The following is a 230,686-nucleotide window of genomic DNA, read 5'->3' as shown; positions in this document are numbered from 1 at the left end:
TTCACTTCGATTTGAATTTATTGGCAAAAAAGGAAAACAGCATACCATTACGACCCGAAACAAGCAACTAATAAAATTGGTAAGCCGTTGTGAAGAAATTCCAGGTTACGAAGTTTTTAAATATTACGATAAAAACGGAGAAAGAAAAGTTTTAGATAGTCACGCTGTAAATGAATATCTGCACCATATTTCGGGCGAATATTTCAGCGCGAAAGATTTTAGAACTTGGGCAGCATCAATTATTTTCTTTGAAAGTTTAATGGAAATGGGAATCACTTCAGATGAAAAAGAAATCAAACAGAATATAATTACAGCCTTTGATTTAACAGCCGAAGCGCTTGGAAACACAAGAAAAGTTTGCAAAGATTATTACGTTCATCCGCTTTTGATTTCGACTTATGAAGATGGTTCCATCCAAAAATATTTCGATTTGGCTCAAAAGAGCCGAAGCGCAAGAAAATATTTTACGAAATCAGAAATCGCATTTTCTGAGTTGATTCAGAATTATGAAATCAATTTAAATTCATCATGTTCATAAAAGAGTTTATGCATCTCTCTAAAAGCATAAAATTTTGAATACAAACAAAATCAGTATTAACTAAAAAACTATTGTTATGTTACGTTGGACAGTCACTTTTATTATTCTAGCCATTGTGGCGGGAATATTTGGTTTTGGCGGAATTGCCGCTGGAGCCGCAAGTATTGCAAAAATTTTATTCTTTATATTTTTAGTTTTATTCGTTATTTCCTTAATCAGCGGAAGATCGAGAGTATAAGAATATCAGTTAAATAAACGACAAATTAAAACGGCACATTCATTTGCAATGTGTCGTTTCTGGTTTTAATAATTCAAAAATGGTTATTTGTTATTTCTGTTAAGAATTGTTATAGATTAAATTGTTAAATTTAAGCTCAAAAAAAACCGTCTCGTTTTTTAACGAGACGGTTTTTTATTTCTCTAAAGTAGAATATTAAAATCGGCGCGGATCATTTTCAGGATATTCTTCGTCATCATTGTCTTCTTGTACATCATCTTCAACATAATCATTATCGTCGTCGATATCTTCTTCTATGTAATCGTCTTCATCGTCATCTTCAAAATCATCATCTTCGTCGTCTTCATCCTCATCATCGATGTCTTCTAAAACGTCTTCAGTTTCATTAAAATCAAATTCATCTTCTTTCAAATCTGACGGATTATCAAACTCATCATTTTCTTCAACATAATTATCATCATCCAATTCTACTTCATAAATATCGTCGTTATTGTCTTCTAGATCTCTGTCGTTATGAAAATCATCGTTTAGATCATCTAAATCATCATCGCTAACGTAATCTTCCTGGTCAGGATTAGGCCTGTTCGGATTATGTCCGTTTCTAACTGTGTAACCGCGTTCTGCAATTTCTCGATTGTCATTATCTACTTGTCTTCTATCGTCTTTTAGATCTTCGCCTAAATTTCGATCATCAGAAAAATGATTTTTTAAATCTTTGTTATAGCTGTCTTTTTTATTGATAGTATTCATGATATCTTGTTTTTATGATTAAATATATACAAAGCTACTATGAAGAAATACGAATCTATTATAAAATTATAAAGTCTAATTGTATAATTAACAGATGTTTAGAATGGAATTTTAATATGAAATCATATAACCAGTCCATTTTTTGAGACTGTAATTTTACAATCATATTAATTATAAAAAATTATTACCATGAAAACTACTGATAGTAAAACAAAAACGTCTGCAAAAGAAACTACTCCAAGAGGAGTTACAAAACCAAAATCAAATGCTGCATCGGGATTAAACGAATTATTTGAGGAAGCCTTAAAAGATATTTATTGGGCAGAAAAAGCTTTGACCAAAGCACTGCCAGTAATGGTTAAAAATGCAACTTCGGTTGAATTGAAAGACGCAATCGACAACCATTTAACAGAAACAGAAGAGCAAATTACTCGTCTAGAGCAAGTTTTTAAAATTATTGGACAAAAACCAACAGCCAAAAAATGCGATGCTATGGAAGGTTTGATCGAAGAAGCAAAAGGAATGTTGGAAGAAACCGAAATTGGCGTAGTTCGCGATGCTGGAATTATCGCTGCAAGTCAGAAAATAGAACATTATGAAATTGCGACTTACGGTACTTTACGACAATTTGCGGAAACTCTTGGTTTGCCAGAAGCGGCTACTTTATTGGAACAAACACTTGATGAAGAAAAAGGTGCCGATAAAACGCTCACAGAAGTTGCTGTTAATGCAGTCAATCTCGAAGCTGCAGAAATTGAATAAAACATTTAGAAATGTAATTAAAGTGCAGTTTACGGACTGCACTTTTTAATTAAATAAAAATATAGTATATGCCCGAAGGTCCGTCAATAGTAATCTTAAGAGAAGAAGTACAGCAATTTGCAGGACAGAAAATAATTTCTGTTTCTGGAAATACCAATATTGATATTTCGCGTCTAAAGGATAAAACCATACTTGCGTTTAAAACCTGGGGAAAACACTTTTTAATCTGTTTTGATTCTTTTACAGTGAAAATTCACTTGCTTATGTTTGGAACCTACCGAATAAATGAGCGCAAAATCTCTAAACCTCGACTAAGTTTGGTTTTTGAAAACGGCGAACTTAATTTTTATACTTGTTCTGTTAAAATTCTTGAAGGTGATATCAATTCTCATTATGATTGGAGTGTTGATGTCATGAACGAAAATTGGAATCCGAAGAAAGCACAATTGAGTTTAGAAAAAATGCAAGAAAAAATGATTTGTGATGTCATTTTAGATCAAGATATTTTTTCGGGAGTAGGGAACATCATTAAAAATGAAGTTTTGTACCGCTGTTATGTTCATCCAGAATCGGTTGTGGGGAAGATTCCGCCCCATGTAGCCAGTCAGCTAATAGGAGAATGCTCTACTTACAGCTTTGAATTTTTATATTGGAAAAAGAAATTTGAATTGAAACAGCATTGGGAAGCTTATACCAAAAATGTTTGTTTGAGATGCAACCTTCCGTTTCAAAAAAAACAGACAGGAGAACGAAAACGCAGAAGTTTTTTCTGCCCGAATTGCCAACAATTATACAAATGAAAAATCAAATAATAATAGGCTGTTCCAGCTTTTACAATAGTTTTTGGAAGACTGTTTTTTATCCTCAAAATTTGCCTTCCAAAAAATGGTTCGAATTCTATTGCCAGCATTTTGATACATACGAATTTAATGGAAGTTTTTATAAATTTCCAACCGTTAGAATTTTTCAAAATTGGTACAATAAAACGCCAGAATATTTTTTGTTTTCGGTCAAAGTGCCGAAAGAAATCACGCATATCAAAAAGTTGAAGGATTGCGAAAGTCTCCTAGATGACTTTTATGAAGTTTGCAAAGAAGGAATGAAAGATAAACTCGCCGCAGTTTTATTTCAATTTCCGCCGAGTTATGATTTTAGCAGAGAAAAATTAGAAACTATAATTGGAATTCTTAATTATAAATTTAAAAATGTGGTTGAATTTCGTCATGAAAGTTGGTGGAATGCTGAGGTTTGGAATGTTTTTAAAGACAATAACATTACGTTTTGCAGTGTAAGTCACCCTAATCTTCCGCAAACTATTTTTAAGGATTTTCCATTGCTTTATATTCGATTTCATGGAATTCCGAAATTATTTCATTCCAGTTATTCTACAGAAGAATTAAAACAGGTAAACAATGAGATTGATTCCAAAAAAGGATTTATATATTTCAATAACACAGCAAGCGAAGCAGGAATTTTGAATGCTTTGGAGTTAAAAAGAATGACTGTTTAGTTTTTTAATGCATTGTTTTTTATTGCGTTATTTTTTAACGCAAAGTACGCTAAGATTTTTTATTTGAAGACTTATCCAGATGTGTAAAAAAGTACGCAAAGCTTTGTGTTCTGTTTAACTTTTTGTTTCACGTAGATTACGCAGATCATGCAGATTAAAAAAAATCTGTTTTAAATCTGCTTAATCTGCGTGAAATAAAATTAGGATAACAGAAAAGAATAACCGCAAAGAGTAAGAATTTAACGCAAAGCAAGAAAGAAATTTCTTTGCGAACTTTGCGTAACCCTTGCATCTTTGCGGTTAAATTATGTGGTTAAGATAACTACAGTTTCAAACTTCCTTCAATTCCGTCATCCATTGTTTTTCCTGTAACAAAAGCAGCCGTCATTTTTGCAATAGCGACCATTTTTCTGTTTTTGTTGTTCCAATAATAACCATCTTCAGGAATTACTTTAATCACACTCAAATTTGGATCATCTATACCGCCAGGCATCCAAATTTTTACGACTGGATTCCATAATTTTTCAATTGTTTCTCGATCGTAGGAAATACTGGCCGTTCCATGAAGCGTTAAAAACTTATCATGTGGTTCAGAAAAGAAAATTTCTACCATCGGATTTAAAGTAATTTCTGCATTCTGACTGCTGTTTCGGTCAGATAAAAACCAAAGCTGTCCTAAATCATCAATTTTTTGAACAGACATTGGTCGCGATTGCAGTCTGTATTCGTTGTATGTACAAAACATGCAAGTTTTAATATGTTCAGCTAGATCTTTTATTTTGTCTACTGCAAATTCATCTGTAAGGTCTTTATGATCGCCCATAACATTATATTTTAAAGTTATATGTTTAATTTTTAACTATTTGACAAACAAATAATTTCGCTTGTAAATGTCTAAAGTAAAGTTGGCGTTTTTTGTTCTTTTTTGGATTATATAATTAAACTTATAAATTATGAGATTTCAATTTGCTTATATTTTGAGGGAAATCGAGCCAATATCTATTTGTTACATAAAATTACATTATCTTTGAAAGATTATAATTCTCAGCCAAAAAATGCGATGACAGATTTTACTATTTTCTATACCGATGATGACGAAGATGATTTGAGCATTTTTGCTGACGCCGTAGAATCTATACCGCAGAATATTAAACTTCAAACTTATTCAGCTGGTCAAAATTTCCTAAATGCTATTTTTCATCCGCCTGCAACACCCTATGTAGTTTTTTTGGATTTAAATATGCCTGGAAAAAATGGATTTGATGTTTTAGAAGAACTTCGAAATTCAGATTACCAAAAAGACATTCCCGTTGTGATTTATTCTACCTCGAGTGAACCTAGTATTATTGAAAAATGCCGTGATCTTGGCGCTAATTGTTTTATTACAAAGCCTGTTTTAATGAGCGATATTATAAAATCAATCGAACACGCGATTCAAATTGACTGGAATAAATTTATTCCAACGCAATCAAATTTTGTTTTTAAATACTGATTTCGGATAAATCGGGAAAGTAAACATTAAAAACAGATCCTTTGCCTTTTTCACTCGTAGCATCAATAAATCCTTTGTGGTTTTCGACGATTTTTTTCACAATCGCAAGACCAATTCCAGTTCCTCGATATTCACTTTCAGTATTTAAACGCTGAAAAACTTCGAAGATTTTTTCTTTATAAACAGGATCAAAACCAATTCCGTTGTCTGAAACTTGGAGATGATAATAGGTTTTATCTTTAAATTCGGCATTAGGAAGCAATTTTCCGTCAATTTGCGTTACGGAGATTTTTACAATTGGAGGAATTCCAGGTCTAGAAAACTTCAATGCATTTTCGACTAAATTATGAAGTAATTGTTTGAACTGAAACTGAATAAGTGTAGCTTTTCCTAAATTATGGTATTCAACAATCGCATTTTTTTCTTCAATCCGATCTGAAAAATCACTTACAACTTCGTCAGCAATTTCATCAATTTTAACTGTTGTAAAAATTCGATCTGCAGAATTGGCACGCGAATAGGTTAATAAATCTTGTATGAGATCCTGCATTTTCTTGGCAGAAAACTCAATTCTATTTAAATAAGTTTTGGCAGTAGCAGAAATATTCTTTTCATCTAAATCGGCCAAACGGCTGGCAAAAGTTTGAATCTTTCGCAAAGGTTCCTGAAGATCGTGACTTGAAATATAGGCAAACGACTGCAGTTCAATATTCATATTAACTAAATCTCTATTTTTGAGCTCAAGCTGTGTTGTACGTTCAAAAATTTGGTCTTCCAGCTGATTGGTAAAATTCTTTTGATCTTCAATATCCGTGCTTGTGCCCACCCACATTTGCACTTTTCCAGATTCGTCTACTTGTGCAATTGCACGGCTTAATTGCCATCTATATTCGCCATCATAGCGTTTGAATCGGTGAATGAATAAGAAATCTTTACCTGTTTTTACGGCTTCCATCCAGAGTTTTACATTTTCTTCTCGATCGTCTGGATGTACAATTTGAAGCCATCCATTTTTTTCAATTTCTTCTGGAGATAAACCAGAATAATTGTAAACTGTTTCATTAAAATAATTCAGATTTCCCAAAGTATCACTTGTCCAAATAAACTGGGGCATAGAGTCGGCGAGGAGTCTGAATTTTTTTTCATTCTTCATCAGTACCTGCTGGATTTCTTTTTCAATTGTAAAATCCATTACAGTTCCCATCATTTTTGAGGGATTATGATTATCGTCAAAAAAGATCTTTCCGTGCACTTTAATCCATGCAACCGAATTATCTAATTTTAAAATTCGTGCTTCATATTTGTAAATCCCCGTTTTTAATGCTTTCGCGAAAGCATCTGCCACTATATGTTCATCTTCTGGAAGAATACGATTTCGAATATCCTGATGAATAATTTTTCTATTTTTATCAAAACCGAAAATATCGAGAATATTGTCGCTGTAGACTAATTCTTTATTATTAAGATTTAAATCCCACATGGCAATTTCTCCAATTTCTGCAGCTAATCGAACCCTTTCCTCGGCAGTTTCAACTTTTTTTCGAGCTTTCACTTTAGAAGTTACATCAAAAACGGTGCACATAATTCCCGATGCTTTTCCATTTTTTTCATAGAGGGTTGTATACTCGTAATCGAGGTAGAATTTTTTGAGTTTTCCATTAATATCTACATAAGCAACTGCCTCATTCTCCTGAATTGTTTTTCCATTGTTCAAAACTTCATTCAATAATCCAGGATATTTTTGATCTAATAACTCCGGAAAAACTTCCAATAAAGGCTTGCCAATACAATCTTTTTCTTTCTTTTGCCAGATATTATGCATCATTGTTAAATTGGCCATTTCAATGATGTAATCTTTTCCTCTAAAGATAGCCATTGCAATTGGCGATTCCATTACAATATTTTTAAAAGCTTTTTCGCTTTCTGTCAATAAATGTCTTCCTTTTACTTCTTCTGTGACTTCGTAAGCAACCACAATAACGCCAGTAATAACCTCATTTTCCTCTTTTAGAGGATAAAAAACGAGATTAAAATAGGCTAAATCTTGTTTACTGTAGCGATTTAAGGTAACAGCAAATTCATCAGCATAATAGGGAACACCAGTTTCGAAAACATTTTTTAAAAAAGGATAGGCTGTTTCTCTTGTTTCGGGAACAGAATCAAAAATAGGTTTATTTAAAATAGCACTTTCTTCTTTGTCGATGATATGGAGATAAGTTGTGTTTGCCATTTCGACAATTAGATCGGCTCCTTTTAAAACACAAATTCCCAGCGGCAATTGTTTGACTGTATTTCTAAAACGTTTTTCGCTTTCTTCTAGTTTTTTAAGAGTAATTATTTGGTTAGTAGTTTCATTGCAAACCACTAAAACACCGTTTGGTTTTCCGTTTTCATCATTTACGGGACTATAGCTAAAAGTCCAGTAAACATCTTCCATTTGTCCGTTTCTATAAATTGGCAATAGTTGATCTTTGTGCCATGTAGCCTCACCTTTTTGAAGTACCTGATCGATTAAAGGTTTAATAAAATCCCAGATTTCAGACCAATATTCTGCACCTTTTTCTCCCAAAATCGACGGATGTTTGCCGTTGTTTCCTAAACTCGGACGATAAGCATCATTGTAAAAACAAATATGATCTGGTCCCCAAAATAGAAACATGGGGAATTTGGAGTTTAAAAGAATTCCTAAAGTGGTACGAAGGCTTTGTGGCCATAATTCTATTGGTCCAACAGGTGTTTTGCTCCAATCTTTGGCACGGGTAAGTTCTCCCATTTCTCCTCCATTTGCCAGAAAATCACAGTTTTTATTCATTAAGATTTGGTATTTTATTGTAATTATAATCAGCTAATTTTAAGCTATTTTTTAAGCTAAATATTGGCTTTGTTAAAATTAATAAAAAATAAATATTCCATTGAAGCCGATTTTTGAATGAGGCAAGATTAAAATCAATTGAGTTAATTTTATCTGGTTTCAATACGGAAATTTGATAAACAGATTAAAACTGAAATCATGAAAAGAGAAGATTCAAAACACGAAACCGACAATATAAAAAGATATCAGGAAGAAGGATATACAGTAAATTATTTATTTGAAAATGACCATTTGATAGATTCAGAAAGTAAAGTTGTCTATAAACCACAAGATATTTTTATTGTCGCACATCATCGATATGAAGGAATGAGCGATCCTGATGATATGTCTATTTTATATATAATTGAAACTAAAGACGGTGGAAAAGGAACTCATTTGTTAGGATATGGCCCAATGGCCGATTTGGAAGAAGCTGAATTTTTTAAAGATATTCCGAAAGCTAATTATTCTAAAAATGCTGACATAAACGAACTGACTTAAAGAATAAAAATAGATTGGTATTTTTATTTTGCTGATGAGCAGTTGTTCCAAATTTATTTGGAGCAGCTGCTTTTTTTTAGGTGCAAAGGTGTATAGGGACAAAGGTTCAGAGGTTTATAATCTTTGTCCTAAACCTTTTAGACAAAAACAAACTTCAAATAAAACCTCTGAACCTTTGCATCTTTCTCCTTTAAACCTCTAAAATAATAATTCATTCAGTTTTAGGCTCAGAGAGACAAAGATTAGAAACCTTTGAACCTTTGCACCTCAAAACCTTTGCACCTTCTAAATAATAATTATGAAAAATCTCTCCAAAATTGTATAAAGAATTGACTGACAATATAAACGAAATTTGGATTATAGAAATGAAGTAAAACAAGGTTGGTTTTTGTGCGTAAATAATAACTGACCACTTTATTAAAAACTAAACCATGAAAAAACTTTACATAAATACTGGAGGATTTGATTCTATTTTTAACAACTTTAAAGAAAGTTTTGGTGGCGACTTATCTGTTACTGCCAAAGAATATAAATTGACAATTAAATCAAAATGGGCGAAAGGAAGCATTTCAGGAGTTCGTTTTGAAAAAGAAATGACGTATCTCAATTTTGATTTAATTTTTAATCAAGAAATTAGTTTAAGTATTGAATCTAATCCTTTTGCGCCTGTGTTTTTTGCTTATTGCGAGAAAGGAAATGTTTTACATAGTTTTGGTGCCGATGGCGCTACTCATTGTCTTAAAAGACAACAATCTGGTATTATGAGTAATTCTTCTACGATTAATAGTGTATTGTATTTTCAAAGCCATCAGCAAATTCAATTCTCAATAATTGGAATGCCAACAACAGTCGAAAATAAAGAAAATGATTTTGTTTGTCAAGTCAAAAAAATATTTACAAGCAATTCTGGAAATTACATTTATATAGGAGATGAAAATCAGAAAATTGGTGAGAAATTTCAGGAACTTAAAAGAATCCCAAATCAAGGAGCAATTCGTTATTTATTAATGAAAAGTATTCTTCGCGAAGTTTTAGAACTAGAAATAGCGCAACATACTTATAATTATTTAACTCCGTTTGTTCCAATTCTGAATTTTGCAGTTAAGCAATTAAGCGAAATTAAAAAGCTTACTCCTTTAAATTTGGCAGTGATTACAGCGCCTGTACAGTTTTTAAAACGAAACTTGCAACCTCGAAAATACCAATTGGAATTAAAACCATACAATCAAAAATTAGCTAGCTAGTAAGCATACCATATTCTTCACTTTCAAAAAAAAACAGCTTTGATCGGGCTGTTTTTTTTCGTTTATAATTTATTCCTTTTCATAAGAAAGAATAAAATAAACCATTGTAATATTTAAAATCAACGAAATGCTGTTGGTAATTACAATTGGGAAATCATTTTTCAAAATGCCATAAACAACCCAGACTGCAATTCCGAAAGTTAGAATGCCGAACATTTTAAGCGAAATCTGTTTCACTTTTTTGGTTTTCCAAACCTTTATAATTTGCGGAATCGTTGACATTGTTACACACGCTCCCGCAAAAAGTCCGATGATATCGATATAATTCATTTTTTTTATTTTTTAAGGTTGTGAGCTACTAAGCTATTTGTTATTAGGCTCAGTAAGTAGATTAAAAAAAACTTAGAACCTTAGTATCTCAGCATCTTAGAAACTTTTTTAACCTACCAATTCCCCGCCATTTACATGAATAAACTGCCCGGTAATATAACTACTGTCTTCAGAAGCCAAAAATACATAAGCGGGCGCTACTTCAGACGGCTGACCAGCTCTTTCCATTGGATTGTCTTTTCCAAAATCAGATAAATTATCAAAACTCGCCACAATTAAAGGTGTCCAAATTGGTCCAGGTGCAACGCCATTGACACGTATTTTCTTTTTCGCCAACATACTAGAAAGCGATCTGGTAAAACTCACAATCGCGCCTTTCGTACTCGCATAATCAGCTAAATGTTCGCTTCCGCGAAAAGCAGTTACCGAAGTTGTATTGATGATAGCATCGCCTTCTTTTAGAAAAGCTAATGCTGCTTTAGTGATATAAAAGAAAGGGTAGATATTAGTTTCAAAAGTCTTATGCAGCTGAATATTTGTTATGTTTTCCAATTCATTTTGAGGAAAATGCACAGCAGCATTATTCACAATAATATTGATGTTTTTAAAAGTAGTATGGCATTTTTTTATGGCCGATCGGCAGAATTTCTCATCTTTTAAATCGCCACTTATCAGGAGACATTGCTGACCTTCTTTTTCAATCATTGCCTTAGTCTCTAAAGCATCCTTGTCTTCTTTTAAATAAACAATGGCAATATTTGCGCCTTCTCTGGCAAAATGTACGGCAACGCTTCTCCCTATACCGCTGTCACCACCTGTAATAAAAGCTGTTTTGCCTAACAGTTTTCCGCTTCCAACATAATTCTCTCTTATAATTTCTGGTTCAGGATTCATCATGTATTCATTTCCAGGAAGATTTTGTTTTTGCTCAGGGAATGTTTGTTTCTTTTTCATGTTTTTTTCTTTTTTTGAAGTATTTGTATGTTACTTAAAATTAGTTTTTCAATCAAATTTTGCTTGTCTTAAAAGAAATTTTGTTTGCCTCAATCAAAATAAAACACTTGTTTATGTATGAAAATACGTTCAATTTTAAAAAATGTTAAAAAAAGAAGTGATTTCTAAAAAGTTATAAATCACACAGAAATGAAAAAACTGTAACCCTAGATGGGAATTTTGTAACTATTTCCGATTTAAATAAAAAACCTGCCCGTTATTTTTTTTATACATTTGAGAATTTCCGCATCATTTTATCGAGATGCATTTTGCAATTCATTAAAAAAATAAGAAAATTTTTATATTTATTTAAATTCAACTGTTTTGATTTACAACCGATTTAGCTTCCCGACATGGTATTAATTGTAGACGATATAAGGGCCAATATTATTGCCTTAAAGAAAACATTGGAGCTGCATAATATCGATGTTGATAGTGCCGAATCTGGAGAAGAAGCACTCAAAAAAATTCTAAAAACAGATTATTGTCTGATTATTATGGATGTTCAAATGCCAGGACTTGATGGCTTTGAAGTAGTGAAAATTCTATCAGGAAATAAACGTACTAAAGATATTCCCGTTATCTTTCTTTCAGCGCTTAATACCGAGAAAAAATATATTTTTAAAGGCTACGAAACGGGCGCTGTTGAATACATTACAAAACCTGTTGATACCGATTTGCTGATACTGAAAGTAAAAACTTTCATTAAAATCTACGAACAGCAAAACGAACTTAAAGCCATAAAAGATCTTCTTTCTAAAGAAATCAAAATTAGAAAAGAAGCACAAGATAATCTTGAAATCAAAATTGCAGAAAGAACAAAAGAATTAGTTCAGAAAAACGAAGAATTGGAACTTCGAAATCATGAACTGCAGCAATTTTCATGGGTTGTTTCTCATGATTTAAATGAGCCCATTAGAAAGATCCAAATTTTTATAAAAATTATAAAAGATCTTTATCTAAAAGCCGATGATAAAGCTGTAGATTATGTAGATCGAACGATAAAATCGGCTGAAAGGATGCAGACTTTAATTACTGATCTTTTGGCTTATTCTAGACTTTCGGCGCAGGTTAAGCCTGAAAAAACAGACTTAAATGTTGTTTTACAAGAAGTTTTAGGGGATTTTGATTATCTTATTGAACGGAAAAATGCTATTATTAAGACTAATGAACTTCCTAATATTGATAGTATTCCGAGTCAGATGCGTCAGGTTTTTCAGAATCTAATTGGAAATGCATTGAAATTTTCTGGACATGAAGGAAAACCAGTAATAGAAATTACTTCAGAAATCATTTTAGAAAAATCAATCGAAAGTCCAACTTCTCCAGAAGGTAAATTTTGCAGAATTGTTGTAAAAGATAACGGAATTGGTTTTGATGAAATTTATTTGGATCGAATTTTCATTATCTTTCAAAGTTTAAATGACCGTCAAACCTATGAAGGAACAGGAATTGGACTTGCAATTGCAAAAAAAATCATAGAAAAACACAACGGATTAATTACGGCTAAAAGTAAATCAGGTGAGGGTGCAAGTTTTATTATTGTGCTTCCTTTGAAATACGAATAAAAATAATTTAGAAATATATGAATGGTAATTTTAAAAGGAATTTATTAATAAGTTCGTTAGTTTCATTGCTAGTACTTACAATAAGTTCGGTTGCTTCGTTTATTAGTATTAAAAGCTTATTAAACAGTAATTTTTGGGTAAATCATACTCAGGATGTAATTTATAACCTAAATGAAGGTTCGTCGATTATTACTGAAGCTCAAACGAGCATGAGAGGATATTTGCTTACAGGAGACGAACAGTTTGTAGATCGATTTAATGATGCAGAAAGTAAATCAAATGCTTATTTTGAAAAATTGGAAGAACTTACATCTGATAATCCTGCACAGAAAAAATTACTAGAAGAACTTGCTGATAAACGTTCGGGTTTCTTTAAATACTTAAACAATCAAATTGTAAAAAAACGCTTGAGCAAGCAAACTCTAATTTTCGATTTGAATGAAGGAAGGAACATGATGAACGGAATGAAAGCCATCATCAGGAAAATTGAAAATACGGAGCAAAAACTTTTAGAAGAGCGCAACTCAAATTCAGAGCGTTATGGCAATTATAGTTTGGCTTTAATTGTTATCGCTTTCTTTATAGCCACTCTTATTTCTATTGTGTTCATGATCAGAGTTCTAAAAGATTATAACGAAAGAACTTTATTGCAGAATGAATTAGAGAAAAAAGATAAAGAAATTGCAGAAAGGTTGGTAGTAATTGGCGGAATTGCGACTCAAATTGCTAAAGGAAATTATGATGTTCAGATCGATGATAGAAAAGCTGATACTTTAGGAGAGCTTGGAGCATCTATTCATGAAATGAAAGATTCTTTAAAAAGTTCTTTCGAATTATTATCTCAAAAAGAATGGCTGCAGTCGGGAGTTGCAACTCTAAATGATAAAATGCTGGGTGAGAAAACCATTCAAAAATTATCTAAAGATGTAATTGAATTTTTGTGCCAATATACCAACAGCAGCGCTGGAGTTTTGTATGTTGTGGATGGAGAAGAAATGACAATTTCTGGAGGCTACAGCTACATTCCAAGTAAAAGCAGAGAGAGAATTAAAAAAGGTGAAGGCTTAATTGGTCAGGCGATTGTTTCGGGTAAAATGCTGGAACTGAAAACACTTTCGCCAGATGATATTCAGATCAATTATGCATTAGGAGAAATTAAACCAACGCATATTGTGGCGCTTCCGCTGATGGATTATAAAGTAGAAGGCGCGATAGAATTAGCAAGTATTTATGGTTTCTCAATGCTTCAGTTGGAATTTTTGAACATCGTTGCTAATAATATCGGAATTGCTTTAAAAGCGACTCAAAACCGTAAAAGAGTTTTAGAATTATTAGAGGAAACAAAATCTCAGTCAGAGGAATTGCAAATTCAGCACAGCGAATTAGAAGCAATGAATGCGGAATTAGAAGCACAAACAGAAAAACTTCAAGCTTCTGAAGAGGAACTTCGCGTGCAGCAGGAAGAATTGGAACAAACCAATGAAGAATTATCGGAAAGAAGTGTTTTATTGGAAGAAAAAAACACAGAAATTCAGAAAAAATCGGAAGCTTTGGAGCTGAGTACTCGCTATAAATCAGAGTTTTTGGCTAATATGTCTCACGAATTAAGAACTCCGCTGAATTCAATTTTATTATTAAGCCGTTTATTGTCTGAAAACAATAATCAAACAATGAATAATGAAGAAATTGAATTCGCAAAAGTGATTCAAAGTTCTGGAAACAGTTTGTTAGGTTTAATTGATGAAATCCTTGATTTATCTAAGATTGAAGCAGGAAAAATGGAGTTGGAATTCTTGGATGTTTCTACAAAGGAAATCACAGATAATATGTACAATCTGTTCCATATTGTTGCGAAAGAAAAGAATATTAATTTTGAAATTATCACCAAAGATGCACCAATCGTAATTAAAACAGATAAAATGCGTTTGGAGCAAATCTTAAAAAATCTGATTTCGAATGCCATTAAATTTACTGAAAAAGGAACGGTAAGTCTTGAAATTAAAATAAATGATGACAATGATAAAGAGATCTGTTTCATTGTAAAAGATACCGGAATTGGAATTCCTCTGGCAAAACAGCCATTAATTTTCGAAGCTTTCCAGCAAGCAGACGGCTCAACGAAACGCAAATATGGAGGAACTGGATTAGGATTGTCAATTAGTCGTGAATTGGCAAAATTACTTAGAGGAGAAATCATTTTGCATAGTAAAGTAAATGAAGGAAGTAGTTTTACTTTATGTCTCACAGTTCTCGGATTCGCTTTGAATAAAATTTCGGTTAATAGAATCGAGGAAGAAGAAATTGTTGAAGAAGAAACTGAAAAAGAAGATGCAAGACCAAGATACATCAGCGATGTTATTCCTGAAGAAATTGAAGATGACAGAGATTCTATTGTTGAAGGTGATAAAGTAATCTTGATTGTTGAAGATGATATTAGTTTTGCTAAATCATTATTGGCTTTTACACAGAAAAAAGGATACAAAGGAATAGTTGCCGTGAGAGGAGATTATGCTTTAAATTTTGCCTTGATCTATAAGCCAATCGGAATTTTATTGGATATCGAACTTCCTATTAAAAGCGGTTGGGAAGTTTTGGAAGAATTAAAAAATAATTCTCATACCAAACATATTTCTGTTCACATCATGTCTTCGCACAAATTAAAACAAGAAAGTTTGCTGAAAGGAGCAGTAGATTTCTTAGACAAACCAGTTGCTTTCGACAAAATTCCAGAAGTTTTTACGCGAATTGAGCATATCATCAACAAAGAATCGCAAAAGGTTTTAATTATTGAAGATAACCCGAAACACGCAAAGGCGCTGGCTTATTTCTTAGAATCGTACAATATCAATTCTGAGATTAAAAGCGAAGTTTCAGAAGGTTTATCGGCTTTAGGCAAAGAAGAAGTAGATTGTGTGATTCTAGATATGGGAATTCCAGACAAACAGGCATACGAAATTTTAGACGGCGTAAAGAAAAGTCCAGGATTAGAAAATCTGCCAGTTATTGTCTTTACAGGAAAAAGTTTGTCTATAAAAGAAGAACTGAAAATTAGAAAATATGCTGATTCTATTATTGTAAAAACTGCACATTCGTACCAAAGAATGCTCGATGAGGTTTCGCTTTTCCTTCATTTAGTTGAAGAAAAGAAGAATGGAGACAATAAAAAAGAAAGCCATAAGAAACTGAATTCGTTAAACAATATTTTGTTTGAGAAAAAAGTACTAATTGTAGATGATGATGTTCGTAATATTTATTCGCTTTCTAAAGCTTTAGAAGCCTTTAGAATGAATGTAATTACAGCTTTTGACGGAAAAGAAGCGATTAAGATTTTGGATGAAAATCCAGACACAGATGTTGTATTGCTAGATATGATGATGCCAAACATGGATGGTTATGAAACGGCAGAAAAGATAAGAAGTAATCCTAAATTTCTTAACTTAGCTGTAATAGCTGTCACGGCAAAAGCCATGACTGGAGATCGAGAAAAATGTATTAAAGCAGGAGCTTCAGACTATATCACAAAACCTGTAGACGTTGACCAGCTTTTATCGTTATTGCGAGTGTGGCTTTATGATAAAATCTAACTTTTAAATTGCTGTAAATGGGAAAGAAACGCGTGTTGATTGTAGACGATGATTCCAGGAATATTTTTGCTTTAGCGAATACATTAAAAGCAAAATCGTACGATTGCGTATCTTGTTTAAGTGCCGAAGAAGCCTTAAAAATATTGAGAGAAGACGCATCAATCGATGCCGTTTTAATAGATATGATGATGCCGGAAATGGACGGTTATGAAGCAATTCCGCTTATAAAAGCGATTCCGTTGCAGGAATCTACTTTAGTGGTTGCCGTAACCGCACAAGCGATGGCGGGAGATAAAGAAAAATGTTTAGAAGCTGGAGCAGATGCTTACATCTCAAAACCAGTAGATGTGGATAAATTACTTCAGATTTTGGAAGAAATTTAAATGAATTATGATTGAAGATATTGAATTAGAAACTCTTATAAATGATGTTTACGAATATTATGGTTTTGATTTTGGAAGTTATTCCAGAGCTTCACTTAAAAGACGTGTAAGCAGGGTTTTTTATTTAGATGGATTTAAGCATTTTCATGATTTTTTATCTAAAGTCCGCACAGATCCAGAATATTGCAAAAGAATGATTGACGAAATTACGGTAAATGTAACCGAGATGTTTCGTGATCCCTCTTTTTATCTCACGCTTCGAAAAGAAGTTCTCCCGCTATTAGGAACGAAACCTTTTATAAGAATTTGGCATGCAGGATGTTCTACTGGAGAAGAAGTATATTCTATGGCAATTATGCTAAAAGAAGCTGGTTTGCTTCATAAATCAATATTATATGCAACTGATATAAATGCATCGGTTTTAGAAACGGCAAAAAGCGGTATTTTTCCGTTGCGTATGATAAAAGATTACGCAGATAATTATCGAGATTCGGGAGGACAGCAAGATTTTTCAGATTATTATATTGCGAATTATGGTTTTGCAAAGTTTAATGACAATCTTTCAGAGAAAATGGTTTTCTCACAGCATAATCTAGTTTCAGACAATTCTTTCAATGAGTTTGACCTGATTTTATGCCGAAACGTTTTAATATATTTTGATAATAATTTGCAAAAAAGAGTTGTTAATTTATTTGATGACAGCTTGGCTGTTCTAGGATTTTTAGCTCTGGGAACAAAAGAAACTATAAAATATTCTATATCTCAAACCAAATACAAACAATTTGCTAAAGAGAAAATATGGAGGAAAATAAAAGAATAAAAGATTGTAAAGTAGTTATAATAGGAGGTTCAGCAGGAAGTTTGCAGGCATTATTACAGATTTTGCCATTTGTAGAAAAACCAATTTCTTTTGCTATTGTAATTGTTGTTCACAGAAAAAATACAGACGAACAAACCTTAGAAGATTTGATTGCTTTAAAATCAAAAGTAGCAGTAAAAGAAGTAGAAGATAAAGTAAAACTCGAAGCTGGATTCATTTACATTGCACCTTCTAATTATCATTTATTATTTGAAAAAGACGAAACTTTATCTTTAGACACCTCAGAAAAAATAAATTATAGCAGACCCAGTATTGACGTCTCATTTGAGTCTGCTGCTGAAATATATACAAGTCATTTGATCGGAATTCTACTTTCTGGTTCCAATTCGGATGGAACAGTTGGTTTAAAAGCAATTCAAGCAGCTGGCGGAATCATTGTAGTGCAAAACCCGCTTTCTGCAGATATGCCTTTTATGCCAAATAATGCTATTTTGAATACAACTCCTGATTTTATTTTAAAAACAGAGGAGATTCTAGAGTTTATAAAAGAAATTAATATTGTTGATTAATGATTAACGATTTTTGATTTCAGATGAAGAAATCAAAAATCATTAATCCTCAATCTAAAATCTTCAATCCCTTAATTTTTCTCGTCTTCAGGAAGAACGACTTTATTCAATTCAGCTTCTTTTTCGGCTCTTTTTTGTGCCGCTTTTCCTTTACCAATAGGAATTCCCGCAGTAATGTACCAAGATCTGTTGTATTGGTTATTTGGACCGTCACCTTTCATGACAGTTACTAATCCGTAGTAATATTGAACGGTAAAATTTAATCCGTTTCCAACATTAAGATGGTATCCTGCTCCAAATGCAAGTCCGGCATCAATTACATGAATCTGATCTCGAATATTTTTTTTGTAAATAACATCGTCATTATTTATTTCGTTTTTAAACTCATCAAAAGCCTTGGCAAGAAGACCAAATTGAGGTCCCGTTTTGAGATAAATATTATTTTTAAATTGATATTTAATTAATATTGGGACATTAAAATAACGAATTTCACGATTTACGCTTCCGCCCGCAAAAGTATTATCCAGATTTTCATCGTTTAGAGAATAAACAGGAATATCCTGAGCTCCCATTGGCGATTTTACAATAACACCAGTATTAATCATCCAGGCTGGATTTTTCTTAGATCTAATGTCGAAATAAAATCCAAGATTAAATCCAGGATTTGTGGCAGAAGATCCCATATTTGAAATGGTAGAAAAATTAACACCGCCTTCAAGACCAAATTCTAAAAACTCTGAATTGAGTTTGTCTCCAAATATTAAGGAAATCAAGACTTGGGATTGTGCGGAAGTAATACAAAAGAAAGTGATAAGGATTAGAAAACCTTTTTTCATATGATTTCTAAATTAAAGTCCAAAACGGTACTGAAGACTGCCTAATATTTGTGTACGAGTTCCTAAGAAACCACATTCTGCACGAAACATTACATGTTTACTGAATTGATATTGCGACCCTATGATAAAGTTCCACATGTCTTTTGGTCTTTTTTGAAGGGAATATTGAACAGATGAATCTGAGGCTGTGCTTAATGCTCCGTCCAGAGTTGCGAGGAATGTTCCTGCTCTTTCTAAAGCTCTGTCGGCAGTATTATGTTTAGCTATATTAACGGGATTTTTTTGTTCAGCGGGTGTTAAGCCATCCCACCAGTTATCTACTTTTGTTTGATTGTCTGATACTTTTTGAAGTCCGCTGTCCACTTTAGCCTGAGCACTGCTTAGATCAATAAAATCAGATAAAGGCAAATCTCCATTAGTATCTCCAGAAATATGAACTCTGAAACCTCCAACCCAAACCGCTATATTTGTGTCTGGTTTATTGAATTTGAATGTTTTTCCTAATCTCGGACCAAAAACATAGGAAAAAGCAGGTTTATCTAGCGAACTAATATCAGTCCAGGCCATGTTCATATCCAGAGCTAACCAGCCGCCGCCAATACCAATTGTAGGTGTCATACCAAGACCAAAAGTAGTAGCATCAAAATTTGCTTTGGTGCTGAAATTTGCAATTTCAGACCAATTGTTGTCTGCGTCTGGTACCCAAATACCAGCATTAATTTTTGTTGCTGTTTTGGCTTTTCCAAAAATTCCATAAATATTTAAAAAGGGAAGCAGCCATATATCAGGTCTGATAGTGAGCGCACCAGCTTCAACCGTTGATTTGTCAAATCGTACAATTTCATCTAAGTTATATTGTGGTCCATGATTAAAACCAATATTTAAATCATTAATGACAATTTCAGATTCCTGCCAAAAATAATTAACAGAAACCCCAGCAGAATAAGGAAGTTTATATCCTTTTTGAGCTACTTTTTCTCCCCAGATAGGAAGGGCATACGGGTATTCTTCTGTTTTAAGGCTGTCTTTTAACGTTTGATTTTTTTCTCCTACGATTTTATCGGTATAAACTTGACCGAAAATTTGGATGCTGAAAAATAATAAAGAGGCTGATATTAGTGTCTTACATTTCATTGATTAGAGTATTTAAAATTAATTAAACTGTGAAAAATAAATTGTACTAATGTGTGCTTAAAGAAATCTCTGTTTATTTTTTTGGCTTATAGAAAAAGTTTTTTTTGGGTTAAAATTTGGGACTTAAAAAATTGTTAATTATTGTTAAAGTTAACGAAATTTTCTTACCTCCAACAAAATTTTTTTAGAAAATAAAAAAAGCTATTAAAATAATATTCAGATCATTACAATGACTTTCTTTTTAATGATTTCAATTATTATGCAGTTCTGAATAATTTAAAAAAAAGTCTTATTTTTACAGCTGTGAAATGGATAGCAATCATATTATCAGTTTACCTACTGGCACTTTCTAATATGCCATGTGCTGATATGGAAGTAAACAGCGCTATGTATAAAACGGCACAATTTACTTCAGAAGACAATCATTCGCATGATAAAAGCAATGATTTATGTTCTCCATTTTGCGCCTGCAACTGCTGCGGTGCGCAGGTTTTAAGCTACCATTCTACAGAAAGTTTTGAATTTCCAAAGACTTTTACTCAAATTTCAATTTCTTTACCTAGTTATAATTCTGTTTTTATTTCCAATTTCTACGGAAGTATTTGGCAACCCCCTCAGATAGCGTAATGATTATGCCCATTTCAATGTTTTGAAAATGGGCGAGAGAGTTGTGGACTTTCCACACGTTTACAGGCAATTTAATTGTCTAATTTCTCACGTCATTATATATTCAAATGTTAGATAAAATCATTCAATTTAGTATACGAAACAAATTCGTTATTCTATTATTTACCCTTGTGCTGATTGCCTGGGGAAGCTATTCACTTAAAAATTTACCGCTTGACGCGTTGCCAGATGTAACCAATAATCAAGTGCAGATTATTACCACAGCGCCAACATTGGCAAGTCAGGAAGTCGAACAATTAATTACTTATCCATTAGAAAGAGCTGTAAAAACAGTTCCAAATGTGATAGAACTTCGCAGTATTTCGCGTTTCGGATTATCAGTTGTAACCGTTGTTTTTGAAGACGACGTTGATATTTACTGGGCTCGCGAGCAAATTTTTCAGCGATTAAAGCAAGCCGAAGAAAATATTCCAGATTATGTTAATTCTCCAGAATTAGCGCCAATTTCTACAGGTCTGGGAGAAATTTACCAATATGATGTTTACGCCAAAAAAGGCTACGAAAACAAATACAGTGCAGTTGAACTGCGAACCATTCAAGATTGGATTATTATTCCGCAATTGCAAGGAATTAAAGGTGTTGCCGAAGTAAGTTCTTGGGGAGGAAAACTCAAGCAATTTGAAATCGCCGTAAATCCAAATATGCTTAATAGTCTTGGTGTTACGATTACCGAAATTTTTGAGGCGCTAGAAAAGAACAATCAAAATACGGGAGGGGCTTATATTGAAAAAGATCAATATACCTATTTCATTCGCGGTGTCGGAATGGCAAAAGGCGTAAAAGATCTTGAAAATGTAGTGGTAAAAAACCGAAATGGTTCGCCAGTTTTGGTTCGAAATGTAGCGCAAGTTCGAGAAGGCATTGCATTACGTTACGGAGCTTCAACTAAAGACGGAAAAGGAGAAATCGTTTCTGGATTGGTTTTGATGCTAAAAGGAGAAAATTCAAGCGCAGTTGTAAACCGTGTTCACGAAAAAATGGCTCAAATCAACAAAAGTCTTCCAGAAGGAGTTGTTGCCGAAGCCTTTATTGATAGAGGAAAACTCGTTGACAATTCTATTAAAACAGTTGCTAAGAATTTATTAGAAGGAGCATTAATCGTAATTTTCGTCTTGATTTTGTTCCTAGGAAACCTTCGTGCAGGATTAATTGTTGCTTCTGTAATCCCCTTAGCAATGCTGTTTGCTGTGATTTTGATGAATGCTTTTGGCGTAAGCGGAAATTTGATGAGCCTTGGTGCCATAGATTTCGGAATTATAGTCGATGGTGCAGTGATTATTGTTGAAGCCACGATGCATCATCTGCAGAAATTCAAAAACAAAAAAGAATTAACGCAGGATGAAATGGATGATGAGGTTTATAATTCGGCTTCAAAAATTAGGAACAGTGCTGCTTTTGGCGAAATTATAATTCTGATCGTTTATCTGCCAATTCTGGCTCTAATTGGAACCGAAGGAAAAATGTTTAAGCCAATGGCGATGACAGTTGGTTTTGCCATTATCGGGGCATTTATTCTTTCGTTGACTTATATCCCAATGATGAGTGCTTTATTTCTTTCGAAAAAAACAGAACACAAAGAAAACTTCAGCGATAGAATGATTGCTTGGTTAGAAAGCCGATACACACCATTATTGAAAAAAGCTTTAGAATTTAGAAAAGTGGTGCTTTCTGTGGCAGTTGGATTATTCGCGCTGGCTTTTATTGTTTTCCAAAATATGGGTGGTGAATTTATCCCGACAATTGAAGAAGGCGATTTAGCTATCAACGCCACCATTATGACGGGAAGTTCGCTTACGCAGATGGTGGAAACGACGACTAAATACGAGCAGATTCTTAAAGCAAAATTTCCCGAAATTAAAACTATCGTGACCAAAATAGGAAGCGGTGAAATTCCGACCGACCCAATGCCGATTGAAAGCGGGGATTTGATTATTGTTTTGAAAGACAAAAAAGAATGGAAAGGCAAATATCATAATTGGGAAGAATTGGCGAATGCCATGAAAGAAGAAATGGAGGTAATTCCAGGTGCAAATATCGAAATCTCTCAGCCAATTCAGATGCGTTTTAATGAGTTAATGACAGGAAGTCGATCTGATATTGCAATCAAGATTTTTGGTGACGATTTAGAAATTCTGGATGCAAAAGCCACAGAATTGATTTCGAAAATAAAAGGAATCGAAGGAATTGGAGATTTAAAAGCCGATAAAGTAACGGGATTGCCACAGATTACCATCAAATACGATTATGATAAAATTGCCCTTTACGGACTGAATATTTCAGATATCAATCAAATCATTCGTTCCTCTTTTGCTGGAGAAGTTGCCGGGAAAATTTACGATGAAAGTAAAAGGTTTGATGTTGTGGTAAGAATGGACGAAAACAATCGAGGAGATATTACCGATGTAAGCAATTTGTTTATTCCGCTTCCGAATGGCCAGCAGGTGCCACTTTCTCAGGTTGCTTCTGTTGAATATGAACAAGGTCCTGTGCAAGTTATCCGCGAAGACGGAAAACGAAGAATTACTGTTGGATTAAATGTTCGTGGAAGAGATATTCAAAGTGTCGTCGAAGAAATTCAGGCAAAACTGGATAAAAACTTCAAACTTCCTGCTGGTTATTACATAACTTATGGAGGTCAATTTCAAAATTTAATTGAAGCTTCACAAAGACTTTCTGTAGCCTTGCCAATTGCTTTGGGACTGATTTTAGTTTTGCTGTATTTCACTTTTAAAAGTGTCAAACAAGCATTGCTGATTTTTAGTGCGATTCCGTTATCAGCTATCGGAGGAGTTTTTGCGCTTTCGCTGAGAGGAATGCCGTTTAGTATTTCTGCCGGAATTGGTTTTATCGCCTTATTCGGAATTGCTGTTTTAAACGGAATTGTATTGATTTCGTATTTCAATCAATTAAAATCAGAAGGCATTTTAGATCCGTTTCAGAGAATTCTTATCGGAACAAAAACACGTTTACGCCCTGTTTTAATGACCGCAGCCGTAGCTTCATTAGGATTTCTTCCAATGGCATTGTCCACAAGCGGCGGAGCAGAAGTGCAGAAACCTCTAGCAACGGTTGTAATTGGCGGACTAATCTCAGCAACTTTATTAACCTTAATCGTTTTACCGATTTTGTATTTATTGTTGGAGAAGTTTAACCGCAATGAGCGCTAAGGTTTACGCAAAGGACACAAAGAAAAATTTAAAAGAAAATGAAAAAGTTACTATATAATCTAAGAAAAATAACCTTTGCGAACTTCGCGCTTCCTTTGCGAACTTTGCGGTTAAGCATATTCTTATTGGCAGGCACAGCAACATTTGCACAGCAAACCATAAGCCTTGAAAAAGCAATAGAACTTGCAAAATCAAACAACATCGACTTAAAAATAGCCGATAAAGAAATCGAAAAACAAACCGTTCTAAAGAAAGCAGCTTTTCAGCCAGATCAGCTACAAGTACAGTATCAAGGCGGGCAGTTCAATAGTGCCGATTTTGACCATAATGTTTCGGTGCAGCAGTTTTTTCCGTTGGGAAATATCACAAAAGCCAACAGGCAATTGCAGGAAGAATTGGCAAAATTGGCTGAGAAACGAAAAGCTTTGTCTTCTTATGAAATCGAAAAAGCGGTTACATTGGCTTATTTCCAATATTTGTATGGGGTTTCAATTCAGAAACTCAATTCAGAATTGAATGATATTTATACCAAATTTTTAAAGAATGCTGAACTGCGTTTTAAAACAGGAGAAAGCGGTAACATCGAAGTCATTAGCGCCAAAGCCAAAGTAAAAGAAATTGAAACGCAGAAAGCGCAGTTAGAATACGATTTAGCGATTTATCAGAAACAATTGCAATTTTTTATTCAAACAGATGAGAATATTATTCCTGACCAAAATACGGCTTTGCAATATACTTTTATAGAAAATCAGCAAAACACAAAAGCCGAGACTTTGATAACCGATTTTTACCAACAGCAGATTTCCGTTTATCAAAAAGAAGCCGGAACTTTTAGAGCTTTAAGAACTCCAAAAGTTGGTTTGGGCTATTTTGCACAAACGATTAATACAGAATCATTGTTTCAGGGTTTTACAGCTGGATTGCAGATTCCCTTGTTTGGAGGCGTTAATACTACTAAAGCAAAAGCAGCTGAAATTAGCATTTCGCAGTCCCAATTGGCTTTAGATAAAAACAAAATGATGCTGAATCTGCAAAGGGAAGAGTTGAAAAACAACTTCGAAAAGCAACAGAAGAATCTGTCTTATTTCCAAAACGAAGGATTGTTATATGCAAACCAAATTATTGAAACTGCCCAAAAAAGTTATGCCAATGGCGATATGAGCTATTGGTCGTATATCAGCTTTTTAAATCAGGCAATTGATATTAAAAAACAATTTGCAGAGGCAACGCACAGTTATAATCAAAGTGCTATCGAACTTCAATTTCCAACCATCAAAAACAATTAAAAATGAAAAATATATTTAGAAATTTAACCGCAGATTTAACCGCAGATTTAACCGCAAAGTTCGCAAAGAAAAATCGCAATGCTCGCAAGGAAATTAAACTTAGCGTACTTTGCGGAACCTTTGCGCTCTTTGCGGTTACCTTAATAAGTTGTAACCAAAAGAAAGCAGAAGAAGCTCAGGAAGAAGAAAAATCAACGACAGAAGTTGCTCTAACCGTTTCTCAATACAAAACTGTCGGAATTGAAACTGGAATTGTAGAAGATCGAAATCTGAATAAAGTCATCAAAGCCAATGGATACACGACAGTTCCTCCACAAAATTCGGCTGAGGTTTCGACTTTGATTGGCGGAACGGTAAAAGATATTTTTGTTTTGGAAGGAACATTCGTAAACAAAGGGAAAGTTCTAGCAACAATTCAAAATCTGGAAGTTATAGGAATGCAGGAAGATTATCAGTCTTCCGTTGCGAATGTAGAATATCTTCAGTTAGAATATAACCGTCAGAAGACTTTGAGCGACGAAAATGTGAATCCGAGGAAGACTTTTCAGGAAGTAAAAGCCAAATTAGCAGCAGAAAGAGCTCGAGCGCAGGCGGCAAAAAATAAGTTGGATGCTTTGCATGTAAATACTAAAGGAACTACATCAATTGTGCCAATTGTTTCTCCAATAAATGGTTATGTTGGAAAAATAAATATTGCTAAAGGCGCTTTTGCTAATACAGGAGTTTCACTTTTTGAAGTCGTTGACAATAGTCAGATGCATTTGGATTTGAATGTGTATGAGAAAGATTTAGGTTCAATTTCGATTGGTCAAATAATTGATTTTGTATTAACGAATCAGTCGAACAAATCGATTAAAGGAAAGATTTTCGGAATCAATAAATCTTTTTCTAACGAAAGTAAAACCGTTGCTGTTCATGCTAAAATTGATCCCGCTGACGCAAAAGGTTTGATTCCAGGAATGTATGTTTCGGCAAATATTAATATTACCAATGCAACAGTTCCAGCCTTGCCAAAAGATGCAGTAGTAAAAAATGCAGACAAGTATTTTGTTTTTGTTGAAGAAGAAGAACATGCAGAAGAAAAACACGAGCACAAAGAAGGTGAAAAGGAGGAAAGCCACGAAAAAGAAATTCATTTTAAAGCGATAGAAGTAATTCCGGGAACAACTGATTTAGGTTTTACCGAAGTTAAGTTTGTAAATGAAATTCCGACCAATGCTAAAATTGTAACAAAAGGCGCTTTTTATCTGCTTTCAGCCATGAAAGGAGGAGGGGAACATTCGCATTAACAAGTGTTTTTGCCACGAAGACGCTAAGGCGCGAAGTTTTTTATATAGAGAATAAACGATCTATTTGTCATTTCGACGAAGGAGAAATCTCCGCGAGAAACTCTACAAAGATTGGATTTTAGGAACAGAGCCACTTGTGGAGATTTCTCCTTCGTCGAAATGACATAAAATAAAAAAACTTTGCGGCTCTGCGCCTTTGCGAGATTAATTCGCCACAGTTAAATAAAAACTTAGTGCCTTTGTGGCAATAAACTTTGACACAAAATGCTTAAATTTAGAACATTATTTTAATAAAGTTTTGTAAACATAAAACTTGTCCCGATAGCTATCGGGATTAAACTTGAAACTCCAAAAATGATACATCAAGATAAAGAAGTAAAAACCGCAAAAAATAAAGCTAAACCTTCCTGCTGCTGTTCACATGACGAGCCCGTGCATTCTGATAATAACGGACACGATCACGGAGATCATGAACATAGTACAAACGGCGGTCTTTTTCAATTGTTTTTACCATCGATTATATCCTTTGTTTTACTGCTGATCGGAATTGGTTTTGATAACTATTTTCCACAAGATTGGTTTACAGGATATGTTAGAATCGTTTGGTATGCAATTGCGTATCTTCCAGTTGGACTTCCAGTTTTGAGAGAAGCTTATGAAAGCATTGTAAAGGGAGATGTTTTCTCAGAGTTTTTCTTAATGTGTATTGCGACAATCGGTGCTTTTGCCATTGGAGAATATCCCGAAGGCGTTGCTGTTATGCTGTTTTATACCATTGGAGAAACTTTCCAAGGAATGGCAGTTAACAGAGCAAAAACGAGCATTAAAAGTCTGCTGGATCAGCGTCCCGATGAGGTGCATGTTTTAGAAAATAATGTTGCAGTAAAAGTCAAAGCCAAAGACGTTCAAATTGGAGCTGTTATTCAACTAAAAGCAGGAGAAAAATTAGGTTTGGATGGCGAATTATTATCAGATTCTGCTTTCGTAAATACAGCTGCTTTGACAGGCGAAAGCAAACCAGCAACCAAAAAGAAAGGAGACACTGTTTTAGCAGGAATGATAAACGGAAACACTATTGTCGAAGTAAAAGTTACAACAGCTTATAGCGATAGTAAATTGTCTAAAATTTTAGAACTGGTCCAAAACGCAACTACAAAAAAAGCGCCTGCGGAATTGTTTATCAGAAAGTTTGCTAAAATCTATACACCAATTGTAGTGTATTTGGCAATTGCAATTTGTTTGCTTCCAATGCTTTTTGTAGACAATTATGTTTTTACTGATTGGCTGTATCGAGCCTTAGTTTTCTTGGTTATCTCTTGTCCTTGTGCATTGGTTATCAGTATTCCATTGGGATATTTTGGTGGAATTGGCGCTGCAAGTAAAAACGGAATTCTGTTTAAAGGAAGTAACTTTCTAGACAGTATTTCTAAAATCCAAAATGTTGTGGTAGACAAAACAGGAACTATGACTGAAGGAGTTTTTAAAGTTCAGGAAGTCATTATAAAACCCGAATTTGATAAAGATGAAATCTTAAAACTAGTCAATGTTTTAGAAAATAAAAGTTCGCATCCTGTCGCAACGGCTATTCATAATCATGTTGGCCACGTTGATTCTTCGATAGTGTTAAATGATATTGAAGAAATTTCTGGACACGGATTAAAAGCAACTCATAACGGAAAAGAATTGCATGTTGGAAATTTTAAATTGTTAGATAAATATTCTATTTCGTATGATATTGATCCTTCTAAAATCGTTTACACCACAATTGCAATTGCATACGAAAGCAAATTTGCGGGCTATTTAACCATTGCCGATGAAATTAAGGAAGACGCAAAAGAAGCCGTTTCTAAACTAAAATCTTTAGGTGTAAAATTAACAATGCTGAGCGGAGATAAATCGAATGTTGTTCAATTTGTAGCCGATAAACTTGGAATCGCAAAAGCTTTTGGCGATTTGCTTCCAGAAGATAAAGTCAATAAAGTCAACGAAATTAAAGCTAAAAACGAAACTGTTGCTTTTGTGGGCGATGGCGTAAATGATGCACCTGTAATTGCATTAAGCACTGTGGGAATTGCGATGGGAGGTTTAGGAAGCGACGCCTCAATCGAAACTGCTGATATTGTGATTCAAGATGATAAACCAAGTAAAATTCCAATGGCAATCAATATTGGAAAACAAACCAAAAAGATTGTTTGGCAGAATATCATTTTGGCTTTTGTAGTAAAAGCTTTTGTTCTAATCCTTGGCGCAGGCGGACTTGCTACAATGTGGGAAGCTGTTTTTGCAGATGTTGGAGTGGCGTTATTGGCGATTTTGAATGCTGTGAGGATTCAGAGGATGAAGTTTTAGAGTTTCATAAAGAATCAACAATATCTTTCCATCTGTTTTCAGAATAGAATGTATTAAATTCTTTATTTGACAAGAGCACTTTTTTGTCTAAATCACCTCTTAGATAATTCAAACTTAAAAAATCTAAAGAAATACTTCTGTACTGTTCTTCATTAGTTTGATTGTAAATTTTTGCAAACAGTTCAGAAGCTTCAAAATTTTGCTCGCTTGTCATTCCGCCTAAAATCATGGACGCATTATTATAATTATCATATACTTTTTGAAACTCTTTTGCTTCGTAATACTTTTTAGCCTCATTTATTAGATTTAATGTACTTTCAGTATCTTCTTTATCTTTTTTTAATGCTTCTTCGGCTGTCGGAATCGTGTATTTAAAACCATAATTCAAAGCATAAATTTTTAAAGGAAGAAGTCCAAATTCATTTCTTCTTTTATCAGCTTCATTTTCTTTAATTATACCTCTAAAACTTGAAGCTTCACCATTTTGAGTCCAATTTACCTGCGTTCCGTAAACTTGCTTATAATTGAGATTGCATTGCACTCGGTCATACAAGAAAGCATAATTTTCCATGTCCAATTCTTTTGTTCCTTTTAATTTATCCATTTCATGCAAAGCCGCTTTTTGGAATAAAATATCCTGATCTGCGTGCTGTACAATTAGCCAGAAATTATGAGCACCATCTTTTCCTATTTCTGATATTTTTGGCCAACCGTTGTTTTTCAGAATCTCTTTTGCTGTCGAAAGATTTTTAAAATCTAAGTCGTTAATTTTCTGCTGTATTTCATTCGATAGAGTCGGATCTGAAGTTTGTATTTTCCAATATCTAATTTTCTGATCTGCAATTCCCATTGCATTGATTTGTTTTCGCAATTCTGGAAGTTTTAATTTCTTTTCATATTGCTGCTCTTTCAATTGTGCATTCTGTTTAATCGTTTGCCACTTATACGGATATTTAGCACGTAAAAATTCAAAATACGGATCTATGGAAAGTTGCTCTGCTTCAGTCCATCCTTTATTTAGAGCTATATTTAAATATTTAAAAGCTTTTGCTTCATTTTGAGCTAACGAATACATTCCTGCAGCTTTATAAGCATTTAATGCATCAGGTTCTTTAAGCAAAAACGCTTTTTCCAGTTTTAAAATAGCATTTTTATAATCTTTTTGAAGATGAAGTAAAGAAGCTTCTGCGATTAATTTTTCATATCCAAGATTGGTTTGTGCGTTAGAAACGTAAAAGCTCCAAAATAATAAGGTGAGGAAGAAGTATCTTTTCATACACTTTAAAAACTATATTATAAATATCTTTTTGCTGTGATGAAAATACAAATTATATTTTTATCTATTTGTTATAAAATAGTTTATAAATGTAATTCGATTAGATTTTCATTGTTTTCTAAGGATATTTTCACCGGATTACTTTCAGAAGGAATTTGAGTTGGATACCAATTTCTAGTTGGTTGTACCAGAATCAATAAACCTTCGTGATCGCCAATTGCTGCGAATTTTTCTGTATTTGTATTTTGTGAAAAAAAATGAAGTCCGTGTTCTTCGATTAATTGGTTTCCTAATTTTAACGGGCTTTCTGTAACAATTCCGATTTCGCTTATGCTTAAAATAGAAGCTGAGTTGAATTCACCAACTTGTTCATTGTTAAGATCATGTCTGGCAATGAATTCCAGTAAATTTCCGTTATGATCAAAGAAATAAATAGAATGCGCATTCCAGTTTTCGAAATGAGTAACTACACTTTTATCATCCAAAACAATTAAATCAACTTTGTTTTCACACCATTGAATGGCTTCTTCAAGCTGATTCTCAGGAATATTAAAAGCAAAATGGTATATGGAATTAAACTCTTGATCTTCAATAAATTTCAAAATAGAAGTTCCAGCCTGAAACGTTATCGATTTTTCATCATTTTCCAGAATGAAAAGTCCAAAAATGTTCTGATAAAATGTTTTCGTTTTTTGAATATCGTTTGTTTTGATTTGAATCTGATCTATTTTCATAACAGTAATTTTTTATAAAAGAAAAAGTTTCTTTTGAGTTATAGTCAAATTTAAGAAACGTCAATAATATCAAGGCTAAAGAGGTATTTTATGTGTCAATAAAAGGATAGTAAATAATTATTGATTGGCATTGAATGGCATTTTTAAATGTTTTATTAAAGTTACAAAAACACAAAAGATCATTGTTTTAAGATTATCGAAAAATCTTTCATTTTGAAATCATTGTTTTAAATAAAAAGCCTGATTTGAAAAATTGCCTTATTCTGATATAACTATAGCTTAAAGAAGATTTTATAACTATTTGATTAAGTTATTTTTGTGACTAATGAAACATTGAATGTATAATTGTATCTACTGATGAAAAATTTTGATAAAAATTATTTGAGGATATATATAGATATAGGAAAAAGTGAATATTCAGAAGATGAAAAGAAAAGTGCTACAGAATTATTAATAGATATTGCAAATAATTTATGTAATGATTCCAAACTGAAGTATGATATATCAGGATCTGGCTATGGAATTTCAAAAGGTGATGGTTTTATAGGTGAAAGATCTTTAAAAAATAAAATAGAAAGTAAAGGATTTAAAAATCTTTTTGGTTTTACAGTTCATTCAAATGACCATACATATAAATCAGGTTTTTCTATTTTTTCAAATGAACATGTTATAAATAGAATTGATATGTATTTTAGTTGGCCTTATGAAGATTTTAAAAGTCTAGACAAAGCAATTCAAATTATTAAAATGGTTTCTGACAAGTTAAAAATTGATTATGCATATGCTTATTCAGATGATAAAACTTTATTTGAAAATGGAGAAGGAAGAATTAAGACTTATATTTTCTCTAGCATTTTAAAAGTACCTGAACAAGAAAGAATATGGGAAGATAAGCTTTTAGAAATACTAAAAGGAACAATTAAAAAGTTGTATCCTATAAATGTTTTTAATAAAAGACAAATAGAAGGATTGGGTAATATTCAACCCGAAAAACAAATTGAGGTATCTGATGAAAATCAAATTTGGATTTTTGATCCTATAAATTTAAGAGCAGAGAATGTTAAGGTTAGAATGAAAGTAATAGATTAAATTTTAATTAAATAAACATGCAATTTTGTTTTATAAAAAGTGGATATGGAACCTATGGTGGTACATTTGATGAGCCATTTCGATGTTTTGGAAGAATAATTTCAGACAGATTTCAACAGGAGGAAATAGAATTTCCTTATAAAGAGATAGAGATTCAATTAGCTTGTTTTTCAAATAAACCAAAAGGAAAAGATAAAGAAATTTATAATGATTGGTTTAATAAACTACCAAATTATTATAGAGGTAAAAGTATGGTTAGAGTAACTCTACCTATATTTGAAACTGAAAGAATTTTAGATGATGTGTTTAAGTTAATTTATCATGGTTTTGAAATTATTTTTGCCAAGAAGAAGAAAGATGATCTTTATGATACCGAAAGGGTAAAACAAATATTATTTCTTTTAGAAAAAGAATTGCAAAATACTGATCTATGGGAATTAAATAAAAAATATGAATCACTTTTATATCAAGAAGCATTAAACCGAAGAATTGACGAAAGAAAAGAAAGAGAAAATAGAATTATCGAAAATAAAAAAGTTATTCGTGATTTACGATTTTATTATCATTTCGAAAATGTTGGTTATCGTTATTTTGATCCTTATGACAATGAAATTTGCGATGAAATTCTAGTCAAACTTCGAGAAAAAAAGTTTAAACTTCCAGATTATACCCATTTATATGTTCAGGTTTCGGATTCTTTTGAAAATGCTTTATATCAAACTGTAAGAAGTGAAAATTGGTATATATGCGGAATGGCAATTCTAGAAGATTATAAGGATTATACAAAGAAAAAAGAAACAGAAAAGAAAAGGATTGTTTTTAATTTGATACGAGAAGGTTTGAATGACATAGCAAAAATTGATAAGCTAGATTTACAAACTTTAAATGATGTTTTAGATGAAGTTGAAAATGAAATACAAATTGCAGAATGAATTTTGTAGACAAAACATTAGATAATTTGCATGAAATGACAGTGGATGATGTAATTCAATCAATGTCAAATATTTATAATGAACCGATTGATAATGGTGAATTGTTTAAATACCCACAGTTTATTAGAGATATAATTTTTATTATTAATCTTGACACGGAAATGAATATGCAAGGAGATGTTCTTCAGAATAGTATAAGAGAAGATGTTCCAAATATAATTATTGCATTACAAAACATTCGGGCTTTTAAAGATGCGGAAATATTACAGGAAATATATAATAGATATCTAAAAGATCCAGATGATGAAACGATAGATGAATTATATAGTAAAATGTATCTTTATAATGATGATTTTGATTTATGGAAATTATTAGAAATTTATGTGGAAAAAGAAATGGTAAAGTATAAAAGTTAATGAATAAAAAAGCCCATTTCATAAAGAAACGGGCTTCGTAAATTTGCAGATTGTGGGGCAAAAAGCAAATTATCAACTAACTTATTTTGGCATTTCAGGAATTATAATTCTTCTTGTTGGCGTGCTCAAAGTTTCAATAAAAGCCAATAAATCAGCGATTTCTTCTTTGTTTAAATCCAATTTTTTAAGCATTGGATCTACTTTTGGAATCAGAGAATCTCTCGCTGTTCCCAAATATTTTTTCTGTACTGGAGATGGATTTCCTAAATTGTATAGTTCTACAACATCTAATAAAGTTGGAAAATGTCCGTGATGCATCCAAGGTTTTGTGTTTACAACTTCGCGAAGTGTTGGCGTTCTGAATTTGCCAATATCCTTTACATTTTTCGTAACATTATAACGTCCGAAATCTTCATTTTTTGTTCCAAATAAAGTCTGACCGTCATTGTGAAACTGATTGTCGCTGAAATATGGCGTATTATGACAATTGATGCATTGCGCTTTGGTTCTAAACAAATGCATTCCTTTTACTTGTTGATCGGTATAAATATCTGATTTTCCGCTTACAAACTGATCAAATTTACTTTTCGGACTATTGATCGATCTTTCGAAAGTGGCAATTGCATATTGAATTCTTTCTAAAGTCACTTTTTTATCTCCAAAAGCCTCCGTAAATAAGGAATTATAGCCTTTTATTTTAGCAATTCTATCGACTGCAATTGTCAGTTTTTCGTTCATTTCCAAAGGATCTTGAACAGGAAACTGCGCCTGATCTTCCAGACTTTTTGCTCTTCCATCCCAAAATAGAGAAGTGGCATACGCCGAATTTAAAATAGTCATCGAATTGCGTTTTCCAGTTTGGCGATCATGGCCAAAAGAACGTGTCAAATTATCTGTCCAGCCTAATTCTGGATTATGGCAGGAAGCACAAGCAATTTGACCGCTTTTTGATAATCTCGGATCAAAAAACAAAATCTTTCCCAAACTTTCTTTTTCCTTAGAATACGGATTATAAGCAGGATAGGGAACAGCAGGCAAAACGCCAATATCCTGAAATTTAGATTTATCAACGTTTTCATGTAATTCGGCTGCGGGCCATTTCGAAGAATCTCCGCTGGAATACAATTTTCGTAATTCCTGAATATCGATGTAATCAGGATTTTCGACGCCTTTGTAAGCAGTTAAGCCAACAAGGAAAAGAATAGGGAAGATTAGTTTTTTCAATTTTGTTTTCGTTTTTGTTTTCGTTTTTGTTTTTTTGATTTGTTTTAAGTTTTTCGTTTCAAGTTTCAGGTTTCAAGTTGTTGCGAAACTTGAAATTTGAAACGTTTTTAGGCTCCAAAAGCTTTGTCAAAGTTTCGAACTTCGAACTTTGACAAAGCTTATTGCTAGAGACTGTAAACTGAGACTGCGACTGAACACTAAATTAAAGCGTAACTTCTTTAGGACAGTCAATGCTTAATGCAGCTGGTTTTGGATACGTTTTATTATTGTACATTCTGTATTGTGCAGAAACTGTTCCTCCAAACAGTTCATCGTTCGTAAGTTTCAATTCAAAAGAAATTTCGAATAAACCTGTACTTATTTCTTTGTATGTTCCTTCTCCAGATATTGCAATGCTGTAGCTATTTTTGTTGGTTCCTGTAATGGTAATATATTGCGGAATTACCAATACATTTCCTTCTGTTTTGCTGTTTCCCTCTGCTGGGAAAAATTCTAATGCAGACGTAATATTAAATCCAGGAGAGTTTGCGGCAGTTGTACTTTCGTTTGAAAACCATCTTTTTAAATTGAATGAATTAGTTGTGTTTGTTCCAGTTGCGACATTAAACCCTATTTTGAATGCATCATGATAAATATCGTCATCTGGATTTGCAGTGCCTTTATCACTGTATAAAATAGCATTTTGGTTATCTTTTGTTACGACAACAGGATATGTAAACGCATTGTATGTTTGCCATGCGCAAACACCGCTTTTATCAAACCAAGTTTCTCCATAAGTTAAATAATATTGGTTGCTTAAATCATAAAAATTAGAAGCTGGATTTGCATTGATATCTCTTGTCGATTTTATTGGTTTTACAATCTGCAGAATTGTATTTCCAGTTGCAGTATAATCGCCAGCATTAATTAAAGTAAGCGAAGATTCATAATAAACATCATCATTCTGGATATCATCTAAAAGAGTTAAATGATAGGTTATCGAATTTCGGTTATCTCCAAAATCATCGTGAGTTAGAGAATAATTAAATCCGTTTAAGAACTTGAATATTTGGAGATTTTCTATTTCTGAAGGGAAAAATCCGTTTGGGAAATTCACTTTAAAATCAATTGTTTCGCCAGCTTCTCCTTTAACAATATATTGTGTTACAGGGAAAGTATAATTGGTTGTTATTGCTCCTAAATCAATTTTGAAAGTATCGTTTGGATATTCTGAATTAAGGCTTCCAATGTGAATTTCAGGATCTGAAACCGTTTCTAATTTTAAACTGATACTTTGATTTTCTTTCCATCTTTTATCAAAAGAAACAAAAATCGTATCGGTCAATTTACTTCCCTGAAAAACCAATTCATTAATCGGATTTACAGTAAAACTTTCACTATCGTCAGTTGATGAAACAGCGCTGAAATTTGCTGTAACAGCATTTTTTAATGAACGCGTTGTTAAAGCAACTGGAACTTTCAATGTTTTTACGGAGCTGTTTGTGTAAGTAGATACAGGAACTAAATTTCCGTTTACCGTTGGGTATTCTAAAGGTATATTGCTGCTGCTAACTTGAAAATTAAACCTTAAATAAGGATCTATTTCAGAACCTAATTTATAATCGTCTTTAGAACAAGAAGCCAAAAGCAAGGCTATAGCTAATATGCGGAATATCTTAATAGGATTCATTTTGTTGTAAGTTTACATTAAGATTAATATTATAAGTCGGTATTGGTAACACGTATTTTAATGATGGATAAGACATAGAGCAATTGGTCGAAATACATCCGTCGATTCTTGAAACTCCTTTGTGATTGCGTGCAAGATCAAAGAATAATTGTCCTTCAAAACAAAGTTCTTTTCTTCTTTCTAAAAGAATTTTTTCTTTTAAATTATCTGTAGAAGTCAGCAAGGTTGCATTGGCGCGAGCACGAATAATATTAACATCGGCCATAGCAAGATCAGATTGATTGTTTTCTAAAGCCGCTTCGGCACGTATTAAATACATTTCGCTTAATCTGAAAGCGACATAACCTGCATTATCTTGAAATTTTTGAGTAAAACTGTATGAAACTGGGGTTAATACTCCGTTGACTAAAGTTGAAAGATTAACATTAAGAAACAGCTGTTTTCTTAAATCGTTATTTTCATAAAGATCAATTAAATCATTAGATGCTACGTAATTTGCATAACTGGTTTCGTTGTATCCAAAGTAAGAAGCCATTGAAGAAGATACATTTCCTTCTGAATCTTTAGGAATTGAAAATTCTAATAAAGCCTCAGAAATAGGCAAATCTGGCTGAGCCCATTGTGCTATTAAATCTGATGAATTTACTAATACAACTCCTGAATTTGTAATGACATCATTTGCCATTGCATAAGCATTTGTCCAGTCTTTTTGAAAAAGATATACTCTTGCTAGTAAAGCTTTTGTGCTATTTTTTCCAAAATAAGATAACGCAGAACCTTCCATTGCTGGTTGGTCTGAATAGCTTTCAAGTGCCGTTTTTAAATCATTTATAATTAAGGAATAAGTAACCGCCAATGTTTCTCTTTTAGGATATTTAAGTCCTGATTTTATAGATTCGGTATTGTATACAACGCCCAAATGTGATGCATCTGGAGTATAGCCATAATCTTGACTGTAAACCTGAGATAAAAGAAAATGGGTGTAAGCTCTAATAGTTAAAGCTTCTGCCATTATTTGTTTTTTCTCTACGTCAGTTGCATCAGTTAGAGCAGGGGTGTACTCTAATATTAAATTGGCCTGATTGATAATATCGTAACTGTCATCGTAGAAAGATTTGAAATTACTGGATTCGGCTGCATCTTCAAAAGAATATACTTCTTTAATGTTGGTTGCTGCGGTAATTTGCCCTTTATTATTTCCCGAAGAAGCTGGCGTAAACTTAATATTTCCGCCTTGCAAATCTGCATATACCGCAAAACGTTCTCCTCTTAAATTTTCTTCGACTTCTTTGTAAAGACCTTTTAAAGCTGTTAAAACCCCAGCTTTATCTTGAAGAAGTTCGTCTATAGAGGTTTGTGTTCCAGGCTCTTGTTCCAGAAAATCACTGCAGCTTTGCAATGAAAAAATCAGGATTACTATTGTTATATATTTTAAATAATTCATCGTTTTAAAATTTTGCATTAACACCAAGTGAAATTGTTCTTGCCTGAGGATAGGTAAAACTAAACTCACGAATTCCGTTCATTCCTTTCGGACTTTTTTCTTTGTACCAATACAACACATTTGTTGCATCTGCGAAAACAGAAAGTGTATCCAAGAAAATATTTTTGATAGGAACATTATAACTAAGATTGATGTTGCTTATTCTCAAATAAGTAGCATCATAAACGTATTTGCTTAAATTTGAAGTAACTGGCGATCCAGCAACTGCCGATTGAGAAACAATGTCTCCTGGATTTCTCCAATGATCATCTGCATTTACAGAAAGATTTCTGTTTGACGTATTTGAATATTTGTCGATCAAAACGTCTGAAGCAAAGAAATCACCGCCTACTTGAAAATCTCCTCTAACCGATAAAACCAAATTATTATAGAAAGTAAAATTGTTGTAAAAACCTCCGTATGCTTTAGCTTGTGTGTCTCCAATTGGTTCCCAGTCTGCTGCACTAAATAAAGTTCTGTAGGTAACAAGATCATAAATCTGACCGTTTTTAGTAACCAAATCTCTTCCTGTTGCGGGATCAACTCCAACCCATTTTATTCCCCATATTGTAGTGGTGCTGTAACCGATTTTTTGAGCCAATGCAAGTTCTGCCAAAGAATAATCGCTTCCTAAACCTTTTAAATCAGTTACTTTGCTGTCAACAGTTGAAATATTAAATGCCGTTGTCCATTTAAAAGCATTGCTTTTTATCCATTTAATTCTTGTAGAAAGCTCAAAACCTTTGTTGTACATACTTGCAGCGTTCAACTGCATTGAAGAGTAACCTGTTTCTGTAGGAATATCTCGTGTCGTGATTAAATCACTTTTGTTATCATAGTAATATTCTAAACTCAATTCAACACGATCAAAAATATTAAAGTCAATTCCGGCGTTAAATTTTGTATTCTTTTCCCAGCTTAAATCTCCGTTTGGAGCCGTTCCTGTAGTTGCTCCAGTTCCTCCGTTATAACTGTTTTGTGCTATATTGTATAAACCTTTTGATCTGTAAGAACCAATTCTAGAATTTCCTGTTGTACCATAACTTGTTTTCAGTTTTAAGAAATTGACCCAAGAATTGCGATTGAAAAATGATTCATTACTAATGATCCAGCTTGCTCCAGCACCGCCATTATTAGCAACATCCGAATCGTCGCCAAAAACAGAACTCTGATCACGACGGAAATTGGCCAAAAAGTAATAACGTTTTTTATAATTGTAATTTACTTGAGAAAATAATGAAACTCTTGAATTATAACTAATTTCACTTCCAATGGTTTGATTGCTATTAGTTTCGTCTGCTTCAGTTGCTGGATTGTCATCTCTAATGGCATTAGAAACAGGATTAATAACATACGGATTCACAAATCCGACACCAGATTGATAACGGAAATCCGTTTTATCTTGAGAAAGTTCGAAGCCAACAACACCGTCTACGGCATGATTTTCTGTAAGCTGTTTATCAAATAAAGCTTGTCCTTGCCAGTTCCATTTTTTTGCATTTCTTTCATTGATAAGTCGGCGTCCCCATCTTGGATATGTTATATTGTCTAAAGTAAAAGTACCCGCAAACTGTCCGCTTTCATTCTGAGCTGAAAAATATCGATCTTGATCTTTATCAGTATAATCCATACCAAAAAGGGTAGAAAATTTGATTGCATTACTTAATTTATAAGAAAGGCTCAAACTTCCTAAAAGGCCATAAGTCTGTGCTTCGTTTTTATTTTGCTCGATTGCAGCCAGGGGATTTCCTCGCATCATACCGCTCACTCCAAGCGTAGAGTAAGAGCCATCTTCATTATAAGGAGAAATAGTAGGCAAGTAAGCAAAAGAATAAAATATATTTGGCGCATCTTTTTGAATAAAACTTGGATTAAGCATTAAGTTAATATCCAGTTTATTAGAACTATAACCCAAATTAATTCCAGCATTTAATTGTTTGGTTGAATTGCCTAATTGCGGTTCATCAATTTTTAAATAGCTGATATTTGTGCGATAAGTGAATTTTGTAGTAGAACCAGAAACATTAAAATTGTATTTATTGTAAACCCCAGTTCTATTTAATAGTTTAAACCAGTCTGTGTTAACTCCGTTGTACTCAAGAAGGGCAGATCCTGGAGAAGTATTTTTTAAATATTCATTTCGAAGTTCAGTATATTGTTCTCCGTTCAAATATTTAATCTGATTAATAGCAGACGAAACTCCAAGCTGATTAGAGAAACCAAACTGGGTTTTTCCCTTTTTTCCTTTTTTAGTAGTAATCAAAATTACACCATTTGCTCCGTCAGCACCATAAATACCAACAGCTGCGGCATCTTTAAGAACAGAAATCGTTTCAATATTTTCTGGTGCAATTTTCATTAAAGGATTTCCGAAACTTTCTGTAAAATCGCCATTTCCGCTAAAATAGGAACTGTCAATTCCATATTCTTCGCCCATAATAACTCCGTCAATAATAATAAGCGGTTGTGTCGAAGTTCCAGTTTTTGCTCCCGTTAATGACGGTAAAGTTCCCTGACCGCGAATATTGATTTTTACAGGACCTCCAACTCCAGAAGTATTTTCGACCATAACTCCGGCAATCTGACCTGTAATCATTTTATCAATAGATTCAGAAGCTTGTTCTACAGCAATATCTTTGGCCTGTAAAGTCGAAATACTACCAACAATTTCTTCTTTTAATTTTGTGGTTCCGTAAGATGACGTAATAACAACTGGATTTAATTCGTCAGCTTCTTCTTGAAGATAAAAAACAAAATCTTTTTTCTGATCTGCTTTTTGAGATTGCGATTCCATTCCTAAAAAGCCTGCTTCAAGCACAAGATTCGGAATATTATTTCCTTTTAACTGATAAACAAATTTTCCATTAAAATCAGTTATAGCTCCCATTCCTGTTCCTTTTATACGAATTGTAGCTCCTGGAAGCGGCTGTTTGTCTTTTGCATTATAAACAGTCCCGCTAATAAATCTTTCCGTTTCCTGTGCTGTTCCAGTCGAAGAATCAGTTGAAGCAGCGTTTGTCAATAAAACCTGTTTTTTCTGAATGTAAAAAGATATGTTTTTGTCTTTTAATAACTGTGTTAAAGCGGTTTCTAAAGAGACATTATCTACATTTAAATCGGCTAATTGTTCGGCATCTATTTTTCTTGCGTTATAAATAATCCTAAAATCGCTTTGTTCTTCAATCGTTTTGATAATTAGGCTTATAGGTTTATTCTTAGTATGGATTGTAATTAATTTATTTTGTGAAAATCCTTTAAAACCAGATATGAGTATGGCTAAGAAAAACAGAATTTTTCTTAAAACGGGTTGTATCGTAAATGTCATGTTTGTTTATTTATCGAGGATTGGTAATGGTAATGGTTTTTTGTTTAATAGAATAATTAAAAGGCGTGTCGCGTTTTAGCAGATCTAAGATGTTTTCGACACTAGATTCGCTGATTTTTATTGTACCCGTAAAATTCTGTTTGGCCAAATCAGAATTTTCATTGACAATTTCAACGTCGTATGTACGCTGAATAATCTTAGCGATAATAGAGAATGGAGTATCTTTAAAAGCAAGTTCGCCTTTTGTCCAGGCAGTATAAAAGGCAGGATCAACTTCTTTTAAGATAATTTTTTTAGAATTATTCTGCCAAGTAGCCATTTGGTTTGGCTCTAACAGAATAACATTAGATGGATTAACAGCTTCAGACATTTGGATGCTTCCTTCAATTAAAGTACTATTAACTGTAGGGTTTTCAGGATAAGCGCTCACATTAAACTTAGTCCCAAGAACTTCAATATCAGCCTGATTTGCGTGTACAATAAACGGATGAGTTTTGTCTTTGGCAACTTCAAAAAATGCTTCACCAGTTAAATATACATTTCGGTTTCCGTTTACACTAAATTGCTCTGGATAACGCAAAACAGTTCCCGAATTTAAACTCACAACAGTACCATCTGAAAGTCTAAGTTTGAAACGTTTTCCGTAAGGAACATTAAGCGTATTATAAATAACTTCGTGATTTTGAACTTTACCAAAGTAGATAATTTCATTCGGGAATTTTTTAGCAACTAAATCGCCTTTGTCATTTATTAAAGTAGTCTGATTTTTTCCTGAAAGATATTCTAAACGGCCGTCGCCCAATTCCAGAACAATTTCTTTTGGAGTTTCAGATTTAGTATTAAATAAGTAAACAGAAGTTCCTAAACCCAAAGACACTAAAAACACTGCAGCATATTGTAAATATTGTCTAACGCTGTTTTTTGGCTTCATTTGAATTACAGGTGCAGTCTCAATTGATAAACCGGAAGAAAGTGTGGTTAATGCCCAGATTTTCTTAGCGTTTATAAATTGTTTTTTATTTTCTTCCGATGCTTCGATCCAATCAAAAAGTGCCTGAACTTCTTGTTCTGAAGCTTCGTTAGAAAGGTATTTATTTATTATTTCCGATGTCATATCTGCGTTTTAAAACTTCTCGCTATAGTTAGTACACCTCAGAATTAAAATACCCTACCTTTTATTCTTAATTATTATAAATAAGGATAAAAATTAAGAACAAATAATCAGACAATTTCGTTTTTAAAATCTTCAAAGCCTTTGTCATATGGGCTTCAACGGCTTTTAAAGAAATTCCTAATTCTTCGGCGATTTCTGCATTTTTTTTATTCTCAAAGCGTTTTTTAATAAAAATTTCTCTGGTTTTTGGCGGCAGATCGCTAATAGATTCCTGAATAATTCGTTCTAATTCGGTTAATTCTAAAGTGTCGAACTGAATCGAGTTTAAAACTTCGATATCCAATTCTCTTTCCTTATGGTTTAAGAGGTCATTTTTGAATTTATCCTTCACTTTATTGTGTCGAATTAAATTCAAACATTTTGATTTGGCATAAGTAAACAAGAAAGCTTGAATTCCGTTAAGAGATTCTACGTTTTCTCTGTTTTGCCATAGGTGTAGTAAGGCTTCCTGAGCAAGATTTTCAGCTTCATCTTGGTCATAAATAAACTGAATGCTGAAAGATTGGATTCTTCTAAAATACTTATCATAAAAAAACTTAAAGGCAGTTTCGTCACCATCCTTAAAAGAATGGAAAAGATCTAATTCGAAACCGGCATTATTGTTCATTTAATAAGTTTATGTTTTGGAAAAGCAATATTAAGTAAATTTTGAAAACTACTCCGTTTTGCCCAGAAAGCGGCAAATATAAAAGTTTATTTATATTAATTCTAAATAAAATAGAATTATTGAATGTTTTCAAAAAAATTATTCAGAATAGGTTTAGAAAGACCTTCTTTTAAAGAAATTTTCAATAAAAAAACTCCCAATTTAATTATTGGGAGTTTAGATTTTAATTTAGAATTAGACACACTCTCTGAGACAATTGCCTTGCTAATTGAGGTACATCGTTGTCTAAAATCGTATAAGGAATGAGTTTTCGTTTCTCAATAATCTTTTCTTTGGAGTAAATAAGATTAAAATAATCTTTTGGAGTATTGCTATTTATTTCAGCTTTTGGAATTTCTTCGTAATAGAATTGCGACTCTTTTAATGAAGGGTATTTATTTAAAAGATAATCGTTTACAGTATAAGCTTGTCCATCTTTAGTTAAATCTTCACGAAGAATTCCTGTTACGGTGGTTTTTTTAATATTACGTTTTAAACTTCTATACGTTTCTCTAGTCATCGAAAAATCCGAAGATTTTGGATTTCCTTTTTTCGATAATTGTCGAACTACAGAAAGGCGTACATAGTCTCCATTTATTTCAGTTACTTTAAAAACGAAGTACTTTTTTTCTGTGCTCTGGCTACCATTTGCTCCTCTTTGTTTGCTAAAAATATAACTTCCAAGCTGTAATTTATGTTCAGGAGTTTCCATTGTTTTCTTCCAGAGATAAGGTTTATAGACCGTTTCTCTAAAGACATAAATTACCAAGACTGCTAATATGCTTATTAAAAGTAGTTTTTTCATTAATTTTAATTTGTGCAAATATTATTTTGTTGAGATTTCTTCAAAGATTTCGCCAAAAATAGTAAAATGAGAATTTATTTTGTATTAAAGTTTGTTAAGTTTTTTTCTAAAGAATTTCATAAAAGAGCAAAGTCCGTAAAGCCTTATGTTATTACAAAAAGACTTCATGGACTTACTATAATTTTATTACAGAACTATAAATGCTATGTAGTTTGAAAGTTCTAAAGATTGCTATATAAGAGCTGAATAGTATGAAAATCAGACGAGCCATCAAAATATTTATGAAGGACTTCCTGAAAAATAGGTTCGCTGTTTTGAACACTAGCAAACAATGTCATACATGATTTTAATTTTTCTACATCGGGACTTCCAAAAATATCGTTTACTGTTTCTTCTTTTTTTATTAATTCAGATGTAATTTCTAAAAGATGTTTTCCTAAGATTGGATGCTCTAAAAAAGCAATTGCTTCATCGGCATTTTTGATTTCATAAAATTTAGAAGTATCACTAGAACCCATTCCTTTTATTTGAGGAAATATAAACCACATCCAAGGAGATTCTTTTTTACCATTTTTAATTTCGTCCAGAGCTGTTAAATACAATTTATTCTGAGCATCTAAAAAACGAAGCAGTTCATTGTTGTTGTAGGCCATTACTTACTGATGTTTATTTGGGGTATCAGGTGATAAATCTAGTCAAAATATGTTTACTTGTATATTATGAAATCCTTTTTTTAAAGACATTTTTTAACATTATAGATGGAATAGTTGATAAAATCAATCTGTTTTAAAATTTTGACAGATTAAAAGTGTATTAACAGAAAAAATCGTATTAAGAAGTTTGTTTATTGTTATAAAATTCAGTTTTATTTGCTAATTCTGTTATGATTTTTCTATTTTTATAAATGAGCGGTTTTTAAACTGTTTTAAAAATTAAAATTAGAATTGATATTGAATGCTTTACAATATCAATATTTTTCAATCGGACAAAGCTTCGTCCACAAAAAAACAAATGCTTATGAAAATAGGATTAATCGGATTCGGAAAAACTGGAAAATCAGTAGCTTCAATACTATTAGAAAATAAAAAATTCAGCCTTGAATGGGTTTTAAGACAAAGTAATGTTTTGGAACACAGATCAGTTCCCGAGTTTTTTGGAATCCAGTCAGATGAACCCGGCTTAATCTATTCAAGTTCTCATACCTCTGTAGAAGAATTGTTAGAAAAACATCCAGTAGATGCCATTATCGATTTTTCTTCTAACGAAGGAATTTACACTTATGGAGAAACAGCAGCAAAATACAAAGTGAAAATCATTTCAGCAATTTCGCATTACAAGGAAAAAGAACTAAAACTATTGAAAAAACTGGCAGATAAAACAACTGTTTTTTGGTCGCCAAATATTACATTGGGAGTGAATTATTTATTGTTTGCCGCTAAATTTTTAAAGAAAATTGCACCATGGGTTGATATTGAAGTAAATGAAGAACACTTTAAAGCAAAACAAGGAACTTCTGGAACGGCGGTAAAAATTGCAGAAGCTCTTGATGTTGATAAAGAAAATATTAATGTTGTTAGGGCAGGAGGAATTGTTGGTAAACACGAAGTAATTTTTGGCTTTCCTTTTCAAACCGTGCGTTTAATTCATGAATCGATTTCTAGGGAAGCATTTGGGAACGGAGTTATTTTTGTTGCCGAAAATTTGAAAGAGAAAGAAAAAGGTCTTTATAATTTTGAAGATATTTTGACGCCTTATTTTACGGTTTAATTCTAAGGTTCTAAGATACTAAGATGCTAAGTTTTTAGTTCCTTTTCCAAGCTAAGTAGAAGGATTTTAATTTGAAGATTTGCAAACAAATTAATATATTTTTAAAATTTTTCCGTCACGAATTCACGGATTTTTACGAAAAATTGGTGTAATTCAGCGCACCTTATTAAGCACAGATTATAAAAATAATTCGTGAATTCGTGGCGAAAAAAAAAGATTAAAATATTTGAAGAAAATTAGAATATTCAGATTAAATTAAATCTGCAAAATCTGCGAGAAACAAAATTTTATTTTCTAAGCAAAACTGCTTTGCTATATTCATAATTCATTTTGGCAATCGAAAGTACAGAAATACTTTGTGGACATTCTATTTCGCAAGCTCTAGTGTCGGAGCAATTTCCAAAACCTTCTTCATCCATTTGTTTTACCATCGAAATGGCTCTTTTAGAAGCTTCAATTTTTCCTTGTGGAAGCAAAGCCAAATGCGTTATTTTGGCACCAACAAACAAAGCAGCGCTGGCATTTTTGCAGGAAGCAACACAAGCTCCACATCCTATGCAGGCAGCCGCATCAAAAGCAGCTTCGGCGGTTTCGTACGAAATGGGGATACTATTTGCCTCAGGCGCTTGACCTGTTGAAGCCCCAATAAAACCTCCTGAGGCTATTATCGAATCAAATGCTTTTCTATCAATTTTCAAATCTCTTAAAACAGGAAAAGCCTTTGCGCGAAATGGTTCTATATATATAGTGTCGCCATCTTTAAAACTTCTCATATGAAGCTGGCAAGTTGTAGTGTTTTTTAAAGGGCCATGCGCTCGTCCGTTAATCATTACACCGCATTGACCGCAAATTCCTTCACGACAGTCATGATCAAATTCGATAACACGTTCTCCTTTCTGAATAAGCGATTCATTCAAAAGATCTAACATTTCCAGAAACGACATATGTTCTGATACTTCATCAATTTCATAATCTGTCATTTCTCCTTTTGTAGAAGAATTAAATTGCCTCCATATTTTAAGATAAAGTTTCATGGTAATTGTTAATTGTTAATGGTTGATTGTTAATTGTTAATGGTTGATTGTTGATTGTTGATTGTTGATGGTTAATTGTTGATTGTTGATGGTTGATTGTGAATGCTGATTGTGAATGCTGATTGCGAAATATTTAATGCGAATGATTAACTGTTTGCTTACTATTGAGTCTCTGTTTAACAGTTTTACTATAAATAGTAAGTCGAAAATTAGTTCAGTTTCATTTTACAACTCACAATTAATAATTAACCATTAACCATTAACAATTATTTATAGCTTCTAACAGCAAGTTCAACTGCTTCAAAAACTAAAGGTTCTTTGTGCAGTTCAGGTTTGTTATTTGATCCTTTCCATTCCCACGCAGAGACATAACAGAATTCATCGTCATTGCGAACAGCTTCACCATCAGCGGTTTGATATTCTTCTCTAAAATGAGCACCACAGGATTCTTCACGCTGTAAAGCATCATGGCACATTAATTCGGCTAATTCAATATAATCTGCAATTCTGCCTGCTTTTTCTAATTCGCTATTTAAAGTATTATCGCCAGTAATTCTGAGATCTTTTTCGAAAGAAGCTTTAAGTTCCCGAATTTCGATAATTGCTTCTTCCAGTTTTTCTCTGCTTCGCGAAAGACCGCATTTTTCATAAAGAAGACGTCCGATTTTCTTATGAAAATAATCTGCTGAAAGTGTTCCATTGGTATGTAAAAAACGATCCAATTGCCTTCTGACAGCTTTTTCTGCTTCTTCAAATGCCGGATGCGAAATATCTGGTTTAGGTAAATTTAATTCACCAGCCAAATAATTCGGAATAGTATAAGGCGCAATAAAATAGCCATCTACACAAGCCTGAAGTAACGAATTTGCTCCAAGACGGTTTGCTCCATGATCGGCAAAATTAGCTTCGCCTAAAGCAAATAAACCAGGAATTGTAGTCATAAGTTCATAATCGACCCAAAGTCCGCCCATTGTAAAATGCGCTGAAGGCGAAATTAACATGGGTTCTTTATAAGCGTTTATGCCTGTAATCTTTTCATACATAGCAAAAAGATTACTGTATTTAGCTTCGATTTTATCTTTTCCTTGAGCTTTTATAGCATCCGAGAAATCGAGATAAATAGCATTTTTCATTGGCCCAACACCATGACCGGCATCGATTCTTTCTTTTGCCGCTCTTGACGAAATATCTCTTGGCGCCAAGTTTCCAAAAGATGGATATCGGCGTTCTAAATAATAATCGCGTTCTTCTTCAGGAATAGCATTTGCATTGCGATTGTCTTCTGCTTTTTTAGGAACCCAGATTCGACCGTCATTTCGAAGGGATTCAGACATTAAAGTCAGTTTAGATTGGTTTTCACCATGTTGTGGAAGAGAAGTAGGGTGAAACTGAATCCAACTTACACCAGCCATAAAAGCGCCTTTTTTATGTGCGCGCCAAATTGCCGAACTATTGCATCCCATTGCCAAAGTAGACAAATAATATACTTTTCCGTAACCGCCAGAAGCTAGTACAACGGCATCAGCTGCGTGACGCTCTAAAATTCCAGTTTCAAGATTTCTTGCAATTATTCCTTTGGCTTTGCCGTCAATAACAACAAGTTCAAGCATTTCGTGGCGTGTGTATAAATCGACTTTTCCTAAAGCCGACTGACGTTCAAGAGCTTGATAAGCACCTAATAAAAGCTGTTGGCCAGTTTGCCCTCTAGCGTAGAAAGTTCGAGAAACTTGAACACCTCCAAAAGATCTATTATTAAGGTAACCCGCATATTCTCTAGCAAAAGGAACGCCTTGAGCAACTGCATGATCAATAAGATGTGCCGAACATTCGGCTAGACGATAAACATTGGCTTCGCGAGATCTAAAATCGCCTCCTTTAATGGTATCATAAAACATTCTGAAAGTACTGTCGCCATCATTTTTGTAGTTTTTAGCAGCGTTTACTCCGCCTTGAGCGGCAACAGAATGCGCACGTCTTGGAGAATCCTGAAAGCAAAAAGATTTTATATTATAGCCTTGTTCAGCAAGAGAAGCTGCGCAAGAAGCGCCTGCAAGACCGGTTCCGACTACTATAATATTTAGTTTTTTTCGGTTTGCTGGATTAACCAATTTGGCTTTAGACTTGTAAAGATTCCATTTATCAGCAAGAGGACCTTCGGGTATTTTTGACTCCATAATTTTAGTGGTTTAAAATAAAGTGCAACAAAATTTTAAAAAGAAACTAAATTGTAAGGAAGTCCTAATTTACTATAAATTATTGATTTACAGTTTAAGAAAGTAAGTATTTTATATTGTTTTTTATGATTTAGATTGAAATGTGATTATTCATTTCTATTTCCGATAATCTCTTTTCGGTGCAAAGTTCCCCAGTCTTTTAACGCCATAATTACATTTGTAAGCGATTTGCTGTGTTCTGTTCTTGAATATTCTACAGTTGGCGGAAAAGTATCGTAAACCGTTCTTGTAACAAGTTTATTGATTTCTAAGTCTTTTAATTCTTTAGAAAGCATTTTATCTGTGATTCCGTTAATGTCTTTTGAAATTTCTTTAAATCGTTTTGGACGATCAGAAAGTGCAATTAAAATTGGTAGTTTCCATCTGCCGCTCAAGATTTCTAATGCATCCCTTACAGGAAGTAATGCGGCCATGCATTCTTTTGGTTTACAGTCTTTTTCTACTATTTCGTTAATGATATCTGCTTTTGTTTCCATGTTTTTTGCTTTACTATCTTCGAGGATAGCGCTATCCTCAAGGATAGTACTATAAAAGAGATAGTAAATGTAAATAAGTTTGTATTGTAAAACAAATGATATACAATTATGAGCCAAAAAATTCTACAAATACTAACAAGTACTAATGGAGAAAATTCATTTAGTAACCAATTATCTAATGCTGTTATCGAAAAGCTGAAAGCAGTAAATCCAAGCAGTACAGTACAAACACTTGATCTTTCTAAAACACCTTTGCCATATTTAACAGGTTCACATATTAGTGCTGTTTATACGCCTGCTGAAACACATTCAGAAGAACAAAAATCAGCTTTAAAATATTCAGATGATGCAATCGAAAATTTATTGGAATCTGATGTTATTGTGATTGGAGTTCCTTTATATAATTTCGGAATTCCAGCTGTTTTAAAAGGCTGGATCGATCAGGTTGCTAGAGCAGGGAAGACTTTCAGTTATGCTGACGGATCGCCAAAAGGATTGGTAAATAATAAAAAAGTGTATTTATCTATTGCATCAGGCGCAATATTTTCTGAAGGTCCATACAAAAGTTATGATTTCTCTGAATCGTATTTACGAACGGTTTTCGCCTTTTTAGGAATGACCGATGTAACAACATTTCGAGTAGAAGGCACTGCAATTCCTGATTTTGCCGAAAATGCGTTGCCAAAAGCGTTGTCTTCGGTTGAGGAATTTGCTTTTTAAAAATAAAAAAATCTACTAAATCTGCGTGAGATATTTTTGCTCGCAGATTTAGCAGATTTATAAAATTAAACTGAAATGTTCTTGAAAAAATGGAAAAGTTATTTCTCAATTATCATTGTAACACCTTGTCCGCCTGCGGCACAAATAGAAACTAATCCTTTTCCTGAGCCTTTTTCGTTCAATAATTTTGCCATTACACCAATAATCCTTCCGCCAGTTGCGGCAAATGGGTGAGCGGCCGCTAAACTGCTTCCTTTTACGTTTAATTTGCTTCGATCAATTGCTCCAAGAGGTTTTTTTAAACCAATTTCAGCACTTAGTTCAGGGCTTTCCCAAATTTTTAAAGTGGATAAAGTTTGAGCAGCAAAAGCTTCATGAATTTCATAATAATCAAAATCCTGAAGATTTAATTCGGCTTTTTCCAGCATTCTTGAAGCAGCAAATAAAGGCGCTAATAATAGATTCTGCTGATTTTTAACATATTCAATTGCCGCAATTTCAGCAAAAGTAATGTAAGCTAAAATTGGAAGCCCTTGTTCTTTTGCCCATTCTTCGCTAGCCAAAAGAATGCAAGATGCTCCATCTGTTAAAGGAGTTGAGTTTCCTGCAGTCAGAGTGCCATTTACTTTATCAAAAGCTGGTTTTAATTTGGCTAATTTTTCAATTGTACTGTCTCTTCTTAGGTTATTGTCTTTTTCTAATCCGTTGAAAGGCGTAATCATATCATCAAAAAAGCCTTCATCATAAGCTTTTGCCATGTTTAAATGGCTTTTCAAAGCAAATTGATCTTGCTCTTCTCTTGAGATTTTATAATATTTTGCGGTGATTTCGGTATGCCCGCCCATAGAAAGTCCTGTCTGAGATTCCTCATTTCTAGGCACTAACGGACTAAGATCTTTTGGGCGAAGTTTTAGAAAAGTTTTAATTTTTCCGCCTAATGATTTTGCTTGTCTAGCTTCTAATAATATTTTTCGAAGTTTTTCGCTCACTGCAATTGGCATATCGCTGATAGAATCTACACCGCCAGCTATTCCAGAATCGATTTGTCCAAGTGCAATTTTGTTTGCAATATAAACAGCGCTTTCAATTCCTGTATCACAAGCTTTCTGTAAGTCGCAAGCAGGAGTTGCAGGATCGAGGCTTGTTTTCATAACACATTCACGAATCAGATTATTGTCATAAGTATGTTTGATTACTGCACCTCCGGCAACTTCACCCAATAATTTTCCTTTTAAATTGTATTTATCAATAAGACCATCAAGTGCCGCGATCATCATCTCTTTATTTCCAACATTAGAATATGCAGTGTTTGCTCTTGCAAAGGGAATTCTGTTATAACCCACAATGGCTACTTTTCTTATTGTGTTTGATTTCATAATCAGGATTTTATTTTATTAGGTTCTTTTTGAAATTTGGAAGTATAAAGATAAAAATAGAATTCGGTTTGAGACTTAATGTAGATTAATATTGTGAAGAAATAACTTAAAAATAAGATTGTCGAAATAAGTTTTTGTTCAAATTCGATATAAAAAGTTACATTTATTTAGAATGAGTAAAAATAATTTGGAAAAGTTAAGATTTGCATATACTTTTGTCGCTCAATTTAAAATCAAAACCAATGAAAATAATTTTTAATGTAAAGGTTTGTTTTTTTGTGCTTCTTTTGAGCTCATTAAATATGATCGCGCAACAACAACTTGGAAATATAAATGGAAAAGTTTTTTTGAGTGGAAATAAACCTGCAGAAAATATTGCTGTAGTCTTAAAAGGAACTAAATATTCAGATGTTACAAGTGTTTCAGGACATTATGAGATTAAAAATATAAAGCCAGGGACTTATACAATTATCTTAAAAGGTGTAGGTATTCAGGCTGTTGAAGATCAAATTGTAATAAACGCAAAACAAAATTTGACTAAGAATTTTACTCTTTCAGAAAGTCAGGAAGATCTTGAAGAAGTTGTTATTACAAAGAACAAATACAAACAAGATAAGCCTTCTTTATCATTGCGTCTTCAAACACCAGTTTTAGAAATTCCTCAAAACATACAAATCGTAAGTGCTCAAACATTAAAAGATCAGCAGATTATTAGTATGAGCGACGGAGTAATTCGTAATGTGAGTGGAGCGGTTCGTTTAGAGCATTGGGGAGATTTATATACAAATATTACAATGAGAGGTTCTCAAATTCAGGCTTTTAGAAACGGATTTAACGTGGTTTCTTCTTTCTGGGGACCTTTAACAGAAGATATGAGTTTTGTAGATCATATTGAGTTTGTAAAAGGACCAGCTGGATTTATGCTTTCAAGCGGAGATCCAAGCGGATTATATAATGTGGTTACTAAAAAACCAACAGGAAATACAAAAGGAGAGGTTAGTGTACTTGGCGGAAGCTACGATTTTTATAGAGTAAGTGTTGATCTCGATGGGAAATTAGATAAAAAAGGAAAATTATTGTACCGATTTAATGGAGCCGCACAGAACAAAGGTTCTCACCGTCCGTTTGAGCACAATGACCGTTATGTAATTGCTCCAGTACTTTCGTACCAAATTGATGATAAAACAAAAATTACAGCTGAATATAACTTTCAGTATGCTAATATGACAGAAGTTGGTTCTTACTACGTTTTCGGACCAGCATCTGGTGGATACGCTACACTTCCAGTTGGATTTACGATGACACAGCCAGGTCTTCCTGATACGAATATTCAAGATCATAGCGGATATCTTCAATTTGAACATAAATTTGATGAAAACTGGAAGCTTTCAGCTCAAACATCTTATTTTAAGTATATTCAACAAGGATATAGCTCTTGGCCAGGAGTTGTAGGTCCAGGACCAGTTGATAGAGATTTTGATGGTGTTTCTGAGGGTGATCTTGCAAGTGGCGAAATCATTAGAAATGTTGGTATTTGGGATGCAGAAAGTAATATGTATTTAGGACAAGTATTTGTAAACGGAAAATTCAATACAGGAAATGTTTCTCATAAAATTTTGGCTGGAGTAGATTTAGGAAGCAAAGATTATATGGCAGATTGGGGACAATCGCATGATTTAGACACGGTTGATAATCCGTTTAATGTAAATAATCCAAATTATGGTACGCCATCAAATGGTTTGCCTGAATTTGATCACACAACACCGCTTTCTGTAAGAGCAAAAGCAATTGGTGGTTTAATGAGTTCAGAATATGCTGCCGGATATGTACAGGATGAAATTGGTTTCCTTGAAAATAAAGTGAGATTAACACTTGCTGGAAGGTATACATGGATAAGTCAAGCAAGCTGGGGTGGAGCTCCAATTTCTGACAGTCACATTACGCCTCGTGCCGGTTTAAGTGTTTCTATTGACGAAAATACTTCTGTTTACGGATTATACGATCAGGCATTTACACCGCAATCTGGTGTAATTAAAAATGGAGATAAAGTAAAACCACTTACTGGAAATAATACAGAAATTGGTATTAAGAGAGACTGGTTTGATGGTTCTTGGAGCACAACTTTGTCTGCTTATAGCATTTTAAAGAAAAACGAATTAACATCAGATCCTGCAAATACACCTGGACAGCAATTTAGTGTTGTATTAGGAGAAAAAAGAGCACAAGGTTTTGAGTTTGATTTGAGAGGAAGAATCTTTGAAGGACTTAATCTTATTGCAAATTATGCTTTTACAGAGTCTATTGTAAACGAAGTTGATCCTGCAGTTTCTGCTGCAACTGGAATTAAAAAAGGTGATATTGTGCCAGGTTATGCTAAACATACAGCAAATGCATGGTTAAACTACACGCTTCAGCACGGTACATTAAAAGGATTTGGTGCTTCTATTGGAGGAACTTTCCTTGACGGACGCCAGACAGATACTTGGAGCGCAGGTTTAGAAAGATTACCGTCTTATTTCAAACTTGATGGAGGTTTATCTTATGAAACAGGTAAATTTAAAGTTACAGCAAACGTATTCAATATTTTAGACAAATATTTATATAGTGGTTCATTCTACAGCTATTTGAATGCTTATTACTGGCAGACTGAAGCACCTAGAAACTTTAGAGTTGGTGTTACTTACAAATTCTAAAATGGTTTGTTTTGGTTGAAAAATTACAAATCATAACAAAAAGCATCGTCTTAATTGGCGATGCTTTTTTCTTTTAAGACGCAAAGGCTCAGAGATACTTAGGTTCAAAGGTTTCATGAATTGCCTACAGTTTTAACTGGAGGTTACAAATTAGAGATTGAAAAAGGCTTTAGCCAAACTAATGAAGTTTGGCTAAAGCCTTTAATATTTGTTCTATATTTTCATCCAGCTAAAGCTGGATGCTATCCAAAAATCAGAAAAAAAATCCTTTTAATCTTTTATCCCGAAAGCTATCGGGAGCGGCAAAAAAATTATCCTTTTTTAATCAACGGAATTAGTTTTGTACCAATTAATTCTATAGCATTCATTAATTGTTTGTGAGTCAATCCAGCATTATCCATTTGAAAAGTAAATCGGTCAACTCCGCCAAGAGCTTCGCTGTGACGAAGGATTTTTTCTGCTGCTCTTTCTGGACTTCCGACAATTAAAACGCCTAAATCATCAATCAAACCGTCAAATTTGCCTTTTGTTACAGGTGGCCAGCCTCTTTCGTATCCTAATTTAGTCCATAACTCAGAATAGCCTGGATAATAATCTGCAACGGCATTCTCGGTTGTTGTGCCAACATAACCAGGTGAATGCAATCCGACTTTTAATTCATTAGGTTTATAACCAGCAGCTTTTCCAGCTTCTCTATATAAATCAATTAAAGGCTTAAAACGATGCGTTTGTCCGCCAATAACGGCAACCATTAACGGAAGTCCAAGCGAACCTGCTCTTATGAAAGATTCTGGTGTTCCGCCAACTCCAAGCCAAATTGGCATTTTTTCTTGTAAAGCCCTTGGATAAACGGGAAGATTGTTTATTGCGGGACGAAATTTTCCTTCCCAATTTACAAATTCATTGTCACGAATCTGCAAAAGTAATTCTAATTTTTCGCTGAAAAGCGCATCATAATCATTCAGATTAAACCCGAAAAGGGGATAAGCTTCAATAGAAGAACCGCGACCTACGACGATTTCAGCTCTTCCTTTCGAAATCAAATCTAAAGTCGCAAAACTTTGATATACTCGAACAGGATCTGCCGCACTCAAAACCGAAACGGCACTTGCTAAACGTATATTTTTAGTTCTTGCCGCCGCCGCACTCAAAATCACAGCTGTAGCAGAATCTAAAAACTCTTTTTTATGATGTTCTCCAATTCCGAAAACATCAAGACCAGCCTGATCTGCAAATTCAATTCTTTGCAGTAACTGTTCCATTGCATCGACACTACTCAAAGTGTTGTTATCGCCATACATTGCCGAAGCAAAACTGTCTATTCCTATTTCCATATTTTTTATTTTTTGCTTTAAGCATCAAGTTTTTTGCAAAAGCCTAAAGCTTATGGCTTACAGATAAATTAATGTGAGAAGCCGAATGAAATACTTATAATAATAATTAGAATTACAATTAAAGTAATGCCAACGTATAAGTAATCTTTCTCTAATAAAAAAGAAAACAGCGAAAGCAAAACACGTAAAACGGGCGTTAAAAACAGCAAAATAATTCCTGTAAATATTAGAGATTCTCCGTTTCCTTGAATCGCTCCGTTGTAAACAGCGGCAATTACTTCAAATATATTTCGGTCATTTTCTTTAAAAACAGAATAATCTTCAATTTGATTTCCATTATGAAGTAAATATACAATACCTCCAATAAAAGCTACAGATAACGAAATCCAAACTCCGTAGCGAAGTAAGTTACCAATAATTGTCTGAAAATCTTTTTCTCCAAATTTTTCTTCTTGTACCATATTAGATTTTTCCATTTAGTCCGTTATAAATCATGTTGATTGCCAAAACAAAAATTAGGCAGGCAAAAAAGATTCTCAATTTTTTAGGATTTGTTCGCACTAATATTTTGGCTCCAGCCATTGCCCCAAACAAAACACCAATTACAACTGGCATACAAATTCCAGGTTCGATATATCCTTTCTGAATATATATAACAGAACTCGCCATTGCTGTAACTCCCATCATAAAATTACTCGTTGTTGTTGAAACTTTAAAAGGAACGCGCATAATGTTATCCATTGCGATTACTTTAAAAGCACCAGAACCAATTCCGAGAAGTCCAGACATCATTCCAGCAACTCCCATCATACTGAAACCGCCTAGAACGTTTTTAGTTCCGTATTTTATGACTTCGCCGTCGTGAGAAGGATAAGTTCCGTCTAATTTTAGCTTTTTAGCCATCGGACTAGATTCTAATACAATGTGTTCTTCTTTTTTTCGAAGCGAATTAATAGCAGAGAAAATCAAAGTCAAACCGAATAAAACGGCTATGAAAGAAGTAGGAGCAACGGTTGAAAGTAATGCACCGCAAACAGCTCCGATCGTTGTCGCGATTTCGAGAAAAATCCCCATTCGCATATTGGTAATTCCTTCTTTAACATAAGCTGCGGCAGAGCCTGAAGAAGTGGCGATAACAGAAACCAAAGCGGCTCCAATTGCATAATGAATATCGACACCAAGAATAATAGTAAGAAGCGGAATAATGATGATGCCGCCTCCCAAACCTGATAATGAACCGATAAAACCTGCTAGAAAAGCACCCAGAATCATGATCAGTGTGAAGGTAAGTATTGTCATTTAAATTGTGTTTTTGTATTGGCTAATTTACGAATACAAATTTGTTCAAGGAAAAATTAGGGGCTTAATAAAACCTTAAAAATGAAAAAGCGCTACAGTTGAGAACTGTAACACTTTTATAGTTAGTGATTTAGTTGTTTAAATTCTATTGTCTACCGCAAAAGATGTTTTGCCAATATTTGCCAGCAATAAAGCGGCAGCACAGCTTGTCCAAACGGAATAATCAAGTGGAGCTTTTACGGAAACCGAAACTGACATTGCAAATGCGAAAAAGAACATTAAAAATGCAGTTCCTAAAGCGGCAATTCTGGTTTTGAAACCAAATAACAATAATAAACTCAGTAAAACTTCAAAGAAAGTGGCGATTCCGCCTAGGATTTCTGCAATATCTTTGTTTGCATAAGGGTTTAGAGTTTGTGTATAGACAACGAAGTTTTCCCAATTTCCCCAAGCAACTGCATTTGAACCTGGTGCTCCCCAAATTCCAAATCGATCAGCGACAGCTGAAAGCATTGTGATTCCTAAAACTATTCTTAAAATTAGACCTGCTTCTAATATTGTTATGTTTTTCATTCTATAAATTAATTTTTATTTCAGTGTAATTAGACTATTTTCTTTTTTGATAATTAAAGAAAAGTCATCTGGTTATTTTGTAATAACGACAGAATGATCGTCAAATTGTTTAAAATAAGCGATAAAATGCATAAAAATGAGAATATAAAGGTTTATTTAGGTCGTATTTGAAGATGTTCCAGTTTTTTTCCAACCAGAGTTTTTTCGCCAACTACCTCAAATCCTAATTTTAAATAAAGGTTTTTTGCTAACGGATTATCTTCTTCAACCAATAGTCCTAAAGTCTCGTTTTTTTCGTGAACATATTGATCAATTAAAAAACGAAGCAGTTTCGAACCAATTCCTTTTCCTTGATATTTCGGATTTACGCCTAAAGAATCAATATAATATTCTCCTTCATGCGTTTCAAATTCTGGATCAAATTCTGGATTATGGTGTTTTCTCACGTATTCAATTATCGGATTTCTTAATTCTTCAATATCTCCACCTTTATATATATTGATAGTGCCAATGATTTCGTTATTTTCTTCAGCAACAAAACAATTTTGATAAGAATATTGATTGTTTTCTCTTTCAATGAAGTATTGCAGAAAGTCTTTCGCGGAAGCGTAATCTTTTTTCCCTATAAATTTATAAATGATATCTTCCATTGCTAATAATAATATAGGAGCGATATATTTTGAGTCTGATTTTTCGGCTTTTCTGATATTCATTTTTAATGATTTTAAAACAAATTTAAAGTTTTATTTAAACACATAGAAACATAGTTTTTCTTTGCGATGAAAGGCGTTTCACTTATTTAAATGCACATAGTTTTATGAGCAGAACTTTGACAAAGTTTTAAACTTTTAGAAAGCTGATTCATCTTTGAATATATATGTGTTAGAAACTAGTTTCTTTCTTTATTCTTTTTTAAAACAAAAAAATCTATGTTTCTATGTGTTTAAAAAAAATCTGCTTAATATGTACCAATATACACTCAATATATACCAATTACAAGATTTCAACTCGGCTTATATTTGTACTATATTTTAATTTAAACATTAAAAAAAGATGAAAGCAATAGGATTTAAAACCTCATTACCTATAGAAAACCCAGAAAGCTTTATCGAATTTGAAGCAGTAAAACCAATTCCGGGGCCACACGATTTATTAGTTAAAATTGATGCGATTTCAGTAAATCCAGTCGATTTTAAAATTCGCCAGAACAGTGCAAAAGATACTGTTTTAGAAACGCCAAAAATCATTGGTTGGGACGCTGTAGGAATCGTTCAGGCTGTTGGGCAAGATGTAACTTTGTTTGAAGTAGGCGATCCAGTTTATTATGCAGGAGATATTACCAAACAAGGAAGCAATGCCGAATATCAAATTATTGACGAAAGAATTGTTGGCAGAAAACCAAAATCATTGAGTATTGAAGAAGCCGCTGTAATTCCGTTAACAGCTTTGACCGCGTGGGAAATTTTGTTTGATAGAATCAGAATAAGTGCTGAGAAAGACAAAGGAAAATCAATTTTGATTATTGGTGGAGCAGGAGGAGTTGGTTCGATAGCGATTCAATTGGCTAAGAAAATCGCAGGTTTGACCGTTATTGCAACAGCGTCTCGCCCTGAAACAATTGATTGGTGTAAAAAACAAGGAGCAGATTTTGTGGTAGATCATAAAGGTCTGATTTCTGCTGTTCGTGAAGCAGGTTTTGAGAATATTGATTTTATTTTGGATTTCGTTGACACGAATGCTTATTGGGACACAATGGTCGAGTTGATTAAACCGCAAGGACATATTGCATCGATTACTGGAAGCAGCGATCCTGTTGCATTAACCAAATTAAAAAGTAAAAGCGTTTCTTTCTCTTGGGAATTGATGTACACGCGTTCTATGTATCAAACAGAAGACATGGTAGAACAGCACAATATTCTAAATATTGTAGCCGATTTGTTAGATGATGGTATTTTGAAAACTACTTTAAACACCACTTTAAACGGACTTACAGCTGAAAATTTGAAAAAAGCGCACGAACTTTTGGAGTCTGGAAGAACAATTGGAAAGATTGCTGTGAAGTTTTAAGCCTTTAAATCTGGTCTGTGATAGCTTAAAATAATTATTTAGAATAATTTTAAATAATATAGTTTTGGAATCATAAAATTTATGTATTTTAGTTGCTTACAAGCCCAATTTGTATTTAAATTTTAACCTAAAACATTATTTATGATTTCAAAAAACACAGACCTTGGATTATTGCTATTGCGTATCAGTACTGGTGGATTAATGCTTTTTCACGGTGTTTCTAAACTGATTCACGGAATTTCATTTCTTGTAGAAAATATGGGCGCATTTGGATATGCGGTTTACATTGGTGAAGTTTTAGCTCCGATTGCTATTTTATTAGGATTCAGAACTAGAATAGCCGCAGTTCTTTTGGCTTTTACTTGTATAGTAGCGATTGCAACAGCTCACGCTCAAGATATTTTCTCAATTAGTGAACACGGAGGTTATGCTTTAGAATTATTAATGCTTTACTTTTTTGGTGCTGTTGCTTTGTTTTTTACAGGCGCAGGAAAATATGCAGTTTCTAAAAACAATCAATGGGACTAATTCACAAGTCTATATAATTACAGAAAGCTCTAAATTTCGATTTAGAGCTTTTTTGTTTTTTATCCCTTTCATTTTGAATAAGATTTTATCATTTTGATAAGCTTTTATAAATTGACCAAAGCTGATTTTTTATTATTTAATTTATAATGAGTGGTTTATGTTGTTTTGAGTTGCTGTGGCATACCTTTTGTTTTTCCAGTTAGCGATTGAGGTTATTTTATCAACCCCATTTTCTTAACCTAAAAACATTTAAAAGCATGAAAACAAATAGAAGTAGAAGCAAGGAAATCACAAAAATATATACTTCAAATAAATCTAGACGAAATAAAGATCGATTCGTCAACTTAATGGTATTTACTGTAGTTCTTTTTATTACTGTTATGCTAATCGCTAAAATAGTTTAGTGCATATTATGAAAACCATTCAGTATAAAAGGGATACAGCTGTTTTTTCTTCCAGTGAAGAAAATATTGAACCTTATGATTTCATTATAGAAGAAGCAAAACTAGAACATATTCGTTATGTAAATCAGATTTGTGAAGAAACGCTATCTTCAGCCAAAGCTCGCGGAACTGGAATTTCTGGTCGGCCTCCCGAATTGCTTGCAAAAAAGATAATAGAAGGGGAAGCTATTATCGCTTTTACATCAAAAGGAAAATGGGCGGGTTTTGCTTTTATATCTTCATGGGAAAACGGAAAATATGTTTCTAATTCTGGATTAATTGTTGCGCCAGAGTTTAGAAATACGGGATTGGCAAAAAAAATTAAAAGAAAGATTTTTGAAATTAGCCATCAAAAATACCCAAAAGCGCTTATTTTCAGTCTAACCACAGGTCTTGCCGTTATGAAAATGAATCACGAACTTGGTTTTGAACCTGTTACTTATTCTGAATTGCCAAACGATGAACTTTTTTGGGAAAACTGTAAAAGCTGTGTCAATTGTTCAATTTTATTAAGCAAAGAAAGAAAAAACTGTTTGTGTACTGCAATGTTGTATGACCCTGAGAAAATTAGTTAATTTGTCAATTAGATAATTAGACAGTGAGAATAATTGACTAATTATCTAATTGACACATTTTCTAATTATCTATTAGTATTGATGTAATCTGTTGGCGACATATTAAAATGCTTTTGGAAATTTCGCCCGAAACTAGTTTGTGATTTGTAACCGACCATTTCTGCGATTTCGTACATTTTATAATTTTCATTCAATAATAATTCCGCTGCTCTTTTGAGACGGACAATATTGATTAATTCGTTCGGACTCAGATTCGTAATATCTTTAATTTTTCTGTATAAGGTCGAACGGCTCATGTTCATGATTTCTGCAAGCGATTCTACACTTAAATCCTGATCGGTGATGTTTTTAAGGATTTCATCGTCCAGTTTTTTCAGGAATTTTTCGTCTGTTTTGTTGTGCGCAATACTTTTAATGTGCGAAAGTGGAGAACTCGCATAATAATTCATGATTTGTCTTCGGTTTTCGATCAAATTATTGGCTTGAACTTTTAAGTAATCCATTGAAAAAGGCTTTGCAACATAAGCATCTGCACCAACTTCAAGTCCGTCGATTTGTGATTTTAATGAGTTTTTCGCCGTCAATAAAATTACAGGAATATGACTCGTTTCTAGATTGGTTTTGATCTTTTTGCACATTGTAATTCCGTCCATAATAGGCATTGTGACATCAGAAATTACGAGTTGAATGTTTTCATTGTGAATGATTTTTAATGCTTCTTCACCATTTTCTGCTTTTAAAATAGCATAAGTTCCCGCCAATTCCGTTGTAATGAAACTCAAAAGATCGTCATTGTCTTCCACAACTAAAATCTGTGCTTTTTCGTTTTTAATTTCAATTGGTTCTTTTGGCGTTTCGTTTTCCGTCTGCTCTTTTTCAGAATCAGCATAAAGCATAAATTCTTCTTCTTGATGCAATGGAACGACCAATTCGAAAATATTGCAATTCGGGTCAGCAACTAAATCTAAACTTCCGTTATGCAATTGCGCCAACGAATGCGCAAGTGAAAGCCCAATTCCAGTTCCTGAAGCCGTACTGCTGTCGTCAACTCTAAAAAATGGCTCAAAAATCTTGTCTTTTAAATGAATTGGAATCACATTGCCGTCATTTTTTACAATCAAAGTCAATTTCTTTTCATCTCTAAATAAAGAAATAGAAGCTTTTTTGTTTGAATATTTAATCGCGTTATTGATCAAATTGCTGAGAATCTTTTTGAAAGCTTCTTTGTCCACAAAAGCATGAATGTCTTTTTCTCCCAATTCCAAATCAAATTCAAGTTCGCGTTCTTCAATTAACTGACTGAATCTTAAATGGAAATTTCGAACCATCGAAGAAATATTCGCTTCGACGAAAGTCAATTTTAAACCGCCAATTTCCGATTTTCTAAAATCAAGCAATTCATTTACCAATTTCAATAAACGAGAAGTGTTTTTCTTCATAATCGAAAGATGCTGCGGCACTTCTTCCGATTCGTATTTCATTCCTAAAAGCTTTTCCAACGGACCTTTAATTAAAGTCAAAGGCGTTCTGATTTCGTGCGCTACATTCGTAAAGAAATCAATTTTTGCCTGATAGATTTCTTTTTCTTTTTCATCGTTTAGATGCTTTATTTTACGGTTATTCTTGATTTGAGTCAAATTTTGAGAATAACGAATGATATAATAAAAGCCAGCACAGATTAATAAGAAATACAATAAATAAGCATATATGCTCGCATAAAATGGCGGAAGAATTCGAATTTTGAGTTTTACTTCTTTGCTCCAAACGCCAAAACTATTCAAGGATTTTACTTTAAAAACATAATCGCCAGGCGCTAATTCGGTAAAGAAAACTTTGTTGTTTCTTCCCAAATAAACCCAATCATTGTTTACATTTTCCAATTGAAACCAATATTCAGTTAATTCTGGTGCGGTGTAATTTAAAGACGCAAATTCGAGATTGAAAGAAGATTGGCTGTTGTTTAATTCTAATTCGTCAAGAAAAGAAATAGATTGCGAAATAGGCGAGTCGGGACTATTTACTTCTATATCCTTATTATTGATCTGAAGATTGGTAATGTAAATAAAAGGCGTGTATTTGTTTTTACTGAAATGCTTCGGATTAAAACTGATCATCCCGTTTAAGTTTCCAAAATACATATCGCCGTTTGCATCTTTAAAAGCCGAATTGTAATTGAACTGATCGCTCAGCAATCCGTTTGCTGTGGTAAAAATTTTGATCGTTTTATGATCTGGACCAAATTTCACCAAACCTTTAGAAGTTGTTAGCCAAAGATTTTTAGAATCATCTTCTAAAATAGAATAGAAAACATTGCTTGGCATTCCGTTTTTGGTCGTGAATTTGGTGAAAGTGTGATTTTTTCTGTTTACCAGATTTAAACCATTTTCTGTTGCAATCCATAAGTTTTCAGCAGCATCTTCAAAAATGGCATTAATGGTATTATTGCTAATTCCTTTTGGATTTTTATAATCATACGTAAAAACCTCTTTTTTCTTTGTTTTCGGATTATAAAACAACAATCCATCGCGATAACTTCCTGCCCAGAGATTCCCGTCGCTGTCTTCTTTCATATTCGTATAATGATACGTTTCTGGAAAGAATTTCAGAATTTCAAAATTATCTGCTTGTTCGTTATAACGATAAAGCCCAGATGTAGTAACTACAATTAGATCTTCATTTTTCATTTCATAAAAAGAAAAAATAAAGTTGCTATGCAGTCCGCTTTTGCCATCATTTGCGCTGTAATGTTTAAGAATTTCACCCGAATTTCGGTCCAAAACATCCAAACCATGCTCAAAAGTTCCAACCCAGATTTTGTCTTTTCTTGGCATTAAAGCGTGAATATTATAATAAGAAACATTATAAGAAGTAAATTTTTGCGTTTTCGGATCAAAACGATTTACGCCCGCATCTTCAGTTCCAATCCATAAATCGCCGTGATCGTCTTTATGAATTTCTCTTACTGCGCTTCCGCTAATGGAGTTTTGATTGTTCTGTGGAAAATACTTTTTAAACTGTGTATATTGTTTTTGATGATAATTGACACCGCCAAAATAAGTTCCGATCCAAATTCCGTTTTCTTTATCAATAGTAATAGAGTAGGACGCATTGTCTGAAATCGCATATGGATCGTTGTAATTTTTTTTAAGATTTACAGCGGTTTTGTTTTTTAGATTGTAAACATAAACACCAGATTCGCTCGCAATCCAGAGTTCATCATTTCCTCTTTTTCTGAACTGGCGCACAAAAACAGGTTCTTTAATGCTAAATTTCAGTTCGCTTGTCGTTTTGTCTTTTCTATTATATAGGAGTACGCCGTTGTCTTGTGTTCCAATTACTATATTTTCCTGATCGACGGCATAAATAACCGTAATTCTAAAATTAGTTTTATTCGCTGGTGGATTAAGCGGAATATTTTCAAAAGAAAGGTTTTCTTCAGAATAATGATAGATTTTATTTAAAGAAGAAGCCCAGATTTCGCCCTTATAATCTTTCGTAATCGAAGTCGTAATGAAATATTTGTTCGGATTAAAAGTGGTTGTTTGCTGCTTTTTTGGTGCATACTTATACAAAATGTTGCCAGAAACAAACCAAATGTTGCCTTTTTGGTCGTGATTGATGTCATTTATACGATCATTTATGGCCTCATTCAAAATGGTAAAACGATCTTGTTTTTTGTCATAATGATACAAACCTTTATCGGTTCCAACCCAAATAGTGCCATTATGTTCATGAAGTGACTGAATATAATTGCTTCCTAAACTATGAATAGGATCTCCGCTGCTTCTATAGGTTTTAAAACGATAACCATCAAAACGGTTTAAGCCATCTTTGGTTCCAAACCACATAAAACCGTCATTATCTTGTATTGACGTCAAAACCGTATTGTTTGAAAGTCCTTCTTCAACCTGAAAATGTTTAAAATAATACTCTTGCGCATTCGAAAAATTTATCGAAAAAATGCTGAAACATAAAAAAAGAAAGAATTTACGCATAGTGGTGTTTTTTAAGCTAAAATCTAATTTTCTGCAAATCGTCTCAATATTCTACAAAATGTTGCAGCTGAATGAAAATGGGCTGTTTTTAATACAATTTGAATCATTTGAGATAGATATTGACACAAATGAAGCATTTTATTTTGAATAAAAAGTGCCTACTTTGAAAAATCAAATAAATGATATTGATAATTTTTTAAGTCTAAAAATACGCTATCAATAAAATTAAGTTTGAAAAACTAAACCATTAATAATTTTGAAACAAAATGAACAATTTATTATTACCAGATAATATTAATTCTTTTTTTGTTCGCATTCCGGACGATTAAACAATTCAATATTTCATTAAACCAAACCACAAAAAGAAATAAAACTATCTAAAATGCAAAAATCAATGAAAACAACGTTCACTCACTTTTTAACAAAGAGATATTACCTCTTGGTTTTCTTTAGTTTATTACTGCAGTCCACTTTTGCCCAACAGATTACTGTGACGGGAAAAGTTACAGCCGCAAATGGAGAATCGATTCCTTTTGCGAATGTTCTAATAAAAGGAACCCAAAATGGAGCCGTGACCGATTTTGACGGGAGTTATAAAATTGCTGTCGGCGGAAACCAAACATTAGTTTTTAGTTCGCAAGGCTATAAAACAACAGAAATTGCAGTCAATAACCGAACTTCTATAAGCGTTGCTTTGGAAGAAGATGCAATGAAGCTCGATGAAATAGTTGTAGTAGGTTACGGATCACAACAGAAAAAAGACCTTACGGGAGCAGTTGCTTTAGTAAAACCAGAAGAAATCCAGAAACGACAAATCACTACAGTTGCTGACGGATTACAAGGTTTAGTTACGGGAGTTAAAGTTCGCGGTGGAGGACGCCCAGGACAAGAAGCAAGTGTAGAAATCCGTGGATTAAAAAATCTTCAAAGTTCTAATCCATTATATGTAATTGATGGTTTAGTAACTTCTGCAAACAGAGATTTTAACCCTAATGATATTGAAAGCATTCAGGTTTTAAAAGATGCATCGGCAGCTGCAATCTATGGTTCTCGTGCTGCAAATGGGGTGATCATTATTACGACTAAAAAAGGTAAAAAAGGTCCGCTACAGGTTGAAGTTTCTGCAAAAACCAGTTTTACAACTATGCCACGTTATGATTTAATGGAAACTGATGAGTTTGCAAAATACAACAACATGGCTTATGATAATGCTGGATTGCCAAGGCAAAATCTTAACATGGCGGTAAATACAGACTGGCAAGATGCAACTTTCCAAACCGGAATGATGCAAGATTATAATGCTAGTTTTTCTGGAGGAAATGAAAACTCAACATTTTTTATGTCTGGAAATTATTTTGGAAATGAAGGAACTGTTATAGGAACTGATTTTGATAGAATTTCATTCCGTGTAAACTCTAGCGGAACAAAAGGAATTTTCAGTATTGGAGAAAATTTAGCAATCAGTAATTCAAAAACAGATGAAATGTCTGGAAATCCAATTATTGATGTGTACAGAATGACACCAACAATTCCGCTTTATGACCCAACTAATTGGGGAGGATATGGATACGGAAAGCAAGGTGTTGCAGATACTTTTGGTACGAACCCTTTAGCAATTGCTGATTTTGCAAATGTTATTAATCAAAATTTTAGAATCAGAGGAAATATCTGGTCAGAATTAAAATTTGCTCCTTGGCTGAAATACCGTTTCAATTTTGGTTATGAAACTAGTTTTGACTCTTATAAATTTTTGAGAAAGGTGGGAAGCTGGACATTAAATCAGCCGCAAGATCCAGCTTTGACAGATCAGAATAAAGCAAGATCAGAAACAATGCTGTTTGAAAACACATTGACCTTCAAAAAAGAATTTGGCAAACATGATGTAACTGTTTTAGTTGGACAGACTTACCAAAAAGATAAATATGATATTATTTATGGTCAAAAAAGAAACCTTCCAATAAATTCAGCAACAGGGCAATATTTTGAGGTTTTAGATTTAGGAACTGATCCTGTAGTGGGAGGAAGTATATCTGAAGCTGCTTTAGCATCATATTTAGGAAGATTAGAATACAACTACGATAATCGCTATTTATTTAATGCTGTTATCAGACGTGACGGATCATCAAGATTTAGTGATGAAAACAAATGGTCAAATTTCCCTTCTGTTTCTGCAGGATGGAGAATTAGCAATGAGTCTTTCTTTAAATCAGAATTTATTAAAGATTTAAAATTAAGAGGAAGTTATGGAGAACTAGGTTCAGGAAATATTGGAAATTACGAATACAAAAGCTTCATCAATACAAACGGACTGATCGTTTTAGGTAATGGACAAAACACATACAATTCAGCAACTCAGGTTAAATTAGCAAATCCTGAATTGCGTTGGGAAAAATTGAAACAAACCAACGTTGGATTAGATCTTGGTGTTTTAAATAATGATTTACGTTTTACGGCAGATTATTTTATTGCTCGTACAGAAGATGTATTATTTGGGTTTCCAATTTTATTAACTACAGGAAACGACGGAGGAAATCCAATTTCTAATGCAGCAACGGTTGAAAACAAAGGTTTTGAATTGGAATTGGCTTACAGCAAAAAAATCAATGAATTGTCTTTCAATGCTTCTGTAAATTTCACAAAAGTAAATAATAAACTGGTTTCATTAGGTAACGGACAAAACGAAAACTACTCTGGAAATACGGTTACAAGAGCTGGTATGCCAGTAGGAATGTGGTATGTTTTGGAAACTGATGGATTATTCCAAAACCAACAGGAAATTGACAATTATAAAAATGCTGACGGAAAAGTAATTATGCCAAATGCCGTTCCTGGTGATATTCGTTTTAAAGATAATAATGGAGACGGACAAATTACTAACGAAGACAAAGCAGTTGTTGGCAGTCCCTGGCCAGAATTTGAAATGGGATTAAATGCTGGAGCAGAATATAAAGGTTTTGATTTTTCTATGAACTGGATTGCTTCTCACGGAGCTACTGTTTATGACGGATTTAGAAGTGTTGTAGACCGTTTTGATGACAATAGTAACTACAGAAAAGGAATTCAGCCTTGGACTCCTGAAAACCCAAATACTGATTTTCCTAGAATTACAAAAGGTTCAACATTAAACTCAAGAGGAGATAGCGACAGATTCTTAGAAAACGGAGATTTTATCCGTCTTAAATACATTGGATTTGGATACAATATCCCACAAAGTGTTTTAGATAAATCTGGTATTACAAGAGCGAGATTGACATTGTCAGCGCAAAATGTTATTACAATTACAAAATATAAAGGTTTGGATCCTGAGTTTAGTAATGGAAATATTTTTGAAAGAGGTGTTGACAATGGAGCTTTCCCAAATTTACAGACGTATTCATTTGGTGTTGAGTTTAGCTTTTAATTTTAAAAAAATAGCATAATGAAAAAAATAGCAATAATAGCCGTAGTTTCTCTAGGTCTCTTTTTTACTGCATGTGAAAAAGAACTTGATTTCGACAGCCCTAATGAAATACAAGTAAGTCAATATTGGAAAACTGAGAGCGATGCACAAGCTGGTGTTAACTCTATTTATGCCATGTTTTATAAAGATGGTTTATGGGCAAGATGGATGTATTTTCGTTTAGATTTAACTTCAGATGAAGGTTATAGTGTTAGTCCTTGGACAGAATTAGCAGATTGGACAAGATTCAATTATATCAATTATAATTTCTGGGAAGGAAATGCGGTGACTTGGAGAGATACCTACAAAGCAGTTTTTAGATGTAATCAGGTTTTGGCAAATGTTCCAAATATTACTTTTCAAAATGAAGACGATAAAAAGAAAATTTTAGCACAAGCTAAATTTTTTAGAGCATTACACTATTACTATGCTGCAATTCTTTGGGAAGATATTCCATTGGTTTTAGAGCCATCGTTGCCATCAGATTTGCCACAACAAAGAAAACTAGCCGAAGTGTGGACTCAAATAGAAAAAGATTTGAATGAAGCTTATGAAGATTTGCCAATTGATTGGGCAGATGATCAAACAGGTAGACCTGATAAAGGTGCTGTAAAAGCTTTTCTAGCAAAAGTGTATATGCAACAGCACAAATGGACTGAAGCAAAAGGCGCTTTAGAATATTTAATTTCTGGTGCAGGTGCTAAATACAGTTTAGTTTCAAATTACCGTGACAACTTTACGGATATAAATGAAAATAACAGCGAATCTGTCTTTGAAATTCAATTTGGAGATCAGAGAAAAGGAGGTACTGGTGAAGATCAAAATGCTGCTGTTTCTAGCAACCGTTCTCAATTTTTTGCACCAAGAGGAATTGGATGGTCAGATGGTCAGGCTCGTATTTGGTTGGTAGATGCTTTTAAACAAGAAAATACCAAAGACGGAAAGCTGGACGAAAGATTAAGATGGACTTTATATTATCCTCAATTATTAGCTGATTTTGGAGATAAAACATACGGAAAAGATTGGGAATGGAATAATAATGAAGCTTGGTTTAGAAAAGGAAGCCGTGATTATTACAGAAATAATGAAGATTATTACAGCCAAGTAAACTACAGATTGGTTCGTTATGCTGATATTTTATTGCGCTACGCGGAAGTTCTTAACGAATTGGGAAGTACTGCTGAGGCATATCAATATGTTGATTTAGTAAGAGCTCGTGCAAACATGAATACATTGGCAACAGCGCATCCAGAAATTGGTAACGATCATGATAAATTCTTAGAGCGTCTAAAAATGGAAAGGGTTTTAGAATTAGCTGGCGAGAGTGTTCGTTGGGAAGATTTAAAACGTTGGGGAGATTTAGATACTCAGGCTTCTGTTGATAAGATTGCAGTTCGTGATCCTGATTTCAAAAACTTCACAGTTGGAAAAAATCACAGATTGCCAATTCCACAATCAGATGTGGATAATAATCCGAACCTAGAGCAGAACTCTGGGTATTAAAACTAAATTTTTTGAGGGAATCAGAAATACAAATTCTGATTCCCTTATCATAAAGAACTATTGTTCAAAATAAATAACATTTAGAATGAAGAAAGTAAAATTGTGTCTGACATTTATGTTAGCAGGACTAGTATTGCTTAGCTGCAACAACAAAAAAAGTAATCCTGAAGAAAAGAAAAGAGAAACCACTTCAGTAGAAAAAAGAGAAATCTGGACAAAAGATCAGGCCAATAAATGGTACGCAGCGCAACCTTGGTTAGTTGGAGCAAATTATTCTCCTAGCACAGCTATAAATCAGTTAGAGATGTGGCAGGAAGATACTTTTGACCCAAAAAGAATTGATCAGGAATTGGGCTGGGCAGAAAATTTAGGCATGAATGTAATGCGAGTGTATCTGCACGATTTATTGCATCAGCAAGACGCAGAAGGACTTTATAAAAGAATGGATCAGTTTCTTGAAATTGCAGATAAACATCACATCAAAACACTTTTTGTTTTATTCGATTCTTGTTGGGATCCGTTTCCAGCTTTAGGAAAACAGCGCGCGCCAAAACCGCATACGCACAATTCAGGATGGGTGCAGGCTCCAGGGCAAAAAGCATTACAGGATAAAGTGCAATATCCTCGTTTAGAGAAATATGTAAAAGAAACAGTTGGGAAGTTCAAAGATGACAGCCGTATTTTGGGTTGGGATGTTTGGAACGAACCAGATAATATGACTGGACCGTCTTATGAAAAAGTAGAAATTAAAAACAAAGCCGATTTGGTTCTGCCTCTTTTAAAAGACATTTTTGTTTGGGCAAGATCAAGCAATCCATCTCAGCCGTTAACTTCTGGAGTTTGGGTTGGAGATTGGAGCGACGAAGCTAAAATGAAACCAATGCATAAAATGCAGATCGAGCAATCTGATATTGTTTCTTTCCATAATTACAATACACCGCAAGATTTTGAAAAAGTAATCAAACAATTACAGCGTTACGGAAAACCATTATTGTGTACAGAATATATGGCAAGACCAAACGGAAGCACTTTTGAAGGATTCCTGCCAATTGCAAGAAAATATAATGTTGGTATGATCAACTGGGGATTTGTTGACGGAAAAACACAAACGAAATACGCTTGGGACAGTTGGACTAAAACGTATACAGCAGAACCAAAAGTATGGTTTCATGAAGTATTGCACACAGACGGAACGCCATATATCAAAGCTGAAACCGATTTGATTAAGAAAATGACTGCTGAGGTGAATAAAAAAAAATAGATAATGTGTCAATTTGATAATTAGAAAATTAGTCAATTAACACATTTCAAGAATTTTATAATTATCAAATTGACTAATTGGCACATTTAAAAATAGAGCTTATGAAAACATTAAAAGACTTATTTTTTCTGGCAACAATTCTAGTTGGCTTTTCAGCGAAAGCACAACAGCCAGATCCGCCGGGACAAGTGAGGGGAAATGAAAAACCGAAAAACGAAGCCTATCTTTTTGCTCACATGACGCATAACGATTATGGCAGATTATATTATTCTGTAAGTTTGGATGGACTTCATTGGGAAAACCTAAACAACGGAAAACGCGTTTTTGAAGATTACAAAGGGCATCCAGATATCTGCAAAGGACCAGACGGAAAATATTATATCGCAGGAAATACTGGAGATGATGCAAAAGCTATCAATATCTGGGTTTCGGATGATTTGATTACTTGGAAAAAACATTCTGATTATACACCCGATTTAAAAAGCACGCCCGATTATTCAAACGCTTTGCAGCGAATTGGAGCTCCAAAACTATATTATGATAAAGACTCTCAAAAATTTATCATGACTTGGCATACGCCTCATTTAGAAGGAACAAAAGAAGATGGTGAACGCTATTGGGCAAGTCAGCGAACTTTATATGTTTTGTCTAAAGATTTAAAAACTTTCGAAGGAACTCCAAAACGTTTATTCGATTGGGATATGGGAACAATTGATGTTTTTATTCGTAAAGTCGGCGATTCCTATTACGCCGTGATTAAAGACGAAACTTACCCGACTTTGTATTGGACAACTGGAAAAACCATCCGAATTGCCAAATCAAAATCCCTTTTAGGACCTTATTCTTTGCCCCAGCAATCTATCAGTCCAAACTTTAGAGAAGCGCCAATGCTGATTCCTTCTCCAGATGACAAAATATGGTACATGTATTACGAACAATATCCAGGTGTTTCCTACGGATTATCGATTGCAGATAACCTAAACGGACCTTGGTTTCAAGCCTCAGGCTACACTTTTTTCTCAGATTGGGACAAATACAGTCTCCCAGAAAAAGTACGCCACGGCTGCATGATTACAATCTCTAAAAAAGAATACGACAGTTTGGTGAAGAAATTCGGGAAATAATGGTGAATTATTTCCAAACTTCATTTTTGAATTTCTGTATAATTTACAATTTACCATTAACAATTCACAATTAAAAAACTTGGTTAGTTAAGTTAGTTTAGTTCAGTAATTATCGGGCTTATGTGGAGATGAGCCCGGTAATTCATTTTTAAATTAGAAGAGTAAATTTTCACCATATAAGTTATATAAGTTCATATTAAGTTTGGTTGTGGTTTGAAAGTCAGAATCTTATGTTTTTCTTGACAATGCTTAATAACAGTTGCTAAAACTAAAATGAACTTATATAACTTATATGGTTTAAAATAAAAAAACGTATGAGTGTAAAATCTCAAATAGATAGAATATGAAAAGAAAAAGCATCCTTTTTTTAGCCTTGTTATCCATGTTTGCGGTAAATGCGCAATGGAAACCGCAAGGAGATAAAATCAAAACCAAATGGGCGGAACAGGTTGACCCGAAGAAACCGTTACCCGAATATCCCCGTCCGATTATGGAGCGCGGCCAATGGAAAAATCTGAATGGTTTGTGGAATTATAGCATTCAAGAATTTGGAAAAGCAGCGCCTTCAAAATATGACGGGCAGATTCTGGTTCCGTTTGCGGCCGAATCGAGTTTGTCTGGAGTGATGAAAGAAGTTGGTGCTAAAAATGAACTTTGGTACGAAACTCAATTTTCGATTGAATCTAGCTGGAGTGGAAAAAACATCCTTTTGCATTTTGGCGCTGTCGATTGGAAAACAGAGGTTTTTGTGAATGATGTAAAAGTGGGTTCGCATACGGGAGGTTATACGCCATTTTCATTTGACATTACGCCATTTATCCAAAAAGGTAAAAATCAGAAATTAGTTGTAAAAGTTTGGGATCCTTCAAATGATGGGCCACAGCCAAGAGGAAAACAAGTTAAAAATCCAGAAGGAATTTGGTACACTCCTGTTACAGGAATTTGGCAGACAGTTTGGATTGAGCCTGTAAATGCTAAAAACATTGCAACATTAAGAACAACTCCAAATATTGATCAAAATACGATTAGTATAAAAGCGGAGGTAAATGGAGCAGAAAAAGGCGATTTAGTAGAAATTTCTGTTTTGGAAGGTGGAAAAGAAATTGCTAAAGAAAAAGCAGTTGTGGGAGAAAGCAATGATATTGTTTTGAATAATCCGAAACTGTGGTCGCCTGAAAGTCCGTTTTTATATCAGACTAAAATTCGCTTAATCAGCAAGAATAAAGTGGTTGATGAGGTGAAAAGTTATTTTGCGATGCGTAAGATTTCATCAAAAAGAGATGAAAATGGAATCGTGAGAATGCAATTGAATAACAAAGATTATTTCCAATTCGGACCTTTAGATCAAGGCTGGTGGCCAGACGGATTGTATACCGCACCAACTGATGAAGCTTTGAAATACGATATTGTTAAAACCAAAGAATTAGGATTTAATATGATCCGTAAACACGTAAAAGTTGAACCAGAGCGTTGGTACACGTATTGCGATCAAATGGGAATTTTAGTTTGGCAAGATATGCCAAGCGGAGACGATCAGCCGATTTGGCAAAATAGAAAGTATTTTGAAGGAACAGAATTACAGCGTTCGACAAAATCAGAAGAAATCTACAGAAAAGAATGGAAAGAAATTATGGATCATTTGTATTCTTATCCAAGTATTGTGGTTTGGGTTCCGTTTAACGAAGCTTGGGGACAATTTAAAACCGTTGAAATTACAGAATGGACAAAAAATCATGATTCAACGCGTTTGATTAATTCTGCAAGCGGTGGAAATCACTTTCAAACAGGAGATATTTTGGATTTGCATAATTATCCAGGGCCAGAAATGTATTTGTACGATGCGAGAAGAGTTACAGTCTTGGGAGAGTATGGCGGAATCGGACTTCCACTAGAAGGACATCTTTGGAGAGCAAATGACAACTGGGGTTACATCAAATTTAAAAATGAGGCAGAAGTTACCGCCGAATATAAAAAGTACGCGGAAATGCTTCGAAAATACGTTAAAACGGGATTCTCGGCCGCAGTCTATACTCAAACAACAGATGTTGAAGGCGAAGTGAACGGTTTTATGACCTACGACCGAAAAGTGGACAAAATGGATTTTAAAGCGGTGAATAAGATTAATATGGAGGTTATCAATGCTTTGAATGTTAAATAATTTTTAAACACATAGAAAGATAGGGTTTTGTTTTGAAAAAAAGGAAGTAGAAGAAACTAGTTTCCACACATAGCCCAACAAAGTTTGTCATTTCGAGGAACGAGAAATCGCACTCGAAATTCCGCATAGAAAATCGCCAATCTTTGAGGAATCCCTAGTGTGATTCCTCGTTCCTCGGAATGACAAAAAGATGCAGAACAGCTTTGTGTTCTTCGTCTTCTTCTGAAGTGACCAAGCTGAGAAAAAACCTTTGTGAACTTTGCGAAAAACCTTTGCGTCTTTGCGTTTAAAAAAAACTCTAAGCTAAAAGTCTAAAATCAATAAAAAATGAAAAAATATCTAATCCTTTTCCTATTCACAACGATAAGTTTTGCACAGCAAAAAACATTCACCAACCCAATCCTTCCATCGGGAGCAGATCCTTACAGCACGTATTACAAAGGCTATTATTACTATACCAATACATTGGGAAATAAATTGGTTTTATGGAAAACAAAAGACCTTTCTGATATCAAAAACGCAGAAAGCAAAGTCATTTGGACGCCACCAAAAGGAACTGATTATTCAGCAGAAATCTGGGCGCCTGAATTTCATATCATCAGCGGGAAATGGTATTGTTATTTCGCCGCAGATAATGGAGATAACAACAATCATAGAATGTATGTTTTAGAAAATAAATCTTCAGACCCGTTTAAAGGGAATTTTGAGTTTAAAGGCAAAATCGCAGCTAAAACTGATAAATGGGCAATTGACGGAAATGTTTTCGAATATAAAAAACAATTGTACATGATTTGGGCAGGTTGGGCAGGCGACAAAAACGGCCAGCAGAACATTTACATAGCTAAAATGAAAAATCCACTAGAAATTGACGGTGACCGTGTTATGATTTCTGCGCCAACAAATAACTGGGAAACGCATGGCGCATTGCATGATGATGTTAATCCGCCGCAAGTTAATGTCAATGAAGGACCGCAATTTTTAGAAAGAAATGGAAAGATCTTCATCGTGTTTTCGGCAAGCGGATGTTGGACAGATTTCTATGCTTTAGGATTATTGAAATTTAAAGGCGGAGATAATTTGTTAGATGCTTCGGCTTGGGAGAAGGCGCCAGGGCCTATTTTCAAGCAATCAGAGAAAAACAAAGTTTACGCGCCGGGTCATAATTCGTTTTTTAAATCACCTGACGGAAAAGAAGATTGGATTCTATATCATGCCAATTCGAATCCGGGTGAGGGCTGTGGAAATAAAAGATCTCCAAGAATGCAGAAAATTAATTGGGATGCAAACGGATTTCCAGTTTTAGGTGAGCCCGTGAGTGAAGGAACTCCATTAGCTATTCCATCAAAATAATTAGAAAAGATTTAAACCAGAGAATGAAATTACTTCATTTATCGTAATGACATAAAAATGAAAAATATTCAAATAGCTGCAGTTTTGTTGCTTGCACTTTTTCAATTCAATTGTAAAAACAGCAAAAAAGACGATTCGGCTTTAAAAGAAAACACTGAAATCAAATTAGATTCAGTAAAAACGGTTTTAGAAACCAAAAATTTCGACACGATAATCGATGGCAAGAAAGTTAGTTTGTATTGGATCGAAAACAAAGGCATAAAAGCTGCTTTTACCAATTATGGCGGGCGATTAGTAGGTTTATGGGTAGCAGATAAAAACGGAAAACAAACCGATGTTGTAGTTGGAATGAATAGCGTAAAAGGGTTTAAAAACTCGACTGAACCTTATTTTGGAGCGACAATAGGCAGAGTTGGCAACAGAGTTGCATTAGGTAAGTTTACACTTGAAGGCAAGCAATATCAGATTCCATTGAATAATGGAAAGAATGCTTTACACGGTGGTATAAAAGGGTTTCAAGATGTAGTTTGGAATGCGGAAAAGACAGATGAAAAGACCTTGGTTTTTACGTATGTTTCTCCAGATGGCGAACAAGGTTTTCCAGGAAATCTGAATGTAAAAGTAACTTATACGCTTACAGATGATAATTCAGTAAAAATGGAATATGAAGCGACAACGGATAAAACTACAATTGTAAATCTAACAAATCATGCTTTTTTCAATTTAAACGGAGAAGGAAGTGGAACAATTTTGAATCATGAATTACAGATTTACGGAGATCAATTTACACCTGTTGATGAAGGTTTAATTCCGAGTGGAGAATTAAAATCAGTAAAAAATACGCCATTTGATTTTACTTCAAAACATACTATTGGTGAAAGAATCGAAACTAAAGACGAACAACTGAAATTTGGAAAAGGTTATGACCACAATTATGTGCTGAATACAGACAAAAAAGATGGTTTTGTTCACGCCGCAACGATTAAAGGCGATGTTTCAGGTGTTACTTTAGATATTTATACAGAAGAACCTGGACTACAGTTTTATAGCGGAAATTTCATGCAAAGTAAAAACATCTTTAAATCAGGCGCTAAAGATGATTTTAGAACTGCTTTTGCCTTAGAAACCCAGCACTTTCCAGATGCTCCGAATCAGTCAAAATTTGCTCCGATTACCTTAAAAGCGGGAGAGAAGTATCATACGGTTTCTTTGTGTAAATTTTCGATCGTGAAATAATGTTTTTCGCAATTATTTTTATGATTTAGATGCTCTAAAAATGGAATTAAAAATACAGTATTAAAAACAAAAAAGTAATCGAAATTTTGTTGTGATTTACTTAAAAAATGACAAGATTTCTATTATAGTTTTTCTCTATACTGTATGTTTAACTATTTGATTTTTAGTTTTGAAATTATATTTAACTAAATAAAAAGTTTAATAATGAATATTAAGAGATATTTTAGCCTGTTGAGTTTGTTTTGTGTCTTTATTTGTTGCTCTCAAGAGAAAGAAACAACAAAAAAAACGGTTTCAAAAGACAAACCAATCTTGTTGGCAGATCCGACCATTTTTTATGAAAATGGAGTTTATTATTTGTACGGAACAACAACTGGAGATTTTCCTAACGGAGAAGGTTTTCAAGTGTACACTTCTTCTGATTTAAAAAAATGGAATGGTCCATCTGGCGCACAAAATGGTTTGGCTTTTAAAAAAGGCGATGCTTTTGGAACGAAAGGTTTTTGGGCTCCTCAGATTTTTAAATTCGATGGAAAATATAAAATTATTTATACAGCCGATGAGAATATTGCTATTGCAAGTAGTGATAGTCCGATTGGGCCATTTAAAAGCGATTCTAAGGCTTCAATGTTTAATTTGGGCAAACAGATTGATCCGTTTGTTTTTGTTGATGAGGATGGCAAAAAATACCTTTATCACGTGCGTTTGACTAACGGGAACAGAATTTTTGTTGCAGAATTAAAAGAAGACCTGTCGGGAATTAAAGAAGAAACGCTGAAAGAATGCATTTCTGGGGTTCTTGCTTGGGAAAATACACAGAATGTATCTTGGCCAGTTACAGAAGGCCCAACGGTCTTAAAACACAACGGTTTGTATTATATGATTTATTCTGCAAATGATTTTAGAAATCCTGATTATGCTGTAGGTTATGCAACAGCAAAAAGTCCGTATGGACCTTGGGAAAAAGCTCTAGAAAGCCCAATAATAAGCCGTAAAGACGTTGGAATAAATGGAGTTGGACACGGAGATGTTTTTTATGATAAAAACGGAAAAATGAAATATGTTCTGCATACGCATTTAAGCAATAGCGGAGTTTCACCAAGAAAGGCAGGAATTATTGATATTGATTTTGAAGGAAATAAAATCAAGGCGAATGCAAAAAGTTTTGTTTTATTGCAAGAGTAAAAACAATTGATTTTAGAGTTGGTAGCGGGAAAAGAGGTGCTTCGGCATCTCTTTTTTGTTTAAGAAATACAGCGATAAAATAAGTATTTGACAGAGATGTAATTTAAAACGTTGGTTATTTCATGTCAGATTCGTACATTGGTAAAAATTACACAAACATGACTAAAAAAATAGAAGATTTAATTCCGCATCGTGCGCCCTTTCTTTTTGTCGATGAAATTATTTCTTATACTACAGAAACAATCATTGGTTTAAAGACATTTACAGATAAAGATGCTTGGCTCCAAGGCAGTTTTCCAGATTTTAATTTTGTTCCAGGAACTATTTTAATCGAAGCAATGGCGCAATGTGGAGGCGCAGGAATAAAGCTTTTAGGAATCGCAGACGGCGTTTTTGGATTAGTAAGTATGGATAATGTTGAGTTTTTTGCTGGTGTTGAGTTTAATAAACTGGTTAAATTTGTGGTGAAAAATATTCGCACAAGTGAAAAAATCATTAAACAATATGGAGAAGCTTTTGATGAAGATAAGCTGATTATGAAAGGCGAGTGGATGTGTGTGAAGCTTCAGTGATTAAGAGTAAAGAGAATAGAATAAAGAAAATAGAAGCAAGAATCAAGAGAAAAGTGCAGATAGAGAAATAAATAAAGAAAGCGTCCTGAGATTGATCGGGACGCTTTTTTTTACATTTTGGTAATGATGAATTCGCTTCGGCGATTGATTTGATGCTGTGCTTCTGTACAGGGAACTCCGTTGGAGCAATTGTTGATTAACTGAGTTTCTCCGTAGCCAATTGCACTTTCAATTCGTTCGAGGGCAACACCTTGAGAAACTAAATAATCTCTAGTGGCTTTTGCTCTTCGATCAGACAGCTCTAAATTGTATTGATCATTGGCACGAGAATCGGTGTGCGATTCAATTTTTATTACTACTGATTTATACTGATGCATTAAGAGAACGACTTTATTAAGTTCTATTGCAGCATCATAGCGTATTTCTGATTTATCTAAATCAAAGAAAATGATTCCAATTTTGATTTTTAAAACGCCATTTTCGCGAACAATTAATGCAGGATCCAAACCTACTGGAACGTCTGTTTTTCCAGAACTATTTGCTGTAACGATCGCTTTGCTATTGGTATTATAATTGTCTTTTGTGACCTCAATGGTATAAGAAGTGTTACAATTTACGTTATTATTAAAATCGTATTTTCCGTCAAGCTGAGAAACAGTTTCAGCCACTTTTATTCCGTTTGCATTTTTAAGCGTTACCATTGCGCCGGCGATTCTGTTGTTTGAAATAGCATCGAAAACATATCCGCTTATGGCTTGATTGCACGATCTTTCAAAAGAGTAAATATCATCATCTCCTTTTCCTGTTTTTCTGTTAGAAGAGACAAAACCTTTGTTGGTCGCTTCGTTAACGATATAGCCAAAATCGTCTCTATTGCTGTTTAGTGGCGCACCAAGATTGGCTGGTGTATCCAAAATGCCGTCATTTATTCTGCTTTCGAATACGTCTAAACCTCCTAAACCTAAGAATCCGTCAGAAGAAAAATAGAGTGACTGATCGGTAATATATGGAAACATTTCGCGTCCTGTTGTATTTATTTTTTCGCCCAAATTTTTGGGGTCAGAAAATTGATTATTGCCTAAAATATCCACTACAAAAATATCTGTAGAGCCAATTGTTCCTGGCATATCCGAAACGAAATACAGTTTTTTGCCGTCTTTGCTTACCGACGGATGTCCAACAGAATAATTATCGCTGTTAAAAGGCAATTCTTTAATATCAGTCCATTGTGTAGTTCCGTTTTGATTTTCTATAGAAGTGGCAGAGTAGATTTTTAGGTTATTAATTCCTTTGCTGTCACGTTTTAGTTTTCCGTTGTAATTATTTCTAGTAAAATAAATTGTTTTTTCGTCAGGCGAAAAGGCAATACAAGCTTCATGAAAGTTTGTTGTAATTTCTTTTCCAAAGCGCTGTTTAAAAGAAACATTCGAGCCTGTTTCGCTTATTTTTCCTAACTGCAGATTTAAATAGGGTTGGTCGTTCCATCCGTATTTGTCTGTTTTCCAATAAGAAGAATCGACAGTTGTTGAATAAACTAAATCGCCTTTATAATACATTGGGCCGAACTCTGAATAAGCAGAATTAATGTCTAAATTCTCCAGTACAAAAGACGGTTTTATGTTTTCGATATCTTCTAATGTGACATTTTTAAGAGAAAAGTTCTTAGCTCTGGGATCGGTTGATTTTTGTTTTTCAGCAAAGGCTTTCATCCATTTTTTTGCCAATTCATAATTTTGAATTCCTTGCAATGACTGCGCATAACGGAATAGATATTCAGCAGAAACTTCATTTGGATATTCAGCAATCAGTTTTCCGTACCATTTTGATGCGCTTGACATTCTAGTATTAAAATAATAAGCATCTCCCAGCCGCTGAAGTGTTTCTTTAGAAGCATCACCGTTATTTATCGAAAGCTCATACGATTTTGCGGCTTCCACATAATACATCTTATCAAAAAGAGCATCGGCAGTTTTGTTTTTGGTTTGCGAATAAATCAGCTGTATAACCAATAATGTGAGTATAGTAATTGTTCTTTTCATAGACTATCCGTATTAAAAGAATCGAGGTGATTTTAGTCCTTTTTTGCGTGAAACTAGTTCAAAGCGAAGCATAATTTCATGTGTACCGCTATTATAATTCTGCAAAGCGGTTGTAGTATAATCGTAAGCATAACCAGCCATAATCATTGGTGTAATCTGTATTCCGACTAGACCGCTTACAGAATCTGATGTGCGATAGGCGACACCAAGTGTTAGAGCGTTATTAAACATAAAATTGGCTGATATATCTGCAATTAAAGGTGCTCCAGCAACATATTTGACTAAAACAGCGGGTTTGAATTTGGTATGTGCCGAAAGATCAAATACAATACCTCCAATAAGATAAACATGTATTCTCTGATTGACTAAATCTTCGCTGATATCATCATAAGTATAACGTTCGCGGGTCATAAAATTCGGAATTGAAATTCCGATGTAATCTCTTTCTCCATGCCAATACAATCCAGCTCCAACAACAGGCAGGAATTTATTGGTAATGTTTTCACGAAATTGCACATCGGGATCTTTGTAGCTTCCTTTAGACCAGTCAATATTGATAACACGTCCACCACCTTTTACTCCAAAGGAAAGCTTGTGAGTTTCGCCAGATTTAATCGTATAAGAGAAATTGGCATCCAAATACTGCTCGTCTGTTGGGCCGATTTCTTCGTTTACGACTGAAATTCCTAGACCTACATTTTTTCCGACAGGCGTGTCTAGAGAGAAGCTTTGAGTATTTGGAGCGCCTTCAAGACCAACCCATTGTGTTCGATAAATTCCTGTTATAGCTAAATGTCCCAGAGAACCGGCATAAGCCGAGTTTACAGTGAGTGTATTGTACATGTATTGCGTATATTGCGGGTCTTGCTGTGCAAAGGCTCCATATACCGAGAATAGAGTTATTATCGCGAAAACCTTTTTTATATTTTTAATCATAGCCAATTTTATTTTGGTTAATCCTATTCTTAAATCGCCTTTTCTAAATGGTCTTATTTGAGGTAAACCCATCCAGAGGTTTTTTTAGATCCATCTCCTAAATCTAGAATATAGAAATAGGTGCCTTCAGGAAGCGTTTTGGCAGAGCCTTCTTCTTTTCCGTCCCAAGTATTTTTATAGCCTTTTTGGTAGTAAACCAAATTACCCCAGCGGTTAAAAATCTCTAGCTGATTATCTGGATATCTTTCAATGCAATCAATATAGAAGAAATCGTTTTGGCCGTCATCATTTGGTGAAAACTCATTATAGATTTTCAGACAGTTTGGCGAAACAGTAGCGCTATCCTGATTGTTTGCTGAATTAGTATCTATCTGATCCAGTTTAATCAAATGAGCATTGTTTAAATAATCATTAAAATCGATAACCTTAACAGTGAGTATTAATGTTTGTAATGCTCCAGTACTGATAGAAGAAATGCTCCAAATTCCTGTTTTTTGATCATAGGTTCCTGAACTTGCTGATGAATTTATTAAGGAATATCCTTTAGGTAATACATCCTGAACTTCCACATTTGTTGCGGTTAAATTGCCTAAGTTTTCAGCACTGATGGTAAAAGTTACCTGAGTATTCATAGGAACATCTGTTTTATCGACTTCTTTGTTGATAGCAATATCAGTAGAAGGTATGTTAATCGATTCAGAATCTTCATCATCTTCACTTTGATCTCCATTATCGTTATTTGGAGTAGAATCCGGGTCAAATTGATTACTTGCCGTCACCTGAGCAATATTCACATAATCAACACTTTCTAATCCAAGTGGACTGGCTACAGTTGCTTGATAGGTTAGCGAAATGCCTCCAACAGGGACTGTTAGATTTACCCATTTAATGGTATTTAAGCTAAAGATACCGCCATTATTAATATTCGAAATATTCTTATAGCCAAGCGGAATAATATCTTCAACAGCCACTCCGGTTGCGATACTTGGGCCTTCATTATTAAGTTGCAAGGTGAATGTTACAACTTCGTCTACATTTGCGTTTTTATTGCTGGCTGTTTTTTCTAGACTTAAATCGGCAACTGCAATTTTAATCTGTAAGCTGTCATAATCATCTTCTGTTGTAACTCCATTGTTTGGAGTTGAATCAGGATCGGGCAGGTTACTGGCAATAACCTCAGTTATATTTGTGTATTCGCCTGCAATACCCGATGGCTTATTCACTGTCGTATAAATATCTAGTGACTGATCTGTTCCAGTTGGAATATTTCCAACATTCCAAATACCTGTGACATAGTTATATAACCCACTTGTAGGACTGCTGGTCTGATAGGTAAATCCAGGCGGAAGCAAATCTTTGACTCTTACGCCAGATGCATCTGCAGGGCCGTCGTTAGTAACTGTAACTGTGAAAATTACCGTTGAACCTACATCATGAATGGCATCTTGATTAAGAGCTGTTTTTTTAATAGATAAATCTGCCATTACAATTACTGGTGTAACAGAAATGCTGTCGTAATCATCTTCTGTAGTTACTCCATTTCCTGGTGTGCTGTCAGGATCATGCTGATCGGCAGTCATGATTTCTGTTATATTTAGGTATTCATCAGGAGTGCCTGTTGGACTTTTTACAAAGACATTCAAGAGTAATGTATGGCTGTTTCCAGGTAAAATAACATTAGGGTTCCAAATTCCAGTTACAGGATCATATCTTCCAGATGTAGAATTGAAAAAGATGTAATCATATCCCGAAGGAAGAATATCTTTAACTGTAACACCTGTTGCAATACTAGGTCCGTTATTGGTAACAATAATAGAAAATGTTATCTGAGAGCCTACAGCAGGAGTTAGAATATTATTAATTACTTTTTTCTCAATAGAAAGATCGGCTACTGCTGGAACAGGACTCAATAATACAGAACTGATGTCATCTTCTGAAGTAACTCCGTTATTTGGGGTTGAATCGGGATCCACTTCATTAGAAGCATAAACTTCTGCCACATTTTGATAAACTCCAGTATTATTGACTTTTGCGCCTATTAATAAAGATTCTGAAGCTCCGTTTGGTATAGTTCCGATATCCCAAATTCCTGTTGTGTTGTAATATTGTCCAGATGTTGAACTGTATACTACATATTCATAGCCGCTTGGAAGCATATCAATTACTTTAACTCCAGTTGCATTTTGTGGGCCACTGTTAGTTACGGTTATTTCGAATGTAACTGTTGCCCCAAAAATTGGACTTAAGTTTCCGCCAACAACAGTCTTAACAAGGGATAAATCTGCCATTGGAGGTATTGGAACCGTTAGGGCGCTGCCATAATCATCTTCTGTTGGGATTCCATTGTTTGGCGTGGAATTTGGATCTGGAAGACTGCTGGCAGTTACTTCTGCAATGTTTTCATAGTTTCCCGCCGCATTTACCGTAGCGGTTATGCGCAGGGTCTGCGAATCTCCGTTGGCTAAAGAACCGATATTCCATTTTCCTGTAGTGCCGCTATAAGTCCCTTTTGTGGCGCTGTAATTAATAAAAGCATATCCGGAAGGGAGCAGATCAGTAACCTCTACGCTAGCATTGTCACGAGGGCCTTTATTGGTGAGGCTCACTTCGAAAATAACAGATGACCCCACTAATGGCGACGCATTGTCAACCATTTTAGTCAAAGACAGGTCAGATAATTGGATAGGCGGGTTAGGCGCTGTTATGGTAACCTGAGCTGTAGCATAATCATCTTCTGTCGGTATTGCATTGTTTGGAGCGGAATCCGGATCCGGAAGATCCGCAGCTGTGACCTCTGCAATATTGGTATAATTTCCCACTGCACTGGCCAGTGCTTTAATCTGCAGTGATTCAGACTGTCCTGAACCCAGATTGCCAACATTCCATAATCCTGTCATATGGTTGTATGTGCCTTTGGAGACTGCGTAAGACTGAAAGTAGCATCCCGCAGGCAATAGGTCTGTAACCTTTACACCGGTGTTATCTTGGGGGCCGCTATTGGTGACTACAATTTCAAAAGTTACGAAAGTGTCCAATAATGGAGTCGGATCGTCAACGGTTTTAGTTAATGACAAATCTGACGACTGTGTGTTTGGTGTTACTGTTGCTGTTGCATAATCGTCTTCTGCTGCTGCACCATTGTTTGGTGTTGAATCAGGGTCTGGAAGTGCACTTGAAGTTACTTCAGCCACATTTACATAATTTCCTGTTGGATTTACTACAGCGAGAATCTGTAACGTTTCTGATTTTCCATTAATCAAATTGCCTACTGTCCAGACACCTGTTGCAGGATTGTAAGTTCCCGTAGAAATGGTAAAATTAGAATACGTGTAACCACTTGGCAGTAAATCAGTAACCGTTACTCCAGAGGTATCCTGCGGGCCATTATTGGTTACAATTACTTCAAAAGTTACTGGAGAGCCAACCAAAGGATTGGCATTATTAACTGTTTTAGTCAATGATAAATCAGCACTTTGAACTATTGGAGCAGTAGTGGCTTCAGCATAATCGTCTTCAGTTGTGATGCCGTTATTCGGAGTCGAATCAGGATCTGGCTGACTGCTGGCTGTAATTTCTGCAGTATTGGTATAATTTCCTGCAGCATTAACTACAGCGGTTATCTGTAAAGTATGATTTGATGCAACAGGCATGCTTCCAACAGACCAAAGTCCTGTTAAAGCATCATAACTTCCAGCTGTTGCAGTGTAAGATGCATACGTATAACCTGAAGGCAATAAATCGGTTACTGTTACATTATCTGTGGCTTGCGGTCCTGCATTGTTTACCTGAAGGCTGAAAGTTACCTGAGAACCCACAAGAGGTGTAGCATTGCTTACTGTTTTAGTTAACGATAAATCGGCAGATGTTGCTATTGGCGTTGTTGAAGCTTCTGCATAATCGTCTTCAGTTGTAATGCCGTTATTCGGAGTCGAATCTGGATCAGGCTGACTGCTGGCTGTGATTTCTGCACTATTAGTATAATTTCCTGCGGCATTAACCAAAGCTGTTATCTGCAAAGTATAAGAATCTGTGACAGGCATATTTCCAACATCCCAAAGCCCTGTGCTAGAATCATAAGTTCCAGTTGTAGCGCTGTATGACACATATGTATAACCCGAAGGGAGTAAATCTGTAACGGTAACACCGTCTGCTTCTTGCGGACCTGAATTCGTTACCTGAATGCTGAATGTTACTAACGAACCTACAAGTGGAGTGGGATTACTTACTGTTTTAGTCAATGATAAATCTGCTGATGTTGGAACAGGAGTTGTAGTTGCTTCTGCATAATCATTTTCGGTTGTGATTCCGTTATTTGGAGTCGAATCGGGATCTGGAAGATTTGCTGCTGTTACTTCTGCAGTATTAGTGTAATCACCAGTTGGGTTTACTCTTGCGACAATTTGAAGTGTTTCTGAATCACCAGTTACTAAATTACCAACATTCCAAATTCCTGAATTGGTATCGTAAGTTCCCGTAGAAACTGTAAATCCAGTGAATGTATAACCTGATGGAAGAACATCTGTAACCTGGATGCCAAAGTTATCTTGTGGGCCATTATTGGTTACAACTACTTCAAAGGTGACTAGCGAACCTACTAATGGTGTAGAATTATTAACAGTTTTAGCCAAAGATAAATCTGAAGACTGCTGAATAGGAGTAATAGTTGCCGTTCCATAATCGTCTTCTGTTGATATTCCATTGTTTGGTGTTGAGTCAGGATCAGGAGTATCGCTATTCGTAACCTCTGCAATATTGGTATAATCTCCTGTAGGGTTTACTATTGCGTTTATCTGTAATGTTTCAGATTCGCTGCTTTCCAATATGTCAAGTGTCCATAAACCCGTTGCGCTGTCATAAGTTCCGCTTGTTGCATTAAAAGTGGTGAAAGTATATCCAGAAGGCAGTAAATCAGTAACCTGAACTTGAGCAGCATCTTGCGGACCACTATTTGTAGTAATAATAGTGAATGTTACTACAGAACCTACCAAAGGAGTCGGATTACTCACGGTTTTGGTTAAAGATAAGTCCGCTGACGGCTGTACAGGTGTTATTACAGCATTATCCTCATCATCTTCGCTTTGATCTCCATCATCATTATTTGGTGTACTATCAGGATCAGGAAGATTACTGGCTGTAACTTGGGTTATATTTAGGTAATTTCCTGTCGGGAGTACTTTTGCATCCAAAATCAGCGATTCTGAAACTCCAACATCAACGGTGCCAACATTCCAAACTCCAGTGGCACTGTTGTATAAACCTGCAGATGAACTGTAATTTACATATTGATAACCTGATGGAAGCAAATCAGTTACCTGAACTCCTGTTGCATTATTTGGGCCATCATTTGAAATGACAAGTTCAAAAGAAACCTGACTTCCAACTACTGGACTAGTATTTCCTGCGACAACATTTTTAACTAAAGATAAATCAGCAGATGGTCCTATAAAAGTAATTTCGGCATCATCCTGATCGTCTTCAGAAGCAATATTATTATTTGGAGTAGAATCTGGATCTGGTAGATCACTAGCCGTTATTTGTGCAATATTCAAATAATTCCCTAATGGATTAACAAGTGCACTAAAAGTTAGATTAACGTTAGAATTAGCTGGCAGATACAAATCTTTCCATTCTAAAGTAGCGGTAGCAATTTGATAAGTACCGCCAGAAGAAACAGATCCAGGAATTAGTGTATATCCAACAGGAATTACATCTTGTACATCTACTCCTGTTGCATTTCCTGGCCCTCTGTTTAATACATTTAAAGTGAAATCTACTTGTTGTCCTGCTGCTGCTGAAGTTGGGGTTACACTTTTTGTAAGTTCTAAATCAGCTTGTTTTAGTGAAACATTTGCACTAGACATATCATCTTCAGGTAATCCGTTTCCAGGTGTACTGTCAGGATCAAGCTGGTGTGCAGTTTGTATTTCAGCGACATTGATATAATCGTTTCCTGTTGAAACAACATTCACTTTAGCTGTAATCTGTAAAGCAAGTGAGTTTCCGTTGTTCAGATTTCCAACATTCCAAATTCCTGTAGCATTATTATATTTTCCAGCACCATTATCACTTACATAAGTATATCCTGGAGGCAGATGATCCGATACTGTAATTCCTGTAGCATTATTAGGACCACTGTTGGTTACTCTAATTGTAAAAATGACATTGTCATTTATGCTTACTGTTGCTGGAGAAACTGTTTTTTGTAAAGATAAGTCGGCAACGTCTAAAATAATAGAAGCATCATCTTGATCATCTTCAGTAGCAATATTATTATTTGGCGTACTATCAGGATCAAATTGATCAGAAGCTATAATTTCGGCATTATTTACATAAGAGCCTGTGGTTTTTATAACTGCCTGAAAAGTAAGATTTACTCGACCACCAACAGGAACGGTAAGATTGTTCCAAGTTATAGTATTATCGCCGAGATTGTAAATTCCTGCAAGATTTACAGAACCTGGTACTATAGTGTAACCAAGCGGAATATAATCTCGTACAGAAACTCCCGTTGCACTTACTGTTCCGCCTAAGGAGTTATTATTAAAAATCTGAATATTGAAAGTTACTGTGTCTCCGGCACTTCCTGTAACTGGAGTAACAGATTTGGTTAATTCAAGATCCGCAACAGATAAAATAGTCAAATTCATGGTATCTGATGAAACTGCACAATTTCCGTTACTTACTGTCCATTGTAATACATATATTCCCGCAACTGTACCCGTTACAGCAGTGCTAGGAGAGGAAGCATTTGTAAAGCCTATGATGCTTGGTCCAGAAACCTGAGTCCATGTTCCTGTGCCAATTGTAGGAACACTTGCATCCATATTTACAGGAGAAAACTGTGGAATTATTTGGTTTGGACCAGCATTGGCTGTTGATGGTAAATTGTAAATTGTAATGAGGACAGTATCGCTAGAAGTACATCCGGTTGTAGCAATTGTCCAGTTAAATTCATAAGTCCCTGCAATTAATCCTAACATCAGTGAGTTTGGGTTGTTGGGAGCTGATATTAGAGCTGTATTTGGTCCGGAAACTTGAGTCCATGTTCCTGTACCAATGACAGGCGAATTAGCAACCATACTTACTGAACTTTCGTCACATAATTCCTGATCAGGGCCTGCATTTGCTACAGTTGGTGGATCGTCATTAAAAGTGATGTCAACAGTATCTGAAGATGGCTGACACAATGATGGGTTTGTAAAAGGACCATTTGTAACCGTCCACGTTAAGGTGTATGTTCCTAAAACGGTAACATTGGAAAGGGTTGTCGTTGGGCTGTTAGGAGTATCTATTACCGCTGCGGCCCCTGCGGGTTGACTAGTGATTGACCAAGTTCCAATACCAACAGCTGGCGGTACAGCATCAGTTTGATATGTGGTCTGACAGGCTACAGCATCATCTGGCCCTGCATCAGCGGTACTTGGTGCAGCATTCATTTCTATTCTGACAATATCAGATAATGTTCTGCATGATGGACTTTCAAAAACCCATTCTAAAATATACAATCCTGGTACGGTTAATCCCGTGACAGTAGTGAGCGGAGCAGTAGGAGTTGTAATGACAGCGACACTTCCGGGTGGTTGAAAAGCAAAACGCCATTCAAAAACGGTAACATCGGGTGGTGGAACATTTCCTTGTAAAGTTGCTGTGCCTGCTACATCTGAAATACACAATGTCTGATCTGAACCTGCATCGGGCGGAACACTTGCACCGCTAAAAATTTCAACATTCACGGAATCAGACGATCCTGCACAAGTAGATCCGTCAGGAAAAGTGGTTGAAGTTGTGGTATAGGTAAAAACATAACTCGTTCCTGGAACTACGGTAGCATTCGCAATATAACTATTAGGTGGCGATTGTGTAATGGTGACCGCAGCAGGATTTCCAGATGTACTAGTAAGCGTCCAGGTTCCTGTTGAATTTTCATTTCCTTTAAGCTGAATACTGGTGACATCACAATAAGTTTGATCTGCTCCAGCATTTGCAGTTGGACTAACCACAACTATTATATCGTCAAAAGTACCTTGACAGAGGAAAATACTTTTAGCTGTAATAGTCCATCTAAAAGTATAAGTGCCAGCAACAAGCCCATTGATTACAGTATTTGGATTGGTAGGATCAACAATAGTTGGCTGATTAGGGGCTCCAGTCAAAACAGACCATTGACCTGTTTCGAAAAAGCTGTCATACGTACTGCCTGCCATTGCTACACTTGTATTGTTGCAAATATTTTGATCAGGACCTGCAACGGCTTGGTGGGGTGGAATGCCAATTGTTAAATTAATATCATCAAAAGCTTCGCCGCAGACTTCGGCATCAACTGTCCATCTAAAAATATAATAGCCACTATAGGTAAATGTAAAAACAGCATTCGGATCGTGTATGTCACTTATAGTATAGCCCCCCACGCCTGAAATCCTTGTCCAGGTTCCTACAGCACCGCTACTAATTGTTGCGGCCATTGTGATAGTGCTACCGCATATTTCCTGATCTGGTCCTGCGTTTGCAGCAGGAGGGGTGTTTGCAATGGTAACAGTTACATCGCTTTTATTGGGGGCACATAATCTGGTAGCAGTTTCAATTGACCAAGTAAATACATAAGTTCCGTTTCCTGGAACAGTTACTAAAGTGTTAGGATCACTTGAATCTGCAAAAATAACCCCAGTAGATGGTGTTACAGACCAAAGACCAATTTCAAAAATTCCTGGAGTATTACCGCTAAGATTAAAAGATGTTGTTCCTGCTGGATAACAAGCATCTGGTCCAGCATCGGAATTTGATGAAGCTGTAGAATTATTGGTGATTATAGTTACAGTGTCTGATATAGCTGAGCTGCAAGAAGGACCGGGGTGAAGATAAGAAACCGTCCACTGCAATTCATATTGGGAGACATTGGATGTAAAACCTGTAGCGACAGCATTTGGATCATTCACGTTGGAAAATGAAATGGTATTGGGGCCAGAAATCTGACTCCACGTGCCAATTTCACCGCCTTGTACAGGCTCACCAGCAAGCTGAACTTGAGCATTGGCACAAACAACCTGATTAGGACCAGCATCTGTAGTGCCAAGTGTACTGTCAGAAACGTAAATTGTTACAGTAGAAACAGAAAAACCGCAGGTAGCTCCACCACCTTTTGTTATATACTGAAAAACATAGGTTCCGGGAATAAGGCCTGTAACTTGAGTATCTATGGCAAAATTATCAGCAATTATTGCTTCATTCGGGCCACTGAGCTGACTCCAAAAATGCATACCTTCATCAGTTATAACGCCAGAAAGTATAGTACTTGTATCTCCGCAAGGTAAACTAACATCAGAACCAGCATTTGAAGGCACGGGATCTCCAGAAACTAGAATATTTAAAGTATCAAAACCGTAATCACAGCCAACTGGCAATGTTCCATTTTGGCTTCTAATAAATTCAACTGTGTAACCTCCCGACGTAGTAAGTGTCAATGTAAGTGAGTTTCCTACATCTTGAAGTGGAGTAGGAAAAGGGCCTAACGGAGAATTATCCGGTCCTGTCACAATTCGATACTGATTTACTCCTGTTCCAGTAACAGTAAGTGGGATTGTAAATACAGTCGCATTACAACTTCCAACAATATCATTGCCATTATTGGCTACAATGGTTCTTGTAGCGCCATTAAATTGAACGTTATAGTCTTTAGTAAAAACGCAGCCAGTATTGTTGTTAGTAAGTGTATATCTGAATTTATAAGGATCTCCAGAATCCGAGATATTAGTAACTAGAGTAGTTGGATTAGTGGGTGAAACAATTACTGCTCCTGGATCTCCTGAAATTTGTGTCCATTGGACAGTTTCTCCTGCATACAAAGGAGTTTGCGCTACTAAAGTTACTTGAGTAATGGTGTTATCACAAAAGAAGATGTTTTCATCACCACCAGGAAGTGTTGTTACGTCTTGTGTTGCTGCAGGGACATTAATAATAACCAAATCATTGCCAGAAGCGCATGGCCCTGTAACAGTCCATCTAAAAGTATAAGTGCCTTCTACAAGATTAGAAACCTGTGTATTACTTGAACTGGGGCTTCCAATAGTTGGTGTATTTGGACCACTTACAAATGTCCATTGTCCATTTTGTCCGTTCAGACCGCATCCTCCATAAGTGCCACTAAGATTAGTACTTTGTGTAGTGGTATAGCAATTGCTTAAAGTTTGGTCAGGACCTGCCGAAACAGGAGTTACACCTCCATAATTGGTTACAGTAATTTGAGAGGTAGTTCTGCATCTTTGTCCAGGAGCGTATTCAGGCCCTTCAATAACCCACTGAAGAGTTGTCACACCACAGCTTGTAGCAGGTAAAGTTATAGTTGAGGTTGGAAGATTAGGAAAATTAATTACAACCCCTGCATTGTTAGCGCCCACTATTTCCCAACTACCTGTTTCTCCCGTATTTTGAGGAGTATTTGCTGTAATAGATAAATTCCCTGTACTATTTGGACAGCTGGCAATATTGCCACCTGCATTTGCAATTGTAATAGGCTGTACATTAACAACTTTATCCTGATATGTTAAAATTCCATCCGCACAAGTTGCGCTATATCTAAATATATAGGTATTTCCTCCTGTGTAGCCTGTTACAATTGTACTAGCACTATTTGGTGTGTCAATTACAACCGCAGGTCCAGATATTTGCGTCCAAGAAACGGTGCCAATAATTGGAGAAGGATTATTTCCCGTTAAAACTAAAGCATCGGTTTCGCAAATTGTTACATTAAGTACTCCAGCATTTACAGTACAATTTTGAGCACTTATTTTAGTAATGTGTAAAATAAATAAAATAAATACTAAAAAAAGGTTTTTGGAAAAATTACGAAAAGTCGGGGAAACGTAAAATTGTGCCATAAGCAATCAAAGTATTTAAAGGTGGATACAAAGAAGTTAGAGCCCACCTTAAATTAATAAATTGTGTTGAGCATTAATTTGCAACTAGGTTGTGAAGTGTTTTTTTTGGGAATAATCAAATTTAGCAAAAGATCGCCTTTAGATATTTTTTTGTATGTTTCATATTATAAAATGAAACAAGAAAGAGTGTGTTGCAACAATTAAAAAGTAGTATTAGTTACACGAAAAAGCTTCAAATTGTAATAATTTGAAGCTTAATTATGTTTTTTTTAATTAAAAGGCTTCACCAATTCTAAAGTAAATTCCCCAGTCTCCTTTACCAACTGCACCGTCTAAGCCTACATTAAATTTTGATTTTTTGAAAGGATTGTATCGATAGCCAACTCCACCGCCAGGATATAATTTCCAATCAAAGCTTGGAGTATCTGAGCCATAAATAGTAGCAATACCAAAAAAGCCAACTAATCCCATTTTTTTGGCAAAGTTATAACGGTATTCGCCCTGAATATCCATTAATCCCGAACCGCGATATTTTCCTTCGGAATAACCTCGAATATCAGTTCCTCCAATTGTACTTTGCTGTTCAAACGCTACATTTCCTAAACCAAACTTGCTGTAAAAACGAGCCGCAATAACATCTATATTATTTCTGATTGGAATATATTTATTGGATTGAAAGGATATTCTATTAGAAGCCAATTCATTATCTAAAAACTTTGGATAAGTAGACCAGTCCAGTTTAATTTTATATCCAGTTGTAGGATAATAGACAGCATCTCTTGTATCGTATAATAAGTTTACAACCAAAGCATTACTGTGTGATACAGAAGAAGGAGAAACATTGTCTTCATATATTGTATTATAATGTGCATAGGTATAGGACAAACCTCCATAAAATTTCCCGACAATTTTTCTTTGTCCGCCTAAACTTAAAATAGTTGTTTTCGTTCCATAATCATAAAAATCAGGTTGATCAATATCATCAACAAAAAATTGAGAATTCTGATTTCCAGTAAAAAAGAAAAATTTTAATCGCCATTTGTCTTCATTCAAATACCATCTATTAAAGAAAGCCAAAACATAAGATTTATTAGTAGTATAAATGGCCGACATTCCAGATAATGATTTAGGAGAAATAGTGTCATTGTGATTGACTTTATACATCATCATCGGAATTGCTCCAAACATAAAATCAAGATTTCTATTGTAACTCAAATAAGGCATTACCCTTAATTCAATTTTCTTTTCTTTAGGTTTTTCTGAGACAGAATCTTTAATTTTTTGACCAAAAGAAGAATAGATAAAACCTGAAAAAAAGAATAGAAGTAGAAAATGCCTCATAGTATAAATTTATTTTAGTGAAACTTATAGGGAGTGTCAGTTCTTGAGGAATGCTTTTCGGGTATTTGTAAATTTAAATAAAAAATATAACTAATTGAAATTAAAATGATTAATGTGTTTTTGTTTTGTTGAATATCGAAAGAAGATTTTCTAAAGCATCTTTTGAATGCAATTGTTCTCCATTTCTTAAAGTGTCTTTTGCGGCTTTAGCAGCTCGTTCCAGCATTCGTTTTTCAAAATAAGAAATCGCGGTTTTCAAATCTAAAAATTGATTATTGGTTAAACATTCTGAAAGTTCAAGGGCGTCTAGCATAGCAAGATTAGCGCCTTTTCCAGCAAACGGAGGCATTCTATGCGCTGCATCTCCAATTAGAGTTAGATTTTCCTGAGTTTTCCAAGATTGATCTAAAGGAAAATAATATTGCGGACGAGGAATAAAATACAATTCATTACTCAAAAAAAGTTCGTGCCATTCAGAACTCCAATCTTGATAAACTTCTTTAAACCATTCAAAAATTTTCAGATTATCTTTAAAATCCAAATCACTTTCTGCAAGCCAATTTTCGGGTATTTTACTGCTAAGCAAAAACATCAGCGAGCCGTCTCCTTTTGTACCGTACATGATGTTTTTTCCATTTCCTAAGGCAAGAACTTTTCCGCCTTTCGAAAATTCAAAAAGATTGGGAGCATTTTCTTTGGCGTTATAAATCGTTCCCTCAATCATAGTAATTCCAGAATAAATAGGTTTCTCTGTACTTAAATAAGAACGGACTTTTGAATTGGCACCGTCAGCAGCAATTACCAAATCAGCATAAATAGTTTTTCCGTTTTTAAAATACAAACGCCAGCCTTGATTTTCTTTTTCCATCGTAAGAAACTGACTGTCCCAAACAATAGTTTCAGGCAAAAGCGATTCTAATAAAATAGCTCTAAGCTCTGAACGATCTATTTCTGGTCGAGGTTTTGAAATGTTCCCTAGAGAATCTGCATCATTATTGGAAATTTCATCAAAAGCAGTTTTCCGAATGTTATGCTCATCAAATTTCAATTCAAAATTTTGATTGACAATTCGAGCTTTACTCGCATTTAGTCGAATATTTTCATAAAACTCATTCCGTAAATTTGCTTGTTTCATGGCTTTTAAACCAGAATCTTCATGTAAATCTAAAGGAGAACCTTGAACGCGGACTTCAGAATTTAAATCTCTTTCATAAACGTTTACATTTGCATTTTGAAGTTGTAAAAGGCGCGCTAAAATTAAACCGCCCATTCCGCCACCGATAATGGCAACTTGTTTATTTTGTAGTAACATAGTTTTGTGTTTAAAATCTATGCTGTAAAATTATTTAGAAGAAAGAGCAGATAATAGTATAAATCGGTCGTTTTTGTTTTGGAATAGCTCTTTTGGAAGCGAACCCGAAATTTTCTTGATTTCTTTAATGAAATGTGTCTGATCTGAAAAATTCTCTTCAGGAAAAAGTTTGCCTTTTGCAATATGTTCCAACGAAGCCCTAAAACGGAGAATCGAACAATAGGCTTTCAGCGAAAGACCAAAATACTGATTAAAGTAGCGATTAATTTGACGGCTACTCCAATGAGACTGTTCAGATAATTCTTTGACCGACATCGCGCCGTTGCTTTCATAGATGAGGTTAAAGAGTTTTTGTTTTCGCACATCGATTTCCTTTATTAATAAAGAATCAATTTTTGCAGAAGCTTTTTCGCAGAACAATTCAAAATTTTTTAAATCATTTTCGTTGAAATCCCAAAAGTCACTTTCAAGTATTTTTGCTGAATTTATAAGGTCTGCAATGCTTTCGCTAAAAACATATTCCGTAGCAGGAAGTTTAAAGCTTATTACAAAGGTTAGGCTATTTGCTGGAATTTCACCTTTTTCATATTGATGCGTTCCTAAGCCTAAAAGCCTAATTTGAAAACAATTTTCTGTTGTTTTTATTAATGATAAGTCAATTCGTCCATCGGGAAGTCCAATTGTTTCTATTGTTTGGCTCGATTTATTCTCCATGCACCAAAAACTATCCACAAAATCCGATAGGTTTTTGCTGGGTTTTATTGATTTGTATTTTAAATCGTCGTACATGCATCAAAATTTTAAGCGAAATTATGCAAATTACTATTCATTTATATAAAGTCAAATCATGTCCAGAACGCTTGTATTAAGGTTTTTTATTTGCCAAAAAGAGTCATTAAAAACTTAACATTGGATAAGTGTTTGATTTTAAGAAGTTTGTGATGAGTTTTTCCGATCAATGAAAAACTTAACATTGGTGAATACCTTTTTCAATTTATCTTTGTTTATTATTTTTTGATGTTAATTTAATGATTTAATAACATTAAAAATTAGTTTAAACCAAAATAAATTTAATCAATTTCTTAAAATTAACAGAATAATGGCAAAAGAAGTGCTTACTAATGAAATCGATCAGGAAGTAGAAGTTGCTCCAGTTATCTCAAATGATGAAAACGAGCAGAAAGATGCTTCAGTTTTAGAAACAGAATCGGCAACCGAAACTACAGAAGTAAAACCAAAACCTAAAAGGGCTCCAAAAAAAGTGACAGAAAAAGAAGTTGCCATTGCAGAGCAAGTTACAGAAGAGTCAAAGCAAGAAGAGGAAGAGATTGCATCTGAATCTGATGAAGAAACATCTAACGAAAACCATGAAAAATCGAAATCTAAAAAAAATAAAAAGATGAAAGAGAAAGAAAAAAAGAAAAAAGTAGCTAAGAAAAAAGAAAAGGCGAAAGACAAAAAGAAGGAAAAAGCTAAAAAAGCAAAACTAAAAGCTCAAGCGAAAAAGAAAGCAAAAGCAAAAAAAGCAAAGGATAAAGCTAAAGCGAAAAAAATCGCGAAAAACAAAGCGAGAAGATCTAAAGCAAAGAAAAACAAGAAGAAATAATAATTGATTGTTAATTGTTAATGGTTAATTGTAAATTTTTCCAAAGCAATCATATCAATAGAATTATTAAGCCACAGATTACAAGATTAACCCAGATTTTTAAAATCATTTTAATCTTGTAATCTGTGGTTTTTTTTATTCATATAGACTTTTCAATTTCAATAACTAACCATTAATTATTAACCATCAACAATTAACAATTAACCATTAACAATTAATCATTCTCATCTTTTGTTTTCTTTTGCAGAGCAAGTTTATCAATCTTCTGGAGAAATTCAGGATCAAATTCAGAATAAGCCCTTAATCTGTATTTTTCATCTCTAATTTTCATGACCAAACGTATTTTCTGAACCATTAGCCAAATCGGTTCGTAACGTTTATGGCCTAAAAGATATTGAATTTTAAGAATTGATATTTTTCGATGAGAAAGCGTCATTAATTCGATGCAAATCATCCAATATCGTACAGGAAGATTAGAATTTTCCATAACGGTTCCAGATCGAAGACTTATTCGGTTGCCACATTTTCGACATTGAAATTTTAAATCATTCTGTCGGAAAGAGTGTGCATTATGTCCACATTTCCTACATAAAAGACCATTTTCTAAGCGCTTGTTTTTCAGTTCTTCGATGCAAGTTGCTTCGTCAGGATATTTTTCAAAATACGCACGTAATTCCATTTATATAATTCCTCATTTACTTTTGGAAATATAGAATAATTTATAGAATTGAAAAGCAATTTGTATAAAAAATAAAAAGGAATACTCTTAACAGAATATTCCTTTTTATAAGGGGCAAAATTTAGTTATAATTTAGCTACAATTTCTTTTTTGTATTTATTTAGGATAGATTTTGTCATACCTAAATTAGCTTTTGTAGAATCTACAGCTAAGTAAATAAAGTAATCTTGATTATCAGAAACGTCGACAATATGAATTTGAGAACTTAGCGTAATCATAATATTATCGATAACCTGACCATGTAAATTCAAAGCTTTAATAGCGTTCATTTTTGCTTTAACTACTTCAAGGTTGTAAGCTGATGCCAATTCTGGATCAAAATCTGCAACAGCAGAGTGTGAATAGTATGACATACCGCTTGCGATTTCAGCTACAGAAACTGCAATGAAACCTGGGACGTTCTTTTTTAGGTCTTCCCCAAATTGCGTTAAAAAATCAGACATAATGTTAGAATTTTAATTTGTTGTAATAAGAATGAATTGTTTTGGATGAAGCAAAATTAGCTATACGATATTATTTAATTATCCGCTTTAAGTACCTTTTTTTGTATAAACATTAAAAATAACATTCTTTTAATCAAATTGTGATTTCTCCTGTTTTGCATTACAATTGATTTTGTTTTGAAAATGAAATATTTAAACCGAAAATGCTTCTAAAAAAGCCAGCGAGGCTTTTCCAGAAGCATTCTTTTTTAAGCAAAAAATAATTTTTTACTTGATTTCTGTTATAAATTCGTCTTGTGGAGTTCTCACTTTTTTCAAATTTACCAGCCAGTCGTTTGCATCATCTCTATATCCTATAGGTAAAACCAAAACGCTTTTTAGTCCAAGTTCGCTTAAACCTAAAAGTTTGTCAACTTCAGCAGGAATAAAACCTTCCATTGGAGTTGCGTCTACTTGCTGTTCAGCAGCGGCAGCTATTGCTACCCCAAAAGAAATGTAAGCTTGTTTTGCAGCGTGATTCGCGTGCCATTCTTGCCCAAGAGGCTCATACATTCCCCAAAGTCTTTGTTTGTATTCATCCATTGCATTAGCAGGAATTCCTCTTTCAGCAATTGTTCTGTCAAAAACAGCAGAAATTTTTTCTAAACTATAACCGTCCCAAGCAGCCCAAACCAAAACGTGAGAAGCATCTGTAACTTGACTTTGATCAAAACTTACAGCTCTAATTTTGTCTTTTAATTCTTTGTTTGTAATAACAAAAATCTTGTAAGGCTGTAATCCAGAAGAAGATGGAGCAAGTTTTGCAGCTTCAAGAATATAATCTACTTTTTCTTGCGGAACAGCTTGTCCGTTCATTTTTTTTGTAGCATAACGCCACTTTAGTGCATCTATTAAGGCCATTTTTCTTTAATAATTAAATTGTATTCAAATGTAAACACTTTAAGTGTATTTTTGTCATCCAATTACCAAAAGTAACTGTAACATCGAGGTAACATACAATAGAACATGCTGAAAGAACTAAAACACGATCCTAAAAAATGCACACAACATATTATGGCAGTGCATGACGCAATGTATATTTTAAACGGAAGATGGAAAATCTCTATCATTGCATCACTTTGCTTTAATACTTTAAGATTTACCGATTTATTGCGAGAAGTTGAAGGAATTTCTGGAAAAATGTTGAGCAGGGAATTGAAAAACCTTGAAGAAAATCAATTAGTTACTAGAACTGTTTTGAATACTCAGCCCATAACTGTAGAATATCAGCTGACAGAATATGGACATACATTAAAAGAAGTAATCGATTCGTTAGCAAAATGGGGTCATAATCACAGAAAAAAGATTACTGGAAAAGAATAAATCAGCTTTTGAATTCTGAAATTCTTTGAAAAAATCCTTGTGAAGCTAGTTTCTGCTCCGTTTCTTCAATCGCTTTCAAAAGATTGTTTTGGGTGTCAGTGATTTCGTGTAAAGCATTTTTCATAACGGTCCAAACGGGCTGCATTTTTACAACAAGTTCTTTTCCTTTTGCTGTAAGGACAATCAATCTTTTGCGTTCGTCCAGTTTATCTTTTTTAGAACTGATGATTTTTAGCTTTTCCAATTCCTTTAATAAACTTATAGTCGAAGGGTGGCTATAGCCAATTTCGGCAGCGATTTCAACAACGCTCAGCATTTCTTTTATATGAAGCGTGTAAATTATAGGAAACCATTTTGGTTCAAAATCAATATCGTACGACTTATAAATTAAAGCCCCGTCTTTGCGAAGCTGTTCGCTAAGACGTTGCAATCGAGTAGATATGGCTAAGATGCCAATTTCATCAATTATATTCATTTCTATTGGTTTAGATTTAAATGACAAAAAACATTATCGGGTTTCATTAACGGAAAATCAGTTGGAAGTGTTTCTTTTGGGATTGTTACAAAATTATTTTTTTTATAAAAACGTAAAGCAGCCTGCAAGAGCGTAACAGTTCCCAAATATAAGTCTTTAATTCCCTTTTCTTTGCTGTATGCAATTAATTGTTCTAATAATTGCTGGGCAATTTGAAACTCTTTTCCTCTGTATTCCTTCTTAACGAACATTTTTCTGATCGCTCCAGCTTCAGCATTAAATTTAACTAAAGCGATTGTTCCAACTAATTTCTCGTCTATAAAAGCGCCAAGAAATATTCCGCCTGGTTTATAGTAAAAGTTTTCAATGTCTAGTAAATCTGGCTGATCTTCTAAAGTAACAGGAACATTAAATTCTTTTTGCTGAATGTTTAAAATCAAATCAACGATTTCATTTTCGTATTTATTTTGTATTGGTTGAATGTGCATTTGTAATGTAAATTAAAGATGTGTACAAAACTACGTAGTTAGCTACATATATACAATAAAAAAACTGCTGAAGTCAGCAGTTTTAAGTGTTTTTTATGATTTCAAACGATTTCTGTTAAAAGAATTATTCTTTAACTAATACAATAACGGCTTTGTAACCAGTACCAACATTCCATTCGCTTGACGAAATAACTTGGCCTTTATCGTCATAAACTTTAAATTCGGCTGTGTTTGGAGAAGCAAAACCTTCGTTAAGTGCTTCAATATCAATTTTGTTGATTCCTTTTACTAAGTCTATTTTCACGCTTTTAAAATCACCATTTAAGAAAACTTCAGGTTCAATTACTTTATCATTCAAATATACTTTTACTTTATCGCCGTCTACAAAAGCTGCATCACGGTACATAATTGTAGAAGTAGCTGAAGTGGTGTTGATATTTCCTAAAAATTGATTTCTTCTATAAAAAATCCCTTCAACATTTGCGTCTTCTTTGTAAAGATTTCTGTCTTTAAATAGTTCGTCTGGATTAACCTGTAATGGCGCGGGTTTTTCTACAGGCGCCGGGGGATTTTCTTTTGGTGAGACTTCTTTCGGCGGAATAACTTCTTTTACGGCAGGATCTTTTGCCGGAATCTTCTTGAATTTATTATCGATTTCTTGGGCAAAGCTGTGCAGAGAAAAGGAAGTAAAGGCAATTATTAAAAATATTCTTTTCATGTTTTTATAAATATTAATCTTGAGGGGTATTATTTTGAAAAGATTAGATGCATCATAATCTTTTATATATAAACATTTTATGAAACTAATTATTGTCTTGCAGTGGTTATTTGTAGAAAAATTAACTTCTTAATAAATAGAAGAACTGCTTCTTTTTGTTAACTTAAAACTCCTAAAATGAAGACTTTTTAAAGAGTTTTCATTGAAAAAAAAGAAAAAATTGGATGAAAAACTAAATGAAAATATCTAGATTGATTTAATTGTAAAATACTGAAGATTAATATATTATATTTGTTTTCAATTAAAAATTATCGGCTATGATTAAATTTAGTTTTACCTTTTTTTTCTTAGCATTTGGTCTTTTTGCACAAGAAAATAAAATTGATTTCGGAATTAGAAAACAAATTGAAGCTTATAATACTGCTTTTGCAACCGCTTTTCTTAAAGGAAATCAAAACGCATTAATAAAAGCATATACAGATCAATCTATTTTTATGCCCGAACACAGCAGACAAAGAACGGGGAAAAAGTCAATTTCTGCATTCTATGAACAATGGCTTTCTCAGGCAAAAATTATTTCATACGAAAGAACAATTTTGGAAATACAGGATTTTGGAAGTTACGTTCTTGAAATTGGAAATTTTACTGAAAATCTGATTTTAAAAAGGCAAGATCCACATTCTTATTCTGGAAAATATGCTGTTTTATGGCAGAAAAAGAAACAGTTTCTTACTATTGCTGCAGAAATTTGGGGTTCAGCAAGTTATTTTGATGATAAAAATATTCCTGAAATAGACGATTCGGATGTTTCGCAAACACAAGAATACATTTCGTCAGATCAATTAACTTTAGAAGTTAAGGACAGAAATAATACCATTAAAAGTTTAGTTCAGAATAGGCAAGGAGTAGAACACGCCAAAATGTTTATGCCAGACGCGATGTATTTAACGTATTACACGCCAATTCTTTCTGGCGAAAAAGAGATTACAGCTTATTTTACAGAACACGAAAAACCTGGGACATTGAGTATTGAGCAAATCTCAATCAAGACTTCTGGAATTATAAATGCAGGAAAAGCAATTGTAGAATTTGGTTTTTACAATGTTGATTGGCGCGACGGGGATAATAATGGAAATGTAAAAGGCAAAAGTATAAATGTTTGGAAAAGAAATAATAACGGGGAATTAATGCTTTTTCGCCAAATGGTAAATCATGATTAAAATAGAATAAAACATTATATTTACTTTCTAAACCCTTTATTTATGAAAGCATTGGTAATTGGAGCTACAGGCGCAACAGGAAAAAAACTTGTTGATCTACTTTTGGAAAGTAATGATTATGAATCGGTTTCTATTTTTGTGAGACGTGCTACGGGAAAATCTCATTCAAAGTTGAGAGAACATATCGTTGATTTTTCAAATGTAAATTCATTTCAAGATTTAATTATCGGAGATGTTCTGTTTTCATGCCTTGGAACAACTTTAAAAGATGCAGGTTCAAAAGAAAAGCAATGGAAAATTGACTTTGATATTCCGGCCGAATTTGCTTCTGCTGCAAAGCAAAATAATGTTAATTCTTTGGTTTTGGTTTCTTCTTATGGAGCTTCTTCAAAAAGCAGTGTATTCTATTCGATGATGAAGGGAAAATTGGAAGAATATATAGAAGAACTTCATTTTTTGCAATATCTTATTTTTAGACCTGGACCGCTGATTCGTGAAAATTCAGATCGTTTGGGCGAAAAGATTTCGGTAAATATTATTAAAGTATTCAATGCAATTGGACTTTTTAAGAATCTAAAACCAATTACAACGGCATTTTTAGCCGAAAAATTAGCGAAATCTCCTAAAGTGCTTTCGTCAGGGAAAACAACTCTTGAGCTTAAACAAATTCTTGAATTATGAATTATGAGTTATGAGTTATGAAGTTATGAGTTATGAGTTATGAGTTATGAGTTATGAGTTATGAGTTATGAGTTATGAGTTATGAGTTATGAGTTATGAGTTATGAGTTATGAGTTATGAGTTATGAGTTACGAGATTACAGATGGATTTGCAACTTATAATTCATAACTCATAATTCATAATTAAAAAAATCTATTTTTTATCTTCAGAGATAATTAGGGTTGACGGAATATTAGTTAACCACGGGCTTTTGGTTTCTACTAAATGTTTCCATCCGTCAATTGAGATTAGCATAAGATCTTGCTGATTTAAATAATCTTTTTCGATCGAATGCTCTTTTCTTAGCGAAAGCTGATTTGAAGCAGCTTGTTCCATTAATCTAATTTTTTCTTTTGTGTCTAAATCTGACATGATTTTTCCTTCTACATCCAAGATTTCAATTCTGGCATCAGTATTCTGAATAAATTTTTGGACATAATTTTGAATCAAATCCCAATCTTTGGCATTGAATAACGGAATAAAAATATGTGCGATTTCAGTTAAATCTTTATCAATTAAAATTCCCACTGGAATATGAGATTTAGCAATAATCTGTCTCGTTCCGTCATCAAAAGGAGCCGATTCTAAGATGTTTTCTTTTCCGGTAACGGTATTTAATATTTTTTCAGGATTAATCATACGGGTCGTAAAACCAAGAACTCTTCCTAATAAACTTCCTTCATAAATAGATTGCCCAATTCCAACTAATAGTAAATCGTGTTTGCTTTTGTTTGCAACATTTACAATTTCGTTATCAATATCAGAAGACGCTTTAAACATCGTTGTGATATTTCTGTTTAGTGTTACAGATTCTTCAACAACACCTTTAAATTTTTCTGTTTCGTAAACGTCTGTATTGTAATGGTGTAGTTCTTCAGTTGGAAGAAAATGCATTGCAGTAATTTCAGAACTTTCAGCCCTTTTATTCGTAAGTCCGTCAGCTACTTTAAGCAAAGCTCTTCCTGATTCTGGTCTGTCAAATGATAATAAAATGCGGTATTTATTTTTCAGAGTAACATCTTCTTCAGATTCTATTTTACTCGATTTGAAAATCCAATTGATAAAATCTAAAGTTGGACCTGTCATAAATGTAGTTGCAAGTGCCATAATTACGAACATAGAGAATAATTCTGGACTTAAAACTCCAAGATCGTAACCAATATTTAAGGCAACTAATTCGGTTAAACCTCTAGTATTCATTAGAGCTCCGATAGATAAACTGTCTTTCCAGTTTTGACCTACGAATTTTGCTGCAAGCGCACTGCTGACAAACTTACCTATCACGGCTACTGAGAAGATCAATCCAGCGATTTTCCATAAATAAGGTTCATTCAATAAACCAATTTGTGTTCTTAATCCGGTAAATACGAAGAATAATGGCAATAAAAGTACAAGTGCAACATCTTCGACTTTTTCAATAAAAAGATTTCTAAATCTAATGTTTTCAGGCATAATTGCACCAGCAATAAAAGCTCCGAATAAAGCATGGATTCCGATAACTTCTGTCAAATAAGAAGAAACTACAAGAGTTAAAAAGAATATTGCAACAATTGGTTTACTTAATTTGTCGCTTGTAGCATACAAATCTCCAATTCGTTTAAGGAACGGACGAACTACTTTGATCATTAAAAATACGTAACCTAAAGCTAAAAAAACAGTGTACAAAGCACTTCCAAAAGAACCTGCTTTTACAATTGCAATAACAACTGCTAGAATACACCAAGCCGTAATATCATCGGCTGCTGCACAAGTAATTACAATTGTTCCTAATTTAGTTTTATGAATACCGCGTTCCTGCACAATTCTGGCAAGCACCGGAAATGCAGTGATACTCATCGCAATTCCGGCAAACAAACCAAAAGATGTAAATTGTACATCTGTAGGGGCAAACTCATCATATATAAAGTACGCCAATCCCATTCCTAGAACAAACGGAATGATAATACTTGCGTGGCTAATAACGACAGCATCGTGAGCTTTGTTTCTTAGAATTTTCATATCGATTTCCATTCCCACGATATACATGAAAAGAATCAAACCAATCTGACTTAAGAATTGAAGATTTCCAAGTGATTCAGTAGGGAATAACGCTGCAGAAAATTCAGGGAAATACATTCCAATTAATGAAGGTCCCATTACAATCCCGGCGATCATTTCTCCAATTACAGCGGGTTGTTTCATTTTGATGCAAATCCATCCAAAAATGCGGGCAACAAAAATGATTGTAACGATCTGTGCCAATAATAGGGCTAATGGATGGTGTAAGTTCTTGATAAGAGAATCAAGAAATTCGCCCCATTGACTTTTATCTGAAGTAGGGATTTTAAGATTTCGGCCTGTTTCCAGTTTTACACCTAATAGAATAATCCAATACATTAGAAGGGAGAAACCTCCAATAATTCCAACGTAAAAAATACTGTTTCTTAAATTTTTCATTTACTTTAAATTTTACTCTTTCCAGCATATTGTTTCTTAGAAAAAAGATAGAAAAATGGCTTTTTTGAAGAGATTAGTTTATAAAATCTGAGCAATTTTATGACAAAATTAGCGTTCATGAAATAGGAGGCATTCAATTTTGTAATGACCTAGAAAAAATTTGTAATGAAATAAAAAAAGGAGGATTTGACGGATAAAATTTGAAGCATATAAAGCCTCTTTTTTAATAATGTCGATTTAATGCAAGGGTTTTAGATTAAATACCCTTATCTTTATACACTTTACCACGCTAATAAAATGAATAAAGATTACCCCATTCCAGATAACGAACTACAACGTTTAGCCGCTTTAAAACGTTACAATATACTAGACACACTTCCAGATGATGCTTTTGACGATGCTACAAGGCTTGTTTCTTACATTTGCGGTGTGCCAATTGCCCATATTTCTTTTATTGATGAAAACAGACAATGGTTTAAATCTGAGATAGGAGTAGGGGTGTCAGAAGTTCCCCGAGAAATTTCCTTTTGCAATTACACTATTTTAGATACAAAAATTGTAGAAATCAATGATACGCATGTAAATGAGATATTCAAAGATGATCCTAATGTTACGGGCGGGTTTAATGTTCGATTCTATGCAGGGGTGCCACTTACAACTCCAGACGGGTATAATATTGGAACTTTGTGTGCGGTTGATCATGTTGTAAAAGAACTGAATGATAATCAAAGAAATGCGCTCTCAATTGTTGCCAAACACGTTATGGCGCAGTTAGAATTGGGAACGAAGAATATTCAGTTATATCAACAGAGAAAAATTGCTGAACGCGCTGTATTGGCAAGAGATACTTTTTTGGCTAATATGAGCCACGAAATTAGAACGCCTTTAAATTCAATCATTGGTTTTACTGATCTTCTTGCGCAAACTGAATTGGATGACGTTCAGCGTGATTATATTGAAAGTGTTCAGATTGCTGGAGAAAATTTACTTCTGATTGTCAATGATATATTGGACATTTCTAAAATTGAATCAGGAAATTTAGTAATCGAATCTGAACCGTTTAATTTAAAAAAGACGCTTAAACATGTCTATAATTTATTAAAGGTAAAAGTGCAGAAAGATGTCGAATTTAATCTTTTTCTTGATGCAGAAATGCCTGATATGGTTATTGGCGATCAAGGAAGGCTTAATCAGATATTGGTAAATCTTATAGGAAACTCGCTTAAATTTACAAGTGAAGGCGAAGTGACAGTCTCTGTTAAAAAGATTGATGAAACAGAAGACGATTATTCGCTTAAGTTTTCTGTGAAAGATACTGGAATTGGAATTCCAAAAGATAAACTTAAAACTGTTTTTGAACGATTTACGCAAGTTCAAGAAAGCACAACAAGAACTTACGGAGGTACTGGACTTGGGCTAAATATTGTAAAACAGTTAGTTGAACTGCAAAAAGGCGAAGTAGATGTAAAAAGTACGCCAAATCGAGGTTCAGAATTCTTGGTTATGTTGACTTATAAAAAAGTAGATGTTATTGAAATCAAAGAAAAATCTGTTTCTAAAAATAATCTAGGAAATCTTAAAATTCTTCTTTGCGAAGACAATGTTTTAAACCAAAAGCTCGCAAAAAGCGTAATTAATAATTTTGGATTTGAATTAGACATTGCACACAACGGCGAAGAAGGTATTGAACTTCTGTCTCAAAATGAATATGATTTGGTATTAATGGATTTGCAAATGCCTGTAAAAGATGGGTACCAAACCACAGAATACATTCGTAATGAAATGAATTCTAATATTCCAATTATTGCCATGACTGCGCATTCTTTAGTAGGAGAACAGGAAAAATGTTATAAAGTAGGAATGAATGCTTATGTGCCAAAACCTTTTAAACAGCCTGTTCTTTTAAAAGCAATAAAAACAGTAATGAATCAAGATAGTGAAACGAACCATAGAAGAATTATAGATATGACTTTCCTAGATGAAATGGCTTGTGGCGATCCTGAATTTAAAAAAGAGATGATAAATCTTTTTGTAGAAAAAATTCCAAGTCAGGCTAAGGATATGGAGGAAGCTTTTCATAATTCAGATCATGACAGCGTAAAGAAATTGGCGCATAATATGAAGTCTAGTATGGATATTTTTATGCTTCAGGATTTGAGTGAGTGCCTTTCGATTATTGAAGAAGAAGCTTCAACTGGCGAATTTACAGCTGAAACTTTAGATAAAGTAAATATTTTTAGCTGTGGAATTGATGAAGTCACAAAAATTTTAAAAGAGCTATGAAATAAAGGAAATATGCAATAGCTTTACAGTATATGACGTTATAAATTAAGTTGTCCCCAAGATAAAAAATAAAAAAATGAGAATTATTTTAGCCGAAGATAATGATATCCTACGCAAATCATTATCTTTTTTCTTAGAGTCTAAAGGATTTAGTGTTGACCAATTTTCTGATGGTAAAGAAGCACTTGAAGCGATCCAAAAAGAAAATTATGATTTAATATTGACAGACATTAACATGCCTGGCGTAAGCGGTATGGAGATTACGCAATATGTTAGACAAAGCCTCAAATCAGATGTTCCTGTAATTATATTGACTTCTTCAGGCGTCGAGCAAACAGAACTGGATTCTTTTGATATTGGTGCAAATGAATTTATTGCCAAGCCAGTCAGTCCGGCTGTGCTTTTAGTGAGAATCAATAAATTACTAAACAAACGTGCCTAATGAAATTTCTATATTATTCTATCTGCCTTTTGTTTATTTCTTCCATTGCAATTGGACAAGAAATAAATGTTGATGAGACTTTAGCCAATGTGAAACTTGAAGTTGAAAAACAGAACTACGACAAAGCATTAACGTTAATAGATCCCTTACGCGCCAAATTTCCAAACGACGAAGACATACAAACTTATACAGGACGAATTTACAGCTGGAAAAAAGACTACAAAACAGCAATAAAAGTGTTGTCTCCTTTGGCAGACAGAAACAATCCGAATTCAGAAGCTTTACAAGCACTAATAAACGTTTACTTTTGGACAGAAGATTATGAAAAATGTATTTCATATTGCGATAAATATTTAGCTATTGATCCAAAATCGGTTGATGTATTAAAAACCAAAGCAACTTGTCTGGAGAAGTTAAACCGTGATGAAGAAGCATTAGATTTAATTCAAAAATCAGCCTATATTGATAATAGTACTCAGGCTTTCAGAGGAATTAGAACACTTATTGGGCGAAAAGCAAAAAATGCAGTTTCGGCTTCTTATTTAAATGTCTCTACTTCAGAGCCTGGACAGTCTCCATTTCACTACGGATATGTCGAATATTCACATAAATTTAGCAAATCGGCTATTGTTGGAAGAGCGAACATCGGAAATATAAGTGGTGATACCCAAATGTTATTTGAAACCGATTTTTATCAAACTTTTTCAAATAAAAGCTATTTATATGCAAATGCTGGAGTTTCAACTGGCGAGACTATATTTCCTGTGGCTAAAGGAGGTGTAGAATATTATTTTGCCCCGCAAAAAAAGTTTGATTTTTCGCTTGGAGCAAGATTTATGCATTTTGACACAGACGATATTACGTTGCTTACAGGGCAAGTAGTGTATAATGCAGGAATTTACAGTTTTGGTTACCGACCTTACTATGATATTTCAAACGAATTGTTTTCTCATGTTTTAAGTGTTCAGCGCGTAAACGAAGAAAAAGAGCGTATTATTAGACTGGAATTACAATATGGAAACGTTCCTTATTTGTATCTCTACAACAGTTTTACACAGCCGTTAAAGGCATATCGTGCAGGAATCCAATATCAGCATCGTTTTGGTGATTCATTTTTTGTGCGCCCTATTTTCCTTTATGAGCGTGAAGAATATATACCTGGAGAATATAGAAATAGGTTTAATGTTCAGTTAATTGTAACAAAACGCTTTTAATATGGCAGAAATCTGGGAACTATATAAAGCCGGTCAGTGGGAAGTGCCTTTTCTTACTTTTTCAATCTATCTATTTATATTAGGTTCGTTCATTATGTACCTTATTATTGTTGCTAGCCGAAGCAATAAAATAAAAAAAGAAAGGCTTAGAAATGAATACAGTAGTTTAATTGAAAAAGTAATGTCATCTGTTATTTTTGAAGATACATCATTTTCAACAATAAAAGAGGATAAAAACTTTTTAGTTCTTTTTGATACTTCTTTTTTTAGAGAAGTTTTGACAGAATCTCTTATTAATCTTCATAAAAATTATGAAGGGATTTATGCCAAGAAACTGGAACAATTTTATAAAGATTCTGGATTAATAAAAGATTCGTTTAGAAGACTGAAAAGCTTAAAATGGGAAGTAAAATGTAGAGCAATTACAGAATTGGCAGAGTTTAATGTAAATGAAGGATTTGATTTGATTATTGCATTCTCGAAAGCCAGAAATAAAACACTGAAAATTACAGCAATAAATGCTTGTATTAAACTAGGAGGCACAAAGAGTATTGCATATTTAGTTGAACATTCAGACCCAATAGACGATTGGATGCAGTTGAATATTATTAATGCTTTTAAGAAGCATGATATTGGTGATACAGAAGGAATTGAGTTTTTATTAGAATCACAAAACACAACTGTCGTTACACTTGGTCTGAAACTTATAAAAGAACTTAAGCTGACGCAGAAAGTTCCGCATGTAGCGCAGTTGGCGGCTCAGGCTTCAAATACAGTAATAAAATACGAAGCGCAAAGCATTTTGCAGACATTAACCATTTAATTTTATAAGGAAATGACTTTTTTTAATACTGAAATAGAATGGTTTTTGGATATTTATATACTCCTGATTCTTGGTTACGCCATACTAATCATGTCTTCCTATTTAATGCTGGCTTATATTTCGACAAAAGAGCTTAGAAGGTATCTTAAAAGAAACAGTTTTGTTGATTATGAAGTGTTGCTTACCAGTGAATTTGCTCCTAAACTTTCGCTGATTGCGCCTGCTTATAATGAAGGAATGACTATTGAAGAAAATGTAAAATCGCTTCTTTCGCTAAACTACAATAATTATCAAGTTATTGTTGTAAATGACGGAAGTAAAGATAATTCAATGGAAATCCTGACCAAAACTTACGATTTAGTTTTGACAGAATTGGATTTTCATCCAAAAATTGAAACTAAAAAAATTAAAGGAATTTACACTTCAAGAAATGCGGCTTTCAAAAAATTAATTGTTGTTGACAAAGAAAATGGAGGTAAAGCAGATGCGTTAAATGTTGGATTAAACATTGCACAAAATCCGTATGTGGTTTGCATTGATGTAGATTGTATTTTAGATAAAGATTCGCTTTTAAAACTAGCAAAACCATTTTTAGAATCTCACGGAAAGCGAATTATTGCAACAGGTGGCGTAGTGAGAATTGCTAATCAATGTGTGATTAAAAACGGACGTTTGGTAGAAGTGAATATTCCAGATGTGATGTTGTCTAGAATCCAGGTTTTAGAATATCTGAGAGCATTTCTTTTAGGAAGAATGGCTTGGGGAAAACTAGACGGATTATTGCTAATTAGCGGTGCTTTTGGTGCATTTGATAAAGAAATTGCCATACTTTCTGGCGGATACAGCACTAAAACGGTTGGAGAAGACATGGAATTAATCGTGAGAATGCGCCGTTATATGCTTGAAAATAAACTGCCTTATTCAGTAAGTTATATTCCAGATCCGCTTTGCTGGACCGAAGCTCCAGAAGATTTCAAGATATTTAAAAAACAGCGCAGCCGCTGGATGAGAGGAACAATTGAAACTTTAAGTTTTCATAGAGTAATGTTCTTAAATCCAAGATATAAATTGTTAGGATTGCTGAGTGTGCCGTATTGGACATTGTTTGAATTCCTGGCTCCAGCTATAGAATTCATTGGACTTGTTATAACAGCTGTATTTATAATTTTCGGATTGCTGAACTGGCACTTTTTCTTCCTTCTACTACTTTTTGTGTATTCTTTTGCCGTTTTATTTTCGGTTATTGCTTTATACAGCGAAGAAAAAACATACCATAAGTATCCCAAACAGGCCGATTTTTTCAAATTGTTGATTGCAGCCTTTATTGAACCTTTCTATTTTCATCCGCTTACGGTTTATGCCGCTTTAGTTGGTTATAAAGAAAAAGTTATGGGAACCAAGGGCTGGGGCGAAATGACAAGAAAAGGATTTACTAAAAAATAGAGAAGAGTTCTGATTTTATTATAAAGCCAATTCCTGTTCCAACTAATAAACCTCTGGAAAAATCAGAAATTTTAAAAAAATGCGGAAGAATAACAGAAGCCGCGATAATGAAAATTCCAATCGAGAGTAAAAATAACGTTTTTTTGTTGGTTATCTTTTCCATTTTTTAATAGTTTAGGTTGATAGTTTTGAGCATAGTTTTATTAAAGATATTAAAATAAAATAAAAAAAGCTAAATCATTTTGATTTAGCTTTTTTGTAAGTATTTGAAAAAGTATGTTTTAATCCAAATCTGTTTTTAAAACAGCCCCCGTACTTGCATTTGTTACCAACGCTCTATATTGAGAAAGCCATCTTGAATTTAAAGGTTTTTTCAAAGGTTTAAAAGCAGTTCTTCTTGCTGCGATTTCTTCATGACTCAAATTAACGGATAAAATATATCGATCGACATCAATGTGAATTTCGTCACCATCTTTAACCAAACCAATCATTCCGCCTTCAGCAGCTTCAGGAGAAACGTGACCAATTGAAGCTCCTCTAGTTGCACCGCTGAATCTTCCGTCAGTGATTAAAGCTACAGAACTTCCAAGTCCCATTCCCATAATTAAACTGGTTGGAGAAAGCATTTCTTGCATTCCAGGTCCGCCTTTTGGTCCTTCGTAACGAATAACTACGACATTTCCAGCTTTTACTTTTCCCATCATAATTCCCGCAATTGCTTCGGCTTGACCATCAAAACAAACTGCGCTTCCCGTAAATACGCGATCTCCAGTTAAACCAGCTGTTTTAATTACAGCACCTTGTTCTGCAAGATTTCCATATAAAATAGCCAATCCGCCAACTTTACTGTACGGATTATCAATGGTATGGATAATTGTTGTGTCTTTAATTTCAGCATTTGCGATTTTCTCCAATAAAGTTTCACCGCTAATAGTAAGATTATCAATTAAAACACCTGAACCTCTTTTGTTTATCTCTTTCATAACCGCATTTACGCCGCCAGCTCTGTTAATGTCCTCCATGTGAACGGTGCTCAAACTAGGCGAAATCTTAGCAATATGTGCAACATTTCCAGAAATGGTATTAATATCCTGAAGTTTAAAATCGACATTAGCTTCGTTTGCGATTGCGAGCATATGAAGAACAGTATTGGTACTTCCGCCCATTGCCATATCTACAGCAAAAGCATTTCGAACAGCATTTTCATTCAAAATATTTTTCAGTTTGAATTTTTCAATAGCTTGCTGATCTTTCGCAATATCACAAATTCGTCTCGCAGCTTCACGATACAATTTTTCGCGTTCAGGAGTTTGCGCTAGAATTGTTCCGTTTCCTGGAAGAGCAATCCCCATCGCTTCCATTAAAGTATTCATAGAATTAGCCGTGAACATTCCAGAACAGCTTCCACCGCTTGGACACGCATTACACTCTATGTCATACAATTCATCGTCGGTTATTTTTCCAGCTTCGTGTTTTCCAACTGCTTCAAATGCAGAAGCTAAATCAATTGCAGTTCCGTTTTTGGTGTAACCTTTAGACATTGGTCCACCGCTTACAAAAATAGTAGGAACATCAACTCTTAAAGCTCCCATAATCATTCCTGGAACAATTTTGTCACAGTTTGGAATGGCAATCATGGCGTCCAATTTATGAGCGTTCATGACACTTTCTATGGAGTTGGCAATAATTTCACGGCTTGGAAGCGAATATAACATTCCGTCATGTCCCATTGCGATTCCGTCATCGATTCCGATTGTATTGAATTCAAACGGAACACAGCCATTAGCACGAATTTCTTCTTTGATAATTTCAGAAACTTTATTTAAGAAAAAGTGCCCCGGAATAATTTCAATAAACGAATTCGCAACTCCAATAAATGGTTTTCCGAAGTCTTCGTTTTTCAAGCCCGTAGCTCGCAATAAGGATCTGTGAGGAGTTCGCTGAACGCCTTTTTTTACTTCATCACTTCTCATGATAGAAAATGTTTTTTAATGTTGTTTTGTTTTTTTAATTTTTGACAGAAAGTTAAATCTGTGATTTTATTCTGCTTAATGTTTCTGGCGAAATATTAAGGTATGATGCAAGATTGGCGTTGGACAATCTCTGAATGAGTTCTGGGTTATTTTTAAGAAGATTGCGATACCGTTCTGCAGCATTTTGCGTTAATAAACTGCTGAGTTTTGAGGTAATGACAGTTAAACCATATTCGAGAATGTAGATATACATTTTATCCCATTGAGGAATTGTGTTGCGAAGTCTGAAAAAATCTTCGTAAGAAATCGCAAAAAGATCTGAGTTTTCCACGGCTTCGATATATTCTGAGCTTGGTTCTCTAGAAATAAAACTAACGATTGAGGTTAAAAATGTGCCTTCAAAAGCCATAAAACGAGTGGTGATATTGTGATCTTCGGTACTGTAATACAAACGCAGACAGCCTTTTTTGATAAAATAGATTTTATCTGCAACAGTTCCGCTTTGCAGCAATTGCTCATTTTTCTTTACTTGTATTAATTTAAAGCAAGACAAAATGGTGTTAAGTTCATCATTTTCTAGTTGTAATTTGCTCTGAATTAAAGTCTCAAGTTCACTCATCATTTCTCAAAAATTAATCATTTTCAAAAGTAAAGTTAATCGAGGAAAAAAACATTGACGAATGTCAAAATCGGTTTAAGAATGAATATAAATAACTTTGCGCCTTAACGACTCTGCGAGATTCTATTTTAAGTATTTTTCTCAATACTTTGAAAAATTGCTCGCAAAGGCGCTAAGACGCAAAGTTTTTAATGCTTTAATCTGCTAAATCTGTATAATCAGCGAGAAAAAAACAGTTATTTATTCGTATTTTAGATATTTTAAAACATCCACTTTTGTTGCCTGATAGGCTTTTGCGAGAACAATCGTCAGGGTTAAGAATAATAACGATATAAAGGCTAGGAAAAAGGGCAGTAGAGGAATATCAATTCGGAAAGCGAAGTTTTCGAGCCATTTTCCCAATAAGAAATATGCAGGAGCAATTCCGATTAGAAAACCGATTATACAGAAAACTACATATTGTTTGGATAATTCTTTTAATAATACATCGGTATCTGCGCCAAGAGTTTTTCTAATGGCAATTTCGCGAAGTTTTCTTTCCATCGAAAAAGAAGCCAGAGAAAACAATCCGAATACAGCAATTAGGATTACAATGATATTCAGTAAAGCAAATAAATCTCTTTGGTTTTCATATTTCTTGAACGTTCTTGCATAATTCTTATCTACAAAATTATATTCAAACGGATATTCTGAATCTACTTTTTCAATCCAAAATTTATTAATTCCAGCAATGGTTTCCTGCATATCATCAGGTGAAATTTTAATAAAAATATGTCGAATATCATCTTTAACTCCATTGATTTTTGTAACGTAAAAAAACATCATTGGAGCAATTTGGCTTTCCATTCCGAAGTAATTAAAATCGTTTACAATCCCAACTATTTTTACCTTTTGATCTCTCCAATAAATGATTTTATTGAGAGGATCTTTCTCAGAAAGTAAGCTAGCTGCTTTTTGATTTAATAAAACAGACGAAATGGTATCTGAAGAAAAGGCAGGATTTAGCTTTCTTCCTTTGAGAATTTTAACATTCAACATGTCTAGCATTTCAAAATCCATTGCCATTTCTTGTATCAAAAAAGGTTTATTATCTTTATAACTCGCACTTGACCAAGAGTTTTCCATAGATCCCATTGCAAATAATGCGGTAGAAATAGCTTCGACACCTTTTATTTTACTCGCTTCTTGTTTGATCAATTTGTAACGCTCGTATTGATTTTTATCTTTTTTGGCTTTAAATGTGATATCCAAAACTTGCGCGCCTTTAAAACCTAAATCCTTTTCTGTCATAAAACGGACTTGTTTATAAACAATAAAAGATCCGATGATGAAAAAAGCAGCAATTGCAAATTGTAAAACCAGCATCCCGTTTCTAAGCCAAATTCCTTTTTTGCTTCTTGAAAAATTGCCTTTCAAAACTTTTAAAGCTTCAAAATTTGAAACATAAATCGCTGGCAAAACTCCAGAAACAATTATAACAAGTAACGTGATTAAAATCAATTGAATGTAAAACTGAGAACCTAATAATGCCAAATCTTTATCGAGAAAAGAGTTGTAAAATGGAAGTGAAATTTCGACAATCACTAAAGCAATTAAAACAGAAAAAATAGTTGTTAAAGCGGTTTCAAAAATAAATTGAGCTACAATTTGTTCTTTTCCTGCACCTGCAATTTTTCTAACACCAATTTCCTTTGCTCTTTTAATTACGTTTGCTGTTGCTAGATTAATATAATTTACAATAGAAAGCGATAAGATTAAAATGGACAAACCCATTAAAATTATGAGATATTGCATATTTCCGTTTGGCTCAGCAAAAGGTTGGCTTCCAGAGTATAATTTAGCTTTAGGCAAAGGCAATAGGTCTGATTTTACAGGTTCGCCGTATTTTTTTATAAATTCCATCACGGTGATACCTTCTTGTTTTGCGTACAGTTTTGTACAATTTTCAAAGAACAAATTGTTCATTATTTTTATGACCGCAGCTGTAGCATTTGGATTCTTTATTTTAAGAACTAGCCCATAATGATAAGTCCAATCGTCTTTTGTTCTTTTTAAATCATCATCTATAACGGTTGTTATAGCATCTGGCATTACAGATGATTTTTCAGAAAGATCATATACACCACGAACAGTGAAAATTTGACCGTCATAACGAACTAGTTTTCCCATTGGATTTTCAGTTCCAAATAAACGTTCGGCAGTTTCTTCAGAAAGTGCAATACTGCTTCGATCCTGAATAGCTGTTTTGCCGTTTCCGTGAATAAATTTATAGGGAAAGAAAGAGAAAAAATTACTTTGAGCAGTAAAAATATTGTTTAGAACTTCTCTTTTTTCCTTGTATGAAACCGCATCTTTTTCATATGAACTGAAAAAATAACAGTAACTTTCAACGTCTGAAGAGACAGCTTTTAACATCGGTCCAAGTGTTGCCGCATTTGATGTCCAGATATTATGATCTCCAATGTCATTTAGAACCGAATAAATTTTGTCTTTTTCGGGATTCCATTGATCGTAAGAATGCTCATCGTTCCAAAAAAGAATAGCAAAAATTAAAGTTGCCATTCCTATCGATAATCCTAAAATATTCAAAATCGAAAACAGCTTGTTGTTTTTGATTTGATAAATAAATATGTTAATCCAATTTTTCAGCATATCCCTAATTATTTGAATTAACCAAAACATCTACATTTCTATGATTTACTTTCTCAGAAAGAATCATTCCGTCTTTCATTAAAATGGTTTTCTGCGAAAAAGAAGCATCATAATCAGAATGTGTAACCATTAAGATTGTCGATCCGCTAGCATGAAGATCGGTTAGTAATTCCATTACCTCATTTCCGTTTTTACTATCTAAATTTCCTGTTGGCTCATCTGCCAAAATAATTTTCGGATTATTGATTAAAGCTCTTGCAACCGCTACACGCTGCTGTTGTCCGCCCGAAAGTTGCTGCGGAAAATGTTTCAATCTGTGCGAGATTCCTAATATTTTTGCTATTTCATTTACTCGAGATTTTCTTTCGGCAGAAGAAACATTGGCATAAATTAAAGGCAATTCGATATTATCAAAAACTGATAATTCATCAATTAAATTGAAATTCTGGAAAATGAATCCGATGTTTTCTTTTCTGGCTTTTGCTTTTGATTTCTCTTTTAAACCAACTATTTCCTGATCAAGAAGCTTGTAACTTCCGTCTGAAGCACTGTCTAAAAGTCCGATGATGTTTAATAAAGTAGATTTTCCGCTTCCAGACGGTCCCATAATCGAAATAAAATCTCCTTGATTGATGGTTAACGAAATTCCACTTAATGCTTTGGTTTCTAATTCCTCAGTTCTAAATACTTTTGAAAGTTTTGTAATGTTAATCATAATTGACTGTTTTGGGTTTTGATTGATTTTCTTTTAAAAATTTTATGCCTTCGGAAATGACAGAAACAAGTCTGAAAAATAAGATAATTTATTTTCAAATTATCACTATTTATTTGTTATTTGTACTCCCGAAAGGCGTTAATTATTAATGATTTACAAGTTCTAATGTGATTTTCATGCCAAGAATTTAAACCTTGTAACTGCTTTATTTTTAATGTTTTATTTTTTGATAAAAAAACAAACTGTCCATTATTGGACACCTTTCGTCCAAAACTGAACAACAATGAAAAAGACCAACGCATCCATTTTAATCATCGACGATCAGGAAGACATTCTTTTTGCATCAAAAGTTTATCTGAAAAAGTATTTCGAGAATATTTTTACACTCAATAATCCGAAAAACATTGTCGAATTGTTGTCGAAAAATGCTATCGATGTTGTTTTGTTAGACATGAATTATAGGTTAGGTTTTGAAGATGGGAGAGAAGGCCTTTATTTGCTAAAAGAAATAAAAACGCTTTCGCCAAAAACAGTTGTGATTTTAATGACTGCTTTTGGGAAAGTTGAAACTGCTGTTGAAGGTTTAAAATCAGGTGCTTTTGATTATATCCTAAAACCTTGGGAAAACAAAAAGCTTTTAGAATCGGTAAAACAAGCCGTTGATAAAGCGAGAAAAGACAAAAAGAAAATCGATGAAGTTGAAGTTAAAAATGATTTCTTCATCGGAAATTCTGAAATTATAAAAAAGGCTTATTCCCTTGCAGATAAAGTAGCAAAAACCGACGCTAATGTTTTGATTTTAGGTGAAAATGGAACTGGGAAATTCGTTTTGGCACATCATATTCATGTACAATCTGAAAGGAAAAATCAGCCGTTTATTGCTGTGGATTTAGGTTCTTTAAATTCGAACATTTTCGAAAGTGAATTGTTTGGTTATGCCAAAGGCGCTTTTACAGATGCCAAAACGGATACGGCTGGACGTTTTGAAATGGCGCAAAATGGAACTATTTTTTTGGACGAAATAGGAAATGTACCGCTTCATTTGCAATCAAAACTATTACAGGTTATTCAGACCAAAACGGTAATAAGATTAGGAGAAACGAAAGCAAGACCTCTGAATGTGCGTATTATTACAGCAACCAATTTGAACTTAAAACTAGAAGTTGCCGACAAAAACTTTCGTGAAGACTTGTATTATCGCATTAATACGATGGAAATTGTTTTGCCTCCACTGAGACAACGTCACGAAGATAAGATTCCGCTTGCCGAATATCTTTTGGATAAAATGATTGAAAAGTACGGAAGGGACGAAATTACTTTTGATAAAAAAGTCTTGGAACAGATTGAAAAACACGCTTGGAATGGAAATATTCGCGAAATGGAAAATAAGATCGAACGCGCCGTAATTCTTTGCGAAAATAATACGATTACGATTTCTGATCTGGATTTAGAAACAATAACGCCTTACGAGGAAAATCCAGATGATATTCAGCTTTCTTCAGTTGAAAAAGCAACGGTTGAAAAAGCACTTCTTAAAAACAACAACAATATCAGCAAAACTGCTGAAGAATTAGGATTGTCAAGAGGCGCGCTGTACAGACGTTTGGAGAAATTTAATATCAATATCGACTAATTATGTTAAGGACTTTACAAACTTACAAACTCCTTTTTCTGCGATTAATTTTTATCGTAATCGGAATCGAATTGTCGCTTTTTTTCTTTCGAATTGGTTTGCTTTTTACGGGAATTTTTGGACTTTGCATGGTTTTTCTGTTGGGAAGAGAAATGTATTTTTATGTTAGAAATATGGTTTTAATCTATAATAAAACAATTTCTTCGATACTTCAGGGTGATTTTAGTTCTGATTTTTCTAAGCATAAATTCAACAGTACTTATAACGAGCTGTTTATTTTGTATGAAACCTTGAAAGATAAACAAAATGAGCAAGTTACGAGAGACATTATTTACCGTTCAATTTTAAACAATATAGAATCTGGTGTTATTATTTTGCAGAAACAAGAAAGTGATTGGAGTATTTTTTTGATGAACGATTATTTTTCGAGCCATTTTAATGTTTCGAAAGTTTCCAAGTGGAAATATCTTAAGAACCAGCTGCCGTCTTTATGCGAAATTATAGAAGAAGATGATTTTCATGAAATTAAAACTTCAATTGAACTTAGCATAAATGAACAAAGCAAACAGACGTTTGTTTTGCAGGCTTCAAGAACCGAAATTTTTGGACAGGATTATTTTATTGTTTTGTTAGATTCGATTCAGAATGTGGTAGAGAAAAAAGAAAAAGATGCATGGATTAACTTGATGAAAGTGATTTCGCACGAATTGCTTAATTCCATCACGCCAATTCGCTCGATCTGCCAGAATTTGGAAGATTTGGTAGAACAAGATTCGCTTTCGACAGAAGACTTAGAAGACATAAAACACAGCGTGCAGACGATGCTGAGACGAAGCGATCATTTACAGAAGTTTGTTGAAGGATATCGAAAATTGGCTATGCTTCCTTCGCCTAAAAAAGAAAAAACGTCATTACAGCAACTCGTTGAAAATTGCATTCAAGTTATGAATCCGTTGTTTAGGAAAAACAATATTGAAGTGATTAATGGTGTTACTCAAAACTATTTGATAAATATAGATTCGCAACAAGTTGAACAGGTATTGATTAATTTATTGACAAATTCGATTAATGCTTTAGAAAACAGCAATCAGAAACAAATTTCGATTTCGGCGGAAGCAAAAAACAACCGTATTTTTATAAAAGTCTCAGATTCAGGAAAAGGCATTGAAAAAGAGATTGAAGAAAAGATATTTCTTCCGTTTTTCACCACCAGAACAGAAGGAGCAGGAATTGGACTGACTTTATCTAAAAATATTATTGAAGCACACGGCGGTTATATTTCGCATAAAAGTGAAAATGGAAAAACGGTTTTTGAGATTAGCTTGATTGAGGATTGATATAAAAGATGTATTTTTTTTTCACACAGATTCAGCAGATTTAAAAATATTTATTAAAATAAAAATCTACGTTTATCTGCTTAAATCCTTTTAAATCTGCGTGAAATATTTTAAAATATCAGTTTTTTCTAATCAACAACTTTAGTTTTTCACTTTTAAAATTCACCTCAGAAATAATAGTGGCAGAAAAAATTAAAGTTCCGCCTAAAAGCAGTCGCCAAGAAAGGTTTTCTCCCAAAATAAAAAAAGCGCCAATTGCACCAAAAACAGGTTCAAACAAATAAATTACCGCCACACGTTCTGCCGATAAATAACGTTGCGAAATGTTTGAAACCGTATACATAAAAGCGGTAGAAAACAAAGCACAATAAATTACGCCCATCCAAAACGTATTGTTTTGAGGAAACCATTCTGATGTACTGTCTGTTAGTGCAATAAAAAAAGTAAAAAGCGCACAAAACGCAAACATTGGAACAATAGAATATAAGAGGTTTTTGGTGGCCGAATGTTTTTCAACAGCAATCAAATAAACTGCAAAAGCAAAGGCTCCCGCAATGGTAAATAAATCTCCGAAGTTTATGGTAAATTTATCCTGAATGGCAATAATAAATAACCCAGTTAAAGCCGTCAAAGCGGCAATCCAGATTTTTAGTGAAGCGTTGGTTTTATAAATTGCTAGTTTTAATAACGGAATAATAATTACGGTTAATCCTGCAATAAAAGAGCATTGGGAAGCATCTGTATATTTAAGTCCAACAGTTTGTAATTGAATGCCTAAAAACATTGGAACAGCTAAAATAAAACCTGTTTTAATAGCTTCTCGATTGATGTCTTTCACATATTTCCAAAAAATGATACTCAATACCATTACAGCGAGAAGGAAGCGATAAAATAGAAATACGTTTAGCGAATAGTTGCCAATTGCCATTTTGGTAACAGAGTAAGATACTCCCCAAAATGCAGTGCCTAGAATTAATAAAAACAATAAAAGTTGTCTTCTTTCCATTTTAAATCAATGCTTTTTTCATCATTAAATCAGTTTGTGCCTCGTCGCCTAATCTAAAAATATGTGTGTCAAATTGTACGAAACCATTTTTAGTGTAGAAGCTCACGGCTCTAAAATTCTTTTCCCAAACGCCAAGCCACATATAGGTTGCCTTAATTTCTTCGGCGATTTTTTCTGCCTGAGCATATAATGCTTGTGCGACTTTTTTGCCGTGAAATTCTTTTGCGACATAAATACGTTCTATTTCTAAGGCATTTAAATCTTCTTTTTCGGTTTGAGCTTCTGCAGTATTCAATTTCAAATAACCAACGACTTTTTCGTCTAAAACAGCTAAATAAAAATAAGATGAAAGATTGTTTAATTCTGCTGTCAGTTTTGCTGTAGCGAAACTTTCGTCCAGATATTTTTTCATATTTTCTTCGCTGTTTACATCTGCAAAAGTTTCAGAAAAGGTTTGTCGGCCAATTGCTTGAAGCTTTAAAATGTTATCTGTTGTGGCTTTGGTTATTTTTAGCATGTTCATTTTTTATTTCTTTAATGCGTTAAAAGCTATTTTTTGTTTGTGATAAATGCGTAAATTGCATCAATGGATTTACAGCAGATAAAATATTTTTTGGCTTTGGCCCGCGAACTTCATTTCTGGAACACCGCCGGAAAAATGAATATTACACAATCAGCCCTTAGCCGTCAGATTCAGTCTCTTGAGAATCAGCTTGGCGTTCAGTTGTTTGAGCGTAACAAACGCAATGTAAAACTAACTGCTGCTGGCCAGTTTTTAAAAGAAAAATGGGAGGTAGAAATGAGTAAATTAGAATTTATTCATCAATCTGCCCGCCAGATTCAGTTAGGGGAGAGCGGTACCATTACCATTTCTCATCCCGATTCTATTTCGGCTTCTCTTATGCCTGAGATTTTATCGCGTATTTCAGAAGCTTTTCCAAAACTAAAAATCAAACTGGTTCAGGTGCTGTACGAGAATCAGCAGGATTTTCTGCGAAATTATAAAATTGATCTGGCGATTACCAGAGATATTAATAATGCAAAAGATATTCAATCTCAAAAAATCTATACCGATCACTTAGCAGTTGTCGTTCCAGAGAATCATCCTTACCAAAAACTTGAAGATCTGACTAAAGAAACCCTCGCTTTTCAGAAATTTATTTTGCCAACTAATGACGACGGAAGCAGTTACAGCGACCTTATTCAGAGATTATTCAATTCTTTGGAGAACGCACCAGAACCTTATCTTCAATCTGAATTTGGTTCTTCTATAATTGCTTTGGTTCGAAAAGGACTTGGAATCGCAATTTTGCCCGATTCGTATGTCTTTCATGAAATTCCAGGAATTCGATTTATAAAATTGCCGCTAGAAACCGATTTATATGTCAATTGGAGAACCGAAGATCATAATCCCGTGCTTTCCAATGTTTTAAAATTGATTATTCCGTAAATCGTTAGGCTCTCAGCATTCCGATATGCGGAATTCCGTCTTCATCATAAACTTCTCCTTGTTCTACAAAACCTAACGATTGATAGAACTTGGATAAATGGTATTGCGCACTAATTCGGATTGGAGCTTTTCCAAACTTTTCTTCGCAACCTGCAATCGAAGCTTCCATTAGTTTTACTCCCAAGCCTAATCCACGGTGAGATCTTGCAATTAAAACTCTTCCTATAGAAATTTCTTCATAAGAGACTCCTTTAGGAAGCAATCGTGTCACACCTGCCAATTCATTATTGACATAATACAATAAATGAAAACCTTTTTGGTCTTTATTGTCTAAATCAAGGTAAGGGCAGTTTTGTTCAACGACAAATACATCGCTTCTTAAACGTAGCATATTGTATAATTCGTGATTAGTTAATTCGTCAAAAGATTTAATGGAATGGCTGAATGTCATTTTTTATTTTAGGCTTTATTTTTTGACAAAGATAAAAGAGAGAATAATGATGTAAAATGCTATTTTTTTATCATGTGATGCTGAAATTGCATTAGTTGTTTTAAATTCCAAATTTTTTAAATCCCAAATTCCAAGCTGAAGACGCAAAACTAAGGTGCAAACTTTGTCAAAGTTAAGGGCAGCAGTTTGTGTCAAAAGTTTGTCATTCCGACGAAGGAGGAATCACACTAGAAACTCCGTATCAAATTTCTCCAATCTTTGTCGAATTCCGCGTGTGATTCCTCCTTCGTCGGAATGACAAGATTGTGGTTATTAGTAATGGAAAGAATGGAGTAAACAATATGTTTTAAAACAAAAAAAACTTTGTCAAAGCCTAAAACTTTGACAAAGTTGAATATAATTGTAAAATATATTTTTAGTGAGAAACCGCTTTTAAACCCACAATAGAACCAACCAAAGTGGCTAAGAAAAACAATCTCCAGAAAGCTGCAGGTTCTTTAAAAACAAAAATACCGACTAAAACCGTTCCAACAGCGCCAATTCCTGTCCAAACAGCGTAAGCAGTTCCCAGCGGAAGCGTTTCAGTAGCTTTCATTAATAAAAGCATACTTACAGTTAATGAAATAAAGAAACCAATATACCAATAGTACATTTCGGTACCAGTTGTTGCTTTTGCTTTTCCGAGACATGAGGCGAAGGCTACTTCAAATAGACCCGCGATGATTAAAATAATCCAGTTCATATAGTTAAAATTTTGTGATGCAAAGTTCTTTTATGGAAATCAGAAAAAAATTAACAAATGATAAAAAATGAAGTTATTTTAATTCTGCACGTATTCTGCTTAAACTAACTTGTGTTATTCCTAAATAAGAGGCAATATGTCCTAACTGTACTCTTTGAAGGAGTTCAGGATGATCTTTCATTAATTCCAAATAACGTTCAGAAGCATTTTGGAACTGTTTAGAAATCAAACGTTCTTCGGTTTTTATTAATTCTTTTTCAGCAAATTTTCTTCCCCAATTGGCGATGTGAACATCTTCATTAAAGAGTTTTCTAAGATTTTCTGTTTTGAGTTCGTACAATTCGCAATCTTCCAAAAGTTCGATAGTTTCATATCCGGGTTGGTCTTCAACATAACTTTTCATCGAAATCACGGTTTCGCCTTCTTTTCCAAACCAAAAAGTAACTTCATTATCTCTTTCTACATAAGCTCGCACCAATCCTTTCTTTATAAAATAAATATTCGATTCTACTTTATTGGCTTTTAGCAAAATATGCCCTTTAGCAAAAGCTATTTCTGTAACATTGTTTTGCAGAGCGAGCTTAGATTGCTCAGGAAGTTGGTATATAAGATCAAGGATTCTGGAAATATCCATTTTTTGTTTTTTGGAATAAAGATAATAGATGTTAAGTGTAACCGAAAAATTTCGATCAAAAAACAATCGCTTTCTTGTTGAAGGGAATAAAAAATTAACGCAAAGTTCGCAAAGACATTTTTATTCTGAGACTAATCCTAATCGATATTTTAAGTTCGCAAAGCTTTGTGCAGATATCGCTTTGCTAACTTTTTTCATTGTAATGATTCAAAAAAACTTTGCGCACTTTGCGTAAAATCTTTTGCGGACTTTGCGGTAAAATATAGGGCTTTTATCTATGTGTTAAAAATAATTTAGTCCTACGGGGCATGTTTTAATAAAAAAATCCCGTTTCAAAATAGAAACGGGACTTAAAAACAACCTCTGCGATGAGCTATTATAAACAGAAGCCATTTTTGACCAACATATAAACTAATTTATTCCTCCGCCTAAAGCTTTGTACAGCAATACTTGTGAGTTTGCATTTCGAAGCTGGATGTCAACAAAATCCAATTCGGCTTGCAATTTATTTTTTTGCGCATTGATGATTTCCAGATAATTGGCATAACCGCTCAAATACAAATCGTTTGAGACATTTACTGCAATTTCGAGATGATCAATTTCGTTCAATTTATATTTTAAAACATCTTCGTAAGCTTCGTTCCTGTGCAGTAAAGCGCTTAACTCATTAAAAGCTGTTGTGACTGCATTTTGATATTGAAGAAATGAAATTTCCTGTCTTCTGTTGGAAACATAAAATTCTTGTTTAATCTGTCCTTTATTGAAAACCGGAGCTGTCAAACCGCCCAATAATTGCCAAGCAAAAGAACCCGCATCAAATAAAGTATTGAATGAAAACGAGTTGAAACCTGCATATCCACCCAGATTTACCGTCGGAAAAAAGGCAGCGCGAGCCGATTTTGCATCGGCATTGCTGGCAAGCAATTCAAAGTAAGCTTCAGATACGTCAGGTCTTTTATGAATGATAGAATCTACGCTTATTTTTTGGTTTAAAACTTCTAAATGTCCCGCTAGGAAATCGCTGCTTCTGTCAACTTTTCCGCCATATTCACCTAAAAGTGTCAATAAAGCTTTCTCGGTCTGATCGATGCTTAATTTTAATTCTGAAGCTTCGGCATGAATATTATTGTTTTGTGCATTAAACTGCTGCACAGCCAATTCTGTAGCTTTTCCAACAGATCTTTGTGCCGAAACAATATCAAGCGCTCTTTCCTGCGTTTTCAAGTTGTTATCGTAAATCGCAGCTTGTTTGTCTAAAGCAATCAGTTTGAAATATAAGTCAGCAACATCACTTAAAAGACGCGTTTGTAATAATCGCATTCCTTGTTGAGAAGCAAAAAATCGCTGTTGAGCTGCTTTTTTTCGATTGCTTAGTTTTCCCCAAATATCAGCTTCCCAAGAAACTTTCGCTCCCAGAAAAAAGTTAGGAGAAACATTTTCATTGATTTTTTGTTTGTCTGTAATATTCTGAGAAAAGTTAGTGTCAAAGTTACCAACGCCTTCCATTGTATATTTTCCGAAATGCGTTCCAGAAGCATCTGCCACAAAATCTAAAGAGGGAAGAAGCGCCAGTTTTGCCACTTTTAAATGCGAATTGGCAATCAGAATTCTTTCTTGCATGATTAAATAATCAGGATTCTTGGCAATGGCTTTCTTTAATAATTCCTCTAATTTCGGGTCTTTAAAAAAGGTTTCCGTTTTTAATGGAATAAAAGTCTCGCTTGAAGTTTCTTTTCTTTGTGCATCAAAATTTTCTGGAAGTTTTGCTGCATCTAGTTTGTTACTGACTTTTGGCGCAGAACAAGCTGTCAAAAGTAAAATTCCGGTTATTACAACGGCACTTTTGGTTGTCCTTATCACATCAGTATTTTTATATTGATTTAATATTTCTTTCATTGTTTAATTTTATTTGTTCAATCTTTTGTCTAAATTTTTATTTTAACACATAGAAACATAGATTTTTTATTCTCAAAAGGGAGTTGAAAGAAACTAGTTTCTAACACATAGCTGAATGAACATAGTCCAAAGTTTCAACTTTGGGATTGCTGATTACCATACAGCTATGTTTATTTAAGCTAAGTGAAACGCCTTTCCACGCTTTCCAAATCCTATGATTCTATGTGTTTAAAAATTGTACATTAAGATTTGTTTACTCGTTTTTCCAATTTCGCAAACAGTATGTAAAGTCCAGGAATAATCAAAAGACCAAACACGGTTCCGATTAACATTCCACCCGCAGCTGCTGTCCCGATTGAACGGTTACCAATTGCACCCGCACCAGAAGCGATACACAACGGAATCAATCCTGAAATAAAGGCAAATGAAGTCATTAAAATAGGGCGGAAACGAAGTCTGGCTCCTTCAATCGCGGCTTCGATAATGTCTCGCCCGAGTTTGTTCTGTGCCATGGCAAATTCTACAATCAGAATGGCGTTTTTGGCGAGCAGACCAATCAGCATGACGAGTGCTACTTGAGCATAAATATTATTGTCCAGTCCGACCATTACAAGCGCGATGTAAGAACCGAAAACTCCAACAGGAAGACTTAATAATACTGGGAATGGAAGCAACAAACTTTCATATTGCGCAGCCAATAATAAGTATACAAATAGTATACAAAGCGCAAAAATGTAGATTGTCTGATTTCCTGATAAAATTTCCTCACGCGTCATACCAGACCATTCTAATTCAAAACGGCTTGGGAGTTTTTCTGCAGCAATTTTTTCAACAGCGGCAATGGCATCTCCAGAGCTATATCCTTCGGCAGGTTCACCGTTAATCATAGCCGACATGTACATGTTGTAACGCGTTAAAACCTCTGGACCGTAAACTCTTTCTAGCTTGATGAAAGTTGAAAACGGAACCATTTCGCCTGCTTCATTCTTCAAATACATATCCAAAATACTTTCTGGATTTTGACGGAATTGCGGACTTGCTTGAACCATAACTTTATACATTTGAGAAAAACGGATAAAGTTGGTTGCATAAAAAGAACCTAACATCGTCTGCAAAGTGCTCATGGCATTGTCTACCGAAATTCCTTTTTTAGCTGCCAAATCATAATCAATATGAATTAAATACTGCGGGAAAGTAGCGTCAAAACTCGAGAAAGAATTCTGAATTTCTGGCGAAGCATTTAATTCTTTTATGAATTCTTTGGTCACTTTATCTGTATTTGTGATGCTTCCTCCAGATTTATCCAATAAACGAAGCTCAAAACCACTCGTATTACCAAAACCAGGAACAGTTGGCGGTGCAAAAATCTCGATTTGTGCATCGGTAATGTTTTTGGTTTTTTCGGTAAGTTCTGCCATGAATTCGGTTACCGAAATATCGCGTTCGCTCCAGTCTTTTAGGTTGATCATTCCCATTCCGTACGAAGCTCCAGCGATTTCAGTAACAATACTGTATCCCGCAAGAGTGGTAACGTTATCTACACCTTTAATTTCTTTTGCAATTCGTGTTACTTCGTCTAAAGCTTTTTCAGTACGTTCTACCGTTGCACCTTGTGGTGTTGTAACGCTTACGTAAACCATTCCTTGATCTTCTGTCGGAATAAATCCTGATGCTAAGAATTTAGTTGTTCCCCAAGTTAAAACACAAAACAGAACCAATAAACCAACTGTAACGGTATTACGATCGGCAAATTTTACTAATACTTTGATATATTTCGAAGTAATATTATCAAACCAATTATTGAATCTATGGAAGAAACGGTCTAAAAGTGATTTTTTCTCTTTATTCGGATCGTGCGCTTTCAGCATAATAGCACAAAGAGCAGGAGTAAGGGTAAGCGCATTAATTCCAGAAATGACAATACTAATTGCCATTGTCAAAGAAAACTGCCTGTAGAAAACTCCAACCGGACCGCTCAAGAAAGCAACTGGAATAAATACCGCAGCCATTACAATCGTAATTGCAATAACGGCACCAGTAATTTCTTTCATAGCGCTAATTGTTGCATCCATTGGCGACATATGTTCTTCGGAGATTTTTACGTGAACAGCTTCGACAACAACAATAGCGTTATCGACCACAATTCCGATAGAAAGTACTAATGCGAAAAGTGTCAATAAGTTGATTGAAAATCCCATCATAGACATGAAAGTAAACGAACCAATAAGTGCGACCGGAACAGCTAAAACTGGAATTAATGTCGATCTCCAATCTTGAAGAAAAAGAAAAACGACAAATGCTACTAAAATAAAAGCTTCAACTAACGTTCTTAAAACTTCATGAATCGAAGCGTCAAGGAAACGGGAAACGTCATAAGCAATATTAAATTCCATTCCAGGAGGAAAAGAAGAACCTTTCAATTCGGCCATTTTTTCTTTTACACTCGCAATTACTTCAGATGCATTCGAACCTGGACGTTGTTTCAACATGATTGATGCAGAAGGTTTTCCGTCGGTTTTAGAAACCATTCCGTAACTCATCGCACCAAATTCGATTTTAGAAATGTCTTTAAGTCTTAAAATCGTTCCGTCAGCATTGGCTCTTAAAGGAATTTCTTCATATTGTTTAGGTTCAAAGAATTTTCCGCCGTATTTGATTACGTACTGCAATTGATTGTTCATTTGTCCAGAACCTTCGCCAACTTTTCCTGGAGCGGCAGAAATGTTTTGTTTTTGAAGCGAATTAATCACTTCATTTGCCGAAATATTATACGAAAGCATTTTTTCTGGATCTAACCAGACACGCATCGAATATTCTTTTTGTCCCATAATTTCAGCACGTCCAACTCCATCAATACGTTTTAATTCCTGAAGAATATTAATATCCGTAAAATTGAAGATAAACTGCTCATCTTGAGTCTTGTCGGTACTTGTAATGTTCAAATACATCAACATACTATTTACCTCTTTTTCGGTTGTAACTCCGGCACGAATTACCTCTTCTGGAAGTTCATCCAAAATTGTAGTAACCCTGTTCTGAACGTTTACAGCCGCCAAATCGGGATCGGTTCCTACTTCAAAGAAAACCTGAATTAAGGTTAAACCGTCGTTTGAAGTTACGGTTGACATATAGGTCATTCCAGGAACTCCATTTATGGCTCTTTCGAGCGGAAGGGCAACAGCATTGGCTGAAACCTCTGCATTTGCTCCTGTATATTTTGCTGTAACGGTTACAGACGGTGGTACAATATCTGGGAATTGGGTAATAGGGAGCTGAAACAACGCCAGCAATCCCAGAAGGACTATCATAACCGAGATGATTAATGACAATATTTTCCTTCTGATAAATAACTCTATCATTTTTATTTTTTTAGATCAATAATTAAATAACTGTTTTACAAGTCGATAAACTACATTTGTTTGATGTTGATTTTATCGCCGTCTCTCAATGATTGCGTGCCTTCTTCTACAATTAGGTCGTCTCTTTTTAAACCTTCATTTAGAATGTAAACATCATCAAGAGTGGTTTCAATTGTAACATTTGTCATTTTAACTACTCCATCTTTTTTTACCACAAATACATATTGTTTGTCCTGAATAGAAAAAACTGCTTTTTGCGGAATTAAAATCGCATTGGTTTTTGGTTCTGAAATAATTAGTTTACCAGAAGTTCCGTGTTTGATAAAACCTTGGGGATTGTGAAATTTTGCTTTGTATTGAATAGAACCGGTTTCTCTGTCGATTTCTCCGTCGGCGGTTCTTAATTCTCCTTTTTGGTCATAAACTAGTCCGTTTGGTAATATTAATTTGATATCGCCTTGCGTATTTAAGGTCTTGTCTTCCATCATCTGGAAATAAGTATTCTCAGGAATTGAGAAATAAGCGTAAACGTCATCTAACTGAGAAACAGTAGTTAACAATGAACCGTTTTCAATTAAACTTCCTTCTTTAAACGGAATTCTATCAACGGTTCCGTCAAATGGTGCGCGGATTGTGGTAAAACTAATTTGCTGATTAATTGCTTTTTTCTCTGCAACGGCGTGTGCTACTTTCGCGGATGCGGCTTCATGTTTTGCTTTAGATAATTCTAATTCTTTGTCTGCAATTACTTTTTTATTGAATAAGGTTTGCGCTTGTTCCAATTCGACAGTTGCAATTCTCAAATCGGCTTTAGCACTTTTGTAAATGGCTTCGGCTTTTAAGAGTTGAATCTGAAGTTCAACGTCGCTTATTTTGAAAAGGATTTGTCCTTTTTTTACTTTTTGTCCTTCACTTACGTAAACTTTATCTAGCAAACCAGGAATACGAACGTGAATTTCTACATTGTTTTTAGCATGTACATCGGCAACAAATTTGCTCGAAACTATGGTGTCTTTTAGAGTTACCTTATAAACAGGAACCGTTTTTATGTTGTTTGAATCTTTTTTTGCTTTATCTCCGCACGAGACTAAAACGAATAAAGCCAAGGTGCATAAAAGGAATGGATTTTTATAAATGCTCATCATTAGGTTTAAATTTTTGAATAAATAGATATGCTCCCTTAATATTAAAATATCGGGAGTATGAATTTGGATTTTGTTTTCGACAACAGTCTAAACAGAAAATAAAAATGAATTCGGATGCTTCTCTGTTTAGAAAAGTACCGTTTTAGGAATGTTTTTATAGCAATATCAAATTACTCACATTAGATAAATGAGAAATTGTTCCAGAACTTGGAAATATAAAAACGTCAAAAAATTAAAGCCTAGAAAAGTTGGTATAAGTGAAGATGAGGATGTCTTTCGATATGGTATATTGAAGCTATACCATAAATTAAGCTTTCTTTATAAAGCTTGAAATTAACCAAATTGCTGAGATACGGAGCTCTGATTGTACTTTGTTCTAAAGTAGTTGCTCTGCATTTCATTTTCTTTTTGAGCTTATAATGAACTTCTAGATTTTTAGAAGAAGAAAAGTCGGAAGAAAAAATCTGCGTGTCGTCTGCCGCAACGCTATCTAAAGTAATACAGTTGCTGATGTTATAAATCGGCTGATACGTCTCGGTGCCTCTAAAAAAAGAGAGCAACGAAAGTAAAACGATATATATGAACTTTACAGGTTTCATTTACAGCAATCAGGAGTTGTTTTGTTTCTTAAAAGACGGCGTATACTTGCTTAAAGTGCGCCAAATATAGCAATTTGAAAAGTAAGGTTTCTTAAAATTTTCTAAAAACCATTTAAAATTAAAAGTTTGATAATAATCGAAGTTGGTTTTTAGGGTTTTCTTTTTTATAGAGATTTTTATTAAAAAGTTATAATTTCTATCTTGCTTTTATGAAACTAATTAAAATAAACACACTATGTCAAATCAATTTGAACACGTAATAGAAAAAGCTTACAATGCTTTTAACGAAAGAAATATCGACAACTGTTTATCAACCATGCAAGAAGATGTACAATGGTCAAAAGCTTGGGAAGGCGGATATATAAGCGGTCACGATGAAATCCGTCAATATTGGACGAGACAATGGACAGAAATTAATCCGATAGTGGAGCCTGTTGGTTTTGATGAAAGAGAAAATGGAAGTCTAGAAGTAAAAGTGCATCAAAATGTAAAAGATCTTCAAGGCAATTTGATGTTTGACGGATTTGTAAAACATGTTTATACTTTTGAAAACGGTTTGATTAAAACAATGGATATTGAGTTGATGGAGAATTAAATAAGAGTACGCAACTTCGAATTTTAAATAATATTAAAAGAAAAAGGTTTATACCTGTAAAGTATAAACCTTTCATTCTATAAATTATAGAAACAGTTTCTTAATTCTGTCCAGCCGCAACTTTATCTACCAAAAACAATAAATCTCCAGAAACTGGTTTAATCAATTGCATTGGATATAAAGTTGGATTAAACTCTCCAGTTGTAACTTCTTTCAAAGCGTGTACTTTCTTTTCTCCAAAAGCTACGACCACAATTTTTTCTGCTTTGTTGATTAATGGTGCAGTAAGTGTAATACGGTGCATTTTTTGCGGAGCTAAATAATAAGCATCAACCCATTTGGTTTGTTCTTCTAAAACCGCTTCGCCTGGGAAAAGAGAAGCCGTATGTCCGTCATCTCCCATACCCAATAAAATAAGGTCAAATTTACCTTCTTCACCTAAAACAGTTCTGATTGATTTTTCATATTCAGCGGAATATTCTTCTGGTGTAACACCGTCTTTATACATTTCAAAAATGTTTTCTTGCGGAATAGGAACGTGGCTCAATAACGTTGAATAAGACATTTTAGCATTACTCAAATCATCATTTAGCGGAACCCATCTTTCGTCTCCCCAAAAAATATAAACTTTACTCCAGTCTATTTTGTTTTTGTAAGCATCAGAAGCTAATAATTTATAGATTCCTGACGGAGAAGAACCTCCTGTAAGAACCGCTGTAAATTTGCCATTTGCAGCAATTGCTTTCTGAGCTGATTCTACGAATAGATCTGCCGCAACTGTATTGATTTCTTCTGTATTATTGTAAATCTGTATCATTTAAAACTTCTTCTTTTTTTTTTGTTTGTGTATTCGGAATCCATTTATGTCCTTGACGTGCTAACAATTCGTCTGCTTCTTCTGGTCCCCAACTTCCTGCTTTGTAATTTGGGAAATTCTTAGGTGCAGTCGTTTTCCAAACTTGTTGAATGGTATCAATTGCGTCCCAAGCTTCTTCCACTTGATCCCAACGCATAAATAAAGTAGGATCGCCTAATAATGCATCTGCAATCAATGTTTCGTATGCTTCTGGCGACATTGTTGAACAAGCAAAATAATCAAAGACCATTTCAGCAGGTCTTAAAGACATTGATAAACCTGGTTTTTTGGTCATAAATTGTAGTTTAATATCCATTGAAGGTTGGATATTAATAATCAATCTATTTGGTGTCATACCTTCTTTTCCATATGAAAATGAAGAATGCGGAACTGGTTTAAACTGAATAATGATCGAAGATTGTTTTTCTTCCATTCTTTTTCCAGAACGCAAATAAAACGGAATTCCCTGCCATCTCCAGTTGTCCAGATAAATCTTCATGGCTACATAAGTTTCTGTATTAGAATCTGGTGCAATGCCTTTGTCTTGACGATAACCTGGAACTGGAACGCCTTTTATTTCACCAGCATCGTATTGACCACGTACAATATAATGATCTACTTCGTCTGGTTTAATACGGCGAATTGATTTTAAAACGTCTGCTTTTCGATTACGGATATCATCTGCATTTAATGATGCAGGTGCTTCCATAGCCGTCATACATAAAATTTGAAGCAAGTGATTCTGAATCATATCTTTTAATGCTCCAACACCTTCGTAGAATCCGCCTCGTTCTTCAACGCCGACTTCTTCTGCAACGGTAATTTGTACGAAATCAATAAAGTTACGGCTCCATAAAGGTTCAAACATCGAGTTTCCAAAACGGAAAGCCAAGATATTCTGAACAGTTTCTTTACCTAAATAATGGTCAATTCTATAAATCTGCTCTTCTTTGAAAGTTTGCGAAAGCATTTCATTCAATTCAATTGCAGAAGTTTTATCGTAACCAAAAGGTTTTTCAATAATAATACGATCTTGTTTCGGATTTGCAGCAAGTCCGATCTTCTTAATATTGCTTGAAATCGTTGAAATGAAAGAAGGCGTAATTGAAAGATAGAAAAGACGATTAGCGCGTTCGCCAAAAGCCAAATCAAAATTATTGATCTTCTCGTTCAACCCGATATATGATTCTTCTTTGTCAATATCAAGACTGTGGTAAGTGATGTGCGAAAGAAATTTTTCTGTTTCTGCATCAGAAAGTCCTTTTTTTCTTGAGAAAAGATTCAGGTTTTCTAAAACATAAGCGCGAAAATCTTCATTGGTTTTTTCAGCTCTTCCAAGAGCGATAATCTGAAACTTTTCAGACATACGTCCGTCAAGATACAGATTTTGAAAAGCGGGGAAGAGCTTTCTCTTTGCTAGATCCCCAGTTCCTCCAAAAATAACAATGATTGTTGGATTCTTTAGTTTATTTTTAGTCATTGTGGTTGTAGTTGTGTTGCTTTAATTGTTTATTCAGCCCATTGTGTATGGAAAACGCCTTCTTTATCGATACGTTCGTAAGTGTGCGCTCCAAAATAGTCACGTTGCGCCTGAATTAGGTTTGTTGGCAGATTTGCAGAACGGTAAGCGTCAAAATAAGCTAACGAGTTCATTAATCCTGCAACCGGCAATCCTTGTTGAACTGCGAACTGAATCACAGCTCTCATTCCTGCTTGGTTTTCTGTTAATTTCGAAGCGATTCCACCATCTAAAAGTAGGTTTGGCAAATCTGATTTTGCAACGTATGCTTTTCTGAAATCTTCTAAAATCATTGCACGAATGATACATCCGCCACGCCAGATTTTAGCAACCGTTTCTAAATTTAATCCGTAATTGTATTCTTTAGAAGCGGTGTGAAGTTGCGCTAATCCTTGTGCATAAGTTACAACAATAGAGAAGAACAAAGACGATTTTAAAGCTGTAATGGCTTCGCTTTGAGGAACATTAGTTTCACTTGCATTCCAAACTAATTTCTTAGCCGCTTCAATTCTTTCTGGTTTTGTTTTAGACATATCGCGCATGTTAACCGCCGCGTCGATTGTTGGAACAGGAACTTGTAAATCCATCGCGTTTTGCGAAGTCCATTTTCCTGTACCTTTAGATCTTGCCCAATCTGAGATTTTGTTGATTAATTGTGTTCCGTCTTCATCTTTTTGTTTTAAGATGTTTCCAGTAATTTCAATCAAATATGATCGTAAATCATCCGTTTGGTTCCATTCAGCAAAAGTTTTCTGAATTGTTTCATCATCCAAATTATAACCTCTTTTCATAAGGTCATAAATTTCAGAAATCAATTGCATAATTCCGTATTCGATTCCGTTATGAACCATTTTTACGTAGTTTCCAGCAGAACCATTTCCTAAATATTCTACGCAAGGTTCGCCGTCTACTTTTGCTGCAATTGCCTCAAAAATAGGGCGAAGTCTTTCGTAAGCTTTTTGATCTCCACCTGGCATCATGGCAGGACCGAAACGAGCGCCTTTTTCACCACCAGAAATTCCCATTCCGAAAAAGTGAATTCCTTTTTCAGATAATTCTAAAAATCTTCTGTCAGTATCTGTAAAATAAGTGTTTCCACCGTCGATGATGATATCACCTTTATCTAAGTGAGGAAGTAAACTAGCAATAGCGCTATCAACTGGTTTTCCCGCAGGAACCAATAACATAATCGCTCTTGGCTGTTGAATAAGTTCTACAAAATGCTTTACATCTGTAGTAGCTTCGATTGTATGATCAGAATCAGCTTCTTGTTGAAGTGAGTTAACTTTTTCGGTGTCTAAGTCTAAACCTGCAGCCGCGAAGTTGTGGCTGGCGATATTTAAAAGTAGGTTGCGGCCCATTACACCAAGTCCTACAATTCCAAAATCAAATTTGTTCATAGTTTTCAATTAACTAAATTATTAGAAAGCTGTTTTTTGCAGAAAAACGAACGAAAAAGCACAGTAATGTTTTTTCGTTCAATGTTTTGCAGAAAAACAATGGTTATTTTAATTTTTACATTTCAAAATGCAGAGCGCTAAGTTAGGCAAAAATGCTGAAAAAGTATGCGAGAAATTGTTGTCTTTAAGGCTTTATTGTGATACTTTTTATGTGTAAAAATTACGCTTATTACATCTGTCTTTCAACTATATCGTTGTAATACTGGCAATGTCAATTACGAGTTTGTGATGATTTCCTTTCGATGCAATTTTCCCCATTTGATCATTTCTTCAATTACAGGACCAAATGATTTGCAATAGGGCGTCGATTCATATTTTACCTGAATTTCAGCATCGCGGTCTTCGGTTCTTTTGATCAGCATGTTCAATTCCATCTCTTTGAGTTCTCGCGAAAGCATTCGTGTAGTAATTCCCGGAATACTGCGTTCAATTTCCCTGAAACGATGATTTCCGTTGCAGATCGAATTGATAATTGGCAAACGCCATTTTCCGCCCAAAACATGCAACGTATCCTGAAGCGCCTGTACTTCTTCTTTCTGATTTCTTTCCATAACAAAATAGCATTAGTTTAGAATGTTTTTTTTGGTTACAAAGTTATACCATAATTCTAAAAAAATGACAAAAAGAGAAAGTTTAATTGAATAGTTTAAAACAAAATCTAAGCCTCAATAATACTCAAGATAGTTTTCGGGATTTCAGCGAAAGCTTCAAAAGAATATGGTTTAATGAGATAAGCTTTTACACCCAAATCATCGCATTTTTCTTTATAAGATGGATTAATGCTGGTTGAATATACAAAACACGGAATGTTTTTTAATTCATCATTATTAAGGATTTCTTGCAAAGCTTCAATACCATCAATAATAGGCATATTGATATCGGTAAGAATAACGTCGGGATTTTCGTTTGAAGGGTTTTTAAGGTAATTCAGTAGTTCTTCGCCATTGGCAACAAGGCTTACTTTGCTGAAATTAGGATTGTTGGTAAAAGTTTCTGTGATAACATCGGCATCGTCCATGTCATCTTCGGCGATTATAATATGTAAGTTGTACTTTTGTGGCATTTTATACGATTGGGAAGTAAAGATTAAATGTTGTGCCTTCGTTCAAGGTGCTTTCAACGGTAATGTTTCCGGAATGGTTTTCCATGATCTTTTTACAGATTGCGAGACCTATACCGTTTCCTGAATATTCATTTCGGGCATGCAGACGCTGAAAAATAATAAAGATTTTAAGCAAGTGGTTTTCTTCCATTCCAATACCATTATCTTTAATCTGCACTTTTACAAATTTAGCATTTTGATTTGGTATTTCATTATCTAAATTTTCTTCCTGCGAAATTTCTATAATGGGAGCAATATTGGTTTTGCTGTATTTGATGGCATTTGAAATTAGATTGGAAAAAAGTTGTCTCATCTGCACTCTGGAAGCTTTGATTATAGGCAGTTTTCCCATTTTGATATGTGCCTTTTTATCTGCTATTACAACTTCAAAATCTTCAATAACCTGAGCAATTATAGTTTCCAGATTTATTTCGGTACGTTCTTCCTGCGCTGTATGCGAGGAATATTGAACCAAATCATCGACAAGCGAATTCAAACGCAAGGCCGATAATTTCATGACGTTTATGGCTTTCGTATCGGCTTCTTTAAAATAACTTCCGTCAATCCTGCTGGTGTTCATGACGATTTTTCGAAGTGGTTCTTTCAAATCGTGTGAGATCACGTGAATAAATTCCTCGAGATTGCGATTGGTTTTATTGAGTTCGTTGATTTTTTGCTCTAATTCTTTCTGATGTCGAAATAAAGCTTCTTCGTGTTTTTTCTTTTCGGTCAAATCGGTAATTACAATTCCAATCGCTTCTACAGCAGGTTCAAGATCTGTTAAAGCAATATAAGCAGGAAAAGTCTGTTTTTCATTCTCCGATTTAAAAAGAATTTCATGTGTCGTGATGCCGTAGCGCAATGCTTCAATTAGCGAAACAAACTGTTCGGGATTCACAAAATATTGATTAAGGTAATTCCCGATTATTTTTTCTGACGGAATACCAACCAATTTCGAAAAATACTCATTGCAATACAGTATCAATCCGTTTCTTGAAATACTCAACGCGCCCTGTCCAAATTTTTCAATAAGAAGACGGTACGTATAATCGGCGGTTTCCAGTGAATAAATCTCAGGAACTCCGTTACTGCTTACTACAAGCGCATCGACATCACCTTGTTTTATAGCGTGCACAATACTATTTGACTCATAAAGTTCTTCCTTCAATGACTCAATTTCTGCTAGTAATTCGGCTATATTTTTTTTATTCTCCTTCAAACTATTCGCTTATATTAAGTATGTATAAGACCTTTTCCCGATCTGATAAATCTCCCAAAATGATTCTTTTAGGTTCTGGCTGTGTTTTAATCAAAGTAGGAATCGCCACAATTTGATGAATCACTGCCTGTTCTTTATCACGGCTGATATCTATTATTTCTAATTCATAATTGTCTTTGAAATAGGTGTCGCAGATTTTGCGTAAATTTTCGATTGCATGTCCTGATTTAACAGACATACCTGAAACAAAAAGCATAAACTTATGTTTGGTTGTACTTGTGCCATCAGATGAATCTTCCATGATTTAAGATTTTATAGGTTTAATGTTAAGACCTACAAGCACTCTTTCTTCATTAGAAAGGTCACCTATAATTTTACGTATGGGCTCAGGAAATTTGCGCACCAAAGTAGGTACGGCCAAAATTTGATCGCCTTCTGCCAATTGTGGATTCTTCAGCAAATCGATAATCTCGATGCTGTATTTTCCTTTTAAATGTTCCTCGGCATACTTCTTTATATTCTCCAGCGCTTTGATAGATTTTGGCGTTTGCCCTGCTATATAAAGCAATAATTGCCATTCGGCTACTTCTTTTTTCATTTGATTTATTTTTTCTTAGAAGACAGTTTTTCCTGCAATTCTTCTGTTGCTTTAAGGATACTTAGTTCTTCTGCAGCCGATTCGAATTCGGTTCTTAATGCTTCAATATTAGCCTCGAGAAGTTTGCGTTTGCGCTCAATTTCCCTGTCTTTTCTGCTTATTTCGTTTTGAAGCTTAATATTAGAAATGGTTTTCTTAAACTGATGCGATTGTCTTGCTGTACCCGTTAAAATTCCCTGCGGACCAAATTCTACATCCAATAATTCGATTCCGTTGCTTGTGATTACGAACTCTCTAACTTGATTAGAATGTCCCATTCCTCTTGCTTTAACGATAAAAATACCGCGGTTTCTTTCGCCAATACCTTCCATATCGCGTACCGTTATCCAGGTATCTACTAGTGAAGATACAGATTCTTCTGCCAAATCGGGTCTGAAATTTTCGGTTTGTTTATTTAAGGATGTAAATAAAGCAGTTATATTATTGGCTTTCAGCATATCAATTAATCGAACGAGCATTGATCGAACTTCATGCTCGCTTCCTACAGAGATAAGATTACTGATTGGATCAATTACGATGGTGGTTGGATTAAACTCTTTGATAAGTTTTCTCAGCGTAAGCAAATGCAGTTCCAGACCATTCAACGATGGACGTGACGAATGAATCTGCAATAAACCACCTTTGATGTGTTTTTCAAGATCAATACCAATCGATTTCATGTTACGAACCAATTGCTGTGGAGACTCTTCAAAAGCGAAATAAATCGTTCTCTCCTTCTTTTTGCATTGTTCGTTGGCAAAATAACTTGCAACGGTAGTTTTTGCTGTTCCTGCAGTACCCGAAACCAAAATATTACTGCCGCGATAAAACCCTCCGCCGTTAAACATTTCATTTAAGCCTGGAACACCTGTCGAAATAACATCTGAAGAAACCTCATTATCTAATTTCAAAGAAGTAATAGGAAGCACTGAAATTCCATCTTCATCAATTAAAAACGGATATTCGTTTGTTCCATGTGTTGAACCTCTGTATTTTACAATTCGAAGCCTTCTGGTCGAAACTTGCTCAATTACACGATGATCTAATACAATAACACAATCTGACACATATTCTTCCAGACCTTGGCGGGTTAAAGTTGCTTCGCCGCGTTCTCCTGTAATAATTGCTGTTACACCTTTTGTTTTGAGCCAATGAAATAATCGTCGTAATTCAGCTCTTAAAATAGCCTGATTGTCTAAACCAGCAAAAAGTGATTCGATGGTATCCAATACAACACGAGTCGCTTTTATAGAATCTATAGCGTGTCCTAAACGGATAAATAAACCGTCAAGATCATATTCGCCTGCTTCTTCAATTTCCGATCTTTCAACGCGGACATGATCTACAACCAGTTTTTTATCTTTTTTAAGCTGTTCAAGGTCAAAGCCTAATGATTTAACATTTAGCGTAAGATCGTCCGAGGGTTCTTCAAAAGACATGAAAACTCCGGGTTCGTCATATTCTGTAATTCCTTTAATTAGGAATTGCATAGATAATAATGTTTTGCCGCATCCAGCGCCACCGCAGATTAAGGTTGGTCGTCCTTGCGGAAATCCTCCTTCCGTAATCTCGTCTAGTCCGTCGACTCCAGTAGGAGTTTTTGGAAATATAAAACTATATGATTTTGTTTTTTCTTGCACGATAATAAATTTCTGTATTAACTCAAATATACGCTTTATTGCAAGAACCTCAATGAATTCCTGTTAACTTTTAACTTGCGTTTAATGAAGTTTTAGAAATAAATTAAGAAAATTGGATTAAAAATCTGAATAAATCGGAGGATTTTAACCAAAAAACAAAAAAAAGAGAACTATATATTTAACATTAAGAATGGACTTTTAAACAAAACTGATTTTTAAATGCGTTTATAATGTTAAAATGTATTTCTGGTATACTCCATGATACTGGTTACAAAGTGATACCATTTTGAATTTATCTTTGTCTCATTAATTTTAAACACATACAAAATGGAAAATCTAAAAAATAAAACAGCCGTTATAACAGGCGGAAACAGCGGAATAGGTTACGCAGCAGCCAAACAGTTAAAAGAACAAGGCGCAAACGTAATCATTACAGGAAGAAGAAAAGAAGCTATAGAAAAAGCAGCTTTAGAACTAGGCGTTACAGCCATAACAGCAGACCAATCGAATATTTCGGATATTGAAAAATTGGCAGTTCAAGTAAAAGCCGATTTCGGTTCGGTTGATATTTTGTTTATCAATGCAGGAATTGCAGGTTTAGGAATGATCGAACATACCACAGAAGAGTTGTACGACAATATTATGAACGTGAATCTAAAAGGTGCTTTTTTCACTTTAAACAAATTTATCCCGATTCTGAAAGATGGCGCTTCGGTGGTATTTCTTTCTTCGAATACTGCGAGTATGCCAGGTCCAGGATCTTCGGTTTATTCGGCGAGTAAAACGGCTTTGAATTCGTTTATGAGATCGGCGGCATTAGAATTAGCACCAAGAAAGATTCGTGTCAATTCGGTTAGCCCAGGACCAACTCAAACCGAAGTCATGAACAAAGTAGGCCTAGACGAAACCACCGTAAAAAGCATTATGGATGTCGTAGTAGAAAAAGTCCCACTAAAACAAATGGGAAGGGCGGAAGATGTCGCAAAAATGGTTTCACATTTAAGTAGTGAGGCTGCGGTATTTATGACTGGAGCGGATGTTATTATGGATGGCGGGATGAGTTTGGGATAAAAATATTTCCACTGAAAAACAAAACCCTCAATCTTTTAAAGAACTGAGGGTTTTAATTTTTTTCAAAAAGAAATAAACCTTTACTCCAAATCCAGATAAGGATCTAAAATTTCGGCTAGTTCATTGAGCCAATAGAAGCTGTCTCCAAGTTTGGCAGCGTTTAACTGAATGTTTTCTTGATCGTTTAGAACGCCCAATGCGAGGGTTAGATTTACCTGTCTTATGGCTCTCGCCATATCGAGTGGGTCAATTCTGTCGTTGAAGAAATTCATTAGACCGATTTCGGCTTCTTTTGAAAGGGTTTTGGTACTCATAATCTTAACTTTTAGGGAAATATAAAACCCGCGTAGGTTAGGTGTCCTACGCAGTTAAGAACGCGTTGCAGTTGTTTCCAATACCGCCACCATACCACACGGGCAAACTTTTTTTCTGTAATCATGTCTTAACTTTTAGGACTGCAAATATATTAAAAAAGAAGTTGGTTTAATAGTTTAAAAAGTAGTATTATTCTTAAAATTGTTTTTCCTCGATTATAGTGTAGGTTAAAAAATCTATAGCATGAAACTGCCCGATAGCGTGGATTGCAAATCTGCACTATCGTTGTCTAAATTTAATCGAAAGGTAAGATTTATTGAAATAAAAATTCAAAATCCAGCAGATTATCATCAAAATTACTGGGATTATAGTAAAAGTCTAATTCATATTTTAATGCAAGTTTCATCCTTAATATTTCAGGCTCCATATAAATTTCATATTTTGTTTTAAAAAGTTGACCTCTATGTGTTTTTTCTAAAATTATAAGATTCCTACTTATCTTATCTGATACTTTTTCTAAGTCTTCTTCATTTTCTATCCAGCAGTTTGTTTTTAAGACTAACTCATCATATTTAATAATAATTTTATCACCATGCCGTTTAAAATAATCTAGTTCTTTTTTCTGCCATTTTATTAATTTATTGATTTGATATTTATTGATAAAATATGCAACAAAAAGGATTAAAATTATAAATATTTCTAAAAACCAAGGTAAGCCTGATGATATTCTGGTATAGAGAAAAATTGTGGTCATACTATATAAGTTTATCACACTAAAATTTAAGTGATTTGTTATTAATTAATTCATGGATAATATATATGTAAATACTCTACATTTATTTACAAGGACCACCTATTCCAGCTTTATTCCATATTTCTTCATCTAAAAAAGCGCCATTTTTATCATATTTTCTAATTTCCGTAGTGTGGGGAGTTTCAATTGTTATTATTTTCTCACCATTTGCTGTAATCCTCACTATTTCAATAATGTCTCCGCAATAATAAACATCGCTATCTGTAACTAGATTGTCTGTTGAATCGTATGTAGTAGCTTTATATATAAATCCATCTCTAACTTGGTATTTAGTTGTGAATACTTCTCCACGCTTTATAAACTTTTCCTCAAGTTTTCCATCAACTTTCCCAGCTCTATTTACTGAAAATTTTGTAAAAAAATCATCGTATTTAATTATATAATTTCCTTCTTTTAATATTGTGTCTCGGGCAAGATCATAACGCATTTTGTATTTAGTAGCTAGAACAGAAAATTTAAAAGTTACTGAATTAGGTTTAACCTGAAAATTCTCTTTATTTAGAGGTAAATAATCAATATTTTTTTCTTGACAGAAAGCGAACTGTTGTGTTAAAAACACAAACACAATTATAAATTTCATATTTTTTAGTCTTTAATTTATTTTGCAAAATTTGTTACGATATTTTGCCAAATTGTTGTTAATTCTGCTTAGTAGCATGATAAATTTTACGTAGCCTTTTACCAATTGATTTTTTTTGAAGTATAAAAATTTTCATCCGTACCTCTCATTGCCTTAAAATCAATTGAATCTTGAACTTTTTTTAAACTATTTATTATATCCTTGTTTTCAATTCTAAATTTATCATACGTTACTAATTTTACAGTGTCACCAATTTTTAAATGATCAATTGACTTATTAATTTTATACTTTTTAAGTAAATTATTAGCTTCAACTTTGGAAATTAGACGATTTCTTTCTTTAATAATTATATCGATAAACTCGTCCTTGGGGATTTCATCAAAATTTAAATTATAAATTAGTTTTAATTTGTTTTTTTTATTGCAAACCTGATAATCAGTAATGTCATCTAGAAGAACTTTTCCATTTGCACGATAACGCCAAACTATGTAACCCACATTAGAAGAATTTATAATAATTCTAAATTCAGTTGGAATATTTAAAACTACGCTGTCTTTCATTGAAGGATTTTTCAAACTTGGTATAAGTGTTACCATTTCCTTTGAATCTATTTGTTTGACTTCTATAGGTTCTTTAGTTTGACAAGAGACTAATAATGCCAAGAGAATTAAAAGTGAAAATCTATGTCTTGTTTTCCCACTGCTGACGTGAGCGTCCCGCTCGTGAACGCAATGTAAAACAATTTTATAAACTAAATCGGCACTAGCGAGAGGCATTACATGTCGACATACATTAACACAAAACACATCATAAATTTTGCTCATTAATATCTAATATTTTAAGAATTTCTTGGACGTTTTTAGGCTTTGTGTAAGTATTTACAATTTTTAAATTTGTTTGATACTTAACATAGTAAAAAGTTTTAGCAGTAGAATATTGTTCGTAATTACCTATAATTGAATCGAACAAACTTCTTTTGTTAATATATAAATCTTCTTTGATTTGAGATCTTTCATTTATTAGTTTATCAATAGAATAATGGATGTTTTTTTTATTCTCTGAAATGAATTTTTTGCTAAAACTATTTCCACCATTTATATTTTTTATTTTTCCATTTCTATTGTGAAAAAAGTTTATTTGATAAGTGAAATATTTCTTGTTTGTTTGTTCATTCTTGTTTTTAATTGTTGCACTAATAATTCTGTATTTTGTGTTTTCCTTATAATTATTCCAATTTTTATTTAAAAGTTCTAAAGATTGAGAATAATCACCGCATCCATCTTTTAAAAGATAAACTAAGTCTAAAATAGATTTTTCTATTAATATCTTTCGTTTTAAGTATATAAAATATTCCCTGTTAACTGTGTAGGTATCATTATTGATTTGTATTTTATTGTTATTAAATGAAACGGTTACGTTTTCATTTGATGCCGAAAAGTATAGTATTGCGCGTTCTTTTTTTATATCAGCGTTAATCCAAAATAGACTTTTTTCTGGGATTTCTTTTGAGTTACTTAGTTCAAAAATAGTTATAGTATCATTCGTTTTTGGAAAAAGTCCTACAAAATTTCTAATCTCTTTTTCACCGTTACTTTCTTCATTTTCTGATTTATCGATGTAAACTTCTTGTAAAAAAGCAAGTCGAAAGGATGGTTCATTTGATTTAATCTTTTTAGTGCTAATTAGCATAAGTGAACAGCTAAGAATTGCTATAATAAATAATTTTCGCATCATGTTATTATTTTGGGTTATCACTCGTTAATCTTATTTTTGTAAGCTTCCAAAAAATACTTTTTCCTGCATTTATTGTACCAGAAATTCCGTTTGTTGCTTTTACTCCGGTGTCATAATAAAAATTTCCAGAGATCCAATAATCTTTATTTTCAAAATCCGAAGCAGGAATTTTATATTTAATTTTTGAAGGTATTTCTATTTCTTCAAACGTTGGTTTTCCATCTTTTCCAAGAACTGGTTTTCCATCTTTTCCTTTAATAATTTGCTTAACTTTCTTTTTGACATGTTCGTGAGTTCCAGGGTCATTTTTTTCATTATGATTACCCTTGTCGCCATATTTTGTAGAATTTCCATTAGCTGCTAGAAAAGAATCATAAATATCTTTAGGAATTTCAATAAATTTATATTCATCGAATTTATTTTGCCCTACTTTGTTATATGGATTCATTTCTGAATTTCCCCAAGCAAGAAAATCTGTGCCGTCCCAAAGTTCAGCGCCATTTGTTAAATCATCTTCTCCTCCTAGAACATAAAAGATTGCTTTTCTAGTTAATTTTGATTTGTTGTCATCTAATGAAGATTTCATTTCTTTTTTATTTCCGACAGAAGAATAGCTAGTTGATAATAATTTTTTCCACGTAGATTTTACGTTTATAGATCTATTAAAACTTGTATATGCAATGCATTTTAATTCTTTGAAATCATCTTCTCCAGCCTCCATTTTTACCACATAAGCTATATAGCAAAAATCTGAATGCGTGATGTTTTTTTCATTTTCCTTTAATAATTGAATATTATTATAAGTTACAATTTCTTCGCCTTTTTCATTTTTCATTTTTGATTTTCCTGTACATGTGTAAACATCTTCTGCACTTCCTTCATTTTCTACTTCATTTACTTTTCCTTCAAAAGTTCCATCTTCATTGTAAAAATGACCATTAACGTATAAAATTTTTGGAAACACAGAAACATACTTTTCTGGTTCACCGTAAGTATAATTTTCTGCAAAATAATCGATAAATCCGTTTGAGTTGTGTTCAATTCCTCCTTTGGCATAAACTCTAGAAACGCCACCTGTTTTCTCAACAATATTTCCTTTTACTCTAATATATTCTGACATAAAATTATTTTTCTTCGGTTATAGTATAGGTTAAAAAATCTATAGCATGAAACTGCCTATCTGCATAAAAGGTTTTGTTGGCAATTTCTTCTATTTGTTCTTTTGGCATCATGATAATTAGACTGCCATCTGATTTTCTAATTTCATCGCCCATTTTTTCTAATCTAAAAGGTTCGAAATTAATTCGGATATGACAGGCATGATTGGTCATGTAATTTCCATAAGGGTCGCGATAATTAACATTGCTGTCTTTCAGTGAAAAATGAGCGCTATTTTTGGAGTTATGAAAGCTGTAATTGCCAATGTTTCCCATTATGGTGATACCACAGATTGTTTTTATTGCCATCTTAGTTAGTTTTGTCTTGTTTTTTCACTACTGTTGTTTTTGATATCCTTATCAGAGTGAAACTCATGTCCAATTTCACTATGTGTAATTATTCTGTTTTCAGAAGCGATATTTCTATCTTTTTTTACTTCTGAGTTAGAATCGCCATCAATATTGATATGATTGTCTCCAGCAACATGTAATATTTTATCCAATCCTACGCTAGTGTCTAAAATTCCTCCAATACTTGAAGTTTTATTTAGTATTGCTGTTTCAGAGATATTAGTTCCAGCTACATAAGTTATACTTTCACTTGCCTCAAAAACAATATTTTTAGCACGTATGGTAACTGTTTCAGGTGAGGTCACATTAATATTTTTGCCTTCTTCATCTAGTTGAATTTCATTCCCACTCGGGTCAGAAAGCCAGATGCCCACTTTTTCAATAAACTTGAAAAGCTGTCCAAAACGGAGTTTCCAGCCTTTAATTCGGTTTTCGGTATCAAAGAAATCGGGCATTTCTTTTCCGTTATAATAGGTGCCAGAAACATACGGGCGTTCCGCATTGTTGGCTTCAAAACTTACTTGAACCTCTTCGCCAATTTCGGGTCTGAAATAAAGTCCTTTGTCTGAGCCTCCATAAGGTTGAACGACACGCATCCAATCGCTTTTGCTTGCCCAGCCATTCCAGAAGAATTCCACTTTTATGCGCCCCATTTTTTCGGGATCATTATTGTCAATTACTATTGCGGGCTGGCTTTCGGCAGAAGCAAATGCATTTACGTCTGTGTAGTGCGGTGCTGCAACATCGGCAGGAATTGCCTTAAATTTGCACGTATAATTTCCGTTTACTTCAGAGCAGTGAATAATTTCAACTGCCAGTAAATGGTGTTCTACGTTTTTATTTTCAATAGAAAAAGTCTGTCCCAAACCTATAGGCAGATAGGAGGTACCGCTGTAGAATATGCTGTTGGCATCGCGTCCCGCGGTTTGCATTTTCACCATTTCGTCAATCTCGTCCTTATTCTGAGCATTGCTGGTATATGCGCCATTTTCAAGTCCGGGTCTTACAATATAAGGCTGTTTAAAAACAGCTAGCGTGGCAAATCGGTCTCGGCTTCCTTCAGAGGTTTTTTCTGCGCCATTTTTTATATTAGAAGCGCTATTGTAGTCATAACTGCTGAACGAAGTTTTATGTGAAACTAAATTAGCTTCGATGCTAAAGTTATGCAGCGAAGATTCGTTTATAAGTTTTATTTCAGTGTTTTTAATTTGACCAAACTGCATACGCATTCCGTCAAAATAAAACCATTGAGCATAACGTGCAGAAAGGCGTTTAAGGAAATTAAAACTTGTTTCGTTGTACTGCGTTTTAAAACTGAACTCTTTTGTATAAGTAGGCACAATGGCTTCTCTCTGATAGAATTCTCCCGAACTTTCTTCGGCAAAAATTTCGAGTCCAATCTGTTGGAGATTTTTCTCGCGAAAGATTCTAGATTTCGGCATGTCATCAAGAGCAATGGTATTACTTGTTCCTGTTACGTGCAGTCCAGCTGGGCTTCCGTGCAGATCGATAGAACCTAATTTTGTAATCCTTCCTTTTGACATTAAGCGTATGCCTTTTACTTTAAAGGTAAAAATGACCTCACTGCCAATGTAATTGCTAAAGGCTTTTTCCTGATCTTGTGGGGCAATAATAGGTTTTCCTGTATATTGCCAAAAGAAAGAAAAATGATGATGATCTGCCATTTTCTGAGAAAGCTCGAGATTGTAATAGATAATATTTTGAGTAAAACCTTCTATAGTAATATGTACCTGTTCTGTGAATTTTGACATTTTTTTGTAATTTAAATAAGGTAATGATGGGTTAAATTGAAATCTATTTTTTAAGAACTTGGCATTGCCGAAAACCGATTCTTTGGCAGTCCGTTCTATTGATAATAGCGTTTGAATTTGATCGTGCTGTTACATTTTCTTCGTTGATTTATAGCTTGCTAGAAAGCTCATTCTGTTTGTTTTAAGGTTAATTATGCAATAGTTTTGCGATCCTTTATTTTGATATAGAGGAGAATAATGGGATTTCTAAAATGTAGTTGGATTTACTGCTAGTATATGCGCAGTATTTTTAGTGCGGTATTATGGTAAATATAGACAGGGAGAAATAATAACAAAGACCTGTAAAAGACAAAAAAATAATAGAATAGGGTATTTTGGTAAATCCTTATCATTAAACAACAAAAGCGATCCGTTTATGATCGCTTTTGTTATTCTAGTCTATTTGAAAAAACATAATTCAGAAATAACCAACACAAAGTTTTTCATTACAAACTAAAAAGAAAAACGCAGCAACTTAGTATCTTAGCATCTCAGTACCTTAGAAACTAGAAAACATGACCATTCAGCAGTTAAAATATATAGTCGCTTTAGACGAAGAACGGCATTTTGCAAGAGCTGCCGAAGTTTGTATGGTAACGCAGCCTGGACTTACCATTCAGTTAAAAAATCTGGAAGAAGAAATCGGAATTAAGATTTTTGATCGAAATAAAGTGCCGTTGACACCGACTGTTTTAGGAATTGAAATTATCAATAAAGCCAAAAAGATACTTCGTGAAGTAGATGAAATTCGTGATTTTGTGATCAACGAAAAGAATCTGCTGGAAGGAGAGTTGAAACTTGGCATTATTTCCACTTTATCGCCTTATCTGATTCCGCTGTTTATTCAGGCCATGAAAGAAGCGGCGCCAAATGTGCATTTTATTATTAAAGAAGGCTACACGGGACATTTAATGCGCGATTTGGAAACGGGTGCAATTGACGTTGCGATTATGGCTACGCCAACAGGAAACCCGAATTTAATAGAACATGTTGTTTTTAAAGAACCGTTTGTTGCTTATTTAAATCAGACGCATCCTATGGCGAATGATGAATTTTACGAAATGCAGCCCGGCGACAAAACCGAACTGTTATTACTGCATCACGAATATTGCTACAACGCACAATTATTAGACATCTGCGGACTAAAAACATCCGATAAAATAAAGGAACAATTTACGTACGATATTAATTCGATAGAAACCTTAAAAAATCTAGTTCGCGCCCATTTAGGATTTGCGATTATCCCTAAACTTTCTACTTTAAACGAATCAGGCGGACTTTTTAAACCTTTTAAAGAACCTGTTCCCGTAAGAGAAATAAGTCTAGTAGTGTCTGATTCTTTCTCTAAGAAATTATTACTAGAGAAAATGAATGAAGCCATCTGGAACTGTCTGCCTGAGTCATTAAAAAAAGATTTCAGTTATAAAAAAATCCGCTGGAACGATTCGCCGTATTTTATTAAGGAGGTTAGTAAGTATCGTTAGAAATTCCAAAATAAAAAATCCAAATTCCAATTGATTTGGGAGAAATTCCAATGCAAAAAATTCCAAATTCCAAGCTATACAGTAATTGGAATTTGGAATTTTTGCACACAGTTTGTCATTTCGACTGAAAGGAGAAATCACACGCGGGTTTCCGTAATGTTTGTCGCCAATCTTTGTAGAATTTCTAGTGTGATTTCTCCTTTCAGTCGAAATGACAAAACGAGGTAATTTATAATTTATAATTCACAATTATTTACTCGCTTCAATAATCACATTTGCCACTTTCTCTGGCTGAGAAATAAATACCACGTGGCTACCTTTAATTTCAGTGATTTTGGTGTTAGAGCGTTTGTACATCGCGTGCTGAATACTCGGAACAATACTTTTGTCTTCAGTTGCTATGATTCCGTAAGAAGGTTTAGTTCTCCAAGCGGCTTTTGTTATCGGAGTTAAAAAACCTTGCGCATGAAAAGCACCTTGCGAAGCATACATAAAATCGGCTTGTTCTTTGCTCAAATCTCCGGCAAAACCAGCGTGAAATTTCGCTTTGTCATAATACGCAATTCCTTTTTCGTCTGGAGGCAATACACCATTTTCTGGAGCTGGAGGAGTAGTTTGCAACCATTGAACAGAATTTTCGCCATTATCAGGCTGTAAAGCCGCTACGTAAACCAAAGCCGCTACTTTCGGGTGATTTCCAGCTTCTGTAATTACGGTTCCTCCCCAAGAATGTCCAACCAAAATTGTTGGTCCGTCTTGTTTATCTAAAGCTAAGTTTGTGGCTTGAACATCATCTTCCAAAGAACTTAACGGATTCTGAACGATGGTTACATTATAGCCTTTTTTAGTCAGAACTTTGTATAAACCTTGCCATCCAGAACCATCTGCAAATGCACCGTGAACTAATACGACATTTTTAATTTTAGGAGTAGTTTGTGCGTTTACGTTTGTGAATGCTAAACTAAAAATTAGTACTGCGAATGCTAAAAAGCTTTTAAATATTGTTTTCATTTTTATAAAATTTTAGATTGTAAATATGATTTGTCTCAGTTTTGTCATTTCGACGAAGGAGACCCGAGCGATAGCGAACTGGCGAAGCAAATCTTCACAAGAAACTCCGTATAGAATGTCACCAATCTTTGTAGATTTTCGAGTGTGATTCTTCGTTCCTCAGAATGACAAAATTATGATTGAATTTTTTTAAGAATTAGTTTAAGGTTACCTGTAAAGTAATCTCAGTATTTAGCAATTTAGAAATTGGACAAATTTCTTTTGCTTTTTGGGCAGTTTGCTGAAACTCTTCTGCAGAAATTCCAGGTACTTTTCCAGTCAATTCTAACTGAATTAAAGTGATAGTTCCGTCCTCAAAAGTTACTTTAGCCGTTGTATCTAAATCTTCTGGAACAAAACCAGCTTCAGATAATAAAAAGCTTAATTGCATAGTAAAACATCCAGAATGTGCCGCTGCGATTAATTCTTCAGGATTAGTTCCTACACCTTGCTCAAAACGAGTTTTAAATGATAATTGTGCATTATCTAAAGTTGTGCTTTGTGTACTGATGGTTCCTTTTCCTTCCATTCCTGTACCTTTCCAGTTTACGTTTGCTCTTCTTGTAAATTTCATGATTTCTATTTTTTAAGTTATTTTTTAAGATGATCAAATCATTTCTTTGATTTTGATGAGACAAAGGTATAGGGAAGGTGTTTATTAATAAAATTAATAATTTTTAGTATTTATTAAAATAATTTATAAGTATTGATTTAATTGAGGTTAGAACGTAAAAGACTTTAAATAATAATCTTTCGAAAACTTCCTTATGAAAATGAGTGCCCTAGCCCTGATAGGAGCGGCATCCTTTTTCTTGCTTCTTTAGCAAGGAAAAAATATAGCGGATAGAAGGAAATAGCTCCTAATTAATATCAATGCTTCACTTTATCATACTTATTTAGAAACAGATTTAGAATCTCAGTTCGAGAAAAGAACGAGTATTTAGATGCTTATTTGGTTTCAAATTATAATGTGAAACAAAGTAAGTGATTGATTAATAGTTTTTTTTATTCTGTGAATTTAATTTTATAGGAAAGAATTTTATAAGACGATCGAGAAAATAAGTTTTCAATGAATAATCTAACTTTTAAATTTATGAGAAATGCTTTTCTAATATTTGGAGTTTGTTTGAGTGCAATTTTGTTCTCCTGCAAAAAAGATAAAGATGCTGAGCAGTCAAGTTCTGAAACTGGAAAGTCTGAAACTGCTGACTCTACATTAATTGCAGATCGTGGCTGGCCTCGTGAAGCCGAGAATAACGGAGCAAAACTCGTGTACTATCAGCCTCAGGTAGACGACTGGAAAGATTTTAAAGAACTTACAGCCAGAGTGGCTTTTTCGCTGACTCCAAAAGACGGAAAACAGGTTTTGGGCGTGGCTTCTTTGAAAGCAGAAACATTGGTTGACAAAGACAATCGAAGCGCTTTTATTAAAAATCTTCAGGTAACAGATATACGTTTTCCTGCTCTGGACAAAAAGAAAGTTCCTGAAATGGAAAAGTTATTTAAAGAAACGTTGCCTCAGAGCGGAGATCCTATTGCGGTAGATCGTATTTTGGCAGATTTAAGTCATACCAAAAGTCCGCCAAAGGGAATTGCTGCTAAAAACGATCCTCCTGCGATTTTTTACAGTACGAATCCGTCGATTTTGCTTATTGTGCAAGGTGAGCCGGTTTTGGTGCCTGTAGAAAAAACAGATATTCAATATGTGGTAAATACCAATTGGGATTTGTTTTTTGATAAAACCACAAAAGATTATTATTTATTGGTGGAGAATATCTGGCTAACATCGAAAAATATCGCTGGTAAATGGACTAAAACAACCAAATTGCCTTCGGGTTTGAGCAATCTGCCTTCGGGACAGAATTTTGATGATGTTAAGAAAATGATTCCGCCTCCGTCTTCTGGAGGAGCTCCAGAGGTTTTTTACAGCAATAAACCTGCTGAATTGATTGCTATAAACGGAAGCCCGAAGTTTGTTAAAATTCCGGGAACTAAATTGTTATACATAGACAATACCGAGAATGATATTTTTGCTGACGAAAATAAAGGTCAGTACTATGTATTATTGTCTGGAAGATGGTTTAAGTCAAAAGAACTAACTGGACCGTGGAGTTATGCCAGTAATAGTCTTCCTGCGGATTTTGCCAAAATTCCGAAGGATTCTCCGCGTGCTAATGTATTGTCATCGGTGCCAGGAACGCAAGAAGCGAATGATGCTGTGATGTTATCTCAGGTTCCGACAACGGCTATTTTGAAGAAATCGGATGCTGAGGCAAAAGTAAAAGTATCGTATGATGGCGGAACTCCTCAGTTTAAACCTATTGATGGAACAAAAATGCAATATGCAAGCAATACGCAAGAGAAGATTATAAAAGTAGGCGATTTGTATTACTTGTGTTTTCAGGCGGTTTGGTTTATGTCGACAAGTCCGAATGGACCTTGGAAAACATGCGATTCTGTTCCGAAAGAAATTTATACGATTCCGCCAAGTTCGCCAGTATATAATGTTACGTATGTTACGCAAACCACAACCGATACAACGGTTGAAAGCAGTGCAACAGCGGGTTATTTGGGTGCTTTTATTATTGGCGCAACTTTCGGCGCTATATTGACTTATGGCACAGGATGGTATTATCCGCCTTATATGTATTACGGCGGAATGTATCCAATTTATCGCCCGTGGCCTTATGCGTATGGAGGAGGAGCGGTTTACAATCCGTGGACGGGAGGTTATGCAGCGGGAAGACGTGTTTACGGACCTTATGGTGCAGCTGGAACTTCGGCTTGGTACAATCCGGCAACAGGAAGATACGGTCGTTCTGCAAGCGTACAAGGATGGTATGGCGGACGCACGGCTGCAAGTACTTATAATCCGTGGACGGGTAATTATGCGAGAACGAATCAAGGGCATAACGCGTATGCACAATGGGGACATTCTGCGGCGACAAACGGAAATCAGTGGGCGCAGACAGGACATATTACAACCCGACGCGGAACAGCTATTGGTTACGAAACTTCGGGAGGAAATAAAGGTGTAATTACGCACAGAAGAGGCGGAGGAACTACGATTCACACCAATAATAATGTATATGCAGGTCACGATGGACATGTTTATAAAAGAGATGCCAACGGAAACTGGAGCCATTACAATAACGGAAACGGTGGCTGGACACAGGCAGGAACTTTGGGTTCGTCTAAAAAAGGGGGTGAAAGGATTCAGAATAGAGCTAACCAAGGACTTGGAGCAAACGGAGCGGGAGAACGAATTCAACGTGACAGACCTAATGAAGGACTTGGCGCAAATGGTGCAGGAGAGAGAATTCAGCGCGATAATTTGCCGAAATCTGGTCAAAATTTAGGAGGCGAGACCCGAATGGGAGACGGAATTCAACGAGATAATTTCCCGAAAGCAGATCAAACGCTCGGACAGCCCAACAAACCGCTTGGAGAAGCTGGCCGTCCAGATATTACAAACGATCTAGATCGTTCGGCTATTTCAAGAGATCGTGGCGAAATGCAAACTCGAAATTTCCAAAATATTCAAAGAAGTGGTGGAGGATTTAATGGAGGCGGCTTCGGCGGTGGCGGTTTCAGAGGAGGCGGAGGCTTTAGAGGAAGAAGATAAAAGCGAAGGTTATTTTTAATTCAAAAGATCAGGATGGTGATAAAACGCTAATCCTGATTTTTTTTGCAGTTTATTTAACCGCAAAGAGCGCAAAGGTTTACGCAACGTTCGCTAAATTTTTTTAATCTCGCAAAGACGCAGAGTCGCAAAGTTTTATTTGTAAAGCTTTGCGATTTTTTGTTTAGCCACAGATTATATAAATTAACACAGATTAGAAAATCCTTTTAATCCTAATAATCTGTGGCAAAAAAATAAAGACAAAGCTTTGCGTTCTTTGCGCTTTTACAAAGTCCTATAAACAAAAATCCTTGCGCTCTTTGCGGTAAAACCATTCGCATTTCACATCTCACAAATCACAACTCACACGCTGTCCGTTTCACCTTGAAGTTTGTCCGTTTCACCTATTTTCTGATTTCGTATGAAGGGTTATCGAAATACTTTTGACGAAGAAATTAACAGAAAACAAATATTTAAAACTAGAAATTATGGAAACGAAAAAACAAAAAACATGGGTTGTAATCGCAATTATCATTTTAGGAATCATTGCCTTTTTAGTTCCTAATCAGATTACGGCACAAGGAGTAAAACGCATCGATCTGCAAAAACATGATCTAAGTACTCCAGGAAAAGAAATGGTGCAAGCAAGAATCGATTTTGAAGCGCATTCAGCTTTCGGAAAACATTCTCACCCAGGCGAAGAAGTCATTTACGTTGTTGAAGGTTCGTTGGAATATCAGATTGAAGGAGAAAAAACGGTGACACTAAAAGCAGGAGAAGTGCTTTTTATTCCGGCTGGTGTGGTGCATTCTGCTAAAAATAATACAAATGCCAAAGCATCAGAACTAGCAACCTATATCATAGAAAAAGGGAAACCTATTTTGACGATGAAGAATTAAATTTTTTAACCGCAAAGTACGCAAGGTTTTTTACTCTTGACTTCTGCTAAAATGCGCAAAGTTCGCAAAGCTTTGTGTTGAAAGTTTTGCCACAGATTAAAATGATTTCCACAGATTATTAGATCCTTTTAATCTTTATAATCTGTGGCAAAAACAACCAAGCGCAAAGCTTTGTAAAAAACTTAGCGAACATTGCGTAACTCTTAGCGCCCTTTGCGGTTAAAAAACAAAGCCTGTCCGGTTCAACCTGAACTTTGTCCACTTCACCTTTTTTTACCTTTTAAAACAAGCATTGTCAAGATACCTTTGACGAAGAAATTAACTGATAATCAACTAATCAAAAAATAAAAATTATGAAAACACTATCAAATATTTTAATCGCTATTCTTTTTATGAATGCAGCTTTTACTCAAGCGCAAACTTCAACACAAAAAACAATCGAAGTAAGTAGTTCTTTAGGAACATTAAAACAAATCAACGCCGGATTATTAAACGTGGGCTATACTGAAGCAGGTCCGTCAAACGGAACGCCAGTAATCTTGCTTCACGGCTGGCCGTACGATATTCATAGTTATAACGAAGTCGTTCCGATTTTAGTAGCAAAAGGATATCACGTTTTTACCCCGTATTTAAGAGGATTTGGAACTACAACTTTTCTTTCTAAAGACACTTTCAGAAACGGTCAGCAGGCAGCTTTGGCTAGTGATATTATTGCTTTCATGGATGCATTGAAAATAGATAAAGCTGTAATTGGCGGTTTCGATTGGGGAGCTAGAACAGCGGTTGTAATGTCAGCACTTTGGCCAGAACGCGTAAAAGGTTTGGTTTCTGTAAGTGGTTATTTGGTGGTGAATTTAGAAGCAAATTTAAAACCGCTTCCTCCAACAGCTGAGTTAGGATGGTGGTACCAATATTATTTCGCTACAGAAAGAGGAAAACAAGGTTACACACAAAACACGTACGATTTCAATAAACTAATCTGGAAAATAGCTTCTCCATTATGGAACTTCGACAAAGCAACTTACGATCAAACGGCTCAGTCTTTTGATAATCCAGATCACGTAGCAATTGTGATTCATAATTACAGATGGAGACAGTCTCTAGAAGTGGGAGAAGCAAAATACGATAATCTAGAAAAACGTTTGGCAGCAAAACCAGAAATCAAAGTTCCGACTATTACAATGGGAAGTGATTTTGATGGCGCTTTCGCGGATGGAAAAGTGTACGCAAACAAATTCACAGGAAAATACGAACACAGAATTTTAAAAGGAATTGGACACAACGTTCCGCAAGAAGATCCAAAGGCATTTGCACAAGCGATAATTGATGTTTCTAAATAAATTCCAATTTTTTGAAATTCCAAATTCCAAATTGAATTGCAATATCAATATCAATAAACATTTCACATTTTACAAATAACATTTCACACAAAAAATCATGAGCACAAAAATTTTATACACAGGAAAAACACACACAACAGGCGGTAGAGAAGGAGCTTCTCAAAGTTCAGATGAACAATTGAATATCAAATTAAGCGCACCGGGATCTTCACGTCCGGGAACAAATCCAGAACAGTTGTTTGCAGCGGGATGGTCGGCTTGTTTTATTGGAGCTTTAGGAATTGCCGCTTCTAAACTTGGAGTTAGACTTCCAGCTGAAACTGCGGTAGACGCTGAGGTTGATTTATGTGTAACAGAAGGCGAATATTCTCTTCAGGCAAGATTAAACATCAGCCTTCCAGGAATTGATATCCAAACAGCGGAAGCTTTGGCAGCTCAAGCGCATCAGACTTGTCCGTATTCTAAAGCAACTAGAGGAAATATAAACGTTGAGATTAATATTCTTTAAATGCGAAAAGTAATATGTTAGATGTAAAATGCAAACTTTTTACATCTAACATTTCACAACTCACATTTCACAACTAAAAAATCATGTTATGAAAAAAATATTAATGGGTATAATAATGTTGTTTTTCCTAAGTGTGAATAGCATTTTCAGTCAGAACTCAGATAAAAAAAGTTTTGCTCTTTTAGAATTATATACTTCAGAAGGATGTTCGAGCTGTCCGCCAGCAGATGAACTGCTTGGGAAAATTCAGAATGAATACAAGGATAAGAACGTTTATGTATTGGCGTATCATGTAGATTATTGGGACAAGCAAGGCTGGAAAGATATTTTTAGCAATGCTGATTTTACTAAAAGACAATACGATTACGCTCAATTTATGGGAAAAGAACCAATTTATACGCCTCAGGTAATCATTAACGGAAAAACAGATTTTATCGGTTCTCAGGAAACAAGCCTTAGAAACGGAATTAAATCGGCACTTTCTAAACCAATTTCAGCGAGTTTAAATTTAGAAGCAAATCAAAATGCTAATTCGCTTTCTGTAAATTATAATGTAGAAGGCACTTCAAAAAATAGCCGTTTATTAATTGCGGTTGTTCAGAAAGAAGCGAAAAGCAACGTAAAAAGAGGCGAAAATGCGAATCGTGTTCTATCGCATTATCAAATTGTTCGTAATCTGCAATCTGTAGATTTAAACAAAAACAAAAAAGGGACAGCGGCAATTCATCTTCCAAAAAACTACAATACACAAGATTTTGAAATCATCGGTTTTATTCAAGATATGAATTCAGGTGCAATTTTGGGAGTTAAGAGAGCTTAGTTTTTTATTTCACGCAGATTGTTTTTAATCTCGCAAAGTCACAAAGGCGCAAAGTTTTTATTCTCATTTTTTGTCATTTCGAGGAACGAGAAATCTCACTAGAAATTCCGCACAGATTTTCGCCAATCTTTGTCGAATCCCGAGTGAGATTTCTCGTTCCTCGAAATGACAAACTGTTTAGGGAAACTTTAATAAAAAAACTATATAGATCTGCCAAAATCACTTTAAATCTACGTGAAATCTTTTTCAAATAAAACTATCTTTGACTATAAACTACAATTATGGAAAAAACAAAACGTTTTCAGGTTTCGCTCAAAGTCATTTGGGGAAGTTCGATTGCATTGGCAGTTATGGCTTCGATACCTAAATTATTTGATGCCGATTCTACACCTGGAGATCTTATTATAAATTCTTCGATAACGCTGTTGTTTTCTCTTTTTATATGGTACTACAACATCTACAGTTTACCCAAATTTTCTGCTAATCATGCCAATAAAAGTCTGTTTAACTGGAAACTTTTGCTGAGTGTTATTTTGGGAATTGTCTTGATGGTGATTCTGGTAATCGCGCATCAGGAACTGTTTCAGGTTTCAAAAATGGATGCACCAATCATGTTTGAACTTCGAGGAGTTTTAATCAATTTGATTGTCTATATGTTTTTGCATTTGCTTTTTCAAAACTATCAGACACAGCAAATGGGAGTAGAATTGGAACGTACAAAAGCAGTAAATCTAGGCGCTCAATACGAATTGTTGAAACAACAGGTCAATCCGCATTTTTTGTTTAATAGTTTAAACACGCTGAAATCTATGGTTGATATCCAAGATCCGCAGAGTTCAGATTTTATCTTGAAATTATCCGATTTTTATCGTTTTACGCTAGAAAGCCGAAAAATGGATTTGATTCCGCTAAGCGAAGAACTTCAGATTTTAGATTCGTATGTATATCTGCTGAAAGCTCGTTTTGAAGACGGATTTGTTTTAGAAAATGAAGTAAATCCAAAACAGTTCGATTCGGCAATTCCGCCTTTTACATTGCAATTATTGATTGAAAACTGCATCAAACACAATGTCGTTTCTTTAGATAAACCTTTGAAAATAAAGCTTTATACAGAAAATGAGTTTTTAGTGGTCGAAAATAAAATTCAGCTCAAAAGAGGCGCCGTGTCTACGGGTGTTGGTTTAGATAATATCAACCAGCGTTTTATGCACCTGATTCATAAAGAAATTGAAATTGACAAAGACGAAACTACCTTTAAAGTAAAAATACCACTTAATTATGACTATCATAATAATTGAAGATGAAGTAAAAACGGCCAAAGCGCTTGGCCAGCTAATTCTGAGCATCAGACCCGATGTTCAGATTTTGTCGTATATACAAAGTATTGACGGGGCGGTTGATTATCTTTCAGAAAACGATCAACCCGATTTGATTTTTATGGATATTCAGCTGGCAGACGGTCAGTGTTTTGAGATTTTTAAGAATGTTGAGGTTTTATCGCCTGTAATTTTCTGTACCGCTTTTGATGATTATGCCATCGACGCCTTTAAATCAAACGGAATTGATTATGTTTTAAAACCTTTTTCAAGAGAAAGTATTTCGCAAGCTTTGAAGAAAGCGGGAGAGCTGAAAAACTTCTTTCAGAGAAATAAAAAAGCAATGCCCGATTTTGATTATTTGCTTACGCGAAATGGTGAAAACAAAGGGAAAAGCAGTTTTTTGGTTTTTAAAAACAATAAATACCAAACGGTTTTAACGGAGAATATTGCGTTTTTTTATATCAAAAATGAAACGCCAACGATTATGACTTTAGATAAAAATGAATATCCGTTAACGCAGTCTTTGGATGATATTCATAAACTTTTATCGCCAATTCAGTTTTTTAGGGTTAACAGACAGTATTTGGTTAATTTTACAGCTATAAGAGAAGCAGAACATTATTTCTCGAGAAAGATATTGGTAAAATTAAGTGTTCCAACTGAAGAAAAAATATTGGTAGGAAAAGAAAAAGCAACAGCATTTTTGAGTTGGCTCGAAAATAGATAACCAATTAATTTATTTGATGATTCAGATAAATTAATTGGCTTGATTTTATAATCCAGGAAACATAAAACAGCTTATAAAAAACAAAGCTGAAAGTATAAAACAGAGAATTAGAATAATCTTTTTCATTTTGATTTGTATTAATAAGAAATAATAAAATGCCTAATATTCAAGTATTAGGCATTTTTATTTTGATGTAATTTTTTTTTAATTGATTTCTGATGGAGTGTAAGTCGCTGTATATAGTTTTCTATACATTGCATAAGTTACGCTAACCATTACAAAGGCAATAATCGCATCAGTCGCAGCGCCGAAACCTAAAACGGCTATTTTTGAAAAGAAAGCAAAAATGATGTCGAAAAATATACCTGCGAAAACCCATTCTTTCAATCGTAATAATTTATTCGGAATTAAAAGCGTAATAACTCCCGCTACTTTAAAAACGCCAAGGATATAAATAAAATGCGCTGGATAACCCAATTGTTGTGTGATTCCCCAAACTAATGGATTGTTTGTTAATTCGAAGAAACCGCTTGCGCCAAACCATAAAGAAGTTAATACTGCGCCTGTCCAATAGATAATTGTTGTTTTTGAGTTCATGATTTTGATATTTAAAGTTATTTAACGGTACAAATGTGCGTTGAAAGCCTTAAAAACGAAATCGAAAATATGTTGAAGCGGACAAACTTCGGGGTGAAATGGACGGGATGTTGGGTGGTGTTTTTTAACCGCAAAGAGCGCAAGGATTTTTTTATATAAATGCTGGAGATTTTAAGTTCGCAAAGCTTTGTGTGGAAATATTATGGTTTTTAATCTCGCAAAGTCGCAGAGTCGCAAAGTTCTATTTCACGCAGATTTAAAATGATTTAAGCAGATCGGCGCAGATTTTTTAAATAATAAAAATGAAATCTGCTAAAATCTGCAAAATCTGCGTGAAACAAAATCCTTTTAATCCTAATAATCTGTGGCTTTAAAAATAAAATCCTTTGCGACTCTGCGACTTTGCGAGATTATAAAAGACAAAGCTTTGCGAACTTAAAAACACAATCTAAAGCAAAAAAAACTTAGCGCTCTTTGCGGTAAAAAAACTAAGCAGACATTTCAGCAATTAAAGCCTGCATCAATTCTCCAGCTTTATGGTGTTTTAAGTTGCTTGTGTTTTGTCCCGACCAAAAACTAACCATATCAGTTCTTCCTTGAGCGAGTGCGGCTACTTTTAAAGGTGCAATTAATTTGGTCTGAAGCGGAAATGGCAATACCTCAGTTTCAAAAGGGACAGCATCAGAAATGGTATTGCTGATCATTCTGCCCATTCTTCCAGTCAATGATTTAGAAACTGTTGTCGGAGTGTTTGGGTTTGTAAAAAGCATTTCTTTATGAATCGCTGCAGCGCCAGATTCATCGGTAACCATAAAAGCGGTTCCCAATTGTACGGCATCGGCGCCTAAAGTCATTGCGGCTTTTATTCCTTTTGCATCTATAATTCCGCCCGCAGCAATAATTGGCGTTTTGGTTTTAGCTTTTAATTGCTGTACAAGAGTGAATAATCCTGTAAAAGAATCTTGTGCTGGTTTTAAGAATGATGGCCTATGTCCGCCAGCTTCAAATCCAGCTGCGATAATAGCATCGACTTCGGCATTTTCTAGAGCGAGTGCTTCTTCTAAAGTTGTTGCCGCTCCAATAGTTTTTATTCCGAGTTTTCGACTTTCTTGAAGGATTTCTTTGGAAGGAATTCCGAAAATAAAACTAAAAACGGCTGGTTTGAGTTCGAATAAAACTTCAACTTGCTTTTCAAATTTAGAAGGAATATCAGAAGATAAATCAGGAAGCGGAATCCCTAATTCGTCAAAATAAGGTTTAAAAAGCAGTTTTATTTTTTCCAGTTTTTCTTGAGGATAATTCAGAAGGCTTTTGTCAACATCATTAACCCATAAATTAATATTATAAGGCTTAGAAGTGGCTTGTTTGATTTCTTTCCCAGCTTCGCGAATCTCTTCGGGAGTGAGCGTATAAGCGCCATAACTGCCCAATCCGCCTGCATTGCTTACGGCAGCCAATAAAGCGGCAGTTGAAAAACCACCGCCCATTGGACCTTGTAAAATTGGATACTCAATACCTAGTAATTGTGTTATTTTGGTTGAATTCCACATTGTATTTTAATTTACTTTAGTTGCTAATTTGTTACTGATAACCCATTTTCCATCAACAACGATAAGACTTAAAAGGTCATAATAATTATACTCGAATATCGGAACTTGAACTTTCGCGACAGCGGTATTATTGATAATTTCTAAAGATAGGATTTTCATTTTGAATTCTTCTCCCAATTCCTGTGGACTTTTACGGTTTTTTACGCCTTCCAAATACTGATTTAAGGTTTTAAAATAAGTTTCCCCATTAATATCAAAACCAATAATCGCCTCTTGATGAAAAACACTTTGCAATAAAGGAACATCGCCAGTATAAATTCCGTTAAAGTAATTCATGAGTACAGCCGTAATTAAAGCTGCATTTGTACCGAAACTTTCCATAACTTATTTTTTATAATTACTGAATACTGTGGCCGGCAACATGACCGCCATCTAAATTAATGATTTCGCCTGTTACAAAATTACTTTCGGCCAAATAAAGAGCCAATTGTGCTACGTCACTGGTTTCTCCAATACGGTTTAATAAATGTAATCCGGCCAAACTATCAGCATTGTCTACGCCAGTTTTAGCCTGAAGCGGACTTCTAATTATTCCTGGAGCAATGGCATTTACACGAATATTGTTTTTCCCAAATTCAGCAGCAAGTTGTCTCGTAAAAGCATGAATACCGCCTTTGCTTGAAATTGGTGCGGTTGCAGGAAACCCATCAATAGCATGGTCCACCAAAACGGTTCCAATATTAATAATGGATCCTTCTCCTTGCACAAGCATTTGTTTTACTGCGGCTTGACTGGTAAAATAAGTTCCCTTTAAATTAATGTTTAAAAAACGATCCAAGTCTTTTTCTTCCACATCTAAAAAAGATTGAGGCTGAAAAATTCCTGCATTATTAATTAAAACATCGACGCTTCCAAAACGTTCTAAGGCCGTTTGCACTAATTGTTTTCCTGTAGCAATAAGACTTACATCGCCATGTACCATTGCTAATTGGTTAGCATGCCCTAATTCTTGATACGTATTTTCAAGGTTTTTTAAATTTGCGGAGTTGATCACTACATTATAACCTTTTTCTAAAAATAATTGTGCGATTGTTTTACCGATGCCTGTAGAGGCACCGGTGATTATAATTGTTTTCATTTTTTCTGATTTTAAAGATTATTTCTTTTGAGCCGTAATGCCTTTTTCTCGCAATACGGAAACTTGTTCGCCTGCAAATCCCCAATCGTCCAATTCTATTTCCTGAATTACAATATGAGTAAGGTTTGGATCTTTGTCTAAAACTTCAGTGATGAGTTCTGTAATGCCAGAAATTAACTGTTGTTTTTGTTCTCTGGTAACGCCTTCTCTTGTTAATTCAATTTTTACGTATGGCATGATTTCTAGGTATTAAGCAAGTTTTGCTGTTAGGTTAACATCCAATTCAAAATCGTTGTAGATTAAAGTGTCTCCAAGATTGGTGAAGAAGTTTCCAGAACGGAATTTCATATCATATTTGGTACGGTCAATGATGATTTTACCTGAAGCTTTCAAATCGCTCTCGTTTCTTTTTACTTCCAAATTAAAACCAATTGGATGTGTAATCGCTTTAATCGTAAGATTGCCTTCAATAAAATAATCTGATTCAGTTTGTTTCGAAGCCGCTGTAATATCTAAAGTAGCAGTTTGGAATTTATCTGTAGAAAAGAAATCATCTGAGGCCAAATGTCCAGCAAATTGCTGATTTGTTGCAGAATCGGTGACGTCAAGAATTGCGATAGAAGTAGTGTCGATAATGACATTTCCGCCAGTAAGTTCATTATTAGAAAAAGTAAAATTACCTTCTTCAATATTAATTGTTCCATTGTGTTGTCCAGTAACTTTTTTTCCAATCCAGTTTACTTGACTTTCAGTATTCGAAATTTTAAAATTTTGAGTTTCCATTATTTTATACTTTTAAATTGTTATTAATTTATAGTACAAAGTAATGGCGGTTTCAGAAGTTCATTACGTGATGTAGATCACATTCGTCAATGCGATTTGGAAGCGTTGTATAATCGGCTTAAAGTTTCTCGTGAAACGCCCAGATAAGCCGCAATTAAATGTTTGGGAACAGTGTTGTATAGAGCAGGGTAGAAAGCCAGCAGTTCTTCGTATCTCGTTTTCGTATCATTATTCATAAAAGAAAGCAATCTTTTCTGAGAAGCCACATAACCGCGATTGGTTCTCCATCTAAAGAAATGCTCAACTTCGTGTATTTCTCTGCAGAGTTTTTCTCGATCATCATTAGAAAGAGAAAGAATTTCAACATCCGAAATGCAATCAACATTAATTGTTGCTTTGGTTTTGTTGTAAAGTGCCGCGTAATCAGATGCCCACCAAGTAGACATCGCAAACTGTAGAATGTACATTTTTACTTCATCATTAACATAAAAAGATTTTAGACAGCCAGAAACAACAAAATACTCTTTGTCAACATTCTGACCTTCGCTAATAACAGTTTGCCCTTTCTTAAAAGTTTCTGTTTTAAAATGCGAAAAGAAATACTCGAATTCTTCGTCGGTTAGCGAAGCAATTTTAGAAATATGTTCTTTTAAGAGATTTTTTGCGTCCATCCATTAAGTTTTAATGATAAGTAAAAGTAGTAAATATTAAAAATGCCCACTTGATTATTTGGATCGTTTTTAAAGTAAGAAACAAAAAAGGAAAGCTAGTTTTTTCAGAAATGATATTTTACGGTTGAGTAATAAAAAATGATAGTTGGGTTACTAAATTTCATGCAGAAGCAAATAATTAGACAATTTTACTAGAAAATATCACGCCTAATTTTATTTTATGATTTCACCTCTTACTATAATCGCCGCTACTAATTTTTCTACGATTGCTAATAATGCTGTTACTTATGCAGCCGGACTTGCAAAAGCAACTGGTGCAAAACTGGTTTTATTTAATTCATTTTCTTTAAGTGTACACAGTGCCAATTCGCACATAACAGCCGATGCGATGCAGAAGCAAATCGATAGAGCAATTTCGAGATTAGAAAATCTGGCTAAAGAAACAGCCGATGTGTTTAAAATTGAAGTTGATTCAATTTGTACTTATTCTTTTTTAGAAGACGAACTCCCACGAATAATTGAGCAAACAAAGGCAGATGCAGTAGTTATGGGAATGGCAGAACGTTCTTTTGAACAAGAATTACTTGGAAATTCAACTACAACAGCGATCAAGAATCTTCATATTCCAGTTTTAGCAGTTCCTGAAAATGCACGTTTTCAAAGTATAAAAAAAGTGCTTTATGCTTGTGATAGTCTGAGTTTTTCAGCTATTAAAAAGTTCAGCTGGATTAAAAGCACTTTAGGAGATTTTGGTGCAGAAATCGAATTTTTTAGCGTAGATGAAAAGTTGGATGATTTAAAAGAAGAACAACACAGAATTTTAATGAATTCGAATATCGAAAAGGAATTTGAAGATGTAAAATATTTATATAAAACCGTAAGATCAAACGCTGTAATTAACGAAATTAGAAAAGAAATTAAAAATTATGAGGCCGATTTGTTAATTATGGTGCCTCAAAAATACGGATTTTGGGATTCTTTGGTTCACAGAAGCAAAACTAGGATTTTGGCAGCAGGGCTTGATATCCCATTATTATCATTTCCGAATTATTAAATATTAATTTGATTTAAAAATAATGATATAAAAATTAAGAGGTTTTTTTGAAGAAATTTTATCAAAATAAATTTTAACAGATTTTTTTTGATTTTAGGGATTTTATAATTTTTAGCGCTAGTTGCCGAATTTCAAAATTATATTTTAACATTTCAGTCAGTTTTGTTAATTATTCTTAATTACCTGCTTGTTTAAGATATTTTTAAATTAATTTTGTAGCACTCTAAAAACTTAATGCAGATAGGTTTTTTTATCAGTTTGGCAATAGCTAAAATTGAGAATTATCTACAAACTGAAACAGCATTGTATGATTTTAAAAATAAGATAAATTAAAGATTTTATACCAAGTAATACCGAGAGAACGCTTGGTGTAGATTTTTAATTTATTTTAATTGGATTTTGTAGAATGATTTTAGTTTGTTCAGTTTTTTAAAACACCAATTTCTCAAAAGAGTTGTAGTCAGCAGATTTAATCGGCTTTTAAGGATGCTGTTTTGGTTTCCTGTGTCAGTTCTAAATGGGCAGAAAAAAAGAAGAGAAAAAGTAGTAAGCATTGGGTTCTAAGAGTACAAAGCTTAAAACAAAAACAAAAACAATGGGCGCAGTAATTACAGCTATAGGTGGTTTCGTACCATCATCAATCCTTACCAATAAAAAGATTTCAGAAACAGTTGATACATCGGAGGAATGGATCATCAAAAGAACTGGAATTAGAGAACGTAGAATCGCAGATGACGATACGGCAACATCTGATCTTGCCGCAGCAGCGATTGAAAATCTTATCGAAAATTATAATGTAGATCGTAGTGAAATTGAAGCTTTGCTTGTAGCAACAGCAACTCCAGATCACATTTTAGCTCCAACAGCAAGTATTGTTTGCGATAAAAGTGGGCTTACAAATGCTTTTGGAATTGACATGAATGCAGCTTGCAGTGGATTTTTGTATGCGCTAGAAATGGGAGCAAACATGATCGAAAGTGGTCGCTACAAGAAATTAATCATCGTTGGGGCAGATAAAATGAGTTCTATCGTAGATTATGAAGATCGTAATACTTGCATTCTTTTCGGAGATGGAGCAGGAGCGGTTTTATTAGAAAAAATAGAATCTGATGCAGGTTTAATGAAAACGATTCTAAAAACGGACGGAAGCGGAGTTTCTTCTTTGGCTGTACCAGCTGGAGGTTCTAGAAATCCAACTTCTATGCAAAGTCTTTTACACAGAACACATTATTTGAAACAAGATGGAGCTTTTGTATTTAAAAGAGCCGTTGCAGCAATGAGCCAGGTTTCGCAAGATGCTTTGGCGAAAAATGAATTAGAATCAGACCAAATTGACTGGGTAGTTCCCCATCAGGCTAATTTAAGAATTATTACTGCTGTAGGCGAAAGTTTAGGTATTGATTTCGAAAAAGTAAAAGTAAATATTGACCGTTACGGAAATACTACATCTGCAACAGTGCCGTTGTGTTTGTGGGATTTCAAAGACGATTTTAAAGAAGGTCAAAATGTATTAATTACTACTTTTGGAGCAGGATTTTCTTGGGGTGCAACGTGCTTAAAATGGGGCGTAATGCGCGAGAAGAAAACCGTTCGATCGGTAAAAGCAGATAATGTAGAAGAGAATATTTTAGTGGAACACTAAAATATCGATTTTAATAGTTAAGGGAATAAATGAAGGGAAAGAATAAGAATAAAAAAACGGGCAAGAATTTTTTCTATAAATACTACAGGGTTATAGTTATTCCAGCCGTTTTTTTAGTTTACCTTTCTTCTTATTATTTTTTAAATCCCTATCGAAATTTTGAAGAAGAAGGTTTGCTCGATTTAGATCAAACCTTCGATATCTTCATTATTTTATTGTATTGCGCCATACTTACAGAACTGACCTTGTTCGTAGGCAGAAAATTGAACAATTACATTCGTTGGGAACAAAATCCAGCTTTTCGCGCAATAGCGCAATTCATTTGTCTTATTGCTGGGAACATTCTTCTTAATTATTTTTTCTCTTGTCTTTGGGATTATTTATATCCATGTACCGCTTTAGAAGAGAATGACTTAGTTACGATTTGGCAGTCAAAAATTATGGCCGCTATTATTTCGCTTTTCATCAGTGCCATTCATACTGGAATATTTCTGCTGAACAGATGGCGACTAAATGCAATCGAAACGGCTGAATTAAAAGTTAAAGCTTCTGAACTTCAGGAAGCTGTCACACGTTCGAAATTAGAGTCTCTAAAAATGCAGTTAGATCCGCATTTTGTGTTCAATAATTTCAGCACTTTAACAGAATTGATTTATGAAGATCAGAAAGAAGCGGCTTCGTTTTTAGAAAATATAACGAGAGTATATCGTTATATGATTTCGAACTCTAATAAAGATACCATTACGGTAAAAGAGGAAATAGAATTCCTGAATGCCTATTTTTATTTGCTAAAGAAAAGATTGGGCGATAAAATCGATTTAGAAATTGATGTTAATGCTGCATCGCTCGCACTTCATTTGCCACCTTTAACCTTGCAGTTATTGTTAGAAAATGCTGTAAAACACAACATGGCCACTTTGGCAAATCCGCTTACTATTTCTGTTTTTTATGATTCTGGCGATATTGTCGTTCGAAATAATTTACAGCGAACTGCAGGGAAAAGTTTGGTTTCAACAGGAATTGGAAATAAAAACATTGAATTCCGTTACAAGATTTTATCTCAGAGAATGCCAACTTTCAGCGAATCAAACGGCTATTACGAAGTACGTCTGCCATTAATTTAATACTTATGAAAATTTTAATTGTAGAAGATGAAAGTATCAACGCCAGCCGATTGAAAAGATTGCTGGAAGAATTAGAACCCAACTGTGAAATTTTAGGCATTATTGACACTGTTGTGGATACAGTTGCATGGCTGAAATCGAATCCAAATCCCGATTTAATCACAATGGACATTCGTTTAGCAGACGGATTGAGTTTTGCTATTTTTGATGAAATCAATATTATTTGTCCCGTAATTTTTACCACGGCTTATGACGAATATGCGATTCGTGCTTTCAAAGTAAACAGCATTGATTATTTGATGAAACCCATAGAAAAGAACGAATTGGAGTTCGCATTAACCAAATTCAAATCTTTAAATAAAAACGAAACCAATATTACCAATATCACTGGAATTTTGAAAGAACTGATTGAAAAACCAGTTTTCAGAATGCGCTTTTTAGTAACGTATCGTGACGGCTATAAAAGCGTAGATGTTTCGGATATTGACTTTGTATATTCTGAATTCAAAACCAGTAATTTATTCCTTAAATCGGGTGTAGTTATCTCTATTCCGCAAACCATGGAAGAGCTGGAGCAGGAATTAGATCCAAATATCTTTTTCCGTGCCAATCGCCAATTTTTCATTCGTGCAGAAAGCATTAAATCTATTGCGAACTACTTCAACGCAAAACTTAAAATCCAATTAAAACTAGATCCCGAACGCGAGGTAATCATTAGTCGTGAAAAAACGCCTTTCTTCAAACAGTGGATGGATAGGTAGTTTTTAAAGATGCTAAGGTTCTAAGGTTTTTAGGTGCAAAGGTTCAAAGGGACAAAGGTTCAGAGTTTTTTTTCTTCCAAAAGTTTGGTTTATACATAGTTTATATCTCAATGAACGAAGGATTACAAATGTAACTACGTAAAACATAATCGTCAATATTTGACAATCCTTGCTTCGTTAGGACGACAAATAATGCATTAAATCTGCATAATCTGCGAGAAAACAAATTCCTTTTAATTGCTTTAGAAAAAAAAATCTCGCTTTAATTATGGCGAAAACAGAATTGATGGCTATAGAAGATTAGTCTTTATCTAAAATCCTTTTAAAGAGTAACTGAAAACTAACGCCATTTTTATTTTCAATAGATAAATCGCCTTCAAGAGTATTGCTTAAACCGTTGATTAGTGTCATTCCAAACGAATCGCTATTTTGCATTTTTACAACATCTAGTATACCAATTCCGTTATCAGAAATAAGAAGCTTATAGCAGTTTTCTGAAATCTCAGATAGTAATAGAGTAATAATGCAGTTTTTGGTATCTTTAAAAGCATATTTTATCGAATTGGTTATGACTTCGTTGATAATTAATCCCAATGCAATTGCTTGCGAAATATCTAATTCGATCGGGTCAATTTTCACTTCAAAATGAATGTATTCTGCATTGAAAGACTCTTTTAGATATTCAACCAATTCATTGCAATATTCTGGCATATCAATCATAGAAACATTGTCTTCACGATACAATCTTTGATGAATTAGTGACATCGCGTAAATTCTATTTTGACTATTTTTTATTGTAGAAATGGCCAAATCATCTTTCAAATAAGAAGACTGAGAGTTCAGCAGACTAATTACAGTTTGAAGGTTGTTTTTTACGCGATGATGAATTTCCTTCAAAAGCCATTCTTTTTCTTCAAGCAAACGTTCCAATTTTACATTCTTGAGCTTGATTTCTTTTTCTTTTAATTCTAGTCGGCTAGTATTGCGCTGTTTAATTTTTGCCCTGTTATACAATAAAATAATGATTATCAGTAATAAAAATAAACTGCTGACAGAAATGGTATTTAAAAGTTTGGACGTATGCAGTTCACGTTTCTGAAGATTGGTCTGCTGTTTTAAAGATTTTATATTTTGTACTTTGGCACTAGTTTCAAACTTGAATTTCAAATTTTCATAATCACGATTTTTAGTAATGTTATCCATCGAATCCTGAATTCGAGAATAACTTCTCATGTGTTCGATCGCAGAAAGATAATTTCCATTCACGGAATCAATTTTGAATAAAGCAAGCTCTAAAGCATAACGACTATAACCTTCTGTTTTACTAGATGTTGATAGGATTCTCTCCGTAATTTCTTTTGCTTTATACGGTTTATGAATTTTGATGTAAAACAACGCCATAATCGAGTAACAGTCTGCAGCATCTTTGACTGTTTCTATTGAATTTAGTTTTTTTGCAAACAAATCAAGTTTTTCATAGCAGGCTTCGGCTTCTTTCAATTTTCCTAACTCTTCATAGCAGCGAGCCTTAAGCTGATTCAGGATCATATTATCCAAATTGTTTTTTGGAGGATATTTTTTAGAATTGTTTTCTAGATATTTTAAAGCTTCAGAATATTTAGAATTATCCATTAATGATCGAACAGAACCAAAAAAACTTTTATACCAAGTTCCGGCATTGAGCTCTCTTTGATTGTATTCAATTCCTTTTTGATAAAATTTAATGGCGTCGTCATAATAACCAGTACTATTGTAAACGTTACCGAGACGTATATAAAAGCTGTCTGCAAAAGCATAATCTTTTGTTTTTTTCATCGAACTAACGCTTTCTAAGGCATAATAAAGCGCATCTTTATAATTGTTATGAAATAATTCGATATACGAAATGGTTGTCTCAGTATACTGTGTGTATAGAAAACCTATTTTTTTCTGAAGATTAAGACAGGTCAGAAGTTCTTCTTTGGCTAATTTCATGTCGCCTGTCCAAAAATGCACAGGAATTATTTTCATATAGGTTTCAATTTCCTTTTCCTTGTTTCCTGTTTTTTTATAAATAGCCAAAGCTTCAGATAGAATAACCGCTTTTTTCTTATCGCTATTTGGCATAAAAGTGCCTCTGTTATCGATGGCTTCTGCTAGTATTTTGTCATTTTTTGTTTTTCTTGCCGCATTGACAAGTTGCGAAAAAATAGTACTGCTCAATTGCTGTTTGCCCGCTTGATAATAATATTTTGCTAGAAGAAATTTAGATTGAAACAACCATTTTTGAATTCGGGATTTTTCGGCCAGTTTTTGAGCTTTATTAATATACAAAAGCGCATTTTCCAAATCATTTTTTTTAGCACCAGCCTTAAAAAGATAAAAACTCCCAATTTGCAATGACAGTTTAATTTGATCGATTGTATTTAGTCTTGGCAATAGCAATTCTGCCCCGCGAGCATAATTATTGCTAATTAAATTATTTCCTGGAAAGTTTGATCCGTCGTTAAAACCTTCATCGTTGGCAAGCGTGTACGGTAACTTGTGAGCTTTGCAGGCTAAAATCATCGCACTATCAATATCTATAGATCCTTGGTTGACATTACGAAGATAAATAGCAACATTATGAAGCATTAATCTATCTTTCTGAAGCTTAAGTTTATTGGTTTCATTTTGGCTGAAAGAGGGTGTGGTAAAAAAGTATAGTAAAAGTAATAGAACTACTTTTTTCATGTTTTAAGTCTGTTTGGTCGAGTAAAGCTAATAGTTTTAAAAGCTTTTAAAAAACATTTTTGAGCCTAATTTGTAACTTAAAAAAAAGAATTATCTAGTGAAATCAAAAAAAAGCTATCTAAATTCTAGACAGCTTTTTCAAAATTGAAGATATAAAAGACTTCAAAAAGCTTAATTATAATTACTCACGAATTGACGTTTTATCTTCAAGCGTCATTTTTGCAATTTCATCTTTTCTTTTAAAAGTTACGCCTTTGTGTTTTTTCATATAAATGATTAATTCTGAAACAGTTTTAACCATTTGCGGAGTTCCTCCAATTCTATCATGAAAACTAATAGACATTTGTCGGCGTTTAAATTCGCTTTCCGCATAAAGCTGATCAAACTCGGCTTTTACTTGATTGAAGAATTGATCAGATGAAAAGTTTTTTCCTTCAATTAAAACAATATCATTACAGCGAATTGTGTAAGGAACAACCACAAAATCCTTTTTATTCGCTTGAATGATAAAAGGTTCATCTCGGCTTAAATCGTCTATATGATAGATGAAACCTAGTTCTTGCAGAATTTTGATTGTATTTTCTCCGCGTCTGAGCCAATTAGCATTGTATCCAACAGCGGTAAAACCGGTTACATTTTTTATAGCATCAACGCCATCTTTTATAAACTTTTTTTCTTCGTCGTAAGACATCGCATATTCTGAACTCCAGTTCATGCCATGCGCAGCGGCTTCATGTCCGCGCTGTACAATTTCTTTAGCAAGAGCAGGATTTTTTAAAACTGCAGAACCAACCATATGCGAAGTAACTTTTATTCCATATTTGTCCCAATTGTCCAGCATTCTCGGAATTCCCTCTTTATAGCCATATTCATACCAAGTTTCAGCAGGAAAATCACGATAACCTTTCTGCATGTTTTGAGGAAACGGACTTTCGGCGTTTTCAGGCTGTCCGCCAGCTTCAAATTGCATAGAAACCGAAACCACTAATCTTGATCCGTCTAACCATTTATTTTGTATATCAGCATCCATTTTTTCTTGTTTTATAGAGTTTGAAAATGTATCAACAGGATTTGCCATTACTGCAGCGCCTGTTAAACCTGCCATTTTTATAAAATTTCTTCTTGTTGTCATTTTTTGATATTTAGAAATTATCATTTTCTTTTTAGCTATAAGTTTTTTTAACTCATAGAAACATAGTTATGCTTTGTCGAAAAAGGCGTTTCACTTAGTTTAGACAAACATAGCTATGTGTTAGAAACTAGTTTCTTTCAATATTCTTTGCTCAAATCCAAAAATCTATGTTTCTATGCGTTAAGAAATCCGTCAATAAACAACTTAAAATTTAAGCTGCATTGTAACGCCTGTAAAAAACATATTTTTTCCAGTTCCAGCAGCTTTTAGAAAATCACCAGCTTTAAACCAAGTTGCCTCAACACGGAAATATAAATATTGATTTGGCGTGTAGATAACTTCGCTTTCTAACTGCTTTCCAATTTCTTTGGCATTGGTTGCGTCGCCTGGATAAATCATGATCGTATTTGGACCATAAATTCCGTCTTCACTGCTATATCTCCAAAACATATCATAATCGATAACCCAATCGATATTTTTTGCCAATTCTAAGCTAATCGAAGGATGAAAATCAACAAGATTTGATGGTCCAATAACAGAAGCCAATCCAAAGTAAGCACCTCTTGGAAACAACGGATTAAAAGTATTTAAAGCATTATCGCCATTGGTTTTATCTCCGCTGATTAACTCCACTTTAAATCCAAATTCAGGTTTTAAAACAACTGATGTAAACTGATATCCAGTATTTAAAGAAACCGTCCAAGCTTTTATGTCTTTAGAATCAACATTTCCAAACTGATAAACAGCTTCGGCATCGTAGCGCCATTCCTCATATTTTCCCCAAATACGAGTTCCAACAGAATGACGCATTTCTTTTCCGCTTGCATCATCAAAATTGGCATTTGCTCTTTGGTAGCCTAAATAATAAAGATCAATATTTTTGATTGCCGGAATTTTATTGAGTACAAAATAGCTTCCCCAGAATTGTCTTTTTTTATTCGAATAATCATCAAAAATGCCATCTTGAGCCACTACATAATGGCTGTAGAATAAATCGGAACGAAAATTATGGTAACCAAAAATTGCTTTTGCGGCATCAAATGACTGACGATTATTTGGTCCATCTCGAACGGCAACCAAGCGCTGTGATCCATAGCTTAATTCTTGTCTTCCAGCTCTAAAAATCAACTGTTTATTTTTTTCTGAAATCACATTAATATCAATAAATCCCTGATGTACTTCAAGCGGATTACTATCAACCGGACTCGGATCGATTCTTCCGTTTGCATTACTGCTTTGGAGCTGAATAAAAGCTCGGAAATATTTACTCGAATGAAAATCGGCATGAAGCAAAAATCGGTTTAAAATGTAGCCATCAGGATCTTGAGGATCATCTCCCCATTTTTCATTTTTAGCATAGAAATATTGATACCTGACTTCTCCTCCAAAACTCAGATAAGTTTTCCCCGAAGAGGAGAGAGGCAGATATTTCATGGTTTTGTACCAGTTATTTTTAACGGTATCTTTTTGTAAAACCTCATAATTTTCGTCAAATCGCAACGGTTTAAAATCAGGATAAGACTGTGAATGAAGCTTTATACAAATAAGAAATAATAGAATGATTTTTTTCATGGCTTATTTGCCTAAACTGTTTTTCTTAATATCGTTGTAAGCGTTTGGAATATTAAAATTGTAATGCAGCCAGTTAAAAAGCACATAACCTTTATCAAATTCCTTCATCGTGACAGATGCTTTTACCTGTTCTAAAGTTTCCCCTTTTTTCACAGCATCTTCAACATTATTTTTGAGAGCATTTACATAATCGATAGTGTATTTAATTCCGTTTTTATTGGTAATTCGGCCATGACCAGGAACAACAACATCATTATCTCCAATCATTTCATATATTTTTTGAAGATTGCGAACAGGCTCCAGAAAATAACCATCAAATAACCAAGGAATCGTCGGACTTTCAGCAATAAAAGGATTTCCTGACCACAACACATTTTTGTCCGAATCTCTCAGAAAAACAAACAAATCGGCTGGCGATTGAGCTGTTCCTACGTTAATGATTTCTACAATCTTATTTCCTCCCAAATCCAATTTTATGCTTTGATTTACTGCAATTGTAAGATCTGCGGGACGATACACGCTTTGTTCGATCCCGCGATCTTTTCCAAAAAGCATGATCATAAAACTTTTGATTCCTTCGAAATTTTTAGAAAGGTTTTCTTTGCAGAATTCATTTTGGATCAAAATCGTTTCCTTAGGAAGCAAATAATTTCCAAAACAATGATCGCCATGATCGCTTGTATTTACGGCATAAACAATTGGTTTTGGAGTAACAGAACGAATCAATTTATACAATTGATCGTACAATCTTTTGCTCAACATGGTTTCGATTAATAAAACGCCTTTTTCGCCCACAATAAATCCCGCAGAAGTAGCTTGCGGAATCCCTTTTGTGGTCTCTGTTTCGGTTGTTGATGGCGAAACGGCATAAACATTATCCGAGATTTTATGCAATTGCAAAGTCACTTTGTTGGCATCCCAAATTGGAACTTCGGGCGGCAATGGAAATTGTGCATACGTATTTTGCGCCGAAAAAAATGCGACCACAAAAAGCACTGCAATTAATATAGATTTATAATTTTTCATTTTGAATATTTTTGTCAATTTTTAATTTTTATTAGAAGCCAAAACATTTGGCATTTTTGGATTCATGGTTCCTGCTCTCCGCTATATCTTTGCTTTTTTAAAGAAAAAAAGCAAAGGATGCCGCTTCGATCAGGGCTAAAGGGAAAGAAATCGCTTTTTTGGATTCATCTCAAATTAGAGCAATAAAAAAATCCGTTCAAATCCGCGTCTTCGCGAAAGCGAATCCATAAAATTAGCGTGCTATTCTCATTTTTGATAACCTCCAAAATATTTCACAGGAGACCAATCTGGAATTACTGCAGGAATTTCAGGATTCAACGCTTTATATTCCGCGGAAGCGTAAACAATTTTACCATTTACAATCGTCAAAACCGATTCGATTTTTCGAACATCATCAGTTTTTACAGCAAAATAATCATCAGATAAAATCGCCATATCGGCATACATTCCTTTGATTAGTTTTCCTTTTTCTTTTTCTTCACCAGAAAACCAAGCACTTCCAGAAGTGTACAATTGCAAAGCGGTGAATTTATCCAAAGCTTGATCTTTTGGCCAGAACTGCATTCCTCCAATTGTTTTTCCAGTAAGAAGCCAATGCAATGACATCCAAGGATTGTAAGTTGAAATTCTTGTTGCATCTGTTCCCATTCCAACAGGAATTCCCAATTCAAGCATTTTTTTAATTGGAGGCAACTGTGTTTTTGGAGCACCATACAATTTGTTATACAATTCACCTTGATAATACATTCTGAATTGAACTGCAATACCGCCACCTAATTTTTTAACACGTTCCAATTCTGAAGGCGTAATAGTTTCAGCATGATCGAAAAACCAACGCAAACCGTTAAACGGAATTTCTTTGTTTACTTTTTCGAAAACATTAAGCATTCTGTCAATAGATTCGCCGTAAGTGGCATGAAGCCTAAAAGGCCATCTGTTTTTTGCCAAAAGCCTTATAATTGGCTCTAAGTCAGTTTCCATTTCGTCAGACAAAACAATTCTCGGTTCTAAGAAATTCTCAAAATCAGCAGCCGAAGCCACAATGTTTTCTCCAGCGCCTTCTTCAACATAACCATTTGCCACAATCAGATTATCATTTTTATTGATTTGAGTTTCTGCAACCCATTTTTCATAATCTTGCAATTCTTTGCCTTTTTGCTGTGCAAACAAATAATAAGAAATGCGGAGACTTAATTTGTTTTGTTTGGCTAAATCCAAAGAAGTAACGTAATCAGCAGGAAAGTTTTGGCTTCCTCCCGCGGCGTCAATAACACTTGTCAATCCGAAACGATTCAATTCACGATTAAATTGAATGGAACTATTAATTCGTTCTTCAGGATTTAATTTTGTAGTCAATCCCATCGTCATGTAAATCGCTTTTGGAGTTTCTTTGGCATACATTAAACCAGTTAAATTTCCGTTGGCGTCTTGTTCCAAAAGGCTTCCTTCATATTTAGTGTTTTTGTTGTAACCCAAAACTTCAATTCCTTTTTTGTTTAGAAAAGCTTTTCCATACAAATAAGTGATAAAGACAGGTTTATCAGGAACAGCTGCATTGATTTCTTCAATTGTAGGCTGTCTTTTTTCTTCAAACTGAAATTCGTTCCAGCCACCAATAACTTTAATCCAAACGCCGTCTGGAGTTCTTGCCGCTTGTTCTTTCAGCATTTCCATAGCGCGTTTTAAGGTTTTTACACCGTCCCAACGCAATTCTGAATTATAGTTCAAGCCTTCACGAATTACGTGCATGTGACTGTCATTTAGTCCAGGAACTACTGTTTTTCCCTTGGCATCAATCAATTTTGTTTCCGATGATTTATAAGAAGAAAGAATGTTTTTTTCGGTTCCAATGTCCAGAATTATTCCATCTTTCATTGCAATTGCTTGAACAAATTCGCCTTGTTTCTGCATCGTTGCAATTTTTCCGTTGTAAATAATTAGATCAGCTTTTTGCTGGGCTTGAGATGACAAACCCGCAGAAAGCAATAGAATTAATAATAATTTTTTCATGATTTTAGTTATTTAATTCGTTTGGGGTAATTATTTTTAACACATAGAAACATAGTTTTTGAAAGCTTTAAAAAAGGCGTTTCACTTGTTTAAAACAAACATAGTTGGCTATGTGTTAGAAACTAGTTTCTTTTTAAATACCTTTTTTTTAAATAAGATCTATGTTTCTATGTGTTGAAAAAAAGCATGAATTACACCCAAAAGGCTATTTATTTAGCCAAAAAGAAGGCTAGTAAATCTTTTTGTACTTGCGCTGTATTTTCTTGAACCAACCAGTGTCCTGAGCCAGCAATTTTTGATTCGGTAACATTTTCAGCAACTAATTTCGAGTGATCCTTAAGGAAAGCCGCAGCAAAATATTCTCCGCCCATTGCTAATAATGGCATTTTTAGTTTTTTCTTCATAAAAATAACATTGTCTTTTCCGTCCTGATCAAATGCTCCAAACCATTTAAAAGCTGCAGTTGTACCTCCTTCAGTAGCGTAAGCTCTAATAAATTCAGCTGATTCTTCTGGAGTAAATGGATCTTTTACGTGTCCAACAACTGGCCAAAAATTAGTTAAGAATTCTTTTTCTTTTCCTTTTACAATATCTCCAGAAGCTGGCCATCCGAAGAAACCAAACCACCAAGCAGATGCTTTTACGTTTGACCAAACTGGCTCAACTCCAGGTAAAAGTGCATCCATCAAAGCAACTTTGTTTACGCTGTCGCCATATTGTGCGGCATAAGCATAGGCAACCATAAGTCCGATATCATGTCCAGCCAAATTGATTTTTTTGTATCCAAGCTGATTTACCAATTCATGAATATCTGATGCCATTGTTTTTTTGTCGTAACCGCTTTCTGGTTTGTCAGATTCTCCAACACCTCTTAAATCTGGTGCTATTACAGTAAAATGTTTAGAAAGTTCTGGTAAAAGTCGGTTCCACATGTACCAGTTTTGTCCAAAACCGTGAACTAAAACTAACGGATCTCCTTGTCCGCCAATAACGTAATGAATTTTGATTCCGTTTACAGTTGCGGTTGCATGTTTGAAATTTGCTGGCGGATTTGCTGGCGCAACTTCAGCTGTTTCTGTTGTCGCAGGTTTTGTCTCTGTAACTGGAGTTTCTTCAGTTTTTTTATTGCAAGAGATTAAAGTCAATAGTAAAATAATGGCAGTGAGAAACTGTACAACTTTTGTTTTAAAATTGAAAAAAGTAGTGTTTAATAAATTTGTTTTCATGATTAAAAAATTTTAGAAGTGGTTATTAAATAATGGGTTATTATGAATTTTGCTGAGGCAGTTTTGCAATCCATTCGTGTATATAAACTGCAATTTCCTGCCATCCAGGCTGATTTAATACAAAGTGATTTCGATTTGGGAAAACCTTAAAATCGGTGATAGAATTTTTATCTGAGTATTTTTTGTAATTAGAAAAATTCAATGATTCGGGAATAGTATGATCGATTGATCCCGCAATTAGCAAAAGCGGTTTATGCGGTGCTTTAAAATCTACTTTTGCAACAGAAGTTATCGTATCGCGAACAATTAATTTAGATTCAGGAATTGCCGATTCGCAATAAGCTTTGTCTTGCCATTCTTCTGGCATTCCGTTTGTAAAAGCGTATTGCCATTGCGGAAAACTCATTAAGAAAGTTTTCTTTGTAGAAGTGAAAAAGCCTAAAGGTCCCCAGCCAGCTTTTAAGAAAGAAAATTTAAACGTCATTATTCCTTGAGGAGGAACAGAATGTATTGCAATTGCAGTCGTTGCCAGATTCCGCTGCAGTAATATTTGTGCTATAAGTCCGCCAATGGAGTGCCCAACGAGGATAGGTTTTTGAGGCAGATTTTTAGCAATATTTTCAAAATATTCGATTAATTGAGATAATCGTAAACTCGCAATTTGAGGATCAGGATGACGATCGCGTAAAACAGCGGCTGGAGCATCTTTGTAAGGCCATGCAGGAGCGAGGGTTTTAAATCCTTTGCTCTCAAAAAATAATTTCCATTCGTCCCAACATTTATTGCTGACAAAAGCACCAGTAATAAAAAGAATCGTAGTAGGGTTTTCGGTTAGCATAATACACGTTTTAATGTTATGCCAAACTATAAACGAAAACCGAACCTGATTTTTAATTTATTGATTATTAGTTAGTTGTGTGTTTTGTAAAAAGATGTATCAAACTATATTTCGTTAAAAAACGAAAAAGAGTCAACTTAATATCGTCGGAGTTTATTTTAGATTGCAGATTGCAGATTTTAGATTTTTCTCGTAATTACCCAATCCAAATCTAAAATCTACAATCTAAAATCTAAAATTATTAAAAATGATTTCTCTTTATACCTAATTTTTGCATTCGCGAAGCTAAAGTAGTAGGAGGCAAGCCAAGTATTTCTGATGCTCCGCCGGCGCCTCTGATTCTTCCGTTACATTTTTCCAAAACATTAATAATATGCTCCCTTTCGTTTTCCTGAATGGTTTTAAAATACCACTCATTCGACGTATTGTTTATTTTAATTTCATCTAAAGATGGAAGCGGAATATGCTCTATAGTATCTGTTTTAGCCAAAAGAATGCTTCTTTCGATAAGATTTTCCAGTTCACGTATGTTTCCTGGCCATTGATATGCTAAAAGGCTTTTCAAAGCAGTTTCAGATATTTCAGTGACATTTTTTCCAATTTTGGCACTATAAATAGCAATAAAATGTCGGGCAAGAAGTCCAATGTCTTCTTTACGTTCTCTTAGAGGCGGAAGTTGAATTGGAAATACATTTAAACGATAATATAAATCAAGTCTGAAACGGCCATCTGCAACTTCTTTTTCTAGATTGCAATTAGTCGCAGCAATTATTCTGACATTAACTTTAACGGAATTACTTCCGCCCACGCGTTCAATTTCTTTTTCCTGAATTGCACGAAGCAATTTTGCCTGCATTTCCAAAGGCATATCGCCAATTTCATCTAAAAATAGTGTTCCATTATGAGCTTGTTCAAATTTACCGATTCGTTTTTCTGTAGCGCCTGTAAAAGATCCTTTTTCATGTCCAAATAATTCAGATTCTATTAAACTTGGCGGTAAAGCAGAGCAATTTATTTTTACAAATGGACCATTTTTTCTGTCCGATAATTGCCGAATGCTATTTGCAATGCTTTCTTTTCCTGTACCACTTTCACCTGTAATTAAAACAGTTGTGTCCGCTGGAGCAACTTGTATGATATGATCGAACAATTTTAGTAATATTGGACTTTTTCCAACAATGGTTTCAAATCCTGATACTTTTGCATTCTTTCCTGTTTTCTGATTAACAGGAGGACTTTTTTGATCTAATTTTTTATCTGCAAGAATTAAATTTTCGATAGCAAAAATTAATGGTTCCTGAAGTCTGTCGCAAAGCGTAAGATGATTTTTATTGTAATTTGTAGCTTGTCGGCTGAAAAAAGATAAATAGAGACCGCCATTTTCATGAAGTGATAGAGGAACAGGAAGCATCAGATTTGACTTCATGTTCATCGAGTTGGCAATCATTTTTTTTATTGGCGTTTTATCGCAAATTTTCACAAAATCCTGATCGTTATAAAATGTTGCGTCTGTTTCAACTTTGCTTTTATTTCGCAAATCATTGATTTCAGATTCTTTTAAAGCCGTAATATTCTGCAATTCCTCAATTCCTATTTTTTGATATTCGTGCAAACCTGTTCTTGAGTATCCCAGAACGCGATTAGATAATTTACTATCGATATAAAAAATAGCCATTACAAGATCAAAAGAAATGAGCGATTGTAAGGAAGTGATAATATTTAAAACACGATCGTCCCAAGTGCCACTTTTTTTGACGATTGTTTTGAGCTGTTTTTGAAACAAAAGTTCTTTTCTAATCGAAGATTCAATTCCGTGTTGCTGATGATATTCAGCAATTTCAATTGTAATAAGTAAATCTTTTTCACGAAAAGGTTTAACCAAAAATCCATACGGATGTGTCAATTTTGCTTTATTGAGCACTTCTTCGTTAGAATTTGCAGAAAGATAAATAAAAGGAATATTATTTTCTTTGAGTATTTCGGCAAGGTCAATACCAGTTTCTTTTCCCGAAAGGAAAATATCTAAAAGAACCAATTCAGGCCTTTCTTGAGCAATGTAATATTTAGCGTCAGAAACTGATCGTGCCATTCCAATAATAGAATGGCCTGCTTTTTTTAGCATTAATCGCAAATGATTTGCTTCTACAAACTGATCTTCAACAATGAGAATCTTTAGTGGTTTTGCCATTTTATAGAATTAAATTAATCAAGATTACTTTCGTTAATAGTAAATTCCAAAGTTATTTTGGTGCCTTTTGCATTAGTTATTAAAAACTTTCCTTCGATATCTGCGGCTAAGCCGTGCATTAATTTTATACCTAAAGAAGGATTGTTATAAGGATCAAAATCGGGTGGAAGCCCGATACCATTATCATGAATAATTAGGATATAGTTGTTGTTGTCATTTTTTTTAAGTGCGATATTAATGATGCCATTTTGATGATTTGGAAAAGCATATTTTATTGCATTTGTAACGGCTTCGTTAAATATGAGCCCAATTGGAATAGAATGCGATAACGGGAGATTAAAGCTATCTATGTCGAGTATAAATCGGATACTGTTTTGTATTTCAAAAGAATCTTTTAAATATTCAGTCAATTCAAAAATATATGAAGGCATATCAATTATCGATAAATTTTCAGATTGATATAGTTTTTGATGAATTAAAGTCATTGCCTGAATTCTATTCTGACTATTATTAATGGCCTGAATGGCTTCTTCATTTTTTAAATATTCAGCTTGGCTTGCTAATAAACCAACAACCATGTGCAGATTATTTTTTACTCTGTGATGAATTTCCCGCAACAGCCATTCTTTTTCGGTTACTAGATTTTGCAGCGTGTTATTTTTTTTATTGATTTCATTTTGCTGTGTTTCAAGTACCTTATTTGTTCTCTTCTTAAACATAAAACTCTTGTAAAGCAATCCAAGAATAATAAGCAATAGTATCACAAAAATGACCATAGAATTGCGTAAGAATATCTCATTTTTAAGTTTAACCTGCTGCAGAAGCGTCTTATTTTTAAGTTTAATCATATCCTTGTTTCTTCTTTCAGTCTCATAAATGATATTCAATCTGGCTGATAAATGATAGGCATCTTCTTGTCTGATATTTGCAGCTTTATAATAAAATGCAGCCTTTTTTAGAAAATATAAAGAACTTTCAAAATCGGAATATGAAAAGTATAATTCACTAATTTCTCTATAACAGTCACCAATTCTTGCATTGTTTTTTGACTTTTCAAATAAGGCTTTAGCTTTGAAAATTGGATACAATATCTCTTTCATTGGGGCACTTGTGCGCATTTTTGCTGACCAAACCATTACCCAAGATTCTGCCAAATCATTTGCCTCACTCGTTTTGGATAAAAATTCTATTGCTTTTTTAGCACAAACTTCTATCATCCTATTATCGTTTCGCAACTGATAGAGCATTGAAAGCTGAAGAAGACATCTGCCCGCATAAACGTTAGAATGAAGAGATTTGCTGAGAGAAAGGGCGTCTTCAGCATATATAAAAGCCATTTCCAACGCTTTGGGACTATTATATGATTCTTGATACCAATCGCTTAATTTCAATAAAATTTTGATTTTGTCGATGTTTCCAGGCAAATCATCTAATAGCTTTTCAGCTTTTATTACTAGTTTTTCAGTATAAATAGCCTCTCTGTAAATATCATTTTCAGGATTTGGCAGTTTTTTTTCTGTATTTTCTATTTGATTTTTGCTTTTAAAAGAAGCCAATGCATACGTATCTCCAATTGTAAATAAAACAAGGAGAAAAAGAGAAACTTTAAATTGGTTAGAGAACATCTTTAGTACAATTAAACTGGCAATACGAAGGTATTGATAATTATGCCTCTAAGTTCAAAATATGATGAAATTGATTAACAACGATATTTCGTTGCTTTTGCCTTAAACCAGCTCTTCTTCTTTATTATTTTGAAGATAAGTGATAAAAGTTAAAGGCGAAACTCCCGTAACTTTTTTAAATGTAATCGTAAATCGGCTGTGTGATGCAAAACCAGCTTGATCTGCCAGATAACTGATTTTGTATTTTAAATAAGAAGGATCATTTTTTAAGCGATCAACAATATAGTTTATTCGCAATTCATTGATATATCCAGCAAAATCTTTGGATTTGTGTTTGTTGATGACATAAGATAAATAACGATGATTTACATTTAATTCTGCAGCAACCGAATTGATAGACAATGTTTTATTGAGAAATAAATTTGATTTTTCAAACTCTTTAATACTTTCTAAGATACTGTTTTCAGTAGCCTCAGACATATATTCTTTTGAGGTGTCTTTTTTTAATTCTATTTGAACTTCTGAACTTTTAACTGGTTTGCTGTTATTAATAAAAGCTCTGATTTTTTTATAGTCTTGTTTTCTTTTAAAAATATAAATGGCAATTGTAATTAAAACAGCAAAAATACAGATGCCAATGATAATTAGTTTGTTTTTTTTATATTGAGATTGGCTTTGTAAATGACTTTGCTGAAGTGATTTTATCAGCTCATCTGCAATAGCTTTTTTGTTTGCGTTTTCTGCTTGGCTTAATTCTAGATTTTTTTCATTGTAAACAATGTATTTTTTGCTGTCCGTTTTCTTGTAAAATTCCATCAAAGAGTTGTAAACCTCTTGTTTTAGTGCCGAATAATCTGATTTTTCTGCAATTTCTTCTGCTTTTGCATAATATGACAAAGCTTTTTTGTAATTTTTTGTAGAAGTATATACATTTCCTAAACCGTTATAAATAAAACCCCTAAGCGGACTATCATAAGACAAGGATTTTTTAAGTTCATTTTCAGCTTTTTCATAATGAAATAAAGCAGAATCGGCTTTGTCCATCTCCAAATAATTTTGGGCAATAAGTTCATCATTAATCGCGATTTGATAATTTTTGTCGCTTGTTTTATCTGCTTTTTCAAATAGCTGAATTCCTTTTTCTAGATGTAAAATAGCTTTTTCATAATGAGAACCATGCAATTCATAGCAAGCCAGTTCTTGGGATAAATTTCCTTGAAAGCGATACATTTCGCCTTTATCTTTGATTTTTTTACTGACATTCACTGCTTTATTAAGATATATTCTCCCTAAGTTATAGATTTCATTTTCGCGATAAATTGAAGCAAGAAAACCATAAATTTTGGCTTGAGCGGCATAATTTTTATCTACTGTAGCTAAACTATCAGCTTGTTTTAAAGTCGCGATAGCTTCATTATGAACTCCGTATTGATATAAAATATGCGCTCTTAACATACGCGTATTTATTCTTTCCAAATTATTCGTCGCAATTGTATAAAGATAATCGGCGTTGTTTAATGCTTTTTTAGGATTTGAACTGAGTAAAACCTGATAAGTTTCAGTATAAATAGCATCAAAAGTCTTTTGAGAATAACCCAAAAGCGAAGAAAGGAAAAATGTATAAAATAGCAGAGTAGTTTTAAAGTGCATATAAATTGGTTATAAATTAAATCGATCTGTACTGTTTATAATTTAACCGATTATGATTTGTTTTTTAGAAGAGGGTAATGTAGTTATTATTTTTCAAAATGTGGTTTATGTTACGCTTTCTTAACAACATTAAAAATTTATGTGCAATAATTGGCATTGATTGTCAGTAAAAATACACTTTTCAATTAGAAGATGATATTCGGTTGATATTAACTGGAAATTTTGTCGATTCGAATGTTTTAAATTTAATTTATTGATTAGTAATTGTTTATGTTTTGTTCCTTATTGTAAATGTTTTATCTATTGCGTAATTGGTAAAGAAACACACCATTTTTGCCTCTTTCAAATGACTAGTTTCGCGCTCGAATTTTTAGCAAAGAAAAGTTTAATTTTTGTTTTTAGGACTATTTTTTGTTGGACTGCTGGTTTCACCAAGAAGTTGTAAAGTTTATCCATTAATATATTTTATGCGATTATCAATCGGGCAATAAGCATACTCCAGAGGGGTCCGGAGTATATTTGATTTATGGTGTAAATAAATGGATTGAACTGAGCAGCTGAAACCAGTAGTTTTCAATAAAAACAGCTTATGTAATTGTAATGCGAATGAAAAGAAAATATACTAAATCAGCATTGTTGCTTATTGAAATACAAAATGATTACTTCTATAAAGGCAAAATGGAGTTTGAAGAGAGTTATGAAGTTGCTTCGATAGCAAAACGTACTTTAGATGCTTTTAGAAAGAAAAGGAAAACAGTTATTCATATTCAACATATTTCGATAAACAAAAATTCTTCTCCTTTTATTGCTGGTACAAAAGGAGCAGAAATATACGATGAAGTTGCGCCAATTGAAGGAGAAATGATAATCATAAAACATAATCCTAATAGCTTTATTGAAACGGGTTTGCTAGAATACTTAAAAACCAATCAGATTGAGAATCTTACTATTGTTGGGATGTTGAATGATATGTCTAATGATCCAACCGTTAGAGCTGCAAAAGATTTAGGTTTTAATGTGGATTTAATAGAAAATACTAGACTTAATAAAAAAGAAAAAACGCCTCAAAAATGTTTTTAAGGCGTTTTTCAAATATAAAATTAAACTTCTAAATTAATTAATTTTAACCAAATGAGCTTCGATAGCAGCTCTTTGTGGTTCGTATTGTGCAGGAAGTTTTAAGTTTTGACCTAATTCTTCTAAGCTTTCGTCTACTGTAAATCCAGGATTGTCAGTAGCGATTTCAAACAAAACTCCACCTGGTTCTCTAAAATAAAGAGAATGGAAATATTGTCTGTCAATTTGTGGCGTAATCTGCAAACCGTATTCTTCGATTTTTTCTCTGAATTTCATTAAAATTTCATCGTTTTGTACACGGAAAGCCACGTGGTGAACAGTTCCGTTAGCATTTAAACCGCGTTTTTCTTCAGGCAATTCAACTAAATCAACAATAGCAGCATTTTCAACGGCATCAGTTGCATAACGGTAACGGTTTACATCTTGATCAATCAATTTGTAACCAAATATTTCAGTTAAAACTGCTGCAGTTGCTTTAATGCTATTTAAAGTCAAAGTAATGTTATGGAAACCTTTTGTAGCTACGTCAGCTTTTACTTCGTCAGTTTCCCAAGCTTTTCTGTTATCTTCTGTTTTAGATTCGATTAACTCTAATTTCAATCCATCTGGATCTAAGAAAGTCAAATATTTTTCACCAAACTTTTCAGCTGGTTTATTGTAAATCACGTTATATTGATCAAAACGTTTTTGCCAGAATTCAAGACTTCCTTTTGGAACAGAATAACCAATTTCAGTTGCCATTCCAGAACCTTTTCTTCCTTGCTGAATTCCTTCTCCCCAAGGGAAAAAAGTTAAAATAGTTCCAGCGCTTCCTACTTCGTCACCAAAGTAAAAGTGGTATGTTCCTGGATCGTCAAAATTCACTGTTTTTTTTATGAATCTTAATCCTAAAACTTTTGAATAAAAGTCAAAATTGCGTTTTGCGTCACCTGCAATTGCAGTAATATGGTGTAAGCCTAAAATTTTATTTTCCATGGTATTTGAATATTAAATTGTTGTTTGATTTTCTTTTACAAATTTACGTCTGTTATGGCTGCGCATCGATTAACCTAGATTAAGAAATAAAAAGCCATAGTTTTTTCGAACTTTCTACTTATAACCAAATAATATTCCGATTATTACAAGGCGTTGAAATACAGGCTTTTTTACAGAATTCCAGTTTTTGTGTTATACGATATATCGTAATTTTATGAAGTAAAAAAGGCATATTTAGAAAATCCATAGTTGTTTAATAAAGGCTATTTATTAAATTTACCTTTTAACCGCCAAGAAATACCACATGGAAAAGCCTACAGACAAAACTGCAATCATGATAAACCGACTGCAGGAAAGAGAACAAGAACAAATGCTGATTTTATCTATTTGTAATTCGCTTTCTCAGGCTTTAAACAAAGATGAATTTAATGATGTTGTAAACGGAATATTAAAAGAAAATTTCCAGTTTGATGATCTCATTTTGGCTTCTTCCAATCAGAATGAAACAGAATACGAGCTTTTCTATTCCTTTTCGAATAAAAATCAAGAAAGCAAAAATTATCTTTTAAATGATGGATTTTTTGACCGTTGCATGGATTCTGCCGATACGGTTATTTTTGACTTAGAATCAGATCAAAAAAATCCAGATTACATTCAAAACAATTATAAAAAAGGCTTTAAAAATGGAATAGGAATTTGTCTACCGCTTAGTAAAGGAAAACGAAATGTGCTTTTTCTATTCTTTAAAAATGCTAAAACTTTCAGCAGAGAATCAAATCGTGTTTTGCGAGGAATAGCAATACAGCTTTCTATTACGATTAGAAATATCAGTTTGACAGAACAATTTGAAAATAATCTTGTAGAACTAGAAATTTTGAAAAGAAATGTTTCTGAAAAAAAAGATATTATTTCTCAGAAAAATGATGGTTTTCATGGAATCATTGGAAAAAGTGATAAGATGAAAGACGTTTACGAATTGATTTCGCAAGTTGCAGCTTCTAATACAACTGTTTTAATTTTTGGTGAAACGGGAACTGGAAAAGAACTTGTTGCAAGTGCTATTCATGATTTATCGTCAGTTTCAAACAACAAAATGGTTAAGGTAAATTGTGCTTCGATTCCTGAAAATTTGATCGAAAGCGAATTATTCGGACATGAAAAAGGTGCTTTTACAGGTGCGACAGAACAAAGAATTGGAAAATTTGAACAAGCAGAAAACAGTACGATTTTTTTGGATGAAATAGGAGAGTTGCCTTTAGAATTACAGGGAAAGCTGCTCCGTGTTTTACAAGAAAAAGAAATAGAACGAGTTGGCGGAAACAAAAGCATAAAAGTAAATGCTAGAGTAATTGCTGCAACCAATAAATCTCTTGAAAAGGAAGTTTATGGCGAGCGTTTTAGAAATGATTTATATTTCAGATTGAATGTTTATCCTATCAAGCTTCCTGCTTTACGCGATCGTAAGGAAGATATCCCTATTTTAGGACATTTTTTCTTAGAAAAGCACGCTACAAAAATGGGTAGAAATGTAAAACGTTTTTCTAAAAAAGTACTCAATAGCATGATGGCTAATGCATGGCCAGGAAATGTACGCGAACTAGAAAATATGGTAGAAAGAAGCATTTTGTTTGCCAAAGATGAAAAGATCAAAGAAATGATTTTCCCCGAAATTGTAATTCCTAGTCCAAATGCTTTAGTAAATGAATTTTATACTAAAACGCTTCAAGAAGTAGAGAAAGAGCATATTCTAAAAGTCATAAAAAAATGCAACGGAAGAATTTCTGGTCCGCAGGGCGCGGCGGTTTTACTCGGTTTGCCATCTACAACATTGAGTTCTAGAATGAAGAAGCTAGGCATTAAAAAAGAACATTTTTTCGATTGATTTATTCTTCAATCATATTTATTTTTCCAGAAGAAACAGCCCAATAAATCAACAAAAGCATACTGATTGCCAATGCTGCAGCTGGATATTGAAATGAAATTCCGAAAGCGATTAAATACGTTGGAAATCCGTATAGATAATTATTTCTGATTTTTTTAATGGCCGAATCAGTAATTCCAGGACGTAAAAGCTTTTTATTGTTACTCGCAACTAGCCACAATAAATTGTATGAAATGTTGATTAATACAAATATTCCAGTATAAATTGCCACGGCAATATTTGATGCTTCTCCTTCAAAAAAACGAGCTAATAAAGCCGTTGGATAAGAAACTGCTGTTACTAAAAAAAGAATCAATCCGTTTGAAAACATGATTGCCGTATTTCGGCTGTAAATCTGTTTAAAAATCTTGTGATGATTGACCCACATGATGAAAATGCTGAAAAAAGAAAGCGTAAATGCAAGATATGCTGTCCATTCGTTCTTTAGGTAAGACAATAATTCTGCACCATTTTTTACAACAGTAGCATCTGGCGCATGAAGATCTAAAACTAAAAGCGTAATCGCAATGGCAAATACAGCATCACTGAAGCCCTCTATTCTTACGGTTTCTTTTTCCATTTGATAATTTTATTTGAGTAACATAATTATTTTAACCGCAAAGTTCGCAAGGATTTACGCAAGCTTCGCAAAGTTTTTAGACAAAGCTTTGCGGTTAATTTTTCCCTAATCTAGTATTTAAACTACAATTTTATAAATATTGATTTTCGAAGTTTTGGCTCAATATTTTTTGTTTTATGTCCTTTTCCAGTCGTATCTTCAACCAATAGAATCGAACCCGTATTAAATGTTCTTTTTTCTCCCAATGAAGTTTCGATTTCTACGCCACCTTCCAATAAAACAATGTATTGGCGGTCTGGCGCATTATGAAAATCGTAATCATAAGAAGGACTGACTTCTCTAAAAACGATAGATTTGACAGGCTCATCATCAGATAAAAATCCTATGTCGCCATTGTTTTTCAACGGAACTTCAAAATCTTCAAAATGACTTTCTCCGTTGACATCGCTGTAAACTCGCGTTATCGTAATCATTATTTTTTGTTGAAAATCAATGCGTTTGCACAATTTATTTCATCCTGACTGATGGTGTGTCCCATATTAGGATAGATTTTTTTAGTAACATCTGCGCCCATTTTTTCCATAAGAGCTTCAGTATCATTAACTCTTTCGACAGGAACGTGAAAATCAGGATCGCTTGTTCCAATAAAAACTGGCGTATTTTCGAAGTTTCCTGAATAATGATTTTCATAAATCTGATCGCCAATTAATCCTCCTGTAAAAGCAACTATTCCTCCATATTTTGCTGCATTTCTTGTCGTAAATTCCAAAGCGAGACAAGCTCCTTGTGAGAAACCTAAGAAATAGATATTTTCTTTTTCGATTCCATTTTGCTGAATTGCCACAACAACCTGATGAATCGCTTCTAATGATTTTGAAAACGATGGTTCGTTTTGATCCAGAGGAGCTAAAAACGAATACGGATACCAAGTTCTATTTTCTGCTTCAGGCGCGATTAATGCAAAATCCTGAACATTAAGATGTCTCGCAATCGAAAGAATATCATGAGCTCCGGCGCCACGACCATGAATTAGGATTAAAGCTTTTTTAGCTTCGTTTAAAGGAATGCCGTCTGTTAATATATTTGTATTCATAATAGTTTTTTTTTGGATGTATAAAGTTTTATTTGCAGATTTTACACAATTTTGTCATTTCGACGAAGGAGAAATCACACGAGAAGCTCGACAAAGAATGCAGATTCTGCATGCGGAGTTTCTTTTGTGATTTCTCCTTCGTCGAAATGACAAACTTTGCAGAAATTCGGTATCAGAAAAAACTACTTTTTCCAAATATCTTCATATTCGTCTGGATGTCTTTTGAATTGAGCGTGAACGTAAGGACAAAGCGGTAAAACTTTCAAATTATTGGCACGAACATACGATACCATTTCTTCTAAAAGTTTTTTTGCATAGCCTTTTCCTTCAGCTTCTGGTTCAACTCCTGTGTGGTAAACTGTCAGTAAATCGGGTTTTAGGCTTACTGTCATTTCTCCTAGTTTTTTATCATCAACATAGAGATTAAAAGCGCCGTGTTTTTTTTCGTCTAATTCTAGTTTTATTGTTTCCATATTTATTTTTTTATGTCTTGGTTTAGAAATACAAAGTTCGTTAAACTAGCAGTTAAGTCTACTTAATGTAGATTAATTATATCCTTGTTTTATACCTAATTTTTTCATTTTTGAATACAAAGTCTGCGGTTGCATTTTCAATAATTCTGCAGCGCCGCCTATACCAGAAACTTTTCCGTCACAGAGTTGCAATGCATTCATAATATGATCTTTTTCCATTTCCTCCATCGATTTTATCTTTCCTGTATTGATTTCTATAGGTCCTGAAATGGCATTCGATGGAATATCAAATTTTTCAATTTCAGTTGTTTTGGCAAGCAGCACATTTCGCTCTATTAAATGTTCTAATTCTCGAATATTTCCCGGCCAATCGTAATTTTTTAATTGTTCTAAAGCAGTTTGACTAATGCTTGTGATGTTTCTTTTGGAACTTGCAGCGTACTTTTTCAAGAAATGATATGCCAAAGCTTCGAGATCTTCTTTGCGTTCTTTTAAAGTTGGCAGTTGGATCGGAAACACATTCAAACGATAGTACAAATCCAATCTGAAACGGCCTTCTGCAACTTCTTTTTCTAAAGATCTGTTGGTTGCCGCTACAATACGAACATTGATTTTTATGGTTTTATTGCCACCAAGTCTCTGTATTTCTTTTTCTTGTAGAACGCGAAGCAATTTCACCTGAGAATCAAGCGGTAATTCTCCAATTTCATCTAAGAAAATAGTACCATTATTGGCTTGTTCAAATTTTCCGATTCGTAAAGCATTTGCACCTGTAAAAGCGCCTTTTTCATGTCCGAATAATTCACTTTCAATTAAAGATTGGGGTAAAGCTGCGCAATTCACAACCACAATTGGATTTGATTTGTTTGAAGAAAGATTGTGTATAGAATGCGCGACTCTTTCTTTTCCTGTACCGCTTTCGCCCAAAATCAAAACAGAAGTTTCAGCTGGAGCCACAATTTTTATTTTTTCAATAACTTCTTGTAAAAGCGGACTTTGGCCAACGATTCCTTCAATTTCTTGAGTTTCGGTTTCAATAGGATTTTCTGCTAAAGTTCCTTTTTCCTGATCGTAACGATATCTCGCAATATCCAGCATCACAATTAGATCTTTTTCCCGAAAAGGCTTCACCATAAATCCATAAGGATGTGTTGCTTTTACAGCTTCAAGCGTACTCTGATTGGTATTTGCAGAAATGTAAAGAAAAGGCAGATTCATTTCGCGCAATTCCCAAGCGAGATCGATTCCAGTTAGATTGCCTTTTAACATGATGTCAAGCAAAATCCAATCGGGACTTTTATCTTCTATTAATTTTCGCGCTTGAACCACAGAAGAAGCAATACCAACAACTTGGTATCCTGCTTTTTGTAACATGATTTTTAAATCGTTTGCTACTATAAATTCATCTTCAACAATTAGAATTTTCTCCTTCATTTATGCTATTTATATCATTTCAGAATTTTCGGCAGTAACTTCAAATTCTGTACTTCTTGTGAATGTAATAGTGATTTTTAATCCGTTATCATTTTTCATTTCAAAAACTCCATCAATCTGATCGCTTAACCCAATCATTAAATTCATACCAAGAGAATCTCTTTCTATTTCTTCAAAATCTTTTGGAAGTCCAACTCCGTTATCTGCAATTTGCAGTTTATAATTATTTTCTCCAGTATTTTTAAGAACGATTCGTACTTCTCCTTTTCGGTCTTCAGGAAAAGCATATTTTATGGCATTACTAATGGCTTCATTTATAATTAATCCCATTGGAACGGCTTGGGCAACATCAAGATACGTTTTTTCTACTTCTAAAACAAAATGGATGTTTTTATCTGTATCAAAACATTCTTTCATGTAATTGATTAATTCATGAATATACCACGACATATCTATATTTGCCAGATTATCAGATTGATATAATTTCTGATGAATCAGCGACATGGCATGCATTCTGTGTTGGCTGTTTTGTATCGCTATCAGCGCATCTTCATTATCCAAATATGCCGATTGTGTATTTAATAAACTAATGACAATCTGAAGGTTATTTTTTACACGATGATGAATTTCTTTCAAAAGCCATTCTTTTTCAATCAGCATTTTTTTGTTCAGTTCGTTTTGTTCGTTAATTTGCTGACGCTGAATTTCTAATTCTTCGTTTTTTTTCTTTTTTAATCTAAAACTGTTGTATAAAACCAGCAAGAATAGAAGCAGAACCAGAAAACTTCCAATAAAAACATATTTTACGACCGTATCTTTCTGAATTCGAATTTGCTGCAATTTTGCTTGTTGCTGAAGTAAATTGATATTTTTATCTTTTTTCTCGCTTTCAAATTCGATTTGAAGAGTGTTAATCTGTTTGCTTTTTTCTCCTTTAAAAACAGAATCGGAAAGGCTTTTATAAAGCTGATAATGTTTGATCGCATTGATGTAATCTCCTCTAGAAGAATCAGCTTTAAACCAAATAAGGTGACTTTCTGATCTAATATTATTATTTCCTAATGCCGCGGCAACCGAATCTAATTTTTTAATTATTTGATAAAAAGAAGTAAAGTTTTTAAGTTGATAATGATAGGAGGCAAAACTTCTTAAAACAGCAAAAGTATTTCCATTTCTTTCCGCATTTTCACCATAATGAGCAACCATTTTTTTATAATATAAGGTTGCTTTGGCGTTATTTTTTTGGATTCTGTAAATATTGAATAAAAGATAATTCTCGGTCATTATTCTCTCCATATTTGAAGTAGGATAATTGTCCTGCATTTCTTTTATGAGTTTTAGAGCTTCACTTTCTTTTTTCTGACGAATATATAAGGAACTAAGATTATCAGCAATGGTTCTTATGTATTCTGTATCATTATATTGTCTGGCAATTTTTAATGCTTTATTCCAATATTCTTCGGTTTTCTCATTCTGGCGCAAGTAATAGTAAACCAATGCAATATGGTTGTAAATAGAACTTAACTGCAAAGTATTATCCTGGAGTTCCAACGCGATTTTTTCTGCAAGAAGTCCGCATTTTAAGGCTTCTGAAAAATTCCCTTTTTGAGTATATACTTCAGAAAGAATATTATAAACCCCTTGCAGGCTTTTGAATTTTATCGCTTTATAAATTTCAAGAGATTCTTTTAAAAAAGGTTCTGCTCTATCTGGCTGCTCGCTGCTGCTGTATAGTTCACCAAGTTCTTTTAAAGCTGTTGCTTGTTTTTCTTTTGCGCCTGCTTTTTTGTAAAGCAAAATTGCCATTTGTTTATACTTTGCTTTCTGATCAATTTCGGCATCATAAATCGAAAGTTCAGTATAACTGCTTCCTTCTAATTCTGTTAAGTTATTATTTTTAGAATAGGTGATCGCGTTTTTTGTTTTTTCCAAAGCATTTTCTCTATCGCCTTTTTCTCTATAAATCTGAGCTCCCAAAAGAATGGATTTTCCTTTTCCAAGTTTGTATTTTAAACGATCACTAAGCAATCTTGCTTGTGTATTGATGAGATCTGCGTTGTCTAAATCTGATTTTTCTTCGCCAGTTTTAGTGAGATAATAATTGCTTAAAGCCAAAAGCAATTCTACTTTTTGAGGATTACTTTCAGCTTTGGCAATTTTATTTTTTAGAACATTTGGATCTTCTTTGGATTGCGCGTTAATAACTGTATTTACAAGTAAAAATAAAGTTACTGTACATAAGGCGTGTACGTAGTTTTTGACAGAAATAATAGGGCTTAAATTCATTTTTTAAAGATACTATATTATCAGAAATCTGCAATCCGAAAGTCCGTGTTTGTCTAGCTTTCTCGATGGTATAAATAACAAATTATCATAGAAGCTCCTGGTAGAATTAAAGTCCCTAATCCGAAAAACTTACCTGCAACAGCTCCCAAAAAACAACCGGCAAGAAATCCGATTATGGTAACTAATTGTTTTTTAAAACTTAATACTACATCTACGTCTTTCAATCCGTTTTTTAACAAGTTTCCTAAATCAAGAGAAGCTTGAGTTACATTTCCAGTCATCATTGTAGTTGGACCGTGAGTTTCTTTCGCGTAAAGCTTTCCAAAAGCATTCTGAAGTCCCATCGCAAATACGGTTGTCATAGCTACAGCATACATTGTCCATTCTTCAAAATTTTGCAAATAGCCAAAAACATAAGAAGCAATTCCGCTTAAAACCAATATTATACCTTCCCAAAATAGAATTGTATAACGATTAGTACTTTTTAAAGCAATTCTTCCGCCTGTAATTACTGCAATAATAAAAACAGGAAAGGTTAGCAATTTTACCCAAGCGTGTATGTCTGAGCCTTTTATGATTTGATAAGCAAAGACAATAAAGTTTCCCGTAACGTGTGCCGAGAAAATCGAATCGGCTGCGACAAAAGTTACGGTATCGCAATACCCTGCGATCATTGTTAAAAGCAGGGTTACGTACCAAATATTTTTTTGTTGTATTTCCATAATTTTTAGTTCAAATGTGCGCGAAGCATCCAAGCCATTTTTTCGTGATTTTCTACAAGTCCAGTAATAAAATCGCTTGTTCCAGCATCTTGCAATTCGTTAGCAATACTATTTATGTTTTCACGTAAGTAAATAATAATACTTTCGTGATCTAGAAGTAATTCTTTGATAAAACCATTGCTGTCGTTTTTCTCTTTTAATTCTTCTGTTAAGTGTGTCAATGCTAAAAAGTCTTTTAACGTTGCAGGCGTATAATGACCTAAAGATCTGATTCTTTCTGCAACAGTATCTACGATTTCGTCAATGTTATCGTATTGTTGTTCGAAGAAAAGATGTTTGTTGTAAAAATCTGGACCTTCAACATTCCAGTGTGCTCTTTTTGTTTTGGTATAAAGTACAAATTCATCAGCTAGAATTTTAGTTAATACTTCTACAACTGTTGAGATGCTTTCTTGTTTAATTCCGATGTTTGCTTTCATTTTAAATTAGGTTTTGTTAAGTTATGAGTTATGAGTTATGAGTTATGAGTTATGAGTTATGAGTTATGGAGGAATCTAAATCACTAAACACATAGAAACATAGTTTTTCTCTTTGTTTTGAAAAGGAGAGGAAAAAAACTAGTTTTTCACACATAGATCTATGAACGTCTTGTGAGAATGCAAATAGTGCTATTACATTTTCTATGTGAATTTTTGCAAGTGAAACACCTTTTACTCTCTCCAAAAGGCTATGTTTTTATGTGTTAAAATTATTTGTGTTTAAATTAATTGTTTATAAGCGTTAATAAATAATAATCAAGTGAATACGTTCCTGCACCTAATGCAAGAAGTAATAATAGAGATAAAGTGTACATATAAGGAACGTCGCGCACTTCGAGTGAATCATTTTTATGAACCACAAAGTAGCCAATTGCAGTTACGCCAATTGTTGGAAGAACGGCAAGACGTGTTCCGAGTCCGAAAATGATGAAAAACGGAATTATCGTATCCGAAAAAGTCGCCATTAATCCGTTTAATTTTTCAGGCAAATGCAATGGGTTTGGAACGTGTTCTTTTTGTCCGTTTTCAACTCTGAATTTTTTCATTCCGTGCACTCTGAAAAGTTCAATAGCAAGCAAAATTCTAAAAACGAGAATAGCTGCATTATTAAAAGAACTTCCTAAATCGGAGCTCAAAATTTGTTTTATAATTTCAATCATCTCTTTAAGTTTAAAAAGCAAAACAAGAGCAGCCCAAAGCACCCCAGAAAGCATTATAATTATTGACAGGAACATTGCTCATTCGGGCAACGTCGTGATTATGCGCGTGAACGTCACAACTTCCGCTACAGCTATGAATTTGTGCTGTTAGTTTTGGTTTTGCGTCTGCTTTTGCATTTTTTTCAATCGCACTTTGCAAACCACTTCTTACTGGATAACCGTTGTAAATATTTGTTGGCGACCAATCTGGCAAAATAGGAATATGAGGTGGAGAGAAGGAAGAAAAATCTCCATTAGCATATACAATTTTTCCGTCAACAATGGTTAAATCGGCTTCGATTTTTTTGATGTCTTCATCATCAATTGTAAAATAATCGCGATCTAAAACCACTAAATCGGCAAACATTCCCACTTTAATATCTCCTTTTTTAGTTTGTTCTTGCGAAAACCAAGCACTTCCTCTAGTGTACAATTCTAAAGCAGTTTGTCTGTTCAATCTCGTTTCTGTGTACAGTTGTAAACCTCCAACTGTTTTTCCAACTGTCATCCAATACATAGAAACCCAAGGATTGTAACTGCTCACACGTGTAGCGTCTGAACCTGCACCAACAGGAACTTCCATTTCAATCATTTTTTTGATTGGCGGAGTGTTTTCAGCAGCTTTTGCTCCATAACGATCTGTAAAATATTCGCCTTGATATGCCATTCTGCTTTGTACAGCAATTCCGCCACCTAAAGCTTTTACACGTTCGATGTTTCTTTCGTCAATAGTTTCAGCGTGATCAAAAATCCACGGAAGTCCATTGAAAGGAACATCTTGATTTATTTTTTCGAAAACATTCAAAAATCTTGTAATGCTTTCGTTGTAAGTCGCATGAAGTCTGAAAGGCCAACGATTTTCGACCAAAAGACGAACTACTTTTTCTAGTTCCGCTTCCATATTTTCAGGAAGATCTGGTCTTGGCTGAAGAAAATCTTCAAAATCGGCAGCAGAAAAAACCAGCATTTCGCCAGCTCCGTTATGGCGGTACATATCGTTTCCTTGATATAATTTTACGGTATCAATCCAATCTGAGAAATCTTCAAATTCGTGTTTTGGTTTTTGAGTGAAAAGATTATAAGCAATTCTTACTGTCAATTGTTTCTTTTCGTTCAATTCATTTACCACTTTATAATCGTCTGGAAAATTCTGAAATCCGCCACCCGCATCAATCACGCTTGTAATTCCAAAACGGTTCAATTCTTTCATAAAATGACGCGTAGAATTGATTTGATGTTCGTAAGAAAGCGTCGGACCTTTAGCCAAAGTCGAATACAAAATCATCGCATTTGGAGTCGCAATAATAAGTCCGGTTGGTTCTCCGTTTGAATCACGTTCTATTTGTCCGCCCGGGGGTGCAGGCGTATTTTTGTTATAACCAACTGCTCTCAAAGCCGCTCTGTTCATAATCGCTCTGTCGTACAAATGCAAAATAAAAACAGGAGTATCTGGCGCAATTGCGTTGATTTCTTCTAAAGTGGGCATTCTGCGTTCAGCAAATTGAAATTCAGACCAGCCGCCAACTACACGAACCCATTGCGGATTTGGCGTACGATCTACTTGTTCTTTCAACATTCGAAGCGCATCTGCCAAAGAAGGAACACCATCCCATCTTAATTCTAAGTTGTAATTTAAACCGCCACGAATAAGATGAATATGCGAATCGTTAATTCCTGGCACAACTCTTTTATTTTGAAGATCAATTATTTTGGTTTCTTCAGAAGCAAAAGTCATGATGTCGCTGTCATTTCCAACGGCAATAAATTTTCCGTCTTTAATAGCAACAGCGGTAACGTTTGGTGTTTCAGCATTGAAGCTATGAATTTTCCCGTTGAATAAAATTAAATCTGCTTTCATGATTCGATTATTTAGAGTTCAACTTTGCAATTGCATCTTTAATTCCTTCGCCAGCAACTGTATAAAAAGCTGGTCCGGCAAGCAAAATAACTTTCGTTAAAGGCTTATATTCAGCTAATTTTTTTTCTTTTAAATAAGATTGCGTTCTATAAGCTTCAAACGAACCTAAAACTACATTTGTAGCAACCAAAGCTGTTGGAGAATCGATTCCTGCATCTTTAATATCACTTGCAAAAGAGTAGTTAGAAACGCCTAAACGTAAAGCCTCGCGCATCGCAGTACTTCCCACGCTGATCATTAAATCTGGAGTAAATTTGTTACGGTCGCCCAATCCTATTAATAATAATTGTTTGGATGCTAAAGTGCCTTTTGGAGGCGTAATCAATAAAGTTTCAAGAGCATGACCAGTAAATTTTCCGCTTTTGCGTAACTCTGTAATAATGCCTTTTAAAGCATCATCTAAATGTACCATTCCGTTTAAATTTGCTGGAAGGGCAGGAGGGTTAAAAATATCACCTTCTGTATATTCAAATACGCAGGCAACTTGTAAATCTGCTTCTGCTGCAGATGGCCCTTGAACCAATCCGTTAACTGCAATTCCGTCTACTTTCCCCCAAGTTGTCGTAGAACCGATTGAAGCGGTTTGAGCAAATGCATTAAAGGTTATGATTAAGAGAATTAGATACGAATATCTAAATCTGTATGTGGATGTGTTTGTTTTCATTGTTTAAGGTTTAGTGGTGAGAAATATTTAAACACATAGAAACATAGATTTTCTTTACTTTTAAAAAGGAGAAAGAAACTAGTTTCTAACACATAGTCCTTTGTGTGGTTCTTTGCGAGAACTTTGTCAAAGTTTTAAACTTTGACAAAGTTGACACAGCTATGTGCATTTATCTAAGTGAAGCGCCTTTTATACGTTCCAAAAAACTATGTTTCTATATGTTTAAATTATTTATTTGATTAAAAAATTAAAATTTGAATCCCAATCGGGCGTTAAAGAAAACTCCGTCTTTTGAGTTTGGAATTATGTCATTGATAAAAGCGCCTGTCTTGAAATATTGAATACCGCTGACTACCGAAATATATTTGTTTAAATTGTAGGTGAAATTGGCCAAATAAGCAGTTCCAATGTATCTTTCGTCAGAATCGCTTCCGCGAAGGTTAAGCATTCCGCTTGGCCTGTAAACTCCGTCTTGAGTTGAATATCTCCAGTTTAAAACCACATCGACCTGCATCTTTAAATTCGAAAGTAAATCCATCGTCGCGTAAGGATGAATATCGATAAGGTTTACCGGTCCAACTTGCGGACTGAAACCAAAATAACCTCCTTTTGGATAAAGCGGATTAAATGTCTGAAGATTTCCATTTCCTTGATTTTTATCTCCTGAGATATAATCATTTCGAAGATTTATCGTGGGTTTGAATTTTGTGTTTTCAAACATATATCCAATATCAATAGATCCTGTCCAAGCATTTATATCTCCAGATCCAAAAGTTCCAAATTGATATGCTGCTTCCAAATTATAAATAAATCCGCCGCCATATTTCCATAATCTTGTTCCAACAGTATGTCTTCTTTCCGGCGCAATTCCTTCTTCAAAAAGCGATAAATCTCTTCTTATTCCGAGATAATAAACATCGAGATTTCCTGCTTTCGGAAAAATTATTTTAGAATAAGCTCCCCAGAGATTTAGCTGTTTAGACATTTTATTATCGAAAACTCCTGTATAAATGGTATCTGCCATCATAGCAAAAGCATCAACCGACACTCTTGAAGAGGTGTACATTAATTTTGCTCCTGTAAAATAAAGTCTAGCATTTGGACCTTCTCTAACAGAAATCAATCTTCCAGAACCATAATCTAATTCTTGTCTTCCGGCGCGAACGGTTATTTTTTTGTCTTTTTGCTGCCAGACATTCACATCCAAAAATAAATTCTGAACATTTAACTGATCTTCGTCAATGCCTCGTGCTCCGTTTACACGACCGTCTTCTAAGGCACTTCTTAATTGAGCAAATATTCTAAAGGTTTTTCCTAAATTAATATCGGCATGAAGATCGTATCGTTGCAGCAAAAAATTATTGTGGCCAATATTTAATCTTCCCCAATCTTCATTGTTGAAATCAACATATTCATATCTTGCTTCGCCTCCAAGTGACATATAAATATCTTTCTGCTGGTTTAACGGAATGAATTTTAATCTTTCATAAAAGTTTCTGCTTGAATCTTTTAAGAATTCATAATTTTCATCGTAACGCAAAAGCTTGAAACTTTGAGCAGAAGCGGTTTTTCCCATTAAAAGAAAAGATAAAATAATGATCCAGAGGAATTTATTTGTCGATATGGATTTTGATGATTCCAACATAATGAAGCGTAAGAGATTTATAATAAATTGAATTAGTCAGATTAGTGTTTCAACATGTTGTGTGCATAGTGAATTCCAATTCCATAAGAACCGCCATATTTTTTCATTAATGTTGTAACTGGACCGTAAGTTTCTTCACGAGCCCAATCTCTTTGAAGCTCTAATAAGTATTGAATAGAAGTTACAGGAATTGCTCCAGCTTGAACCATTCTTTGTACTGCGCGTTCGTGAGCTTCTGCGGTTACATCACCACATGCATCTGTAATAATATAAACTTCGTAACCTTCATCAATTGCAGATAAAGCAGGTCCTACAATGCAAACACCTGTCCAAAGTCCAGCAAGAACAATTTTCTTTTTGTTTTTTGCTACGATAGCTTTATAAGCGTTTTCGTCTTCCCAAGTATTCATTGTAGTTCTGTCAATATATCCAGAAGTTGCAATTGGATAAAATTCTTCTAATTCAGGAAAAACAGGACCTGAGAAACTTTCTTCTGCAACTGTAGTTACAACTGTTTCTACATTGAAAATTTTCGATGCTCCAGCAACAATTGCCACATTCGTACGTAATTCGCTTACTGGAATATTGTGCGTTGCAAAGGCCATTTGACCTTCAAAATCGATTAAAACTAAAGCGTGATTGTCTGGTGATAATAAGTTAACTGATGGTTTCATGATATTTATTTTTTTAGATTTATAATTAGTTAAGCCAACGAAGTGCCAAATTCTTAATTTGTTGTTGGGTAAGGGTTTGTGTTTTTAATACAAAAAATGTTTTTACGATATATCGTAATTTTATTAAACTGATATGTCTTTTTATGTTAATGTGTTGAAAGTTTTTTAATCATTTCGGCAGAAACAGAGTCGGCATAAATTCCAAAGGCGCTGGTTAAAACACCTTTTAAATTGTAGATTTCAGATTTGATTCCATAAACAATATCTTCGTCTCCGGGATCGGTATCGCCTTCAAATCGGAATAAATATTCAATCTTGAATTCTTCTGGCGACATACTTTGCGTGTTGTTATTATAGCGAATACAATTGGTGTCTAGATTAAAATTTTCTGTATAACCTTGTGTGCTCAGCCATTGCAAAGCTTCTGTAACAGTATCAAACGAGGGTTGCTGAAAAAAACTCATAATTTGAGAAGATTAAACTGCCTGCAAATTGAACCTTTACAGGCAGTGATTATTGATTTATTTGATGAAATCTAAAATATCGTTGTTGATAGTTTCAGCATTGATAGTTGGCATTCCGTGAGAGAATCCAGGATAAGAAATCAATTTCCCGTTTTTCAACAATTTTGCAGCTCTAGGAGCTTGCGCAAAAGGAACGATTTGGTCATCTTCTCCGTGTAAAACCAAAACAGGAATATCTAAACTTTTCAAATCTTCTGTAAAATCTGATTCAGAGAAAGCTTTAATTCCTTCGTAGTGAGATAAAACAGAACCCATCATTCCTTGACGCCACCAGTTTTGTTTAATACCTTCTTGAATTGTTTGCCCTTCGCGGTTCCATCCGTAAAATGGAATAGGGAAGTCGTAAAAATATTGTGCTCTGTTGAATCCAGTTCCTTTTCTAATTTCGTCAAAAACAGATAATGGAACACCTTCTGGATTAGATTCGTTTTGAATCATAATAGGAGTTACAGCGCTAATGATTACTGCTTTTGCAATACGTCCTTTTCCGTATTTAGCAGCGTAGCGAATTACTTCACCGCCTCCAGTTGAATGACCAACGTGGATTGCATCTTTTAAGTCTAAAAACTCTGTCAATTCAGCGATGTCAGATGCGTAAGTTTCCATGTTATTTCCTTCAGAAGCTTGACCAGAACGACCATGTCCGCGGCGATCGTGTGCAATTACTCTGTATCCTTTTTGAAGGAAATACATCATTTGTGCGTCCCAATCATCGCTTGATAAAGGCCATCCGTGGTGGAAAACGATTGGTTGTCCTGTTCCCCAGTCTTTGTAATAAATCTGTGTTCCGTCTTTTACTGTAAATGTGCTCATGGTTTTTGATTTTTAATATTAATTTGTTTTGTATTTTTAATTTAAATTGGATTTTAAGTTTAAAATTTAAACTTATATCTTGTTATGTGTTTTATTTTGTTTGATTATGATGCAAATATATTTCGGAATGAAATCTGCATCGATTAATCTAGATTAAGAAGTGATTTTTTTGCGGATTTTGATTACTGGTGAACGTGCAAGTGGAAATATTTGGAATGTTTTCATGTTTCGCATTTTAAATTAATATGTGATGCCAAACATTAGCCAATTAACGTGCCTTTATCTTTAAGGCCTTTGTTTTAAAGGAATTGCCAATTTTTGAAGTTTTTTAAATCTACGATATATCGTTATTTTATGATCGATTCGTTTTTTACAAATAAGATGTTTTTATCTTTTATTAAATAAAAAATCTTGTTTCGTTAAAATAAATACAAAATTGTATGTACTTTTGTGGGCAAATATTTAAACAAACACTTGAAAAGGTTAATCATAATAGCGCTTTCTATTTTAATTCTGTCGCCTTCTTTTGGCAGTCTGTTTGTTTATGCTTCATTCAAAATCAACCAGAAAGAAATTGCTAAAACTATTTGCGTTCAGCGTAAACAAGCTTTCAATAGTTGTAATGGTCGATGCGAACTTCAAAAAAGCATCAAAAAATATTCTGATAACGAACGAAAAATGCAAGACAGCTTAAAAGATAAATTAGAGCTTGTTTATGTTCAAAATGCTGCTGAAATTAATTTTAGTGTAATTCCAGTTATCGAATCAAAAGATAATTCTTCCATTTTATTTGAAAAGAAACCAATCGGGGCTTCTAATCTTACTTTTCATCCTCCTCTCTACATAGTTTAGAGGTTAAATTCTATTTCTTTATAAATTCCAATTCTGAAATTTTGAAATTTCAAATTCCAAACAATTTTGTTTGATGTGTTAGCTTGGATTTAAATTCCAAGTTTGAAAAAGAATTGCGTAATTTTTTCTGAAACTGATTTTGATCATCTTTTGTAATTGAAGAGGCTTCTATATTGCACCTTTATTTACGTTGCCATTTTCTTGGCTATTTCACAGTACTTTAGCTTTTTTTGTTATTCAAAAAATTATAACTGAGTGCTAAATTTTAAATTTTTCTTATAACATTCATCAAAATGAAATCTCTTATTTATGGGATAATCGCATTGTTTGTGGTTACTTCCTGCACAATTGATAAAACAGATTACAACGCTGAAATTGGTTCTGAAGTTCCTGATAATTATGAATTTAAAGAAGCAGTTTCGTTTACTAGCGGTAATTATAAAATAAGTATAGATGCCTTAAACGGAACATTTTATAAAGGGTATAATGAGCTTCATCTAAAAATTGTAAATACACAAAACAATCAAGAAGTAACTACTTCTGCCGTAACCTTTTTGCCTATTATAAGTAATGCTGACGGAAGTAAAAGTTCATGTCCGCATGAGTATAATGTCGCGTACGATTCTGCTAATAAATATTATAGCGGATATTCGGTTTTTACTGGCGAAAGCACTACTACTGCGAGCTGGAAATTGTACATCAGTTTTACAGTTGATAATCAGACATACGAAATAAATAAAGATATTTCTGTTGAAAAACAAAGCAACAAAAATCTGAATATGACTGCTTTTACAGGAAAAGATGATGAACAATATATTATTGCCTTGATTTCACCTCAAAAGCCAACGGTTTCTGAAAATCCATTAGTTGCGGGAGTTTATAAATACAACAAACCAACAACTCCGGCTGACACTTTTCCAGATCCAACTCAATTTTCTTATTCAGAAGTTGTTGGATATACTTTAAAGTTAGATCCTAGAATGCCAGAAGCATCAATGGGAAATCATTCTTCTCCAAACAATAAAGATTTAACGCAGCAGGATGATGGTTTGTATCATGGAGTTGTCAATTATACAATGACAGGAAACTGGACATTGAATTTAATTATGATGAATCAAAATGGACTAATTTTAAAAGGAACAGTTGTTCCAACGGATTTTACGCCTGGAGTGGAAGGGGTGAAAAGTGAACTTTATATCGATACTTTATTCTAATAGCATGAAATATATTATAATGCTGCTTTTTTTGGGAATGTCTGCAATTGCTCAAAATCCGCATGCACATCACGACAGTATCAAAAACTTAGAAGAAGTAACAGTAAAAAACGCAACCAAAAAGAAAATTGAAACAGAAATGAAAATGGCTGTTTCTGTCGATGAATTTCTATCATCTTCTGATAATATTAGTTTTATAAAACGCGGCGCTTATGCCTGGGAACCTTTATTAAATAATATGAGTACAGAACGTTCGACGGTTACAATTGACGGAATGCACGTTTTTGGAGCTTGTACAGACAAAATGGATCCAATTACGTCTTATGTTGAAAGTAATAATCTTGCAGCAATTGATATTAAATCAGGGCAAGAAGGGAGTCTTCATGGCGCGACCGTTGCGGGAAGTATTGATTTGAGAAGAAAAAGCACGCCGTTTGGTCTTCAGAAAAAATGGAATGGTGCGTATCAAACGGGTTTTGAGTTCAATAATAAGCAGTTTTTTAACTTAGGAAATATTTCTTATTCTGGAACTAAATTTGTTGCTGATGGAAGTATTTCGTATCGAACGGCAGATAATTATCATGACGGAAATAATGATGAAGTAAAGCATTCGCAATACAATAAATTCAATACTTCGCTAGGTTTAGCTTATAAAACTAGTGATTTATCATCCGTTAGATTAGATGCTATTTTTGATATGGCAAAAGATGTCGGTTTTCCTGCATTACCAATGGATTTGTGGCTTTCGAGAGCGCTAATTACTTCGGCTTCCTATAAACAATTATTTGAAGAAGGTTTGGTTAGAGTTGTCGATACTAAAATTTATTTCAATGCAATTGAACATTATATGGACGACACGACTCGTCCAGAAAATTTAGTTCACATGGATATGCCAGGCTGGAGCACAACTTATGGATTGGTTTCAAAAGCGAATTTGAAAAGAAATAATTACTCGTCTGAAATTCAATTGAATGCTTACGATAATTTGTCTATTGCAGAAATGCGTATGTATCCGCAAGATCGTAGCGAAAGAACCATGTTTGCGTACAGCTGGCCTTGGGTTACCACTCGTTTTGCTGGACTTTCTATGAATAATTCTTGGGATCTTTCAGATAAAAGTCAATTGAATTTGGGCGGTTCATTGGGAGTGAATTACAATTATTCTAAATATGTAGAATTCAACTGGATTTTTCATCCTGGTGCGCCTCAGGAAAAAACGAGATTTTTACCAAGTATTAATGCTGGCTATAACTTAAATATTGATCATTTTAATTTTTCTGTGGGAACTGGTTATGGTCATAGAGCGCCTTCTGTTTCTGAAGGTTACGGTTATTACATTTATAATAGTTTTGACCGTTATGATTACATTGGAGATCCAAATCTTAAAAATGAAATTTCGTATGAAGGAAATGCAAGCGCAGGTTTTAAAAACGAAAAATTAAGCATTCAAGGAAAAATAAACTATTTCTACATTCAGAACTATATTATTGGTAGAATCTTAAGCATGGGAAGTCCGATGAATTATCAATCGGTTGGTGTAAAAGGTTATACTTCATTAGATTATGCAACACTTTTAAATATGTCGGCGAATGTGAGTTACGATATTTTAGAGCATTTACATTGGAAAGGAACACTGACTTACGCACGAGGAATGGATGATAAAGGAGGAAATTTGCCTTTTATCCGTCCGTTGAGTTATTTGACATCACTTCATTATATGTATAAGAATTTTGGAATCCAAACTTCTGTAAATGGCGATTTTGAACAAATTAACTACAGTCCAGAATATGGCGAAGATCTAACAGGAGCTTATACCATTTGGAATATTTCTGCTGATTATTCTTTTAAAATCAATAAAGTAAGAAGTACAATTCAAGTTGGAGCAGAAAATTTACTAAATGAATATTACAGCACTTATTCAGACTGGGGAAATATTCCGAGAATGGGGCGTAATATTTTCACGTCTTTAAAATTTAATTTCTAAGAAAAAATGAAAAAAGTTTTTAGTATCACAATGACTATTTTGTTCTTGCTGGTTTCTTTCCAGCAGGCGCTTATCGTTGTGCACTTTAAACTGAATCAGAATGCTATAGAAAAAGAATTTTGTGTCAATAAAGCCAAACCAGAACTGCAATGCCATGGGAAATGTCATTTAAAGAAAGAATTGCAGGAGAATGAAAAAAACTCTGATTTGGAATTAAGAAGTATTGGTAAAAAGATTGATATTGCCTTGATTTCAAACATCGAATTTGCTGTTTTTATTTCGAAAGAGATTAACTCTAATAAAACCTCAATTTATAAAGAATCAGTTTTATTAGAACCATGTCTTGAAATTTTTGTACCACCGCCTATTTTATAATTATTTCCTTGTCAATTAATTAAAATAGAATACAATACAAAAATTAAAATCATAAAAATGCAAAATTTTAAAAAATACCTTTTATTATCAGCTGCCGCTTTGGCATTTGTATCATGTTCAGACAGTGATGATAATCCGGCAGCAAACAATGTAACATTAGAATTCAATAATACATTTAAGAGTACTACAATTGTTTTAGGAGATGCGACTTCAGCTTCGGCTACTACAAATACTTCAGCAGCTGGACAAGTTCATCATTTTTCTGAAGTAAAATATGTAATCAGCAATATCCGTCTTATTAAAGATGATGGAACTGAAGTGCCTTACAATGTAAATGACTTAGATAAAGGTGCAACTGTAATTGATCAGGCAAAAGCAGAATCTTTAAGTTATGTTTTGAGCAATGTGCCATCTGCAACTTACAAGCAGATTAAATTTGGTTTAGGTATCAAAACCGAACAAAACACTTTAGATCAAGTAAGATTTCCTAAATTTTATGCAGCAGCAGGCGCTAATGATACGGCTATGATGTGGGAATGGGGAACAGGATACCGTTTTACAAAAGTAGAAGGTTTCTATGATACTGATAGTAAAGTAATGTCTATTCATACAGGAAGTACCGTTGAAGGAACTGAAGGCGCTTATACTCAAGGTGTAAATGCTTATAGAGATATCACTTTAAATCTTACTACAAATGCAGTTGTTGGAAGTAAAGCTCCAAAAATCAAAATTAAAGCAGATTTTGATAAGCTTTTGAGCGGAGCAACTAACACCATTACGCTATCAACTGGAACTGGAATGAGCGATAATGCTACTCCAAATGTTCATACTGCGGCGCAAATGGTAAAATTTGTTGATAATCTAGGAGGAAACGGATCTAGCGATATTACAGGAATGTTTTCTGTGACGAGTGTAGAAAACTAAAAATATATTTTGAGCCGTCTGAATTTAAAAGACGGCTCTATTTTAAAATTCATTTAAAATGAAAAAAATAGTTGGTTTCGTATTCATTGCATTGTTATTCATTTCATGTAATAATGATTCTGAAATGATTTCTTACGATAATCCTGAACTTTCTTTAAATATTCCTGCCGATTTTCCAGAGCTGAATACGTATGTGAGTTTAAATAAACCTACAAAATATGGTGTTGAGCTGGGTGAAAAACTTTTTAATGAAAAAAGATTTAGTGCAGATAATACTATTTCTTGTTCAAGTTGCCATATTCAGGCAAATGCATTCGCAGATCATAATCCGCAAGCTATCGGAATTGAAGGAAGAGTCGGCCTGAGAAATGCGCCATCACTTCAAAATTTAATGTTTTTAAAGTTTTTTAATTGGGATGGAAGCAAACTGCAGTTAGAAACACAACCTTTAGTTCCTATCATTACGCACGAAGAAATGGATTCTTCAATTTTGGAAGTTATTGAAAAAATCAAAGAAGATGCTTCTTATAAAGATTTGTTTAAAAAGACATTTGGAGATGAAGAAATTACGTCAGACAGAATTTATAAAAGTATTGCACAATTTGAATATACCTTAATTTCGGCCAATAGCAAATATGATAAAGTAAAACGTAAAGAAGGGGCATCTTTTACAGAAAGTGAAGCGGCTGGTTATGCAACGTTTCAGCAAAAATGCGCAAGTTGCCATGGTACAGAATTGTTTACAGATCAAAGTTTTAGAAATATCGGTTTTCCTTTAAATACAAATACAAATGAAGCGGGTAGAGGAAGAGTTACAGGAATTGCCGCTGATTTTATGAGTTTCCGAGTTCCGACTTTAAGAAATATTGAATATACAGCTCCGTATGGAAGTTTTGGTCAGTTTGCGACGCTCAAATCAGTTTTGGATTATTTTGACAGTGGCGTTCTCGAAGCAGAGAATCTGGATCCGATTTTTAAGAATAATGGGAATAGAATTCCGCTTACAGAGCAGGAAAAAGAGAACTTGATTGCATTTATGAAAACCTTGAGCGATCAGCAATTTATAGGCAATTAATTTGGAAAGGCTTGATTTTTCTAGCTTTTCCTATTCTTTTTGTAGAGGTAAAAATGTTTATAAAGTGTTGATAAATAATGCGTTGTGAGTAGTGTTAAAATCTGATTTCGATAGATTAAATGTTTTAAATTTATAATTATATGATAGTTAACTATTTAAAAATATTTGAATATGGAAAGAGCTATAAAACTACAGGTTCGCAAAGAACTTGACGGAAAGCAACAAGTAAATATTATTAAACTAAAAGGCAGTTTAATTACAAAAGGTTATACAGAAATTATCCATATTAGTGACAAGGATGATGAATTTTACATCAACTCGTTTGCAACCAGAAATGAAGCACGTAACGAAGTAAAAGAATTTATTCTGGATTTTATAAGTAAAGAAAATTTAAGCAATACAATTAGTGTTCTAGCATAATTGATAGAATTGTAATGCTTAAAATTGCGGTGAAGCTTAAACTGCGGTTGTAAAACTTATATTTTGATCCAGAAAAAGATGCTGATCTTTTGCAATATCCTCTGGTTTCTCGTCCCAATCTCCCCAATCTCCTACATAAGTTTTACGAAAAATTAATTCATTATTATCTTCGTTGCAAGCCATAGTTCGGTTTGTAAGAGTTTCATGGAATTCGCTGAAATTTCTATCTGTATTTTTCATGGCGTGATCATTTTTACGATTTGAAGGCTACAAATTTAAAGAATGAGCAACTTGAATTTGTTATACTTTAATATTCAAATGTTATTTAATTCACACGTATGTTGTTGGAAGTGAGTTTTATAAAAAAAATGCTAAACAAAAATAGGTTTAGCATTTTACTTCTGATTTGTCTGTTTTTTTCTTCAAACATCTACCTCGAGGTTCATCGCCTTCTTGAAGTATAATTTCGGAGTGCAGAAATTGAACAGCATCTGCAGAGCCTTTTACTTTTACTGCACTGCGTTCTATCATTTCTTCTTCAAATTCATTTAAAACGCTTTCTCTCAAGCCAATTTGTCTCCATTTTGATCGAGTATTACAGCCTTTAGAAATTTTTCTGGCCAATTTTAAAGCATCGAGCAATGCTTGATTTGCGCCTTGACCTTTAAAGGGACTCATCGGGTGCGCTGCATCTCCAATTAAAGTTATATTTTTATTTTTCGCCAGTAAGTCCAAACTTAATAATTCACGGTCGTAAACTGGATATCCAGAAATTAAGTTTTCGTTTGTAGCATTTAAAATCTGCGGAATTGGATTGTGCCATTGTGTTCTTCGGCAAGCTTCTTCTTTTAATGCTTTTGGTCCTTTTGAACTTAATTCTTTAGCTTTTTCTTCAGACATTGGAAAGCTTAACTGCCACATTACAGAATCTGCAGTATAAGGCATTATGTAAATTCGTTCGTTTCCATTAGCAGTTTGAAAAACTGTTGCAGAATCTAAAAGCGAACTATCATGACCTTCTAGAGCACTTAAAGGGCAAATTCCTAATATGACAATACAGTCTAAATAACGTAAAGGCGTTTGATCTTCACCAATTATTAGCTTTCGAACTGCACTTCGAATGCCATCTGCGCCTACAACAAGATCAGCTTTTGAAGTTTTTGCTTCTCCATTTACCTGAAAAGTTAATTGAGCACCTTCTTCAGTTTCTTCAAGATTTATAAGCTGATGTCCCCATTGTATTGTATTATTTCCGCCAAGTTGTTCTAGAAGAGCTAAACGAAGAGATTGTCGCGCAATATGTATATTGGTGCGTTTTGTAGGCGTTTTAATTGCAGTTTCCAACCATTTTCGAGTTCCCCATTCACCCAATATTTTTCCTTCTGTATTATGTACAATATGTTTTGTTGAAATTACGCCGTCTAAAGATGTAATTCCTAATCCTTTCATGGCTTTGCTTGCTTGTTGTAAAGTAAGTCCGTAACCTTGAGATCTGGCTTCGAAGTGGTTGTCGCGTTCATAAATCGTAAATGGAATTCCGCGGTGTAAACAAGCAACAGCTAAAGCGACACCACCAATACCGGCACCAATAATGGCGACATGCGGTTTTGTGAGATCGGGTTCAAGATACTTTTCAGATTGTATTAATCCAGACCCAGAACAAATTGTGCACAAATGCAGATGCGCCTTAGGACGTATCGGAGCAATGTTGCTCTGCTTGTTCTCATATAAAGCTAATTCCGTCTTATAGCGACGTTGCGCTTTTTTACTGAGTCCGCGATTTATTTTGCCCTGTCCCTGGCATTCATGGCATATAGTCCACATATTATAGAATAAAACGTTTTTTGGTTTCTATGAAGCGGCAAAAATAAAGAAATGTTATTGATAAATCTGCATTTGATTTTGTAAATGATATAATATCAGCCATTACCGTGTTATTCTATAATTTTTACAAATGATTATATAAGTCTGAAGAAATGATTTTGGCTAATTTTATAATACATTTAAAAATTAAAAATTATGGACTCAAAGAATCAAACTCAGAAAAACCCTAATCTTAATGAGAGCGGCGGGGATCATCGAAGCGATACTAGAAAACATCAATATAAAGATCATGAGGACGTTTTAACAAATGACGAAAATTATGATGCTGACACTAAAAAGTTCAAAGGAAAAGAACCTGATTTCGATGATCAATTAAATAATGAAGAAAAAAAATAAAACCGAAACGTCTTAAGTTTATTTGAGGCGTTTTTTTATTTCTTTTTCTCGTCAAAACACTTTTTTTTATGACTTGAAAGCGAAGAAGTAAGAAATATGATTGGATTTTTATAGATTTGTAAAAATCTAATACAGTTTCTCAAATAATAATTGAGTAATAATATATAATACAAGGCATGAAATCGGTTACCTCATTTTTTTTACTTTTAATGTTTGTCTATTCCAATTCTTACTCACAATTGAGCTCAGATAAAATATTTGAAAGTTTTAAACAAGGAGAACGCACAAACTGTTCATCTATCGCTTTCATTAAAGCTTCTTTAAATGTTTATGGATTAGATAATCTTTTTGAGAGCGAAAAATTAAGCAATGATACTTATAAGATTAAGCTAAAAAACGATGCAACTTTTAGTTTGGATAGCATCGAAATAGCTAAAGCCAGAAAATCGGCAGGTTTTGTTTATATTAAAGATAATTGTGACAGCGAAAGAATTAGAGATTATGCCGTATTGACTTATGCTGTAATGGCAAAATACATGCAGATTATCGATAAAGAACCAACATTTGAAAAAGCTTTAGAAGAATTAGAAGAAGGCACCGTATATACTCCAACAATCTATAAATACTTAGGATTCAAATTAGGCAAGCAAATTCAAAAATTAAAAAGACAATCTGGAAGTGAATATTGCGGAGTTGTAGCATGGTCAAAAGCTCATGCCGTTTTTGTTTGCGAAGATTTTATGGATTATTATGGGAACAAAAAAAGCATCTGGATCAAATATCCTGGGCGATTTAGAATAATTAAATCATAAGAAAAGATCAAATAAAAGCTTGCAAAGCCCTGAAAACACTTATTTATTGGGCATCCGCTGTACTATTTTACTTATTCAGATTAAGAGATAATCATATTTTTGGGAAAAATAAACTATAAAAGTTGCAATTTAAGTTAATTTATATATTTTTGTTTTTATTCAAGAACCAAATCTATATAACAAATGAAGAGTAAGATTTTTTTATTAAGTGTCCTTTTCTTCTTGACGACTGCTGCTGTTTCTGCACAGGCAAAAAATGCACCAAGAAGTATTATTAGTACAACAGCGTTAATCCGTAAATACCATGATCAAAAAGAATTAAGTGGTATGCAAAAAGGAGAGCTTTTAGAATTGTACATTGAGCGTATTAAAGTTTTAGTAAAAACACTTCCTTATATTGCTTTGGTTACTAAACCTGGTGTTACAATGGCAGATTTAGGTATTCCTGATACTAGTGAAAACAAAAAGTTCTTAGATGGACAAGCAGAAGGCACAACAATTTTCTTAGATACTACAGTAGATTTCCAAAGAAAGATGATGCCTTACTCAGATAAAGGAAATCTTATCGCTGCGATTTTATTCTACGAAAACACTTTGAAATCTTTACACGAATTCAACGATTTATAAAAATCTCAAGCATAAAAATTACAAACTCCAAAGTCTTAGACTTTGGAGTTTTTTTTTTGAAATAAACTTTCGAAATTAGTCTCGAATCATTTCTAACAAAATTTATCACTTCTTTCCATTGTACATTTTCTGTTGTACAATTCTTTTAAAAAGGCTAGAATCACTTCTAAATTTTATGGTTTTAGTATAATTCTTATAAAATAGTTAAAATCCTTTAAAAAGCTAACTTGTTTGTTTTTAATGCTTTAAACAGGTAAAATTAATTTGCTTAACATTTTTTTTGCAAAAAAATCAATTAAAATTTGGGAACTAAAATTTTTAATATACTTTTGTTCTATCAAATTAGTAGAGTTTAAAAAATAAGTTAAAAGCCAGAGATTAAAGACCATATTCCAATTTCATTTTTGAACAAGCGAGAACCACAAAGGCAGTTTAAGCCTTACGAGTTACCAAGGTTAAAATTCCTCTCTTTTTAATTCATTGTAAATTTTAATAAATACAATCCTGTATAGGGTTGAAATATTGTATAGGCCAATTTAAATAGTAGTAATCTAAAATCAGTGAAAATGAAAAAACGAATGTGTTGCAGATAAAAAAGAAAAACCATCTCTGCGGGAACAGAAATGGTGAAGCTTAAAGAAATTATTATCTCTAAAAGGAAAGCTAGAATGTACTAACCAGTTCTTGGCTTACCTTATTTATTAAACTAAAACAAAGTAATGAAAAAAAAATTAGAAAGATATGCTTGGCTATGTATTTTGTTGATTTCCATAGGAGTTAAATCACAGGAGACTAAGCCGTTAATCCAGTCTAAACTGGAGGGAACAGTAGTCGATGCTGTTACAAAAGAGCCTATTATTGGAGCTTCTATAAACATTAAAGGCACAACACATGGAGTCGTAACAGATACAGATGGAAATTTTTACTTCCAGACTGGCCAAAAATTTCCTTATACACTTATCATTAGTTATTTGGGATATAAAAAAGAAGAAGTTGTAGTCAATAAAAATGCAATCGTAATTGAGCTTACTGAAGAACAGAATGCATTATCTGAAGTTGTTGTAACCGCTCTTGGAATCTCAAAAGAAAAGAAATCTTTAGGATATACCACTCAGGCAGTTAAAGGAAAAGACTTGGCTGAAACAAAAGAAACAAACTTTTTGAACAGCCTTTCTGGTAAAGTAGCTGGTGTACGTATAACCAACTCACAAGGAGATATGGGATCTTCACGTATTATTATTCGTGGGGAAACGTCTATCGCAGGAAACAACCAGCCATTGTTTGTTGTTGATGGTGTTCCAGTAGATAATTCACAATTAAATTTTGGTGGAGCAACCCGTGATTTTAGAAATGCAATTGCCGATTTAAACCCGCAGGATATTGAAACTTTAACGGTTTTAAAAGGTCCTAACGCCGCAGCGCTTTATGGATCTCGTGCTGCGCATGGTGTGGTTTTGATTACTACAAAATCAGGTAGAAATCAAAAAGGATTTGGAGTTACTTTCAATACAGGTATTACAATCTCTCAAGTAGCAACTTTGCCTTCTTTTCAAAATTCATTTGGACAAGGATCGAACGGAAAATTCAGCTACGTAGATGGTAAAGGAGGCGGAGTTAATGATGGAGTTGATGAAAGCTGGGGGCCTAAATTGGATGGACGCCTTATTCCTCAATTTTATTCAAACGGAGAAGCAGTTCCATTTGTAGCTCATCCTAATAATGTAAGAGACTTTTTTAATAATGGTATTACTTACGATAATAGTATTTCTGTTGCTAAAGCTGATGAAAAATCAGATTTCCGTTTAGGAGCTAATAATCAAAAACAGCTTGGAACAGTGCCTAACAGTGAAATAAACAAAACAAACTTCTCTGTTAATGCTAATTACAAAATTTCTGAAAACGTAAAAGTAGGAGTGACAGGAAATTATATTGTTACCAATGCTCCAGCTTTACCTGGAGGACCATCAGGAGGTCGTGCTGCTGGTGTTATGTTGCAGTTTCTTTGGTTCGGACGTCAAGTAGATATCAATCAGCTTAATAAAGATTGGAACACTAACTGGAACAACAGCTACTACAGTAATCCATACTGGAATGCATATTACAATACAACTAGCCAACAGCGTAATCGTTTAATTGGAGATATCCATTTAGAGGCAAAACTTGCAGACGGACTTAATTTTAGATTCCGCACAGGAGTTGATTACTATAACGACCGTAGAAAATACACCATTAAATACGGTACAAACGGAACGCCTTACGGTTCTTATGCCGAAGACGCTTATACTGTAAATGAACAAAATACAGAAGGTATTTTCCAATATACAAAAAAGCTTAATGATGATTTTAGTTTAGATGCACTTGCAGGATTTAACATTCGTAACCATAGCGACGCAAACAATTATCAAAAAGCGCCACGTTTGGCTGTGCCAGATTTATATACATTAACGAATTCGAGAGATCCTTTAACGTCTTCAAATTCATTGTCTAGATTGAGAGTTTACAGTGCTTATGCTTCAGCTCAAGTAGGATTTAGAAACTATGCTTTCTTAAACGTTACGGCACGTAATGACTGGTCATCAACATTGCCAAGCAGCAACCGTTCTTATTTTTATCCTTCTATTAATGGTAGTGTGGTTTTAACAGACGCTTTAAACATTAAAAGCAGTACTTTAGATTTCTTAAAAGTTCGCGGTGGATGGTCTGAAGTAGGTAACGATGCAGATCCATATCAATTGTCTACAGTTTACAATTTCCAAACAGCATTTGACGGAAATCCAATTCAAACTTCGTCTCAGAGAAAACTTAATGAAAATTTGAAACCAGAAACAACACGTTCTACTGAAGTAGGTCTTGAAGCTTCTTTCTGGAAAAACAGACTTCATTTTGATGTTGCTTATTATAACACAAATAGTTTTGACCAAATTTTGGAGATAAAAACTACAGCAGCAAGCGGTTATACTTCGCAGTTAATCAATGCAGGTAAAATTAATAACCAAGGTATAGAAGTTCAATTGGATGGAAATCCTATTCAAACAGGGAACTTCAAATGGAATGTGGCTTTAAATTATTCGAAAAATAAGAGTAAAGTAGAAATTTTGGATTACGCTGGAGATATTAAAAATTACACAATTGGTTCTTCTGGAGGTGTAGATGTATTAGCGTCTGTAGGTCAAGCTTATGGAGCACTTTACGGAACTGCTTATGAGCGCGATGCAAGCGGAAATATTGTGGTAGGATCAAATGGTCTTCCAAAAGCAGATCCAACAAAAAGAGTTTTAGGACATTACACTCCAGATTATTTGGCAGGTATTACCAATACTTTGACTTACAAAAATCTTGAATTATCATTCTTAGTTGATGCTAGTGTAGGAGGGGAACTTTTCTCAGGAACAAACAGAACAGGAAATTATACAGGAGTTTTAGCTCAGACTATGACAGGTCGTGATGCAGAACATGGAGGATTAAGCTACTATTACCCAGGTGACAATACTGCTAATGGGAGAACTTTGGTAACAGGCGGAACTGCGCCAAGCGGTGTAACGGTTTATGATGATGGAATGATCTTTAATGGTGTTTATGCAGACGGAACTCCAAATAACAAAGTGATTAGTGCACAGGAATATTACAAAGCATCATACAATATTAGTGAAGCCTATATCTATAGTTCAACTTTTGTAAAAATGAGAGAGATAAAACTTAGTTACAACTTTGATAAAAAACTAGTTAAAAAACTAGGTCTAGAAGGAGCAAGTATTACTGCTGCAGGACGTAACCTATTCTTTATTTACAAAGAGGTTCCAAATATTGACCCTGAAACGGCTTTTAATACAGGAAATGCACAAGGATTGGAAAGTTTGGCATTGCCAACAACTAGAAATTTCAGTCTTAATCTTAATGTTAAATTTTAAAAACTCGGAATCATGCTAAAAAAACTATCATATACAATACTATTTGCATTGACACTGAGCTCTTGCAGTGATACTTTGGATGATATTAATAAAAATCCAAATGCGACTGAAACTCCATTGGCACCATACTTATTGACGGGAACGTTAAAACAAGGTGCAGATTTGTACTGGGGAGATGTAAATAACTTTAATTCATCTTTGTTGTTTGTTCAGCATTGGGCTAAAATCCAATATACAGAACCAGATCGATACGATGTGTCTAATACCTCTTTCACAACATTATGGGATAAAGGATATTCGACTCTAATTACAGATTTGAATACAATTCTAAACTTTCCAGATGCACAGGCAAATTCAAATTATAAAGGTATCGCATTGACTTTACGTTCTTGGACATTTTTATTGTTGACAGATGCTTACGGAAGTATTCCGTACAAAGAAGCAGGTTTAAAAGTAACGCCAGCATACAATACTCAAAAAGAAGTTTATACAGGATTACTTGAAGATTTGAAACAAGCTCAATCTTTGCTTAACGCAACAAACGGTTCTGTTACTGGAGATTTGGTTTATAAAGGAGATATATCGAAATGGAAAAAATTTGTGAATTCGCTTCGTTTGAGAATCGCATTAAGAATTTCAGATAAAGAACCTACATTAGCAAAACAAGCTGCAATTGAAGCAACAAGCGACGCTGCTGGAGTAATTAGCAGCGAAAGCGAAACATTTAAGTTTACTTATACTAGTTCGCCTCAGCAAAATCCAGCTTCGGCATGGTTTGAAACTCGTGATGATTTCCGTATTTCAAAAACTATGGTTGATAAATTGTATGAATTGTCAGATCCACGTTTGCCAGTTTTTGCACAATTGCCATCAGATGCAAGTGTAGGAAAATATGTTGGAGGTGCTAACGGATTATCAAATAGTGCTGCTAACAGCCAAGGTTTTGCTAAAACATCAAAACCAGGAACTTATTTCTTGACTTCGGCATCACCAGCGGTAATTGCTTCTTATTCAGAAACATTGTTTAATCTCGCTGAAGCTGCAGCGCGCGGATATATTTCTGGAGATGCAGAACAGTATTATAAAAATGCAATTACGGCATCGTTCAATCAATTTGGAATTACCAATGCAACAACTATTTCAGATTATCTGAATCAGGCAAGCGTAAAATATGATTCATCAAATTATGCTAAATCGATTGGTACACAAAAATGGATTGCTTTCTTCGGACAAGGTTTAGATGCTTTTACAGAATGGAGAAGATTGGATTATCCAGTATTAACAGCTGGCCCTGACACAGTTTTAGATGGGCAGATTCCTTCACGTTTCTTCTATCCAGGTACAGAACAATCGTTGAACGGAGCAAGCTACCAAGCTGCAGTTGAAGTTCAAGGAAAAGACTTATTAACTACCAAACTTTGGTTTGATGTGAAATAAGAAAAAATCTTAATAATCATTAAATTTTAATAGAAGCCGTACCAACTTGGTACGGCTTTTTTTATTAAGAGAACATTATAATTTAATTTTAGAATGTATTGCAAATTTTCTATAATTTAGACAGAATGTCAAATAAAACAAAAATAAGATGCAGACGATATTAGGGGCAAATGGACAGATAGGAGAAGAATTGGCAAGAGAACTGAAAAGAAATTATACATCAGATATAAGAATTGTAAGTCGTAAAGCAAAAAAAGTTAACGATACAGATACTGTTTTTTCGGCAGATTTAACCAATAAAGAAAAAGCAATAGAAGCGGTGAAAGGTTCTGAAATTGCCTATTTTACTTTAGGACTTCCTATGGATTCTGATTTATGGGAAAAACAATTTCTGCTGATAACAAGAAACGTTATTAAAGCCTGTAAAATCAACAAAACCAAACTAGTATTTTTTGATAATACGTATATGTATCCGCAAGACAGCAGAGTTCTTACAGAAGAAACCGCTTTTGAACCCGTGGGAAGAAAAGGAAAAATCAGGAAAGAAATGGCTGAAATGGTTTTAAATGAAATAAAATCAGGACAATTGAAAGCGGTAATATGTCGCGCGCCAGAATTTTATGGTCCCGCTAAAACGAAGAGTATTACCAATACTTTAATTTTTAATGCAATTAAAGGAAATAAAAAACTAAAAGTGCCTTTGAGTGACACTAAAAAGCGAAGCCTGATCTGGACGCCTGATGCAAGTCGTGCCACAGCATTAATAGGGAATACTCCAGATGCTTATGGTCAAACGTGGCATTTGCCTGTCGATGAAAGCCATCTTAATTATAAAGAATTCATTACATTGGCTTCTGAAATATATGGCAGAGATTTAAAATATAAGGTTATGCCAAAGTTTGTGTTTACAGTAGGAGCACTTTTCAATAAACAAGCAAAAGAACTGCAAGAACTGCTTCCAAGATATGAACATGCTAACGTTTTTGATGATTCAAAATTTAGAAAGCGTTTTCCAGATTTTCCTGTAACAAGCTATAGAAAGGGAATTGAAGAAATAAAAAAGGAGCAATATTCTTCATGAAACTATTATTTTGAAAGAAAAACAAAAATGCTAAATCTTTTAGATTTAGCATTTTTATATATTCTTTAAACTCTAAAATATACAATTTCTATAGTGCTTCATACCAATTTATAATATAATCGGCGACACCTTCCCAGCCAGGTTCTCCGCAGATAAAATGGCTTTTCCCATCAAATATTTTGAGATCTACACGACCAGCATTTTCTTTATATCTGCTTGCAACTGTTTGTGTTAAACTAGGAGGAAAGATATGGTCGCTTCCGCCGCCAATAAAGAGAATTGGTTCGTGAGGTTTTTTGAAATTAATATTCGAATATGAATTTAAAACCAATTCGCGGCTCACTTTATAGCTTTCAGGAACTGCGAATTTTTCAAATGCTTTCGCTTTTTCATTTTCCGTTATAGTATTAAAAAAAGCATAATCATACCACTCTCGGCTCCCCATAAAATATTTTTTAGAAGAAAAGAAACCAAAAGCAGGTATTACGGTTTTTAATGTTTGAAATGGAGGAAAAACATTCTTTGGTGGTGCCCCATCGATATTGACACCAGCTACTGCTTTTCCTAGTTCTATTAATTTCAATACCGCCATTCCGGCCATTGAATGTCCTATTATTAAAGGTTTTTCAGGCAAAGTATCGATCAATTTACTAATATTAGTAACAACATCTATAAATCCAGTTTTAGTTAGATCCGGATGAACTTTTGCTCTTAATTCAGTAGGATTTCCTTCATGCCCTGGATTTGCTGGTGCGTAAACTGTATATCCTTTCTGTTCATAGTACTGTTTCCATTCCGTCCAAGTTTTGTCGTTAACAAAATTTCCATGAATAAGTACAATAGTTTTTGATTTTGACATGATTTTTTTATTTGATTAATGGTAGAATTTCTTTGAAGAATTCTCTTCGAGAGTCTTTAACAAGTTCATAAAGACACATTTCAATATTGGTTACCGATGCTCCTTTACTTTCCAGTTTATTCAATGCTATTCCAATACTTTCTTCAGATCTAGAAGAAATACAATCTGCAACAATTTCTACTTCGAAATTGTTAGATAGTAATCCCATCGCCGTTTGATAAACACAAATATGAGCTTCTATACCACAAACCAGCCATTGTTTTTTTCCAGAATCGATAATTGCCTGTTTGAAAACTTCATTATCAAAAGCATTAAAAGTATATTTTTCAATTGGTTTTTGATGATGCAATAATTTTTCCAATTCAGGTATAGTAGCCCCAAGTCCTTTTGGGTTTTGTTCTGCCCAAATTATCGGAATAGAGAGTATTTGACAGCCTCGAATGAGTTTTTCTAGGTTCGATGCAAGCTTTTCATTGTTGTGTACAATTCTAGCTAGTTTTCCTTGAACATCAATTAACAGCAATCCAGTGTTTTCTTTTACAAGCATAACTCTTTGATTATTTAAGAAATTAAATTTACAAATTTTATATATGTAAAATGTTTAAATACAGGTTGTTATGTTTTTTTTGTCTAAAAAACTCTTACTTCAGATATTTTTTAAGTTCTGCAGCAGCCTGAAGAAATAAAGCTTTAGTTTGCGGAATCTCAGCAAGACCATTTAATAAACCAAAATCATGGATTACGTCGTTGTAACGAACTGTTGTAACTACAACTCCAGCATCACTTAATTTGCGTCCGTAAGCCTCGCCCTCGTCTCTTAAAATGTCATTTTCAGCTACTTGAATTAAAGTTGGAGGCAAACCTTTTAACTGGGCAAGACTCGCTTGCAATGGCGATGCATAAATTTCTTTTCTCTTAGAAGGATCAACATATTGATCCCACATCCATTGCATTAGAGAAGAAGTTAAAAAACGCTGTTTTCCATAAAGTTTATAAGATTCTGTTTCGAAATTAGCATCTGCAACTGGCCAGAAAAGAATTTGTACTTTGTACAGCGGAGTTCCTTTTTCTTTCGCCATTAACGCGCTCGCCGTAGCAAGATTTCCGCCTGCACTATTGCCGACAATTCCTAATTTACTTCCGTCAACATTGATTTCATTTCCATGCGCAGCAATCCATTTAGCAGCGGCATGTACCTCATTTACTGGCTGCGGATATTTATGCTCTGGAGAAAGTGAATAATTGACAAAAACACCAGCATAACCTGTTAGAACACTCAAATCTCTAACCATTCTTTTGTGAGTTGGATAGTCGCCCAAAACCCAGCCGCCGCCGTGAATAAACATAAAAACAGGCAGTTTTCCTTTTGCTCCTGCAGGACGAACAATATTTAATTTGATTTTGTAGCCGTCTGCAGTGATTTCTTTTTCAGATTCTTCGATTCCAGATAAATCAACTTTGAAAGCATTTTGAGCGCCAACCAATACATTGCGAGCATCGGCCACAGGAAGCGATTCTAAAGGTGCTCCTCCAGAATTTAAAGGTTTTAAAAATTCTTTAACTGCTGGAGTTAAATGCGGATCTGATGCATAATCTACTTGAGCATTGCTTTTTGTTGTCATGGTTATTAAAATTAAAAACAGGATTAATAATTTCTTTGTAACATTCAAATATTTCATAATAAATGGTTTTAAGGGTTAATTTTCCCAGAAAAACCAATTTACATGCCATGCCAATAAAACACCCGTAAATAGGAGGTTTTAGTACTTTTTATAAGATTAAAAAATGCTATATTTCGTTAAACAAATTTAGATTAGTGAGATTTCGCTATAAGGGAAATTAAAGTTTAATTGGTCAAATTATCTTCTTTTTTCATTAATTGGAAATTCTTTTAAAAACTCAATTTTAAGAATCGTTCCGTTATTATTTTCCATAGAAAAAACTGCATCCAAATCGTCGCTTAAGCCTTTTATTAAACTCAAACCAAAAGAATTGATTTTTGTAAAGCTCATATTCGCATCAAAACCAACTCCATTATCTGCAATTGTAAGCAGATATTTCTCTTCCGAAGTAGCTTCGAGCGTGATATAGATCATCCCAGTTTGATTATCTGGAAAAGCATATTTAATTGAATTTGTTATGGATTCATTTAAAATAAGTCCCAACGGAACTGCCTGCGCAACATCCAATTCTAGCGGATCAATTTTTAGTTCAAAACGAATGCGTTGTCCAAGCGAAAAAGATTCTCTAAGATATTCGACCAATTCTCTGATATAATTGGGCATATTTATCGTCGAAATATTCTCCGAATTATACAATTTCTGGTGAATCAAAGACATGGAGTGAATACGATGCTGGCTGTTTTTAATTGCTGACAGCGCCATATCATTGTCCAAATAGGCCGATTGCGAATTAAGCAGACTTATAACAGTTTGAAGATTGTTTTTTACACGATGATGAATTTCTTTTAAAAGCCATTCTTTTTCATCAAGCAAATGCCTAAGATTTATATTTTTCAGATTAATTTCTTTTTCTTTAAGTGCTAGCTCGGCATTGCTTTTTTGTTTCAGACGATATCGGTTGTACAGCAAAACAACAGTAAGAAGCAATAAAATTAAACTCCAAATAGAAAGTGTGTTTAATAATTTGGATTTTTTTAATGCCGCTTCCTGCAGATTCGTTTCTTTATCTAATTGTTTGATTTTTTGTTCTTTATTTTCTGTTTCATACTGAATTTTGAGCTCTTCAATTTGTTTGTTTTTCGAATAATCTAAAAGAGAATCACTCAATTTTTTATACAATTTATGATGCACTAAAGCAGCTTTAAAATCTCCATTAAGCGAATCTATTTTGTATAAAGACATTTGTAATGCTTCTGAATTGTAGTTCTTGCTGTACTTCTTTGAAATAGCCTCGATTTTATCAACATATAATTTTGTTTTCTGGAGATTGTTTCGATTTGCATAAAACAAAGCAATAGACGCATAAGTATTGCAAACATCTCGATAAGTCTGCGGTGAATCTAAACGATCTGCAGCTTCTCCAGACTTTATAAAATACTTTTCGGCTGTACCATAATTTTTAATTCGCCAGTAGCAATTTGCGTAGGCAAAATTCATCAGCATATTGTCAATGTCATTTGGAGGCGGATAATTGCTCGTAATAGAATTCATGTATTCAATCGCCTCTTTGTTTTTTCCTTTCATAGACAATGATGCAGTGGCTGTGATAAAGCTTTTATACCAGCTGCCACTACTATAAACATTTTGTCCGTACTTAATACTTTTTTCAGCCATTTTAATAGCTTCGTCCGTATGTCCCATCTGCAAATACACTAATCCGAGGCGCATATAAAAAATGTCCGCAAAAGTGTAGTCTTTTGTAGATTCCATTGTTTCTACACTTTTTTGAGCATAGTATAAAGCAGCTTTCAAATTAAATTGAATAGCTTCAATATACGCAATAGTCGTTTCTCCAAATTGCTGTTGCTTAAAGCCAATTTTTCGCATCGCAGCAATATTTTGATACAGGATTTTCTTCGCATCATTTATTTTTCCGTGCCAGAAATAAATCGTCCCCAGTTTTGTTTTTGTTTCAATTACTTTTTCTTCAAAACCTAAAGCTTTATATAGAACTTCGGCTTCTTTTAAAATTTTCTCTTTTTCAGGATCTAAATCGTATTGATAGGTTGCCTGATTAAGCAATGCATCTGCCAGAACGACTTTATCGTTTTGCTTTCGGCATTCGTTTACAACTTGCAAAAAGCATTTTTTGCTTTCAGGATAATTATTAACTTGAAAATAGAACTTTCCTTGCAGCATTAAACTCTGATGTTGCCACTTTTGGATTTTTAACTGATTACTGATTTTTAGCGCTTCAGTTATATAAAAATTGGCGTTTTTTAAATCATCTGGTTTTGTAAAAGGCAGGAACAAATAATAATTTCCCAATTGTAAAGCCAGTTTTACTTTATCTACGTTTTTTGATTTGAGAAAAAGCTTTTTGGCAGCGTCAATATTTCCTCTTTCAATTAAATCATTTCCAATTAAGTAAGAGCCGTCATTAAAACCTTCATCATAAGCTAAAGAAACAGGAAGTTTATAGGCTTTGCACGTTAAAACTACAGAACTGTCAGCATCAATTGATCCTTGATTAGAATTGTATAAATAAATAGAACAAGTTTGTATTAATAAACGCTTCTTTTTTAAGTCATAATTTGCTGTTGCAGGATGGTTTTGCGCTTCAGAATTAAGTACAATTAAAAACAGCAGACAAAACGAGTAAAGTAGCCTCATGGTTTATTAAAATTAAATTTTAGTAAGTTTTTGATTAACAAATATAAACAGAAACATTTTTTGATCTTTTAAAAAATAATATGAAAATTACGGTTAATTGTGATTTTAATTTATCTAAATTTGGAAACGATTAAATTTAATTATTATAATTAACTATTTTTGTATCAATTAATTAAGTGCAATATAAGACAAAATTTACTCACTTATGAAAAAGTCTCCCGATAACGGATATGAAGCTGTTTCTTCAGGTTTGAAAAAACGAATTTTAATTGTAGAAGATCAATTTATTGAAGCGCACGATTTGCAATTAATTCTCGAAAAAGCAAATTATGAAGTAACAGGAATTGCACGATCGGTTGAGCAGGCTTTGGATCAGATTCAGATCGAAAAACCAGATTTAGTTATTCTGGATATCATGTTAAAAGGGAGCAGAAACGGAATAGAACTGGCTCATTATCTTAAAGAAAAATATATCGGATTTATATTTATTTCGGCAAATTCGAGTAAAGGCATTTTAGATCAAGCAAAAACAACCCATCCTTACGGATTTATTGTGAAACCATTTCGCGATCAGGATGTTTTGACAACTTTAGAAATTGCATTTTTTCGTCAGCAATATAGTTTAGAATCGCAGTTAATGCAGCAGTTTCAGCTTCAAAAAGAAATTACTGAGATTATAAATTCAAATGTAAAGAAAGACGACGCGCTTCTGGCTTTCGCCAAAATTATCCAGACTTTTATTCCGTTTGATTATTTAGAAACAGGATTTATTACCACAACACATTACGATAATCTGGGAATCATTCGCAAAAATATTGATCTTTATCAAATTGTCGATTCTAAAAAGCTTTCTCAAATAACAGATTTATCTCTGAAAGAAATTGATGAGGCTTACAAAAAGTCAATAATTGATAAAGAAGCAATTATCTATAGTGAAGAATCATTAATTAATAATTTGCAGGAAGCGCCAATAAAAGCTTTGATAACTCATAATTTTAGAATAAAATCGTATTTGATTTTTCCTGTTTCAATTGCAGCGATCCAGAGCTATCATTTTACTTTTTATAGCCGAAACCTGAATGTTTATTCTCAAGAAAGTCTAAAGCTTTTGAAAGCACTCGAGCATACTTTTTCTCAGTTTATTGCTAAAATTTATTCGACACAAGAAACGAGTTTGCCTCTTCAAAAAAAGGAAATAAAAAAAGAAAAACCAGAAACAGCTGCTGTAGGTTTTGAAGGAATTATTGGCAATAGTTCGCAAATGATTTCTGTTTTCAATTATATACGAAAAGTGGCTCCTTCAGATACTTCCGTTTTAGTTTTAGGCGAAAGTGGTACAGGAAAAGAGAAAATCGCACAAAGTATTCACTCTTTATCTGATAGAAAAGAGAAGCCACTGGTTATAATAAATTGTGGAGCGATTCCTGAAAATCTTGCAGAATCTTTGCTTTTTGGACACGAAAAAGGCGCTTTTACAGGAGCTGTAGATCGAAGAATTGGAAAATTTGAACTGGCAGATGGCGGAACAGTTTTTCTTGATGAAATAGGAGAGATGTCGCTGGAACTTCAAGTAAAATTATTGCGTGTTTTGCAGGAAAGAGAAATTGAACGCGTTGGCGGAACATCATCTTTAAAAATTGATGTTAGAATTATTGCGGCCACAAATAAAAATTTGGAAGAAGAAGTAGCAGCTGGAAGATTCAGAATGGACTTGTATTATCGTCTTCACGTTTTCCCTATTATTGTTCCTTCTTTAAAAAAGCGAAAAGAAGATATTCCAGATCTTGCCAATCATTTTATAAAAGTTTACAGCGAAAAAATGGGCAGAAAAGCTCCAAATCTTTCTGATTTTGCTTTGCAGCAAATTATGAATTACAATTGGCCAGGAAATATCAGAGAGCTTGAACACGTTATGCAACGCGCCATTTTATTGACAGAAGGAAATACGATAAAAGAAATAGAACTTTCAATGTCTTCTAAAATGCATCCAGAACAGGTTTCTGAACCATTTTCGATAAAGACTATTTTAGAAAACGAAAGAGATTATATTTTATATATTCTAAAAAAATGCAATGGAAAAATTTCAGGAGCTGGCGGTGCAGCAGAAATTTTAGATATTCATCCTTCAACTTTAAACTCTAAAATAAAGAAACTGGAAATTAAAAAAGAGATTAGCTAAGCAATTTTTTCTAACCAGTTCGCGATAAATTCAGCAACAGTTTTCCAATTTCGATGGACTAAAACCAAATGATTGGTATCTCGGAATTCTTTATAACAAGTGATAGAATGTATGTTTTTATATTTTTTAAAATTGGAATAAATAATTGCAGACGGAATAAAATGATCGTCAAAACTTGCCAAAAATAAAATAGGATTGTGTTTGTTTTTGAAATTTATATTTGCCGATTTAGAAAATATATCGCCCAAAACTAATTTGGATTCTGGAATTACTAATTTTTCATAACTGTCTTTCTGTTCTTCAAAAGACATTTGATTGCTGAAAAAATGTTTCCAATTTTTTAGAGACAATAAATAGGTTTTTTGTTTCGAAATAAAACAATCTGAAAAATACAGAATGATTTTATAAAAGGAAAAATTGAAATATAACATTTTGCCAGGAGGAAAAGGATGTATGCAAATTCCGGCATATCCTAAATCTTTCTGAATTAATAATTGTGTCAAAAGACCTCCATAAGAATGCCCGATTAGAATTGGTTTTTCAGGCAATTTTTCAATGATTTCGATGTAATAATCCAATAAATTGTTGAGACGGATTTTAGCAATTTTTGAATTCGGATGTGTTTGTCTTAAAACATCTGAAGATTCATTTTTGTGTGGCCAAGGCGGCGCTACGGTTTTATAACCTTTACTTTCAAAAAAAATAATCCATTCTTTCCAGCAGGAATGATTTACAAATGCTCCTGTAATAAACATAATCGTTTTTTTATTAGATAAATACATATCAGCTTAATTAGATTATTTTTTTGAATGCAGAACAATTTGATTTACAGAAACAAAAGCAATGCCTTTTTAATAAAGTGTTGATTACAATAGTATTCTTAATTGAAGAAGATTTTAGAATTATTATATATCGTTAAAAAGAAGTTTTAAGTATTGAAATATCATGATTGATAATACAGTATAAAAATGTAAAGCCTTTGTATTCAATAGATTTTGTGTTTTGGTTTAATCTTTGACTGTCGCAAATGCAAAAGAATTATTTTGAAACCAATCTTTAAATTATAATTATGAAAAAAATTTATGATGCAGAGACACGTTATGCCGATGCTGGCGATCGTAAAATTGCTTATCGCTCTTATGGTAAAGGGAAAGCGATATTTTTTGTGAATCGTTTTAGGGGAATTCTCGATACTTGGGATCCGCTATTTATTGCATTGTTGGCTAAAAAATTTAATGTTATTGTATTTGATTATACCGGAATTGGCTCTTCTACTGGTACTTTGACACCAGATATAACCGTTGTTGCAAAGGATATTAAAGACCTTGCTGATATTTTGAAATTAGATTCTATTGCAGTTTTAGGCTGGTCTTATGGCGGATTAGTGGCGCAGGCTGCTACTTTGCTATATCCTAATCTTGTAACGCATGCAATATTGGTTGGAACAAATCCTCCTGGGAAAAATGAGATTCCGATTGAGCAAGTTTTTTTTGATGCAGCTCTGAAACCATTAAATGATTTTGAAGACGAGATTGTTTTGTTTTTCGAACCAAAATCAGAATCTAGTAAATTGGCGGCAAAAGCGTCGCACGACAGAATCCATAAAAAAATTGAAGTAGAAAAAATTCCTTCTACAATGGATGTTTTCCAATTATATTTTGGGGGAGGAGATGGTTTTAGAGAAGATGATTTGAATTTTAGAGAGCAGATTAAAAAAACAAAAACACCAATTTTGATTATTTCAGGAGATCATGATATAAGTTTTGCTGTCGAAAATTGGTACACTATTTTTAATCAAATGACTAATGCTCAAATGGTTGTTTATGCAGGAACTGGACATGCGCCTCAGCATCAATTTCCAGAATTGACTTCAAAACACATTATCAATTTTGTGAAATACTCATAATAGATTTAAGAAATTCAATACAGAAATAAAATAAAACCCGTTTGAATTGTCATTCGGGTTTCTCTATGTCTTCAGCTGAGATGCTTTTAGTTGCAGACTTCAAATCTTTTGGCTTTTTTGTTTGTATAAGAGGAGGTATTATATCAGAAAGAATGGTATTATGATCAATTTGTAGTATTACATCAATTTCATTTTTAGATGCACTAATCCTTTGCGGAACCATTCCTACGTAGGTAAAAATCAAAAATTGATCGCTGCTAACTTTTATAGAGTAAAAACCATCAAAATTAGTTTGTGTATATTTTTTTGTCCCTTCAACTAAAACTGTAGCTCCAGGTGCAGGAATGTCTGAACTGTCTTTAATAACACCAAAAACAATTCTATCTTGAGAAAAAGCTATTTGAGAAAATAGAATAAGGATAAAGAATATTTTTAAGGTTTTCATGTTGAAATATTTATTTGCCTCTAATGTATTTCATCTACGGTCCAATGAAAAAGAGGCTGCAATAATGGTAACTTTTTCCAAGGTAAAGATTTGGAATGTATTTTCAGTCCTAATTCTGATGAATAAAGTTCTAATCTTTTTAAATCTTTTGAATATTTGTATTCTAGTTTTATTTTCTGTCCATTATAATTTTTAAGTGTTAGTTCATTCGGAGAATTAGTTTCTAAATAGAAATCTTCCATTGCATCATCAGCATATTGAAAAATCAGATAATCATTTCGATGAATGAAAATACGTTTCAAATGTAGGTTAAGCGTACTTTTAGCCGTTATCATTTCTTCTATTTTTACAACTTCATAAGCACCATGCAGTGGGTTTCGCGGACTATTA

Annotated in this window: 192 protein-coding genes and 2 pseudogenes (2 of these 194 only partly in view); 79 read left to right on the top strand and 115 right to left on the bottom strand. The window is 34.0% G+C overall.

The features are described from left to right. A protein-coding gene (locus tag OD917_RS10390) for a DNA topoisomerase IB (protein WP_263523465.1) crosses the window boundary here: on the top strand, positions 1 to 538 show its 3' end. The gene continues 560 nt to the left of window position 1, outside the view; the window shows 538 of its 1,098 coding nt (coding positions 561-1,098); its start codon lies beyond the left edge, outside the window; it ends in the stop codon at positions 536 to 538. Between the two features lie 76 nt (positions 539 to 614). Continuing rightward, a complete protein-coding gene (locus tag OD917_RS10385) occupies positions 615 to 776 on the top strand; it encodes a DUF1328 domain-containing protein (protein ID WP_012026284.1) in 162 nt (53 codons plus the stop codon). Positions 777 to 971: 195 nt separating this feature from the next. On the opposite strand, the gene OD917_RS10380 is transcribed toward OD917_RS10385, so the two are convergent. Next, the gene (locus tag OD917_RS10380; RefSeq protein ID WP_263523464.1) at positions 972 to 1,526 is read right to left on the bottom strand and encodes a hypothetical protein; all 555 of its coding nucleotides are present in this window, start codon (positions 1,524 to 1,526) and stop codon (positions 972 to 974) included. Between the two features lie 189 nt (positions 1,527 to 1,715). Here OD917_RS10380 and OD917_RS10375 point away from each other — a divergent pair, with 189 nt between their 5' ends. The 3 genes from OD917_RS10375 (at position 1,716) to OD917_RS10365 (ending at position 3,798) form a co-directional block, all read left to right on the top strand. Further along, positions 1,716 to 2,288: a ferritin-like domain-containing protein gene (locus OD917_RS10375; protein ID WP_263523463.1), complete on the top strand. Its 573-nt coding sequence runs from the start codon at positions 1,716 to 1,718 to the stop codon at positions 2,286 to 2,288. Positions 2,289 to 2,356: 68 nt separating this feature from the next. Further along, entirely contained in the window at positions 2,357 to 3,088 is a 732-nt protein-coding gene (locus OD917_RS10370) for a DNA-formamidopyrimidine glycosylase family protein (protein WP_263523462.1), read from the top strand. Then, positions 3,085 to 3,798 (top strand): DUF72 domain-containing protein, encoded by a 714-nt coding sequence (locus tag OD917_RS10365; RefSeq protein ID WP_263523461.1) that lies wholly within the window; start codon positions 3,085 to 3,087, stop codon positions 3,796 to 3,798. Before OD917_RS10370 ends, OD917_RS10365 begins: the two co-directional genes overlap by 4 nt. 322 nt (positions 3,799 to 4,120) lie before the next feature. Here the strand turns inward: OD917_RS10365 and OD917_RS10360 are convergent, their stop codons facing one another. Then, a complete protein-coding gene (locus OD917_RS10360) occupies positions 4,121 to 4,621 on the bottom strand; it encodes a pyridoxamine 5'-phosphate oxidase family protein (protein ID WP_263523460.1) in 501 nt (166 codons plus the stop codon). 204 nt (positions 4,622 to 4,825) lie between these two features. On the opposite strand from OD917_RS10360, the gene OD917_RS10355 reads away from it, so the two are divergent. Further along, positions 4,826 to 5,290, top strand: coding sequence for a response regulator (locus tag OD917_RS10355; RefSeq protein WP_263523459.1), 465 nt, complete (start codon positions 4,826 to 4,828; stop codon positions 5,288 to 5,290). On the opposite strand, the gene OD917_RS10350 is transcribed toward OD917_RS10355, so the two are convergent. Next, positions 5,280 to 8,102 carry a PAS domain-containing protein gene (locus OD917_RS10350; RefSeq protein WP_263523458.1) on the bottom strand — a complete coding sequence of 941 codons (2,823 nt, stop codon included), beginning with the start codon at positions 8,100 to 8,102 and terminating at the stop codon, positions 5,280 to 5,282. The genes OD917_RS10355 and OD917_RS10350 overlap by 11 nt on opposite strands. Positions 8,103 to 8,300: 198 nt before the next feature. On the opposite strand from OD917_RS10350, the gene OD917_RS10345 reads away from it, so the two are divergent. Next, entirely contained in the window at positions 8,301 to 8,642 is a 342-nt protein-coding gene (locus OD917_RS10345) for a hypothetical protein (protein WP_263523457.1), read from the top strand. 431 nt (positions 8,643 to 9,073) lie between these two features. Next, positions 9,074 to 9,886 (top strand): hypothetical protein, encoded by an 813-nt coding sequence (locus tag OD917_RS10340; protein ID WP_263523456.1) that lies wholly within the window; start codon positions 9,074 to 9,076, stop codon positions 9,884 to 9,886. A gap of 69 nt (positions 9,887 to 9,955) precedes the next feature. Here OD917_RS10340 and OD917_RS10335 read toward each other — a convergent pair whose 3' ends face one another. After that, positions 9,956 to 10,216, bottom strand: coding sequence for a SemiSWEET family sugar transporter (locus OD917_RS10335; RefSeq protein WP_263523455.1), 261 nt, complete (start codon positions 10,214 to 10,216; stop codon positions 9,956 to 9,958). 108 nt (positions 10,217 to 10,324) lie between these two features. Further along, positions 10,325 to 11,182: pseudogene (locus OD917_RS10330) on the bottom strand (SDR family oxidoreductase); the annotation flags it as partial. 380 nt (positions 11,183 to 11,562) lie between these two features. Here OD917_RS10330 and OD917_RS10325 point away from each other — a divergent pair. From OD917_RS10325 to OD917_RS10305, 5 genes are read left to right on the top strand one after another with little or no spacing between them, the layout of a single operon-like run. Further along, on the top strand, positions 11,563 to 12,777 hold the full coding sequence (locus OD917_RS10325) for a response regulator (RefSeq protein WP_263523454.1): 1,215 nt from the start codon (positions 11,563 to 11,565) through the stop codon (positions 12,775 to 12,777). 17 nt (positions 12,778 to 12,794) lie between these two features. Beyond that, positions 12,795 to 16,361 carry a response regulator gene (locus OD917_RS10320; protein ID WP_263523453.1) on the top strand — a complete coding sequence of 1,189 codons (3,567 nt, stop codon included), beginning with the start codon at positions 12,795 to 12,797 and terminating at the stop codon, positions 16,359 to 16,361. A 17-nt stretch (positions 16,362 to 16,378) separates the two neighbouring features. After that, the gene (locus OD917_RS10315) at positions 16,379 to 16,744 is read left to right on the top strand and encodes a response regulator (protein WP_263523452.1); all 366 of its coding nucleotides are present in this window, start codon (positions 16,379 to 16,381) and stop codon (positions 16,742 to 16,744) included. Positions 16,745 to 16,751: 7 nt separating this feature from the next. Next, positions 16,752 to 17,564 carry a CheR family methyltransferase gene (locus OD917_RS10310; RefSeq protein ID WP_263523451.1) on the top strand — a complete coding sequence of 271 codons (813 nt, stop codon included), beginning with the start codon at positions 16,752 to 16,754 and terminating at the stop codon, positions 17,562 to 17,564. Further along, complete coding sequence (locus tag OD917_RS10305) at positions 17,543 to 18,133, top strand: chemotaxis protein CheB (RefSeq protein ID WP_263523450.1); 591 nt, start codon at positions 17,543 to 17,545, stop codon at positions 18,131 to 18,133. The genes OD917_RS10310 and OD917_RS10305 overlap by 22 nt, the downstream gene beginning before the upstream one ends. A gap of 71 nt (positions 18,134 to 18,204) precedes the next feature. On the opposite strand, the gene OD917_RS10300 is transcribed toward OD917_RS10305, so the two are convergent. Further along, on the bottom strand, positions 18,205 to 18,969 hold the full coding sequence (locus tag OD917_RS10300; RefSeq protein WP_263523449.1) for a porin family protein: 765 nt from the start codon (positions 18,967 to 18,969) through the stop codon (positions 18,205 to 18,207). Positions 18,970 to 18,981: 12 nt separating this feature from the next. Next, positions 18,982 to 20,103, bottom strand: coding sequence for a hypothetical protein (locus OD917_RS10295; protein WP_263523448.1), 1,122 nt, complete (start codon positions 20,101 to 20,103; stop codon positions 18,982 to 18,984). Positions 20,104 to 20,406: 303 nt separating this feature from the next. Between OD917_RS10295 and OD917_RS10290 the strand changes: the two genes are divergently transcribed. The 5 genes from OD917_RS10290 to OD917_RS10270 all read left to right on the top strand — a co-directional run bounded on the left by OD917_RS10290 (position 20,407) and on the right by OD917_RS10270 (position 28,881). Next, positions 20,407 to 20,730, top strand: a complete 324-nt coding sequence (locus OD917_RS10290; protein WP_263523447.1) for a DUF6660 family protein — start codon at positions 20,407 to 20,409, stop codon at positions 20,728 to 20,730. Positions 20,731 to 20,837: 107 nt separating this feature from the next. After that, positions 20,838 to 23,957, top strand: a complete 3,120-nt coding sequence (locus OD917_RS10285; protein ID WP_263523446.1) for an efflux RND transporter permease subunit — start codon at positions 20,838 to 20,840, stop codon at positions 23,955 to 23,957. Positions 23,958 to 23,995: 38 nt separating this feature from the next. Continuing rightward, positions 23,996 to 25,243, top strand: a complete 1,248-nt coding sequence (locus OD917_RS10280; protein ID WP_263523445.1) for a TolC family protein — start codon at positions 23,996 to 23,998, stop codon at positions 25,241 to 25,243. Positions 25,244 to 25,245: 2 nt separating this feature from the next. After that, on the top strand, positions 25,246 to 26,532 hold the full coding sequence (locus OD917_RS10275; RefSeq protein ID WP_263523444.1) for an efflux RND transporter periplasmic adaptor subunit: 1,287 nt from the start codon (positions 25,246 to 25,248) through the stop codon (positions 26,530 to 26,532). Between the two features lie 354 nt (positions 26,533 to 26,886). Beyond that, entirely contained in the window at positions 26,887 to 28,881 is a 1,995-nt protein-coding gene (locus OD917_RS10270) for a heavy metal translocating P-type ATPase (RefSeq protein ID WP_263523443.1), read from the top strand. Between the two features lie 4 nt (positions 28,882 to 28,885). On the opposite strand, the gene OD917_RS10265 is transcribed toward OD917_RS10270, so the two are convergent. Together OD917_RS10265 and OD917_RS10260 are read right to left on the bottom strand one after the other, a co-directional pair. Beyond that, positions 28,886 to 30,157 carry a DUF6624 domain-containing protein gene (locus tag OD917_RS10265; protein WP_263523442.1) on the bottom strand — a complete coding sequence of 424 codons (1,272 nt, stop codon included), beginning with the start codon at positions 30,155 to 30,157 and terminating at the stop codon, positions 28,886 to 28,888. Positions 30,158 to 30,240: 83 nt separating this feature from the next. Continuing rightward, complete coding sequence (locus OD917_RS10260) at positions 30,241 to 30,891, bottom strand: VOC family protein (RefSeq protein WP_263523441.1); 651 nt, start codon at positions 30,889 to 30,891, stop codon at positions 30,241 to 30,243. A gap of 357 nt (positions 30,892 to 31,248) precedes the next feature. Between OD917_RS10260 and OD917_RS10255 the strand changes: the two genes are divergently transcribed. From OD917_RS10255 to OD917_RS10245, 3 genes are read left to right on the top strand one after another with little or no spacing between them, the layout of a single operon-like run. Beyond that, the gene (locus tag OD917_RS10255) at positions 31,249 to 31,980 is read left to right on the top strand and encodes a hypothetical protein (protein WP_263523440.1); all 732 of its coding nucleotides are present in this window, start codon (positions 31,249 to 31,251) and stop codon (positions 31,978 to 31,980) included. Positions 31,981 to 31,997: 17 nt separating this feature from the next. Next, positions 31,998 to 32,912, top strand: a complete 915-nt coding sequence (locus OD917_RS10250; RefSeq protein ID WP_263523439.1) for a hypothetical protein — start codon at positions 31,998 to 32,000, stop codon at positions 32,910 to 32,912. Then, the gene (locus tag OD917_RS10245; RefSeq protein WP_263523438.1) at positions 32,909 to 33,328 is read left to right on the top strand and encodes a hypothetical protein; all 420 of its coding nucleotides are present in this window, start codon (positions 32,909 to 32,911) and stop codon (positions 33,326 to 33,328) included. Before OD917_RS10250 ends, OD917_RS10245 begins: the two co-directional genes overlap by 4 nt. Positions 33,329 to 33,409: 81 nt before the next feature. Here the strand turns inward: OD917_RS10245 and OD917_RS10240 are convergent, their stop codons facing one another. The 8 genes from OD917_RS10240 to OD917_RS10205 form a co-directional block, all read right to left on the bottom strand. After that, positions 33,410 to 34,552, bottom strand: a complete 1,143-nt coding sequence (locus OD917_RS10240; RefSeq protein ID WP_263523437.1) for a cytochrome-c peroxidase — start codon at positions 34,550 to 34,552, stop codon at positions 33,410 to 33,412. A 202-nt stretch (positions 34,553 to 34,754) separates the two neighbouring features. Continuing rightward, positions 34,755 to 36,221: a hypothetical protein gene (locus OD917_RS10235; RefSeq protein WP_263523436.1), complete on the bottom strand. Its 1,467-nt coding sequence runs from the start codon at positions 36,219 to 36,221 to the stop codon at positions 34,755 to 34,757. Beyond that, positions 36,208 to 37,665, bottom strand: a complete 1,458-nt coding sequence (locus OD917_RS10230; RefSeq protein ID WP_263523435.1) for a RagB/SusD family nutrient uptake outer membrane protein — start codon at positions 37,663 to 37,665, stop codon at positions 36,208 to 36,210. The genes OD917_RS10235 and OD917_RS10230 overlap by 14 nt, the downstream gene beginning before the upstream one ends. A 4-nt stretch (positions 37,666 to 37,669) precedes the next feature. Next, positions 37,670 to 41,029, bottom strand: coding sequence for a SusC/RagA family TonB-linked outer membrane protein (locus tag OD917_RS10225; RefSeq protein WP_263523434.1), 3,360 nt, complete (start codon positions 41,027 to 41,029; stop codon positions 37,670 to 37,672). A 10-nt stretch (positions 41,030 to 41,039) separates the two neighbouring features. Further along, on the bottom strand, positions 41,040 to 42,143 hold the full coding sequence (locus OD917_RS10220; RefSeq protein WP_263523433.1) for a FecR family protein: 1,104 nt from the start codon (positions 42,141 to 42,143) through the stop codon (positions 41,040 to 41,042). A gap of 67 nt (positions 42,144 to 42,210) precedes the next feature. Then, positions 42,211 to 42,810 carry an RNA polymerase sigma-70 factor gene (locus OD917_RS10215; RefSeq protein ID WP_263523432.1) on the bottom strand — a complete coding sequence of 200 codons (600 nt, stop codon included), beginning with the start codon at positions 42,808 to 42,810 and terminating at the stop codon, positions 42,211 to 42,213. A 223-nt stretch (positions 42,811 to 43,033) separates the two neighbouring features. Further along, positions 43,034 to 43,654 carry a hypothetical protein gene (locus tag OD917_RS10210; protein WP_263523431.1) on the bottom strand — a complete coding sequence of 207 codons (621 nt, stop codon included), beginning with the start codon at positions 43,652 to 43,654 and terminating at the stop codon, positions 43,034 to 43,036. Between the two features lie 221 nt (positions 43,655 to 43,875). Continuing rightward, positions 43,876 to 44,307 (bottom strand): DUF1810 domain-containing protein, encoded by a 432-nt coding sequence (locus OD917_RS10205; RefSeq protein ID WP_263523430.1) that lies wholly within the window; start codon positions 44,305 to 44,307, stop codon positions 43,876 to 43,878. A 364-nt stretch (positions 44,308 to 44,671) separates the two neighbouring features. Between OD917_RS10205 and OD917_RS10200 the strand changes: the two genes are divergently transcribed. Continuing rightward, positions 44,672 to 45,421: a dihydrodipicolinate reductase C-terminal domain-containing protein gene (locus tag OD917_RS10200; RefSeq protein ID WP_263523429.1), complete on the top strand. Its 750-nt coding sequence runs from the start codon at positions 44,672 to 44,674 to the stop codon at positions 45,419 to 45,421. 287 nt (positions 45,422 to 45,708) lie between these two features. Here OD917_RS10200 and OD917_RS10195 read toward each other — a convergent pair whose 3' ends face one another. From OD917_RS10195 to OD917_RS10185, 3 genes are all read right to left on the bottom strand, one after another. Further along, entirely contained in the window at positions 45,709 to 46,455 is a 747-nt protein-coding gene (locus OD917_RS10195) for a succinate dehydrogenase/fumarate reductase iron-sulfur subunit (RefSeq protein ID WP_263523428.1), read from the bottom strand. Between the two features lie 266 nt (positions 46,456 to 46,721). Next, positions 46,722 to 48,629, bottom strand: coding sequence for a fumarate reductase/succinate dehydrogenase flavoprotein subunit (locus tag OD917_RS10190; RefSeq protein ID WP_263523427.1), 1,908 nt, complete (start codon positions 48,627 to 48,629; stop codon positions 46,722 to 46,724). Positions 48,630 to 48,775: 146 nt separating this feature from the next. Continuing rightward, positions 48,776 to 49,165, bottom strand: a complete 390-nt coding sequence (locus OD917_RS10185; RefSeq protein WP_263523426.1) for a winged helix-turn-helix transcriptional regulator — start codon at positions 49,163 to 49,165, stop codon at positions 48,776 to 48,778. Between the two features lie 108 nt (positions 49,166 to 49,273). Here OD917_RS10185 and OD917_RS10180 point away from each other — a divergent pair, with 108 nt between their 5' ends. Beyond that, the gene (locus OD917_RS10180) at positions 49,274 to 49,885 is read left to right on the top strand and encodes an FMN-dependent NADH-azoreductase (protein ID WP_263523425.1); all 612 of its coding nucleotides are present in this window, start codon (positions 49,274 to 49,276) and stop codon (positions 49,883 to 49,885) included. 98 nt (positions 49,886 to 49,983) lie between these two features. Here the strand turns inward: OD917_RS10180 and OD917_RS10175 are convergent, their stop codons facing one another. After that, on the bottom strand, positions 49,984 to 51,261 hold the full coding sequence (locus OD917_RS10175) for an acetyl-CoA C-acetyltransferase (RefSeq protein WP_263523424.1): 1,278 nt from the start codon (positions 51,259 to 51,261) through the stop codon (positions 49,984 to 49,986). 242 nt (positions 51,262 to 51,503) lie between these two features. On the opposite strand from OD917_RS10175, the gene OD917_RS10170 reads away from it, so the two are divergent. Continuing rightward, positions 51,504 to 53,954 (top strand): TonB-dependent receptor, encoded by a 2,451-nt coding sequence (locus OD917_RS10170; RefSeq protein ID WP_263523423.1) that lies wholly within the window; start codon positions 51,504 to 51,506, stop codon positions 53,952 to 53,954. Between the two features lie 311 nt (positions 53,955 to 54,265). Here OD917_RS10170 and OD917_RS10165 read toward each other — a convergent pair whose 3' ends face one another. The 5 genes from OD917_RS10165 to OD917_RS10145 all read right to left on the bottom strand — a co-directional run bounded on the left by OD917_RS10165 (position 54,266) and on the right by OD917_RS10145 (position 57,873). Beyond that, entirely contained in the window at positions 54,266 to 55,288 is a 1,023-nt protein-coding gene (locus OD917_RS10165) for an LLM class flavin-dependent oxidoreductase (RefSeq protein WP_263523422.1), read from the bottom strand. Positions 55,289 to 55,356: 68 nt separating this feature from the next. Beyond that, positions 55,357 to 55,764 carry a DUF1634 domain-containing protein gene (locus OD917_RS10160; RefSeq protein WP_111290445.1) on the bottom strand — a complete coding sequence of 136 codons (408 nt, stop codon included), beginning with the start codon at positions 55,762 to 55,764 and terminating at the stop codon, positions 55,357 to 55,359. Next, the gene (locus tag OD917_RS10155; RefSeq protein ID WP_111290447.1) at positions 55,751 to 56,587 is read right to left on the bottom strand and encodes a sulfite exporter TauE/SafE family protein; all 837 of its coding nucleotides are present in this window, start codon (positions 56,585 to 56,587) and stop codon (positions 55,751 to 55,753) included. The genes OD917_RS10160 and OD917_RS10155 overlap by 14 nt, the downstream gene beginning before the upstream one ends. A gap of 138 nt (positions 56,588 to 56,725) precedes the next feature. After that, complete coding sequence (locus tag OD917_RS10150) at positions 56,726 to 57,160, bottom strand: DoxX family membrane protein (RefSeq protein WP_263523421.1); 435 nt, start codon at positions 57,158 to 57,160, stop codon at positions 56,726 to 56,728. A gap of 152 nt (positions 57,161 to 57,312) precedes the next feature. Beyond that, complete coding sequence (locus tag OD917_RS10145; protein WP_263523420.1) at positions 57,313 to 57,873, bottom strand: GNAT family N-acetyltransferase; 561 nt, start codon at positions 57,871 to 57,873, stop codon at positions 57,313 to 57,315. Positions 57,874 to 58,213: 340 nt separating this feature from the next. Between OD917_RS10145 and OD917_RS10140 the strand changes: the two genes are divergently transcribed. The 3 genes from OD917_RS10140 (at position 58,214) to OD917_RS10130 (ending at position 60,773) form a co-directional block, all read left to right on the top strand. Next, the gene (locus OD917_RS10140; RefSeq protein WP_263523419.1) at positions 58,214 to 59,227 is read left to right on the top strand and encodes a zinc-binding alcohol dehydrogenase family protein; all 1,014 of its coding nucleotides are present in this window, start codon (positions 58,214 to 58,216) and stop codon (positions 59,225 to 59,227) included. A 141-nt stretch (positions 59,228 to 59,368) separates the two neighbouring features. Then, on the top strand, positions 59,369 to 59,755 hold the full coding sequence (locus OD917_RS10135) for a DoxX family protein (protein WP_263523418.1): 387 nt from the start codon (positions 59,369 to 59,371) through the stop codon (positions 59,753 to 59,755). 412 nt (positions 59,756 to 60,167) lie between these two features. Then, positions 60,168 to 60,773, top strand: coding sequence for a GNAT family N-acetyltransferase (locus OD917_RS10130; protein WP_263523417.1), 606 nt, complete (start codon positions 60,168 to 60,170; stop codon positions 60,771 to 60,773). Between the two features lie 65 nt (positions 60,774 to 60,838). Here the strand turns inward: OD917_RS10130 and OD917_RS10125 are convergent, their stop codons facing one another. Next, entirely contained in the window at positions 60,839 to 64,768 is a 3,930-nt protein-coding gene (locus OD917_RS10125; protein ID WP_263523416.1) for a hybrid sensor histidine kinase/response regulator transcription factor, read from the bottom strand. 394 nt (positions 64,769 to 65,162) lie between these two features. On the opposite strand from OD917_RS10125, the gene OD917_RS10120 reads away from it, so the two are divergent. From OD917_RS10120 to OD917_RS10080, 9 genes are all read left to right on the top strand, one after another. Beyond that, positions 65,163 to 68,168: a SusC/RagA family TonB-linked outer membrane protein gene (locus OD917_RS10120; protein WP_263523415.1), complete on the top strand. Its 3,006-nt coding sequence runs from the start codon at positions 65,163 to 65,165 to the stop codon at positions 68,166 to 68,168. 18 nt (positions 68,169 to 68,186) lie between these two features. Continuing rightward, complete coding sequence (locus OD917_RS10115) at positions 68,187 to 69,710, top strand: RagB/SusD family nutrient uptake outer membrane protein (protein WP_263523414.1); 1,524 nt, start codon at positions 68,187 to 68,189, stop codon at positions 69,708 to 69,710. A gap of 85 nt (positions 69,711 to 69,795) precedes the next feature. Next, positions 69,796 to 70,971 (top strand): cellulase family glycosylhydrolase, encoded by a 1,176-nt coding sequence (locus OD917_RS10110; protein ID WP_263523413.1) that lies wholly within the window; start codon positions 69,796 to 69,798, stop codon positions 70,969 to 70,971. A 101-nt stretch (positions 70,972 to 71,072) separates the two neighbouring features. Then, positions 71,073 to 72,095, top strand: a complete 1,023-nt coding sequence (locus tag OD917_RS10105) for a glycoside hydrolase family 43 protein (protein ID WP_263523412.1) — start codon at positions 71,073 to 71,075, stop codon at positions 72,093 to 72,095. Between the two features lie 343 nt (positions 72,096 to 72,438). Next, positions 72,439 to 74,253: a glycoside hydrolase family 2 protein gene (locus OD917_RS10100; protein ID WP_263523411.1), complete on the top strand. Its 1,815-nt coding sequence runs from the start codon at positions 72,439 to 72,441 to the stop codon at positions 74,251 to 74,253. Positions 74,254 to 74,580: 327 nt separating this feature from the next. Further along, entirely contained in the window at positions 74,581 to 75,603 is a 1,023-nt protein-coding gene (locus OD917_RS10095; RefSeq protein ID WP_263523410.1) for a glycoside hydrolase family 43 protein, read from the top strand. Between the two features lie 57 nt (positions 75,604 to 75,660). Beyond that, a complete protein-coding gene (locus OD917_RS10090; RefSeq protein WP_263523409.1) occupies positions 75,661 to 76,839 on the top strand; it encodes an aldose epimerase family protein in 1,179 nt (392 codons plus the stop codon). Positions 76,840 to 77,043: 204 nt separating this feature from the next. Continuing rightward, complete coding sequence (locus OD917_RS10085; RefSeq protein ID WP_263523408.1) at positions 77,044 to 78,024, top strand: glycoside hydrolase family 43 protein; 981 nt, start codon at positions 77,044 to 77,046, stop codon at positions 78,022 to 78,024. A gap of 158 nt (positions 78,025 to 78,182) precedes the next feature. Continuing rightward, entirely contained in the window at positions 78,183 to 78,596 is a 414-nt protein-coding gene (locus tag OD917_RS10080; protein WP_111290467.1) for a 3-hydroxyacyl-ACP dehydratase FabZ family protein, read from the top strand. Between the two features lie 110 nt (positions 78,597 to 78,706). Here the strand turns inward: OD917_RS10080 and OD917_RS10075 are convergent, their stop codons facing one another. The 6 genes from OD917_RS10075 to OD917_RS10050 form a co-directional block, all read right to left on the bottom strand. After that, on the bottom strand, positions 78,707 to 80,635 hold the full coding sequence (locus OD917_RS10075) for an OmpA family protein (protein ID WP_263523407.1): 1,929 nt from the start codon (positions 80,633 to 80,635) through the stop codon (positions 78,707 to 78,709). Positions 80,636 to 80,647: 12 nt separating this feature from the next. After that, positions 80,648 to 81,571: a type IX secretion system membrane protein PorP/SprF gene (locus OD917_RS10070; protein ID WP_263523556.1), complete on the bottom strand. Its 924-nt coding sequence runs from the start codon at positions 81,569 to 81,571 to the stop codon at positions 80,648 to 80,650. 53 nt (positions 81,572 to 81,624) lie between these two features. Then, positions 81,625 to 92,442, bottom strand: a complete 10,818-nt coding sequence (locus tag OD917_RS10065; RefSeq protein ID WP_263523406.1) for a PKD domain-containing protein — start codon at positions 92,440 to 92,442, stop codon at positions 81,625 to 81,627. A 273-nt stretch (positions 92,443 to 92,715) separates the two neighbouring features. Next, positions 92,716 to 93,783 carry a BamA/TamA family outer membrane protein gene (locus tag OD917_RS10060; protein WP_263523405.1) on the bottom strand — a complete coding sequence of 356 codons (1,068 nt, stop codon included), beginning with the start codon at positions 93,781 to 93,783 and terminating at the stop codon, positions 92,716 to 92,718. Between the two features lie 109 nt (positions 93,784 to 93,892). Continuing rightward, positions 93,893 to 95,095 carry an FAD-dependent oxidoreductase gene (locus tag OD917_RS10055; protein ID WP_263523404.1) on the bottom strand — a complete coding sequence of 401 codons (1,203 nt, stop codon included), beginning with the start codon at positions 95,093 to 95,095 and terminating at the stop codon, positions 93,893 to 93,895. 30 nt (positions 95,096 to 95,125) lie between these two features. Further along, a complete protein-coding gene (locus OD917_RS10050) occupies positions 95,126 to 95,884 on the bottom strand; it encodes a helix-turn-helix domain-containing protein (RefSeq protein ID WP_263523403.1) in 759 nt (252 codons plus the stop codon). A 310-nt stretch (positions 95,885 to 96,194) separates the two neighbouring features. Between OD917_RS10050 and OD917_RS10045 the strand changes: the two genes are divergently transcribed. Beyond that, complete coding sequence (locus OD917_RS10045; RefSeq protein ID WP_263523402.1) at positions 96,195 to 96,701, top strand: hypothetical protein; 507 nt, start codon at positions 96,195 to 96,197, stop codon at positions 96,699 to 96,701. A 220-nt stretch (positions 96,702 to 96,921) separates the two neighbouring features. Here the strand turns inward: OD917_RS10045 and OD917_RS10040 are convergent. The 3 genes and pseudogenes from OD917_RS10040 to OD917_RS10030 form a co-directional block, all read right to left on the bottom strand. Continuing rightward, positions 96,922 to 97,380, bottom strand: a pseudogene (locus tag OD917_RS10040) (transposase); the annotation flags it as partial. Between the two features lie 125 nt (positions 97,381 to 97,505). Next, the gene (locus OD917_RS10035) at positions 97,506 to 97,883 is read right to left on the bottom strand and encodes a hypothetical protein (protein ID WP_263523401.1); all 378 of its coding nucleotides are present in this window, start codon (positions 97,881 to 97,883) and stop codon (positions 97,506 to 97,508) included. Between the two features lie 267 nt (positions 97,884 to 98,150). Further along, complete coding sequence (locus OD917_RS10030; RefSeq protein ID WP_263523400.1) at positions 98,151 to 98,783, bottom strand: nitroreductase family protein; 633 nt, start codon at positions 98,781 to 98,783, stop codon at positions 98,151 to 98,153. A gap of 105 nt (positions 98,784 to 98,888) precedes the next feature. Between OD917_RS10030 and OD917_RS10025 the strand changes: the two genes are divergently transcribed. Continuing rightward, complete coding sequence (locus tag OD917_RS10025; protein WP_239455763.1) at positions 98,889 to 99,245, top strand: winged helix-turn-helix transcriptional regulator; 357 nt, start codon at positions 98,889 to 98,891, stop codon at positions 99,243 to 99,245. Position 99,246: 1 nt separating this feature from the next. Here the strand turns inward: OD917_RS10025 and OD917_RS10020 are convergent, their stop codons facing one another. The 3 genes from OD917_RS10020 to OD917_RS10010 form a co-directional block, all read right to left on the bottom strand. Further along, on the bottom strand, positions 99,247 to 99,720 hold the full coding sequence (locus OD917_RS10020; protein ID WP_263523399.1) for a MarR family winged helix-turn-helix transcriptional regulator: 474 nt from the start codon (positions 99,718 to 99,720) through the stop codon (positions 99,247 to 99,249). Between the two features lie 2 nt (positions 99,721 to 99,722). Beyond that, on the bottom strand, positions 99,723 to 100,208 hold the full coding sequence (locus tag OD917_RS10015; protein WP_263523398.1) for a GNAT family N-acetyltransferase: 486 nt from the start codon (positions 100,206 to 100,208) through the stop codon (positions 99,723 to 99,725). 124 nt (positions 100,209 to 100,332) lie between these two features. Continuing rightward, complete coding sequence (locus tag OD917_RS10010; RefSeq protein ID WP_263523397.1) at positions 100,333 to 100,926, bottom strand: hypothetical protein; 594 nt, start codon at positions 100,924 to 100,926, stop codon at positions 100,333 to 100,335. A gap of 317 nt (positions 100,927 to 101,243) precedes the next feature. Here OD917_RS10010 and OD917_RS10005 point away from each other — a divergent pair, with 317 nt between their 5' ends. Both OD917_RS10005 and OD917_RS10000 read left to right on the top strand, forming a co-directional pair. Beyond that, complete coding sequence (locus OD917_RS10005; RefSeq protein WP_263523396.1) at positions 101,244 to 102,146, top strand: YybH family protein; 903 nt, start codon at positions 101,244 to 101,246, stop codon at positions 102,144 to 102,146. 42 nt (positions 102,147 to 102,188) lie between these two features. Further along, positions 102,189 to 102,827, top strand: coding sequence for an NAD(P)H-binding protein (locus OD917_RS10000; RefSeq protein ID WP_263523395.1), 639 nt, complete (start codon positions 102,189 to 102,191; stop codon positions 102,825 to 102,827). 192 nt (positions 102,828 to 103,019) lie between these two features. Here OD917_RS10000 and OD917_RS09995 read toward each other — a convergent pair whose 3' ends face one another. Beyond that, the gene (locus OD917_RS09995; protein WP_263523394.1) at positions 103,020 to 105,302 is read right to left on the bottom strand and encodes a cation:proton antiporter; all 2,283 of its coding nucleotides are present in this window, start codon (positions 105,300 to 105,302) and stop codon (positions 103,020 to 103,022) included. 297 nt (positions 105,303 to 105,599) lie between these two features. Here OD917_RS09995 and OD917_RS09990 point away from each other — a divergent pair, with 297 nt between their 5' ends. From OD917_RS09990 to OD917_RS09970, 5 genes are all read left to right on the top strand, one after another. Then, entirely contained in the window at positions 105,600 to 107,585 is a 1,986-nt protein-coding gene (locus tag OD917_RS09990; protein ID WP_263523393.1) for a GAF domain-containing hybrid sensor histidine kinase/response regulator, read from the top strand. 76 nt (positions 107,586 to 107,661) lie between these two features. Further along, positions 107,662 to 108,027, top strand: coding sequence for a response regulator transcription factor (locus tag OD917_RS09985; RefSeq protein WP_263523392.1), 366 nt, complete (start codon positions 107,662 to 107,664; stop codon positions 108,025 to 108,027). Further along, entirely contained in the window at positions 108,027 to 109,241 is a 1,215-nt protein-coding gene (locus OD917_RS09980) for a YaiO family outer membrane beta-barrel protein (protein ID WP_263523391.1), read from the top strand. Before OD917_RS09985 ends, OD917_RS09980 begins: the two co-directional genes overlap by 1 nt. A 1-nt stretch (position 109,242) precedes the next feature. After that, entirely contained in the window at positions 109,243 to 110,064 is an 822-nt protein-coding gene (locus OD917_RS09975; protein WP_263523390.1) for a HEAT repeat domain-containing protein, read from the top strand. A gap of 12 nt (positions 110,065 to 110,076) precedes the next feature. After that, on the top strand, positions 110,077 to 111,507 hold the full coding sequence (locus OD917_RS09970) for a glycosyltransferase family 2 protein (RefSeq protein WP_263523389.1): 1,431 nt from the start codon (positions 110,077 to 110,079) through the stop codon (positions 111,505 to 111,507). Here the strand turns inward: OD917_RS09970 and OD917_RS09965 are convergent. From OD917_RS09965 to OD917_RS09945, 5 genes are all read right to left on the bottom strand, one after another. Then, entirely contained in the window at positions 111,497 to 111,670 is a 174-nt protein-coding gene (locus OD917_RS09965; RefSeq protein ID WP_263523388.1) for a hypothetical protein, read from the bottom strand. The genes OD917_RS09970 and OD917_RS09965 overlap by 11 nt on opposite strands. 118 nt (positions 111,671 to 111,788) lie before the next feature. Then, the gene (gene ilvD / locus OD917_RS09960) at positions 111,789 to 113,480 is read right to left on the bottom strand and encodes a dihydroxy-acid dehydratase (protein ID WP_263523387.1); all 1,692 of its coding nucleotides are present in this window, start codon (positions 113,478 to 113,480) and stop codon (positions 111,789 to 111,791) included. A gap of 52 nt (positions 113,481 to 113,532) precedes the next feature. Continuing rightward, positions 113,533 to 114,102 (bottom strand): Crp/Fnr family transcriptional regulator, encoded by a 570-nt coding sequence (locus OD917_RS09955; protein ID WP_263523386.1) that lies wholly within the window; start codon positions 114,100 to 114,102, stop codon positions 113,533 to 113,535. 237 nt (positions 114,103 to 114,339) lie between these two features. Next, entirely contained in the window at positions 114,340 to 116,751 is a 2,412-nt protein-coding gene (locus OD917_RS09950) for an ABC transporter permease (RefSeq protein ID WP_263523385.1), read from the bottom strand. 4 nt (positions 116,752 to 116,755) lie between these two features. After that, complete coding sequence (locus OD917_RS09945) at positions 116,756 to 117,466, bottom strand: ABC transporter ATP-binding protein (protein ID WP_263523384.1); 711 nt, start codon at positions 117,464 to 117,466, stop codon at positions 116,756 to 116,758. Between the two features lie 283 nt (positions 117,467 to 117,749). On the opposite strand from OD917_RS09945, the gene OD917_RS09940 reads away from it, so the two are divergent. Both OD917_RS09940 and OD917_RS09935 read left to right on the top strand, forming a co-directional pair. Then, positions 117,750 to 119,099 carry a sigma-54-dependent transcriptional regulator gene (locus OD917_RS09940; RefSeq protein ID WP_263523383.1) on the top strand — a complete coding sequence of 450 codons (1,350 nt, stop codon included), beginning with the start codon at positions 117,750 to 117,752 and terminating at the stop codon, positions 119,097 to 119,099. A 2-nt stretch (positions 119,100 to 119,101) separates the two neighbouring features. Further along, entirely contained in the window at positions 119,102 to 120,436 is a 1,335-nt protein-coding gene (locus tag OD917_RS09935) for a sensor histidine kinase (protein WP_263523382.1), read from the top strand. Positions 120,437 to 120,554: 118 nt separating this feature from the next. Here the strand turns inward: OD917_RS09935 and OD917_RS09930 are convergent, their stop codons facing one another. Further along, positions 120,555 to 121,442: a DMT family transporter gene (locus OD917_RS09930; protein ID WP_129746779.1), complete on the bottom strand. Its 888-nt coding sequence runs from the start codon at positions 121,440 to 121,442 to the stop codon at positions 120,555 to 120,557. A 1-nt stretch (position 121,443) separates the two neighbouring features. After that, positions 121,444 to 121,965: a GNAT family N-acetyltransferase gene (locus OD917_RS09925; RefSeq protein ID WP_263523381.1), complete on the bottom strand. Its 522-nt coding sequence runs from the start codon at positions 121,963 to 121,965 to the stop codon at positions 121,444 to 121,446. 63 nt (positions 121,966 to 122,028) lie between these two features. Between OD917_RS09925 and OD917_RS09920 the strand changes: the two genes are divergently transcribed. Continuing rightward, on the top strand, positions 122,029 to 122,892 hold the full coding sequence (locus tag OD917_RS09920) for a LysR family transcriptional regulator (RefSeq protein ID WP_263523380.1): 864 nt from the start codon (positions 122,029 to 122,031) through the stop codon (positions 122,890 to 122,892). Between the two features lie 4 nt (positions 122,893 to 122,896). Here the strand turns inward: OD917_RS09920 and OD917_RS09915 are convergent, their stop codons facing one another. The 7 genes from OD917_RS09915 to OD917_RS09885 form a co-directional block, all read right to left on the bottom strand. After that, entirely contained in the window at positions 122,897 to 123,343 is a 447-nt protein-coding gene (locus OD917_RS09915) for a GNAT family N-acetyltransferase (RefSeq protein ID WP_263523379.1), read from the bottom strand. Between the two features lie 415 nt (positions 123,344 to 123,758). After that, entirely contained in the window at positions 123,759 to 124,085 is a 327-nt protein-coding gene (locus tag OD917_RS09910) for a DMT family transporter (RefSeq protein ID WP_026728926.1), read from the bottom strand. Between the two features lie 73 nt (positions 124,086 to 124,158). Continuing rightward, positions 124,159 to 124,719 (bottom strand): Crp/Fnr family transcriptional regulator, encoded by a 561-nt coding sequence (locus OD917_RS09905; RefSeq protein WP_263523378.1) that lies wholly within the window; start codon positions 124,717 to 124,719, stop codon positions 124,159 to 124,161. Between the two features lie 411 nt (positions 124,720 to 125,130). After that, the gene (locus OD917_RS09900; protein WP_263523377.1) at positions 125,131 to 126,615 is read right to left on the bottom strand and encodes a TolC family protein; all 1,485 of its coding nucleotides are present in this window, start codon (positions 126,613 to 126,615) and stop codon (positions 125,131 to 125,133) included. Positions 126,616 to 126,857: 242 nt separating this feature from the next. Then, the gene (locus tag OD917_RS09895; protein WP_263523376.1) at positions 126,858 to 129,974 is read right to left on the bottom strand and encodes an efflux RND transporter permease subunit; all 3,117 of its coding nucleotides are present in this window, start codon (positions 129,972 to 129,974) and stop codon (positions 126,858 to 126,860) included. 50 nt (positions 129,975 to 130,024) lie between these two features. Further along, positions 130,025 to 131,119, bottom strand: a complete 1,095-nt coding sequence (locus OD917_RS09890) for an efflux RND transporter periplasmic adaptor subunit (protein WP_263523375.1) — start codon at positions 131,117 to 131,119, stop codon at positions 130,025 to 130,027. Positions 131,120 to 131,358: 239 nt separating this feature from the next. After that, on the bottom strand, positions 131,359 to 131,718 hold the full coding sequence (locus tag OD917_RS09885; protein WP_263523374.1) for a hypothetical protein: 360 nt from the start codon (positions 131,716 to 131,718) through the stop codon (positions 131,359 to 131,361). A 235-nt stretch (positions 131,719 to 131,953) separates the two neighbouring features. Between OD917_RS09885 and OD917_RS09880 the strand changes: the two genes are divergently transcribed. Further along, on the top strand, positions 131,954 to 132,313 hold the full coding sequence (locus tag OD917_RS09880) for a nuclear transport factor 2 family protein (protein ID WP_263523373.1): 360 nt from the start codon (positions 131,954 to 131,956) through the stop codon (positions 132,311 to 132,313). 100 nt (positions 132,314 to 132,413) lie between these two features. On the opposite strand, the gene pgl is transcribed toward OD917_RS09880, so the two are convergent. The 9 genes from pgl to kaiC all read right to left on the bottom strand — a co-directional run bounded on the left by pgl (position 132,414) and on the right by kaiC (position 140,746). Then, on the bottom strand, positions 132,414 to 133,130 hold the full coding sequence (gene pgl, locus OD917_RS09875) for a 6-phosphogluconolactonase (protein WP_263523372.1): 717 nt from the start codon (positions 133,128 to 133,130) through the stop codon (positions 132,414 to 132,416). After that, complete coding sequence (zwf, locus tag OD917_RS09870; protein ID WP_263523371.1) at positions 133,111 to 134,649, bottom strand: glucose-6-phosphate dehydrogenase; 1,539 nt, start codon at positions 134,647 to 134,649, stop codon at positions 133,111 to 133,113. Before zwf ends, pgl begins: the two co-directional genes overlap by 20 nt. 29 nt (positions 134,650 to 134,678) lie before the next feature. Then, positions 134,679 to 136,088, bottom strand: a complete 1,410-nt coding sequence (gene gndA, locus OD917_RS09865) for an NADP-dependent phosphogluconate dehydrogenase (protein WP_263523370.1) — start codon at positions 136,086 to 136,088, stop codon at positions 134,679 to 134,681. Between the two features lie 275 nt (positions 136,089 to 136,363). Further along, entirely contained in the window at positions 136,364 to 136,699 is a 336-nt protein-coding gene (locus tag OD917_RS09860) for a winged helix-turn-helix transcriptional regulator (RefSeq protein WP_263523369.1), read from the bottom strand. 107 nt (positions 136,700 to 136,806) lie between these two features. Beyond that, positions 136,807 to 137,211 (bottom strand): response regulator, encoded by a 405-nt coding sequence (locus OD917_RS09855; RefSeq protein WP_263523368.1) that lies wholly within the window; start codon positions 137,209 to 137,211, stop codon positions 136,807 to 136,809. 1 nt (position 137,212) lies between these two features. Beyond that, entirely contained in the window at positions 137,213 to 138,469 is a 1,257-nt protein-coding gene (locus tag OD917_RS09850; RefSeq protein ID WP_263523367.1) for a sensor histidine kinase, read from the bottom strand. Position 138,470: 1 nt separating this feature from the next. Then, positions 138,471 to 138,770 carry a circadian clock KaiB family protein gene (locus OD917_RS09845; RefSeq protein WP_263523366.1) on the bottom strand — a complete coding sequence of 100 codons (300 nt, stop codon included), beginning with the start codon at positions 138,768 to 138,770 and terminating at the stop codon, positions 138,471 to 138,473. 3 nt (positions 138,771 to 138,773) lie between these two features. After that, the gene (locus OD917_RS09840; protein WP_263523365.1) at positions 138,774 to 139,067 is read right to left on the bottom strand and encodes a circadian clock KaiB family protein; all 294 of its coding nucleotides are present in this window, start codon (positions 139,065 to 139,067) and stop codon (positions 138,774 to 138,776) included. A gap of 5 nt (positions 139,068 to 139,072) precedes the next feature. Further along, complete coding sequence (kaiC, locus tag OD917_RS09835; protein ID WP_263523364.1) at positions 139,073 to 140,746, bottom strand: circadian clock protein KaiC; 1,674 nt, start codon at positions 140,744 to 140,746, stop codon at positions 139,073 to 139,075. Positions 140,747 to 141,073: 327 nt separating this feature from the next. Between kaiC and OD917_RS09830 the strand changes: the two genes are divergently transcribed. Continuing rightward, a complete protein-coding gene (locus tag OD917_RS09830) occupies positions 141,074 to 141,817 on the top strand; it encodes an SDR family oxidoreductase (RefSeq protein ID WP_263523363.1) in 744 nt (247 codons plus the stop codon). A gap of 80 nt (positions 141,818 to 141,897) precedes the next feature. Here the strand turns inward: OD917_RS09830 and OD917_RS09825 are convergent, their stop codons facing one another. From OD917_RS09825 to OD917_RS09790, 8 genes are all read right to left on the bottom strand, one after another. Further along, complete coding sequence (locus OD917_RS09825) at positions 141,898 to 142,131, bottom strand: hypothetical protein (protein WP_095931884.1); 234 nt, start codon at positions 142,129 to 142,131, stop codon at positions 141,898 to 141,900. 314 nt (positions 142,132 to 142,445) lie between these two features. Further along, positions 142,446 to 142,886 (bottom strand): hypothetical protein, encoded by a 441-nt coding sequence (locus OD917_RS09820; protein WP_263523362.1) that lies wholly within the window; start codon positions 142,884 to 142,886, stop codon positions 142,446 to 142,448. A gap of 82 nt (positions 142,887 to 142,968) precedes the next feature. Beyond that, positions 142,969 to 143,526 (bottom strand): hypothetical protein, encoded by a 558-nt coding sequence (locus OD917_RS09815; protein ID WP_263523361.1) that lies wholly within the window; start codon positions 143,524 to 143,526, stop codon positions 142,969 to 142,971. A gap of 98 nt (positions 143,527 to 143,624) precedes the next feature. After that, a complete protein-coding gene (locus OD917_RS09810; RefSeq protein WP_263523360.1) occupies positions 143,625 to 144,350 on the bottom strand; it encodes a hypothetical protein in 726 nt (241 codons plus the stop codon). Then, positions 144,334 to 145,257 (bottom strand): hypothetical protein, encoded by a 924-nt coding sequence (locus tag OD917_RS09805; RefSeq protein WP_263523359.1) that lies wholly within the window; start codon positions 145,255 to 145,257, stop codon positions 144,334 to 144,336. The genes OD917_RS09810 and OD917_RS09805 overlap by 17 nt, the downstream gene beginning before the upstream one ends. Positions 145,258 to 145,264: 7 nt before the next feature. Continuing rightward, positions 145,265 to 146,380, bottom strand: coding sequence for a hypothetical protein (locus OD917_RS09800; RefSeq protein WP_263523358.1), 1,116 nt, complete (start codon positions 146,378 to 146,380; stop codon positions 145,265 to 145,267). A 4-nt stretch (positions 146,381 to 146,384) separates the two neighbouring features. Further along, positions 146,385 to 146,726, bottom strand: coding sequence for a hypothetical protein (locus OD917_RS09795; RefSeq protein WP_263523357.1), 342 nt, complete (start codon positions 146,724 to 146,726; stop codon positions 146,385 to 146,387). A 5-nt stretch (positions 146,727 to 146,731) separates the two neighbouring features. Continuing rightward, positions 146,732 to 148,540, bottom strand: coding sequence for a type VI secretion system Vgr family protein (locus tag OD917_RS09790; protein ID WP_263523356.1), 1,809 nt, complete (start codon positions 148,538 to 148,540; stop codon positions 146,732 to 146,734). 554 nt (positions 148,541 to 149,094) lie between these two features. Between OD917_RS09790 and OD917_RS09785 the strand changes: the two genes are divergently transcribed. Continuing rightward, positions 149,095 to 150,063 (top strand): hydrogen peroxide-inducible genes activator, encoded by a 969-nt coding sequence (locus OD917_RS09785; RefSeq protein ID WP_263523355.1) that lies wholly within the window; start codon positions 149,095 to 149,097, stop codon positions 150,061 to 150,063. A gap of 249 nt (positions 150,064 to 150,312) precedes the next feature. Here OD917_RS09785 and OD917_RS09780 read toward each other — a convergent pair whose 3' ends face one another. Beyond that, positions 150,313 to 151,074 carry an alpha/beta hydrolase gene (locus OD917_RS09780; RefSeq protein ID WP_263523354.1) on the bottom strand — a complete coding sequence of 254 codons (762 nt, stop codon included), beginning with the start codon at positions 151,072 to 151,074 and terminating at the stop codon, positions 150,313 to 150,315. Between the two features lie 196 nt (positions 151,075 to 151,270). Further along, the gene (locus OD917_RS09775) at positions 151,271 to 151,687 is read right to left on the bottom strand and encodes an OsmC family protein (RefSeq protein WP_263523353.1); all 417 of its coding nucleotides are present in this window, start codon (positions 151,685 to 151,687) and stop codon (positions 151,271 to 151,273) included. Between the two features lie 519 nt (positions 151,688 to 152,206). Here OD917_RS09775 and OD917_RS09770 point away from each other — a divergent pair. From OD917_RS09770 to OD917_RS09740, 7 genes are all read left to right on the top strand, one after another. Further along, positions 152,207 to 154,738 carry a hypothetical protein gene (locus tag OD917_RS09770; RefSeq protein ID WP_263523352.1) on the top strand — a complete coding sequence of 844 codons (2,532 nt, stop codon included), beginning with the start codon at positions 152,207 to 152,209 and terminating at the stop codon, positions 154,736 to 154,738. Positions 154,739 to 155,223: 485 nt separating this feature from the next. Continuing rightward, on the top strand, positions 155,224 to 155,634 hold the full coding sequence (locus OD917_RS09765) for a cupin domain-containing protein (protein ID WP_263523351.1): 411 nt from the start codon (positions 155,224 to 155,226) through the stop codon (positions 155,632 to 155,634). A 353-nt stretch (positions 155,635 to 155,987) separates the two neighbouring features. Beyond that, positions 155,988 to 156,974 carry an alpha/beta fold hydrolase gene (locus OD917_RS09760; protein ID WP_263523350.1) on the top strand — a complete coding sequence of 329 codons (987 nt, stop codon included), beginning with the start codon at positions 155,988 to 155,990 and terminating at the stop codon, positions 156,972 to 156,974. Positions 156,975 to 157,071: 97 nt separating this feature from the next. After that, entirely contained in the window at positions 157,072 to 157,482 is a 411-nt protein-coding gene (locus OD917_RS09755) for an organic hydroperoxide resistance protein (protein ID WP_129746746.1), read from the top strand. Between the two features lie 88 nt (positions 157,483 to 157,570). Then, positions 157,571 to 158,302, top strand: coding sequence for a DUF1223 domain-containing protein (locus OD917_RS09750; protein ID WP_263523349.1), 732 nt, complete (start codon positions 157,571 to 157,573; stop codon positions 158,300 to 158,302). A gap of 281 nt (positions 158,303 to 158,583) precedes the next feature. Further along, a complete protein-coding gene (locus OD917_RS09745; RefSeq protein WP_263523348.1) occupies positions 158,584 to 159,600 on the top strand; it encodes a sensor histidine kinase in 1,017 nt (338 codons plus the stop codon). Continuing rightward, positions 159,581 to 160,348: a LytR/AlgR family response regulator transcription factor gene (locus OD917_RS09740; RefSeq protein ID WP_263523347.1), complete on the top strand. Its 768-nt coding sequence runs from the start codon at positions 159,581 to 159,583 to the stop codon at positions 160,346 to 160,348. The genes OD917_RS09745 and OD917_RS09740 overlap by 20 nt, the downstream gene beginning before the upstream one ends. A 204-nt stretch (positions 160,349 to 160,552) precedes the next feature. Here OD917_RS09740 and OD917_RS09735 read toward each other — a convergent pair whose 3' ends face one another. The 7 genes from OD917_RS09735 to OD917_RS09705 form a co-directional block, all read right to left on the bottom strand. Beyond that, a complete protein-coding gene (locus OD917_RS09735; RefSeq protein WP_263523346.1) occupies positions 160,553 to 160,945 on the bottom strand; it encodes a DoxX family protein in 393 nt (130 codons plus the stop codon). 488 nt (positions 160,946 to 161,433) lie between these two features. Continuing rightward, positions 161,434 to 162,495, bottom strand: a complete 1,062-nt coding sequence (locus OD917_RS09730; RefSeq protein ID WP_263523345.1) for an NAD(P)H-dependent flavin oxidoreductase — start codon at positions 162,493 to 162,495, stop codon at positions 161,434 to 161,436. Between the two features lie 6 nt (positions 162,496 to 162,501). Then, the gene (locus OD917_RS09725; protein ID WP_263523344.1) at positions 162,502 to 162,876 is read right to left on the bottom strand and encodes a nuclear transport factor 2 family protein; all 375 of its coding nucleotides are present in this window, start codon (positions 162,874 to 162,876) and stop codon (positions 162,502 to 162,504) included. 16 nt (positions 162,877 to 162,892) lie between these two features. Continuing rightward, positions 162,893 to 163,633, bottom strand: coding sequence for an SDR family NAD(P)-dependent oxidoreductase (locus OD917_RS09720; RefSeq protein ID WP_263523343.1), 741 nt, complete (start codon positions 163,631 to 163,633; stop codon positions 162,893 to 162,895). Positions 163,634 to 163,651: 18 nt separating this feature from the next. Beyond that, the gene (locus tag OD917_RS09715) at positions 163,652 to 163,870 is read right to left on the bottom strand and encodes a tautomerase family protein (RefSeq protein ID WP_263523342.1); all 219 of its coding nucleotides are present in this window, start codon (positions 163,868 to 163,870) and stop codon (positions 163,652 to 163,654) included. Between the two features lie 12 nt (positions 163,871 to 163,882). Then, positions 163,883 to 164,416, bottom strand: coding sequence for a YceI family protein (locus OD917_RS09710; RefSeq protein WP_263523341.1), 534 nt, complete (start codon positions 164,414 to 164,416; stop codon positions 163,883 to 163,885). Between the two features lie 86 nt (positions 164,417 to 164,502). Continuing rightward, positions 164,503 to 165,087 carry a Crp/Fnr family transcriptional regulator gene (locus OD917_RS09705; protein ID WP_263523340.1) on the bottom strand — a complete coding sequence of 195 codons (585 nt, stop codon included), beginning with the start codon at positions 165,085 to 165,087 and terminating at the stop codon, positions 164,503 to 164,505. 220 nt (positions 165,088 to 165,307) lie between these two features. On the opposite strand from OD917_RS09705, the gene OD917_RS09700 reads away from it, so the two are divergent. From OD917_RS09700 to OD917_RS09685, 4 genes are all read left to right on the top strand, one after another. Further along, the gene (locus OD917_RS09700; protein WP_263523339.1) at positions 165,308 to 166,141 is read left to right on the top strand and encodes a universal stress protein; all 834 of its coding nucleotides are present in this window, start codon (positions 165,308 to 165,310) and stop codon (positions 166,139 to 166,141) included. A gap of 595 nt (positions 166,142 to 166,736) precedes the next feature. Further along, positions 166,737 to 167,783, top strand: a complete 1,047-nt coding sequence (locus tag OD917_RS09695) for a beta-ketoacyl-ACP synthase III (RefSeq protein ID WP_263523338.1) — start codon at positions 166,737 to 166,739, stop codon at positions 167,781 to 167,783. Between the two features lie 29 nt (positions 167,784 to 167,812). Next, the gene (locus OD917_RS09690; RefSeq protein WP_263523337.1) at positions 167,813 to 168,907 is read left to right on the top strand and encodes a sensor histidine kinase; all 1,095 of its coding nucleotides are present in this window, start codon (positions 167,813 to 167,815) and stop codon (positions 168,905 to 168,907) included. Between the two features lie 5 nt (positions 168,908 to 168,912). Beyond that, positions 168,913 to 169,668 (top strand): LytR/AlgR family response regulator transcription factor, encoded by a 756-nt coding sequence (locus OD917_RS09685; RefSeq protein ID WP_263523336.1) that lies wholly within the window; start codon positions 168,913 to 168,915, stop codon positions 169,666 to 169,668. A 300-nt stretch (positions 169,669 to 169,968) separates the two neighbouring features. Here OD917_RS09685 and OD917_RS09680 read toward each other — a convergent pair whose 3' ends face one another. The 10 genes from OD917_RS09680 to OD917_RS09635 form a co-directional block, all read right to left on the bottom strand. Further along, positions 169,969 to 172,380, bottom strand: coding sequence for a sensor histidine kinase (locus OD917_RS09680; RefSeq protein ID WP_263523335.1), 2,412 nt, complete (start codon positions 172,378 to 172,380; stop codon positions 169,969 to 169,971). Between the two features lie 181 nt (positions 172,381 to 172,561). Beyond that, positions 172,562 to 173,512, bottom strand: coding sequence for a polysaccharide deacetylase family protein (locus OD917_RS09675; protein ID WP_263523334.1), 951 nt, complete (start codon positions 173,510 to 173,512; stop codon positions 172,562 to 172,564). A gap of 204 nt (positions 173,513 to 173,716) precedes the next feature. Next, entirely contained in the window at positions 173,717 to 175,084 is a 1,368-nt protein-coding gene (locus OD917_RS09670; RefSeq protein ID WP_263523333.1) for an alginate export family protein, read from the bottom strand. 3 nt (positions 175,085 to 175,087) lie between these two features. Then, a complete protein-coding gene (locus OD917_RS09665; protein WP_263523332.1) occupies positions 175,088 to 176,110 on the bottom strand; it encodes an MBL fold metallo-hydrolase in 1,023 nt (340 codons plus the stop codon). A gap of 246 nt (positions 176,111 to 176,356) precedes the next feature. Further along, positions 176,357 to 178,120, bottom strand: coding sequence for an amidohydrolase (locus OD917_RS09660; protein ID WP_263523331.1), 1,764 nt, complete (start codon positions 178,118 to 178,120; stop codon positions 176,357 to 176,359). A 209-nt stretch (positions 178,121 to 178,329) separates the two neighbouring features. Beyond that, positions 178,330 to 179,346 (bottom strand): alpha/beta fold hydrolase, encoded by a 1,017-nt coding sequence (locus OD917_RS09655; RefSeq protein ID WP_263523330.1) that lies wholly within the window; start codon positions 179,344 to 179,346, stop codon positions 178,330 to 178,332. Between the two features lie 40 nt (positions 179,347 to 179,386). Beyond that, positions 179,387 to 180,184, bottom strand: a complete 798-nt coding sequence (locus tag OD917_RS09650) for an alpha/beta hydrolase (RefSeq protein WP_263523329.1) — start codon at positions 180,182 to 180,184, stop codon at positions 179,387 to 179,389. A gap of 241 nt (positions 180,185 to 180,425) precedes the next feature. Next, complete coding sequence (locus OD917_RS09645; RefSeq protein ID WP_263523328.1) at positions 180,426 to 182,372, bottom strand: sigma 54-interacting response regulator; 1,947 nt, start codon at positions 182,370 to 182,372, stop codon at positions 180,426 to 180,428. Positions 182,373 to 182,386: 14 nt separating this feature from the next. Next, positions 182,387 to 183,997, bottom strand: a complete 1,611-nt coding sequence (locus tag OD917_RS09640; RefSeq protein ID WP_263523327.1) for a sensor histidine kinase — start codon at positions 183,995 to 183,997, stop codon at positions 182,387 to 182,389. Positions 183,998 to 184,099: 102 nt separating this feature from the next. Continuing rightward, positions 184,100 to 185,647 (bottom strand): tetratricopeptide repeat protein, encoded by a 1,548-nt coding sequence (locus tag OD917_RS09635; protein ID WP_263523326.1) that lies wholly within the window; start codon positions 185,645 to 185,647, stop codon positions 184,100 to 184,102. A gap of 606 nt (positions 185,648 to 186,253) precedes the next feature. Here OD917_RS09635 and OD917_RS09630 point away from each other — a divergent pair. Then, on the top strand, positions 186,254 to 186,727 hold the full coding sequence (locus tag OD917_RS09630; protein ID WP_263523325.1) for an isochorismatase family protein: 474 nt from the start codon (positions 186,254 to 186,256) through the stop codon (positions 186,725 to 186,727). Positions 186,728 to 186,760: 33 nt separating this feature from the next. On the opposite strand, the gene OD917_RS09625 is transcribed toward OD917_RS09630, so the two are convergent. Then, a complete protein-coding gene (locus OD917_RS09625; protein ID WP_263523324.1) occupies positions 186,761 to 187,699 on the bottom strand; it encodes a ring-cleaving dioxygenase in 939 nt (312 codons plus the stop codon). A gap of 304 nt (positions 187,700 to 188,003) precedes the next feature. On the opposite strand from OD917_RS09625, the gene OD917_RS09620 reads away from it, so the two are divergent. Next, a complete protein-coding gene (locus OD917_RS09620) occupies positions 188,004 to 189,581 on the top strand; it encodes a sigma 54-interacting transcriptional regulator (RefSeq protein WP_263523323.1) in 1,578 nt (525 codons plus the stop codon). 1 nt (position 189,582) lies between these two features. Here the strand turns inward: OD917_RS09620 and OD917_RS09615 are convergent, their stop codons facing one another. The 15 genes from OD917_RS09615 to OD917_RS09545 form a co-directional block, all read right to left on the bottom strand. After that, entirely contained in the window at positions 189,583 to 190,200 is a 618-nt protein-coding gene (locus OD917_RS09615) for a TMEM175 family protein (RefSeq protein WP_263523322.1), read from the bottom strand. A 122-nt stretch (positions 190,201 to 190,322) separates the two neighbouring features. Then, on the bottom strand, positions 190,323 to 190,673 hold the full coding sequence (locus tag OD917_RS09610; protein ID WP_263523321.1) for a hypothetical protein: 351 nt from the start codon (positions 190,671 to 190,673) through the stop codon (positions 190,323 to 190,325). Further along, positions 190,673 to 191,293 carry an alpha/beta hydrolase gene (locus OD917_RS09605; RefSeq protein WP_263523320.1) on the bottom strand — a complete coding sequence of 207 codons (621 nt, stop codon included), beginning with the start codon at positions 191,291 to 191,293 and terminating at the stop codon, positions 190,673 to 190,675. The genes OD917_RS09610 and OD917_RS09605 overlap by 1 nt, the downstream gene beginning before the upstream one ends. A gap of 182 nt (positions 191,294 to 191,475) precedes the next feature. Next, positions 191,476 to 191,766 carry a GNAT family N-acetyltransferase gene (locus OD917_RS09600; RefSeq protein WP_263523319.1) on the bottom strand — a complete coding sequence of 97 codons (291 nt, stop codon included), beginning with the start codon at positions 191,764 to 191,766 and terminating at the stop codon, positions 191,476 to 191,478. A 72-nt stretch (positions 191,767 to 191,838) separates the two neighbouring features. Further along, positions 191,839 to 193,200: a sigma-54-dependent transcriptional regulator gene (locus OD917_RS09595; RefSeq protein WP_263523318.1), complete on the bottom strand. Its 1,362-nt coding sequence runs from the start codon at positions 193,198 to 193,200 to the stop codon at positions 191,839 to 191,841. Between the two features lie 9 nt (positions 193,201 to 193,209). Beyond that, positions 193,210 to 195,486, bottom strand: a complete 2,277-nt coding sequence (locus OD917_RS09590) for a histidine kinase dimerization/phosphoacceptor domain -containing protein (protein ID WP_263523317.1) — start codon at positions 195,484 to 195,486, stop codon at positions 193,210 to 193,212. 53 nt (positions 195,487 to 195,539) lie between these two features. Next, the gene (locus OD917_RS09585) at positions 195,540 to 196,208 is read right to left on the bottom strand and encodes a YoaK family protein (protein WP_263523316.1); all 669 of its coding nucleotides are present in this window, start codon (positions 196,206 to 196,208) and stop codon (positions 195,540 to 195,542) included. Positions 196,209 to 196,213: 5 nt separating this feature from the next. Beyond that, on the bottom strand, positions 196,214 to 196,687 hold the full coding sequence (locus tag OD917_RS09580; protein ID WP_263523315.1) for a Dps family protein: 474 nt from the start codon (positions 196,685 to 196,687) through the stop codon (positions 196,214 to 196,216). A gap of 284 nt (positions 196,688 to 196,971) precedes the next feature. Continuing rightward, entirely contained in the window at positions 196,972 to 197,406 is a 435-nt protein-coding gene (locus OD917_RS09575; RefSeq protein WP_263523314.1) for a DoxX family protein, read from the bottom strand. Positions 197,407 to 197,416: 10 nt separating this feature from the next. Next, entirely contained in the window at positions 197,417 to 199,303 is a 1,887-nt protein-coding gene (locus tag OD917_RS09570; protein ID WP_263523313.1) for an amidohydrolase, read from the bottom strand. A gap of 7 nt (positions 199,304 to 199,310) precedes the next feature. Continuing rightward, complete coding sequence (locus tag OD917_RS09565; RefSeq protein ID WP_263523312.1) at positions 199,311 to 200,027, bottom strand: M17 family peptidase N-terminal domain-containing protein; 717 nt, start codon at positions 200,025 to 200,027, stop codon at positions 199,311 to 199,313. A gap of 247 nt (positions 200,028 to 200,274) precedes the next feature. Next, a complete protein-coding gene (locus OD917_RS09560) occupies positions 200,275 to 201,603 on the bottom strand; it encodes an alginate export family protein (protein WP_263523311.1) in 1,329 nt (442 codons plus the stop codon). Between the two features lie 110 nt (positions 201,604 to 201,713). Continuing rightward, complete coding sequence (locus tag OD917_RS09555) at positions 201,714 to 202,346, bottom strand: hydrolase (RefSeq protein ID WP_263523310.1); 633 nt, start codon at positions 202,344 to 202,346, stop codon at positions 201,714 to 201,716. A gap of 146 nt (positions 202,347 to 202,492) precedes the next feature. Beyond that, entirely contained in the window at positions 202,493 to 202,810 is a 318-nt protein-coding gene (locus tag OD917_RS09550; protein WP_111290648.1) for a phosphoribosylpyrophosphate synthetase, read from the bottom strand. Between the two features lie 57 nt (positions 202,811 to 202,867). Next, positions 202,868 to 203,683, bottom strand: coding sequence for an alpha/beta fold hydrolase (locus OD917_RS09545; protein ID WP_263523309.1), 816 nt, complete (start codon positions 203,681 to 203,683; stop codon positions 202,868 to 202,870). Positions 203,684 to 204,157: 474 nt separating this feature from the next. Between OD917_RS09545 and OD917_RS09540 the strand changes: the two genes are divergently transcribed. The 7 genes from OD917_RS09540 (at position 204,158) to OD917_RS09510 (ending at position 210,527) form a co-directional block, all read left to right on the top strand. Continuing rightward, positions 204,158 to 204,535, top strand: a complete 378-nt coding sequence (locus OD917_RS09540) for a hypothetical protein (RefSeq protein ID WP_263523308.1) — start codon at positions 204,158 to 204,160, stop codon at positions 204,533 to 204,535. A gap of 293 nt (positions 204,536 to 204,828) precedes the next feature. Beyond that, positions 204,829 to 205,749, top strand: a complete 921-nt coding sequence (locus OD917_RS09535) for a FixH family protein (RefSeq protein WP_263523307.1) — start codon at positions 204,829 to 204,831, stop codon at positions 205,747 to 205,749. Positions 205,750 to 205,753: 4 nt separating this feature from the next. Beyond that, the gene (locus OD917_RS09530; RefSeq protein WP_263523306.1) at positions 205,754 to 207,733 is read left to right on the top strand and encodes a TonB-dependent receptor plug domain-containing protein; all 1,980 of its coding nucleotides are present in this window, start codon (positions 205,754 to 205,756) and stop codon (positions 207,731 to 207,733) included. Between the two features lie 6 nt (positions 207,734 to 207,739). After that, positions 207,740 to 208,108: a hypothetical protein gene (locus OD917_RS09525; RefSeq protein ID WP_263523305.1), complete on the top strand. Its 369-nt coding sequence runs from the start codon at positions 207,740 to 207,742 to the stop codon at positions 208,106 to 208,108. A gap of 57 nt (positions 208,109 to 208,165) precedes the next feature. Beyond that, positions 208,166 to 209,032, top strand: coding sequence for an MbnP family protein (locus OD917_RS09520; protein ID WP_263523304.1), 867 nt, complete (start codon positions 208,166 to 208,168; stop codon positions 209,030 to 209,032). Positions 209,033 to 209,090: 58 nt separating this feature from the next. Beyond that, the gene (locus OD917_RS09515; protein WP_263523303.1) at positions 209,091 to 210,107 is read left to right on the top strand and encodes a cytochrome-c peroxidase; all 1,017 of its coding nucleotides are present in this window, start codon (positions 209,091 to 209,093) and stop codon (positions 210,105 to 210,107) included. Positions 210,108 to 210,278: 171 nt separating this feature from the next. Continuing rightward, on the top strand, positions 210,279 to 210,527 hold the full coding sequence (locus tag OD917_RS09510; protein ID WP_263523302.1) for a hypothetical protein: 249 nt from the start codon (positions 210,279 to 210,281) through the stop codon (positions 210,525 to 210,527). A 36-nt stretch (positions 210,528 to 210,563) separates the two neighbouring features. On the opposite strand, the gene OD917_RS09505 is transcribed toward OD917_RS09510, so the two are convergent. Together OD917_RS09505 and OD917_RS09500 are read right to left on the bottom strand one after the other, a co-directional pair. Further along, positions 210,564 to 210,767 (bottom strand): hypothetical protein, encoded by a 204-nt coding sequence (locus OD917_RS09505; RefSeq protein ID WP_263523301.1) that lies wholly within the window; start codon positions 210,765 to 210,767, stop codon positions 210,564 to 210,566. A gap of 147 nt (positions 210,768 to 210,914) precedes the next feature. Further along, positions 210,915 to 212,351: an FAD-dependent oxidoreductase gene (locus OD917_RS09500; RefSeq protein WP_263523300.1), complete on the bottom strand. Its 1,437-nt coding sequence runs from the start codon at positions 212,349 to 212,351 to the stop codon at positions 210,915 to 210,917. Positions 212,352 to 212,546: 195 nt separating this feature from the next. On the opposite strand from OD917_RS09500, the gene OD917_RS09495 reads away from it, so the two are divergent. The 6 genes from OD917_RS09495 to OD917_RS09470 all read left to right on the top strand — a co-directional run bounded on the left by OD917_RS09495 (position 212,547) and on the right by OD917_RS09470 (position 220,612). Then, positions 212,547 to 212,747, top strand: coding sequence for a hypothetical protein (locus OD917_RS09495; RefSeq protein WP_263523299.1), 201 nt, complete (start codon positions 212,547 to 212,549; stop codon positions 212,745 to 212,747). A 176-nt stretch (positions 212,748 to 212,923) separates the two neighbouring features. Further along, positions 212,924 to 213,559: a hypothetical protein gene (locus OD917_RS09490; RefSeq protein WP_263523298.1), complete on the top strand. Its 636-nt coding sequence runs from the start codon at positions 212,924 to 212,926 to the stop codon at positions 213,557 to 213,559. A gap of 183 nt (positions 213,560 to 213,742) precedes the next feature. After that, positions 213,743 to 214,186: a hypothetical protein gene (locus OD917_RS09485; protein WP_111290680.1), complete on the top strand. Its 444-nt coding sequence runs from the start codon at positions 213,743 to 213,745 to the stop codon at positions 214,184 to 214,186. A gap of 719 nt (positions 214,187 to 214,905) precedes the next feature. Further along, on the top strand, positions 214,906 to 218,094 hold the full coding sequence (locus OD917_RS09480) for a SusC/RagA family TonB-linked outer membrane protein (protein WP_263523297.1): 3,189 nt from the start codon (positions 214,906 to 214,908) through the stop codon (positions 218,092 to 218,094). Between the two features lie 12 nt (positions 218,095 to 218,106). Continuing rightward, positions 218,107 to 219,531: a SusD/RagB family nutrient-binding outer membrane lipoprotein gene (locus tag OD917_RS09475; RefSeq protein WP_263523296.1), complete on the top strand. Its 1,425-nt coding sequence runs from the start codon at positions 218,107 to 218,109 to the stop codon at positions 219,529 to 219,531. A gap of 148 nt (positions 219,532 to 219,679) precedes the next feature. Next, positions 219,680 to 220,612 (top strand): NAD-dependent epimerase/dehydratase family protein, encoded by a 933-nt coding sequence (locus tag OD917_RS09470; protein ID WP_263523295.1) that lies wholly within the window; start codon positions 219,680 to 219,682, stop codon positions 220,610 to 220,612. Between the two features lie 88 nt (positions 220,613 to 220,700). Here OD917_RS09470 and OD917_RS09465 read toward each other — a convergent pair whose 3' ends face one another. The 4 genes from OD917_RS09465 to OD917_RS09450 all read right to left on the bottom strand — a co-directional run bounded on the left by OD917_RS09465 (position 220,701) and on the right by OD917_RS09450 (position 225,766). After that, on the bottom strand, positions 220,701 to 221,471 hold the full coding sequence (locus tag OD917_RS09465; RefSeq protein WP_263523294.1) for an alpha/beta hydrolase: 771 nt from the start codon (positions 221,469 to 221,471) through the stop codon (positions 220,701 to 220,703). 7 nt (positions 221,472 to 221,478) lie between these two features. Next, positions 221,479 to 222,018 (bottom strand): hydrolase, encoded by a 540-nt coding sequence (locus tag OD917_RS09460; RefSeq protein ID WP_263523293.1) that lies wholly within the window; start codon positions 222,016 to 222,018, stop codon positions 221,479 to 221,481. Between the two features lie 94 nt (positions 222,019 to 222,112). Beyond that, positions 222,113 to 223,093 (bottom strand): alpha/beta hydrolase, encoded by a 981-nt coding sequence (locus OD917_RS09455; RefSeq protein ID WP_263523292.1) that lies wholly within the window; start codon positions 223,091 to 223,093, stop codon positions 222,113 to 222,115. A gap of 237 nt (positions 223,094 to 223,330) precedes the next feature. Continuing rightward, positions 223,331 to 225,766, bottom strand: coding sequence for a sensor histidine kinase (locus OD917_RS09450; RefSeq protein WP_263523291.1), 2,436 nt, complete (start codon positions 225,764 to 225,766; stop codon positions 223,331 to 223,333). Between the two features lie 205 nt (positions 225,767 to 225,971). On the opposite strand from OD917_RS09450, the gene OD917_RS09445 reads away from it, so the two are divergent. Further along, on the top strand, positions 225,972 to 227,945 hold the full coding sequence (locus OD917_RS09445) for a sigma 54-interacting response regulator (RefSeq protein WP_263523290.1): 1,974 nt from the start codon (positions 225,972 to 225,974) through the stop codon (positions 227,943 to 227,945). Here OD917_RS09445 and OD917_RS09440 read toward each other — a convergent pair. After that, entirely contained in the window at positions 227,942 to 228,727 is a 786-nt protein-coding gene (locus OD917_RS09440; RefSeq protein ID WP_263523289.1) for an alpha/beta fold hydrolase, read from the bottom strand. The two genes, OD917_RS09445 and OD917_RS09440, sit on opposite strands and share 4 nt — an antisense overlap. 287 nt (positions 228,728 to 229,014) lie before the next feature. Between OD917_RS09440 and OD917_RS09435 the strand changes: the two genes are divergently transcribed. Next, positions 229,015 to 229,851, top strand: coding sequence for an alpha/beta fold hydrolase (locus OD917_RS09435; protein ID WP_263523288.1), 837 nt, complete (start codon positions 229,015 to 229,017; stop codon positions 229,849 to 229,851). 49 nt (positions 229,852 to 229,900) lie between these two features. Here the strand turns inward: OD917_RS09435 and OD917_RS09430 are convergent, their stop codons facing one another. Both OD917_RS09430 and OD917_RS09425 read right to left on the bottom strand, forming a co-directional pair. Beyond that, positions 229,901 to 230,296 (bottom strand): carboxypeptidase-like regulatory domain-containing protein, encoded by a 396-nt coding sequence (locus OD917_RS09430; protein ID WP_263523287.1) that lies wholly within the window; start codon positions 230,294 to 230,296, stop codon positions 229,901 to 229,903. A 20-nt stretch (positions 230,297 to 230,316) separates the two neighbouring features. Then, positions 230,317 to 230,686, bottom strand: partial view of a hypothetical protein gene (locus OD917_RS09425; protein WP_263523286.1) — the final stretch only. It continues 848 nt past the right edge of the window; only the last 370 of its 1,218 coding nucleotides appear in the window; its start codon lies beyond the right edge, outside the window; its stop codon occupies positions 230,317 to 230,319.

The organism is Flavobacterium sp. SH_e, from assembly GCF_025717045.1.
In the GTDB taxonomy this organism is placed as follows: Bacteria; Bacteroidota; Bacteroidia; order Flavobacteriales; family Flavobacteriaceae; genus Flavobacterium.
Note: the sequence above shows the minus strand (reverse complement) of the source record. Positions and strands in the feature narration are given on the sequence as shown.

Coding starts and splice junctions, on each gene's coding strand:
- OD917_RS10385 (WP_012026284.1), top strand. CDS start 615: ATGTTACGTTGGACAGTCACTTTTATTATTCTAGCCATTGTGGCGGGA.
- OD917_RS10380 (WP_263523464.1), bottom strand. CDS start 1,526: ATGAATACTATCAATAAAAAAGACAGCTATAACAAAGATTTAAAAAAT.
- OD917_RS10375 (WP_263523463.1), top strand. CDS start 1,716: ATGAAAACTACTGATAGTAAAACAAAAACGTCTGCAAAAGAAACTACT.
- OD917_RS10370 (WP_263523462.1), top strand. CDS start 2,357: ATGCCCGAAGGTCCGTCAATAGTAATCTTAAGAGAAGAAGTACAGCAA.
- OD917_RS10365 (WP_263523461.1), top strand. CDS start 3,085: ATGAAAAATCAAATAATAATAGGCTGTTCCAGCTTTTACAATAGTTTT.
- OD917_RS10360 (WP_263523460.1), bottom strand. CDS start 4,621: ATGGGCGATCATAAAGACCTTACAGATGAATTTGCAGTAGACAAAATA.
- OD917_RS10350 (WP_263523458.1), bottom strand. CDS start 8,102: ATGAATAAAAACTGTGATTTTCTGGCAAATGGAGGAGAAATGGGAGAA.
- OD917_RS10345 (WP_263523457.1), top strand. CDS start 8,301: ATGAAAAGAGAAGATTCAAAACACGAAACCGACAATATAAAAAGATAT.
- OD917_RS10340 (WP_263523456.1), top strand. CDS start 9,074: ATGAAAAAACTTTACATAAATACTGGAGGATTTGATTCTATTTTTAAC.
- OD917_RS10335 (WP_263523455.1), bottom strand. CDS start 10,216: ATGAATTATATCGATATCATCGGACTTTTTGCGGGAGCGTGTGTAACA.
- OD917_RS10325 (WP_263523454.1), top strand. CDS start 11,563: ATGGTATTAATTGTAGACGATATAAGGGCCAATATTATTGCCTTAAAG.
- OD917_RS10320 (WP_263523453.1), top strand. CDS start 12,795: ATGAATGGTAATTTTAAAAGGAATTTATTAATAAGTTCGTTAGTTTCA.
- OD917_RS10315 (WP_263523452.1), top strand. CDS start 16,379: ATGGGAAAGAAACGCGTGTTGATTGTAGACGATGATTCCAGGAATATT.
- OD917_RS10310 (WP_263523451.1), top strand. CDS start 16,752: ATGATTGAAGATATTGAATTAGAAACTCTTATAAATGATGTTTACGAA.
- OD917_RS10305 (WP_263523450.1), top strand. CDS start 17,543: ATGGAGGAAAATAAAAGAATAAAAGATTGTAAAGTAGTTATAATAGGA.
- OD917_RS10300 (WP_263523449.1), bottom strand. CDS start 18,969: ATGAAAAAAGGTTTTCTAATCCTTATCACTTTCTTTTGTATTACTTCC.
- OD917_RS10295 (WP_263523448.1), bottom strand. CDS start 20,103: ATGAAATGTAAGACACTAATATCAGCCTCTTTATTATTTTTCAGCATC.
- OD917_RS10285 (WP_263523446.1), top strand. CDS start 20,838: ATGTTAGATAAAATCATTCAATTTAGTATACGAAACAAATTCGTTATT.
- OD917_RS10280 (WP_263523445.1), top strand. CDS start 23,996: ATGAAAAAGTTACTATATAATCTAAGAAAAATAACCTTTGCGAACTTC.
- OD917_RS10275 (WP_263523444.1), top strand. CDS start 25,246: ATGAAAAATATATTTAGAAATTTAACCGCAGATTTAACCGCAGATTTA.
- OD917_RS10270 (WP_263523443.1), top strand. CDS start 26,887: ATGATACATCAAGATAAAGAAGTAAAAACCGCAAAAAATAAAGCTAAA.
- OD917_RS10265 (WP_263523442.1), bottom strand. CDS start 30,157: ATGAAAAGATACTTCTTCCTCACCTTATTATTTTGGAGCTTTTACGTT.
- OD917_RS10260 (WP_263523441.1), bottom strand. CDS start 30,891: ATGAAAATAGATCAGATTCAAATCAAAACAAACGATATTCAAAAAACG.
- OD917_RS10255 (WP_263523440.1), top strand. CDS start 31,249: ATGAAAAATTTTGATAAAAATTATTTGAGGATATATATAGATATAGGA.
- OD917_RS10250 (WP_263523439.1), top strand. CDS start 31,998: ATGCAATTTTGTTTTATAAAAAGTGGATATGGAACCTATGGTGGTACA.
- OD917_RS10245 (WP_263523438.1), top strand. CDS start 32,909: ATGAATTTTGTAGACAAAACATTAGATAATTTGCATGAAATGACAGTG.
- OD917_RS10235 (WP_263523436.1), bottom strand. CDS start 36,221: ATGAATCCTATTAAGATATTCCGCATATTAGCTATAGCCTTGCTTTTG.
- OD917_RS10230 (WP_263523435.1), bottom strand. CDS start 37,665: ATGAATTATTTAAAATATATAACAATAGTAATCCTGATTTTTTCATTG.
- OD917_RS10225 (WP_263523434.1), bottom strand. CDS start 41,029: ATGACATTTACGATACAACCCGTTTTAAGAAAAATTCTGTTTTTCTTA.
- OD917_RS10220 (WP_263523433.1), bottom strand. CDS start 42,143: ATGACATCGGAAATAATAAATAAATACCTTTCTAACGAAGCTTCAGAA.
- OD917_RS10215 (WP_263523432.1), bottom strand. CDS start 42,810: ATGAACAATAATGCCGGTTTCGAATTAGATCTTTTCCATTCTTTTAAG.
- OD917_RS10210 (WP_263523431.1), bottom strand. CDS start 43,654: ATGAAAAAACTACTTTTAATAAGCATATTAGCAGTCTTGGTAATTTAT.
- OD917_RS10205 (WP_263523430.1), bottom strand. CDS start 44,307: ATGGCCTACAACAACAATGAACTGCTTCGTTTTTTAGATGCTCAGAAT.
- OD917_RS10200 (WP_263523429.1), top strand. CDS start 44,672: ATGAAAATAGGATTAATCGGATTCGGAAAAACTGGAAAATCAGTAGCT.
- OD917_RS10195 (WP_263523428.1), bottom strand. CDS start 46,455: ATGAAACTTTATCTTAAAATATGGAGGCAATTTAATTCTTCTACAAAA.
- OD917_RS10190 (WP_263523427.1), bottom strand. CDS start 48,629: ATGGAGTCAAAAATACCCGAAGGTCCTCTTGCTGATAAATGGAATCTT.
- OD917_RS10185 (WP_263523426.1), bottom strand. CDS start 49,165: ATGGAAACAAAAGCAGATATCATTAACGAAATAGTAGAAAAAGACTGT.
- OD917_RS10180 (WP_263523425.1), top strand. CDS start 49,274: ATGAGCCAAAAAATTCTACAAATACTAACAAGTACTAATGGAGAAAAT.
- OD917_RS10175 (WP_263523424.1), bottom strand. CDS start 51,261: ATGAAATCAAACACAATAAGAAAAGTAGCCATTGTGGGTTATAACAGA.
- OD917_RS10170 (WP_263523423.1), top strand. CDS start 51,504: ATGAAAATAATTTTTAATGTAAAGGTTTGTTTTTTTGTGCTTCTTTTG.
- OD917_RS10165 (WP_263523422.1), bottom strand. CDS start 55,288: ATGGAAATAGGAATAGACAGTTTTGCTTCGGCAATGTATGGCGATAAC.
- OD917_RS10160 (WP_111290445.1), bottom strand. CDS start 55,764: ATGGAAAAATCTAATATGGTACAAGAAGAAAAATTTGGAGAAAAAGAT.
- OD917_RS10155 (WP_111290447.1), bottom strand. CDS start 56,587: ATGACAATACTTACCTTCACACTGATCATGATTCTGGGTGCTTTTCTA.
- OD917_RS10150 (WP_263523421.1), bottom strand. CDS start 57,160: ATGAAAAACATAACAATATTAGAAGCAGGTCTAATTTTAAGAATAGTT.
- OD917_RS10145 (WP_263523420.1), bottom strand. CDS start 57,873: ATGAATATCAGAAAAGCCGAAAAATCAGACTCAAAATATATCGCTCCT.
- OD917_RS10140 (WP_263523419.1), top strand. CDS start 58,214: ATGAAAGCAATAGGATTTAAAACCTCATTACCTATAGAAAACCCAGAA.
- OD917_RS10135 (WP_263523418.1), top strand. CDS start 59,369: ATGATTTCAAAAAACACAGACCTTGGATTATTGCTATTGCGTATCAGT.
- OD917_RS10130 (WP_263523417.1), top strand. CDS start 60,168: ATGAAAACCATTCAGTATAAAAGGGATACAGCTGTTTTTTCTTCCAGT.
- OD917_RS10125 (WP_263523416.1), bottom strand. CDS start 64,768: ATGCGTAAATTCTTTCTTTTTTTATGTTTCAGCATTTTTTCGATAAAT.
- OD917_RS10120 (WP_263523415.1), top strand. CDS start 65,163: ATGAAAACAACGTTCACTCACTTTTTAACAAAGAGATATTACCTCTTG.
- OD917_RS10115 (WP_263523414.1), top strand. CDS start 68,187: ATGAAAAAAATAGCAATAATAGCCGTAGTTTCTCTAGGTCTCTTTTTT.
- OD917_RS10110 (WP_263523413.1), top strand. CDS start 69,796: ATGAAGAAAGTAAAATTGTGTCTGACATTTATGTTAGCAGGACTAGTA.
- OD917_RS10105 (WP_263523412.1), top strand. CDS start 71,073: ATGAAAACATTAAAAGACTTATTTTTTCTGGCAACAATTCTAGTTGGC.
- OD917_RS10100 (WP_263523411.1), top strand. CDS start 72,439: ATGAAAAGAAAAAGCATCCTTTTTTTAGCCTTGTTATCCATGTTTGCG.
- OD917_RS10095 (WP_263523410.1), top strand. CDS start 74,581: ATGAAAAAATATCTAATCCTTTTCCTATTCACAACGATAAGTTTTGCA.
- OD917_RS10090 (WP_263523409.1), top strand. CDS start 75,661: ATGAAAAATATTCAAATAGCTGCAGTTTTGTTGCTTGCACTTTTTCAA.
- OD917_RS10085 (WP_263523408.1), top strand. CDS start 77,044: ATGAATATTAAGAGATATTTTAGCCTGTTGAGTTTGTTTTGTGTCTTT.
- OD917_RS10080 (WP_111290467.1), top strand. CDS start 78,183: ATGACTAAAAAAATAGAAGATTTAATTCCGCATCGTGCGCCCTTTCTT.
- OD917_RS10075 (WP_263523407.1), bottom strand. CDS start 80,635: ATGAAAAGAACAATTACTATACTCACATTATTGGTTATACAGCTGATT.
- OD917_RS10070 (WP_263523556.1), bottom strand. CDS start 81,571: ATGATTAAAAATATAAAAAAGGTTTTCGCGATAATAACTCTATTCTCG.
- OD917_RS10065 (WP_263523406.1), bottom strand. CDS start 92,442: ATGGCACAATTTTACGTTTCCCCGACTTTTCGTAATTTTTCCAAAAAC.
- OD917_RS10060 (WP_263523405.1), bottom strand. CDS start 93,783: ATGAGGCATTTTCTACTTCTATTCTTTTTTTCAGGTTTTATCTATTCT.
- OD917_RS10055 (WP_263523404.1), bottom strand. CDS start 95,095: ATGTTACTACAAAATAAACAAGTTGCCATTATCGGTGGCGGAATGGGC.
- OD917_RS10050 (WP_263523403.1), bottom strand. CDS start 95,884: ATGTACGACGATTTAAAATACAAATCAATAAAACCCAGCAAAAACCTA.
- OD917_RS10045 (WP_263523402.1), top strand. CDS start 96,195: ATGGCAAAAGAAGTGCTTACTAATGAAATCGATCAGGAAGTAGAAGTT.
- OD917_RS10035 (WP_263523401.1), bottom strand. CDS start 97,883: ATGTCTGATTTTTTAACGCAATTTGGGGAAGACCTAAAAAAGAACGTC.
- OD917_RS10030 (WP_263523400.1), bottom strand. CDS start 98,783: ATGGCCTTAATAGATGCACTAAAGTGGCGTTATGCTACAAAAAAAATG.
- OD917_RS10025 (WP_239455763.1), top strand. CDS start 98,889: ATGCTGAAAGAACTAAAACACGATCCTAAAAAATGCACACAACATATT.
- OD917_RS10020 (WP_263523399.1), bottom strand. CDS start 99,720: ATGAATATAATTGATGAAATTGGCATCTTAGCCATATCTACTCGATTG.
- OD917_RS10015 (WP_263523398.1), bottom strand. CDS start 100,208: ATGCACATTCAACCAATACAAAATAAATACGAAAATGAAATCGTTGAT.
- OD917_RS10010 (WP_263523397.1), bottom strand. CDS start 100,926: ATGAAAAGAATATTTTTAATAATTGCCTTTACTTCCTTTTCTCTGCAC.
- OD917_RS10005 (WP_263523396.1), top strand. CDS start 101,244: ATGATTAAATTTAGTTTTACCTTTTTTTTCTTAGCATTTGGTCTTTTT.
- OD917_RS10000 (WP_263523395.1), top strand. CDS start 102,189: ATGAAAGCATTGGTAATTGGAGCTACAGGCGCAACAGGAAAAAAACTT.
- OD917_RS09995 (WP_263523394.1), bottom strand. CDS start 105,302: ATGAAAAATTTAAGAAACAGTATTTTTTACGTTGGAATTATTGGAGGT.
- OD917_RS09990 (WP_263523393.1), top strand. CDS start 105,600: ATGAATAAAGATTACCCCATTCCAGATAACGAACTACAACGTTTAGCC.
- OD917_RS09985 (WP_263523392.1), top strand. CDS start 107,662: ATGAGAATTATTTTAGCCGAAGATAATGATATCCTACGCAAATCATTA.
- OD917_RS09980 (WP_263523391.1), top strand. CDS start 108,027: ATGAAATTTCTATATTATTCTATCTGCCTTTTGTTTATTTCTTCCATT.
- OD917_RS09975 (WP_263523390.1), top strand. CDS start 109,243: ATGGCAGAAATCTGGGAACTATATAAAGCCGGTCAGTGGGAAGTGCCT.
- OD917_RS09970 (WP_263523389.1), top strand. CDS start 110,077: ATGACTTTTTTTAATACTGAAATAGAATGGTTTTTGGATATTTATATA.
- OD917_RS09965 (WP_263523388.1), bottom strand. CDS start 111,670: ATGGAAAAGATAACCAACAAAAAAACGTTATTTTTACTCTCGATTGGA.
- ilvD (WP_263523387.1), bottom strand. CDS start 113,480: ATGAGAAGTGATGAAGTAAAAAAAGGCGTTCAGCGAACTCCTCACAGA.
- OD917_RS09955 (WP_263523386.1), bottom strand. CDS start 114,102: ATGATGAGTGAACTTGAGACTTTAATTCAGAGCAAATTACAACTAGAA.
- OD917_RS09950 (WP_263523385.1), bottom strand. CDS start 116,751: ATGCTGAAAAATTGGATTAACATATTTATTTATCAAATCAAAAACAAC.
- OD917_RS09945 (WP_263523384.1), bottom strand. CDS start 117,466: ATGATTAACATTACAAAACTTTCAAAAGTATTTAGAACTGAGGAATTA.
- OD917_RS09940 (WP_263523383.1), top strand. CDS start 117,750: ATGAAAAAGACCAACGCATCCATTTTAATCATCGACGATCAGGAAGAC.
- OD917_RS09935 (WP_263523382.1), top strand. CDS start 119,102: ATGTTAAGGACTTTACAAACTTACAAACTCCTTTTTCTGCGATTAATT.
- OD917_RS09930 (WP_129746779.1), bottom strand. CDS start 121,442: ATGGAAAGAAGACAACTTTTATTGTTTTTATTAATTCTAGGCACTGCA.
- OD917_RS09925 (WP_263523381.1), bottom strand. CDS start 121,965: ATGAACATGCTAAAAATAACCAAAGCCACAACAGATAACATTTTAAAG.
- OD917_RS09920 (WP_263523380.1), top strand. CDS start 122,029: ATGGATTTACAGCAGATAAAATATTTTTTGGCTTTGGCCCGCGAACTT.
- OD917_RS09915 (WP_263523379.1), bottom strand. CDS start 123,343: ATGACATTCAGCCATTCCATTAAATCTTTTGACGAATTAACTAATCAC.
- OD917_RS09910 (WP_026728926.1), bottom strand. CDS start 124,085: ATGAACTGGATTATTTTAATCATCGCGGGTCTATTTGAAGTAGCCTTC.
- OD917_RS09905 (WP_263523378.1), bottom strand. CDS start 124,719: ATGGATATTTCCAGAATCCTTGATCTTATATACCAACTTCCTGAGCAA.
- OD917_RS09900 (WP_263523377.1), bottom strand. CDS start 126,615: ATGAAAGAAATATTAAATCAATATAAAAATACTGATGTGATAAGGACA.
- OD917_RS09895 (WP_263523376.1), bottom strand. CDS start 129,974: ATGATAGAGTTATTTATCAGAAGGAAAATATTGTCATTAATCATCTCG.
- OD917_RS09890 (WP_263523375.1), bottom strand. CDS start 131,119: ATGATGAGCATTTATAAAAATCCATTCCTTTTATGCACCTTGGCTTTA.
- OD917_RS09885 (WP_263523374.1), bottom strand. CDS start 131,718: ATGAAACCTGTAAAGTTCATATATATCGTTTTACTTTCGTTGCTCTCT.
- OD917_RS09880 (WP_263523373.1), top strand. CDS start 131,954: ATGTCAAATCAATTTGAACACGTAATAGAAAAAGCTTACAATGCTTTT.
- pgl (WP_263523372.1), bottom strand. CDS start 133,130: ATGATACAGATTTACAATAATACAGAAGAAATCAATACAGTTGCGGCA.
- zwf (WP_263523371.1), bottom strand. CDS start 134,649: ATGACTAAAAATAAACTAAAGAATCCAACAATCATTGTTATTTTTGGA.
- gndA (WP_263523370.1), bottom strand. CDS start 136,088: ATGAACAAATTTGATTTTGGAATTGTAGGACTTGGTGTAATGGGCCGC.
- OD917_RS09860 (WP_263523369.1), bottom strand. CDS start 136,699: ATGGAAAGAAATCAGAAAGAAGAAGTACAGGCGCTTCAGGATACGTTG.
- OD917_RS09855 (WP_263523368.1), bottom strand. CDS start 137,211: ATGCCACAAAAGTACAACTTACATATTATAATCGCCGAAGATGACATG.
- OD917_RS09845 (WP_263523366.1), bottom strand. CDS start 138,770: ATGGAAGATTCATCTGATGGCACAAGTACAACCAAACATAAGTTTATG.
- OD917_RS09840 (WP_263523365.1), bottom strand. CDS start 139,067: ATGAAAAAAGAAGTAGCCGAATGGCAATTATTGCTTTATATAGCAGGG.
- OD917_RS09830 (WP_263523363.1), top strand. CDS start 141,074: ATGGAAAATCTAAAAAATAAAACAGCCGTTATAACAGGCGGAAACAGC.
- OD917_RS09825 (WP_095931884.1), bottom strand. CDS start 142,131: ATGAGTACCAAAACCCTTTCAAAAGAAGCCGAAATCGGTCTAATGAAT.
- OD917_RS09820 (WP_263523362.1), bottom strand. CDS start 142,886: ATGACCACAATTTTTCTCTATACCAGAATATCATCAGGCTTACCTTGG.
- OD917_RS09815 (WP_263523361.1), bottom strand. CDS start 143,526: ATGAAATTTATAATTGTGTTTGTGTTTTTAACACAACAGTTCGCTTTC.
- OD917_RS09810 (WP_263523360.1), bottom strand. CDS start 144,350: ATGAGCAAAATTTATGATGTGTTTTGTGTTAATGTATGTCGACATGTA.
- OD917_RS09805 (WP_263523359.1), bottom strand. CDS start 145,257: ATGCGAAAATTATTTATTATAGCAATTCTTAGCTGTTCACTTATGCTA.
- OD917_RS09800 (WP_263523358.1), bottom strand. CDS start 146,380: ATGTCAGAATATATTAGAGTAAAAGGAAATATTGTTGAGAAAACAGGT.
- OD917_RS09795 (WP_263523357.1), bottom strand. CDS start 146,726: ATGGCAATAAAAACAATCTGTGGTATCACCATAATGGGAAACATTGGC.
- OD917_RS09790 (WP_263523356.1), bottom strand. CDS start 148,540: ATGTCAAAATTCACAGAACAGGTACATATTACTATAGAAGGTTTTACT.
- OD917_RS09785 (WP_263523355.1), top strand. CDS start 149,095: ATGACCATTCAGCAGTTAAAATATATAGTCGCTTTAGACGAAGAACGG.
- OD917_RS09780 (WP_263523354.1), bottom strand. CDS start 151,074: ATGAAAACAATATTTAAAAGCTTTTTAGCATTCGCAGTACTAATTTTT.
- OD917_RS09775 (WP_263523353.1), bottom strand. CDS start 151,687: ATGAAATTTACAAGAAGAGCAAACGTAAACTGGAAAGGTACAGGAATG.
- OD917_RS09770 (WP_263523352.1), top strand. CDS start 152,207: ATGAGAAATGCTTTTCTAATATTTGGAGTTTGTTTGAGTGCAATTTTG.
- OD917_RS09765 (WP_263523351.1), top strand. CDS start 155,224: ATGGAAACGAAAAAACAAAAAACATGGGTTGTAATCGCAATTATCATT.
- OD917_RS09760 (WP_263523350.1), top strand. CDS start 155,988: ATGAAAACACTATCAAATATTTTAATCGCTATTCTTTTTATGAATGCA.
- OD917_RS09755 (WP_129746746.1), top strand. CDS start 157,072: ATGAGCACAAAAATTTTATACACAGGAAAAACACACACAACAGGCGGT.
- OD917_RS09750 (WP_263523349.1), top strand. CDS start 157,571: ATGAAAAAAATATTAATGGGTATAATAATGTTGTTTTTCCTAAGTGTG.
- OD917_RS09745 (WP_263523348.1), top strand. CDS start 158,584: ATGGAAAAAACAAAACGTTTTCAGGTTTCGCTCAAAGTCATTTGGGGA.
- OD917_RS09740 (WP_263523347.1), top strand. CDS start 159,581: ATGACTATCATAATAATTGAAGATGAAGTAAAAACGGCCAAAGCGCTT.
- OD917_RS09735 (WP_263523346.1), bottom strand. CDS start 160,945: ATGAACTCAAAAACAACAATTATCTATTGGACAGGCGCAGTATTAACT.
- OD917_RS09730 (WP_263523345.1), bottom strand. CDS start 162,495: ATGTGGAATTCAACCAAAATAACACAATTACTAGGTATTGAGTATCCA.
- OD917_RS09725 (WP_263523344.1), bottom strand. CDS start 162,876: ATGGAAAGTTTCGGTACAAATGCAGCTTTAATTACGGCTGTACTCATG.
- OD917_RS09720 (WP_263523343.1), bottom strand. CDS start 163,633: ATGAAAACAATTATAATCACCGGTGCCTCTACAGGCATCGGTAAAACA.
- OD917_RS09715 (WP_263523342.1), bottom strand. CDS start 163,870: ATGCCATACGTAAAAATTGAATTAACAAGAGAAGGCGTTACCAGAGAA.
- OD917_RS09710 (WP_263523341.1), bottom strand. CDS start 164,416: ATGGAAACTCAAAATTTTAAAATTTCGAATACTGAAAGTCAAGTAAAC.
- OD917_RS09705 (WP_263523340.1), bottom strand. CDS start 165,087: ATGGACGCAAAAAATCTCTTAAAAGAACATATTTCTAAAATTGCTTCG.
- OD917_RS09700 (WP_263523339.1), top strand. CDS start 165,308: ATGATTTCACCTCTTACTATAATCGCCGCTACTAATTTTTCTACGATT.
- OD917_RS09695 (WP_263523338.1), top strand. CDS start 166,737: ATGGGCGCAGTAATTACAGCTATAGGTGGTTTCGTACCATCATCAATC.
- OD917_RS09690 (WP_263523337.1), top strand. CDS start 167,813: ATGAAGGGAAAGAATAAGAATAAAAAAACGGGCAAGAATTTTTTCTAT.
- OD917_RS09685 (WP_263523336.1), top strand. CDS start 168,913: ATGAAAATTTTAATTGTAGAAGATGAAAGTATCAACGCCAGCCGATTG.
- OD917_RS09680 (WP_263523335.1), bottom strand. CDS start 172,380: ATGAAAAAAGTAGTTCTATTACTTTTACTATACTTTTTTACCACACCC.
- OD917_RS09675 (WP_263523334.1), bottom strand. CDS start 173,512: ATGACAACAAGAAGAAATTTTATAAAAATGGCAGGTTTAACAGGCGCT.
- OD917_RS09670 (WP_263523333.1), bottom strand. CDS start 175,084: ATGAAAAAAATCATTCTATTATTTCTTATTTGTATAAAGCTTCATTCA.
- OD917_RS09665 (WP_263523332.1), bottom strand. CDS start 176,110: ATGAAAAATTATAAATCTATATTAATTGCAGTGCTTTTTGTGGTCGCA.
- OD917_RS09660 (WP_263523331.1), bottom strand. CDS start 178,120: ATGAAAAAATTATTATTAATTCTATTGCTTTCTGCGGGTTTGTCATCT.
- OD917_RS09655 (WP_263523330.1), bottom strand. CDS start 179,346: ATGAAAACAAATTTATTAAACACTACTTTTTTCAATTTTAAAACAAAA.
- OD917_RS09650 (WP_263523329.1), bottom strand. CDS start 180,184: ATGCTAACCGAAAACCCTACTACGATTCTTTTTATTACTGGTGCTTTT.
- OD917_RS09645 (WP_263523328.1), bottom strand. CDS start 182,372: ATGGCAAAACCACTAAAGATTCTCATTGTTGAAGATCAGTTTGTAGAA.
- OD917_RS09640 (WP_263523327.1), bottom strand. CDS start 183,997: ATGTTCTCTAACCAATTTAAAGTTTCTCTTTTTCTCCTTGTTTTATTT.
- OD917_RS09635 (WP_263523326.1), bottom strand. CDS start 185,647: ATGCACTTTAAAACTACTCTGCTATTTTATACATTTTTCCTTTCTTCG.
- OD917_RS09630 (WP_263523325.1), top strand. CDS start 186,254: ATGAAAAGAAAATATACTAAATCAGCATTGTTGCTTATTGAAATACAA.
- OD917_RS09625 (WP_263523324.1), bottom strand. CDS start 187,699: ATGGAAAATAAAATTTTAGGCTTACACCATATTACTGCAATTGCAGGT.
- OD917_RS09620 (WP_263523323.1), top strand. CDS start 188,004: ATGGAAAAGCCTACAGACAAAACTGCAATCATGATAAACCGACTGCAG.
- OD917_RS09615 (WP_263523322.1), bottom strand. CDS start 190,200: ATGGAAAAAGAAACCGTAAGAATAGAGGGCTTCAGTGATGCTGTATTT.
- OD917_RS09610 (WP_263523321.1), bottom strand. CDS start 190,673: ATGATTACGATAACGCGAGTTTACAGCGATGTCAACGGAGAAAGTCAT.
- OD917_RS09605 (WP_263523320.1), bottom strand. CDS start 191,293: ATGAATACAAATATATTAACAGACGGCATTCCTTTAAACGAAGCTAAA.
- OD917_RS09600 (WP_263523319.1), bottom strand. CDS start 191,766: ATGGAAACAATAAAACTAGAATTAGACGAAAAAAAACACGGCGCTTTT.
- OD917_RS09595 (WP_263523318.1), bottom strand. CDS start 193,200: ATGAAGGAGAAAATTCTAATTGTTGAAGATGAATTTATAGTAGCAAAC.
- OD917_RS09590 (WP_263523317.1), bottom strand. CDS start 195,486: ATGAATTTAAGCCCTATTATTTCTGTCAAAAACTACGTACACGCCTTA.
- OD917_RS09585 (WP_263523316.1), bottom strand. CDS start 196,208: ATGGAAATACAACAAAAAAATATTTGGTACGTAACCCTGCTTTTAACA.
- OD917_RS09580 (WP_263523315.1), bottom strand. CDS start 196,687: ATGAAAGCAAACATCGGAATTAAACAAGAAAGCATCTCAACAGTTGTA.
- OD917_RS09575 (WP_263523314.1), bottom strand. CDS start 197,406: ATGATTGAAATTATAAAACAAATTTTGAGCTCCGATTTAGGAAGTTCT.
- OD917_RS09570 (WP_263523313.1), bottom strand. CDS start 199,303: ATGAAAGCAGATTTAATTTTATTCAACGGGAAAATTCATAGCTTCAAT.
- OD917_RS09565 (WP_263523312.1), bottom strand. CDS start 200,027: ATGAAAACAAACACATCCACATACAGATTTAGATATTCGTATCTAATT.
- OD917_RS09560 (WP_263523311.1), bottom strand. CDS start 201,603: ATGGGAAAAACCGCTTCTGCTCAAAGTTTCAAGCTTTTGCGTTACGAT.
- OD917_RS09555 (WP_263523310.1), bottom strand. CDS start 202,346: ATGAAACCATCAGTTAACTTATTATCACCAGACAATCACGCTTTAGTT.
- OD917_RS09550 (WP_111290648.1), bottom strand. CDS start 202,810: ATGAGTTTTTTTCAGCAACCCTCGTTTGATACTGTTACAGAAGCTTTG.
- OD917_RS09545 (WP_263523309.1), bottom strand. CDS start 203,683: ATGAGCACATTTACAGTAAAAGACGGAACACAGATTTATTACAAAGAC.
- OD917_RS09535 (WP_263523307.1), top strand. CDS start 204,829: ATGAAATCTCTTATTTATGGGATAATCGCATTGTTTGTGGTTACTTCC.
- OD917_RS09530 (WP_263523306.1), top strand. CDS start 205,754: ATGAAATATATTATAATGCTGCTTTTTTTGGGAATGTCTGCAATTGCT.
- OD917_RS09525 (WP_263523305.1), top strand. CDS start 207,740: ATGAAAAAAGTTTTTAGTATCACAATGACTATTTTGTTCTTGCTGGTT.
- OD917_RS09520 (WP_263523304.1), top strand. CDS start 208,166: ATGCAAAATTTTAAAAAATACCTTTTATTATCAGCTGCCGCTTTGGCA.
- OD917_RS09515 (WP_263523303.1), top strand. CDS start 209,091: ATGAAAAAAATAGTTGGTTTCGTATTCATTGCATTGTTATTCATTTCA.
- OD917_RS09510 (WP_263523302.1), top strand. CDS start 210,279: ATGGAAAGAGCTATAAAACTACAGGTTCGCAAAGAACTTGACGGAAAG.
- OD917_RS09505 (WP_263523301.1), bottom strand. CDS start 210,767: ATGAAAAATACAGATAGAAATTTCAGCGAATTCCATGAAACTCTTACA.
- OD917_RS09500 (WP_263523300.1), bottom strand. CDS start 212,351: ATGTGGACTATATGCCATGAATGCCAGGGACAGGGCAAAATAAATCGC.
- OD917_RS09495 (WP_263523299.1), top strand. CDS start 212,547: ATGGACTCAAAGAATCAAACTCAGAAAAACCCTAATCTTAATGAGAGC.
- OD917_RS09490 (WP_263523298.1), top strand. CDS start 212,924: ATGAAATCGGTTACCTCATTTTTTTTACTTTTAATGTTTGTCTATTCC.
- OD917_RS09485 (WP_111290680.1), top strand. CDS start 213,743: ATGAAGAGTAAGATTTTTTTATTAAGTGTCCTTTTCTTCTTGACGACT.
- OD917_RS09480 (WP_263523297.1), top strand. CDS start 214,906: ATGAAAAAAAAATTAGAAAGATATGCTTGGCTATGTATTTTGTTGATT.
- OD917_RS09475 (WP_263523296.1), top strand. CDS start 218,107: ATGCTAAAAAAACTATCATATACAATACTATTTGCATTGACACTGAGC.
- OD917_RS09470 (WP_263523295.1), top strand. CDS start 219,680: ATGCAGACGATATTAGGGGCAAATGGACAGATAGGAGAAGAATTGGCA.
- OD917_RS09465 (WP_263523294.1), bottom strand. CDS start 221,471: ATGTCAAAATCAAAAACTATTGTACTTATTCATGGAAATTTTGTTAAC.
- OD917_RS09460 (WP_263523293.1), bottom strand. CDS start 222,018: ATGCTTGTAAAAGAAAACACTGGATTGCTGTTAATTGATGTTCAAGGA.
- OD917_RS09455 (WP_263523292.1), bottom strand. CDS start 223,093: ATGACAACAAAAAGCAATGCTCAAGTAGATTATGCATCAGATCCGCAT.
- OD917_RS09450 (WP_263523291.1), bottom strand. CDS start 225,766: ATGAGGCTACTTTACTCGTTTTGTCTGCTGTTTTTAATTGTACTTAAT.
- OD917_RS09445 (WP_263523290.1), top strand. CDS start 225,972: ATGAAAAAGTCTCCCGATAACGGATATGAAGCTGTTTCTTCAGGTTTG.
- OD917_RS09440 (WP_263523289.1), bottom strand. CDS start 228,727: ATGTATTTATCTAATAAAAAAACGATTATGTTTATTACAGGAGCATTT.
- OD917_RS09435 (WP_263523288.1), top strand. CDS start 229,015: ATGAAAAAAATTTATGATGCAGAGACACGTTATGCCGATGCTGGCGAT.
- OD917_RS09430 (WP_263523287.1), bottom strand. CDS start 230,296: ATGAAAACCTTAAAAATATTCTTTATCCTTATTCTATTTTCTCAAATA.